The sequence below is a fragment of the Micromonospora sp. DT43 genome (genome assembly GCF_049841645.1).
GTDB lineage: Bacteria > Actinomycetota > Actinomycetes > Mycobacteriales > Micromonosporaceae > Micromonospora.
In genome coordinates, this window is sequence record NZ_JBNCKR010000001.1 from 265,305 (window position 1) to 490,312 (window position 225,008).

At 71.9% G+C, this 225,008-nt stretch carries 209 protein-coding genes, 1 tRNA gene, 1 other RNA gene, 2 pseudogenes and 1 riboswitch (2 of these 214 cut by a window edge); of the genes and pseudogenes, 108 read left to right on the plus strand and 105 right to left on the minus strand.

What is annotated here, in order from left to right:
• Nucleotides 1-411: the 5' portion of a hypothetical protein gene (locus ACLQ26_RS01240; protein WP_425742704.1), read on the minus strand. 33 nt of this gene lie to the left of the window's left edge; only the first 411 of its 444 coding nucleotides appear in the window; it begins with the start codon at nt 409-411; its stop codon lies off the left edge, out of view.
• Nucleotides 412-478: 67 nt separating this feature from the next.
• On the opposite strand from ACLQ26_RS01240, the gene ACLQ26_RS01245 reads away from it, so the two are divergent.
• Nucleotides 479-3,511 (plus strand): LuxR C-terminal-related transcriptional regulator, encoded by a 3,033-nt coding sequence (locus ACLQ26_RS01245; RefSeq protein ID WP_425742705.1) that lies wholly within the window; start codon nt 479-481, stop codon nt 3,509-3,511.
• Nucleotides 3,512-3,546: 35 nt separating this feature from the next.
• Here the strand turns inward: ACLQ26_RS01245 and ACLQ26_RS01250 are convergent, their stop codons facing one another.
• The 3 genes from ACLQ26_RS01250 to ACLQ26_RS01260 form a co-directional block, all read right to left on the minus strand.
• Complete coding sequence (locus ACLQ26_RS01250; protein ID WP_425742706.1) at nt 3,547-4,095, minus strand: DsbA family protein; 549 nt, start codon at nt 4,093-4,095, stop codon at nt 3,547-3,549.
• Entirely contained in the window at nt 4,092-4,589 is a 498-nt protein-coding gene (locus ACLQ26_RS01255; protein WP_425742707.1) for a redoxin domain-containing protein, read from the minus strand. Before ACLQ26_RS01255 ends, ACLQ26_RS01250 begins: the two co-directional genes overlap by 4 nt.
• A 126-nt stretch (nt 4,590-4,715) precedes the next feature.
• Complete coding sequence (locus ACLQ26_RS01260) at nt 4,716-5,402, minus strand: BON domain-containing protein (protein ID WP_425742709.1); 687 nt, start codon at nt 5,400-5,402, stop codon at nt 4,716-4,718.
• A gap of 420 nt (nt 5,403-5,822) precedes the next feature.
• On the opposite strand from ACLQ26_RS01260, the gene ACLQ26_RS01265 reads away from it, so the two are divergent.
• Entirely contained in the window at nt 5,823-8,498 is a 2,676-nt protein-coding gene (locus ACLQ26_RS01265; RefSeq protein WP_425742710.1) for a cellulose binding domain-containing protein, read from the plus strand.
• Nucleotides 8,499-8,673: 175 nt separating this feature from the next.
• Here the strand turns inward: ACLQ26_RS01265 and ACLQ26_RS01270 are convergent, their stop codons facing one another.
• Nucleotides 8,674-9,081: a hypothetical protein gene (locus tag ACLQ26_RS01270; protein ID WP_363683418.1), complete on the minus strand. Its 408-nt coding sequence runs from the start codon at nt 9,079-9,081 to the stop codon at nt 8,674-8,676.
• A gap of 139 nt (nt 9,082-9,220) precedes the next feature.
• Nucleotides 9,221-9,361: a hypothetical protein gene (locus tag ACLQ26_RS01275; RefSeq protein ID WP_167626067.1), complete on the minus strand. Its 141-nt coding sequence runs from the start codon at nt 9,359-9,361 to the stop codon at nt 9,221-9,223.
• A gap of 399 nt (nt 9,362-9,760) precedes the next feature.
• Between ACLQ26_RS01275 and ACLQ26_RS01280 the strand changes: the two genes are divergently transcribed.
• Entirely contained in the window at nt 9,761-10,123 is a 363-nt protein-coding gene (locus ACLQ26_RS01280) for an STAS domain-containing protein (protein WP_007463546.1), read from the plus strand.
• Nucleotides 10,124-10,142: 19 nt separating this feature from the next.
• On the opposite strand, the gene surE is transcribed toward ACLQ26_RS01280, so the two are convergent.
• Nucleotides 10,143-10,970: a 5'/3'-nucleotidase SurE gene (surE, locus tag ACLQ26_RS01285; protein ID WP_425742711.1), complete on the minus strand. Its 828-nt coding sequence runs from the start codon at nt 10,968-10,970 to the stop codon at nt 10,143-10,145.
• Complete coding sequence (locus ACLQ26_RS01290; protein ID WP_425742712.1) at nt 10,967-11,944, minus strand: 1-phosphofructokinase family hexose kinase; 978 nt, start codon at nt 11,942-11,944, stop codon at nt 10,967-10,969. The genes surE and ACLQ26_RS01290 overlap by 4 nt, the downstream gene beginning before the upstream one ends.
• Nucleotides 11,945-12,116: 172 nt before the next feature.
• On the opposite strand from ACLQ26_RS01290, the gene ACLQ26_RS01295 reads away from it, so the two are divergent.
• Nucleotides 12,117-12,584: an SRPBCC family protein gene (locus tag ACLQ26_RS01295; protein WP_425742713.1), complete on the plus strand. Its 468-nt coding sequence runs from the start codon at nt 12,117-12,119 to the stop codon at nt 12,582-12,584.
• 136 nt (nt 12,585-12,720) lie between these two features.
• On the opposite strand, the gene ACLQ26_RS01300 is transcribed toward ACLQ26_RS01295, so the two are convergent.
• A complete protein-coding gene (locus ACLQ26_RS01300; protein WP_425742714.1) occupies nt 12,721-13,236 on the minus strand; it encodes a hypothetical protein in 516 nt (171 codons plus the stop codon).
• A gap of 251 nt (nt 13,237-13,487) precedes the next feature.
• Here ACLQ26_RS01300 and ACLQ26_RS01305 point away from each other — a divergent pair, with 251 nt between their 5' ends.
• From ACLQ26_RS01305 to ACLQ26_RS01320, 4 genes are all read left to right on the plus strand, one after another.
• Complete coding sequence (locus tag ACLQ26_RS01305; RefSeq protein ID WP_425742715.1) at nt 13,488-14,324, plus strand: alpha/beta fold hydrolase; 837 nt, start codon at nt 13,488-13,490, stop codon at nt 14,322-14,324.
• Complete coding sequence (locus ACLQ26_RS01310) at nt 14,317-14,907, plus strand: TetR/AcrR family transcriptional regulator (protein ID WP_425742716.1); 591 nt, start codon at nt 14,317-14,319, stop codon at nt 14,905-14,907. The genes ACLQ26_RS01305 and ACLQ26_RS01310 overlap by 8 nt, the downstream gene beginning before the upstream one ends.
• A gap of 100 nt (nt 14,908-15,007) precedes the next feature.
• Nucleotides 15,008-16,231, plus strand: a complete 1,224-nt coding sequence (locus tag ACLQ26_RS01315) for a low temperature requirement protein A (protein WP_425742717.1) — start codon at nt 15,008-15,010, stop codon at nt 16,229-16,231.
• Nucleotides 16,232-16,309: 78 nt separating this feature from the next.
• Nucleotides 16,310-17,017 carry a DUF998 domain-containing protein gene (locus tag ACLQ26_RS01320; RefSeq protein WP_425742719.1) on the plus strand — a complete coding sequence of 236 codons (708 nt, stop codon included), beginning with the start codon at nt 16,310-16,312 and terminating at the stop codon, nt 17,015-17,017.
• Nucleotides 17,018-17,047: 30 nt separating this feature from the next.
• On the opposite strand, the gene ACLQ26_RS01325 is transcribed toward ACLQ26_RS01320, so the two are convergent.
• The gene (locus ACLQ26_RS01325) at nt 17,048-17,968 is read right to left on the minus strand and encodes an alpha/beta fold hydrolase (protein WP_363683406.1); all 921 of its coding nucleotides are present in this window, start codon (nt 17,966-17,968) and stop codon (nt 17,048-17,050) included.
• A gap of 79 nt (nt 17,969-18,047) precedes the next feature.
• Between ACLQ26_RS01325 and ACLQ26_RS01330 the strand changes: the two genes are divergently transcribed.
• On the plus strand, nt 18,048-18,635 hold the full coding sequence (locus ACLQ26_RS01330) for a TetR/AcrR family transcriptional regulator (protein WP_425742720.1): 588 nt from the start codon (nt 18,048-18,050) through the stop codon (nt 18,633-18,635).
• Between the two features lie 40 nt (nt 18,636-18,675).
• Here ACLQ26_RS01330 and ACLQ26_RS01335 read toward each other — a convergent pair whose 3' ends face one another.
• The 4 genes from ACLQ26_RS01335 to ACLQ26_RS01350 form a co-directional block, all read right to left on the minus strand.
• Nucleotides 18,676-19,743, minus strand: a complete 1,068-nt coding sequence (locus ACLQ26_RS01335; RefSeq protein ID WP_425742721.1) for a coiled-coil domain-containing protein — start codon at nt 19,741-19,743, stop codon at nt 18,676-18,678.
• 5 nt (nt 19,744-19,748) lie between these two features.
• A riboswitch (cyclic di-AMP (ydaO/yuaA leader) is annotated at nt 19,749-19,880 on the minus strand.
• Between the two features lie 141 nt (nt 19,881-20,021).
• A complete protein-coding gene (locus tag ACLQ26_RS01340; protein ID WP_425742722.1) occupies nt 20,022-20,939 on the minus strand; it encodes a cation diffusion facilitator family transporter in 918 nt (305 codons plus the stop codon).
• A 107-nt stretch (nt 20,940-21,046) separates the two neighbouring features.
• Nucleotides 21,047-23,164 carry a HelD family protein gene (locus ACLQ26_RS01345; protein ID WP_425742723.1) on the minus strand — a complete coding sequence of 706 codons (2,118 nt, stop codon included), beginning with the start codon at nt 23,162-23,164 and terminating at the stop codon, nt 21,047-21,049.
• 107 nt (nt 23,165-23,271) lie between these two features.
• The gene (locus ACLQ26_RS01350) at nt 23,272-24,216 is read right to left on the minus strand and encodes an alpha/beta fold hydrolase (RefSeq protein ID WP_425742724.1); all 945 of its coding nucleotides are present in this window, start codon (nt 24,214-24,216) and stop codon (nt 23,272-23,274) included.
• A 150-nt stretch (nt 24,217-24,366) separates the two neighbouring features.
• Between ACLQ26_RS01350 and ACLQ26_RS01355 the strand changes: the two genes are divergently transcribed.
• On the plus strand, nt 24,367-24,990 hold the full coding sequence (locus tag ACLQ26_RS01355; protein ID WP_425742725.1) for a carbonic anhydrase: 624 nt from the start codon (nt 24,367-24,369) through the stop codon (nt 24,988-24,990).
• A 463-nt stretch (nt 24,991-25,453) separates the two neighbouring features.
• Here the strand turns inward: ACLQ26_RS01355 and ACLQ26_RS01360 are convergent, their stop codons facing one another.
• Nucleotides 25,454-25,783: a hypothetical protein gene (locus ACLQ26_RS01360; protein WP_007463527.1), complete on the minus strand. Its 330-nt coding sequence runs from the start codon at nt 25,781-25,783 to the stop codon at nt 25,454-25,456.
• A 307-nt stretch (nt 25,784-26,090) separates the two neighbouring features.
• Between ACLQ26_RS01360 and ACLQ26_RS01365 the strand changes: the two genes are divergently transcribed.
• The 3 genes from ACLQ26_RS01365 (at nt 26,091) to ACLQ26_RS01375 (ending at nt 28,712) form a co-directional block, all read left to right on the plus strand.
• Nucleotides 26,091-26,582: a DUF3145 domain-containing protein gene (locus tag ACLQ26_RS01365; RefSeq protein ID WP_363683396.1), complete on the plus strand. Its 492-nt coding sequence runs from the start codon at nt 26,091-26,093 to the stop codon at nt 26,580-26,582.
• Nucleotides 26,583-26,668: 86 nt separating this feature from the next.
• On the plus strand, nt 26,669-28,402 hold the full coding sequence (locus ACLQ26_RS01370) for a glycoside hydrolase family 3 protein (RefSeq protein ID WP_425742726.1): 1,734 nt from the start codon (nt 26,669-26,671) through the stop codon (nt 28,400-28,402).
• A gap of 91 nt (nt 28,403-28,493) precedes the next feature.
• Nucleotides 28,494-28,712 carry a hypothetical protein gene (locus tag ACLQ26_RS01375; protein ID WP_266244842.1) on the plus strand — a complete coding sequence of 73 codons (219 nt, stop codon included), beginning with the start codon at nt 28,494-28,496 and terminating at the stop codon, nt 28,710-28,712.
• 91 nt (nt 28,713-28,803) lie between these two features.
• Here the strand turns inward: ACLQ26_RS01375 and fabF are convergent, their stop codons facing one another.
• The 7 genes and pseudogenes from fabF to ACLQ26_RS01410 all read right to left on the minus strand — a co-directional run bounded on the left by fabF (nt 28,804) and on the right by ACLQ26_RS01410 (nt 35,527).
• Complete coding sequence (fabF, locus tag ACLQ26_RS01380) at nt 28,804-30,030, minus strand: beta-ketoacyl-ACP synthase II (RefSeq protein ID WP_425742727.1); 1,227 nt, start codon at nt 30,028-30,030, stop codon at nt 28,804-28,806.
• A 2-nt stretch (nt 30,031-30,032) separates the two neighbouring features.
• Complete coding sequence (locus ACLQ26_RS01385) at nt 30,033-30,272, minus strand: acyl carrier protein (RefSeq protein WP_007463517.1); 240 nt, start codon at nt 30,270-30,272, stop codon at nt 30,033-30,035.
• Between the two features lie 85 nt (nt 30,273-30,357).
• Nucleotides 30,358-31,302 carry a beta-ketoacyl-ACP synthase III gene (locus ACLQ26_RS01390; protein ID WP_425742728.1) on the minus strand — a complete coding sequence of 315 codons (945 nt, stop codon included), beginning with the start codon at nt 31,300-31,302 and terminating at the stop codon, nt 30,358-30,360.
• A gap of 5 nt (nt 31,303-31,307) precedes the next feature.
• A pseudogene (locus tag ACLQ26_RS01395) lies at nt 31,308-32,225 on the minus strand (ACP S-malonyltransferase); the annotation flags it as partial.
• A gap of 78 nt (nt 32,226-32,303) precedes the next feature.
• On the minus strand, nt 32,304-33,605 hold the full coding sequence (locus ACLQ26_RS01400) for a PucR family transcriptional regulator (RefSeq protein ID WP_425742729.1): 1,302 nt from the start codon (nt 33,603-33,605) through the stop codon (nt 32,304-32,306).
• A 33-nt stretch (nt 33,606-33,638) separates the two neighbouring features.
• Complete coding sequence (locus ACLQ26_RS01405; protein ID WP_425742730.1) at nt 33,639-34,328, minus strand: response regulator; 690 nt, start codon at nt 34,326-34,328, stop codon at nt 33,639-33,641.
• Nucleotides 34,325-35,527: a sensor histidine kinase gene (locus ACLQ26_RS01410; protein WP_425742731.1), complete on the minus strand. Its 1,203-nt coding sequence runs from the start codon at nt 35,525-35,527 to the stop codon at nt 34,325-34,327. The genes ACLQ26_RS01405 and ACLQ26_RS01410 overlap by 4 nt, the downstream gene beginning before the upstream one ends.
• 201 nt (nt 35,528-35,728) lie before the next feature.
• Here ACLQ26_RS01410 and ACLQ26_RS01415 point away from each other — a divergent pair, with 201 nt between their 5' ends.
• Together ACLQ26_RS01415 and ACLQ26_RS01420 are read left to right on the plus strand one after the other, a co-directional pair.
• Nucleotides 35,729-36,268 (plus strand): hypothetical protein, encoded by a 540-nt coding sequence (locus ACLQ26_RS01415; protein ID WP_425742732.1) that lies wholly within the window; start codon nt 35,729-35,731, stop codon nt 36,266-36,268.
• A gap of 104 nt (nt 36,269-36,372) precedes the next feature.
• The gene (locus ACLQ26_RS01420; RefSeq protein ID WP_425742733.1) at nt 36,373-36,708 is read left to right on the plus strand and encodes a hypothetical protein; all 336 of its coding nucleotides are present in this window, start codon (nt 36,373-36,375) and stop codon (nt 36,706-36,708) included.
• 91 nt (nt 36,709-36,799) lie between these two features.
• On the opposite strand, the gene ACLQ26_RS01425 is transcribed toward ACLQ26_RS01420, so the two are convergent.
• Nucleotides 36,800-37,450 carry a hypothetical protein gene (locus ACLQ26_RS01425; RefSeq protein ID WP_425742734.1) on the minus strand — a complete coding sequence of 217 codons (651 nt, stop codon included), beginning with the start codon at nt 37,448-37,450 and terminating at the stop codon, nt 36,800-36,802.
• A gap of 221 nt (nt 37,451-37,671) precedes the next feature.
• Between ACLQ26_RS01425 and ACLQ26_RS01430 the strand changes: the two genes are divergently transcribed.
• Nucleotides 37,672-38,292 carry a copper resistance CopC family protein gene (locus ACLQ26_RS01430; RefSeq protein WP_425742735.1) on the plus strand — a complete coding sequence of 207 codons (621 nt, stop codon included), beginning with the start codon at nt 37,672-37,674 and terminating at the stop codon, nt 38,290-38,292.
• Between the two features lie 83 nt (nt 38,293-38,375).
• Here ACLQ26_RS01430 and gltX read toward each other — a convergent pair whose 3' ends face one another.
• The 3 genes from gltX to ACLQ26_RS01445 are packed head-to-tail and all read right to left on the minus strand — an operon-like array spanning nt 38,376 to nt 42,451.
• The gene (gene gltX / locus ACLQ26_RS01435) at nt 38,376-39,785 is read right to left on the minus strand and encodes a glutamate--tRNA ligase (RefSeq protein ID WP_425742736.1); all 1,410 of its coding nucleotides are present in this window, start codon (nt 39,783-39,785) and stop codon (nt 38,376-38,378) included.
• A 42-nt stretch (nt 39,786-39,827) separates the two neighbouring features.
• A complete protein-coding gene (locus ACLQ26_RS01440; protein ID WP_425742737.1) occupies nt 39,828-41,105 on the minus strand; it encodes an MFS transporter in 1,278 nt (425 codons plus the stop codon).
• The gene (locus tag ACLQ26_RS01445; RefSeq protein WP_425742738.1) at nt 41,102-42,451 is read right to left on the minus strand and encodes a GH1 family beta-glucosidase; all 1,350 of its coding nucleotides are present in this window, start codon (nt 42,449-42,451) and stop codon (nt 41,102-41,104) included. Before ACLQ26_RS01445 ends, ACLQ26_RS01440 begins: the two co-directional genes overlap by 4 nt.
• Before the next feature lie 188 nt (nt 42,452-42,639).
• Between ACLQ26_RS01445 and ACLQ26_RS01450 the strand changes: the two genes are divergently transcribed.
• A complete protein-coding gene (locus ACLQ26_RS01450; RefSeq protein WP_425742739.1) occupies nt 42,640-43,086 on the plus strand; it encodes an SRPBCC family protein in 447 nt (148 codons plus the stop codon).
• 186 nt (nt 43,087-43,272) lie between these two features.
• Here the strand turns inward: ACLQ26_RS01450 and aceE are convergent, their stop codons facing one another.
• The gene (gene aceE, locus ACLQ26_RS01455; RefSeq protein WP_344364893.1) at nt 43,273-46,011 is read right to left on the minus strand and encodes a pyruvate dehydrogenase (acetyl-transferring), homodimeric type; all 2,739 of its coding nucleotides are present in this window, start codon (nt 46,009-46,011) and stop codon (nt 43,273-43,275) included.
• Nucleotides 46,012-46,196: 185 nt separating this feature from the next.
• Between aceE and ACLQ26_RS01460 the strand changes: the two genes are divergently transcribed.
• Entirely contained in the window at nt 46,197-46,601 is a 405-nt protein-coding gene (locus ACLQ26_RS01460; protein WP_425742740.1) for a secondary thiamine-phosphate synthase enzyme YjbQ, read from the plus strand.
• A 121-nt stretch (nt 46,602-46,722) separates the two neighbouring features.
• Here ACLQ26_RS01460 and ACLQ26_RS01465 read toward each other — a convergent pair whose 3' ends face one another.
• Both ACLQ26_RS01465 and ACLQ26_RS01470 read right to left on the minus strand, forming a co-directional pair.
• On the minus strand, nt 46,723-48,372 hold the full coding sequence (locus ACLQ26_RS01465) for an alkaline phosphatase D family protein (RefSeq protein WP_425742741.1): 1,650 nt from the start codon (nt 48,370-48,372) through the stop codon (nt 46,723-46,725).
• A gap of 135 nt (nt 48,373-48,507) precedes the next feature.
• On the minus strand, nt 48,508-49,290 hold the full coding sequence (locus tag ACLQ26_RS01470) for a helix-turn-helix domain-containing protein (protein ID WP_425742742.1): 783 nt from the start codon (nt 49,288-49,290) through the stop codon (nt 48,508-48,510).
• Between the two features lie 97 nt (nt 49,291-49,387).
• Between ACLQ26_RS01470 and ACLQ26_RS01475 the strand changes: the two genes are divergently transcribed.
• From ACLQ26_RS01475 to ACLQ26_RS01500, 6 genes are all read left to right on the plus strand, one after another.
• Complete coding sequence (locus ACLQ26_RS01475; RefSeq protein ID WP_425742743.1) at nt 49,388-50,845, plus strand: MFS transporter; 1,458 nt, start codon at nt 49,388-49,390, stop codon at nt 50,843-50,845.
• Nucleotides 50,846-50,955: 110 nt separating this feature from the next.
• On the plus strand, nt 50,956-51,360 hold the full coding sequence (locus tag ACLQ26_RS01480; RefSeq protein WP_425743124.1) for a MarR family winged helix-turn-helix transcriptional regulator: 405 nt from the start codon (nt 50,956-50,958) through the stop codon (nt 51,358-51,360).
• A gap of 51 nt (nt 51,361-51,411) precedes the next feature.
• A complete protein-coding gene (locus ACLQ26_RS01485; RefSeq protein ID WP_425742744.1) occupies nt 51,412-53,838 on the plus strand; it encodes a thiamine pyrophosphate-dependent enzyme in 2,427 nt (808 codons plus the stop codon).
• A 112-nt stretch (nt 53,839-53,950) separates the two neighbouring features.
• Nucleotides 53,951-54,388 carry a DUF3052 domain-containing protein gene (locus ACLQ26_RS01490; RefSeq protein WP_007463483.1) on the plus strand — a complete coding sequence of 146 codons (438 nt, stop codon included), beginning with the start codon at nt 53,951-53,953 and terminating at the stop codon, nt 54,386-54,388.
• An 87-nt stretch (nt 54,389-54,475) separates the two neighbouring features.
• A complete protein-coding gene (locus ACLQ26_RS01495) occupies nt 54,476-54,943 on the plus strand; it encodes a peroxiredoxin (RefSeq protein ID WP_425742745.1) in 468 nt (155 codons plus the stop codon).
• 74 nt (nt 54,944-55,017) lie between these two features.
• Nucleotides 55,018-55,089: transfer RNA gene (locus tag ACLQ26_RS01500), tRNA-Val, on the plus strand.
• A gap of 202 nt (nt 55,090-55,291) precedes the next feature.
• Here ACLQ26_RS01500 and ACLQ26_RS01505 read toward each other — a convergent pair.
• Nucleotides 55,292-55,966 carry a hypothetical protein gene (locus ACLQ26_RS01505; protein ID WP_425742746.1) on the minus strand — a complete coding sequence of 225 codons (675 nt, stop codon included), beginning with the start codon at nt 55,964-55,966 and terminating at the stop codon, nt 55,292-55,294.
• Between the two features lie 380 nt (nt 55,967-56,346).
• Between ACLQ26_RS01505 and ACLQ26_RS01510 the strand changes: the two genes are divergently transcribed.
• Complete coding sequence (locus tag ACLQ26_RS01510; protein WP_425742747.1) at nt 56,347-56,565, plus strand: flavin reductase; 219 nt, start codon at nt 56,347-56,349, stop codon at nt 56,563-56,565.
• Nucleotides 56,562-56,753: a hypothetical protein gene (locus tag ACLQ26_RS01515; RefSeq protein ID WP_425742748.1), complete on the plus strand. Its 192-nt coding sequence runs from the start codon at nt 56,562-56,564 to the stop codon at nt 56,751-56,753. Before ACLQ26_RS01510 ends, ACLQ26_RS01515 begins: the two co-directional genes overlap by 4 nt.
• Here ACLQ26_RS01515 and ACLQ26_RS01520 read toward each other — a convergent pair.
• The gene (locus tag ACLQ26_RS01520) at nt 56,695-58,146 is read right to left on the minus strand and encodes an RICIN domain-containing protein (RefSeq protein WP_425742749.1); all 1,452 of its coding nucleotides are present in this window, start codon (nt 58,144-58,146) and stop codon (nt 56,695-56,697) included. The genes ACLQ26_RS01515 and ACLQ26_RS01520 overlap by 59 nt on opposite strands.
• A gap of 533 nt (nt 58,147-58,679) precedes the next feature.
• Between ACLQ26_RS01520 and ACLQ26_RS01525 the strand changes: the two genes are divergently transcribed.
• On the plus strand, nt 58,680-59,057 hold the full coding sequence (locus ACLQ26_RS01525) for a hypothetical protein (RefSeq protein ID WP_425742750.1): 378 nt from the start codon (nt 58,680-58,682) through the stop codon (nt 59,055-59,057).
• 147 nt (nt 59,058-59,204) lie between these two features.
• Here ACLQ26_RS01525 and ACLQ26_RS01530 read toward each other — a convergent pair whose 3' ends face one another.
• A complete protein-coding gene (locus ACLQ26_RS01530; RefSeq protein WP_425742751.1) occupies nt 59,205-60,077 on the minus strand; it encodes a class I SAM-dependent methyltransferase in 873 nt (290 codons plus the stop codon).
• A gap of 75 nt (nt 60,078-60,152) precedes the next feature.
• On the minus strand, nt 60,153-60,740 hold the full coding sequence (locus tag ACLQ26_RS01535) for a TetR/AcrR family transcriptional regulator (protein WP_425742752.1): 588 nt from the start codon (nt 60,738-60,740) through the stop codon (nt 60,153-60,155).
• An 86-nt stretch (nt 60,741-60,826) separates the two neighbouring features.
• On the opposite strand from ACLQ26_RS01535, the gene ACLQ26_RS01540 reads away from it, so the two are divergent.
• The 3 genes from ACLQ26_RS01540 to ACLQ26_RS01550 are packed head-to-tail and all read left to right on the plus strand — an operon-like array spanning nt 60,827 to nt 62,082.
• Nucleotides 60,827-61,270 carry a nuclear transport factor 2 family protein gene (locus ACLQ26_RS01540; protein WP_425742753.1) on the plus strand — a complete coding sequence of 148 codons (444 nt, stop codon included), beginning with the start codon at nt 60,827-60,829 and terminating at the stop codon, nt 61,268-61,270.
• On the plus strand, nt 61,267-61,482 hold the full coding sequence (locus ACLQ26_RS01545) for a heavy-metal-associated domain-containing protein (RefSeq protein ID WP_425742754.1): 216 nt from the start codon (nt 61,267-61,269) through the stop codon (nt 61,480-61,482). Before ACLQ26_RS01540 ends, ACLQ26_RS01545 begins: the two co-directional genes overlap by 4 nt.
• A gap of 48 nt (nt 61,483-61,530) precedes the next feature.
• Nucleotides 61,531-62,082 (plus strand): DinB family protein, encoded by a 552-nt coding sequence (locus ACLQ26_RS01550; protein ID WP_425742755.1) that lies wholly within the window; start codon nt 61,531-61,533, stop codon nt 62,080-62,082.
• 7 nt (nt 62,083-62,089) lie between these two features.
• On the opposite strand, the gene ACLQ26_RS01555 is transcribed toward ACLQ26_RS01550, so the two are convergent.
• On the minus strand, nt 62,090-63,001 hold the full coding sequence (locus ACLQ26_RS01555) for a hypothetical protein (protein ID WP_425742756.1): 912 nt from the start codon (nt 62,999-63,001) through the stop codon (nt 62,090-62,092).
• Nucleotides 63,002-63,139: 138 nt separating this feature from the next.
• Here ACLQ26_RS01555 and ACLQ26_RS01560 point away from each other — a divergent pair, with 138 nt between their 5' ends.
• The gene (locus ACLQ26_RS01560; protein WP_425742757.1) at nt 63,140-63,685 is read left to right on the plus strand and encodes a hypothetical protein; all 546 of its coding nucleotides are present in this window, start codon (nt 63,140-63,142) and stop codon (nt 63,683-63,685) included.
• Between the two features lie 40 nt (nt 63,686-63,725).
• Here the strand turns inward: ACLQ26_RS01560 and ACLQ26_RS01565 are convergent, their stop codons facing one another.
• The gene (locus tag ACLQ26_RS01565) at nt 63,726-64,469 is read right to left on the minus strand and encodes an SDR family NAD(P)-dependent oxidoreductase (protein WP_425742758.1); all 744 of its coding nucleotides are present in this window, start codon (nt 64,467-64,469) and stop codon (nt 63,726-63,728) included.
• Nucleotides 64,470-64,603: 134 nt separating this feature from the next.
• Between ACLQ26_RS01565 and ACLQ26_RS01570 the strand changes: the two genes are divergently transcribed.
• Nucleotides 64,604-65,230: an HAD-IA family hydrolase gene (locus tag ACLQ26_RS01570; protein WP_425742759.1), complete on the plus strand. Its 627-nt coding sequence runs from the start codon at nt 64,604-64,606 to the stop codon at nt 65,228-65,230.
• 26 nt (nt 65,231-65,256) lie between these two features.
• Here the strand turns inward: ACLQ26_RS01570 and ACLQ26_RS01575 are convergent, their stop codons facing one another.
• Nucleotides 65,257-66,189, minus strand: a complete 933-nt coding sequence (locus ACLQ26_RS01575; protein WP_425742760.1) for a phosphotransferase — start codon at nt 66,187-66,189, stop codon at nt 65,257-65,259.
• Between the two features lie 110 nt (nt 66,190-66,299).
• Here ACLQ26_RS01575 and ACLQ26_RS01580 point away from each other — a divergent pair, with 110 nt between their 5' ends.
• Nucleotides 66,300-66,788 (plus strand): GNAT family N-acetyltransferase, encoded by a 489-nt coding sequence (locus tag ACLQ26_RS01580; protein ID WP_425742761.1) that lies wholly within the window; start codon nt 66,300-66,302, stop codon nt 66,786-66,788.
• A 78-nt stretch (nt 66,789-66,866) separates the two neighbouring features.
• Complete coding sequence (locus ACLQ26_RS01585; RefSeq protein WP_425742762.1) at nt 66,867-68,009, plus strand: polysaccharide pyruvyl transferase family protein; 1,143 nt, start codon at nt 66,867-66,869, stop codon at nt 68,007-68,009.
• A gap of 7 nt (nt 68,010-68,016) precedes the next feature.
• On the opposite strand, the gene ACLQ26_RS01590 is transcribed toward ACLQ26_RS01585, so the two are convergent.
• Nucleotides 68,017-68,223, minus strand: coding sequence for a hypothetical protein (locus ACLQ26_RS01590; RefSeq protein WP_266244645.1), 207 nt, complete (start codon nt 68,221-68,223; stop codon nt 68,017-68,019).
• A gap of 82 nt (nt 68,224-68,305) precedes the next feature.
• On the opposite strand from ACLQ26_RS01590, the gene ACLQ26_RS01595 reads away from it, so the two are divergent.
• Nucleotides 68,306-68,827, plus strand: a complete 522-nt coding sequence (locus ACLQ26_RS01595) for a DinB family protein (RefSeq protein ID WP_425742763.1) — start codon at nt 68,306-68,308, stop codon at nt 68,825-68,827.
• Between the two features lie 16 nt (nt 68,828-68,843).
• Here ACLQ26_RS01595 and ACLQ26_RS01600 read toward each other — a convergent pair whose 3' ends face one another.
• Nucleotides 68,844-69,716: a carbohydrate kinase family protein gene (locus ACLQ26_RS01600; protein WP_425742764.1), complete on the minus strand. Its 873-nt coding sequence runs from the start codon at nt 69,714-69,716 to the stop codon at nt 68,844-68,846.
• Nucleotides 69,717-69,885: 169 nt separating this feature from the next.
• Here ACLQ26_RS01600 and ACLQ26_RS01605 point away from each other — a divergent pair.
• The 3 genes and pseudogenes from ACLQ26_RS01605 to ACLQ26_RS01615 form a co-directional block, all read left to right on the plus strand.
• Nucleotides 69,886-70,989, plus strand: a pseudogene (locus ACLQ26_RS01605) (ATP-dependent helicase); the annotation flags it as partial.
• Nucleotides 70,990-71,292: 303 nt separating this feature from the next.
• Nucleotides 71,293-73,242: a DEAD/DEAH box helicase gene (locus ACLQ26_RS01610; RefSeq protein ID WP_425743125.1), complete on the plus strand. Its 1,950-nt coding sequence runs from the start codon at nt 71,293-71,295 to the stop codon at nt 73,240-73,242.
• Entirely contained in the window at nt 73,242-74,141 is a 900-nt protein-coding gene (locus ACLQ26_RS01615) for an SWIM zinc finger family protein (RefSeq protein WP_425742765.1), read from the plus strand. Before ACLQ26_RS01610 ends, ACLQ26_RS01615 begins: the two co-directional genes overlap by 1 nt.
• 4 nt (nt 74,142-74,145) lie before the next feature.
• On the opposite strand, the gene ACLQ26_RS01620 is transcribed toward ACLQ26_RS01615, so the two are convergent.
• The gene (locus ACLQ26_RS01620; protein ID WP_234586377.1) at nt 74,146-74,403 is read right to left on the minus strand and encodes a DUF3040 domain-containing protein; all 258 of its coding nucleotides are present in this window, start codon (nt 74,401-74,403) and stop codon (nt 74,146-74,148) included.
• Nucleotides 74,404-74,834: 431 nt separating this feature from the next.
• Between ACLQ26_RS01620 and ACLQ26_RS01625 the strand changes: the two genes are divergently transcribed.
• Genes ACLQ26_RS01625 through ACLQ26_RS01645 form a run of 5 tightly spaced genes read left to right on the plus strand, consistent with a single transcriptional unit; the run spans nt 74,835 to nt 81,162 of the window.
• The gene (locus ACLQ26_RS01625) at nt 74,835-76,958 is read left to right on the plus strand and encodes a DUF1800 domain-containing protein (protein WP_425742766.1); all 2,124 of its coding nucleotides are present in this window, start codon (nt 74,835-74,837) and stop codon (nt 76,956-76,958) included.
• An 8-nt stretch (nt 76,959-76,966) separates the two neighbouring features.
• Nucleotides 76,967-78,358, plus strand: a complete 1,392-nt coding sequence (locus tag ACLQ26_RS01630; RefSeq protein ID WP_425742767.1) for a DUF1501 domain-containing protein — start codon at nt 76,967-76,969, stop codon at nt 78,356-78,358.
• Entirely contained in the window at nt 78,355-79,773 is a 1,419-nt protein-coding gene (locus ACLQ26_RS01635; protein WP_425742768.1) for a ferredoxin reductase family protein, read from the plus strand. Before ACLQ26_RS01630 ends, ACLQ26_RS01635 begins: the two co-directional genes overlap by 4 nt.
• Nucleotides 79,774-79,784: 11 nt before the next feature.
• Nucleotides 79,785-80,390, plus strand: coding sequence for an FMN-binding protein (locus tag ACLQ26_RS01640; RefSeq protein ID WP_425742769.1), 606 nt, complete (start codon nt 79,785-79,787; stop codon nt 80,388-80,390).
• A gap of 49 nt (nt 80,391-80,439) precedes the next feature.
• Nucleotides 80,440-81,162 carry an FAD:protein FMN transferase gene (locus ACLQ26_RS01645; RefSeq protein ID WP_425743126.1) on the plus strand — a complete coding sequence of 241 codons (723 nt, stop codon included), beginning with the start codon at nt 80,440-80,442 and terminating at the stop codon, nt 81,160-81,162.
• Nucleotides 81,163-81,425: 263 nt separating this feature from the next.
• On the opposite strand, the gene ACLQ26_RS01650 is transcribed toward ACLQ26_RS01645, so the two are convergent.
• Complete coding sequence (locus tag ACLQ26_RS01650; protein WP_357496805.1) at nt 81,426-82,097, minus strand: bifunctional DNA primase/polymerase; 672 nt, start codon at nt 82,095-82,097, stop codon at nt 81,426-81,428.
• A gap of 249 nt (nt 82,098-82,346) precedes the next feature.
• Here ACLQ26_RS01650 and ACLQ26_RS01655 point away from each other — a divergent pair, with 249 nt between their 5' ends.
• The 7 genes from ACLQ26_RS01655 (at nt 82,347) to mctP (ending at nt 89,136) form a co-directional block, all read left to right on the plus strand.
• Nucleotides 82,347-83,573 (plus strand): helix-turn-helix domain-containing protein, encoded by a 1,227-nt coding sequence (locus ACLQ26_RS01655; protein ID WP_007463420.1) that lies wholly within the window; start codon nt 82,347-82,349, stop codon nt 83,571-83,573.
• A gap of 16 nt (nt 83,574-83,589) precedes the next feature.
• A complete protein-coding gene (locus ACLQ26_RS01660) occupies nt 83,590-84,162 on the plus strand; it encodes a flavoprotein (RefSeq protein ID WP_425742770.1) in 573 nt (190 codons plus the stop codon).
• A gap of 130 nt (nt 84,163-84,292) precedes the next feature.
• Nucleotides 84,293-85,129, plus strand: a complete 837-nt coding sequence (locus tag ACLQ26_RS01665) for a Nif3-like dinuclear metal center hexameric protein (protein WP_425743127.1) — start codon at nt 84,293-84,295, stop codon at nt 85,127-85,129.
• On the plus strand, nt 85,119-85,856 hold the full coding sequence (locus tag ACLQ26_RS01670; RefSeq protein ID WP_425742771.1) for a zinc ribbon domain-containing protein: 738 nt from the start codon (nt 85,119-85,121) through the stop codon (nt 85,854-85,856). The genes ACLQ26_RS01665 and ACLQ26_RS01670 overlap by 11 nt, the downstream gene beginning before the upstream one ends.
• A 3-nt stretch (nt 85,857-85,859) precedes the next feature.
• A complete protein-coding gene (locus tag ACLQ26_RS01675; protein WP_425742772.1) occupies nt 85,860-87,020 on the plus strand; it encodes a bifunctional RNase H/acid phosphatase in 1,161 nt (386 codons plus the stop codon).
• Nucleotides 87,021-87,185: 165 nt separating this feature from the next.
• On the plus strand, nt 87,186-87,428 hold the full coding sequence (locus ACLQ26_RS01680) for a DUF3311 domain-containing protein (protein WP_425742773.1): 243 nt from the start codon (nt 87,186-87,188) through the stop codon (nt 87,426-87,428).
• A gap of 58 nt (nt 87,429-87,486) precedes the next feature.
• A complete protein-coding gene (gene mctP, locus ACLQ26_RS01685; RefSeq protein ID WP_425742774.1) occupies nt 87,487-89,136 on the plus strand; it encodes a monocarboxylate uptake permease MctP in 1,650 nt (549 codons plus the stop codon).
• A 209-nt stretch (nt 89,137-89,345) separates the two neighbouring features.
• On the opposite strand, the gene ACLQ26_RS01690 is transcribed toward mctP, so the two are convergent.
• Complete coding sequence (locus ACLQ26_RS01690) at nt 89,346-89,804, minus strand: MarR family winged helix-turn-helix transcriptional regulator (protein WP_425742775.1); 459 nt, start codon at nt 89,802-89,804, stop codon at nt 89,346-89,348.
• Nucleotides 89,805-89,858: 54 nt separating this feature from the next.
• Between ACLQ26_RS01690 and ACLQ26_RS01695 the strand changes: the two genes are divergently transcribed.
• Nucleotides 89,859-91,091: an MFS transporter gene (locus ACLQ26_RS01695; RefSeq protein ID WP_425742776.1), complete on the plus strand. Its 1,233-nt coding sequence runs from the start codon at nt 89,859-89,861 to the stop codon at nt 91,089-91,091.
• A gap of 107 nt (nt 91,092-91,198) precedes the next feature.
• On the opposite strand, the gene ACLQ26_RS01700 is transcribed toward ACLQ26_RS01695, so the two are convergent.
• On the minus strand, nt 91,199-91,960 hold the full coding sequence (locus tag ACLQ26_RS01700) for a sulfite exporter TauE/SafE family protein (protein WP_425742777.1): 762 nt from the start codon (nt 91,958-91,960) through the stop codon (nt 91,199-91,201).
• A gap of 129 nt (nt 91,961-92,089) precedes the next feature.
• Here ACLQ26_RS01700 and rnpB point away from each other — a divergent pair.
• Nucleotides 92,090-92,505, plus strand: an RNA gene (rnpB, locus tag ACLQ26_RS01705) — RNase P RNA component class A.
• A 205-nt stretch (nt 92,506-92,710) separates the two neighbouring features.
• Here the strand turns inward: rnpB and ACLQ26_RS01710 are convergent.
• A complete protein-coding gene (locus tag ACLQ26_RS01710) occupies nt 92,711-93,049 on the minus strand; it encodes an Imm1 family immunity protein (protein ID WP_425742778.1) in 339 nt (112 codons plus the stop codon).
• 728 nt (nt 93,050-93,777) lie between these two features.
• On the opposite strand from ACLQ26_RS01710, the gene ACLQ26_RS01715 reads away from it, so the two are divergent.
• The 4 genes from ACLQ26_RS01715 to ACLQ26_RS01730 all read left to right on the plus strand — a co-directional run bounded on the left by ACLQ26_RS01715 (nt 93,778) and on the right by ACLQ26_RS01730 (nt 100,579).
• Nucleotides 93,778-96,540: a DEAD/DEAH box helicase family protein gene (locus ACLQ26_RS01715; protein WP_425742779.1), complete on the plus strand. Its 2,763-nt coding sequence runs from the start codon at nt 93,778-93,780 to the stop codon at nt 96,538-96,540.
• Nucleotides 96,537-97,817, plus strand: a complete 1,281-nt coding sequence (locus tag ACLQ26_RS01720; protein WP_425742780.1) for a restriction endonuclease subunit S — start codon at nt 96,537-96,539, stop codon at nt 97,815-97,817. The genes ACLQ26_RS01715 and ACLQ26_RS01720 overlap by 4 nt, the downstream gene beginning before the upstream one ends.
• Nucleotides 97,810-99,306: an N-6 DNA methylase gene (locus ACLQ26_RS01725; protein WP_425742781.1), complete on the plus strand. Its 1,497-nt coding sequence runs from the start codon at nt 97,810-97,812 to the stop codon at nt 99,304-99,306. The genes ACLQ26_RS01720 and ACLQ26_RS01725 overlap by 8 nt, the downstream gene beginning before the upstream one ends.
• A 1,012-nt stretch (nt 99,307-100,318) precedes the next feature.
• On the plus strand, nt 100,319-100,579 hold the full coding sequence (locus ACLQ26_RS01730) for a hypothetical protein (protein ID WP_425742782.1): 261 nt from the start codon (nt 100,319-100,321) through the stop codon (nt 100,577-100,579).
• Between the two features lie 66 nt (nt 100,580-100,645).
• Here ACLQ26_RS01730 and ACLQ26_RS01735 read toward each other — a convergent pair whose 3' ends face one another.
• From ACLQ26_RS01735 to ACLQ26_RS01745, 3 genes are read right to left on the minus strand one after another with little or no spacing between them, the layout of a single operon-like run.
• Entirely contained in the window at nt 100,646-100,918 is a 273-nt protein-coding gene (locus ACLQ26_RS01735) for a hypothetical protein (protein ID WP_425742783.1), read from the minus strand.
• Nucleotides 100,919-100,922: 4 nt separating this feature from the next.
• Complete coding sequence (locus ACLQ26_RS01740) at nt 100,923-102,017, minus strand: hypothetical protein (RefSeq protein ID WP_425742784.1); 1,095 nt, start codon at nt 102,015-102,017, stop codon at nt 100,923-100,925.
• A gap of 9 nt (nt 102,018-102,026) precedes the next feature.
• A complete protein-coding gene (locus ACLQ26_RS01745) occupies nt 102,027-102,260 on the minus strand; it encodes a hypothetical protein (RefSeq protein WP_425742785.1) in 234 nt (77 codons plus the stop codon).
• Nucleotides 102,261-102,756: 496 nt separating this feature from the next.
• On the opposite strand from ACLQ26_RS01745, the gene ACLQ26_RS01750 reads away from it, so the two are divergent.
• Entirely contained in the window at nt 102,757-103,191 is a 435-nt protein-coding gene (locus ACLQ26_RS01750; RefSeq protein WP_425742786.1) for a DUF6416 domain-containing protein, read from the plus strand.
• 438 nt (nt 103,192-103,629) lie between these two features.
• On the opposite strand, the gene ACLQ26_RS01755 is transcribed toward ACLQ26_RS01750, so the two are convergent.
• Together ACLQ26_RS01755 and ACLQ26_RS01760 are read right to left on the minus strand one after the other, a co-directional pair.
• A complete protein-coding gene (locus tag ACLQ26_RS01755; RefSeq protein WP_425742787.1) occupies nt 103,630-103,821 on the minus strand; it encodes a DUF397 domain-containing protein in 192 nt (63 codons plus the stop codon).
• Entirely contained in the window at nt 103,808-104,614 is an 807-nt protein-coding gene (locus ACLQ26_RS01760) for a helix-turn-helix domain-containing protein (RefSeq protein ID WP_425742788.1), read from the minus strand. Before ACLQ26_RS01760 ends, ACLQ26_RS01755 begins: the two co-directional genes overlap by 14 nt.
• A 394-nt stretch (nt 104,615-105,008) precedes the next feature.
• Between ACLQ26_RS01760 and ACLQ26_RS01765 the strand changes: the two genes are divergently transcribed.
• Complete coding sequence (locus tag ACLQ26_RS01765; RefSeq protein ID WP_425742789.1) at nt 105,009-105,284, plus strand: hypothetical protein; 276 nt, start codon at nt 105,009-105,011, stop codon at nt 105,282-105,284.
• Entirely contained in the window at nt 105,281-105,544 is a 264-nt protein-coding gene (locus ACLQ26_RS01770; RefSeq protein ID WP_425742790.1) for a hypothetical protein, read from the plus strand. Before ACLQ26_RS01765 ends, ACLQ26_RS01770 begins: the two co-directional genes overlap by 4 nt.
• Nucleotides 105,545-105,600: 56 nt before the next feature.
• Here ACLQ26_RS01770 and ACLQ26_RS01775 read toward each other — a convergent pair whose 3' ends face one another.
• Nucleotides 105,601-105,720 carry a hypothetical protein gene (locus tag ACLQ26_RS01775; RefSeq protein ID WP_358141067.1) on the minus strand — a complete coding sequence of 40 codons (120 nt, stop codon included), beginning with the start codon at nt 105,718-105,720 and terminating at the stop codon, nt 105,601-105,603.
• 298 nt (nt 105,721-106,018) lie between these two features.
• Between ACLQ26_RS01775 and ACLQ26_RS01780 the strand changes: the two genes are divergently transcribed.
• Complete coding sequence (locus ACLQ26_RS01780; protein ID WP_425742791.1) at nt 106,019-108,448, plus strand: ATP-binding protein; 2,430 nt, start codon at nt 106,019-106,021, stop codon at nt 108,446-108,448.
• A gap of 62 nt (nt 108,449-108,510) precedes the next feature.
• Here the strand turns inward: ACLQ26_RS01780 and ACLQ26_RS01785 are convergent, their stop codons facing one another.
• Nucleotides 108,511-110,022 (minus strand): cellulose binding domain-containing protein, encoded by a 1,512-nt coding sequence (locus ACLQ26_RS01785; protein WP_425742792.1) that lies wholly within the window; start codon nt 110,020-110,022, stop codon nt 108,511-108,513.
• A 233-nt stretch (nt 110,023-110,255) separates the two neighbouring features.
• On the opposite strand from ACLQ26_RS01785, the gene ACLQ26_RS01790 reads away from it, so the two are divergent.
• The gene (locus ACLQ26_RS01790) at nt 110,256-110,966 is read left to right on the plus strand and encodes an SDR family oxidoreductase (protein WP_425742793.1); all 711 of its coding nucleotides are present in this window, start codon (nt 110,256-110,258) and stop codon (nt 110,964-110,966) included.
• Nucleotides 110,967-111,040: 74 nt separating this feature from the next.
• Here the strand turns inward: ACLQ26_RS01790 and ACLQ26_RS01795 are convergent, their stop codons facing one another.
• Nucleotides 111,041-113,836 carry a TIM-barrel domain-containing protein gene (locus ACLQ26_RS01795; RefSeq protein WP_425742794.1) on the minus strand — a complete coding sequence of 932 codons (2,796 nt, stop codon included), beginning with the start codon at nt 113,834-113,836 and terminating at the stop codon, nt 111,041-111,043.
• A 161-nt stretch (nt 113,837-113,997) separates the two neighbouring features.
• A complete protein-coding gene (locus tag ACLQ26_RS01800) occupies nt 113,998-114,384 on the minus strand; it encodes a hypothetical protein (RefSeq protein WP_425742795.1) in 387 nt (128 codons plus the stop codon).
• A 230-nt stretch (nt 114,385-114,614) separates the two neighbouring features.
• Between ACLQ26_RS01800 and ACLQ26_RS01805 the strand changes: the two genes are divergently transcribed.
• Both ACLQ26_RS01805 and ACLQ26_RS01810 read left to right on the plus strand, forming a co-directional pair.
• Nucleotides 114,615-114,995 carry a hypothetical protein gene (locus ACLQ26_RS01805; protein WP_425742796.1) on the plus strand — a complete coding sequence of 127 codons (381 nt, stop codon included), beginning with the start codon at nt 114,615-114,617 and terminating at the stop codon, nt 114,993-114,995.
• Nucleotides 114,996-115,310: 315 nt separating this feature from the next.
• Complete coding sequence (locus ACLQ26_RS01810) at nt 115,311-115,667, plus strand: hypothetical protein (protein WP_425742797.1); 357 nt, start codon at nt 115,311-115,313, stop codon at nt 115,665-115,667.
• A gap of 32 nt (nt 115,668-115,699) precedes the next feature.
• On the opposite strand, the gene ACLQ26_RS01815 is transcribed toward ACLQ26_RS01810, so the two are convergent.
• Nucleotides 115,700-116,623, minus strand: coding sequence for an expansin EXLX1 family cellulose-binding protein (locus ACLQ26_RS01815; protein ID WP_425742798.1), 924 nt, complete (start codon nt 116,621-116,623; stop codon nt 115,700-115,702).
• Between the two features lie 354 nt (nt 116,624-116,977).
• Here ACLQ26_RS01815 and ACLQ26_RS01820 point away from each other — a divergent pair, with 354 nt between their 5' ends.
• From ACLQ26_RS01820 to ACLQ26_RS01835, 4 genes are all read left to right on the plus strand, one after another.
• On the plus strand, nt 116,978-118,204 hold the full coding sequence (locus ACLQ26_RS01820; protein WP_425742799.1) for an epoxide hydrolase family protein: 1,227 nt from the start codon (nt 116,978-116,980) through the stop codon (nt 118,202-118,204).
• Nucleotides 118,205-119,146, plus strand: coding sequence for a redoxin family protein (locus ACLQ26_RS01825; RefSeq protein WP_425742800.1), 942 nt, complete (start codon nt 118,205-118,207; stop codon nt 119,144-119,146).
• A gap of 36 nt (nt 119,147-119,182) precedes the next feature.
• The gene (locus tag ACLQ26_RS01830) at nt 119,183-119,749 is read left to right on the plus strand and encodes a GNAT family N-acetyltransferase (RefSeq protein WP_425742801.1); all 567 of its coding nucleotides are present in this window, start codon (nt 119,183-119,185) and stop codon (nt 119,747-119,749) included.
• A gap of 100 nt (nt 119,750-119,849) precedes the next feature.
• Nucleotides 119,850-120,716, plus strand: coding sequence for an AraC family transcriptional regulator (locus ACLQ26_RS01835; RefSeq protein ID WP_425742802.1), 867 nt, complete (start codon nt 119,850-119,852; stop codon nt 120,714-120,716).
• 10 nt (nt 120,717-120,726) lie between these two features.
• Here ACLQ26_RS01835 and ACLQ26_RS01840 read toward each other — a convergent pair whose 3' ends face one another.
• Nucleotides 120,727-121,224, minus strand: a complete 498-nt coding sequence (locus tag ACLQ26_RS01840; protein ID WP_425742803.1) for an NUDIX hydrolase — start codon at nt 121,222-121,224, stop codon at nt 120,727-120,729.
• A 191-nt stretch (nt 121,225-121,415) separates the two neighbouring features.
• On the opposite strand from ACLQ26_RS01840, the gene ACLQ26_RS01845 reads away from it, so the two are divergent.
• The 4 genes from ACLQ26_RS01845 (at nt 121,416) to npdG (ending at nt 125,021) form a co-directional block, all read left to right on the plus strand.
• On the plus strand, nt 121,416-121,619 hold the full coding sequence (locus ACLQ26_RS01845; RefSeq protein WP_425742804.1) for a hypothetical protein: 204 nt from the start codon (nt 121,416-121,418) through the stop codon (nt 121,617-121,619).
• Between the two features lie 81 nt (nt 121,620-121,700).
• Nucleotides 121,701-122,606, plus strand: a complete 906-nt coding sequence (locus tag ACLQ26_RS01850; RefSeq protein WP_425742805.1) for a histone — start codon at nt 121,701-121,703, stop codon at nt 122,604-122,606.
• A gap of 182 nt (nt 122,607-122,788) precedes the next feature.
• On the plus strand, nt 122,789-124,219 hold the full coding sequence (locus tag ACLQ26_RS01855) for an RNB domain-containing ribonuclease (protein ID WP_425742806.1): 1,431 nt from the start codon (nt 122,789-122,791) through the stop codon (nt 124,217-124,219).
• 103 nt (nt 124,220-124,322) lie between these two features.
• Nucleotides 124,323-125,021, plus strand: coding sequence for an NADPH-dependent F420 reductase (npdG, locus tag ACLQ26_RS01860; RefSeq protein ID WP_363683231.1), 699 nt, complete (start codon nt 124,323-124,325; stop codon nt 125,019-125,021).
• 114 nt (nt 125,022-125,135) lie between these two features.
• Here the strand turns inward: npdG and panB are convergent, their stop codons facing one another.
• Together panB and ACLQ26_RS01870 are read right to left on the minus strand one after the other, a co-directional pair.
• Nucleotides 125,136-125,981, minus strand: coding sequence for a 3-methyl-2-oxobutanoate hydroxymethyltransferase (panB, locus tag ACLQ26_RS01865; RefSeq protein ID WP_425742807.1), 846 nt, complete (start codon nt 125,979-125,981; stop codon nt 125,136-125,138).
• A gap of 154 nt (nt 125,982-126,135) precedes the next feature.
• Nucleotides 126,136-127,893, minus strand: coding sequence for an NAD+ synthase (locus ACLQ26_RS01870; RefSeq protein ID WP_425742808.1), 1,758 nt, complete (start codon nt 127,891-127,893; stop codon nt 126,136-126,138).
• A 239-nt stretch (nt 127,894-128,132) separates the two neighbouring features.
• Between ACLQ26_RS01870 and glnA (ACLQ26_RS01875) the strand changes: the two genes are divergently transcribed.
• From glnA (ACLQ26_RS01875) to ACLQ26_RS01890, 4 genes are all read left to right on the plus strand, one after another.
• Nucleotides 128,133-129,482 carry a type I glutamate--ammonia ligase gene (glnA, locus tag ACLQ26_RS01875; RefSeq protein ID WP_007463316.1) on the plus strand — a complete coding sequence of 450 codons (1,350 nt, stop codon included), beginning with the start codon at nt 128,133-128,135 and terminating at the stop codon, nt 129,480-129,482.
• A gap of 87 nt (nt 129,483-129,569) precedes the next feature.
• Nucleotides 129,570-129,995 (plus strand): DUF350 domain-containing protein, encoded by a 426-nt coding sequence (locus ACLQ26_RS01880; RefSeq protein WP_007463315.1) that lies wholly within the window; start codon nt 129,570-129,572, stop codon nt 129,993-129,995.
• 58 nt (nt 129,996-130,053) lie between these two features.
• A complete protein-coding gene (locus tag ACLQ26_RS01885) occupies nt 130,054-130,746 on the plus strand; it encodes a helix-turn-helix transcriptional regulator (RefSeq protein WP_425742809.1) in 693 nt (230 codons plus the stop codon).
• Between the two features lie 127 nt (nt 130,747-130,873).
• Entirely contained in the window at nt 130,874-131,251 is a 378-nt protein-coding gene (locus tag ACLQ26_RS01890; RefSeq protein WP_425742810.1) for a VOC family protein, read from the plus strand.
• A gap of 157 nt (nt 131,252-131,408) precedes the next feature.
• Here the strand turns inward: ACLQ26_RS01890 and ACLQ26_RS01895 are convergent, their stop codons facing one another.
• Complete coding sequence (locus ACLQ26_RS01895) at nt 131,409-131,873, minus strand: hypothetical protein (protein ID WP_425742811.1); 465 nt, start codon at nt 131,871-131,873, stop codon at nt 131,409-131,411.
• 186 nt (nt 131,874-132,059) lie between these two features.
• On the opposite strand from ACLQ26_RS01895, the gene ACLQ26_RS01900 reads away from it, so the two are divergent.
• Nucleotides 132,060-132,950, plus strand: coding sequence for a virginiamycin B lyase family protein (locus ACLQ26_RS01900; protein ID WP_425742813.1), 891 nt, complete (start codon nt 132,060-132,062; stop codon nt 132,948-132,950).
• An 82-nt stretch (nt 132,951-133,032) separates the two neighbouring features.
• On the opposite strand, the gene ACLQ26_RS01905 is transcribed toward ACLQ26_RS01900, so the two are convergent.
• Nucleotides 133,033-133,968, minus strand: coding sequence for a S66 peptidase family protein (locus ACLQ26_RS01905; protein ID WP_425742814.1), 936 nt, complete (start codon nt 133,966-133,968; stop codon nt 133,033-133,035).
• A gap of 136 nt (nt 133,969-134,104) precedes the next feature.
• Here ACLQ26_RS01905 and ACLQ26_RS01910 point away from each other — a divergent pair, with 136 nt between their 5' ends.
• Both ACLQ26_RS01910 and ACLQ26_RS01915 read left to right on the plus strand, forming a co-directional pair.
• Entirely contained in the window at nt 134,105-134,872 is a 768-nt protein-coding gene (locus ACLQ26_RS01910) for a type 1 glutamine amidotransferase (RefSeq protein ID WP_425742816.1), read from the plus strand.
• A complete protein-coding gene (locus ACLQ26_RS01915; protein WP_425742817.1) occupies nt 134,872-137,976 on the plus strand; it encodes a bifunctional [glutamine synthetase] adenylyltransferase/[glutamine synthetase]-adenylyl-L-tyrosine phosphorylase in 3,105 nt (1,034 codons plus the stop codon). Before ACLQ26_RS01910 ends, ACLQ26_RS01915 begins: the two co-directional genes overlap by 1 nt.
• A gap of 6 nt (nt 137,977-137,982) precedes the next feature.
• Here the strand turns inward: ACLQ26_RS01915 and ACLQ26_RS01920 are convergent, their stop codons facing one another.
• Entirely contained in the window at nt 137,983-139,635 is a 1,653-nt protein-coding gene (locus ACLQ26_RS01920; RefSeq protein ID WP_425742818.1) for a hypothetical protein, read from the minus strand.
• 44 nt (nt 139,636-139,679) lie between these two features.
• Between ACLQ26_RS01920 and mptB (ACLQ26_RS01925) the strand changes: the two genes are divergently transcribed.
• Complete coding sequence (gene mptB / locus ACLQ26_RS01925; protein WP_425742819.1) at nt 139,680-141,080, plus strand: polyprenol phosphomannose-dependent alpha 1,6 mannosyltransferase MptB; 1,401 nt, start codon at nt 139,680-139,682, stop codon at nt 141,078-141,080.
• 14 nt (nt 141,081-141,094) lie between these two features.
• Nucleotides 141,095-142,591 (plus strand): polyprenol phosphomannose-dependent alpha 1,6 mannosyltransferase MptB, encoded by a 1,497-nt coding sequence (mptB, locus tag ACLQ26_RS01930; RefSeq protein WP_425742820.1) that lies wholly within the window; start codon nt 141,095-141,097, stop codon nt 142,589-142,591.
• 88 nt (nt 142,592-142,679) lie between these two features.
• Here mptB (ACLQ26_RS01930) and ACLQ26_RS01935 read toward each other — a convergent pair whose 3' ends face one another.
• From ACLQ26_RS01935 to glnA (ACLQ26_RS01945), 3 genes are all read right to left on the minus strand, one after another.
• A complete protein-coding gene (locus tag ACLQ26_RS01935; RefSeq protein WP_425742821.1) occupies nt 142,680-143,657 on the minus strand; it encodes a hypothetical protein in 978 nt (325 codons plus the stop codon).
• Nucleotides 143,654-144,019: a PadR family transcriptional regulator gene (locus ACLQ26_RS01940; RefSeq protein WP_425742822.1), complete on the minus strand. Its 366-nt coding sequence runs from the start codon at nt 144,017-144,019 to the stop codon at nt 143,654-143,656. Before ACLQ26_RS01940 ends, ACLQ26_RS01935 begins: the two co-directional genes overlap by 4 nt.
• Nucleotides 144,020-144,160: 141 nt before the next feature.
• The gene (gene glnA, locus ACLQ26_RS01945; protein WP_007463290.1) at nt 144,161-145,585 is read right to left on the minus strand and encodes a type I glutamate--ammonia ligase; all 1,425 of its coding nucleotides are present in this window, start codon (nt 145,583-145,585) and stop codon (nt 144,161-144,163) included.
• Between the two features lie 261 nt (nt 145,586-145,846).
• Here glnA (ACLQ26_RS01945) and ACLQ26_RS01950 point away from each other — a divergent pair, with 261 nt between their 5' ends.
• Nucleotides 145,847-146,245 carry an RDD family protein gene (locus ACLQ26_RS01950; RefSeq protein ID WP_425742823.1) on the plus strand — a complete coding sequence of 133 codons (399 nt, stop codon included), beginning with the start codon at nt 145,847-145,849 and terminating at the stop codon, nt 146,243-146,245.
• A gap of 114 nt (nt 146,246-146,359) precedes the next feature.
• Here the strand turns inward: ACLQ26_RS01950 and ACLQ26_RS01955 are convergent, their stop codons facing one another.
• Nucleotides 146,360-147,046 carry a DUF4191 domain-containing protein gene (locus tag ACLQ26_RS01955; protein ID WP_363683197.1) on the minus strand — a complete coding sequence of 229 codons (687 nt, stop codon included), beginning with the start codon at nt 147,044-147,046 and terminating at the stop codon, nt 146,360-146,362.
• 206 nt (nt 147,047-147,252) lie between these two features.
• Here ACLQ26_RS01955 and ACLQ26_RS01960 point away from each other — a divergent pair, with 206 nt between their 5' ends.
• Together ACLQ26_RS01960 and ACLQ26_RS01965 are read left to right on the plus strand one after the other, a co-directional pair.
• Nucleotides 147,253-147,423 (plus strand): hypothetical protein, encoded by a 171-nt coding sequence (locus ACLQ26_RS01960; protein WP_425742824.1) that lies wholly within the window; start codon nt 147,253-147,255, stop codon nt 147,421-147,423.
• A 215-nt stretch (nt 147,424-147,638) separates the two neighbouring features.
• The gene (locus tag ACLQ26_RS01965; RefSeq protein ID WP_425742825.1) at nt 147,639-150,530 is read left to right on the plus strand and encodes a helix-turn-helix transcriptional regulator; all 2,892 of its coding nucleotides are present in this window, start codon (nt 147,639-147,641) and stop codon (nt 150,528-150,530) included.
• 60 nt (nt 150,531-150,590) lie between these two features.
• Here the strand turns inward: ACLQ26_RS01965 and lipA are convergent, their stop codons facing one another.
• On the minus strand, nt 150,591-151,616 hold the full coding sequence (lipA, locus tag ACLQ26_RS01970) for a lipoyl synthase (protein ID WP_393296171.1): 1,026 nt from the start codon (nt 151,614-151,616) through the stop codon (nt 150,591-150,593).
• A gap of 409 nt (nt 151,617-152,025) precedes the next feature.
• On the opposite strand from lipA, the gene aspS reads away from it, so the two are divergent.
• Entirely contained in the window at nt 152,026-153,312 is a 1,287-nt protein-coding gene (gene aspS, locus ACLQ26_RS01975) for an aspartate--tRNA(Asn) ligase (protein ID WP_425742826.1), read from the plus strand.
• A 45-nt stretch (nt 153,313-153,357) separates the two neighbouring features.
• On the opposite strand, the gene ACLQ26_RS01980 is transcribed toward aspS, so the two are convergent.
• From ACLQ26_RS01980 to ACLQ26_RS02000, 5 genes are all read right to left on the minus strand, one after another.
• The gene (locus ACLQ26_RS01980; protein WP_425742827.1) at nt 153,358-154,650 is read right to left on the minus strand and encodes an RNA polymerase sigma factor; all 1,293 of its coding nucleotides are present in this window, start codon (nt 154,648-154,650) and stop codon (nt 153,358-153,360) included.
• A gap of 4 nt (nt 154,651-154,654) precedes the next feature.
• Nucleotides 154,655-154,999 carry a YciI family protein gene (locus ACLQ26_RS01985; protein WP_425742828.1) on the minus strand — a complete coding sequence of 115 codons (345 nt, stop codon included), beginning with the start codon at nt 154,997-154,999 and terminating at the stop codon, nt 154,655-154,657.
• Nucleotides 155,000-155,150: 151 nt separating this feature from the next.
• Complete coding sequence (locus tag ACLQ26_RS01990; RefSeq protein ID WP_425742829.1) at nt 155,151-156,257, minus strand: threonine synthase; 1,107 nt, start codon at nt 156,255-156,257, stop codon at nt 155,151-155,153.
• Nucleotides 156,258-156,279: 22 nt separating this feature from the next.
• Nucleotides 156,280-156,921, minus strand: a complete 642-nt coding sequence (gene lipB, locus ACLQ26_RS01995; protein WP_358102335.1) for a lipoyl(octanoyl) transferase LipB — start codon at nt 156,919-156,921, stop codon at nt 156,280-156,282.
• 61 nt (nt 156,922-156,982) lie between these two features.
• Nucleotides 156,983-158,809, minus strand: a complete 1,827-nt coding sequence (locus ACLQ26_RS02000) for a DUF2079 domain-containing protein (RefSeq protein ID WP_425742830.1) — start codon at nt 158,807-158,809, stop codon at nt 156,983-156,985.
• 212 nt (nt 158,810-159,021) lie between these two features.
• Between ACLQ26_RS02000 and ACLQ26_RS02005 the strand changes: the two genes are divergently transcribed.
• Entirely contained in the window at nt 159,022-160,257 is a 1,236-nt protein-coding gene (locus ACLQ26_RS02005) for an extracellular catalytic domain type 1 short-chain-length polyhydroxyalkanoate depolymerase (RefSeq protein WP_425742831.1), read from the plus strand.
• 88 nt (nt 160,258-160,345) lie between these two features.
• Here the strand turns inward: ACLQ26_RS02005 and ACLQ26_RS02010 are convergent, their stop codons facing one another.
• Entirely contained in the window at nt 160,346-161,245 is a 900-nt protein-coding gene (locus tag ACLQ26_RS02010) for a TIGR01777 family oxidoreductase (RefSeq protein WP_425742832.1), read from the minus strand.
• 126 nt (nt 161,246-161,371) lie between these two features.
• Entirely contained in the window at nt 161,372-162,370 is a 999-nt protein-coding gene (locus ACLQ26_RS02015) for an aldo/keto reductase (protein WP_425742833.1), read from the minus strand.
• A 60-nt stretch (nt 162,371-162,430) separates the two neighbouring features.
• Here ACLQ26_RS02015 and ACLQ26_RS02020 point away from each other — a divergent pair, with 60 nt between their 5' ends.
• Nucleotides 162,431-162,850 (plus strand): MerR family transcriptional regulator, encoded by a 420-nt coding sequence (locus ACLQ26_RS02020; protein WP_425742834.1) that lies wholly within the window; start codon nt 162,431-162,433, stop codon nt 162,848-162,850.
• A gap of 81 nt (nt 162,851-162,931) precedes the next feature.
• Here ACLQ26_RS02020 and ACLQ26_RS02025 read toward each other — a convergent pair whose 3' ends face one another.
• Nucleotides 162,932-164,269, minus strand: coding sequence for a low temperature requirement protein A (locus tag ACLQ26_RS02025; RefSeq protein WP_425742835.1), 1,338 nt, complete (start codon nt 164,267-164,269; stop codon nt 162,932-162,934).
• A 153-nt stretch (nt 164,270-164,422) separates the two neighbouring features.
• On the opposite strand from ACLQ26_RS02025, the gene ACLQ26_RS02030 reads away from it, so the two are divergent.
• Nucleotides 164,423-165,358, plus strand: a complete 936-nt coding sequence (locus ACLQ26_RS02030; protein ID WP_425742836.1) for an SDR family NAD(P)-dependent oxidoreductase — start codon at nt 164,423-164,425, stop codon at nt 165,356-165,358.
• A 63-nt stretch (nt 165,359-165,421) separates the two neighbouring features.
• Here the strand turns inward: ACLQ26_RS02030 and sucB are convergent, their stop codons facing one another.
• A complete protein-coding gene (sucB, locus tag ACLQ26_RS02035; RefSeq protein WP_425742837.1) occupies nt 165,422-167,254 on the minus strand; it encodes a 2-oxoglutarate dehydrogenase, E2 component, dihydrolipoamide succinyltransferase in 1,833 nt (610 codons plus the stop codon).
• Between the two features lie 67 nt (nt 167,255-167,321).
• Complete coding sequence (gene lpdA / locus ACLQ26_RS02040; RefSeq protein WP_425742838.1) at nt 167,322-168,713, minus strand: dihydrolipoyl dehydrogenase; 1,392 nt, start codon at nt 168,711-168,713, stop codon at nt 167,322-167,324.
• 177 nt (nt 168,714-168,890) lie between these two features.
• Here lpdA and ACLQ26_RS02045 point away from each other — a divergent pair, with 177 nt between their 5' ends.
• The gene (locus ACLQ26_RS02045; protein ID WP_266244571.1) at nt 168,891-169,220 is read left to right on the plus strand and encodes a hypothetical protein; all 330 of its coding nucleotides are present in this window, start codon (nt 168,891-168,893) and stop codon (nt 169,218-169,220) included.
• Nucleotides 169,221-169,268: 48 nt separating this feature from the next.
• Here ACLQ26_RS02045 and ACLQ26_RS02050 read toward each other — a convergent pair whose 3' ends face one another.
• Nucleotides 169,269-170,843 (minus strand): leucyl aminopeptidase, encoded by a 1,575-nt coding sequence (locus ACLQ26_RS02050; RefSeq protein WP_425742839.1) that lies wholly within the window; start codon nt 170,841-170,843, stop codon nt 169,269-169,271.
• Nucleotides 170,844-171,005: 162 nt separating this feature from the next.
• Between ACLQ26_RS02050 and ACLQ26_RS02055 the strand changes: the two genes are divergently transcribed.
• Nucleotides 171,006-172,229: a glycine cleavage system aminomethyltransferase GcvT gene (locus tag ACLQ26_RS02055; protein ID WP_425742840.1), complete on the plus strand. Its 1,224-nt coding sequence runs from the start codon at nt 171,006-171,008 to the stop codon at nt 172,227-172,229.
• 179 nt (nt 172,230-172,408) lie between these two features.
• Here the strand turns inward: ACLQ26_RS02055 and ACLQ26_RS02060 are convergent, their stop codons facing one another.
• From ACLQ26_RS02060 to ACLQ26_RS02070, 3 genes are all read right to left on the minus strand, one after another.
• Entirely contained in the window at nt 172,409-173,704 is a 1,296-nt protein-coding gene (locus ACLQ26_RS02060) for a DUF2314 domain-containing protein (protein WP_425742841.1), read from the minus strand.
• Between the two features lie 66 nt (nt 173,705-173,770).
• The gene (gene cobS / locus ACLQ26_RS02065) at nt 173,771-174,544 is read right to left on the minus strand and encodes an adenosylcobinamide-GDP ribazoletransferase (protein WP_425742842.1); all 774 of its coding nucleotides are present in this window, start codon (nt 174,542-174,544) and stop codon (nt 173,771-173,773) included.
• Entirely contained in the window at nt 174,534-176,534 is a 2,001-nt protein-coding gene (locus tag ACLQ26_RS02070) for a bifunctional adenosylcobinamide kinase/adenosylcobinamide-phosphate guanylyltransferase (protein WP_425742843.1), read from the minus strand. The genes cobS and ACLQ26_RS02070 overlap by 11 nt, the downstream gene beginning before the upstream one ends.
• Nucleotides 176,535-176,837: 303 nt before the next feature.
• Between ACLQ26_RS02070 and ACLQ26_RS02075 the strand changes: the two genes are divergently transcribed.
• Both ACLQ26_RS02075 and ACLQ26_RS02080 read left to right on the plus strand, forming a co-directional pair.
• Entirely contained in the window at nt 176,838-177,038 is a 201-nt protein-coding gene (locus tag ACLQ26_RS02075; RefSeq protein ID WP_030337978.1) for a hypothetical protein, read from the plus strand.
• On the plus strand, nt 177,038-177,835 hold the full coding sequence (locus ACLQ26_RS02080; RefSeq protein WP_425742844.1) for a site-2 protease family protein: 798 nt from the start codon (nt 177,038-177,040) through the stop codon (nt 177,833-177,835). The genes ACLQ26_RS02075 and ACLQ26_RS02080 overlap by 1 nt, the downstream gene beginning before the upstream one ends.
• Before the next feature lie 63 nt (nt 177,836-177,898).
• On the opposite strand, the gene ACLQ26_RS02085 is transcribed toward ACLQ26_RS02080, so the two are convergent.
• From ACLQ26_RS02085 to nadA, 6 genes are all read right to left on the minus strand, one after another.
• Complete coding sequence (locus ACLQ26_RS02085; RefSeq protein WP_007463224.1) at nt 177,899-178,897, minus strand: aldo/keto reductase family protein; 999 nt, start codon at nt 178,895-178,897, stop codon at nt 177,899-177,901.
• Nucleotides 178,898-178,941: 44 nt separating this feature from the next.
• Nucleotides 178,942-183,768, minus strand: a complete 4,827-nt coding sequence (locus ACLQ26_RS02090) for a WG repeat-containing protein (protein ID WP_425742845.1) — start codon at nt 183,766-183,768, stop codon at nt 178,942-178,944.
• A gap of 374 nt (nt 183,769-184,142) precedes the next feature.
• Nucleotides 184,143-184,703, minus strand: a complete 561-nt coding sequence (locus ACLQ26_RS02095; protein ID WP_425742846.1) for a helix-turn-helix domain-containing protein — start codon at nt 184,701-184,703, stop codon at nt 184,143-184,145.
• 163 nt (nt 184,704-184,866) lie between these two features.
• Complete coding sequence (locus ACLQ26_RS02100) at nt 184,867-185,460, minus strand: DUF3043 domain-containing protein (RefSeq protein WP_425742847.1); 594 nt, start codon at nt 185,458-185,460, stop codon at nt 184,867-184,869.
• Between the two features lie 114 nt (nt 185,461-185,574).
• Nucleotides 185,575-186,930, minus strand: a complete 1,356-nt coding sequence (gene murA, locus ACLQ26_RS02105) for a UDP-N-acetylglucosamine 1-carboxyvinyltransferase (protein ID WP_007463216.1) — start codon at nt 186,928-186,930, stop codon at nt 185,575-185,577.
• Between the two features lie 212 nt (nt 186,931-187,142).
• On the minus strand, nt 187,143-188,318 hold the full coding sequence (gene nadA, locus ACLQ26_RS02110; protein ID WP_425742848.1) for a quinolinate synthase NadA: 1,176 nt from the start codon (nt 188,316-188,318) through the stop codon (nt 187,143-187,145).
• A 68-nt stretch (nt 188,319-188,386) separates the two neighbouring features.
• Between nadA and ACLQ26_RS02115 the strand changes: the two genes are divergently transcribed.
• From ACLQ26_RS02115 to ACLQ26_RS02125, 3 genes are all read left to right on the plus strand, one after another.
• Nucleotides 188,387-189,526 carry a glycerate kinase gene (locus ACLQ26_RS02115; RefSeq protein ID WP_425742849.1) on the plus strand — a complete coding sequence of 380 codons (1,140 nt, stop codon included), beginning with the start codon at nt 188,387-188,389 and terminating at the stop codon, nt 189,524-189,526.
• Between the two features lie 170 nt (nt 189,527-189,696).
• On the plus strand, nt 189,697-190,065 hold the full coding sequence (gene erpA / locus ACLQ26_RS02120) for an iron-sulfur cluster insertion protein ErpA (RefSeq protein WP_007463211.1): 369 nt from the start codon (nt 189,697-189,699) through the stop codon (nt 190,063-190,065).
• A gap of 180 nt (nt 190,066-190,245) precedes the next feature.
• Nucleotides 190,246-191,223, plus strand: coding sequence for a carbohydrate kinase family protein (locus ACLQ26_RS02125; RefSeq protein ID WP_425742850.1), 978 nt, complete (start codon nt 190,246-190,248; stop codon nt 191,221-191,223).
• A gap of 6 nt (nt 191,224-191,229) precedes the next feature.
• Here ACLQ26_RS02125 and ACLQ26_RS02130 read toward each other — a convergent pair whose 3' ends face one another.
• The gene (locus ACLQ26_RS02130) at nt 191,230-191,463 is read right to left on the minus strand and encodes a sulfurtransferase TusA family protein (protein WP_203178961.1); all 234 of its coding nucleotides are present in this window, start codon (nt 191,461-191,463) and stop codon (nt 191,230-191,232) included.
• On the minus strand, nt 191,460-192,611 hold the full coding sequence (locus ACLQ26_RS02135; RefSeq protein WP_425742851.1) for a cysteine desulfurase family protein: 1,152 nt from the start codon (nt 192,609-192,611) through the stop codon (nt 191,460-191,462). The genes ACLQ26_RS02130 and ACLQ26_RS02135 overlap by 4 nt, the downstream gene beginning before the upstream one ends.
• Nucleotides 192,612-192,898: 287 nt before the next feature.
• Here ACLQ26_RS02135 and coxB point away from each other — a divergent pair, with 287 nt between their 5' ends.
• Nucleotides 192,899-193,870, plus strand: a complete 972-nt coding sequence (gene coxB / locus ACLQ26_RS02140) for a cytochrome c oxidase subunit II (protein ID WP_425742852.1) — start codon at nt 192,899-192,901, stop codon at nt 193,868-193,870.
• Nucleotides 193,871-193,879: 9 nt separating this feature from the next.
• Nucleotides 193,880-194,305 (plus strand): cytochrome c oxidase subunit 4, encoded by a 426-nt coding sequence (locus ACLQ26_RS02145; RefSeq protein WP_425742853.1) that lies wholly within the window; start codon nt 193,880-193,882, stop codon nt 194,303-194,305.
• A 203-nt stretch (nt 194,306-194,508) separates the two neighbouring features.
• Here ACLQ26_RS02145 and ACLQ26_RS02150 read toward each other — a convergent pair whose 3' ends face one another.
• The 4 genes from ACLQ26_RS02150 to ACLQ26_RS02165 all read right to left on the minus strand — a co-directional run bounded on the left by ACLQ26_RS02150 (nt 194,509) and on the right by ACLQ26_RS02165 (nt 197,698).
• Nucleotides 194,509-194,715: a hypothetical protein gene (locus ACLQ26_RS02150; protein WP_425742854.1), complete on the minus strand. Its 207-nt coding sequence runs from the start codon at nt 194,713-194,715 to the stop codon at nt 194,509-194,511.
• Between the two features lie 362 nt (nt 194,716-195,077).
• Complete coding sequence (trpD, locus tag ACLQ26_RS02155; protein WP_425742855.1) at nt 195,078-196,142, minus strand: anthranilate phosphoribosyltransferase; 1,065 nt, start codon at nt 196,140-196,142, stop codon at nt 195,078-195,080.
• A gap of 89 nt (nt 196,143-196,231) precedes the next feature.
• Entirely contained in the window at nt 196,232-196,627 is a 396-nt protein-coding gene (locus ACLQ26_RS02160; protein ID WP_007463197.1) for a hypothetical protein, read from the minus strand.
• A 105-nt stretch (nt 196,628-196,732) separates the two neighbouring features.
• Complete coding sequence (locus tag ACLQ26_RS02165) at nt 196,733-197,698, minus strand: cytochrome c oxidase assembly protein (protein ID WP_425742856.1); 966 nt, start codon at nt 197,696-197,698, stop codon at nt 196,733-196,735.
• Between the two features lie 108 nt (nt 197,699-197,806).
• On the opposite strand from ACLQ26_RS02165, the gene ACLQ26_RS02170 reads away from it, so the two are divergent.
• The 5 genes from ACLQ26_RS02170 to ACLQ26_RS02190 all read left to right on the plus strand — a co-directional run bounded on the left by ACLQ26_RS02170 (nt 197,807) and on the right by ACLQ26_RS02190 (nt 202,972).
• Nucleotides 197,807-198,406 (plus strand): cytochrome c oxidase subunit 3, encoded by a 600-nt coding sequence (locus ACLQ26_RS02170; protein ID WP_425742857.1) that lies wholly within the window; start codon nt 197,807-197,809, stop codon nt 198,404-198,406.
• Nucleotides 198,407-198,478: 72 nt separating this feature from the next.
• Nucleotides 198,479-199,318 carry a cytochrome c gene (locus tag ACLQ26_RS02175; protein ID WP_425742858.1) on the plus strand — a complete coding sequence of 280 codons (840 nt, stop codon included), beginning with the start codon at nt 198,479-198,481 and terminating at the stop codon, nt 199,316-199,318.
• Between the two features lie 64 nt (nt 199,319-199,382).
• Entirely contained in the window at nt 199,383-200,471 is a 1,089-nt protein-coding gene (locus ACLQ26_RS02180; RefSeq protein ID WP_425742859.1) for a ubiquinol-cytochrome c reductase iron-sulfur subunit, read from the plus strand.
• Entirely contained in the window at nt 200,468-202,099 is a 1,632-nt protein-coding gene (locus ACLQ26_RS02185; protein WP_393296227.1) for a cytochrome bc1 complex cytochrome b subunit, read from the plus strand. Before ACLQ26_RS02180 ends, ACLQ26_RS02185 begins: the two co-directional genes overlap by 4 nt.
• Nucleotides 202,100-202,291: 192 nt before the next feature.
• Complete coding sequence (locus tag ACLQ26_RS02190) at nt 202,292-202,972, plus strand: DUF4142 domain-containing protein (protein WP_425742860.1); 681 nt, start codon at nt 202,292-202,294, stop codon at nt 202,970-202,972.
• A gap of 87 nt (nt 202,973-203,059) precedes the next feature.
• On the opposite strand, the gene ACLQ26_RS02195 is transcribed toward ACLQ26_RS02190, so the two are convergent.
• The 5 genes from ACLQ26_RS02195 to ACLQ26_RS02215 all read right to left on the minus strand — a co-directional run bounded on the left by ACLQ26_RS02195 (nt 203,060) and on the right by ACLQ26_RS02215 (nt 208,583).
• Nucleotides 203,060-203,347, minus strand: a complete 288-nt coding sequence (locus tag ACLQ26_RS02195; protein ID WP_007463184.1) for an Lrp/AsnC family transcriptional regulator — start codon at nt 203,345-203,347, stop codon at nt 203,060-203,062.
• An 80-nt stretch (nt 203,348-203,427) separates the two neighbouring features.
• Nucleotides 203,428-204,315 (minus strand): sugar phosphate nucleotidyltransferase, encoded by an 888-nt coding sequence (locus tag ACLQ26_RS02200; protein WP_425742861.1) that lies wholly within the window; start codon nt 204,313-204,315, stop codon nt 203,428-203,430.
• Nucleotides 204,312-204,854, minus strand: coding sequence for an NUDIX hydrolase (locus ACLQ26_RS02205; RefSeq protein ID WP_363683123.1), 543 nt, complete (start codon nt 204,852-204,854; stop codon nt 204,312-204,314). Before ACLQ26_RS02205 ends, ACLQ26_RS02200 begins: the two co-directional genes overlap by 4 nt.
• A 52-nt stretch (nt 204,855-204,906) precedes the next feature.
• Nucleotides 204,907-206,700 carry a RelA/SpoT family protein gene (locus tag ACLQ26_RS02210; RefSeq protein WP_425743128.1) on the minus strand — a complete coding sequence of 598 codons (1,794 nt, stop codon included), beginning with the start codon at nt 206,698-206,700 and terminating at the stop codon, nt 204,907-204,909.
• A 128-nt stretch (nt 206,701-206,828) separates the two neighbouring features.
• A complete protein-coding gene (locus tag ACLQ26_RS02215; RefSeq protein ID WP_425742862.1) occupies nt 206,829-208,583 on the minus strand; it encodes a DEDD exonuclease domain-containing protein in 1,755 nt (584 codons plus the stop codon).
• A gap of 127 nt (nt 208,584-208,710) precedes the next feature.
• Between ACLQ26_RS02215 and ACLQ26_RS02220 the strand changes: the two genes are divergently transcribed.
• On the plus strand, nt 208,711-210,141 hold the full coding sequence (locus ACLQ26_RS02220; RefSeq protein WP_425742863.1) for an NYN domain-containing protein: 1,431 nt from the start codon (nt 208,711-208,713) through the stop codon (nt 210,139-210,141).
• Nucleotides 210,142-210,170: 29 nt separating this feature from the next.
• Here ACLQ26_RS02220 and ACLQ26_RS02225 read toward each other — a convergent pair whose 3' ends face one another.
• The 3 genes from ACLQ26_RS02225 to ACLQ26_RS02235 all read right to left on the minus strand — a co-directional run bounded on the left by ACLQ26_RS02225 (nt 210,171) and on the right by ACLQ26_RS02235 (nt 211,504).
• The gene (locus ACLQ26_RS02225; protein ID WP_425742864.1) at nt 210,171-210,416 is read right to left on the minus strand and encodes a hypothetical protein; all 246 of its coding nucleotides are present in this window, start codon (nt 210,414-210,416) and stop codon (nt 210,171-210,173) included.
• A 340-nt stretch (nt 210,417-210,756) separates the two neighbouring features.
• Complete coding sequence (locus ACLQ26_RS02230) at nt 210,757-211,089, minus strand: hypothetical protein (RefSeq protein ID WP_007463171.1); 333 nt, start codon at nt 211,087-211,089, stop codon at nt 210,757-210,759.
• A 22-nt stretch (nt 211,090-211,111) separates the two neighbouring features.
• Nucleotides 211,112-211,504 carry a hypothetical protein gene (locus ACLQ26_RS02235; RefSeq protein ID WP_425742865.1) on the minus strand — a complete coding sequence of 131 codons (393 nt, stop codon included), beginning with the start codon at nt 211,502-211,504 and terminating at the stop codon, nt 211,112-211,114.
• A gap of 316 nt (nt 211,505-211,820) precedes the next feature.
• Between ACLQ26_RS02235 and ACLQ26_RS02240 the strand changes: the two genes are divergently transcribed.
• The 3 genes from ACLQ26_RS02240 (at nt 211,821) to ACLQ26_RS02250 (ending at nt 214,690) form a co-directional block, all read left to right on the plus strand.
• Nucleotides 211,821-212,036, plus strand: a complete 216-nt coding sequence (locus ACLQ26_RS02240) for a hypothetical protein (protein WP_425742866.1) — start codon at nt 211,821-211,823, stop codon at nt 212,034-212,036.
• A 273-nt stretch (nt 212,037-212,309) separates the two neighbouring features.
• The gene (locus ACLQ26_RS02245; protein ID WP_425742867.1) at nt 212,310-213,569 is read left to right on the plus strand and encodes a M48 family metallopeptidase; all 1,260 of its coding nucleotides are present in this window, start codon (nt 212,310-212,312) and stop codon (nt 213,567-213,569) included.
• Entirely contained in the window at nt 213,566-214,690 is a 1,125-nt protein-coding gene (locus ACLQ26_RS02250) for a glycosyltransferase family 4 protein (RefSeq protein WP_425742868.1), read from the plus strand. Before ACLQ26_RS02245 ends, ACLQ26_RS02250 begins: the two co-directional genes overlap by 4 nt.
• 13 nt (nt 214,691-214,703) lie before the next feature.
• On the opposite strand, the gene ACLQ26_RS02255 is transcribed toward ACLQ26_RS02250, so the two are convergent.
• From ACLQ26_RS02255 to ACLQ26_RS02285, 7 genes are all read right to left on the minus strand, one after another.
• On the minus strand, nt 214,704-215,372 hold the full coding sequence (locus tag ACLQ26_RS02255) for a lysophospholipid acyltransferase family protein (RefSeq protein WP_425742869.1): 669 nt from the start codon (nt 215,370-215,372) through the stop codon (nt 214,704-214,706).
• Nucleotides 215,373-215,385: 13 nt separating this feature from the next.
• Nucleotides 215,386-215,970 (minus strand): TetR/AcrR family transcriptional regulator, encoded by a 585-nt coding sequence (locus tag ACLQ26_RS02260; RefSeq protein ID WP_425742870.1) that lies wholly within the window; start codon nt 215,968-215,970, stop codon nt 215,386-215,388.
• A gap of 48 nt (nt 215,971-216,018) precedes the next feature.
• The gene (locus ACLQ26_RS02265; protein ID WP_425743129.1) at nt 216,019-217,677 is read right to left on the minus strand and encodes a putative bifunctional diguanylate cyclase/phosphodiesterase; all 1,659 of its coding nucleotides are present in this window, start codon (nt 217,675-217,677) and stop codon (nt 216,019-216,021) included.
• 79 nt (nt 217,678-217,756) lie between these two features.
• Nucleotides 217,757-218,566: an SAM-dependent methyltransferase gene (locus tag ACLQ26_RS02270; RefSeq protein WP_425742871.1), complete on the minus strand. Its 810-nt coding sequence runs from the start codon at nt 218,564-218,566 to the stop codon at nt 217,757-217,759.
• Nucleotides 218,567-218,754: 188 nt separating this feature from the next.
• Nucleotides 218,755-219,423, minus strand: a complete 669-nt coding sequence (locus ACLQ26_RS02275; protein WP_007072219.1) for a response regulator transcription factor — start codon at nt 219,421-219,423, stop codon at nt 218,755-218,757.
• A 7-nt stretch (nt 219,424-219,430) separates the two neighbouring features.
• Nucleotides 219,431-221,059 carry a GAF domain-containing sensor histidine kinase gene (locus ACLQ26_RS02280; RefSeq protein WP_425743130.1) on the minus strand — a complete coding sequence of 543 codons (1,629 nt, stop codon included), beginning with the start codon at nt 221,057-221,059 and terminating at the stop codon, nt 219,431-219,433.
• A gap of 77 nt (nt 221,060-221,136) precedes the next feature.
• Nucleotides 221,137-222,951 carry an AMP-dependent synthetase/ligase gene (locus ACLQ26_RS02285; RefSeq protein ID WP_425742872.1) on the minus strand — a complete coding sequence of 605 codons (1,815 nt, stop codon included), beginning with the start codon at nt 222,949-222,951 and terminating at the stop codon, nt 221,137-221,139.
• Between the two features lie 122 nt (nt 222,952-223,073).
• Between ACLQ26_RS02285 and ACLQ26_RS02290 the strand changes: the two genes are divergently transcribed.
• The 3 genes from ACLQ26_RS02290 to ACLQ26_RS02300 all read left to right on the plus strand — a co-directional run.
• Nucleotides 223,074-223,529, plus strand: coding sequence for an SRPBCC family protein (locus ACLQ26_RS02290; RefSeq protein ID WP_344355558.1), 456 nt, complete (start codon nt 223,074-223,076; stop codon nt 223,527-223,529).
• Nucleotides 223,530-223,560: 31 nt separating this feature from the next.
• Nucleotides 223,561-224,253, plus strand: coding sequence for a hypothetical protein (locus ACLQ26_RS02295; protein WP_425742873.1), 693 nt, complete (start codon nt 223,561-223,563; stop codon nt 224,251-224,253).
• 76 nt (nt 224,254-224,329) lie between these two features.
• Nucleotides 224,330-225,008, plus strand: the 5' portion of a protein-coding gene (locus tag ACLQ26_RS02300) for an ROK family glucokinase (protein ID WP_358102431.1). Its footprint extends 269 nt past the window's final position; 679 of the gene's 948 nt are visible here — the first part of the coding sequence; the start codon lies at nt 224,330-224,332; its stop codon lies beyond the right edge, outside the window.

Here is a 225,008-nt window from a genome sequence, read left to right on the forward strand (position 1 = left end):
GCGGTCCGCGCGCAGCACCTCGCCGGCCTCCACGCGCTGCTTGACCTGGCGCAGTGTCCGGCGGACCAGCAGCCGCGGGTCGTCACCGACCAGATGGGCGGCCAGGCCGGCCGTCGCGGCGGCGTCGGCCAGCGGGCGGGCCGCCAGCTCGGTGCCCCGGTCACCAGGCGCCGGCCGCACCCGCACCTCGACAACGCCGTTCAGCTGGCGCAACGGCTCCGGCCACCGGCCGTCGGGAAGGACCTGCTCCGGGGGGCGGTCCACAGTTACGACCTCCCAACCGACCGCCGCGTCGCGGTCCGCGCCGGGCCGGCCACTCCAGCGGGGTACGCGCACCAGCCGCGCCGCCCCGACCCGTGCACCGCCGCCGAGGGCGAATCCCGCCCGGGCCAGCCGTCTGATCGGTCCCATCCATCCTCCCGGTCCACGTCCCCCGATCGTCGGTCCCGCCCGGGTGAAGCGGGCTCGCCCGGAAGGGGTGAACCGGTTCCCGCCGGGTAACCGCTCGCCGACCGGGGGTGGAACGCGTCGGTGGGGGTGGGGCCGGGTGCCGGAACAGCAGGATCGTGCGCGGATCGGCACGGCACCGGAACGCCGGGGGGAGCAGCAGCCGCTGCTGGCGTCCCGGCTGACCCCTACCGTGCCGCCCGAGCCTGTGGTGGCCCGGCCCCGCCTGCTGCGCCGCCTCGACGAGGGCGTCGCCGGCCCGGTCACCCTGGTCGCCGCGCCCGCCGGCTGGGGCAAGACCACCCTGCTCGCCTCCTGGGTCCGGCTGACCGAGCCCGGTTCCGCGTCCGCGCCGGCCTGGGTTTCGGTGGAGGCCGGCGACGACGGCGACCGGCTGTGGGCGTACCTGGCGGCGGCGCTGCGCACCGCCACCGGGGCGGCCGACGACGACCTGGTGACGCCGCTGCCCACCGGCCCGCCCCGCCCCGACCAGCTGGAACTGCTGGCGGCCGGGCTCGCCGCCGCCGAGCAGCCGGTGCTGCTGGTCCTGGACGACCTGCACCGGATCACCGACCCGGCGGCGCTGACCGGGTTGGAGTTCCTGCTGCGGCACTCCGAGCAGCGGCTGCACCTGGTGGTGGGGGCGCGGGCCGGGCTGCCACTGGCCCTGCACCGGCTGCGCCTGGCCGGCGAGCTCACCGAGATCGGCCCGGACGAGTTGGCCTTCACCGACGACGAGGTGGCCGACCTGCTGACCGCACACGGCGCGCCACTGCCGGCGGCCGCGGTGCGTCGACTGCGCGAGCGCACCGGGGGCTGGCCGGCCACGCTGCGGATCGCCGCGCTGGCGTTGCGCGGGCAGCCCGACCCGGAGCGCTGGGTGGGGCAGTTCGGCGGCGACCAACCGGAGATCGCCGGCTATCTGCACGAGGAGGTGCTGGCCGCCGTCGACCCGGCCGACCGGGACCTGCTGCGCCGTACGGCCCTCGCCGAGACCGTCTGCGCCGACCTCGCCGAGGCGTTGACCGGCCGCGTGGACGCCGGGCGGGCCCTGGCCGACCTGGCCGGGGCCGGCGGCCTGCTGCACCCGGAGGGCACCCGCCCGCCCTGGTACCGCTGCGACCCGCTGCTCGCCGACCTGCTCCGCGCCGAGCTGGCCCGGCTGCCCGCCGACGAGGTGCGGGAGCTGCACGCGCGGGCGGCCGACTGGTACGCGGGCGCCAACCGCCCGGTCGACGGGCTGCGGCACGCCCTCGCCGCCGGCCGGTGGGACCTGGCCGGTGACCTGTTCGTCGCGCACTGGCCCGAGTTGACCCGCTACGACAGCGATCCGGTCAGCGAGGCGTCATCGTCCCCACCGCCGTCCCCGCCGCCGGAGGTGGTGCACGCCGACCCGGAGGTGGCCCTGGCCTGCGCCGCCGAGCGGGCGTACGCCGGTGACCTGCCCGCCGCGGCCGGCCACCTGCGCACCGCCGCCGGGTACGCCGGCGCGCTGCCCGTACCGCGACGGGACCGGTTCCTGCGGTTGGCCACCGCGCTGGAGCTGACTCTCGCCCGGCTCGCCGGTGACCTGCCGCAGGCGCGTGCCGCCGCCGCCCGGCTGCTGCGCACCCGCCCGCCCGGCGGCCCACCGGATCGCCAGGCGTCGCGGGTGCCGGAGCGCGCGCCAGCCGGCTCACCGGATCGTGAGGACGCGCAGAGCCCGGCGCGGGCGGCGGCGGGCTCGGCACAGCGTCAGGCGGCCGGGATCTCCGCCGGTTCGGACGCCGACGACGCCGACCTGCGGGCGTTCACGGGCACCGCGCTGGGGCTCGTCGAGCTGTCCGCCGGCGCGCTGCCCGACGCGCGGTTCGTCCGGGCCCGGACGGCGGCCCGGGAGGCCGGTCGGCCCCGCACCGAACTCGTCGGGGCCAGCCGGTCGGCGCTCCTGCTCGCCGTCCGCGGTGACCTGCGCGCAGCCGAGGTGGCGGCCCGCGACGCCCTGGGCATGCCGCCCTGCCGGGGCTGGTCCTGCCGGCTCGACTGCGGCTACGCGTACCTGGCGTTGGCGGTCGTGGCCCTGCATCGTGACCAGCCCGACGAGGCTGCCGCGAACCTCGCGCTCGCCGCCCCGGCAACCGGCGCCGCCGCCACTGTCGGAGTGGCCGGTGCGGCGGGCGCTGCGGCCGTGAACAACGCGGCCGGCGCGGTCGAGGCGCGCGGCGCGGACGGCTTTGCGAGGGCGGGCCCCGATTGGTCGGGGTCGAGCGGGGAGCCGGTGGCGGCGGCGGTCTTCGCGCTGTGTCGCGCGTGGCTCGACCGGGACGCCGGCGACCCGGCGGCCGCCCAGCGGCTGCTCGCCCGCGCCCGGGAGGCCCTGCCCGACGGGCCGACCGCCGCCGAACTGTCGAGTCTGGTGCGGGCGGCCGAGGTCGAGACGCGGGCCGAGCGAGGTGATCTGGACAGCGCCCGGGACCTGCTCGCCGGTGTCACCGGCGACGCGGCCACACCGGCGCTCGACGTGGCCCTGACCCGGGTGGAGCTGCGGGCAGGGGACCTGAGCGCCGCCGGGCGGGCGTTGCCGGACTGGCAGGCCCCGTCCGCCGCCGCCTGGCCCCTTCCGGTACGCCTGGACGCCGGCCTGCTGGAGGCGGTGCTCGCCGAGCGGGCCGGGGACGGACGCCGGGCCGGGCGCGTCCTGGAGCAGGTGCTGGACCTGGCCGGCCCGCAGGGCTGCCGACGGGCGTTCACCCGGGCTCAGCCGTCGGTGCGGGACCTGCTGGCCGCTCACCTGGATGCGGGAACCGCGCACTTCTCGCTTGTCAGTGACCTGGTGCGGGGCGTCGAGGAGAGCGCCCCCCGGCCGACGGCCGAGCCCGGTGGCCTCCTAGACGAGTCGCTCACCGAGCGGGAGCTGACCATCCTGCGGTACCTGCAGAGCATCCTGTCCAACGTGGAGATCGCCGCCGAGCTGTCGCTGTCGGTCAACACGGTGAAGACGCACGTGCGCAACATCTACCGAAAGCTCGGCGCGACCCGCCGGCGCGAGGCGGTCCGGCGGGCGCGCGAGCTGCGGCTGATCTGAGCGACTCGGGAGCCGCCCGGATCGGCTGCGACGGGTCAGGCGTTCGCCGCCGCGTCCACGGCCGCCAGCAGGTCGGGCAGGTCGTACCCGCCGTCGTGCCGTACGTCGTTGACGAAGAGCGTAGGCGTGCCGTTGACCCCACTGCGGATGCCGCCGACGAAGTCCCGACGGACCCGGTCGGCGAACGTCCGGCGCTCCACCTCGCCGTTCAGCTCGTCCGGCGGCAGCCCGAGCTGCTCGACGCCGAGCGAGAGGTGCACCGGGTCCAGCTGGTCCTGGTGCTCGTACAGCCAGTCGTGCATCTCCCAGAACTTCCCCCGCGCCGCGGCGGCCTCCGCCGTTTCCGCCGCCCGCTCGGCGTACGGGTGGACGTTCGCGATGGGAAAGTAGCGGTAGACAAGCCGTACCGTGTCGGCGCGCTGACGCAGCAACTCGTGCAGGTTCGGGTACGCGGCACCGCAGAACCGGCACTGGAAGTCGCCGTACTCGATGACAGTCACCGCGGCGTTGGACGGGCCGCGGACGTGGTCCTCGGCGGTCACCGGTTCCCGGAGCCGGGCGGTGACCTGAAGTGGGGTGGTCATCCGGCCATCACCTTTCGATCGCGAGCGAGGTTGTCCAGCGCGTCGAAGATCCCGTCCGCGCCCGGGTTGACGTCGAGGGCCGACAGGTAGCTCCACGCCACCGTCCCGGCCTGGTCGAGCACCACAAGCGCGCGGGCCGCCTCGCCCCGCGAGGTGTACGCGCCGTATCGGCGGGCCACCTCACCCTTGGGCTCGAAGTCGGACAGCAGCGGGAAGGTGATGCCCTGGCTCTCGGCGAACGCCCGGTGCGACCAGACGCTGTCCACCGAGATGCCGAGCACCATCGCCTGGTACTGGTCGAACACCGGTGCCGCCGCCTGGTAGAGCGACATCTGGTCCCCACAGACGGGGCTCCAGTCGGCGGGGTAGAAGGCGAGCACGACCGGGCGACCCCGGAACTGCTCGGGGCCGGTCTGGCGCCCGTCCGGAGTGCTCGGCAGGGTGAAGCCGGGCGCGGGGCGCCCGGGTTGGATCAGCCCGTTCGGATCACTCATGCACCCAGCCTGCTCCCGGGACGGGTGAGGCCGGCTCACCCGTCCCGGGTGGTTCCGCGCTGCCTGTGGCGCTGACGCCGCCACGTCCGGCGTCTGCCAGCCGGCGTTGACGCGACAGCGGTCGGCTCAGCGCAGAACCGGTGCGACCGCGATGTGGTTCTGGACCTCCCGGATGCCCGGCGCGGACCAGGCCACCTGCTCCACCTCGGCGCGTTCGGGCATCGAGTGCACCAGTCCGGCGAGTACTGCCGTGTCGCCGTGCACCCGGACGGTGATCCGCTCGGCCTCGGTGGCGCCGGCCCGGGCCAGCGCGTCCACGATCCGGCCGGCCACGTTCGCGCCGTCCGGCGGCGCGCTCGGTCGGACGGTGATGCCGTTGCTGACCCCACGGACGCCGGTGAGCCGGCCGACCGCCCGTTCGGCGGCCCGGCGCTGGTACTCCCACTCGACGTCACCGTGCAGCGTCACCCAGCCGGCCGAGACGGTGACCTGGAGTTTCTCGATGGGCACGAACGCGTCCCACTCCAGGGCGTTGCCTGCCGCGGCGGCCAGATCCGGGTCGGCGCGCTCATCGCTGCCGGACAACTGCACGGTCAGGTCGTTGGCGACCGCCCGGACCCCGACCACCCGGTGCGCTGCCCGTTCCCCGGCCCACTTCTTCGCGTAGCTGTCCACCCGCCCGGTCAACGTGACGACGCCCTCGGCGACGGTCACGCCGATCTCGTGCGGCTGCACCCGGGGTTCCCAGGTCAACTCGTCGAGTACGGCGGACTGGATGTCCTGGTCGGTACGCGTGATCGTCGCGATGGCCATCGGCCCTCCCTCCGCTGCGTGCACTGGCTGGCGGACCGGGTGACGACCGTGGCCGGCAGGCCCGCCGGGGTCCGATCGTGCCGGTGACGCGGGTGAGCGGGCCTCACCCGATGGGGGCGACGGACCCGCCGGACCTGCCCGGGTCGCCCGTCGACCGGGTACTGCCGTCGATGATGGGAGCGCTTCCATAGCGGCGTCGAATCGGTTAAGGTGAGTGAGTTCCTCGATTGCGGGAGCCTCGCGTCGGGTGGTTGGAGCAAGGGCAAGCTCCGATCCGTCCCCGCGTCGTCGTCCGTCCCCCGGGCCACGACGCGCCACGTTCGGTCGATCCGTCCCCACGTCGCGTGCCCGTCCCCCGGGCCACGACGACACAGCGGTCGATCCCGTCTCCCGGGTCTCCACCCCCGAGAGGAACCACAGATGCCCAGATCACTGACCGGCGCTCTGGTGTCGGCGTTGGCCGTCGCGGCGGCCGTCGTGGCGGTCCCCATCACCGCCGCGGGCTCGGTGCCGGCCCCGGCCGCCGCCGAGGCGTACACCTGGCGCAACGTCCCGGTCGGCGGCGGCGGCTTCGTGCCCGGCATCGTCTTCAACCCCACCGAGAAGAACCTGATCTACGCCCGGACGGACATCGGCGGCGCCTACCGCTGGGAGCAGTCCAGCCAGTCGTGGACGCCGCTGCTCGACTGGGTCGGCGCGGACCGTTGGGGCTACAACGGCGTGGTCAGCATCGCCACCGACCCGGTGCAGACCAACCGGGTGTACGCGGCGGTCGGCATGTACACCAACGGCTGGGACCCGAACAACGGCGCGATCCTGCGCTCCACCGACAAGGGCGCCACCTGGCAGGCCACCGAGTTGCCGTTCAAGAACGGCGGCAACATGCCGGGCCGGGGCATGGGTGAGCGGCTGGCCGTCGACCCCAACCGGAACAACATCGTCTACTACGGCGCCGAGGGCGGCAACGGCCTGTGGCGCAGCACCGACTACGGGGCGACCTGGGGCCGGGTCACCGCCTTCCCCAACGCCGGCAACTACCGGGCCGACCCCAGTGACCCGAACGGCTACAACGGGCAGAACCAGGGCCTCACCTGGGTCAGCTTCGACAAGAGCACCGGCGCCGCCGGCTCCACCACCCAGACGATCTACGTGGGCGTGGCGGACAAGGAGAATCCGGTCTACCGCAGCACCGACGGCGGTGTCACCTGGTCGCGCATTCCCGGGCAGCCCACCGGCTACCTGGCGCACAAGGGTGTCGTCGACCCGGTCGGCGGTCACCTCTACATCGCCACCAGCGACACCGGTGGCCCGTACGACGGCGGCAAGGGCGACGTCTGGAAGTTCACCCGCTCGACAGGCGCCTGGACGCGGATCAGCCCGGTGCCCTCCACCAGCGGCGACGACTACTTCGGCTACAGCGGCCTGACCATCGACCGGCAGCACCCGAACACGCTGATGGTGGCCACCCAGGTCTCCTGGTGGCCGGACGCGATCTTCTTCCGCAGTACGGACGGCGGGGCGACCTGGACCCGGATCTGGGACTTCACCAGCTACCCGCAGCGGTCCAAGCGCTACACCATGGACATCAGCTCGGTGCCCTGGCTGACCTTCGGCACCAACCCGGCGCCTCCGGAGGAGACGCCCAAGCTCGGCTGGATGAACGAGTCGGTCGAGATCGACCCGCACGACTCCAACCGGATGATGTACGGCACCGGCGCCACCATCTACGGCACCACGGACCTCACCAAGTGGGACACCGGCGGTCAGCTCACCCTCCGGCCGATGGTCCGCGGTTTGGAGGAGACCGCAGTCCTCGACCTGGTCAGCCCGCCCAGCGGCGCGCCGCTGATCAGTGCGCTCGGCGACGTCGGCGGGTTCCGCCACACCGACCTGGACACCATCCCGTCGATGCTCTTCACCCAGCCGGTCTTCACGAGCACCACCAGCCTGGACTACGCCGAGAGCAAGCCGGCCGTGCTGGTACGCGCCGGCAGCTTCACCGACGCCGACCGGCCCAACGACAGCCACGTCGCCTTCTCCACCGACGGCGGCGCGAACTGGTTCCAGGGCACCGAGCCGTCCGGGGTCAACACCGGCGGCACGGTCGCCGCGGCGGCCGACGGCAGTCGCTTCGTCTGGGCGCCCGGCGACGCCGGCCAGCGCGTCGTCTACGCGGTCGGCTTCGGCAACTCGTGGTCACCGTCCGCCGGTATCCCGGCCAACGCGATCATCGAGGCCGACCGGGTCGACCCCAACCGGTTCTACGGCTTCAGCGGCGGGCGGGTCTATCTGAGCACCAACGGCGGCGCGACCTTCACCGCCACGGCGGCGACCGGCCTGCCCACCACCGACGTCCGGTTCAAGGCGCTGCCCGGCAAGTCCGGTGAGCTGTGGCTGGCCGGGCCGGGCGGGCTGTGGCGCTCCACCGATTCCGGCGCCAGTTTCACCAAACTGGGCGGCGTCAGCGCCTCCGGCAACGTCGGCTTCGGCAAGGCGGCGCCCGGCCGGACCAACCCCGCCGTCTTCCTCTACGGCACGGTGGACGGTCAGCCCGGCGTGTACCGCTCCGACGACGGCGGCACGACCTGGGTACGCATCAACGACGACCGCCACCAGTACGGCAACCCGACCGAGGCGCTGACGGGCGACCCGCGTGTCTACGGACGTGTCTACCTCGGCACCAACGGTCGCGGCATCCTGGTCGCCGACCGCACCGGCGGTACGCCGACGACTCCGCCTCCGACGACGCCGCCTCCGACGACTCCGCCTCCGACGACGCCGCCTCCGGCTGGTGGGTGTGCGGCGGCCTATCGGGTGACCGGCTCCTGGTCGGGCGGATTCCAGGCCGAGGTGGTGGTCAGCAACCCGGGCAACCGGCCGATCGCCGGCTGGACGCTGGGCTGGACCTTCCCCAACGGCCAGCGGATCAGCCAACTCTGGGGCGGCACCCACACCCAGACCGGGGCGGTCGTCTCGGTCGTGGACAGCGGCTGGAACGGCGCACTCGGCGCCGGTGCCAGCACCACGATCGGCTTCCTCGCCTCCTGGACCGGCAGCAACGCGCCGCCGGCCACCGTGACCTGCACGAGTCGTTGACCCGGTGGCCCGGCGCCGTCCGGGCCACCCGAGAACACCGGTCCGCCGGGGATGCCTGAGGGGTCCGGCACCCCGGCGGACCGGCCCCCCATCTCGACCACCACCGCACACCGAACACAGCGAGCGGGCCCCGTCGACCAGAAGGTCGGCGAGGCCCGCTCGGGGTGTTGGAGTGTCAGTCGTCCAGGCCGACGGGGGAGTTGGGGCGGTCGACGTCGACGAACTCGACATCGTCGACCGCGCGGTCGTCCCGGCTGCCAGCGGCACGGGCAGCGGAGCCGACGGCCCAGCCGACCGCAGCGCCGACCAGCGCGGCCCCGATCAGTAGCGTCCACGGCAGCGCCGGTTGACGCCCGGCGAGCGCGTCGAAGGCGCGCGAGGCCCGACGCCGGGCCTCCTCCGCCGCGGAGCCCACCAGGTCACCCGCGCCATCGGCGAGGTCGCCGCCGCTGCGCCGCGCCGAACGGGCGGTGTCCCGCACGCTGTCTCCCGCGGAACCGACGGCGGAGAGCAGGTGCTCCCACGCCTGGTCCGCGATCCGCTCCGGCTTGCTGCGCCGGTCCAGCAGGTTGGTTCCGAACATCGTGGTTACCTCCTCGGGTGCCGAAGCCGCCGGCCACTTCGGACTTCGGCGTCTGTCCAGCGCGGCACGGTTCGCTCACTCCGCAGTGCCCCGGGCCGACGGGCCGCAAACCCACCTCGGGCGGGGCTCGGCGGCTTCCTCAGCGCACCGCCACCACTGCCACACCGCGGGCGAAGTCGTCATCGTCGTCGTCATCGTCGTCCCCGCCGCCGAAACCGCAGGCCAGAACGAGGGCGAGCAGCACGCCTACCCCGGCCAGCCCGGCCAGTCGCTTGATCATCGAAGGTCCTCTCCGTCACGGTGGGTGTCCCGGGCCGATGCTAGGTGGCGCCGGCAACCGTCCGGCCGAATCCGACCGGCGCCGTCGGGGGACCATGGTCCGACACGCCGGCCCCGTGCGGGGGCGGTGTCCGGGACGCGCCGCTTGTCGGGCGTGTCAGGCAGCGACCGTTACCCTGGTCCGGCGACGCGCCGGTTCCGACCGATCGCGGAGTGGTCAGATGACGAAAAGTATTGAATGATCAGATGCCGAAAAGTGAGGATATGGGCGACTTTGTGCGTCCGGATCCGTGAATTGCTCATCCCGAGGGGTGGCGACCGAGGCCGTCGGAGGAATACTCTCGGTCGCGGCCCGCGTACTGATGAGGCGCCCGGGGGACGGGCGGGTGGAGGTGCTCGCGTGAGCCTGTCGATCGTGAAGTCGGTCCTGTCCGGTGGTGTCGTGGAGATCGCCCCTCGGGGCGAGATCGACGTCGACACAGCGTACGAGGTGCGTGAAGCGATTGCGGAGGTGCTGGCCAAGAGCCGCCCGCTCCGCATCGAGTTGAACATGAGGCTGGTCACCTTCATCGACTCCGTCGGCATCAGCGCCATGGTCGCCGGCTTCCAGACCGCCGAGGTCAGCGGCGTCAAGCTGGTGGTCACCGAGCCGAGCCGGTTCGTGCACCGTCAGCTCTGGGTGACCGGTCTGCTCGGTCTCTTCGGCGCACCGGAGCCCTACTTCGCCGGCGCCGCCACCCCCGAGGTGCTTCCCGGCGCCTGAGCGCGGCCGCTCTCGCCCGTCATAGCTGCTCGTCCAGACCGGTCAGGTCGACGTCGGTCACCTCGGTGACCGCCCGGATGGCCGTCACCGACGCGTACCCGGCGGCCAGCAACGCCACGTCCGTGCCGGGCTGCGCGGCCTGCCCGGGCTCCTCCAACGAGGTACGCACGAAGCCGTGCCCCGACTCGGCCACCGTCATCTGCACCTGACCGAAGCTGGCCAGCGCGCCGCGACGTACACCGCGTAGCCGTCCGTGCGGCAGGTCCGGGGCGTTGACGTTGAGCACGCTCTCCGGCGGCCCGGAGGTCAGCCGGGGGAGCAGGTCCAGGGCGACCCGCGCGGCGGTGTCCCAGTGCCGTTCGGCGTCGCGTACCCGGGCGGCGGCGTCCACAGCGGCCCCGCCGCTGGCGGCCGTCGCCTCGCCCGCGGACAGCACGTCCAGCGAGACAGCCATGGCCCGGCACCCGTTCGAGGCCGCGGTGAACGCGGCGCCCACAGTGCCGGAGTGCAGCACGGCACGGCCGGCGTTGGCGCCCCGGTTGATGCCCGACAACACCACCGACGGCGGCGGGCCGAACGCGCCGTGCAGCGCGATAAGCGTGATGAAGCCGGGTGAGCCACCGACCCCGTACGCCGGCACACCCGCAAGATCGGGCAGCGGATGGTCGTGCACGACCACCCGACCGTCGCGTTCCACAGCACTCATCGCGGCGCTGGTGCCGCTGGCCTCCTCCAGCGGCGCCGCGACCACCACGTCCAGGCCCCGTCCGGCGGCGGCCAGGGCCAGCGCCTGGATGCCCGGCGCGGCGATCCCGTCGTCGTTTGTCACAAGCACCCGCAGCGTCATCGCTCGACCACCCGGTCGGCCAACTCGTCGGGGGTGGTCCGCTCCTGTTGCCGGCTGTCCGCCGGGACCAACCGGACCCGCTCCACCAGACCGGTGATGGAGTCCAGCCGTCCGGTGCCCAGACCGTGCCGGGTCACGTTCAGCGCGCCGGCGGCGGCGCCGGTGCGGATGGCGGTCCGGATGTCGCCGCCACGGGCGACCACAGCGGCCACCCCGGCGGTCATCGAGTCGCCCGCGCCGCGCGGATCGGCGGCCTCCAGCCGGGGCATCTCCACCTCGAAGAGTTCCCCGTCGATGAGTGCCAGCGCCGGCTGGTCCGCCCGGCTCACCACCACCGTCTCGGCGCCGGCGGCGTGCAGGTCGTACATCGCCCGGGTCAGCTCCGGGCCCTCCCCGCTGCGGGCGCGCCCGTCGCGGATCAGCTCCTCGTGGCTCACCTTCAGGAAGAACACGCCGCTGTCCAGCACGGCTCCCAGGTGGTCACCGGACAGGTCGACCACCACCCGGCTGCCGTTGGCGCCGAGGTCGGCGGCGAGGCGGCGGTACATGTCGGCCGGGACGAGCCACGGGGCGTTCGGGCCACTGAGGACGCTCACGTCGGCGCGCAGCCCCTCGCCGAGCGCCAGGTTGTACAACTCGTCCAGCTCGTGGCGGCTCAGTCGCTCCCCGGGCACGTCCACGATCTCCTGTCGGGACCCGCCCCGCCGATCGTGCACGTACGCGCCGCTGCCCGAGTCCCGGACCACCACCTTCAGGTCCACCCCCTCGCTGACCAGCAGGGGCTCCAGCACCTGACCGATCTCGCCGCCGAGCGCGGCGCAGAGCACCACGTCGACTCCGAGCGACTGCACCATGCGCGCCTGCCAGACGCCCTGACCGCCGGGGTGCAGGTGCAGTTCGGGCTGGTCGTTCGGCTGGTCCACCGTCACGGTCAGCTGCGGCGTGGGCGCGAAGACCATCACGTGCCCGCTCACCGGTCGTCACCGTTCATGTGCCCGTCCTCTCGTCACAACCGGTGATTTCCCATCAGCCGACCGTAATGGGAACGCTGCGCGAATAGCAGGACAACAGACGGTGTCCGTCCGGGCGTTGCCACCCTGGGCCGTGTACGGGACGATCGTGCGACCAGCGACGTCGGGAGACGGTGTGCTCAGCAGCGATACCTTCAGCTACACCGTCCAGGCCCGCTGCTCACTCGCCGAGGCGGCGGCGTTGCTGAGCGACCTGACCCGTCAGGGTGAGCTGCACCCGTTGATCGTCCGGGTCCGCCGGGTGCCGCCCCGCCCGGGCGCCCGCGCCAGCTACACGATCAACGACAGGCTCGCGGCGGGGCCGTTGCGCTTCCGCACCACCTACCAGGCCGACGTGTTGATCTGCGAGCCCGACGAGATCGTGACGGTGGCCCGCCAGTGGCCGGCCACCACCGTCCGCAACCACACCCGCCTGCGTGCCGAGCCTGACGGCCTGGTCCGGATCGACGTCGACATCACCCTGCGCGCCCCGACCCCCCTGTTCCGGTACGCCTTCCGTCAGGCCCGCGCGGCCCACCTCGCCCTGGCCGCCCGCCTCGGTGCGGCCCTGAACAGCACCCACGACGAACAAGCCCCGAGCTGACTCACCCGCGCCCCCACCCCCGGACCGCCAGCGCCCAGCGCCCGGGGTCCGCTGCGCCCGCGCCCCGGCGTTCGCCGTCTCGTGCATGATCGTGCTCGATCCAGGATGTGGCAGCCTCGCTGCGGCACGGTGGCCACTATCTCCTTGTTGTTGCGCGATCTCGTGCCACGCTCGGCGCGCCCGTGAACCGGGCGGGGCGGCGGCCCCAGGGCTTGTACGTGGAGAGCACGGTCGCGATGATCATGAGGCTGGTCGACACCGCCGGCGCGATCACCAGGTCGGCGCGGTCCCGGGCGGGGAGGGTGGCGCCCAGCGCGCTGGCGTGCCGCAGATTCGGCGTGAGCAGGAACAGCACCAGCCCGACCATCACCGTGGTGATCACGAGCTTGACCAGCACCCACCGGTAGCGCACCAGCCCCCAGGGGGTGAGCAGCGCGCTGGCGACGCCGACCAGCCAGACGAGCACGCTCAGCGGCGCGAACAGCACGGTGCCGACGAGCCCGGCGACCGGGTAGACCACGGCCGGGTCGGCGCCACGCAGTGCCGCGATGCCGAGGGTGAGCAGCACCAGGTCGGCTCCGAGCCAGCCGAGCGAGGTGATCAGGTGCAGGGTGAGCAGCGCCTTGCGGGTGGTGGGCGGGATTCGCGGCATACCGGAAATGCTCCCGGCCCGGCTCGCCCGGGTCGTCCGACCGCCGACGACGTCCCGGGTACGTCCGCTGACGTACCCGGTGCCGGCGCCCGAGATCATGTCGCGCTCACGTGAACGTCCGGACCGGTGTGGTCGATGACGGGTCGAGCGCCAAGCTGCGGGAGGGAACGGTCGAGGAAGATAGCTTGACGCGCAAAGTTAATGGCATTAACTTACAGATAGCGCCGTTAACCAATCCTGTGGAGGTCGTCATGGCCGAGTACCTGAGCATCGCCGGCAACACCCTCGCCTACGAGGTGTCCGGGCGAGGGCCGCTCGTCGTCCTGGCGCACGGCATCGGCGACAGCCGACACTCCTACCGTTTCCTCGCCCCGGCCCTGGCCGCCGTCGGATACCGCGTCGCCAACGTCGACATCCGCGGCTGCGGCGACTCCAGCCTCGGCTGGGACGGCTACAGCCGCACCGACATCGCGGGCGACCTCATCGCGGTCGTCCGTCACCTCGGCGGCCCCGCCGTGATCATCGGCCAGTCGATAAGTGGCGGTGCGGCGACCATCGCCGCAGCCACCGCGCCCGATCTGATCAACGGTGTCATCGAGCTGGCGCCGTTCACCCGCGTACAACCCTTCGATCTCGGCGGGTTGATGCGGGTGAAGCGCTTCCGCAGCGGTTACAGCCAGATGGCGCAGGTAATGGTCCGAGGAAGTCTGGCGAGCTGGAAGAAGTACCTCGACGTGGCGTACCCGGTCAAGCCCGCCGACTGGGACGCCGAGCTGACGCGCATCGAGGCGAAGCTGACGGAGCCCGGCCGGATGAAGGTTCTGCAGGCCATGTGCAAGACCAGCCCGAGCGACGCCGGCGCGCAGTTGGCAAACGTCACCTGCCCGGTCCTGGTCGTCGAGGGCAGCCTCGACCCCGACTGGGCGGACCCCCGCGCCGAGGGCGAGAAGATCATCGCTGACCTGCCCGGGAGTCTCGGTGAGCTGGCCGTCATCGAGGGTGCCGGTCACTACCCACACGTGCAGACGCCGGATCAGGTCCTGGCGCTGGCCCGGCCCTTCCTCGACAAGACACTGGCGAATGCCTAGGGCCCGGCTCACTCCGCAGTCGGTCACGGAGACCGGCGCCGCCCTGATCGATGAGATCGGCTTCGAGAACCTCAGCATGGGCCTGGTCGCCGAACGGCTCGGAGTCAAGACCCCCGCGCTCTACAAACACGTCGCCAGTCAGGCCGACCTGGCCCACCGCATCGCTGTCCGGGCCATGGCCGACTTCGCGGACGCCATTCGCGACGCCATCCAGGGAAGGGCCGGCAGCGATGCCCTCGCCGCCGGCGCGCAGGCGATGCGGACCTACGTGCGGGAACACCCCGGCCAGTACGCGGCCGGCGATGCTGCTGCCCGCCAGGCCGGACCCGACGACCCGATCATCCCCGCCGTCGAACGGGTGGTCGCCTCCTGGGCGGCCATGCTGCGCGGCTACCACCTGGAATCCAGCCAGGAGATTCACGCCCTGCGGATGCTCCGCAGCGTCCTGCACGGGTTCTCGACCCTGGAAGCAGCCGGCGGGTTCAAGTTCGACGCATCTGTCGACGACAGCTTCACCTGGATTGTCGATTTTCTCGACCGCGGCCTGCGCGACATCACGACGAGCAGCGCCCCCGCCGGCTGACGGATCGTCGACGAACCCCGACCACATCATCGCGGAGGACCGACATCAGCATCACCCGGGCACCCACGACCACCCGGACACCACCACCCGGCGGCCACCGATGGTGAACACCGACGAAGAGCACACAGACACCGGGATCGAGCGGCACGCGAGTTGGGCCGAGCTCTTCTTCGACCTCGTGGCGGTGGCCGGCGTGGCCGCCCTGGCACACGTGCTCGGGTCCGAACTGGACGCCGCGGCGCTCGGTCTCTACGCACTGCTGTTCCTGGCTCTGTGGCTGTCCTGGACGACGTTCATGCTGTACGGCAACGTCGCCGCCGGTCAGACCCGCGTGGTGCGGCTGATGGTAGGCATGTTCGGCCTCGGGGTCATGGCCGCGTCCGTGCCGGGTGTGGCGCACACCGTGCTCGGGCACGGCAGCGACATCCGTCCGCTCAACGTCTTCGCGGTCGCCTACATCGCCACGCGCGTCTACGGGTCCAAGTCGTGGCGGCGCGGCGAAGTACTGCTGGACTTCCCGGTGGTGCAGTACTCGGCAGGACTGCTGCCCTGGTTCGCGTCGCTCTGGGTCGACGAACGCTGGAAGCTCGCGCTCTGGGCGGTGGGAGTCGGCCTCGACCTGCTGCTGATCCTGGTCCTCTCCGGCAGCAGGATCCTCCAACGGGTCCAGTCGTACCTCACCGCGCAAAAAAACACTCGGCGTCGGCCACGATCGGGAGGCCACCCGGACGGCACGGGACAGGTCATCCACGGGGTGTCTGTCGATCCGGCCCACCTCTCCGAGCGGCTGGGACTCTTCGTGATCATCGTGCTGGGCGAATCGGTGGTGCAGGTCGTCGCCGCGGCAAGCGAGGCGCGGTACGACACCGGCCTGCTGGTCACCGCAATCGCGTCCTTCGTGCTGCTGGCCGGCCTGTTCGGCCTGTCCGTCGTCTTCGGATACGCCGGCCTGCCGCACCTGCGCGCCGGCCGGATCCCCGCCCGCGCCGCCCTCGGCCTGCACTGCCTGGTCACCGGCGTCGTGGCCACCATCGCCGTACCGCTCTCTCTGGTGGTCAGGCACGGCTCCGACCCACTGCACGACCAGGGTCGCTGGCTGCTGTGCGGAGCGGTTGCGGCCTACTTCACCCTCGGCGTGGTCACCGGCGTCGCCAGCCACAGTTCCGACCTGCCGAGGACGATCTCACGGGTCACCACAGGCATCGCGGCCCCACTGCTGCTGGGCCTGCTCGCCACCGCCGTCAGTGGTCGAGCGCTCGTGGCCTACCTGGCCCTGATCGTCCTGGCCCACCTCTGGTTCGAACGACGACTGGGGTCACGCTGATCGGGGCTGATCCGGCAGGAGGGTTTCTCCATTGAATCTGACCGACCAATCAGTCATCTAGACGGAATGGATCTCATCATGAGCAAGATCCGCCCCCTCGCCGCTGCCACCTTCCTGCTGGGCCCGGCGATCTATCTCGCCGCCGAAGCGATCACGGCTGCGGCGTGGGAATCGCCCAGCTACAGCTACGCCGACAACTGGATCAGCGACCTCGGATCCGCAACGGCCGGGGTGTTCCAGGGCCGCGAGCTCGACTCGCCGCTGCACGTCGTGATGAACTCCGGCTTCATCGTCCAGGGCATTCTCTTCGGGATCGCCACAGTGCTGCTGTCGCGGACGATCAGCGGGCGGTCCCGAACCTTCACCGCCGTGACGGGGGTCGTGACCATGATCGGCTACATCCTTGTCGGAACCTTCCACGGTTCCCTCCAGGCGCAGCAGAACGGCACGCTTCCCCTGCACTTCACCGGAGCAACGCTGGCGATCTTCGGCGGGAACGTGCTCGCCCTCGTCCTGGGCATCCACTGGCGAAAGGCTCCCGAGTCGCGGCTGATCGGCCTCGTCAGCGTCGTCGTCGGAGCATTCGGCCTGGTCTCCGTGGTCGCTCTCTTTCTCACCTTCGGTGCCGGCCTGCCCTCGGGGGCGATCGAACGCGGCTCGGTCTACACCATCGTCATCTGGCAACTCGCCGTCGCCATCGCACTTCTCCGCGACCGGGCCGACTCTGGCGCACCCCGCATTGCCGCGACCAGCGCATCCGCGAGCACGGCATCCACCGGCAACTGATCCGTCCGGGGGGACTGTGCCACGAAAGGGTCAGCCGTGCGGCACGCCTGCTACCGGCTTGTCATCGAGGAATTCCTTCAGGATCGCGGTGAACCGCGCCGGCTGCTCCTCGGCGGGGTAATGGCCGCAGCCGTCGAGAACAACGCCTGTGACGTCGTCGGCCGCCAGCCGCATCGTCTGGGCGGCGCTCGCGCCGCTCCACAGCGCGCCACCGACGGCGAGCACCGGCAGCGTCAGCCGGGTCCTGCTGCGCTGCTCGTTCTGCGCGATCGTCTCGTCCAGCGCCCGGTAGTACTCGAAGCTCGCCCGCAGCGCGCGAGGATCCGCAGCGATCGCGTCGACGTAGACGTCGACGGCGTACGCGGGGATCGCGGTGGGGGTGGCGGCCTTGGTGGCGAACTGCCAGCCGAAGAAGAGTCGCTCCCGGCCCCGGACCAGTTCCTCGTTCAGGTCGGTGAGCCGGTTGAAGCCGAACTGCCAGAGTTTCTGATTGACCGCCGCCGGGCTGAAGGCCGGTGGGGAGGGCGAGAGACCGGGGATCATTGCTTCGAGGACGGCGAGTCGGCCCACCCGCTCGGGGTAGTCGGCAGCCAGCGCGTACCCGGTCCACGTGCCGATGTCGTGACCGACCACGTCGAACCGGTCGTGCCCGAGCGCGGCCATCAGAGCGACCAGGTCGGCGGCCAGTGTGCCGGCGTCGTAACCGTCGTCGGGCTTGTCGGAGAGTCCGGCTCCGCGCGAGTCGACGGCGACGACGGTGTGCTCGCGGGCGAGCGCGGGCATTACTTCCCGCCAGGCGTACCAGGTCTGCGGCCACCCGCCGACCAGCAGCAGCGGCGGGCCGTCCCCGCCGGTGACCGCGTGCAACCGCAGCCCGTCCAGCTCTACCAGCCGGCTGGTGAAGACGTCGGCGAACCCGTCGGGCAACTGCAGCGAACTCAGGTTTGTCATGCCGGCACCATACGCATGATGGAACGATCGGTACAAGACCCTTGGAACGATCGTTACAAGATGTGTAGACTCACGGACCATGGCGGGCCGCAAGCAATTCGACGTGGACGAGGCGCTACGACGCGCGATGCATGTCTTCTGGCGCTGGGGCTATTCGGAGGCATCGATCGACCGCCTGACCGAGGGCACGGGCCTGGGTCGGGGTTCGCTGTACGGCACGTTCGGCGACAAGAGCACCCTCTTCCGCAAAAGCCTGCAGCGGTACGCGCAGACCTACCACCCGCTGTACGAGCAGGCGCTGTCCGGCCCCCACCCGAGCCCGAGCGCCGTTGTGGCCGCGTACCTGCAGGTCACCCTGAACCGCATCGCCGACCCGGCGGTGCCCGACGGCTGCCTGCTCACGGTGTCGGCAACGCAGTTCCCGGCCCTCGACGCGGAAGGTCAGGCGATGGTCCGCGCCATGATCGACGGTTTGCGAGCGATGCTGCAGCAGGCGTTGCGGGCGGCGGGGGCCGATGAGCGGGAGGCGGCAGAGCTGGCGTTGTGCACGCTGGCGACGAACAAATCGCTTGCGGTGCTGAGCCGTGCCGGCTTCTCGAGCGACGACCTGGCAACCGTCGCCGCAGCCGCCGGCCGCACTGCCGGGACTCCACTGCCACTACCGTGAGTAACGATGCGAGAGCATCATCAGGCAAACGATGCTGCTCTCAGTACACCGACAGGTGTACGTGGTTGGTGTGGTCGCTGGACGGGTCGCCGTTGCCTCCGCTGTACGACTTCCACCCACTGCTGGGCAGCCAGATCTGCCTGTACCAGATCACGTAGAGCACGGCGAGCCGGTCGGAGTTGCGGATGAAGTACGCGGCGAGGTTGCTGCCGTACGTCTTGTCGGCGCCTGTGGCGTCACCGCCAAACCCGCCCTTCGCTGCGGCGAAGTCGCAGGCCCGACCCTTGGGGTGTTCGCCGGAGCCGCCGGAGCGGTGACAGGAGACGTAGTGGGTGAATCCGGCGGCCTTGGCCTGGTTGAGGGCGTGCAGCGTGCGCGGGGTGATGCAGCCGCTGGCCGGGGTGGGGTCGTTGATGCTGCACGACTCGGACGGCCAGGAGCCGTCGGAGTTGCGCGGCGCGGGCTGGGCGTTGGCGGTGGAGGTGCCCCGGTTGGAGCTGGTGTCGGCGGCGGTCGTGCGCGGCTTGCTGGTGGCGACCGTGAGGGCCCGCTCGGCCTGCTCCTTGCGCTTGGCCATCACCTCGACCTGCTTGCGCTGCTCGCGGATCTCGCCGTTCAGGGCGAGGCGGGTGCGGTTGGCCTCGTCCCGGGTGGTGTGCAGCTCGCGCAGCACCCGGTCCTCGTTGGCGGCCACCACGTCAAGCGAGGCCGCCCGGTCCAGGAAACCCTCGGGGGTGTTGGTGTTGAGCAACGCCGAGACGGTGCTGAGGCGGCCGGTGCGGTACGCCACGCCGGCGATCTCGCCGACCTTGCCGCTGCGTACGGTCATCTCGGCTTCGGTGGTCTTCAGCTTCGCCGCGAGTTGCTGTTGCCGCTGGACGGAGGTGTCCAGGGCGCGCTTCGCGTCCAGGTAGCCCTTGCTGGCGGCTTCGAGTTGGGCCCGCAGTGCGGGGGTGCCGCCCTCCTCGTCGCCGTCGGGCGCTGCGGCGGCCCGCAGGCCGCCCGGGGGAGCGGCGGTGGCCGCGCCGACCGGTACCGCGACGCCGAGGGTGACCATCATGACGATCAGCGCCGCTAGTCGGGCGGCGGGGGGTCGTGCTGGTGCCACTACGCATGTCCTTCCGTCAGCCGCCGACCGAGTTAGCTGACGGGTTCGGGACGGAAGATCCCTACCGCTGACGCGGATGCACCCCAGGAACATGGTTCCCCGGTTCGCCCTGGCGGGCGATTAGGCGGCGGCCGCCACCGGCGCCGGGAGGGCGCCGCCGGGTGGTGGCCGGGACCGAGCCTACCGGGACAGGTGGGACGTGTGCAGTCGATGTGACGGAAGGTGTCGGTGCCAGCACCGAAAACGGCGACGTAAAGGTCTTTTCAGCAGAAAAGTGCTCACCACTCGATCGATCCACATGCGCCGGAGGCTGCCCCGGGCTCGATCTGCAGCGTGGCGTGCTCGATGCGGAAGTCCTCCCGCAGGGCGGTACGCGCCGCCGTGAGCACCGCGCCGACCTCCGCGCCGGGTGCCATGATCAGGTGTGCGGAGGCCACGTCCATGCCCGAGGTGAGCGTCCAGACGTGCAGGTCGTGCACCTCGACCACGCCGGGCACCGCGGCCAGGCGATCGTGCACGGCAGTGACCTGGAGGTGTTCCGGGGCGGCCTGCACCAGGATCCGGACGGCGGCGCGTCCCAGCCGCCAGGTGCGCGGCAGGATGAACACGCCGATGGCGACAGCGACAAGCGGGTCGGCCCACCACCACTCGGTGAGCGTGATGAGCACTGCCGCGCCGATCACGCCGAGCGAGCCGAGCAGGTCGCCGAGCACCTCCAGGTAGGCGCCCTGAAGGTTGATGCTCTCCCGGGCGCCGGCGCGCAGCAGCGCGAACGCGACCAGGTTCGCGAGCAGGCCGAGGACGGCCACCGCGAGCATCGGGCCGGTCAGCACCTCGTGGGGGTCGCCGAACCTGCCGATCGCCTCGATCACCACGTAGACCGCCACGCCGGAGAGCAGGACGGCGTTGGCCAGGGCGGCGAGCACCTCGAGGCGGTAGAGCCCGAAGGTGCGCTGTGGGTCGCCGGTGGCCCGTCGGGTGGCGGTGATCGCGGCGAGCGCCATCCCGATGCCGAGCACGTCGGTGAACATGTGCCCGGCGTCGGAGAGCAGGGCGAGCGAGCCGGTGTGGAAGGCGGCCACACCCTCGACCACCATCAGGGCGGCGAGCAGCCCGAACGCGGCCCAGAGGCGGCCCCGGTGCTGGTGGGCGGCGTTGGCGACCGACCCGTGGTGGTGGTCATGACCTGCTCCCACGAGATCCACCCTCCGTCGCCACCCGGGACCCGGTCAAATGTATGCTCACATCGCTATGTATGCAACTGTACGGGCGGGTCCGACCGCCGACACCGCCAACGGGCAGGTCAGCCGGTCGGGTCGATGGTGGTGAGCCGCTGGGTGGCCCGGGAGAGCGCCACGTAGAGCGTGCGGACGCCGGAGCCCGGATCGGCCCGGATCTCGCTCGGGGAGACCAGCACCACCCCGTCGTACTCCATGCCCTTGGCCTCCAGGCTGGTCACGACCTGCAGCCTCGCCGCGCCGAGCGTGCCGAGCCAACCGGAGACCTCGTCGCGGCGGGTGACCGGCGTGATCACCCCGACCGTGCCGTCCACCTCGGCCAGCAGACCGGTCGCCGCCTCCACGACCGCGGTCTCCAGTCCGGCCGGCGGCACGACCAGCTCGACCGGATCGATCCCGGTGGAGCGGACGGCAGTCGGCAGCGACAGGTCCGGATAGAGCCGGCGAATCTCCGCCGCCGCCACAGCGAAGATCTCCGCCGAGTTGCGGTAATTGGTGGTGAGCGTGAAATCGTGCCGCTTGCGCCGGCCCAGCGCCTGGTCCCGGGCGCGGGTCAGCTCCTCCGGATCACCGGTCCACGCCGTCTGCGCCGGGTCACCCACCACCGTCCAGGAGGCCAGACGGCCACGCCGTCCCACCATCCGCCACTGCATCGGCGAGACGTCCTGCGCCTCGTCCACCACCACGTGCGCGTACTCCCGGTAGTCCTCCGGACGCTCCCGGGCCGCCGCCCGGGCGGCCCGCTGCCGGTCGTTTGCGGTGCTCAGCTCCCGGACACCGCCCGCGAGCTGGAACGGGTCGCGGCGGGCCCGCGCCGGCTGCAGCGGCTTACCGAGCAGCGCGTCGAGTTCGTCGAGGAGCGCCACGTCCGCGATGGTCAGACCCGCGGTGTCGAGGCTCTGGTACGCCGCGGTGAGCAACCGGATCTCCGCGCCGGAGAGGATCCCGCCGGCGTACCGACGCAGCCGCTCCGGTCGCGCCAGCCAGCCGAGCACGTGCCGGGGGTGCAGGCGCGGCCACCACGCCTTGAGGAACTCCCGGAACTCCGCCCGCTCGGCGATCTCGCCCTCGAAGGCCCGCTGCTCCGGCAGCCGGGTGATGCCCACCGCGCGGGCCTGTGCCCAGAGCGCGCCGAACACCCCGTCGAAGCCGGCCCGGCGGACCTCGTTGCGCCGGGCGCCGCGGTGCAGCGCGCGGTCCCGGATCCGGTCCAGCTCGGCCCGATCCAGCCGCAGCAGCGTCCCCCGGTAGAGCAGTCGCAGCTCACCCGGGCCGCCCGGCACCGCGTCGCGGACGGCGCGCTCCAGCACCCGGCGCATCCGCAGCGAGCCCTTCACCGCCGCCACCTCGGGCGGGTCGGTGCGGGTGGCGGTCATGCCCGGAAAGAGGGTGCCCAGCGAGTGCAGGGTCGCCGTGTCCTCACCGAGCGAGGGCAGCACCGAGGCGATGTACTCGACGAAGACGGTGGACGGCCCGACGACCAGGATGCCGCCTCCGGCGTACCGGCTGCGGTCGGAGTAGAGCAGGAAGGCCGCCCGGTGCAGGGCGACCGCCGTCTTGCCGGTGCCCGGCCCGCCCGCGACGATCGTCACCCCGGAACCGGGCGACCGGATCGCCTCGTCCTGCTCCCGCTGGATCGTCGCCACGATGTCGCGCATGCCCCGACCGGTGGCCCGCGACAGGGTGGCCAGCAAAGCGCCGTCACCGACCACGGTCATCCCCTCCGGGGCGGCGGTCGGGTCCAACAGGTCGTCCTCGATCCGGGTGACCCGCTCGGAGCGGGACTGGATGGTGCGACGACGCACCACGCCCAGCGGCTGCGCCGGGGTGGCCTGGTAGAACGCGGAGGCGGCGGGGGCGCGCCAGTCGACGACAAGCGTGGTGGCGTCCTCGTCGCGGATGCCGAGCCGCCCGACGTGCAGCACCTGCCGGTCGCGCAGGTCCAGACGGCCGAAGACCAGTCCCTCGTGCTCGGCGTCGAGGGTGTGCCGCCGCTGCGCGGCGTGGAAGACCATCGCGTCGCGCTCGACAAGCGCCCCGAACGTGCCCACCCGCGCCATCCGGTAGCCGTCCCGTTCGGCCCGAACCGCGGACTGGCGCAGTTCGGCCAGTCGGGCGTACACCCGGTCGAGGTGCCGTTGCTCGACGGCGATCTCCTGCTCCAGGGCGGTCTGGTCGGTCAACGCACGCTCCTTCGATGTCGCCGGCAAGCGGCGCGAACCGCGCGGGCCAACCGCAGAAGGGTACGGCCCCCGGCTCGACGCCTCGCGCCCGAGGTGCGGGAACGTGCTCAGCGCGCCGTGCCGGCGGCGCTCGCGTCGCGCCCGCCCGGCGTCGACGCGGCGAGCACCCGACCCAGTACGCCGGTCAGCGCGGCGTTGACCTCGTCCGGGCGCTCCATCATCAGCATGTGGCCGGCGCCCGGGCAGACGGTCAGCTCGGTGGCCGGCAGGGCGGCGGCGATGGACTCGGCGCACGGCGGCGGCGTCAGCCGGTCCCGGTCACCGACCAGGGCGGCCGCCGGCAGGTGGGCCAGCGCGGTGAGGGTGTCCAGCCGGTGCTGGGCGCCGATCGAGGCGCGGAAGCCACCGATCGAGCGCAGCGAGGCGCGGGCCACCGCCGAGGTCACCAGGCGGATGTCGGAGGGATCGCAGCGGTCGCCGAAGAGCATCCACCGGATGCTCGGCTGCAACGCGTTCAACAGCGCCCGGGGCGCGCGCCACGAGCCGCAGCGGGCCAGGACGCCGGCGCCCGTCGTCTCGGCGAGCCGGATCAGCCGGGCGATGCGCGGCGAGAGCCCGTAGACGGTGTGCGTGTGCCCCTCGGCGGTGGTCGAGACGAAGACCAGGCCGGCCGTACGGGCGGCGAAGTGCGCCCGGTGGCGGTGGGCGTACTCCATGATCGTCATTCCGCCCATCGAGTGCCCGACCAGGACCACCCGACCGGTCGGCGCGACCGCGTCGAGGACGGCGGCCAGATCGTCACCGAGCTGGGCCAGGGTGGCCGTGGGCAACGCCATGCAACTCGATCGGCCGTGGCCCCGCGCGTCGTAGGTGACCACCCGCACCGCGTCGCCGAACGAGGCGGTGAGCGCGTCGAGCTGCCGGTGCCAGCTGCGCCCGTCCAGCGTCCAGCCGTGCAGCAGGACGGCCGTGACCGGGGCGTCCGCCGGTCCCGTGGTCTCCACGTGCAGCCGTACGCCGTCGGGCATACCGACCTCGAACCGTTCCGGCATCGTCACCTCCCCGCGCCGTTCCGGCACCACCGGCACCGTGATACCCGGCGGTAACACTCCGGCTACCCGCCGGGACGCCACGCCAATCGCCCCGGGGCGGGAATTCCCGACCCCACCCGCGACAGTCGACGGCGGGCCAAGCTGAACGGCATGGAGGTGGCGGGGCAGGGGCGGCAGGCCGGCGGTACACCCCGCGCCGCGCTCGCCGAGCTGCTCGCCGGCAACCGGCGCTTCGTCAGCGGCCAACCCGTGCACGGCCACGACGTCACCGCCGCGGCGGCGGCCGCGTCCGGCGACCAGCAGCCGTACGCGGTGGTGCTCGGCTGCATCGACTCGCGCGTGCCGCTGGAGGCGATCTTCGACCAGACCTTCGGCGCGATCTGCGTGATCCGTACCGGTGGGCACGTGCTCGACCGCGCGGTGTGTGGCTCCATCGAGTACGTGGTCGGTCAGCTCGGCGTACCGCTGGTGCTGGTCCTCGGACACGAGCGGTGCGGCGCGGTGGGTGCCACCGTGGACGCGCTGCGCGCGGGGGAGCGGCCCGGCGGTTCGCTGGCCCACCTGGTCGACGAGATCGCCCCGGCGGTGATCGAGGCCGGGCTCGACGATCCGGCGGTGCTCCCGCTGGCGATCCGCCGGCACGTTCGACGCACGGTAAACGTGCTTCGCGAGGACGACCTGCTGGCCGGGCCGGTCGCGGCTGGCCGGGTGGCCGTGGTGGGCGGCCTCTATGACCTGGCCACCGGCGAGGTCGAACTGCTCGACCCGACCTGAACCCGTCTCCCGGCTTGGCTGCCTCCGCTCGGCCCGGCTCGGCTCGGCTCGGCCCGGCTCGGCCCGTCTCGGCCCGGCTCGGCCCGCTCCCAAGCGGGAGCCGGAGTGCCGCACTGCTCCTTTGGAGCTGATGTCGCAAAGGAATCACATCGCTCCGCGCTGCCCTGATCCGCGCGTGATTCGTATACGGCATCAACTCTAAAGCGTCCGGGCACTGCAGCCTGAGCAGCACCGGGCTGACCGGCACGACGTGCGGCAGGTTGATCAGGGCGCGCGCTGACCCTCTTGTTTGCGGGGCTGCGGGGCTGCGGGGCTGCGGGGCTGCGGGGCTGCCGGGCTGCGGAGCTGCGGGGCTGCCGGGGTTGCGGGGCACTGGGGTGCGGGGCACTGGGGTGCGGACGCCGAACCGCCCGCCGGGAACTCCCGGCGGGCGGTTCGCTGGTGCTGTGGTGGGGGGAGGGGCTCAGCCCTCGAAGACGCCGGCCGCGACCAGGCGCTTCTCGGTGGCCTCCCAGCCGTCGTTCGGGTGAACGGCAGCCAGGTTGTTGATCTCCGCCCGGATCTTGGCGGCGTGGCCGGCGGCGGCCAGCACCCGGATCTCCTCGACGAAGGCGTCGGAGTCGGTGCGCAGGTGCGCGGTCTTGCCGTTGGTCAGGTTGCGCACGTAGGCGTGCTTGCCGCCGTTGAGCGGGATGAGGTACTTGAACTCGCCCAGCACGCTGAGGGCGCCACCCTGGCCAGCCTGGCCGGCCCGGACGGACGCGCGCGCGGTCTTAGAGGTGTTGCTCGCCACGGAGGTACTCCTTGCAAGACGTACGGGAGGACTGGACGTCCGGGGGCTGTATGCGGGTGACACGGAGTCGGCCCGCGAAGGTGTAACGCGGCAGAAGCCGCCGATGGAACTGTACAGGACCACGACATCAGGCTGGTCGTCGCGGTGTCCTGAGAGGCAACGGAGACCACCCGTCCGGCTATTCCGGGAGGCGTTTTTTCCGATTCCCTGGCGCACCATCCGTCACACAAGTCATCATGTGTTGCAGCAACCACTCGGGTGGACGAGGTCGTAGGGGAAGACGCACCTCGCTCTCCGGGAGGTCACCGTGCCAACGCGTGGCGTCGTATACGTCCACTCGACCCCGCTCGCCGTGTGCTCGCACGTCGAGTGGGCGATCGCGCGCGTCCTAGCCGCGCCGGTCAACCTGCAGTGGACGGCTCAGCCCGTCGATCCCGGCGCCCGCCGGGCCGAGTGCGGGTGGACCGGCCGTCCGGGGACGGGCGCCGAGCTGGCTGCTGCCCTCAGGCAGTGGCCCATGATCCGTTTCGAGGTCACCGAGGAGCCGAGTCCCGGCACCGACGGTGAGCGCTTCATGTACGTGCCCGCCCGTGGCCTGTTCCGGGCCACCGTCGGCGCGGCCGGTGACATCCAGCTCGGCGAGGACCGGCTGCGGGCCCTGATGGCCTCCGCCCGGGCTCCGGAGGCGCTGTCACACGCTCTGGACAAGGCGCTCGGCACGGCGTGGGACGCTGACCTGGAGCCCTACCGGTACGCCGGGGACGGGGCGCCGGTGACGTTGCTCACCCGGGTCGGCTGACCTCGGCCACCACCCCGCTGACCAGGCGCCCATAGGCGCTGCGACCGGTAAGGTCAAGTTGCCCCGATAAGGGGGAAGCTGGTGGGATGGGCGACGTGCCGATTCGCCCGCGACACGCCTGTGTCGCCGTCGCCGCCCTGACCGCCCTGCTCGTCTCCGGCTGCTCCGGCACCCCGGACCGGCCCGACCCGACGCCCGGGCCGACAGGCGCCTCGGCGGCCCCGAGCGCGCCCGCCGCGACCCCGGCCGACGATCCGGCCGCGCGCGCCGCCGCCCTGGTCGCCACGCTCTCCGACGAGGACCTGGTCGGGCAGGTGCTGATGCCGTACGCGTACGGCGACTCGGCCACGAAGGTGTCGGCCGGTTCCGCCGCCGGCAACCAGGCCCTCGCCGGCGTCGACACCCCCGCCGAGATGATCGCCAAGTACCGGCTCGGCGGGCTGATCCTGGTCGGCTTCAGCGCCGACGACCCGACCAAGGGCAACCAGGAAACCACAAACGTCGACAACCCGAAGCAGGTCCACGAGCTGACCACCGGGCTGCGGGGCGCCGCCGGACGGCTGGCCGCCGGCCCGGCGCCCTTCCTGATCGGCACCGACCAGGAGTACGGCGTGGTCACCCGGGTCACCGACGGGGTCACCATCCTGCCCAGCGCGCTCGCCGCCGGTGCGGCCGGCGACCCGAAGCTCACCGAGGCCGCCTGGCGGGCCGCCGGCGCCGAACTCGCCGCCATGGGCATCAACGTCGACTTCGCCCCGCTGGCCGACGTGCTGGCCACCCGCAGCACGGTGATCGGCTCCCGGTCGTTCGGCGCCGACCCGAAGCAGGCCGGCGCCCAGGTCGGCGGCGCGGTCCGCGGCCTGCAGGCCAGCGGCGTGGCGGCCACCCTGAAGCACTTCCCAGGGCACGGCCACAGCGCCGACGACTCGCACAAGGACCTGCCGGTGCTCACCCAGTCGGCGGCGGAGCTGCAGCGCGGCGCGTGGCCGCCGTTCACCGCCGGGTTCGAGGCCGGCGCGATGGCCGTGATGTCCGGCCACCTGGACGCGCAGGCCATCGACCCGGGCACCCCGGCGACCTTCTCCCACAAGCTGCTCACCGACGTGCTGCGCGGCCAACTCGGCTTCAAGGGCGTGGTGATCACCGACGGGATGAACATGCCGCCGGCGAAGCGCTGGGCGCCCGGCGAGGCCGCCGTCCGGGCCTTGAACGCCGGCAACGACCTGATCCTCATGACCCCGAATGTCGGCCAGGCGTACGACGGGCTGCTCGCCGCCCTGCGCGGCGGGTCGCTGCCCCGGGCCCGGCTGGTCGAGGCGGTCACGCGGGTGCTCACCATGAAGTTCCGGCTGGCAGGGGCCCCCACCGAGCCGATGTCCACGCTCGACACCCCGGCGCACCGGGCGGCGGCGGACGCGTTGGCAGCCGGCGCGGTCACCGTGCTGCGGGGCGCCTGCGGCGGCGCGGTACGCGGACCCGTCACCGTCACCTCCTCCGGTGGCCGCGACGCCACCCGGGCGGCGCTCACCGCCGCGCTGACCAAGGCCGGCGTGAAAGTGAAGCCGAGCGGCGGGACGGTGGTGCACCTGGTCGGCTACGGCGACGGCGACAGCGACCTGCGCGCCGACGCGGCGGTCACCGTCGCCATGGACACCCCGTACGTACTGGCCAAGGCGACGTCGCCGACGCTGCTGGCGACGTACTCCTCCAGTCGGGCGTCGATGACGGCGCTGGCCGCCGTGCTGGCCGGCAAGGCCCGCCCGGCTGGCCGGTCCCCGGTGGCCGTGGCCGGCCTGCCCGCCACGACCTGCGGCGCCTGAGCGGTCCGGCGGGCCTGCCCTCGCCCGGCCCGGTCTGTCGTCGGCCGGAAATCGCCTCGCCCGGGCGGCACCGGCCTGGCAGCCTCGTCGCATGACAACCGCACAGGGCTTCCGGTACGACGAGCGTGCCGACGGGACGGTGGTGATCACGCATCACGGCCGGTTGGCGGGCACGCTGCGCGGCGCCCGGGCGGCGGAGTTCCTCGCCGAGGTCGACGACGACCCGCAACTGGTGATGGCGCGCTGGACCGGCAACTACCGCCACGGCAACGAACGCACCGCCAAGCAGCACCCCCGCAACCGGGGCTGAACGTGCCGAAGGGCCCCCTCTGGTGAGGGGGCCCTTCGGTAATGCTCACAGCGCAGCCGTTTCCGGACCGCTGCCGTCTCGGACCGCCGGGTCAGGGCCGCGCGAAGACGAGCGCCACGTTGTGGCCGCCGAAACCGAACGCGTTGTTCAGCGCGGCGGGGATCTCCATGTGGCGTGCCTTGTGCGCGGCGACGTCCAGGGTGAGACCGGGCTCCGGGTCGTCCAGGTTGATCGTCGGAGGGACGACGCTGTCGCGGATGGCCAGGATCGTGGCGATCGACTCCAGCGCGCCAGCCGCACCGAGCAGGTGACCGGTCATCGACTTGGTCGCGGACAGCACCGGGTGGTCGCCGAGCGCCTTGTGCAGCCCGCCGATCTCCAGCATGTCACCGACAGGCGTCGACGTGGCGTGCGCGTTGACGTGCACGATGTCCTGCTTGGCCACGTCCGCGTCCGCGATCGCCCTGGCGATGGCCCGGATGGCGCCCTCGCCCTCGGCGTGCGGCTGCACGATGTCGTACGCGTCGGACGTGATGCCGGCGCCGGCGAGGCGCGCGTACACCCGGGCACCCCGGGCCGCGGCGTGCTCGGCACGCTCCAGCACCAGGATCCCGGCACCCTCACCGAGGACGAAGCCGTCGCGGCCCCGGTCCCACGGGCGGGAGGCGCGCTCCGGCTCGTCGTTGCGGGTCGACATGGCCCGCATCGAGCTGAAGCCGGCGATCGGCAGCGGGTGGATGACCGCCTCGGTGCCGCCGGCCACCACCACGTCGGCCCGGCCGGAGCGGATGATGTCCAGGCCGAGAGCGATGGCCTCGGCGCCGGTGGCGCAGGCGCTGGCCATCGAGTGCACCCCGGCCTTCGCGCCCAGCTCCAGCCCGACCCAGGCGGCCGGACCGTTCGGCATCAGCATCGGGATCGTGTGCGGGGAGACCCGCCGTGGCCCGGAGGCCTCCAGGATGTCGTCCTGGGCGAGCAGGGTGGTGGCGCCGCCGATGCCGGAGCCGACGCTGACGGCCAACCGCTCCCCGTCGAGGTCGGAACCGGCGAGGCCGGCGTCCGCCCAGGCCTGCTGCGCCGCGATGATCGCGATCGCCTCGGAGCGGTCGAGCCGGCGCAGCCGGACCCGGTCGAGCACCTCGGACGGCTCCACGGCCAACTGGGCGGCGATCCGGACCGGCAGTTGCGCGGCCCACTCCTGGGTGAGGGCACTCACCCCGGAGCGGCCGGCGAGCATGGCGTCCCAGGTCGACGCGACGTCCCCGCCGAGCGGGGTCGTCGCGCCGAGCCCGGTGACGACGACGTCAGGACGACTCATGATCAGGACTGCGCCTCGATGAAGCTGACGGCGTCCCCGACGGTCTTGAGGTTCTGCACCTCGTTGTCCGGGATCTTGACGCCGAACTTCTCCTCGGCGGCCACCACGACCTCCACCATCGAGAGCGAGTCGACATCGAGGTCGTCGGTGAAGGACTTCCCCTCGGCCACGTCGTCCGGGTTCACCCCGGCAACCTCTTCGAGGATCTCGGCGAGGCCGGTGGTGATCTCGTCACGGGTCATTGCGGTTGGTTCCTCTCATAGGGGGTTCTCCGGCGGCCGGCGTCGCCGACCGCCGCTCCTCGGCGCGTACGCGCCCGAGGTGGTTTCAGGGGCAGCGCACGACCTGACCGGCGTAGGTCAGGCCACCGCCGAAGCCGAACAGCAGCACCGGGGCGCCCGAGGGCACCTCCCGGCGCTCGACCAGCTTCGACAGGGCCAGGGGCACGCTCGCCGCCGACGTGTTGCCGGACTCGACGATGTCCTTCGCGATGATCGCGTCGGGGATGTTGAGCCGCTTGGCGATGCCGTCGATGATCCGGGCGTTGGCCTGGTGCGGCACGAACGCGGCAAGCTCCGACGGGTCGACCCCGGCCCGCTCGCACGCCTGCAGGGCCAGCGGCGCGATCGCGGTGGTGGCCCAGCGGAACACCGCCTGCCCCTCCTGCTGGATGTACGGGCGCCAGCCCTCGATGCGGACCGCGTCGCTCTTCTCCGGCACGGAGCCCCAGACGACCGGGCCGATGCCGGCCGGCTCGTCGTCGGCGGTGGCGGAGACCACCGCGGCACCGGCCCCGTCCGCGAAGATGATGCAGGTGGAGCGGTCGGTCCAGTCGGTGAAGTCGGACAGCTTCTCGGCGCCGATGACGAGCGCGTTGCGCGACGCCCCGGCCCGGATGGCGTGGTCCACGGTCCCCAGGGCGTACGCGAAGCCCGAGCAGGCGGTGTTGACGTCGAACGCGCCCGGCGCGGCGATGCCCAGCTTGGCGGCGACCCGGCAGGCCACGTTGGGGCTGCGGTCGATCGAGGAGCAGGTGGCGACCACGACCAGGTCGATGTCGGAGGCGCTGAGCCCCGAGTTGGCCAGCGCCTTGCCGGCGGCCGCGGCGGCCATGTCGGCAACCGTCTCGCCGTCGGCGATCCGCCGGCTGACGATGCCCACCCGGTCTCGGATCCACTCGTCGTTGGTGTCCACGAGCTGGGCGATGTCGTCGTTGGTCACCACCCGGGAGGGCTGGTAGTGCCCCATCGAGACGATGCGACTGCCAGTCATGAACGACCTCCGATACGGGCGATCAGGTCCCGTGCGGCCGGTAGGTCGTCCGGGGTGTTGAGGGTGACGATCTCCGGGGCGCCGTCGCCCTTGAGTTCCCGCTTGACCAGGCCGGCGAGGGTGCCGGCCGGGGGCAGCTCGATCACGCCGGTGACACCGAGGTCGGCAAGCGTGCGCATGCACAGGTCCCAGCGCACCGGCGCGGTGACCTGACGGACGAGGCGCTGCACCATGGCGGCGCCATTGTCGACAGCGGTGCCGTCGAGGTTCGACAGCAGGGTTCGAGCCGGGTCGGCGGGGGTGATCCCGGCAGCCTCCGCGGCGAGCGCGGTCTCGGCCGGAGCCATGTACGGGGTGTGGAACGCGCCGGCCACCTGGAGTCGGATGATCCGGGTCCGGGCGGGCGGCGCGGCGGCGAGCTTGTCGAGCCCGTCCAGGGCGCCCGCGGCGACGATCTGCCCGGCGCCGTTGCGGTTGGCCGGGTACAGCCCGTTCGCCTCGATCGCGGCGATCACCTCGTCGGGGTCACCGCCGAGCACCGCGGCCATTCCGGTCGGCTCCAGCGCGCACGCGGCGGCCATCTCCCGGCCACGTACGCCGGCCAGGGTGATCGCGGCGTCGGCGGACAGCACACCGGCCAGGGCGGCGGCACCCAACTCGCCGACGCTGTGGCCGGCGGTGAGCGTGACGCCGTCCAGCGGCAGGTGCTCGGCCGCGAGCAATGCCGCGGCGACCAGCAGAGGCTGGGTGCGGGCGGTGTCCTTGATCTCGTCGGCGTCGGCGGCGGTGCCCAGGTGCAGCAGGTCGACCCCGGCCAACGCCGACCAGTCGCGCAGTCGCGCCTCGGTGCCGGTCAGGTCGAGCCAGGGGGTCAGGAAGCCGGGTTTCTGGGAACCCTGGCCGGGACTAAGTACGGCGAGCACGCCTATGACTCTCCCGGATACGAGTGGGTAGCGCTGTGCCGAGGCCGACCAAACCGCACTAGAACCTTTGGAGGTTTCTCACAAAGATCGGCGGGGATCATCGCTACTTTGGGCGGATTTCCGGGCGACCGGGGTCAATGTCTGGGTCGGGACCGCCGTGACAACCGGGACCACCGGATCCAGCCGACCGACTGTCAATGCCACCTGGAGCGCGAACGCGTCGCGGGGCGACAGCGGCGAGAAGCCTGTCACCTCGGCGATCCGGCGAAGCCGGTACCGCACCGTGTTCGGGTGCACGAACAGTGCCCGCGCCGCGCTCTCCAGTGTGCCACCGGCGGCCAGGAAGGCGTCCAGGGTCTCCAGCAACTCGCCACCGGCGCGCACCAGCGTCGCGTACACGTCGTGGCGCAGCCGGCGACGCGCCTCCGCGTCGCCGGCGAGAGCCCGCTCCGGCAACAGGTCCGCGGCCGGCACCGGCCGGGGGGCGGTCGGCCACGCCGGCGCCGCCCGGAAACCGGACAGCGCGGCCCGTGCCGACTCCGTCGCCTCGTCCAGACTGGGTACGGCCGGACCGACCACCACCGGGCCGTCACCGAACGCGTCCAGCAGCTTGCCGGTGGCGCTCAGCGGATCCGCCGCGCCGCCCAGCACGATCACCAACCGGTCACCGTGCACCCCGCCGATCACCTCGACGCCGATCCGCCGCGCCTGCCGGTACACCACGTGTAGTACGGCGGAGACCTCCCCGCCGGGGGAACGGCCGACCGCCACCGCGACCGGTGGCGCGTCCGCCCAGCCCAGCGCGGCGGCCCGGCTCGCCAGGACGTCCGGCGAGTCCCCGCGCAGCAGCGCGTCGACAAGCAGGGCCTGCAGCCGGGCGTCCCACGCGCCGCGCGACTCGGCGGCCCGCGCGTACACCCGGGCGGCGGCGAACGCGATCTCCCGGGAGAAGCGCAGCACCGCCTCGCGCAGCAACTGCTCCTCGCCCTCGGCGGCCAGCTGCGACACCTGCTCCTCGACGACGTCGATGGTCACCTTGATCAACGCCACGGTCTGCTGGAGGGTGATCGACCGGGCCAGCGCCTGCGGGGCGGCGTCGAAGACGTCGTCGGAGACCTCCTGGGTGCTGTCCGCCGTGCCGCCGCCGTCGCGCAGCCACTGCACCAGCGACCGGGCGCCCGCCTGGGCCACCAGCATCACCCAGGAGCGCTGGTCGGCCGGCAGGGCGCGGAACCACGGCAGCGTCTCGTCCATCCGGGCCACGCTGGCGGTGGCCAGCGCTCCCGCCGAACGCTCGATCCGGCGCAGCGTGGCCGCCAACTCCCCACCGTCGGGCGTACTCACCGCCCTAGCCTGACACGTCGTGAGCAGGCCATCCACGCCGGCACCGGTAGGCAGGCCCGCGCAGTGGCGTCACGGTGGCGCGGGCAGACCCAGCTCCTGGGCCAGGATCGCGGCCTGTACCCGGCTGCGCAGGTCCAGTTTCGCGAGAATCCGGCTCACGTGTGTCTTGGTGGTGCTCTCCGCCAGCACCAGCCGGTCGGCGATCTGCTGGTTGGAAAGGCCCAGGCCGAGGCAGGCCAGCACGTCGCGTTCGCGGGGGGTCAGCGTGGCCAGCGCGGCCCGGGTGGCCGCCGACGCGCCGGGCGCGGTGGCCGCGAAGGCGGCGATCAGACGACGGGTCACCGTGGGGGCGATGAACCCCTCGCCGCGCGCCACGGTGTGCACCGCCGCGACCAGTCCGGCCGCGTCGGTGTCCTTGAGCAGGAACCCGGACGCCCCGGCGCGCAGCGCGCCGAAGACGTACTCGTCCAGGTCGAAGGTCGTCAGCACCAGTACGTCGGCGAGCCGGTCGGCGACGATCGCCCTGGTCGCGGCGATCCCGTCGAGGCGTGGCATCCGCACGTCCAGCACCGCCACGTCGGGGCGCGCCTCCCGGCACAGCCGGACCGCCTCGTCGCCGTCGGACGCCTCGCCGACCACCTCGATGCCCGGCGAGCCGCCCAGGATCAGGGCCAACCCCGCCCGTACCGCCGGTTGGTCGTCCGCGAGCACCACCCGTACCGCCGTCGCCGCGCCCTGCTCCCGTGCCGGCCCGCTCACGCGCCCTCCCCGGTGGGCAGCGCGGCCCGGACCTGCCAGCGGCCGTCGTGCGGCCCGGCGCTGAACCGGCCGGCCAGCAGCGCCGCGCGCTCCCGCATCCCGATCAGCCCGGCACCGGCGCCCGGCAGCCCCGACCCGTCCGACCGCACCGGATTCTCCACCGTCAGCACCACCTCGGCCGGCCGGTACGTGATCGTCAGCTCCGCCTCGCCCGTGCCGTGCTTGAGCGCGTTGGTAAGCGACTCCTGCACGATCCGGTACGCGGCGAGGTCCACCGACACCGGCAGAGGACCCGGTGTGCCGTCGGTGTGCACCCGTACCGCGAGGCCGGCGGCCCGGATCCGCTCGACCAGACCATCAGCCTCGACGAGCCGCGCCGCCACCGTCTCCGGCGTCGCGTCGAGGGTGCCCGCCGTGCTCCGGTCGCCAGCGCTGGGCTCGCGCAGCAGCTCGATCATCTGCCGCATCTCGGCCAGGCCCTGCACACTGCTCTCCCGGATGACCCGCAGCGCCGACTCCACCTGGCCCCGCTCCAACCCGGGAACGGACAGCACCGCGGTGGCGTGGATGGCCACGGCGCTCAGGTGGTTGGCGACCACGTCGTGCAGTTCCCGGGCCATCCGGGCCCGTTCGGCGCTTACCGCCTGCCGGCGGTCCAGCTCGACCAGCCGGGCGGTCTGCTCGGCCCGTGCCCGCTCGGCGGCAGCCTGGTCGCGGTACTGCCGCACGCTGATCCCGGTCAGTACCGGCAGCAGCCCGGCGAGCACCACCGGCACCCCGACGGCGGCCCCGCGCCACTGCCCGAAGCCGAGCACACCGGCCACCGTCCCGATCACGCTCAGTGTTCCGGTGATCCCCAGCAGCCACCGCCACAGCCGGGGCGGGCCGTACACGCAGGCGTCGTAGAGCACCTGCGTGTAGACCACTACCGTGCCCAGCGAGTTGCCCAGCGCCGTGTCCACCACCAGCGCCCCGGTCCCCACCGCCAGGCTGGCGCGTGGCGAGATCCGACGCAGGCCGACGGCCACACACACCGCCAGCAGGGGTGCCAGGAACAGTGCCTGCGGCACGTCCGGGTGCGGGATGATCTGTGGCTGCATGCCCAGGCCGTACAGCACCAGGCCGCCGATCAACGACGCGCCGGCGAGCGTGAGGTCCCGGCCGGCCGTGCCGGAGCCGAGCCACGGTGGCGGTCGCATGCCCCGATCCCACCACAACCGTCGGCCCTCCGACTCCGACCGGAGAAGGAGCCCTGCGGCGGCGAGATGCGCCGAAAGGGGTACGCCGAGCGCGCCCCGGACGGTTGGTCCGTCGAAGGGATGACCACGATCTCCTCTCCGGCGTCGAGGTCCGAGCCCCGCCCATCGGCGACGCTTGTGGCGTCGTCGGGGGAGGTCGCCATGGTCGTCGCAGTGATCATCGGTTGTGAGATCGCGTTCTGGGTGCTGCTCGGCGCCGGGCTGGTGGCCCGCTATCCGCTGCGCCGGCCACGACTCGGCGCGGCGCTGCTGCTCTGCGTGCCGTTGGTCGATCTGGCACTGCTCGCCGCGTCGGTGATCGACCTGCGCCGTGGCGCGACCGCCGGGGTCGGTCACGGTCTCGCCGCCGCCTATCTCGGCTTCTCGGTGGCCTTCGGGCACTCGATGGTGCGCTGGGCGGACCAGCGCTTCGCCCACCGGTTCGCGGGCGGCCCGCCGCCGGTGCGGCCGCCCCGCTACGGCTGGGCGCGCACCCGCTACGAGTGGCGTGAGTGGGCCAAGGCACTGCTCGGCTGGATCATCGCCTGCGGCCTGCTCGGCGCCGCCATCCTGTGGGTCGACGACGCCGAACGGACGCGCGGGCTGGTGGGCTGGATCCACAAGCTCACCGTCGCCCTCGTGATCTGGCTGGTCGCCTTCCCGGTCTGGGAGACCGTGTTTCCTCGCCGCCCGAAGCGCTGACCCCGGGGTACGCCGTGCACGGGCCGTCGGTCCCGGCCAGTACGGTGGCAGGGCACGTCGGGGGGAGCGCCCCCGCGCGTGAGCGCGAGCGTGAGGAGACCGGGATGGCGCACGGGGAGGCCGAGCACGGCTGCGCCCAGGGCGAGCCCTGTCGGCTGGGGCACCACGACCCGCAGACGGCTGGCAAGCCGCGCCGGCCGGTCGGCGGGGCGTCGGCACACCCGGCGGAGTCGACCGGCGGCCGTCCGTCCGAGCGGACCGACGACGATGTGGCCGTGCCACGCCAACGGGCCACCGAGCCGGTGCCGCCCGCCGAGCCGGACGACGTCACCGGCTGTCGCAGCGAGCTGCCCGGGTGGGCCGGGGCGCATCGACACGGTCCGGTGCGGCCGCGTCAGCGGGCCACCCGCCGGGAGCGGCCGCCGCGCCGCTGGTGCTGACCCCGCGCCGGCTGGCGCCGACCGCACGGCTGGTGCTGACCGGACGGCTGGTGCTGACCGCGCGACGGCTGGTCCGGTTGGCCGCCTGAGGTCAGCGGGTCCGGCGGCGGATCAGCAGGGCGATTCCGGCGAGACCGACGGTGATGGTCAGCATCACCGCGACATTGAGCAGCAGCAGCCGCTGCAACTCACCGAGCGCCTCGTCGATGTCCCGGGCAGGGTCCATCGTGTCCTCCGGGAGGACCCGCTCGCCACCGCCCACGCCACCGCTGACCGTGTCGAACTGCCGCTCCAGCGGCACTCCGGCGGTGCGCAGCGTCTCGGACATGTTGAGCCGACCGAGGAACCAGCCGGCGCTGGTCTTGCGACCGTCCGGCTGCTTGGCCGGTCGGTAGACGCGCGGCCCACCGGCCGCCCTGGGATAGAGGTCGTACGTCTGCTTCGGCGTCTCGCCGGCGAGCACCACGACCGTGTACTTCGGACCGAGGTCGGCAGCCTTCGGCCCGGTCGGCATGCCGGTACGAGCGAAGAAGTTGACCTGGTCGACGACCGCCACCACGTGCGTGGGCTGGGTGTCCGACCGGAGCCGCAGCGGCTCGGTCAGCCCTTCGCCGGTGATGTCCACACCGGCCGGTGCCGGCTTGGGCGCCGCGCTGGCCGGACCGGCGGCGCCGAGCGCCAGCACTGCCGCTGCCAGCGTGCCCGCCAGCACGGCGGCCCAGCGCTTCATCTGTCGGACCATCCCGCCTCCTCGCCCCGTTCGATGGATGGCTTCGTCGTGACGTCCGGGTCGGTCGGCCGGTGACAACACCGACCGGGCGGTCGGGCCCACTCTCACAGACTCCGCAGAACGTCGATGAATTGCAGCTAGTGGAACAGTATTTGGAACTATCTGCGATCTCTGCTCGACTAATGAGGAGCTGTTTTGATCAGCGGGCGGATCGTACCCTTACGGAGGGGTTCATGGGGGGCAGGGTTACACGATTGGCGCGGGTCGTGCCAGTGGTGCTCGGCGTGGCGGTCGGTGTGTCGTTGCTGGCCCCGGCGACACCGGCAGCCGCGCACAACTCGCTGACCGGCAGCAATCCGCGCGACGGCGCCCGGGTGGCCACCGCGCCCGCCCGGGTCGAGCTTCGGTTCCTGGCCAAGCCGGCCCCCGCTACGACGAAGATCACAATAACCGGGCCGGACAATGTGGTCGCCGGCGGGCGGCCGACCTTCGACGGCAGCCGGGTGCGCGTGCCGTTCACGCCCCGCGCGGCGGGGCTCTACATCGTCGGCTACCAACTCGCTTCCAACGACGGCCACCCGATCAAGGGCGAGGTGCGGTTCACCCTCACCACCGGCACCGCCGCCGACCCGTCCGCCTCGCCCTCGGCCGGCGGTGCCGCTCCGACCGGCTCGCCCTCGGCCGGCGGGCTGTCGTCGGCGCCGACGGGCAGCTCACTGGCGTCCGTTGTGCCAGCGCCCTTGAAGCAGTCCGACTCCGGCGGCCGCTGGTGGCTCTGGGCGCTCGGCGGTCTGGTGCTGCTCGCCGCCCTCGCCGCAGGCCTGGTGTTGCGCCGCAGGAGCCGGGCGCGCTGATCACGCGATCGCCGCAACCCCAGCCCCGTCACGAGTCGGGACTCAACTCGTCCGGCGGCACCACGCCGGCGGCGGTCGGGTTGTCAGACCAGGCGTAGCCGGGCCGCGCGCATACGGGTCAGGGTGCGCTCGCGACCGAGCACCTCCAGCGACTCGAACAGCGGCAGGCCGACGGTGCGGCCGGTGACCGCGACCCGGACGGGCGCCTGCGTCTTGCCGAGCTTGAGGCCGCGCTCGGCGCCGACCGCCTCCAGCGTCGACTTCAGCGACTCGGCGTCCCAGGACTGAAGGGCCTCGAACGCCGCGATGGCGGCGTCCAGCAGGTCGGCCGAACCGTCCTTCATCGTCTTGGTCCAGGCCGCCTCGTCGATCAGCGGCGAGGCAAGGAACAGGAAGTCGACGTTCGGCACGATCTCGCTGAGCACGGCGAGCCGGGTCTGGGCCAGCGGCGCGACGGCGGCGAAGGCGTCGGCGTCGTACTCCTCGGGCTGCCACGGCGGCGGCGCGATGGTGCCGGTGCCGGTCAGCCACGGCTGGCAGGCGTCGATGAACTCGGACACCGGCAGCGCGCGAATGTACTCGCCGTTGAAGGCGCGCAGCTTCTTCTCGTCGAAGAACGCGGGGGAGGGGTTTACCTCCTCCAGGCGGAACTCGTCCTCGATGACCGACCACTCGACGATCTCCCGGTCGCCCGAGGGCGCCCAGCCGAGCAGCATGAGGTAGTTGCGCATCGCGCCGGCGAGGTAGCCCTCGTCGCGGTACGCCTCCAGGGCGACCTTGTCGCGGCGCTTGGAGAGCTTCTGCCGCTTCTCGTTGACCACCACGGGCACGTGCGCCCAGACCGGCGGCTTGACCCCGAGGGCGTCCCACAGCAGCTGCTGCTTGGGCGTGTTGGGCAGGTGCTCCTCGGCCCGGATCACGTGGGTGATCCCCATGGTCATGTCGTCGACGACATTGGCGAGCAGGAAGACAGGTGAGCCGTCGCCGCGGGCGATGACGAAGTCCTCGATGAGCTTGTTCTCGAAGGTGGGCTCGCCGCGGATCAGGTCGACCACCACGGTGGAGCCCTCGTCGGGCGTACGGAAGCGCAGCGCGTGCCCCGGCCCCGGCCCGAGGCCGAGGTCGCGGTGGTAGCCGTCGTAGCCCTGGTACTGCGAGCCGGTGCGGGCCTGGACGTCCTCGCGGGTGCAGTCGCAGTAGTAGGCGCGGCCGGACTCGTAGAGCCTGGTGGCGGCGGCCCGGTGCTCACCGGCGTTCGCCGACTGGAAGTACGGACCCTCGTAGCTGCCCCGGGAGATGCCGATCCAGTCCAGCGCGGAGAGGATGCCCTCGGTCCACTCGGGCTTGTTGCGCGCCGCGTCGGTGTCCTCGATGCGCAGGACGAACACCCCGCCCTGCTGCTTGGCGTAGATCCAGTTCTGCAGCGCCGAGCGGGCGCCACCGACGTGGAACATGCCGGTCGGTGAGGGGGCGAAGCGCACACGTACTGTCACGCCCCCAGCCTACGGTGACGGTCGAGTGGATTCGCACACGCCCTAGGCGACCGAGCGGATCTTGACGACCAGGGCGCTGCCCACCAGGGTGACCACGGCGGTGACCGCGTAGAGCGTCGGGTAGCCGCCCAGGTGGACGACGAGCGGGGCGGAGAGCGCCGGGCCGAGCACCTGCGGCGCCGAGTTGGCAATGTTGATCACGCCGAGGTCCTTGGCGCGGTCGGTGGCCCGGGGCAGCACCTGGGTGATCAGGGCGGCGTCCACCGAGAGGTAGACGCCGTAGCCGGCGCCGAGCAGCAGGGCGGCGACGATCGCCATCGGCCAGACCGGCGCGACGGCGAGCAGCAGCGCCGCCACCGCCATGATCAGGCCGGAGACGATCACGTACACCTTGCGCCGCCCGGAGCGGTCCGACAGCCGCCCGGAGACCACTGCGGTAAGCATCATGCCGAGCGTGTAGAGCAGGATCAGCACCAGCAGGCCGCCCTCGGGGTCGGGGTGGTGCACCCCGTCGGTGAGGAAGTACAGCAGGTAGAGGGTGCCCAGCGCGTTGCCGAGCTGGACCAGGAACCGGGTGATCCACGCCCAGGCGAAGTCGGGGTGTTGGCGCGGGCTGATCCACATCGAGGCGAACAGCGCCCGCGCCCGCAGCGCCGGGCGGTGCGCACGCGGAAGTCGATCGTCGGGGGTGAGCAGCGCGAACGGCAGCGACAGCGCCAGGACGGCCACCGCCATGGCCACGTAGCCGGCGGCGTTGCCGGTGACGACGGCGGTGACCAGCACCGCGCCGAGCACCAGCCCGAGCGCCTGTGGGATGCCCACCCAGCCGGAGACCGCGCCGCGCTGCACCACCGGAACCCGGTCCGGGATGGCGGCGGTGAGGCTGGCCAGCATCGCGTTGAAGCAGACCTGGGCGGCGACCCAACCGATGGCGACCCCGAGGATGGTCCGCTGCTGGGCGAGCAGCACCAGCGCCGCCGCGCCGAGCACCGCGCCGCCGGCGGTCCAGACGTGTCGACGACCGAACTCCCGGCCGAGGATCCGCAGGCAGGTCCGGTCGGACAGCGCGCCCGCCAGGGGGTTGGCCAGTACCGCGGCCAACGCGCCGAGGCCGGTGACCACGGCCAGCATGGTCTCCTTGTCGCCGGGCGCGATCCGCTCGATCTGCTGCGGCAGCAGCACCTGGATCGGGGTGAAGAACGCCATCCACACGCCGAGATTGGCCGCGAAGACCAGACCGATCCAGCCGCGCCGCACCGGCACGGTCGGCTCGGCGAGCGCCGCCGGCAGCGACGCCGGCGTCGGGTCGAGGGTGGTCACCGCGCCGACCCCGGCGCGTTGGCCGCGAGCACGTCCCGCAGCCAGGTGTACGACGATTTCGGCGTACGCCGCTGGGTGGTGTAGTCGACGTGCACCAGACCGAAGCGCTTGGTGAACCCCTCGGCCCACTCCCAGTTGTCCAGCAGCGACCAGACGAAGTACCCGCGCACGTCCACCCCGTCGTCGATGGCGGCCCGGAGCGCCCGCAGGTGCCCGTCGAGGTACGCGATCCGGTCCGGGTCGGCCACCTGCCCGTGCGCGTCCGGCACGTCGTCGTACGCGCAGCCGCCCTCGGTGATCTCGATGGGCGGCAGCGCGTCGCCGTACGTGTCGCGGAGCCAACCGAGCAGTTCGCGCAGCCCGTCGGGGGCGACCGGCCAGTCGAAGGCGGTACGCGGGTAGCCGTCCAGCGGCACCAGGTCGAACGGCAGCGGCGAGCCCTCCTCGGCGGCCCGTACGCCCGTGGGGTTGTAGTAGTTGACCCCGAGCACGTCGATCGGTGCGGCGATGGTGTCGAGGTCGCCGGGGTGGATGACGCCCGGGTCGAAGCCGGGTATCTCCGGGTAGCCGCGGCCGAGCAGCGGGTCGGTGAAGAGGCGGTTGTGCAGCGCCTCGTACGCGGCTCCCGCGGCTCGGTCGGCGTCGCTGTCGCCGAGCACCCGCACCGGCGAGTAGTTGTTGGCGATCGCCACCGGGCTGGCCGTTCGGCCGCGCAGCGCGGCGACCGCGAGCCCGTGTCCGAGCAGTTGGTGGTGGGCGACTCCGAAGGCGTCGAAGAGCAGCATCTGGCCGGGGGCGTGCACGCCCATCCCGTAGCCGAGGCTCATGTGGATGAACGGCTCGTTGAGGGTGATCCAGAGCTTGACCCGGTCGCCGAGGCGGGCGGCGGTGAGCTCGGCGTAGTCGGCGAAGCTGGCGGCGGTGTCGCGGTTGAGCCAGCCGCCTGTGTCCTCGAGGGGCTGGGGCAGGTCCCAGTGGTACAGGGTGGCCACCGGGTCGATGCCGGCGGCCAGCAGGTCGTCGACCAGGCGGTCGTAGAAGTCCAGGCCGGTGGCGTTGGCCGGGCCGCTGCCGCTGGGCTGCACCCGGGGCCAGGCGATGGAGAACCGGTACGCGGAGACGCCCAGACCGGCCAGCAGCGCCACGTCCTCGGGGTGTCGGTGGTAGTGGTCGCACGCGATCTCGCCGCTGCTGCCGTCGCTGATCCGGCCGGGGGAGCGCGCGAAGGTGTCCCAGATGGACGGTCCGCGTCCGCCCGCGGTGACGGCGCCCTCGATCTGGTGGGCGGACGTGGAGACGCCCCAGCGGAAGCCGGCGGGGAACTCGGGCATCGGTGCGGTCGACATGCGCCCTCCCGGTCAACGTGAAACGTGTTCGGGACTCTAGGGCGCTGTCGATGAATGCGCCATAGGCCGGGTTGGCGCAATCCGCAATGGTTGATCGGCGTGTCTTTTTCCCAACCCGTCCGTGTAAGTCCGATTTAGCGCATAGAGTGCCGATATCGTGGGATGTCCTCACTGGAGGAAAGACGGAAATGATCCTCGTGGAACGCAGTGCGCACGTGGTGGCGCCGGTGGAAGTGGTCTGGGACGTCGTACAGCGGGCTGAGCAGTTACCGGCCTGGCTGGCGGGGGTTCGCGCGGCCGAAGTGCTCTCCGGAGAGGGCTTCGGGCGACGGCAACTGGTCCAGGCGGGGCGCGGCTCGGCGCATGAGGCCGAGGTGATCGCCTATCAGGAGCCGACACTCATCGGCTGGCGAGAACGGGCCAAGGGTGCCGGTGCCCGTGCGGAGGCGCGCACCGAGATCTACGTCCAACTCACCGAGGACGAGGAGGAGGGCGGGACGGTCGTGCGGCTCATCGTGGTCCGCTGGCCGGCCGGCCCGGTCAAGGCGGCCCTGCTGCGGCTGGGCCTGCGTCGGGTCGGCGCCGACCTGGAGGACTCGCTCGCCCGGCTTACCGACCTGGCCGCCGTCGGCTGACGAGCGCTCCGCTCCCGACGTCACCCGCCCCGGCGGTGGTCCCGGGCCTCCGCCAGGGGCCCCGGAGCGCCGCCGCTCCCCTCTCACCCGCCGTCCGCCCGGTCGGTCGGGCCGGGGAGCGAGGGTGCGGGTGCACCAAAAAGGGCCCGGCGCGGGTGCGCCGGGCCCTTTCTCGATCCTCTGGGGTCAGCTGTCCCCGCCGGTCTCACCGACCGGCGCGGCGTTGACGTCGTCGATCGCGTACTTCTTGGCGGCCTCGGCCGGCACGCTTGCCGGCACCGCGCCGCTGCGGGCGAGCTGCCGCAGCGTCGCCACCACGATCGACTCGGCGTCGACGTGGAAGTGGCGGCGCAGCGCGTGCCGGGTGTCCGACATCCCGAAGCCGTCGGTGCCCAGCGACGTGTAGTCGCCGGGTACCCAGCGGGCGATCAGGTCCGGTACGGCGCGCATCCAGTCGCTGACCGCGACCTTCGGCCCGTCCGCGTCGGCCAGCTTCTGCGCGATGTACGGCACCTTGGCCTCGGCGCCCGGGTTGAGCAGGTTGTACTCCTCGGTCTCCACCGCGTCGCGACGCAGCTCGGTCCAGGAGGTCACCGACCAGACGTCGGCGGCCACCCCCCAGTCCTGGGCGAGCAGCTGCTGGGCCTTGAGCGCCCACTGCATGCCCGTGCCGGAGGCGAGGACGTTTGCCTTCGGGCCGTCGACCTGCGGTGCCGGGGAGTAGCGGTAGATGCCCTTGAGCAGGCCCTCCACGTCCACCCCGGCCGGCTCGGCCGGCTGGAGGATCGGCTCGTTGTAGACCGTCAGGTAGTAGAAGACGTTCTCCTGCGCGTCCCCGTACATCCGGTGCAGGCCGGCTTCCATGATGTGCGCGATCTCGAAGGAGAACGCCGGGTCGTACGCGACCACCGCCGGGTTGGTGGCGGCGAGCAGCAGCGAGTGGCCGTCCTCGTGCTGGAGGCCCTCACCGTTGAGCGTCGTCCGGCCGGCGGTGGCGCCGAGCAGGAAGCCCCGCGCCATCTGGTCGGCCGCCGCCCACAGCCCGTCGGCGGTCCGCTGGAACCCGAACATCGAGTAGAAGATGTACATGGGGATCATCGGCTCGTCGTGGGTGGCGTACGCCGAACCCGCGGCGGTGAACGAGGCGACCGAACCGGCCTCGTTGATGCCCTCGTGCAGGATCTGCCCGGTCGTCGACTCCTTGTACGACAGGAACAGCTCCCGGTCGACAGAGGTGTAGCGCTGCCCGTGCGGGGAGTAGATCTTCGCGGTCGGGAAGATCGAGTCGAGGCCGAAGGTGCGGGCCTCGTCCGGGATGATCGGCACCCAGCGCTTGCCGAACTCCTTGTCCTTCATGATGTCCTTGAGCAGGCGGACGAAGGCCATCGTGGTGGCCACCTTCTGCTTGCCCGAGCCGCGCTTGACGTCGGCGAACCGCTCCGGACCGGGGATGGCCAGCCGCTTGGTGCTGGTCCGCCGCGACGGCAGGTAACCGCCGAGCTGCTCGCGGCGCTCCTTCAGGTACGCCAGCTCCTCGGACTTCTCACCCGGGTGGTAGTACGGCGGCAGGTAGGGGTTGTCCTCCAGCGCCTTGTCCGGGATGTCCAGGTAGAGGCGGTCGCGGAAGGTCTTCAAGTCCTCAAGCGTCAGCTTCTTCATCTGGTGGGTCGCGTTGCGGCCCTCGAAGTGCGAGCCGAGCGTCCAGCCCTTGATCGTCTTCGCCAGGATGACAGTCGGCTGACCGGTGTGCTCGGTGGCCGCCTTGTAGGCCGCGTAGAGCTTGCGGTAGTCGTGCCCACCCCGCTTGAGGTTCCAGATCTCGTCGTCGCTCAGCGGCTCGACCATCTTGCGGGTCCGGGCGTCCCGGCCGAAGAAGTGCTCCCGCACGTACGCGCCGGACTCGGCCTTGTAGGTCTGGTAGTCACCGTCGGTCGTGGTGTTCATGAGGTTGACAAGCGCGCCGTCGGTGTCCGCCGCGAGCAGCGGGTCCCACTCACGGCCCCAGACCACCTTGATCACATTCCAGCCGGCGCCCCGGAAGAACGACTCCAGCTCCTGCATGACCTTGCCGTTGCCCCGGACCGGGCCGTCCAGCCGCTGGAGGTTGCAGTTGATCACGAAGGTGAGGTTGTCCAGCTCCTCGCGGGCGGCCACACCGATCGCGCCAAGCGTCTCGGGCTCGTCCATCTCGCCGTCGCCGAGGAACGCCCACACGTGCTGCTGCGAGGTGTCCTTGATGCCGCGGTGCTGCAGGTACCTGTTGAACCGGGCCTGGTAGATCGCGTTCAGACCGCCGAGGCCCATCGAGACGGTGGGGAACTCCCAGAAGTCCGACATCAGCCGAGGGTGCGGGTACGACGGCAGCCCGCCGCCCGGGTGCGACAGCTCCTGGCGGAACCCGTCGAGCTGGTGCTCGCTGAGCCGCCCCTCCAGGAACGCCCGCGCGTACATGCCGGGCGAGGCGTGACCCTGGTAGTAGATCTGGTCGCCACCGCCCGGGTGGTTCTTGCCCCGGAAGAAGTGGTTGAAGCCCACCTCGTAGAGCGACGCCGAGCTGGCGAAGGTGGAGATGTGCCCGCCGACGCCGATCTCCGGGCGCTGCGCCCGGTGCACGAGCATCGCGGCGTTCCACCGGACGTACGCCCGGATGCGCCGCTCGACGTGCTCGTCACCCGGGAACCAGGGTTCCTGCTCCGGGGGGATGGTGTTGATGTAGTCGGTGGTGGTCAGGGGCGGAACCCCGACCTGGCGCTCGCGGGCCCGCTCCAGCAGGCGCAGCATGACGTAGCGGGCGCGTTTGGCGCCGCGCTCGTCGATGACACCGTCAAGCGACTCGACCCATTCGCTTGTCTCTTCAGGGTCGATGTCCGGAAGCTGGCTCGGTAGGCCGTCGCTGATCACCGGGCGCTTGCGTTCCGTAGCCACAGGCGTTCCCTCGGTTGTGTGTGGGATAGGTCTCTAGCGCCATCCTGCCCCCTGGTGGCACCCGTCGTCACGTCTAGGTCCCCCGGACGCGATGCTGAACACAGGTACCCGCCAGTAACTTAGTGCGACGGCCCTTCTTTCCCCACGTGCCGAGGCACCCGTGCCACTGCGGCAGAATGCGACGTATGCGCAGTGACGTGATCACCGTCCAGACCGGGTCCCGGCCGGCCGTCCGGGACATCACCGCCGAGGCCCAGAGCTTCGTCTCCGGCGAGGGAGACGGCCTGCTGCACGTCTTCGTGCCGCACGCCACCGCCGGCCTGGCGATCATCGAGACCGGCTCGGGCTCCGACGACGACCTGCTCACCGCCCTCGACGCGCTGCTGCCCACCGACGGCCGCTGGCGGCACCGGCACGGCTCGCCCGGCCACGGCCGCGATCACGTGCTGTCGGCCTTCGTCCCGCCGTACGCGACGCTGCCGGTGCTCGACGGACGGCTGGCCCTGGGCACCTGGCAGTCCATCTGCCTGGTCGACACCAACGGCGACAACCCCACCCGTCAGGTCCGCTTCTCCTTCCTCCCCGCCTGACCGCCGCCTGGGCGGTGTCCCGCTTCAAGATCCGCTCAACATCCCCGAAAGTGCTGCCTCAGCGCGTGCCGAGGCAGCACTTTCCCTGATGATGCGCGGATCTTGAGGCGTTCGGCGGGGGTTAGGGACGGACGGTTTCCTGCTGGACGGTCTGCTGGCCCGGGTCCGCGTAGGGCGCAGCGCTGCGGGCCGCCGACGGGACCGGGTTGTCCGCCGTCTGGTGCAGGCCGGGCACGCGGTCCTCGATCACGAACGACGCCCTGGTGTACGCGGGCGCGTCCGGTCGGCTGACGTACGGCAGCACGTCGAAGTCGGCGCTGAGCTGCCCCGGGGTGATCGTGGTCCGCACGTACCCCCGCAGGTTGTTCTGGAAGCGCAGGTGCGGATTGAACGCGAACCACGGGTGCGAGCCGGACGCCGAGTCCGCGCCGTCGCCCGTCGAGGTGATCGAGGAGCAGACCAGCTCGGTGCCGACGGTGCGCGAGGTCGGGTCGGCGTAGTCCAGCTTGAGGTCGCTGGCCCAGTGCGCGTGCACGTCGCCGGTCAGCACCACCGGGTTGCGGACCCCGGCGGCGAGCCAGCCTCGGGTGATCCGGTCCCGGGAGGCCACGTAGCCGTCCCAGGCGTCCATGCTGGTGACGGTCAGCGGGCCGGCGTTGTTGTCCCGCTGGGCGAAGAAGACCTGCTGGCCCAGGATGTCCCACCGCGCGTCGGAGCGGCGGAAGCCGTCCAGCAGCCACGCCTCCTGCTCCGCGCCGGTGATCGAGCGGGCCGGATCGGAAGCTGCCGCGCAGTTCTGGTAGCCGTCGCCACAGGCCTGGTCGTCGCGGTACTGCCGGGTGTCGAGCATGTGGAACGTGGCCAGCCGCCCCCAGCGCACCCGCCGGTAGAGCTGCATGTCGATGCCGCGCGGAATCGAGGTCCGGCGCAACGGCATGTTCTCGTAGTACGCCTGGAACGCCGCCGCCCGCCGCGCGGGGAACTCCGGATCGGGTGCCTCCGGCACCTCGTCGGCCCAGTTGTTCTCCACCTCGTGGTCGTCGAACACCACCACCCAGGGCGCCACCGCGTGCGCCGCCTGAAGGTCGGCGTCGGTCTTGTACTGGGCGTGCCGCTGCCGGTAGTTGGCCAGCGTCCGGGTCTCCGGCCCCTCGTGGTCACGCGGGTTGCCACCCGGCACGGTGTACGTGTCCGGGGCGTACTCGTACTGGTAGTCACCCAGGTGCAGGATCAGCTCCGGCTCCGTCTCTGCCAACCGGCGGTAGGCGGTGAAGTAGCCGTGCTCGAACTGCGAGCAGGACGCGAAGCCCATCGCCAGAGCGGCGGGCATGCTCGACGGCGCGGGAGCGGTGCGGGTGCGCCCGACCGGCGAGATGTGCCGCTCGGCGCGGAACCTGTAGAAGTACTCCCGGCCCGGCAGGAGGCCGGCCAGTTCCACGTGGATGCTGTGCGCCGAGCGGGCACGGGCGACCGCGACGCCACGACGAACCACGTGCCGGAACCGCTCGTCGGCGGCCAACTCCCAGTGCACCGGCACGTCGCGGTCCGGCATGCCGCCGAGACCGTCCTCCGCGAGCGGCTGCGGCGCCAGGCGGGTCCACAGCACGACCCCGTCGTTGTCGGGGTCCCCTGATGCCACACCGAGGGTGAACGGGTAGGCCAGCGGCCGTCGGGCCACCGCCGCGCCGGCCGCCACCGGCAGCCCGGTGACCGCGCCGGCGGCGCCGAGGGCGGCGCCGGACAGCAGGATGGTACGTCGGGACAGCGACACGAAATCCTCCCCAGGTTCCGATTTCTCGTGACCTGGGGAGCCTCGCGAGCGTTGGTGGCCGGGAGGTGACGACGAGGGCCCCGGCTCGTCGCCGGCAGTGGAACACCACTCAGCATGATCGATGCGGCCCGGTGGTCAGCCCTCGGTGAGCAGTCGGCGCAGCTCGCCGGGCGGGTGGTCGAGGTGGGCGCGCAGCGTCCGGGTCAGGTGCGCCTGGTCGGCGAAGCCCAGCTCGGCCGCCAGCGCCGCCAGGCTGGGCGCGCCGTCGGCCAACCGGTCCAGGGCACGGCCCACCCGCAGGCGGTTGCGGTAGCGGGTCAGCGGCACCCCGACAAGCGCCTGAAACGACCGGCTCAACCGGTACGGGGAGACGCCGAGCGAGCGGGCCAGCGGCAGCAGCGCGTCGGCGTGCGGCCCGCCGTCGTGCAGCGCCGAGCGGGCGGCCTCCACCAGCGGCCGGTCCCGCTGCGGCGCGCCGGGGGCCGGGCCGGTGGCCGCGCCGACCAGCCGGACCAGCCGCTCGGCGGCGTCGAAGCCCGCCTCGCCCCGGCGCGCCGACCGCAGCAGCAGACGGTGCGCGAGGTCGAGCCGCGCGTCCAGGTGCACCACCGCCGGCGCCGGACGGCCGTCGAGCAGCTCCCGCCACAGCCGACGCGAGACGTGCACCGAGGTGCAGTCGTCGCCGCCCGCCGGGTGGGCGAACCGTTCGTCCTCGCCCGGCACCGTCAGGTAGCCCACCGTCGGATCGACGAACTCCTCCCCGCCGCGACCGAGTCGACGGAAGCCGCCGCGGCGGGCCAGCACGATGGCGTACGCGGTCGCCGGCTCCGGGCGCGACCAGCCGGTGTGGTCGTCGCGGCAGCGCACGGCGTGGACCGCGAAATCCGGCTCGCGCACGAGCGTGCGGCTGCTGCGCATGTCCGTCAGCGTAGGCGGGCACCCCGACAGGAGACCGTCCCGCCGAGCCGCAAGGATCGTCAAGACGGGTGGCCCCGACGGCGGCAGGGTGACCGGCATGACGACCACAACCACCCCGGGCCGCCGTGCGCCGCTCGTCGTGCTGCTGGCCGGGCAGGCGATGGCCTCGATGGACACCTCGATCGCGGCGGTCGCCGCCCCCACGATCCGATCGGACCTCGCCGGCCCGCCGGCGCTGGCCCAGCTGGTGCTGGCCGGCTACACGCTGGCGTTCGCGGTGCTGGTGGTCACCGGTGCCCGCCTCGGAGCCCGGTACGGGCCGGTCCGGATCTTCCTCCTCGGCCTGGCCGGGTTCACCGTCGCCTCGCTGGCCTGCGGTCTCGCCCCCGGACCGGTGGCGCTGGTCGCCGCGCGGGTCGTGCAGGGCACAACCGCCGCGCTGATGGTGCCGCAGGTCCTCGCGTTGATCCAGGCGACGTACGTGGGCGCGGCCCGGGGACGGGCGCTCGGGGCGTACTCGATGATCTTGGCTCTCGGGGTCGCGGCCGGGCAGGTGGCCGGCGGGCTGCTGGTGACGCTGGACGCCGGCGGGCTGGCCTGGCGGACCGCGTTCCTGGTCAACGTGCCGGTCGGCGCGGTGCTGCTGGTGCTCGGGCGGCGGGTGCTGGCCGCCGTGCCGGTGCCGCCGGCCCGGCCCGCCGCGCTCGACCTGCCGGGGGTGCTGCTGCTGTCCGCCGCGATGCTCGCCCTGGTCGCGCCGGCGGTGCTCGGTCGGGACCTGGACTGGCCCGGCTGGGCGGTGCCGACCGGGGTGGCGGCGGGCGCGGTCGGGCTCGGGCTCTTCCTGCGCCACGAGGGCCGCCTGACCCGGCGCGGCGGCGTGCCGCTGCTGGACGTGACAGTGCTGGCACGAGCCGGCGTACCGGCCGGCCTGCTCGCCGCCTGCCTGGTCATGGGCTGCTACGCGGGCTTCCTGTTCACCCTCACCGTGCGGTTGCAGGACGGGCTCGGCTTCTCCGCGCTCTCCGCCGGCCTGGCCTTCCTGCCGTACGCCGGCGGGTTCGCGCTCTGCGGGCTGGCGGTGCCCCGGCTGCCCGGCCGGCTCCGCGACGCGCTGCCGCTGCTCGGCCCGCCGGTGCTGGCGGCCGTGGTGCTGGTGGTCGCGGTACTGACCCGGCACGGCTGGCCGTGGCTGCCCGGCAGCCTGCTGCTGGTCGTCGGTGGCGCCGCCCACGCCGGCGGCTTCAGCCCACTCGTCGACCGGCTCGCGACGGCGCTGCCCGCCAGCGCGGCGGCGGCGTTCTCCGCGCTGATCTCCACCGGCACCCTGCTCGCCGCGGTGCTCGGGGTGGCCGTGATCGGTGGCCTCCAACTGGCACTGCCGGGGAGCCCGGCCGCTGCCGCGCTGACGGCCGTTCTGCTGCTGGCCGCCCCGACCGCCGCCGGCTGGTGCGCCCGTGGCCTTCGTCCCGCACCGCCTGCCGACCCGTCGCCGACCGTCAGTTCCGCTTGGTCCGCCGCCCACCCGCCCGGTGTGACTGAACCTGGTCGCTGAGCTGGTCGGCCCGGTTGCTGCGTACGATTGTGGCCGTGGCGCAGGAGGTCGGTTCCGGAGCAGATGGACCAGTCGACCGTGCTGACCTGGCCGCCGACGTGGTGCGCCGGATGGCTCACGTGACCGCCGCGCTGCGGCACCGGCAGGATTCCGCGTTCGCCGAGCTGGGGCTCACGCCGGCGGCCGCGCGGGCGCTGCACGAGCTGGACCCGGACCGCCCGTCGCCGGCCCGCGACCTGGCCGAGCGGTTGGGCTGCGACAGGTCGAACGTGACGGCGCTTGTCGACAAGCTGGAGCAGGCCGGGCTGGTCGAGCGCCGCACCGACCCGGCCGACCGCCGGCAGAAGACGTTGGTCGTGACCGGTCCGGGCCGGGACGTACGGGCCGGTGTGACCGAGGTGATGTCCGACTCCCGACTCCTGGCCGGTCTGACCGACGAGCAGCTGCGCACCCTTCGTGACCTGGTGTGGAAGGTGTCCGACGACGGCCGCCCGGAGCAGTGCGACGGGCGGTGAGTCGGCGCGCCGTTGCCGTGTCCCACTGGGCGACCAGGGCTTGCGTCGGTAATGCTGTGCGACGTGACCACCCCGCAAGATCTCGACGACCGCTTCCGGGAGACGTTGGCGGCACTCCCCGCCGCGCAGCGGCGGCGTGACCCCGCCGACCCGGTCACCGACGACGCCCCGCTGACCGGCGCCGAGCTGCTGGACCTGTTCGACGCGCAGGTGACAAGCCGGCAGCTCGACCTGGCCGGCCGCTGGCTGCGGAGCTTCGGGGAGGGCTTCTACACGATCGGCTCGGCCGGGCACGAGGGCAACGCGGTGGTCGCCGCCGCGCTGCGCCCGACCGACCCGGCGCTGCTGCACTACCGCTCCGGGGCCTTCTACTGCGTCCGGGCCGCCCAGGTGGCAGCCGACCCGGCGTCGTCCGCCGCCGACGCCGCCGCGTCCGCCGCCGAGCCGGTGTCGGCCGCCGAAGCCGAGCCGGCCGGGTCCGCGCCACCCGCCGGGGGTTTCGCGGCGTACGCGCAGGCGGCCCGGGACGTGCTGCGCGGGATGGTCGCCTCCAGTGAGGAGCCGATCGCCGGCGGCCGGCACAAGGTGTTCGGCCGTGCCGACCTGGCGATCGTGCCGACCACCTCCACGATCGCCTCGCACCTGCCCCGCGCGGTCGGGATGGGGCTGGCCGTGGAGCGGCTGCGCCGGCTGGACACCGTCGGGCGGCGTGCCGGGGCCGGGGTGCGGGTCGGCAGCGGGGCCGGCGCGGCGCACGCCCCCTGGCCGCCGGACGCCATAGTGGTCTGCTCGTTCGGCGACGCGTCGGTCAACCACGCCAGCGCCACCGCCGCCTTCAACACCGCCGGCTGGTACGACCACGCCGGGCTGCGCATCCCCGTGCTCTTCGTCTGCGAGGACAACGGGCTGGGGATCAGCGTCCGCTCGCCGGAGGGCTGGGTCGAGGCGACCCTGCGCGCCAAGCCGGGCATCCGCTACCTCAGCGCCGACGGGGCCGACCCGGTGCGGGCGTACGAGGTGGCGCGGGAGGCCGCCGCTTGGGTACGCCGGCACCGGCGGCCCGCCGTGCTGCACCTGCGCACGGTCCGGCTGATGGGTCACGCCGGCGCGGACGCGGAGTCGGCGTACCGCAGCCCCGCCGAGCTGGCCGAGGACCTCCAGGACGATCCGGTCGCCGCCACCGCCCGACTGCTCGTCGAGGCAGGGGTGGCGACTGTCGACGAGCTGCTGGCCCGGTACGACGAGACCGGCTGGCAGGTCCGCCGGATCGCCGAGGAGGTGCTGGCCGAGCCGAAGCTGGCCTCCGCCGCCGACGTGGTGTCGGCGCTGGCGCCCCGCCGCCCGGTGCGGGTGGCGCGGGCGGTGGCCGACGCGGCGGCACGGGCCAGCGGGGCGGGCTCGGCGGCGCGAGAGGAGTCGTTCGGGGGTAAACCGCCGGAGCTGGCCGGCCCGCTCACCCTGGCGCAGAGCATCAACGCGGCGCTCGCCGACGGACTGCTCGACCACCCCCAGATGGCCGTCTTCGGTGAAGACGTGGCAGCCAAGGGCGGCGTGTACGGGGTGACGAAGGGCCTACGGGACCGGTTCGGGGCGGCACGGGTCTTCGACACCCTGCTCGACGAGACGTCGGTGCTCGGGCTGGGCCTCGGCGCCGGGTTGGCCGGGATGCTGCCGGTGCCGGAGATCCAGTACCTGGCGTACCTGCACAACGCCGAGGACCAACTGCGCGGCGAGGCCGCCACCATGCAGTTCTTCTCGCGGGGCGCCTTCCGCAACCCGATGGTCGTCCGGGTGCCCGGGCTGGCGTACCAGGAGGGTTTCGGGGGGCACTTCCACAACGACAATTCGGTGGCCGTACTCCGGGATGTGCCGGGTCTGGTGGTCGCGGTGCCGGCGCGGCCGGACGACGCCGCGCCCATGCTGCGGACCTGTCTGGCGAGCGCCGCGGTGGACGGCAGCGTGGTCGTTTTTCTGGAGCCGATCGCGCTCTACCACACGCGCGACCTGTACACGGAGGGTGACGGGGAGTGGCTGGCCGGCTACCCGGAGCCCGGCTCGTGGGTGGCCGGGCACGTGCCGATCGGTCGCGCGCGGGTCTACCGGGTCGGCTCGTCCGACGACCTGACCATCATCACCTTCGGTAACGGGGTGCGGATGTCGCTGAGGGCCGCGGCAGTCCTCGCCGAGGAGGGGGTGGGCACCCGCGTGGTGGACCTGCGCTGGCTGGCGCCCCTGCCGGTGGCCGACATCATCAGGGAGTCCTCGGCCACCGGCCGGGTGCTTGTGGTGGACGAGACACGCCGGTCGGGCGGGGTCGGCGAGGGGGTGATCGCCGCACTTGTCGACGCCGGATATGTGGGTGCCGCGCGACGGGTGGCCGGAGTTGACTCGTTTGTACCATTAGGCCCGGCAGCGCATCACGTACTGGTCTCCCCGGAAGCCATTACCGACGGTGCCCGTACGCTGCTGGCACGGTAAATTCCGTTGCACCCGGTGCGCCACTTGCGCGCAGAGGCACAACTGTGTGGACTTTGCCTGACGGCGTCGGTCCGACGCCGCGAGCAGGGACGAGATGAGGAGGCACGCGACAGTGAGCGCGACCGCTGGTCAGGCCGCCGACGGGGTACGCAGCCTGGCGGACCGGTTCGGCATCGAACCGGGGATGGTCGTCATGGAGATGGGGTACGACGATGACGTCGACCAGGATCTCCGGGACGCCCTGACCGACCGCTGTGGAGATCTGGTCGACGAGGACACCGACGAGGTGGTCGACGCCGTTCTGGTGTGGTACCGCGATGGCGACGGTGACCTCTTCGAGCTTCTCGTCGACGCCCTCGGCCCGCTGGCCGACAACGGGGTCGTGTGGCTGCTCACCCCGAAGGCGGGGCGTGACGGGCACGTCGAGCCGAGTGAGGTCGCGGAGTCCGCGCCCACCGCCGGCCTCCAGCAGACCTCGACCGTCAACGCCGGCCGGGACTGGAGCGGCGCCCGCCTGGTGCTGCGCCGTGGAGCCAAGGCCAAGAAGTAGCCCATCCGCTCCCCTCGCGCCCCGGCGGCCCGCGCCGCCGGGTGTGGCAGGCTGACGTCGTTCCCCGACTCGACCCGAGGAGTTCGCATGCCCATCGCGGTTGGCGCCGAGGCGCCGGACTTCGTGCTGAAGGACCAGAACAACCAGGAGGTCCGGTTGTCGGACTTCCGCGGCAGGCGCACCGTGCTGCTGGTCTTCTACCCACTCGCCTTCACCGGCACCTGCCAGGGCGAGCTGAGCGAGGTGCGCGACAACCTCGACGAGTACGTGAACGACGACGTCCAGGTGCTCACCGTCAGCGTCGACTCGGCCTACAGCCACAAGATCTGGGCCGAGCGGGAGGGCTACCAGTTCCCGATGCTTGCCGACTTCTGGCCGCACGGCGGCGTCGCCCAGGCGTACGGGGTCTTCAACGACGCGGCCGGCTTCGCCAACCGGGGCACCTTCGTCATCGACAAGGCCGGCGTCGTCCGCTTCGCCGAGCTGAACGGCCCCGGCGAGGCCCGCGACCAGCAGGGCTGGCGCAAGGCGATCGCCGACGCGACCGCCGGATAGGGGTACGCGTGCGGCCGGGTCGGCGGCGAACAGGTAGGCTTGCCAGCCACCGGCCCGCCGCACACGGGCGATCCGGGCGCGTAGCTCAGTGGGAGAGCACCCGCCTTACAAGCGGGGGGTCGCAGGTTCGAAACCTGCCGCGCCCACCCTTCACCAGCAGCTGTCACCGCCCAGAGAAGGTCAGCTCCTGGGGCGGTGACAGCAGCGAGGTCTACGAGTGCCGTTCGCCGAGCGCCCGACGCATCGCGTCGAGGTGGGCATACGAGTAGACCCCGCGGGCTTCCGTCAGTTGAAGTGCGACATGTGCCAGGGAACTCGAGCAGCCGGCTGCCGGCGAAGTGGGCGCTCCTATTTCTCCAGCGTTCGTTCGGATGGTGTGATCACCTCCGGGACGGGGTCTAGCTCGGTTAGCACCTGAAGCCATGCCTCGACGTCAGCGACAAGGTGGGCGTCGGTCATGTAGTCAACGAGGGGTGCAAGGTCGGTCAAGATACGGCCGATGTTGAGAAGCCGGTGGTAGCCCTGGTAGTCGTCGGTCACTGTGAGCGCTTGCCATCTCACCTGCCAGGCTTCACCTGGCTGAACGAAATCATCCTCGATAAGCGGGGTGGCGCGGAGGCTCGCTGCTCGTGCAACAGCTTGTTCCCGAGTCATGCCGAAGCTGTCGACAGCCCGCTGGGCGACGGCGTCCGGTCGAGCGCTGGCGGGCAGATCCTGGACTCGCTGACCTGCATCAAGGGTGAGGGTGATGAGCGACGCGAGCGGTCCGACTGCCAGCTCCATCGGGAAACCGTGTTCTAATGCCAGGTCGATCAGGAAGACCGCTAGTGGCATGTCGGCACGAGTCCGATGGCTGGGCCATCCGCGGTGCTGGCGGCGCACATCGGAGGTCGCTAAGTCGATCAGTGCGATCCACCAATGCGCGGAACTGACCGAGGCAGGCTTGCGGTCGAGCAGCCACTGCCTGCCTAGCGGCGGATCAATCAGGAGAAGGCCGCGGTAGGTGTCCTCAAGCTCTGTCACTCCACGCCTCCCCGGCACAAGGGATTGCTGCGCTGACGACAGTAGCTTGCCGGTGCGGCACGTCGGTTGATGTAGTCCTTAGTGGGCTGGTGGCAGCGCATGCGGACGAGGGTGATGGGCCAACGGCGCGGTTAGCTTCGCGGTCGCCGCCATGGTGTAAGCGGTGGCGGTCGGTCCGTTCGGAGCTGGCCGGGATGGGGAGCGACGCCACAGAGCCGGCGGCCGCCTCGGCAGTTCACAGCCCCGCCTACTCCGCGACGAAAACTCCTACGCCGGGCAGGGTGGCGGCGCATGTGCCGCTGCGGACGCGAGCTGCCATGCCGAAGCCGCCACCGCATTCCGATCAACCGCGGCCACTGGCCCAGCCAGGACGGCCCGTCGTGACCACCCACCAGCCGATCAAGCCGGCCTGGACGTGCGGCGGCTGTGCTGAGGAGTGGCCGTGCCAGACCCGGTGCCGAGAGCTGCGAGCCGAATACGACCCCGACCGGGTGTCGCTGGCTCTCTACCTGGCCGCCCATCTCGTCGACGCCGCCCAGGACCTGGTCCACGTGCCCGCCAGCCACCTGCACTACCGGTTCCTCGGCTGGACCCGATGAGCATCCTGCGGCCGGGCGACGAGAAGTTCCACTACAGCGACGGCTCGCACAAGTGGATCCCACCGGGCCCGGACTACGACCAGGAGGTCTGGGACGAACAGGTCCGCCAGCACAAGCACGGGGGCCATGTCAGGACTGGCTGCGGGTCCACTGCTGGTTGGTGCCGCTTCCGCAGGTGTACTGGGTGATGTCGGTGCCGTCTGCGGTGCCGCTGCTCACCACGTCCAGGCACTTGCCGCTGTGTCGGGCGCGCAGCTGGTAGTAGTCGCCGGTGGCGACCCACTGCCACTGCTGGTTGGTGCCCCCGCCGCAGGTGTACTGGACGACGTTGGCGTTGTTGGCGGTGGAGGCGTTGGCGACGTCGAGGCATTTGCCGCTGTTCTGGTTGACGATCCGGAAGTAGCCGCTACCGGCGTCGTGGAACTCCCACTTCTGGTTCGCGCCGCCGTTCCAGGACCATTGTCTGACTTCGGCGTTGTCGGTGACGGCCCTGTCCAGCACGTCGACCACCTTGCCGCTGTTGCGGTTGGTGATGCGGTAGGACGACGACGACGACGCCTCTCCGGTGACGGTGCCCGTGGCGGCGTCGATGGTGATGGTGGGATACCAGGTCAGGCTCATGGTCGTGGCGGAGGGAAAGGCGATCGGCAACCACACGTACTGGGAATCGTTTGCCGGCCCGCCCCAGGCGCCGGCCCAGCGGTCGCCGAGGTAGAGGTAGCTCGTCGTCGACGTGCCCTGGATGGGGAGCACGAAGGCCGACTGGGAGCGGAAGGTGGTCGAGTCGGCGACGTTCGTCATGCCGGTCCACGGACCGGAAATGCTTGACGCCGTGGCGTACCTGGCCTGGTTCGGGCTCCAACCGGTCAGGCCCGAGGTGAGCAGGAAGTAGGTGCTACCGCGCTTGAACAGCGCCGGTGCCTCACGATTTCCGTCGTTCCAGAAGTTGCCGACAAGCGTGGCCACGGTCAGGTAGTCGGCGGTGAGGCGGTAGATGAGCAGGTCGCGGTTCTCGTCGCCGGCGGAGATCATGTAGGCCGTACCGCCGTCGTTGTAGAGCGTGATGTCTCGCGACATGTTGCCCAACGGCCGGAAGCTGCCGTGGTAGGTGTAGGTGCCGTCCACGGTGGCCGAGGAGGCGACTGCGGCCCTGGCCTCGCCGTAGTCGCTGCCGTTCTCCTTGTGCATCCACATCACGTACCGGCCGGTGCTGGCGTTGTAGACGACCTTTGGCCGCTCGATGTTCGCCGATTGCAGCTCCGCCGCCGACGCCTGGGTCAGCACGTTGTTGCGGAACTCCCAGTCGCGCAGGTTTGTGGAGCGGTAGACGGAGACCGCCCGGAACGTGTTGTTGGCGTTGCGGTTCTCACCGAACCAGTAGTAGTAGTCGCCGACCTTGAGCACCCCACCGCCGTGCGCGTGCAGCACGTTGCCGCTGGTGTCGGTGAACTGCGTGCCGTTGGGGATCGTGACCGGCGCGGCCTGCGCCGGGGCGGCGGCCATGGTGGTGACCGCCACGATCGCCGTTCCGACCAGGGTGAGCGCTGCCACCAGGGATAGCAGCCGTCTGTTGCGTCGCACTAGGTTCGTCCTTCCATGGGCGGGCGGCGGCCGCCGCCGGCATCGGAGCGGCACCCTCGGACTCCGGTGCCATCCCACCGCTGACCGGTGCCGGTTCACGCCGGGGTGACACCTTGATTACCGACTGGGGACCACGACGCCACCGTCCGAAACAATTCATTCATGAATGTACATCTGTCGTGGTTGTCGTGGCGACGGCATCCCCCCTGGACGAATAATTCCCAACCCTGGCTGGGTGATGGGCGCAGCCGACGGTCGGCGGCCGGAGGTGACCGTCGGTCACCTCCGTGGGGGCGGACGCGGTGGTGAGCGGTATACCGCAGAGTCATATTCATACCTCTGGGGTATACCGCTCAACAGCACATCGACACGGCGGGCAGCCACAGCGGATGGCCGTCGCGCTTCGCGGCAACCCCAGCCCCGTCTTGAGGTCGGACTTACTCGTCCAGTGCCGTCGTGGGAGCCAATGAAGGTTTCGCAGACGACGAGGTGGGGTGAGCAGCCCCCGGTCCGGCCTCTGGGAGCATCCGGAAATGGAGATCTGGTCCCACGACGGCAAGCTGTACGAGATCAACTCGTACTACAGCCTGCCGGACGACGCGTGGCAGTACGAGCTCGCCGGTTTGACGGGCAATCCGGGCGCCGGCCCGTACCTCGCCATCCTCATTCCGGACGCGACGAGTGACGACGGACCGTTCACGCCGGTAGCAGCGGACCAAGCCCGCGTCAGCCTCGGAGGAGGTCAACTGTCCTGGCCGATCCTGCACAGGTTCATCGCGATGGTCGAGGCCAGCGGCGACCTGGTGGCGGAGCAACGGGACGCTGTCTTCCGCCGTTTCATCGATGCTGTCCGGGCGTCGGGCCACATCGTGGGAGCCGACAACGAGGGGTCACTTGACCACGCCCGCTAGCCTTCGCGGCTATGGGCGCAATCAAGCCGTGGCACCTCGTACTCCTCAGCATCTGTTGTCTGCTGCCGACGGTGGTGGCGGTCGCGGGTGGTGTCTGGGCCGTACGCCGAAAGCGCACCCGGCGCTGAGGCCGTAGCCCCGCCAGGGTCAGGCGCGATCCGCGACCATCACCCGGCTGTGGGCGAGTGACGTGGTACGGCGGATCGGCAGGGCGAGCGCCCGCGCCGTGTCGAGCAGGTCGTGGTCGCCGGTGACGGTGAAGCCGTGGCGGGCGAGCAGGGCGGCCATGGCGTCGGGCGTCCAGGTCGAGCGCCATGGCTCCTTCGCCCAGACGCTCCGCCGGCCGGTGGACGCCATCAGCAGCCGTGCGACGAGCCGGCCCAGCGTCAGGGATTTCCCGGGCAACTGGAAGTTGACGATGAGACGGCTGTGCGCCGCCGAGCAGGCGGCGATCGCGGCGACCGTCGTAGACACCTCGGCCCTGGTCAGATACGGCACGACGCCTTCCCAGATCCACGTGGTCGGCTCGCTGGGGTGATGCCCGGCGGCTGCCAGCGCCTCGGCGAGCCGGTCGCGGCCGAAGTCCACCGCGACGAACGTCGGCCCAGCGCCGGGCAGGCCCTCGGCGCGTTCCCGCTTGTCGCGCTGGCTGCTCGGCTGGTCGACCTCGAAGACCGTCGCGTCGGCGAGTTCCGCCATCCGCCAGGCGCGACCGTCCAACCCGGCCCCCAGGATCACCACCTGCGAGCTGGGGTGGGCGCGTACGGCGTCGTCGATCGCGACCGTGCGGGGCACGATCATCTCGGCGTTGGCGCGTACCGTCTCGTAGTCGACCCGTTGCCGCCACGGCCCGGGGGCGGCGGCGTCGCGTACCCACTCGACGGCCTCGCGCTCGTCGGCGCGGAGCAGGCGCACGGCCGTCGGGTCCGCGAAACGGCCGGGAGCGACCAGTCCGTCCGCCGCCGCGCGGCCCTGGCAGACCAGCACCGCCGTACGGCTCGGCTGTGGGGTTTTCGGCACTGGTGTCGCTCCCGTCCTTGCTCAGGCATCGGCTCAGTGGCCGACGGTATCGTCACGCACGGCCGGTCGGTCGGATCAGCTTCCGGGTCGGAGCGCCCGGAGCAGGACGGTGCGCAGCGCCTCGGCGGCCTCGGCCGGTCTCATCCGGCCGGCCTCCACCTCCTCGCCTGCGGCGTGCCCGATCTTGATGGTCACCGCGGTGAGCCACTCGGCCGGAACCTTCTTGTCGAACTCACCGCTGGCCTGACCACGCCGGATCACCCGGCCGATCCGATCGGCGATCGGAGCGTGGCGCTCCTGGTCGGTGTGCGGGCTCACCGGGAGCGACGCGATCTGCTGGGCGAGGACCGGATAGCGCGCCGCGGTGCGACTGCCGGCCTCCAGGACGCGCAGCAGCGCGTCGGCGGCCGAGCCGGTGTCCGGCTCGGCGGCGTCCATCGCTGCGGCGGCCTCGTCGGTGATCCGGTCGACGACTGCCGCCAGCAGGTGCTCGCGGGACGGGAAGTGGGCGTAGACGGTCTGCCGGGTCACCCCTGCGGCGTTGGCGATGGCGTCGAGGCTGGCGTCGGGCTGCGCATCGAGTAACCGGAGTGCCGCGTCGAGGATCGCACCGCTGTTGCGGCGGGCGTCGGCCCGACGGTTGCGTTCCGCTGAACCACTCATCTTTTACACCTTGCCAAGGTTCTCGGGTGTCGATATATTACAGCTCGTCAAACTTAGCTCGGGATCACGGATTGGCGGTGGGTGGTATGCGCGCTCTCGACGGCACCGATCCCCGGCAGTTCATCGCCGACTTCTTCACCTCCTTCATGGCCGACCTGGTCCGCGGGGAGGAGGACACCGCACTGGTCGTCGACCGCTATCACACGCCCGACATCGTGCAGATCGCCGATGGCAGCCGGATGGACCGCGCCAAGCTCATCGCACACGCCCGGCCGGCGCAGAAGCACCAACCCGACGCCCGCTGGGAGGTGCACGAGGCGCTGGCCGACGGCGACCGGATCGCCGCCCGCTACACCCTGCACTTCCGCAACCGCAAACGGGACGGCAGCGTGGAGGTGCACTTCTTCGGGCAGTTCGCCGACGACGGTCGGTTGCGCCGGGCGCACATGCTCACCCGCCCCGTGCCCATCGGGGCCGGCTCGACGCCGCCACCGCCACAGGCGTCCACCCGCGGGCAGGATCCGGCATGACCGTCGGCATCTACCGCGTGGTCGGCATGGCCTGCGGGCACTGCGAGCGCTTCGTCACCGAGGAGATCGAACAGATCCCCGGCGTCACCGCCGTGGCGGTCGATGTCGAACTCGACACCGTCACGGTGACCAGCGACGCGCCTCTGGACATCGCCGAGGTGCGCGCCGCAGTCGAGGAAGCCGGCTACGAACTCCCCGACACGCAGCCCTGAGTCGGCCATCTGGACCGCCCCCGGGTCGGCCCGCTAGCCTCGATCGCCATGACCACCGCGGACGAGCACGGTCGCGCCGAACCACCGATCGCGGGTGACGAGACCGCCACCCTGTTGGGTTCCCTCGACCGCCAGCGGGCCACCCTGGCCTGGAAGACCGGCGGGCTCGACGCGGCCGGCCTGCGGGCGACGCTCGGTGCGTCGTCGATCACCCTGGGCGGGCTGCTCAAGCACCTGGCGCTGGTCGAGGACCTCTACTTCTCGTTGAAGCTGGCCGGGCGCTCACCCGGGCCACCGTGGGACGCCGTCGACTGGGACGCCAACCCCGGCTGGGACTGGCGTTCGGCAGCCGAGGACACCCCGGAGCAGCTTTACACGCTGTGGCGTGAGGCGGTGGCCCGCTCCCGGGCCACAGTCGCCGAACTGCTCGCCGACGGCGGCCCGGAGCAGTTGGCCCGGGGCGAGTGGCCCGACGGGCGGGTGCCCAGCCTGCGCCGCGTCCTCGTCGACCTCATCGAGGAGTACGCGCGCCACGTCGGGCACGCCGACCTGATCCGGGAGTCGGTGGACGGCCTCACCGGTGAGGACCCGCCGCGCTGACCGGGGGCTACTTGGTCACCAGGTTGCGTAGTGCCGCGATCGCCGCCCGGTCACTGACCTCGGCGTAGATCTTCCTGTCGGCGCCGACCAGGACGACGTACGGGCACTTCTGGTCGTCGCCGGTCATTTTCTTCTCCAGCAGCTTGCGGCCGGTCGCCGCCTCGTAGACCCGCAGACGCCAACTGGTCCGCACCAGGGGCAGGCTCTGCGGCTTCGGGTCGTCGAACTTGCAGGTCCGGATCGTCGAACCGGAGCTGACCCGGTCCAGGCAGGCGACGATCTGCACGACCCGGGGGTTCTCCGAGGACCACGTCTGCTCGACCTTCTTGGACAGGCCCAGGTCGTAGTAGTAGTTGTCGTCCTTGCGGCGCAGACCAGGGGTGTCCGACAGGAGCAGGACGACCGGGTGCGGCGCCTTACCGGCGCGCTTGGGCAACTCGGGGTAGTAGATGTCCTCGTCGCACACCCGGTTCAGGTCCTCGATCTTCTCCGCCGGGTACGCGCTGGCCTGCGGTCCCTGCACGACGGGTTCCTCGGCGAGGCTGGGGGAGGGGCTGGCGTTCGTCGGGGGGCGCGCAGGCGCGGTGGCCTCCGGGCCGGACGCGGTGGTATCCCTGTCGCGCAGCAGGAAGAAGCCGCTGACCAGGCCGAGGCACAGCGCCAGGAGGACGACCACGACGCCTCCGACGACGGCGGCGACGATGGCGGTGCGGTTCGAGCTGGTGGGCGGCTCGGCGGCAACCCACCCGGGCGGGCCGGTCGGGTAGCCCGGCTGCGGTGGCAGCTCCGTGATTGGCGCCTGGTCCGGCGTCGACGCGAGCTCGGGCGACGTCTCAGGTGCGGCAGCGGGATCTGGAGTTGCATCTGACGCCGGGGTGGGGTCCGGCGGCGGGCTTGCGGCAGGTTCAGCCCCGGTCATGGCGACGTCCTTTGTTGATCAAGGGGAAGGCGTGACTGTATCAACCGCGCGCACACAACGTGACCCCGTTTTCGACAGCCGGTGTGGGGAGACACGTGCCGGCGATGGCTCGTGTTGCGCGAGCGTCATGATGGGCGCGTGCAGGACACCGTCGCCGTCGCGCTGATCACGTCACTGTCCACGTTGGCCGCCGCCGTCCTGACCGGGTTGGTCGGCGCGCTCAGCACCCGCCGGCAACTGGCCCACCAGCTCACCGTCGCCCGCCAGGACAGCGCCGACCGGCGGGCGACCCGCCGCGACGAGCTGCGGCGCGACGCGTACGTCGGGTTCCTCAGCGCCTGCGACGCGGCGTACCGGCGGTTGGACCGACTATGGGTCGAGCCGGGCGTGGACACTGCCACGCCCGGCTACGACGAGACGTACGCGGCGCTGCGCGCCGTGGACGAGGCGTACAACCTGGTGTTGCTGGAAGGCCCGGCGGACGTCGCGGCGGCGGGCCGGTCGGTGCTGGCCAGCGTCACCACGGAGTACGCCGAGCAGCGCCGGCTCGCCGACGAGCCGGGCGACGCGGCGGTGCCGCTGCGCGACAGGCATCGGGAGCGCTGGCTCGCGGCCATCGAGGTACGGACGAATCGCCGGGTCTCGTTCGTCGACGCGGTGCGTCAGGTGCTGAACCAGGAGTGACGCCAAGGAGCGGTGGCTCGTCCGACGCCGCCCGGGTTTCTCAGCTCGTGAAGCCTCCGTCGACGTTTACCACCGCCCCGGTCACGTAGCCTGCCTCGGGGCTGGCCAGGTGCGCGACGGTGGCCGCTATGTCGGCGGGGCGAGCGTAGCGGCCGAGGGCGGTGAATCCAGCGATGGTCTCCGCGTTCGGCCCGTCGGCCGGGTTGGCGTCGGTGTCCGTGGGGCCGGGGTTGACCAGATTGACGGTGATGCCTCGGGGGCCCAGCTCGCGGGCCAGCCCTCGGGTCAACCCGACCAGGGCGGTCTTGCTCATCGAGTACAGGGCCAGCCCGGGGAAGACCGCCCGTTCCCCGACGTTGCTGCCGATGCTGATGATCCGTCCACCGTCGCCCAGGTGCCGCAGCGCCGCCCGTACGGCGAGGTACGGCGCCCGCACGTTCACGGCGATCGTCTGCTCCAGCTCCGCCGTGCCGAGATCGCCCACTGCGCCGACCAGGAACACCGCCGCGTTGTTGACCAGGATGTCCAGCCGGCCCAGTTCGGCGGCCGTCCGGTCGACGGCGTCCCGCACGGCCGGCGGGTCGGCGTTGTCGGCCTGGATCATCAGGGCCCGCCGGCCCAGCGCCTCGATCTGCTTCACCACTGCCGCGGCCCGCTCGGCGTCCTGCCGGTAGGTAAGCGCCACGTCGGCGCCGTCCTGCGCGAGGCGCAGCGCGATACCGGCCCCAATGCCGCGGGAGCCCCCGGTCACCAGGGCGGCCTTGCCGTCAAGTGTCGTCGTCATGCAAACGATCATGTCGACGGCTGGCCGTCGAGTCTGGCGGCCATCGGACCGCTCGTTCCCAGCGCAGGGTCCGTTTTCCGCCAGCGGTCAGTGACGCCTATTCTCGCAACGGAGCGTACGGGGGGAGCGTGGTCGTGGAGCTTGCCGACGTCGAGGCGGTGCTGTTCGACATGGACGGCACCCTTGTCGACTCCGATGCCGCCGTCGAGCGTGCCTGGGAGCGGTGGGCGTCCGAGTACGCCGTCGAGCCGGCGGCGGCGCTCGCGATCGCGCACGGCAGACCCGCCGACCAGACGATCCGCCGGCTGCTTCCCGCGCTTGACGACGCGGCGGTCGCCGTGGCGGCAGCCCGGCAACTGGCGTTGCAGTACGACGACCTGTCCGACGTGACCGCCACCCCGGGCGCCCACGAGCTGCTGTCGACGCTGCCCCGGTTGGGGTTGCCCTGGGCGGTGGTGACAAGCGCCGACGCCCGGTTGGCGCAGGCCCGCCTCGGTGCCGCCGGCATCACCGCGCCCGTGCTTGTCACAGTCGAGGACGTACGCGTGGGCAAGCCGGACCCGGAGGGCTACCTGCGCGCCGCCGCGCTGCTCGACGTGTCACCGGCGCGCTGCCTGGTCGTCGAGGACGCCGAGGTCGGGTTGCGGGCCGGGCGCGCGGCGGGCGCGATGACCGCAGCGCTCAAGGGACTCGACGGCGACCTGCGGCTGGTCGACCTGACGCAACTGGCGTACGGGTTGGCAGCGGCTGCGGCACGCTGACCGCCAGCCCTGCCGAGACGGCGGGGTCAGGCGAGTCGCTGCGCCAGCCAGGGGAGCAGCGCGTCGGCCTGGGCCTGCTGGAACGCCCGTACGGTGGGGATGCCGGTGGGCGGTGGGCGGCGGGCGCTGTCGGCGAAGAAGCCGGCCAGCCCGGCGTACACCCCGGTGAGCGCGGCAGCGTCGACACCGGCGGTGAGCGGCAGCCGGCGCAGCAGTGCCTCGGTGTCGTGCCCGCCGTGCAGCCGGACGTTCACCAGCAGCAACGCGGTGTCCAGCCAGGCCGGCCCCCGGCAGGCCCACGGCCAGTCGACAACTGTCACCGTGCCGGCCGCGTCGAGCAGCAGGTTGTCGGCCCGCACGTCCAGGTGGCAGAGGGTGTCTCCGGTCAGCGCGGCGACGCCCTCGTCGGCGGCGGCCCGCAGCTGGTCCAGGTGCGCCCGCGCCCACGGGTCCAGCCGTTCCGGCGGGTCGGCGGCGATCCGGTGCCAGCCGGCGAAGTCCCCGGCCAGCAGCTCGGCGGCGGCCGGCACGTGCGGGACGGGGCTGGGGGTGAGGGCGGCGGCCATCGCCTCCAGGGCGTCCAGCACGCCTGTCAGCTCGTCTGCCCGCCACGGGGTTGTCGGGTGCCGTCCGTCCACGTCGGAGAAGACCAGCGCCACCCACTCGCCGTCGTCGTGGCAGCCCAGCAGGCGGGGCGTCGGCGCCGTCGCCGGCAGCGCGCCGGAGGTACGGGCCTCGGCGCGGTGCATGACCGGGCTGTCCGGGTTCTGCGCCGGGCTGATTGCCTTCACGAAGGCCCGTCGGCCGGTAGCAGTGCGGACCCGGTCGGCGGTGCCCGGGGAGAAGCCGCCCGGCTGGGACACCGCCTCGACCACCCGGTCACCGAGGATGCCCTCCACCGCGGACCGGACCGTCGCCGGCAGATCACCCCAGCCGATTCGCGTCGCTGTCCGCTGCATCCACCCACGGTGCGCCCGGCCCGCCCCGCCGAACAACCCATTTCCCGGTGGCGGCGTCGGCGGTGTTCTGCTGCACTACCCGCTGGATCCGAGATCGAAGGGAGGCCCCGGTGGAGCTGACGTTGACGCCGATGACCGAAGAGGAACTGGCCCGGCTGTGGGAACCGCTGGAGGTGGGCTACGCCGAGGTCCTGGTCGCGCACCGGGGCATGCCCCCGGAGGCGGCCCGGGAGCGGTCGGCGCAGCAGCTGCGGGAAGGGCTGCCGGCGGGCGCGGCCACCGAGGGAGTGCTGCTGCGGTTGGCGCGGGTCGACGACACCGAGGTCGGCTGGATCTGGGTGGGCCTGCCCGGGGTGGGTACCGCGGGCGGTCCGACGCAGGCGTGGATTCTGAACATCGAGGTGCATCCGGAGCATCGGGGGCGTGGGCACTCCCGGCGGATGATCCAGCTCATCGAGGCCGAACTGGCCGAACTCGGCGTGCCCGAGCTGGGGTTGAACGTCTTCGGCACGAACACCGTGGCGATCGGGCTCTACCGGAGCCTGGGCTTCGAGGTCACCGCGCAACAGATGGCCAAGCGTCTCGACCCGGCTGGCTGAGCACCCCGGCCCCGGCCCAGGACTGTTCGCCCGACCAGCGGGAAACCCTGGCGGACCGCACCTGGGGAGGAGCGACGGATGACGCATGGCGCCGGACTGACCATCGGTGTGCTCGGCTCGTACGGCGGCCGGAACCTCGGCGACGAGGCGATCCTGACCGGTCTGCTCACCGATCTACGCACGCAGGAGCCGAACGCCCGGATCATCGTCTTCTCCCGCAATCCGGAGCACACCCGGGCCGCCCACCCCGACGTGGAGGCGGTGCCCTGGGAGGGCGTCAGCCGTACCGACTCGGCGTTGGTGCTGGCCCAGCTGGACCTGCTCATCCTGGGCGGCGGCGGGATTCTCTACGACCGGGAGGCCCGCCGCTACCTGCGGGTCGTCCGGGTCGCCCAGGAACGCGGCCTGCCCCTCATCACGTACGCAGTGGGGGTCGGACCGCTCAGCGACGCGGTCGACACAGGCATGGTCCGGGAGACGCTCGCCGGCGCGACCCAGGTGACCGTCCGTGACCAGGAGTCCCGGATGGTCCTGGAAGAGGCGGGACTGCTCAACCCGATCACTGTCACCGCCGACCCGGCGTTCCTGTTGCAGCCGGCGGACTTCCCGGCGCACCTGCTCGCCGAGGAGGGGGTGCCGGCCGGTAAGAGGCTGGTCGGGATCAGCGTGCGGGAGCCGGGACGGGCCGCCGAACGCCTCGACGTCGACGGCTACCACCGGCTGCTCGCCCAGATCGGTGACTTCCTGGTGCACCGCATCGACGCGTACGTGCTGTTCGTGCCGATGGAGCGCGACGACATCCGGCACGCCCACGGGGTGCTGTCGCACATGGTCGCCGCCGATCGGGGGCGAATCCTGCACGGCACCTACTCGCCGGAGCAGGTGCTCGGGCTGATGCGCCACTTCGACCTGGCCGTCGGCATGCGCCTGCACTTCCTGATCTTCGCGGCGATGGTGGGCACGCCGTTCCTGCCGCTGCCGTACGCCGGCAAGGTCTTCGACCTGGCCCAGCGGCTCGGTGTGCCGGCGCTGCGCGGCGTGGAGCGGGAGGTGGAGGGGCCACTGCTGGCCGAGGTCGACCGGCTGTGGGACGAACGCGCGGAACGCGCCGAGGCCACCGCCCGCCGGGTCGCCGAGGTCTGCGAGCAGGCCCGGGGCACCGCGGAGGTCACCCGTGGCGTGCTGGACAGGCTGCGCAGTCAGATCCTCACCCGGGCCTGACCCGCGATCACACCGCCGGGCCGGTCCAGCGGTAGCGCCACTCGCGGCTCTCCTCGCGGGCGGACTCCAACTCGTAGATCTGCGCCTCGGCCAGCCCACCCGACCCGAGGTGGTGGTGGGTGAGCGGCGGCCGGCCGTTGGTGTCCAGCTCGACGGTCACGGTCTGCCCGTCCGCCGCGCCGCCGACGAGGAGAATCTGCACGGATGAAGCCATGCGCCCATCCTGCCTGTCGCGAGCGCGCCTCGCAGCGGGATGCGGGGCAGCGCGCGGCCCTCGTCGTCGTTAGGGTCGGCGAATGGCGGAGCAGACAATCGATCCGACGCTCGGCCCGGTGCTCGCCCGCGTCGGCGACGAGCGCGCCGTGTTGGACTCGTTCCTCGACTTCCACCGTGGCATGGTGCTACGCAAGCTGCGCGGCCTGTCCGACGCCGAGGCGACCCGCCGGCTGGTGCCCTCCGCGACGACGCTCGCCGGGCTGGTCAAACACCTGACGCTCGTCGAGCGGAACTGGTTCCCGGTGCTGCTGGCGCCCGAGCCCGGCGACGTCTACCTGGCCTCGAAGGAGGACGGGCTCGCGAGCTTCACGCTCGACGAGCGCGACACGGTCGACGGGCTCGTCGAGGCGTACGAGTGGGCCTGCGCCCGGTCCCGGGCGGTCGCCGCACGCTTCGACCTCGACCACGTGGTGCCGCACCCGCAGCTCGGTGAGGTGTCGGTGCGTTGGATCCTCGTCCACCTGATCGAGGAGACGGCCCGGCACGCCGGCCACGCCGACATCCTGCGCGAGCTGACCGACGGGTCGACAGGCGCGCTCTGAGCCCGACCACCCGTCGTCAACCTGCTGGCAGCAGGCCCGGCGGATACTCCATGCCGTCGTGGGAGCAGGCCGCCGCCGCGACCCGTGCCGCGCACCGAGCCGCCGCCGTCAGGGGCTCGCCCCGCAGCCGCCCGGCGATCAGCCCGGCCGCGAACGCGTCGCCGGCCCCGTTGCTGTCCACCACCGGCCCAGGCGCGGCGGCGGGGGGCACCGGCACCCGCGTGCCGTCGCCCGGGTACAGCTCGGCGCCGTCCGCGCCCCGGGTCACCACCACGGCTCGGGGCGCCAGCGTGCCGGCGAGCGCGGTGGCCCGCTCGCCCAACCGCACCCCGCTGACCAGGACCAGGTCGGCGACCTCGGCGAACGGCAGGTGATAGGGGTTGGTGCCGTCCCAGTCGTGCAGGTCGGTGGAGAGCGACACGCCCGCGGGGAGCGCGGCCCGCACGGCGGGCAGCAACGGCACCGACCAGTCCATGATCGACAGGTGGACGTGCCGGACGCCCCGGACCAGTTCGGCGATCTGGCTGGGCGAGAACGGCGGGTCGCCCCGCCACGGGCGCGGGTCGTACAGCGAGGTGCGCCGGCCACCCGGGTCCACCAGGTTCACCGACCTTCGGGTGCCGCTGCGGTCCTGGGCCAGCACCGCCGGCACCCCGGCCCGGGTCAGCGCCGCCCGGACCAGATCGCCGGCCGGGTCCGCGCCCAAGGTGTCGACCACCCGTACCCGCAGGCCGAGCGCCCGAGCAGCCAGAGCCACCCCGGCGCCGGTGTTGCCGATCCGCAGCTCGATCGGCTCGACGGTGTGCGAATCGGCGGCCGGCAGTGGCAGCGCGGGCACCCGGACCCGCACATCCACCCCGAGCCCTCCGACAACAAGCAGATCCTCCACGCGTCGACGCTAACCCATGCGTACCCTCGCCGATCTTGCACTTTCGGTCGCGGATATAACGGGCATACAGCGCACAGCGTTGACCGGAACCGCACGGTCGCGCGAGGGGTGCGCCGAGGCCGCCCCGGGGCCGCCTATCCTGGGCGCGGGCGGCGACGAGGGGGAGTAGGTGCTGGTCATCCACGGGCTGTGGAAGCCCGGCGACAGCTCGACCGGCGGCCTCGCGGTCTGGGCCGAGGACAGCGCCGCGCCGCCCGCGTCGGCCCGCTCCGGCCGGCCGCCCCGGGAGCGCCCGCACCCCTTCGCCGCCGGGCACGCCGAGCTGGCCGCGGCCCTCGCCGACGCCGCCGACCCCGCCCGCCCGGCCACCGCGTTGCTCACCCTGCCCACCCGGGCGGGCGCGCCGACCGACTCACCCGAACTGATCCGGACCACCGTCGCACCCCCGGCCCGCGGCCGGCTCACCCTGGCCGCGTGGCGGGTGCCCACCCTGGTGTACGCCCCAGACGACGCCCTGCTCCTGCTGCGCGCCCTGGACGACCTCCCGGTCGTGCCCGGGGCGACCCTGCGCCACCTCGCCGAGCTGGCCGACTTCGCCGCCGACCTGGTGGCCCGGGGCCGTGTCCTCCCCGGCGTCAGCACGCCGACCAACACCACCGGTCCAGCCGACGCCGACGCCGATGCCGACGCCGACGCCGACGATGCCGCCTCGCCGGATGTCGCTGCGGTATCGGGCGCCGGGGCGGCCGACGTTCACGCAGCCGGACCGGCGGCGGACCAGGTGACTGCGCGCGCGGTCTGGCGTCCGCTGCTGACCGGCACCGACGCCGGCTGGGCGCGATCACTGGCACTGGCCCTACCGCCCGCCGCCCGCGCCGCCGCAATGCCCACCACCGCACCCACTGCCAGCACTGCTGTGCCCGCAGCCCCTGCTGTTCCCGCCGTCCGGGGTGCCGCCACGACTCCGACCGCGCCGAGCAGCGCCGGGTCCGACGGGTCCGAGCTGACGGCTGCCGTGCTGGTCGCGGACGCGCTCGACGCGCTCACCGACGCCGCCGCCCGGGCGGCCCTCGCGACCACGACCCTGGCCCGAGGAGTGCGCCCCGCTGGGCCCGCACCCGCCTGGCTGGCCGCGCTCGCCGGTTCTCGCCGCGACTTCACTGTCGACCAGGCGGCGCTGGACATCCTCCGCGCCGAGCTGGACGACTGGCAGCGGGACGCGGCCGGCGGCGCTGTCCGGGCCAGCTTCCGCCTGGTGGAGCCGGCCCCCGACGAGGTCACCGAACCGATCCTGGCCACCCGCCCGCTGCCGGGCGACTCGGCCGGACCGGCGGAGGTCGGCCTCGTCGACGAGGCCCCGCTCGTTGGCGTGCGGTGGCGGCTGGAGTTCGGGTTGCAGGCGGCCGACGAGCCGGGTCTGCACATCGACGCCGCGGAGGTGTGGCGGGCGCACACGCTCGACGGTCTCGCCGACCGGACGGCCAGCCCGCAGGAGACCCTGCTCGCGGAGCTGGGGCGGGCCAGCCGGCTCTGGCCCGACCTGGACGCCGCGCTGCGCACCGCCGCGCCCGAGGCGATGGAGTTGGACGTCGAGGGCGCGCACCGGTTCCTCAGCGAGGGCGCGCCCGTGCTGCACGCCGCCGGCTTCGGGGTGCTGCTGCCCTCCTGGTGGCAGCGCCCGTCGGCGCGGCTCGGCGCCCGGCTGCGCGCCCGCAGCCGGACCGCGCCCGGCACGGTGGCCGGTACCGAGGCAGGCGTCGGATTGGACGCGCTCGTCGACTACCGCTGGGAGATCGCGCTCGGCGACCAGCCGCTGTCCGCCGACGAGTTGGCGGCGCTGGCCGAGCTGAAGACCCCGCTGGTACGACTGCGCGGTCGGTGGGTGGAGCTGAACCCGGGTCGGCTCGCGGCCGGTCTGCGCCTGCTCCGCTCGACGGGCGAGTTGAGCGTCGCCGACCTGTTGCGCCTCGGACTCGCCGACGGCGACGACACCGAGGCGTTGCCGGTGCTGGAGGTCACCGCCGACGGGGCGCTGGGCGACCTGCTCGCCGGCGCTGTCGAGCGCCGGCTCACCCCGCTCGACCCGCCGCCCGGCTTCCAGGGGACGCTGCGGCCGTACCAGCGGCGCGGTCTGGCGTGGCTGGCGTTCCTGCGGTCGCTCGGCCTGGGTGGGGTGCTCGCCGACGACATGGGGTTGGGCAAGACGGTGCAGTTGCTGGCGCTGCTCGCCGGGGACCCACCGGAGGCCGGGCCGACCCTGCTGGTCTGTCCGATGTCACTCGTCGGCAACTGGCAGCGGGAGGCGGCCCGGTTCACCCCGGGGCTGCGGGTGCACGTACACCATGGGGCGGAGCGGGCGCGGGGGGCGGAGTTCACGACCGCCGCGCACGGTGCGGACCTGGTCCTCACCACCTACTCGGTGGCCGCCCGCGACGCCGTGGACCTGGCCGGCATCGACTGGCACCGGGTGGTGGTGGACGAGGCGCAGGCGATCAAGAACGCCTCCACCCGGCAGGCCGAGGCGGTCCGCGCGCTGCCGGCCCGGCAGCGGGTGGCGGTGACCGGTACGCCTGTGGAGAACCGCCTCGCCGACCTGTGGTCGATCATGCAGTTCGCCAACCCGGGGCTGCTCGGGCCGGCCGCGACGTTCCGCAAGCGGTTCGCCGAGCCGATCGAGCGCCACGGCGACGCCGAGGCCGCCGAGCGGCTGCGCCGGATCACCGGCCCGTTCGTGCTGCGCCGGCTCAAGACCGACTCGTCGATCATCTCGGACCTGCCGGAGAAGCTGGAGATGGAGGTGCTCTGCAACCTCACTGCAGAGCAGGCCGCGCTGTACCGGGTGGTCGTCGACGACATGCTGGCCCGGATCGAGACCAGCGACGGCATCGAGCGACGCGGTCTGGTGCTGGCCACCATGACCCGGCTCAAGCAGGTCTGCAACCACCCGGCCCAGCTGCTGCGCGACGGCTCGGCGCTGGAGGGCCGCTCCGGCAAGCTCTCCCGGCTCACCGAGATCCTGGAGGAGGTGCTGGCGGCGGGGGAGCGGGCGCTGTTGTTCACCCAGTACGCGGAGTTCGGCGCGATGTTGCGCGGTCACCTGTCGGCGCGGTTCGGCCGGGAGGTGCTGTTCCTGCACGGCGGCCTCGGCAAGGCCGAGCGGGACGCCCTGGTGCAGCGCTTCCAGTCGGCGGACGGGCCACCGCTGTTCGTCCTCTCCCTCAAGGCAGGTGGCACCGGGCTCACCCTGACCGCCGCCAACCACGTGGTGCACGTGGACCGGTGGTGGAACCCGGCGGTCGAGGACCAGGCCACCGACCGGGCGTTCCGGATCGGGCAGCGCCGGCGGGTGCAGGTCCGCAAGTTCGTCTGTGCCGGCACCGTGGAGGAGAAGGTCGCCGCGATGATCGCCGACAAGCGCGCGCTCGCACAGCGGGTGGTGGGCACCGGCGAACAGTGGATCACCGAGCTGTCCACGGGTCAGTTGCGGGACCTGTTCGCCCTGGAGGCCGGGGCGGTGGTGGAGTGATGAGCACCGACCGTTTCGCCGACTACGGCCGTCCCCGCAAGGTCGACGGCGGGCTGCGGGCACGCAGCGCCCGGGGCGCGATCGGCCGGTCCTGGTGGTCCCGGCGCTTCCTGGAGGTGCTGGAGTCGTTCGCGCTCGGCACCCGGCTGACCCGGGGCCGGTCGTACGCGCGGGCCGGTCAGGTGCTCCGGCTCGACATCGCGCCGGGCCGGGTCACCGCCCAGGTGCAGGGCTCGCGGCCCCGGCCGTACGAGGTCTCCATCGCGCTGGCGGCGTTCCCGGCCGCGCTCTGGACCCGGATCGAGGACGAGCTTGCCGGGCAGGCGTTCTTCAGCGCCCGCCTGCTCGCCGGGGACCTGCCCGACGAGTTGGAGGAGCTGTTCGTGGCGGCGGGCGCTCCGCTGTTCCCGGCCGCCGTGGACGAGCTGACCCAGCGCTGCAACTGCCCCGACTTCGCGGTGCCGTGCAAGCACCTCGCGGCCACGTTCTATCTGCTCGCCGAGGCGTTCGACGCGGACCCGTTCGAGCTGCTGCACTGGCGTGGCCGCTCCCGCGCCGACCTGCTCGACCGGTTGCGCGCCCGTCGAGCCGAGGCCACCGGCGCGGCCACGCCTCCCGGACCGTCCACACCGGACGCACCGGCGTCGGTTGTGGACGCCGTGGACGTGCTGCCGCCGGTTGGTGCGGCCCGGGCGCTCGCCGGGCTGGCGGCCACCCCCCTCGCGGAGGCGGTGGACCGCTTCTGGGCGGCACCGGTGCCGCTTCCCGACCGGCCGCCCCGACTGGCGACCGGTCCGGATCTCCTGCTGCGCCAGCTCGGCCCGCCGGCGCCGGCCATTGGTGGGCCGGGCCTGCTGGAACGGCTGCGTCGCGCGTACCGAGCCTTCGGCCCGGGGTGAGCTGTCACGTCCACCGGCGGCGGAACCGCCACATGATCGCCGCGTTGGCCACCAGCACCACCGCGCAGATCGCCCCGGCCAGCCGGCCGGCGAACACGGCCATCGCCGGCAGCGACGCCCACAGCACGATGGTCAACAACATCAGGTAGCGGCCCCTGCGGGCTCGGACCCGGTGGTCCAGCCGGGCGAAGAAAGCCGGGTCACTCTCCCGGAGCTGACGGGTGATCTGGTCGAACCTGCGCTGATCCTCTTTGCTGAGCATGGCGCTGCCTTCCCCTCACGCGTTCAGCGGTTCGGCGGCATACCCGCTGCTGCGGCGGCTCACGCTCGCCCGCTCCTCCTACTTTTCCCCAGCGTGAGGACACCTCACGTACGGCTTAGCCAAACCTTAAGTTTGCCTGTGGTGGTGAACGGTGCGGAACGTGTCGGGTACGGCGGCGCGGTCCGATCCGTACCCGGCTGCCGCACGTCGGCCCTGCTGGGAAGCTCGGAGCCCGACCCGGATCGCCGCCCGGCCTCGTACACGGTGGTGAGGGCTGTCTTAAGTGCCCTCACCGGCGTGTTCGGCCCACCTTGAAGGCACCTGAGCGCTTGGTTACCTTGCCGTAGCAACCCCCTCAGGCAACAGTCGCCGCACCTGCCGCACCCGCTCGGTCGCAGCTTCCGGCGCTCATCAGAAATCGGGATTGGTACATGGCCGACCAGAATGTGCCACCACGTCGACCGCGGGACGACCGCGGCTGGGACGGACGCCAGCACCACACCGCGGACAGCTACGGCGACCCCACCGCGTCGTACGGATACGACTCGCCCCACCCCTACCAGGGCGGCTACCCGGCCCAGGGCGACCCGCGCGAGCAGTACGGCGACGGGTACGCGCACGCCGGACAGCCCGCTCCCGCCCCGCGTGGGCCGCAGTGGGTCGGCCCGGAGGGTCTGGGCCGCCCGGCCCCGGCGCGTCCGGCCGGCGCCGGACTGCCCACCCTGGACGATGACGACGAGCCGGGCCGCAAGGTCGGCCGGCGCAAGGCCATGGTCGCGCTCGGTGGCACCGCCGCCGTCGTGGCCGGTGGCGCCGCGCTGGCCATGACGCCGCAGTTCCGCAGCCTCTTCGGTGACGAGGCGGCCGCGGGCGACGCGACGGGCAGCACGGTCACCGACGGGACCGCGGCGCGTCCCAGCGGCCAGCAGCCCAGCACGGTGCGTACCTACACCGAGCAGAACGAGAGCTACATGGGCTCCCGGGCCGGCGAGGCGCTGAAGAAGAACGCGCCAAGCGGTGGCCGGACCTTCTCCGGCCCGGCCGCGGCCGCCGCGGAGACCAAGGTGACAGTCAAGACGGTGCTGGCCAAGGACCCGATCCTGCACCTGGCCCGGCGGACCACCTTCGGCGCGACCCCCGCCGTCGTCTCCGACATCAAGAAGCAGGGCATCGACGCCTGGATCCGCGGGCAGCTCGACCCGGACAAGATCGAGCCGAGCAAGGCCGAGCTGAAGCTCGCCGAGCTGCCCACCCAGACGCTCTCCGTGCAGCAGCTGCGGACCCAGCGGGACCAGCTCAACGAGCGGGGCGCCCAGCCGGAGCGTGAGGTCGTCGACGCCACCCTGGCCCGGCAGATCTGGTCGAAGCGCCAGCTGTTCGAGGTGATGGTCGACTTCTGGAACGACTTCCTGCACGTCGCCGCCGACTTCGACGGCGGCGAGGTGTACCGCACCTCGTTCGACAAGGACGTGGTGCGCAAGCACGCGCTGGGCAGCTACCCCGAGATGCTCGTCGCGGCGAACAAGCACCCCGCGCTGCTGATCTACCTGAACCAGAAGGACTCCCGCAAGGACGCCATCAACGAGAACCTCGCCCGGGAGAACCTGGAGCTGTACTCGGTGGGCGTCGACGGCGGCTACAAGGAGGGCGACGTCCGGCAGGCCGCCATGCTGCAGACCGGCCGTGGCGTCGACGACAAGGGCCAGTACGTCCTGCGCGTCAACCAGCACTACATGGGCAAGGTGAAGATCCTCAGCTTCACCCACGCCAACACGTTCAGCATCAAGGACGTCAACAACCCGACGGCCAAGGAGATCGCCGCCGTGGACGCGGCGATCGACAAGTACATCACCTACATCGCGATGCACCCCTCGACCGCGAGGTACGTGGCGCAGAGCCTCGCGACCCGGTTCGTCTCGGACACCCCGCCGAAGTCCCTCGTGGACCGGCTGGCCAAGATCTACACCAGCAACAACGGCATGATCAAGCCGGTGCTGATGGCGCTGTTCAGCTCCTCGGAGTTCTGGGCGGCGGTGGGCCAGAAGGTGCGCCGGCCGATGGAGTACCTGGTCGCTACCTACCGCATCCTGGGCGTCTCACCGGAGGCGTCGGCGAAGAACGACAACGGCGACAACAAGCGCACCCCGTTCGCCCGGGGCCTGCGGCAGATCCACGACAAGCTGCGCGAGCTGGGCCAGTACCCGATGGGTCAGCCCACCCCGGACGGCTACCCCGACGTCTACGTCGCGTGGACCTCGGCCGGCACCATGGTCAACGGCTGGAACGAGGCCGGCGAGATCATTGCCGGCTACCGCACCTCCTTCACGTACACGGCGCCGGAGAAGCTGGTCGCCAAGCCGCCGGCCACCGCCGGGGCGTACGTGGACGCGCTCGCCCAGCGGCTGGTCCACCAGAAGCTCACCGCCCGGGAGAAGAACCTGATCCTCGGCGTCGCCGGCGTCTCGGCGACCACCAAGGTCGATGCCACGTTCAACGGGGCCATCACCGCCGTCGCGCGGGCGATCCTCGCGTCCCCCCAGCACCACCTCCGGTGAGGCACCCGATGGAGAAGACTGTGTACAACTCTTTCCCCCTGCACCCCGAATGCCCCGACCTGGGGCGGCTGGCCGACAACCCGACCGAGGCCCTGCTGCGCGCGGAGGCCGACATCGTCGCCGCCGAGCAGGCCGCCGAGGCCGACCGCTACCGGACCCTGGAGGATCTGGAGGAGGCCCAGCAGGACGGTCGCGGCGTCACCCGGCGGACCTTCGTCGCCGGTGCCGCGGCCACCGCCACCGCGCTGGCCACCGCCCAGTTCGTCACCACCTCGGCGTCGTTCGCGGCGACCAAGACCGGCACCCTGATCCACGTCTTCCTCTACGGCGGGCTGGACGGGCTGAGCCTCGTCGCACCGGACAGCGACCCGGCACTGACCAAGGGCCGGCCCGAGCTGCTGCTCGGCAACGACTCGCTGGCCCTGGCCCGCGGCTTCAAGCTGACAAGTGCGTTCAAGCCGCTGGAGCAGTACCTCAAGGCCGGTCAGTTGGGCTTCATTCCGGCGGTCTCGGACGAGCGGCTGTCCCGCAGCCACTTCCAGGCCGCGGACGCCTGCAACCTGGGCGGTCTGCCGCACGAGACCGGCGGCCGGGGCTGGCTGGACAACCTGGTCGACCACCTCGGCACGGGCACCGCCTTCCGTGGCGTCGGCATCGGCAGCACGCTGCCCCGCTCGCTTGTCGGCAACAACGGCGCGCTGTCGCTGAACAGCGTCGGCTCGCTGCGGCTCAACGGCGACGACAAGTTCCGTGCCGCCACCGAGAAGGCGATCAAGGGGCTCTTCACCGGGATCAACCACCCGGTCGAGGAGGCCGTGCAGGACGGCATGGGTGCGCTGGCCACGGCGCAGAGGCTCGCCGCCAAGCCGTACCAGCCCGCCGCGGGTGTCAAGTACGAGGGCGTCGGCAACGCCTTCCAGCAGCTCGCCCAGCTCATCAAGGGCGGCGCCAACGTCCGGGTCGCCACCGTCGGCATGGGTGGCTACGACACCCACGAGAACCAGGGCACCCAGGAGGGCGGTCAGCTGCACCGCCGACTGGGCGAGCTGGCCAGCGCGATGGCCGCCTTCTTCACCGACCTCGGCCCGCAGGCCGCCGACGTGACGATCATGGTGTCCAGCGAGTTCGGCCGGCGGGTCAGCTCCAACAAGGGCGGCACCGACCACGGGCACGGCGGCGTGGTCACCGTGCTCTCCGGCAAGAAGCTGGCCAGCTCTCTGCTGGGCACCTGGAACGGCCTGGACAAGTTGGACTCCGGCGACGTGCCGGAGTACAACAACATGTTCAACGTGTACGGCTCGGTGGCGCAGGGTCGGTTCGGCCTGACCAACGCGCAGGTGGAGAAGATGCTCTTCCCCGGCAGCGATCGGGCCTACAAGCCGATGAAGCTGTACGCGTGACGCATTCGCACACCCACGCCGCCGGCCGCCGCACCGGGACCTCGTCCCGGCACGGCGGCCGGTCGGCTGCACCCGTACCCCCGCAGATCCCGGCCCGGCGCGGACCCGGCGGCCGGCGGCTGCTGGCCGCGCTGCTCCTGGTCGGGCTGGTCGCCAGCGTGCTGCCCTGGTGGTTGGGCACGGCCGCCGGCTCGCTGTCGACCACCGCGGCCACCGTCACCGCGGCCGGCCGGATCACCGGCCTGATCGCCGGCTACCTGCTGCTCGTGCAGGTGCTCATGATGAGTCGGCTGCCGGTGTTGGAACGGTGGATCGGCGGCGAGCAGCTCGCCCGCTGGCACCGCGACATCGGCGCCACGCTGCTTGTCGCCGTGGTGTCGCACCTGTCGCTGATCCTCGTCGGGTACGCCGACCTGCGGAACCACTCGATCTTCGCCGAGGTGGGCACGCTGCTCGGCGAGTACGAGGACATGCTCTCGGCCTTCGTCGCCGCCGGCATCATGCTCGTGGTCGGCTTCAGCAGCATCCGGGCGATCCGCCGGGCGCTGCCCTACGAGGTGTGGCACCTGCTGCACCGGTCGAGTTACCTGGTGCTGCTGCTCGGCTACGGGCACCAGTTCAGCCACGGCGGGCAGCTCTACCGGCCGGGCCCGGTGCGGACCGGCTGGATCGCCCTGTACCTGCTGGTGGTCGCCGCCCTGCTCTGGGGCCGGGTGATCGCGCCGCTGGCGTTCAACATGCGCCATCGGCTGCGGGTCGCCGACGTGGTCGCGGAGAGCCCGGACACGGTCTCCATCTACCTCACCGGGGAGCGGCTGGGCCGGCTGGAGATGCTCGGCGGGCAGTACTTCCGCTGGCGCTTCCTCACTCCCGGCAGCTGGTGGCAGTCGCACCCGTTCTCCGTCTCCGCCGCCGCCAACGGCCGCTGGCTGCGGCTCACCGTCAAGGTCGTCGGCCGGCACACCGCCGACCTGCGCGACCTCGACCCGGGAACCAGGGTCTGGGCCCACGGCCCGTCGGGCACCTTCACCGCGGCGCACCGGGTGTGCGAGCGGGCGCTGCTGATCGCCGGCGGCAGCGGCATCACGCCCATCCGGGCGATGCTGGAGGAGCTGCCGCCGGGCGCCGCCCTGATCTACCGGGCCCGTACGCCCGCCGACGTGCTGCTCAGCCGGGAACTCGACTGGCTGGCCGAGGAACGCGACACGTCGATCTGGTACGTCATCGGCTCCCGCGACGACCCCGGCCCCCGCCAGCTCATGAGCCCGGACGGGCTGCGCCAACTGGTGCCCGACGTGGCCCGGCGCGACGTCTACCTGTGCGGGCCGCCCGGGCTGGTGGAGCAGTCGGTGCGCGCGCTGCGCCGTGCCGGCGTGCCCCGCCGACAGATCCACCTGGCCACCTTCGAGCTGTAGGAAGGCATCGCATGCGTCGCGCGTTGTTCGCGATCACCGGTCTGGCCGCCAGCACCGCCGCCCTGGTGGTGCTCAAGGGCTCGCCGGGCACCAGCCAGGTCGCCCAGAACCTGCCGACCGCACAGCCGGTCAACCCCACCCCGCAGGGCGTCGACCCGAGCGCCGACCCGGCCGTCGGCCCGACGGGCGCGGCGCCGAAGCCGTCGGGGACGGCCGGCGCACCGTCGTCGTCGCCGAAGCCGACCAGGACCACCGCGCGGCCGTCGGGCACGAAGACCACCGCGAAGGCCCCGAGCGCGCCGCGCACCACCACCAAGGCGCCCCAGTCGACCACCCGCCGGGTCACCGGCCCGCCTGTGGACACGGCCGACGGCTACGGGTACGTGCAGGTGCAGATCGTGGTCTCCGGCAGCAGGATCATCGAGGCGACCACCCTGGCGTTGCCGAGCGGCGGCGAGTCCGACATCCACAGCGGCGCCGTGCGGGACAAGTACAACGGCACCGGTGGTGAGGTGGTGCAGAAGCAGAGCGCCAACCTCAACACCGTTTCCGAGGCCACCGCGACCAGCATCGCCTACAAGAGCTCGCTGCGGGCCGCGATCGAGCAGGCGTTCTGACGTGCCGGCGGCGATGATCCGACCCGGGCTGTGCCGGGTCGAGCAGATCATGGGTACGGCGATCACCCTGGACCTCGCCGACGACCTGCCCCCCGCGCGGCTGCACGAGCTGGCCGACGAGGTGTTCGCCTGGATGCGCGAGGTCGACGCCCGGTTCAGCACGTACCGGGCCGACAGCGAGGTGTGCCGCTTCGACCGGGGCGAGGTGCTGCTCTCCGAGGCGTCTACGGACCTGCGCTTCGTGCTGGAGGCGTGCGCCGACCTGTGGGCCGCCACGGACGGCTTCTTCGACGCGTACGCCACGGGACGGTTCGACCCGTCCGGGTTCGTGAAGGGCTGGGCGGCGCAGGTCGCCTCGGACCGGCTGCTCGCCGCCGGAGCGACCAACCACTGCGTCAACGCCGGCGGCGACGTACGCGTGCGCGGCTTCTCGCCGGCCGGCGAGCCGTGGCGGATCGGCATCCGGCACCCCTGGGACGCGATGGCGACGTGTCTGGTGCTGGCCGGCACCGACCTGGCCGTGGCCACCTCCGGCGTGTACGAGCGGGGCCGGCACGTGCTGGACCCCCGTCGGGGCGCACCGGCCAGCGGGCTGCGCTCGGTGACGGTGGTCGGCAGCGACCTCGGCGTCGCCGACGCCTACGCCACCGCCGCCCTGGCCATGGGGGCTGCCGGAATCGGCTGGCTGGACCGTCTCGGTGACCACACGCACGCGGTCGTCACCGACGACGCCCGCCAGTTCCACTCCACAGCGCTTCCGCTGACGGTCTAACGCAGCGGACGATGGGTGCCGGCGGGGCGGGTGCCGGTGGGGCGGGGCCGCCCGGGGCGCGAGCCGGCCGGGCGGGTGCCCGCCCAGCGGTGCCGTGGGTGGCTGCGACGGGGCGGTTCGGTGCCGCCGGGATACGGCGACCTGTCGTGCGTGGACATCGTTCCCCCGTTCGTGGCGCGCGTTCGCGCCGTCACCTGCTCAACGAGCGCCGGCCGTCCGGCGACGCTGTCGGTCACCGGATCGAATGCTCGGCCGGGGACCGGTCACCGGCCGCGGCGGGGCAGGGGCAGGTGACCGGGGAGCAGGTCGGGTGCGAGCGTCACCCCGCTGGCCAGCAGCGCCTCGATCAGCGTGTTCTGCACCAGGTAGGAGTCGGGGAGCTGCCAGCGGGCCTGCTCCGGGGCCACCGCCCAACGGACGGTCCCCTCGGGCAGCCGGGTGGGTGGCGCCGGGATCCACGAGCCGGGGCCGTGCCGGACGACGTGGAAGCAGTGCTCCAACTCCGGTCGGAGCGGGTCGCCGGGGCGGACCAGGAACATCCACCGCCCGGTGGGCGTGACAAGCACGGGTCCGCGGACGCCGGTGCCGGCCGGGTGGACCTGCACGGCGTCGAGCACGTGTCGGCCGAGGTGGGCCGGCACTTCCAGCACGTCGAAGGTCCGACCGGTGGGCAGCAGCACGCCGTGCGGACGGGTCCGCCACCAGGTGGCCACCCGGGCCGGGTCGGTGGTGGCGGCCAGCTCCCAGTTCTCCAGGGCGGGGTGGCAGCCCACAGTGGGGCAGCCGGCCCGACCGCACACGAACCTGCTGCGGGCGAGGCAGGCGCCGGGCGTCACCTCCCAGCCGTGTACGGCGTACCGGATGGCGACCCGGCGCAGCCGGACGCGTTCCAGCGGCGACAGTTCGGCGACGCGCGGTACGACGTTCCCCCACATGTGTGCCATCTCCCCTCGTTGGGCCCGGCGAACGCCAGGTCGCATGTCGAGCACCGTCACTGCCGTAACCCACGATCGTTGAGGTTGACGAACGGCTCGTGCAACTTGCACGAAAGTTACGAGGACTGGCTGTCCGACTGACGTACAGGCTGTGCGACCAGCGAAAACTTCAAGACGGACGACTGATCGCCGCACCCGCGGACATCGCCGCCACTCGATGAGTGGTGGCGGCAGGGGAGGGATGGGGAGATGGACGAGCTACCCATTGGGCGGCGAGTGGCCTACTGGCGGGGGCGACGCAAGATGTCGCAGCAGGTCTTCGCCGACCGTCTGGGCAAGTCGAAGAGTTGGGTGGACAAGGTCGAGCGGGGCGTCCGCCGGCTGGACAAGTTCTCCGTCCTCTACGAGATCGCCGACATCCTGCAGATGGATGTGCAACTGCTGATGGGCCGGGATCCGGAGCGGCGTACCGACGGGCTGAACTGCATCGACCAGGTCGAGGTGCAGGAGATCCGGGCGGCCCTGGAGCGGTACGACTCGATGAGCGCCTACTTCGACGCCGTGCCGTACCCGCCTCCGCTTGACGACATGCGCAAGGCCGTCAACCACGCCTGGCTCACCTACCAGTACGGCCGCTACGGGATGCTCACCCGGGCGCTGCCGAAGCTGCTGCGCGACGCTCAGGCGGCCGACGCCGCCTACGGGGGAACGCAGGCGCCGGAGGCGGCCCACCTGCTCGGGCAGGTCTACCAGATCGCCTCGTCGGTGCTGCGCAAGCTCGGCGAGTTCGAGCTGGCCTGGCTGGCAGCCGACCGGTCGATGGCGGTGGCCCAGCGGGCCGACGACCCGCTGCTGGCCGGCATCGCCACCACCCGGGTCTGCAACGCCCTGGTCGCCATGGGCCGGGCCAGGCCGGCGCTGGAGCTGAACGTCCAGATCGCCAACCGGCTGGCGCCCGGCGGCAGCAACGAGGTCTCCCCGGCCCGGCTGTCCGTCTACGGGATGCTGCTGTTGCAGGGAGCGATGGCCGCGTCCCGGATCGGCGACTCGGCAAGCGTCGACGACCTGATCAACTGTGCGCAGGAGGCCGCCACGCTGCTCGGCGGCGACCACAACCACTACTGGACCTCGTTCGGCCCGACGAACGTCGAGCTGCACCGCGCCGCCGCCGCCGTCGAGTTGGGGGACGGGGGCCGCGCGGTCGAGGTGCACGTACGCATCGTGGAGCCCGCGTTCGACGCGTTGCTGCCCGAGCGCCGCGCCCACCACCTGCTCGACATCGCCCGGGGGTACGCCCAGATCGGCGACGTTGCGAACGCCGGCGAGATGCTGCTGCGCGGCGATCGGCTGGCGCCCTCGGAGATTCGCTGCCGGCCGATCGCCCACGAGGTGATGTCGGACGTCCTTCGTCGCACACGTGGTGCGCCGCCTTCTCCGATAGCGGAGTTGGCTGAGCACATGGGAGTAGGGGTATGAGCGCGGAGCCGGCTTGATGACCGGCGCGCCACGCACCAGCGAGCACCGTGCGGTGCTCTACGTCATCGCCTGCGGTTCGCCGCTGGCCCGCCACGTCGGTCGTCTGGTCGACCTGGCCCAGTCGGACGACTGGGACGTCTGCGTGATCACCACGCCGGACGGCGCCAAATTCGTCGACCAGTCGGCCCTGGTGCGGCAGACCGGCCACCCGGTGCGGACGCACTACAAGAACCCCGGTGACCCGGACGTGCTGCCGCCGGCCGACGCCATGATCGTCTGCCCGGCGACAGTGAACACGGTGAACAAGTGGGCGGCAGGCATCGCCGACACGCTCGCTCTCGGGCTGCTCGTCGAGGCACAGGGCAAGGGCGTTCCGATCGTCGCGGTCCCGTACACGAATGTCGCGATGGCCGCCCACCCGGCGTTCCGGGCCGGCGTGGCCCGGCTGGCCGACTGGGGCGTCACGGTGCTCTTCGGTGACCATGTGGTCGCCCTGCACCCGCCCGGGACGGGTGAGCAGCATCTGCACGCGTTCCCCTGGCAGATGCCGCTGGCCGCGCTGCGGACCGTCGCGTACCGGGCCGCCTGAGCGTCCGGCGGCAGCCTCGGCCGGGTCGACCGACCGGCGCGGTCGGGCCGGGCGTCGCCGCCCGAAGCTCCCCACGCCGGTAAGCTGGCCCGCCGTGAGCATCAGCGCATCCACAGCCACGGTGACGGACGTGGTCGCCGAGTTGGAACGGCGCTATCCGCCGAGCTGGGCCGAGGAGTGGGACCGCGTCGGCCTGGTGCTCGGCGAGCCGACGGCCCCGGTCCGGCGGGTGCTCTGCGTGGTCGACGTGGTGCCCGAGACGGTCGCCGAGGCGCTTGCCGTCGACGCCGACATGATCGTCGCGCATCACCCGCTGCTGCTGCGGGGGGTCTCGACGGTCGCCCCGACGACAGTCAAGGGGCGGATCGTCCACCAGCTCATCCGGGCCGGGGTGGCGCTCTACGTGGCGCACACCAACGCCGACGTGGCGTCCCCCGGTGTCTCCGACGCCCTCGCCGCCCGGTTCGGCCTGACCGGGCTGCGCCCGTTGCAGCGGCCGGCGACCGGCTCGCCCGCCCACGGCGACGACCGGGGCATCGGCCGGATCGGGGAGCTGCCCCGTCCGATGACACTCGCCGAGCTGACCCGGCACGCCGCCGCCGTGCTTCCCGTCACGTCCTGGGGAGTTCGCGCCGCGGGGGATCCCGGGCGTATGGTTCGTACCCTCGCCGTCAGCGGCGGGTCGGGGGACAGCTTCCTCGGCGCCGCGACCGCCGCCGGGGTGGACGCGTTTCTCACCTCCGACCTGCGGCACCATCCGGCCAGCGAGCACCTCGCCGCCGATGGTCCCGCCCTGATCGACGCCGCCCACTGGGCGACCGAACGACCGTGGCTGGACGACCTGGCCGCCCTCCTGCGAGAGGCGCCGGGCGTCGAGACGCTGGTGTCCGACCTGGACACCGATCCGTGGACCGTGCACGCCGCCGCACCCGTTGTGGACGACAAGGAGCCCGACCGTGAAGGCTGACCCCCAGGTCCAGCGCCGCCTGCTCGACCTTCAGGCGATCGACACCAACCTCGCCCAGCTCGCGCACCGCCGCCGGTCGCTGCCCGAGCGGGCCGAACTGGAGGCGCTGGCCCGGGAGCTGTCGTCGCTGGAGGACGAGCGGGTTCGCGCCCAGGTCGCGGTCGACGACCTGGACCGGGACATCGCCCGCCTGGAGAAGGACGTCGAGCAGGTGCGGGCCCGCAAGGAGAAGGACCAGAACCGGCTCGCCGCCGGCACCGGTCCGGCCCGCGAGCTGGAGGCGCTCCAGCACGAGCTGGCCTCGCTCAACAGGCGTCAGGGTGACCTGGAGGACGCCGAGCTGGAGCTGATGGAGCAGCGGGAGACCGCGCAGGGCGTGCTGGACGGCGTGGAGCAGCGGTTGGCCGACGCCCGGGAGAAGCGGGCCGCCACCGAACAGCGCCGCGACGACGCGCTCGCCGAGATCGCCAAGGAGGAGGAGTTCAAGCGGGGCGCCCGGCAGCCGCTCGCGGCCGACCTCCCCGCCGAGCTGGTCACCCTCTACGACAAGATCCGCGCGGACACCGGGCTGGGCGCGGCGCTGCTCACCGCCGGCCGCTGCGGCGGCTGCCGGCTGGACCTCTCCGGCGCCGACCTGGCCCGCATCCGCAAGGCCGCCCCGGACGACGTGGTCCGCTGCGAGGACTGCCGACGGATCATGGTCCGTACCAACGAGTCGGGCCTGTAGGTCGTGGCGCCGCGCGTGGTCGTCGTCGAGGCCGACGGTGGGTCCCGGGGCAATCCGGGGCCGGCCGGCTACGGAGCGGTGGTGCGCGACTCGGAGACCGGCGAGGTGCTCGCCGAGCGCTCCGAGTCGCTGGGCACGGCTACCAACAACGTCGCCGAGTACCAGGGCCTGATCGCCGGTCTGCGGGCCGCCGCCGACGTGGACGCCGCCGAGGTGGACGTCCGGATGGACTCCAAGCTGGTGGTCGAGCAGATGTGCGGCCGGTGGCAGATCAAGCACCCCGGCCTGCGTCCGCTCGCCGCCCAGGCGGCCACGCTTGTGGGCCGCTTCGACGCGGTCCGCTTCACCTGGATCCCCCGCGAGCAGAACCGGCACGCCGACGCGCTCGCCAACGCCGCCATGGACGCCGCCGCCGGCCGGCCCACCCCGCCGCCGGCCTCCCACGGCGCACCGGCCTCGGCCAGCGCCCCGGCCGGGGGCGCCTCGACGGGCAGCGACCCGGCGACCGCGCCGGCCTCCTGGGAGCCGCGTCCGAGCTTCACGGCCACCCGCCTGATCCTCGTGCGACACGGCGAGACCGCGTACACCGAGCAGGGCCGCTACTCCGGCCGCGGCGACGTGCCGCTCTCCGAGCGCGGCCGGGCCCAGGCCCGCGCCACAGCCGCCCGGGTGGCCGCGCTGGCCCCGTCCGTCGCGGCCGTGCTCAGCTCACCACTGTCCCGGTGTACGGCCACCGCCGCCGCGATCGCCGGGGCGATCGGTGACGTGCCGGTGCGCACCGAGGCCGACCTGATCGAGTGCGACTTCGGCCAGTGGGAGGGGCGCACGTTCGCCGAGGTACGCCAGCAGTGGCCGGGGGAGATGGACGCCTGGCTCGCCTCGCCGCGGATCGCCCCGCCCGGTGGGGAGTCGTTCACGCAGGTGGCCGAACGCGTCCACCGGGTCGTCGGCGCGCTGCCGAAGGCGTACCCCGGGGAGACCGTTGTGGTCGTCTCGCACGTCTCGCCGATCAAGCTGGCGCTGCGTGACGCCCTCGCCGCCAGCGACGCCTTCCTGCACCGGCTCTTCCTGGACGCGGCCGGCATCTCGGTGCTCGACATGTGGCCCGACGGCGGCATCGCGGTACGCACTGTCAACGACACCGCGCACCTCGCCGCCCTCTGAGCCGGCGCACGCGGGTCCATCTGGTCGACCGGCCGGTCGCGCCGTTCGGCGCAGCCGGTGCGCCGTTCGGCGCAGAGCCGTCCACGCGCTGATCGTGACGGCAGTCACAGAGTCGTAGCCTCCGGCCGTCACATCGCGTGCCACGACTCCCCGGAGGTGTGTCAGATGCCTGCACCGGAACCGGAGGCGCCCACCACGGCGCCGACCCGGGCGAAGGACCACAGTCCCTGGAACTGGTTGCTCTTTCTCCCCATCGTGGTGCCGCTGATCCCGGCGTTCTTCAACAGTGACGCGCCCCGGATCTTCGGGTTCCCGCGCTACTACTGGCTGCAACTGGCCTGGATCCTGCTCGGCGTCTCCACGACGACGCTTGTCTACCAGATGACGAAGAAGCGGGGGTCCCGGTGAGCGCGAGGAGTGAGCCGGGTTTGCGAGCCCCGCAGTCGCGAACGAAGGGAGTTCAGTGATGTGGCGCGACCATCTCACCGAGATCATCGTCTTCTCCCTGCTGTTCCTCCTGGTCAGCGCGATGGGCTTCGTGGCCGCGCGCTGGCGGCGGCCGACGGACATGGCGCACCTCGACGAGTGGGGCCTGGGCGGGCGCAGCTTCGGCGGCTGGATCACCTGGTTCCTGATCGGCGGTGACCTCTACACCGCGTACACCTTCGTGGCGGTGCCGGCGCTGATGTTCGGGGCCGGGGCGGCCGGGTTCTTCGCCGTGCCGTACACGATCGTCGTCTACCCGCTGGTCTTCCTGGTGCTGATCAGGCTCTGGTCGGTCTCGCACCGGCACGGCTTCGTCACCCCGGCCGACTTCGTCCGTACCCGGTTCGACTCGCCGGTGCTGGCGCTGCTGATCGCGATCACCGGCATCGTGGCCACGATGCCCTACATCGCGCTGCAACTGGTGGGCATCGAGGCGGTCCTCAAGACGATGGGCGTCACGGGGGAGAGCACCCTGGCCCGGCACCTGCCGATCATCATCGCGTTCGCCATCCTGGCCGCGTACACCTACCAGTCGGGCCTGCGCGCACCGGCGCTCATCGCGTTCGTCAAGGACAGCCTGATCTACGTCGTCATTCTGGTGACGGTCATCTACCTGCCGTACAAGCTCGGCGGTTGGGGTGACATCTTCGACGCCGCGGACGCGAAGTTCCAGGCGTCACCGAACCCGAACGACGGCATCCTGCTCAACGGCAACAACCAGTTGCAGTACGTCACGTTGGCGTTCGGCTCGGCCCTGGCGCTGTTCCTCTACCCGCACAGCATCACAGGCGTGCTGGCCAGCCGGAACCGCGACGTGATCAAGCGCAACATGTCCGCGCTGCCGGCGTACAGCCTGCTGCTCGGTCTGATCGCGCTGCTCGGCTACATGGCAATCGCGGCCGGGGTGAAGCCGCTGCCGGGGGCGTCGGCGGGCAGCGTCGACAACAACACGATCGTGCCGCTGCTGTTCGACAAGCAGTTCCCGGACTGGTTCGCCGGTGTCGCGTACGCGGCGATCGGCATCGGCGCGCTGGTGCCGGCGGCGATCATGTCGATCGCGGCGGCGAACCTGTTCACCCGCAACATCTACAAGGAGTACCTGAAGCGGGACGCCAGCCCGGCGCAGGAGGCGAACGTCTCGAAGATCACCTCGCTGGTGGTCAAGGTCGGGGCCGTGGCCTGCATCGTGTTCCTCGACCCGCAGTTCTCGATCGACCTCCAGCTCATCGGCGGCGTGATCATCCTCCAGACGCTGCCGGCCGTGGCGCTGGGCCTCTACACCCGCTGGTTCCACCGGACCGCCCTCATCGCCGGCTGGGTCGCCGGCATGGGGCTCGGCATGTGGATGCTCTACCAGGTGGCCAGCCCGACGAAGAAGCACTTCGGCGGGTCCGCGTTCCCGTTGGAGAAGTTCGGCTTCGACACGCCCAAGACGATCTACGTGGGCATCGTGGCGGTGCTTGTCAACCTGGCGGTCGCCGCCCTGCTGACGCTGATCCTGCGGGCCGCCAAGGCGTCCGAGGGCGTCGACGGCACCACGCCCGACGACTATTTCGCCGACGAGGGCGACCCCCGCGTCACCCCGGGCGTCGAGCGCGACGCCGACTCGGCCCGCGAACCGGTCGCCTGACCTCCGGCCCGCCCGGCCGCCGACGTGGTCGGTGGCCTGGGCGGGCCGCGTCGGTGTGGCCTGGGCGGGCCGCGTCGGTGGTGGTCGGGTGGTTGGGCGCGCTGCCGCCGGGCAGGCCGGGCCTGGTTCCAGCGCTATGGAGCTGATGTCGCAAACGAATCAAGCCTGCGGCGGCGCGGCCTGCGACGGCTCGGCCTGCGGCGGCGCTGTCAGCGGTGGCGGTTGCGGTTGACCAGGGCGTGGTTGAGGCGGCCCAGCAGGGTCGCCAGGGTGGACCGGTCCTCGGCGCTCCAGTCGGCGAGCATGTCGCCGTAGAGCCGGGTGCGGGCGGCCTGCACGGCTGCCATCCGCTGTAGCCCGGCCGAGGTGGGGGAGATGACCGTGCCGCGGCCGTCCGTCGGGTCGGGGGCGCGGACGATCAGGCCGTCGCGTTGCAGGGCGGAGACCTGCCGGGTCACCGTCGAGCCGTCCAGGTTGAGCCGCGCGGCGAGGGCGGAGACGTTCTGCGGGCCGGCGGAGTCCAGGTGCCGCAGGATGACGTACGCCGCCCGGTCCAGCACCCGGTGCTCGTCGGTGCCGGTGGCCCGCCGGGTGGCCTCGCCGAAGCGCATCAGCAGGGCCACCTCGGTCTCGATGTGGCCGAGGGTGCTCTCGTGGTCGTCGCTCATAGCTGTATGATACAGAATAAATACCTGTACGATACAGCTACTTGGGGAGTCGGAGTGGATCGGAGTTCCGAACCGAACCGCAGTGCCATCTACGCCACCACACTGGTTGCCTTCCTCGCCATCGCCGGCATCGCCGTCGTCGACCCGATCCTGCCGGCCATCGGCGAGGCGATCGGGGTCACCGCCTGGCAGGTCGAGCTGCTGTTCACCGCGTACATCGCGGTCATGGCCCTCGGCATGATCCCGGCGACGCTCGCCAGCGGCCGGTTCGGGTTCAAGCCGGTGCTGATCGCCGGTGTCTCGGTGGTCGGGCTGGCCGCCATCCTCGCCTCGTTCAGCGACAACATCGTGCAGCTGTCCGTGCTGCGCGGCGTCTGGGGGCTGGGCAACGCGATGTTCTTCGCCACCGCCATGGTGGTGCTCGTCAACCTGGCCATCGACAGGGAATGGGTCGTCGGCCTCTTCGAGACAGCCCTCGGCCTCGGCTTCGCCGTCGGCCCGCTGATCGGCGGCCTGCTCGGCCAGGTCTCCTGGCGGCTGCCGTTCTTCGTCTGCGGCGTGTTCATGGTCCTCGCCCTCGGCGTGGCAGCCCGCAAGCTGCGCGAACCCACCAACCGGCAGGCCCCGGTACGCGTCGGCCAGATCTTCGCCACCTACCGCAAACCGGCGTTCATCGCCCTCTGCGTGGTGACCGCCGCGTACAACTTCGTGTTCTTCGTCGTGCTCGGCTACACGCCGCTCTTCCTCGGCCTCGACGTCGTCCCGCTGGGGCTCGCGTTCACCGGCTGGGGTCTCGGTCTTGCCACCGGCATCCTGGTGATCGGCCACCGCCTGGCCCACCGGATCGGCGCGGTGCAGACCGTCGGCGTGGCCATCGCCGGCCTGCTGGTCTGCATGGTCCTCTTCGCCACCTCCACCAGCACCGCCGAGGCGCTCGTGGTGCTTGTGCTCGCCGGCCTCTGCATGGGCCTGGCCAACGCCAACCTCACCGACCTGGCGCTCGGCCTCGGCTCCAGCGACCGCCGGCTCGCCACCGGCGCGTTCAACCTGGTCCGCTGGGGCGCCGCCGCGCCCGCGCCGATCATCTCCGGCAAGCTCGCCGAGCGCTCGCTGGCGCTGCCCTTCTGGGTCGGCTTCGGGGTGCTCGCCGTCGGTGTGCTTGTCTACCTGGCGTTCGCGCACGTGATGGCCGCCGGCTACGGCGAGCGAGTCCTGTGGTCCCGCTGGAACCGTGCCGCCGCCGACACTGAACACACGGCCGAAGAACCGGTAGGCGAGGCCTACTGACGCGGGACCGTCTCAAGATCCACACGCTTTACCGGGAAGCCGCTGCTTCAATGCGCGCTGACACAGCGGTTTCCCGGTAAGCCGTGAGGATCTTGGCGTCGGGCGGCTCAGCTCAGGGCGCGATAGAGCAGGTAGAGGCCGATTGTCGTACCGAACACCACGATCAGCGTCTTGAGCACCACCGGCGGCAGCCGACGGACCAGCCGGGCGCCCGCGTACCCCCCGATCAGGGTGGCCGGCGCGACCACCGCGACGGCCGCCCAGTTCAACGGGCCGAACAAGGCGAACACCACGAGCGTCGTGAGCCCCACGATCGCGGAGAGCAGATTCTTGATGGCGCTCACCCGCGCCAGCGTCGCGTCCAGCACCAGAGCCAGGCCGGCGACAAGCATCACCCCGAGCGCCGCGCCGAAGTACCCGCCGTACACCGAGCCGAGCGCGACCATCGTCTGCACCGCGACCGTCCGCTGCCGCGGCGACAGGTCGCGGGGGTGGCCGACCAGCCGGCGCAGCGGATCCTGGAAGGCCAGGACCGCTGTCGCGCCGAGGACCAGAAAGGGTACGACCAGCTCGAACGCGCGGGCCGGAGTGGCCAGCAACAGCAGCGCCCCGACGATCGTGCCCACGATGGTGGTGGGCACCAGCGTGGCAAGCGCCCGGGGGCGCGGCAGGTCCTGCCGGCTGCCCGCCACGCTCGCCACGTACCCGGGGAACACGGCGACGGAGTTGCTCACGTTCGCCGGCACCGGCGGCAGGCCGATCGCGATCAGCGCCGGGAAGGTGATCAGTGAACCGCCACCGGCCACCGCGTTTACCGTGCCAGCGGCGAGACCGGCGGCGAGCAGCAGCGCGGCGTGGGAGAGATCCATAGCCCCACGAGGCTAGCGCCCGCCTCCCGGGGCGCATCCGTCGGACCGCCCCCTTGAGCTGCGCGATCTTGCTCGGGCGGGGCGGCAATACCGGCGGCACGCACGTCGTTAGGATGGGAGCGCGACGGACGAGTCGACCGGGCGGTCGCGTCGGCGGGCTCCGGCCCGCCGCCGAGGAACGTCCGGACTCCACAGGGCAGGGTGGTTGTTAACGGCAACCCGGGGCGACCCGCGGGACAGTGCCACAGAAAACAGACCGCCGACCCCAACGGGGACGGTAAGGGTGAAACGGTGGGGTAAGAGCCCACCAGCACCCCGGGTGACCGGGGTGGCTCGGTAAACCCCACCCGGAGCAAGGCCAAGCAAGGGCCGTCACCGCAAGCTGACGACCCGGCGCAGACGCTTGAGGGCTGCCCGCCCGATGTCTGCGGGTAGGCCGCTGGAGCCTGCCGGCAACGGCAGGCCGAGATGGATGGCCGCCGCCGGCGCAGACCCTTCGGGGTACGCGCCGCGCACAGAATCCGGCGTACAGGTCGACTCGTCCGTCGCCCACCAGCTCAGAGCCGTGATCATGGCTCTGAGCTGGTTCTATGTTGGGGCGTCGATGGTCGTCGTTGGTCAACTTTGGCCGGCGTTTGACGCCCTGACGATGCCCTGACGCCCTGGAGACGCCCTGAGCGCCGGCTCAGCAAGCCTCGTGCCGGCTTGGCCGCTGCGGCAACGCGCGGGAGCAATCCGCCATAGCCATCACTACAGCTCGCGCCACTCTCCTGCCCGACGACGATCACCCGTGCGGACGAACTCTTGGACAACCTGCCAGGCGCGTTCGAGGTTGAGAACGAAGTCCGCGGTGAAGTCGACCTGGTCTTCCAGCACCACGACTTCCGCATCTGCGTCCCCAGGCTCATCGGCGGCCAGGAGGGACATGGCGTCCTCGTCCGTCATCAGATGGACGACCGCCGCAGAACCCGCGAACCCGAGCGTCAGCACAGGGAACACGGCGCTGCCCCGTACTTCGAGGTAGCCGCGCCCCTGGGCACGCAGTTCGTCGAACCGCTCGATGAGGCCAGCGAAGTCCGACCGCTCCACCGAAGCGAACTTCCCTGACGTCGGAGACGTAGCACTCCACGAAATGGTCACCAGGCAACCTCCTCGACGATCCCGAGGGTACGGCTGCGGAGCACGATCGGGCTGGGTGCCTCCTGAGGTGCTTCCACCCCCGGTGACCCGGTGGCAAGCCAGTCCTGGGGTTGGACTGGCGCGGCAGGCGGAAGCCCCGGGCACCCGCGCAGAGTGGCCCCGCAGGCTTCCGTCACGGCCTGACTTAGAGCTGGCTCCTACTCCCGTTTGGGGGCGGTCTCCCGGCGGCTGTCGGTGGCTCACCGCCCCGGCGCCGTAGGCGGCCGGGGCGGCTTGCCGCCGGCCGGGCTTGCCGCCCCGCACCGCGCGCAGCGCGGTGCCTTGATCCAAAACAGAGAAATTCGGCAGCAGAGACCGATCCGCGACCGATCCGCGACCGATTCGTGGGGCGGAAGGCCGTGACCGGTGACTCGGGCGATTCATCCGGCGAGGTTCGCTCGCGCCCGAGGCCTCGGGCGGCTGTCCGTGGTCGACCTGCTGGTAGCCGCCCTCGTCCCCGTCCGTTGCTGTCTCCGCTGCCGTCAATGCTGATGCCGCAGACGGTTTAGGAAACCAGTGGCGAGCCGACCACTGACCGCGACGCGAGCTGGGAAAACGTCAATGGGACTCTCGGCCAGAATCTTGGTCATTCCGCGTATGTTCCGGATCTTTGCCCTCCGCCTTAAACTCTCCAGCACATGGACGGGATCGCGGGGAACCAACGTCTGGCGGCTGAGCAGCGTGCGCGCCTGTTCATCGACCGCCAGCTGACGGGTGCTGGCTGGGCCATTCAGGACCGCAAGGCGATGAACCTGTTCGCCGGCCAGGGCGTCGCGGTTCGCGAGGTGGTGATGGCCAAGGGCCATGGCCGGGCTGACTACCTGCTCTATATAGATCAAAAGGCTGTCGGCGTCATCGAGGCTAAGCCCGAGGGCACCCCGCTGTCGGGGGTGGAATGGCAGTCTGCCAAGTACGCCGAGGGTCTACGAGCGGAGGTGCGGCTCAAGGCTCTGACCGTGGACGGGCGGTTGCCGTTCGTATTCGAGGCGAGTGGTGCCGAGACTCATTTCACCAACGGCTTTGATCCGCAACCGCGGGCCCGCCGCATCTTCGCATTTCCTCAGCCCGGCACGCTGGCCCGTATCCTCCGGGATGCTGAGACAGATCCGAAGCGGCCGACATGGCGCGCCAAGGTGCGGCACCTGCCGCCGCTGGACACCGCTCCACTGCGACCCGCCCAGATAACCGCGATTCGGGGTGTTGAACGGTCACTTGGCGAGCAGCGGTTCGACCGGTCGCTGGTGCAGATGGCCACCGGCGCTGGCAAGACCTACACCGCCGTCACGGAGGCTTACCGCCTGCTCAAGCATGGTGGATTCGCTCGGATCCTGTTCCTGGTCGACCGCAACAACCTGGCCGATCAGACGCTGGCCGAGTTCCAGAACTACCGCACCCCTGATGACGGGCGCCGGTTCACCGAGTTGTACAACGTCGACAAGCTGACAAGTGCGGGAATGCTCCGAAGCTCCAGCGTCGTGATCTCTACGATTCAGAGGGTGTATCGGGTGCTGGCCGGCGACACGGCACCCGAGGGTGACGACCCCGGCTTGGACGACTATGTACCCGACGCACCGGTGGCCGTCACCTACAACCGGGAGCTGCCGCCCGAGGCGTTCGATCTGGTGATCGTCGACGAGGCGCACCGATCCATCTATGGTGTGTGGCGGGGTGTGCTGGAGTATTTCGACTCCCACATCGTGGGCCTGACCGCCACCCCCGGCAAGCAGACCTTCGGCTTCTTCCGGCAGAACCTTGTCTCCGAGTACACCTACCCGCAGTCGGTCGCCGATCGCGTCAACGTCGACTTCGACCTGTACCGGATTAAGACTCAAATCAGCGAGCAGGGCTCCCGCATCGAGGCCGGCACCGTCGTCCCCAAGGTTGATCGGCGCACCCGCGTGCAGCGCCTCGAAGAGCTTGACGAGGACCTGGAGTACACCAGCAAACAGCTGGACCGTGCTGTCACCGCGAAGTCACAGATCAGGCTTGTGCTGGAGACCTTCCGAGACAAGCTGCCCATCGAGATCTTTCCCGGCCGCACGACGGTGCCGAAGACGCTGATCTTCTGCAAAGATGACGCCCACGCCGAGGAGGTCGTCACCACGGTGCGGGAGGTGTTCGGGAAGGGCAACGACTTCGCCGCAAAGATCACCTATAGCGCCAGGGATCCCAAGGGCCAACTGCAGGCGTTCCGGACCTCTGCCAGCCTGCGCATCGCCGTGACCGTAGACATGATCGCCACCGGCACAGACGTCAAGCCGCTTGAGTGCATCTTTTTCATGCGCGACGTGCGCTCGGCGTCGTACTTCGAACAGATGAAGGGCCGCGGGGCCCGGACCATCGCCGCCGCCGACTTCCAGGCGGTCACCCCCGATGCGACAGAAAAGACCCGGTTCGTCATCATCGATGCGGTCGGCGTCACCGAGCACGACTTCGTCGACCCGCCGCTCAACCGGGAGAAGGGCGTCTCCCTCAAGCAATTGCTTGACAAGGCCGCTGCCCTCACCCTCACCGAGGCGGAAGTCGCGACCCTCGCCTCCCGCCTCGCGGCGCTGGAACTTCAACTCACGCCGGCTGAGCAGGCCGAACTCGACCAGGTCGCAGGCACACCCGTCCGGGACATCGTCCGGGGCCTGGTCGACGCGGTCGATCCTGACATCCAGGCGAAGGCGACCGCCCTCGCCCCCGACCCGGCGGCGGCCATTCAGGGGCTGCTGGACGCCGCAGTAAGACCGCTGGCTGCCAACCCTCAGCTACGGCAGCGGATCCTGGAGCTCCGTCAGGCCCACGATCGGGTGATCGACGAGGTCAGCGTAGATACACTCGTCGACGCCTACGGGGTGGTGGACACCTCTCGTGCCCGCTCGATCGTCGAGTCCTGGCGGGAGTACCTCGACGAGCACCGTAACGAGATTACTGCAATCCAGCTACTCACAGAGGCGCGCGACCGGCCCATCTCGTTCACGGACATCCAGGAACTGGCTGACCGCATCAACCGGCCGCCGCACAACTGGACGCCCGACCTACTCTGGTCCGCCTACGAAGCCCTCGACGCCGGTCGTGTCAGGCACAGCGACCGGCATACCCTTACAGACCTCGTGTCGCTGATCCGGTTCGCCGTTGGCGACGATGATCGGCTGGTGCCCTACGGCGACCAGGTCCGCGAGCGGTACGCTGCATGGCTGCTCCAGCAGCAACAGGCTGGGGCGATCTTCAGTGATGCAGAGAGATGGTGGCTAGACCGGATGGTTGAGGTAATCGCTGTGTCGGCAGGCATCAGACCTGACGACCTAGAGAACGCCCCCTTCACGGAGCGCGGCGGGATAGACGGTGCCGTCCGGGACCTCGGTGCGAAGGCATCTACCGTACTCAACCAGCTCAACTCCGCCCTTACAGCATGACGAATGAGGATGTACCCGCCGGCTGGAAGCAGTCGCCGCTTGGCGATGTGTCCACCTTAGTGCGGAATGGCCTCTTCGCGCGACGGCCAGTCGATGAGCCAATTGGCGTCCCTATTCTGCGTATCTCCGCTGTCCGCAACGGACGCCTCGACTTGGCCGACATTCGCTATGTCCCAGAACTCGAACCAGCCGCAATCGCCAAGTACTCACTCCGTCCCGGCGACCTACTTTTCACGCGCTATAACGGATCCAGGCGACTAGTCGGCAGATGCGCCCCGGTTCCTACCCACGAGGGACCGATCATCCACCCGGACAAGCTCATACGAGTCGTACCGCGGTACGACGTGATCGACAGCCGATTTCTGGCATTGCAGGCTGAATCTGGCCGTGTTCGTCGGTTCCTTGAACCGCGGATCAAGACAACCGCCGGGCAGTCAGGCATCACTGGTACCGATATCCGAGAATTGCCTGTGGCGTACCCCGAGCTGCGAGAACAGCGGCGGATCGTCGAGATTCTGGAGGACCACTTTACGCGCCTCGATGCGGCAGACGGCTACGTGGCTGACTCGGTCAGCCGAGCGCGTAAGCTAGTGTCCTCGGCGCTACTCTCGGAGCAGTTGATCACCTCGGCCCAGCAGAAGACCCTCAAGCAGTTGCTCGGCGAACCCCTGTCGAACGGCAGGTCTGTTCCCACAAGAGAGGGCGGCTTCCCCGTTCTTCGCCTAACTGCCTTGAAGGCCGACGGGGTGGATCTTAAGGAACACAAGGAGGGGGCGTGGTCCGCCGACGAGGCGCGGCCGTTTCTCGTGGAACACGGGGATTTCTTGGTTTCACGAGGCAACGGCAGCCTACGGCTCGTAGCGCGGGGTGCTCTAGTGCTGGATAAGCCCTTTGCCGTCGCCTATCCTGACACGCTGATCAGGGTGCGCATCGATCCCGGTCAGATGCTGCCTCAGTTCTTGTCGGCAGTCTGGAACTCCCCCCTAGTGCGACGGCAGATTGAAGCGGTGGCACGAACCACAGCCGGGATTTACAAGGTCAATCAAAGGCAACTGGAAGCGATCGTTCTGCCAGCACCGAAGCTCGACGATCAGATGCAGGCGTGCTCACGAATAGAACGCATAAGGGTAACAGCAGTAGGACTCTCCGACGCGCTGGAAATATCTGCACGGCGGTCTGCAGCTCTCCGAAGAGCTCTCCTCACTGCTGCTTTCTCCGGTCAACTGACCGGACAGACGACTGATCTAGAAATTGCTGAGGAGGTTGCTCGTGTCTGACGGCCGGCGCTTGATAGATAAGCTGTGGTCATACTGCCATGTGCTGCGCGACGACGGCGTCGGAACGATCGAATACACCGAGCAGCTGACCTATCTTCTATTCTTGAAGATGGCGCACGAACGCGAGACGCGTTCGTTTATGCGTGAGCGCATCGTGCCGTCACACTGTTCTTGGCAGCGGCTCCTCGATGCCGATGGCGACGAGTTGGAAGTGACGTATCGTCACATTTTGGAAGAGCTTGCCAAGCAGCCGGGCACGCTGGGTACGATCTTCCGCAAGGCGCAGAATAGGATCCAAGACCCAGCCAAGCTAAAGAGACTAATCGTCGATCTTATCGATAAGGAGAACTGGTCGGCTACGGGCATCGACGTTAAGGGCGGCGCCTACGAGGAGCTTCTGTCCAAGGGTGCCGAGGACATCAAGTCAGGCGCGGGACAATACTTCACCCCCCGTCCGCTGATTCAGGCGATCGTCGACTGCATGCAGCCAACCGTTCGGGATACCGTCGTTGATCCAGCTGCTGGGACCGCCGGCTTCTTGCTAATAGCTCACGAGTATGCGTCTCAGCGCGCCGAGACACTTACGCCGAGCGAGCGCAGCCACCTGCGGGACGAGCTGGTTCACGGTGTCGAATTGGTGCCAGGGACGGCACGCCTCGCCGCAATGAACCTACTGCTCCACGGCATCGGTACACCGACGGGTGATAGCCTGATCGACGTCAAGGACGCTTTGCTGGCCGATCCCGGGAAACGCTACTCGGTGGTCTTGTCGAACCCACCCTTCGGGCGCAAATCGTCGCTGACGATGGTCGGCGCTGATGGTCAGGAAGCCTCGGACGATCGAGAGATCGAACGTCAAGATTTCGTCGTAACGACTGCCAACAAGCAGCTCAATTTCCTGCAACATATTGCGACAATTCTTGACATCAACGGACGTGCTGCAGTGGTGCTTCCCGACAACGTTTTGTTCGAGGGCGGAGCAGGGGAAAAGCTGCGACGTCGCTTGCTAAACGATTTTGACCTCCATACCATGCTGCGCCTACCCACAGGGATCTTTTACAAGCCCGGAGTCAAGGCTAACGTCCTATTTTTTGACAAGAAGCCCGCGTCGGAACACCCTTGGACCGAACGCCTTTGGATCTATGATCTTCGAACCAATCTGCATTTTACGCTCAAGCAGAATCCTATCCGCCGTAGACATTTGGACGACTTTCTAGCGTGCTTTGCACCCGCCAAGCCGCGTACGGAGCGCGAGGAAAACGAACGTTTCAGGTCCTTCACGTACGAGGAATTGATTAACCGTGACAAGGTCAACCTGAACGTCACATGGTTGCGGGACAACTCTTTAGAGGATACAGACAATCTTCCTGCACCAGAGGTAATTGCCCAAGGGATTGTTGAAGACCTTACAGCGGCTTTGGTTGAATTCGGGGTCGTGGCAACCGCCCTTGAAGAGAAGCCATCGCGGACGAGTGACGTGGTCGGATGACCCGTAGCTACTTGGTAGTCCTTGGGGAGCGCAGGGCAATCGCCTGGGTGCTCAGAACTGAGGCGATGGCCTTTCCGGTGACACCGCGAGCCGAGGTGGCTGAACTTGCGGCCGGGGACCGGCTCTTCCTCTATGCCACACGTGGGGCATGGCACAACCCTGTACGCGATCGCGGCCGTATCATCGGTATCGCCACGGCCACCTCCGCAGCAGAGAAGGTTGCCGACGTCATTGAGATCGCTGACAGGACGTTCCATTCCAGGTGTTCGCTCCGGATCGACGGTCTGGTGCCCTACCCCTCTGGGCTAGAACTTCAGCCCTTGGTCCCTGATCTCGACGCCTTTCCCAAGCCTGAGGCGTGGGCACTCTTTCTAAGGCGGCCGTTGGTTCGACTGTCAGAGGCGGATGCCGACTTGCTGTCTGGCAGGCTGCGCCCTCTCCTGACTACGCGAGTCCAGGCTCTGGCAACATATCCACCTATCGGTGATCCTCAGCGTTAAGCCGCTCGGCGCGGGATCCCATGCTGCCTGAGGCTCGTGCAGAAGCCGTTGAGGTCGGGGTGGGGGTGGGGCGCATGCACCCATGGGCAGGCCCCTGGCCTGCCGGCAACGCCGGCCCTAGGGGTCGCAGAGGCTCCGAGGTCAAGGGTGGCCCGCAGGGCCGTCGCGCAGCGACGCGAAGCGCCCTTGACCTTGGAGCGGGCAGCCCCGCACACTCCGCGCCGCATCCCCATGCCGCCGTAGGCGTCGCTGGCGGCGATCTGTCGGAGGTCGGTGTGGTCGGCCAGGACGTCACGGGCCATCTCTTGGAGGTCTTCGCCGGCGCGTAGGCCGAACTCGCTGCCGCACAAGACGAGAGATCCGGGCTTCTGACGGGTGGCCTCAACGTTCTCGACCACCCACGGAAGTTCGGCGCGAGCGAGCTGGCGGAGCATCGCATCGAGTATCCAGCCCGTTCCGTCACCGCCCACCCGACTAACGAGAGCGCTGTGGTCGTGGCAAGGCGGGGACGCATGAACGGCGTCAAAGCCGTTGAGTGGGATCGTGAGAGCGTCACCGTGCACGAACTTGAACGGGTAGCGAGGCTGCGGCCGGATGTCCACGCCGACGACCTCGAACCCTGCCACGTGATAACCCATGGCGGCACCGCCCGCGCCGCAGAACAGGTCGAGCAGTCGAGGCCGAGGCATCAGAGCGCCCCCGCCCCGAACGACAGCAACGATGACAGCAACCGCGTCGGACGCCAGCACCCCAAGGAGTGCGGACACGGATGAAGCTCCGAGCGGGCAGCCGGCACCGAACGAGCACGGACAAGGTGCACAGAGCTTGTAAGCGAGGCGTCAGTCTGGCAGTTGGGAGCCGGAGGCGAGGCCGTTGCGTTCTTCCGGGGTCATCTTTTGGTAGGCGTTCCAGAAGGTCTGGAAGGGGGCTGTTAGCTCGGTGCCGTAGATCGGGCTGGTGGCTGCCTGGCGCAGAGTGAGTTCGCCGTCTTGGACTGCGGCGGCCATCTCGCGGAGCAGAGGGTTATCGCTGTGGGCGAGGCGGTCCAGGATTCGGCGGAGGGCGTGGCTCCGTTCGTCGTCGCCACCGGCGATGTCGTCTAGGCCGTCCACGTGCTCATGCCGTCGCGTCGGCGAGGGGGTGGTCGTAGCGTCCGCCGTCGGGGAGTGCGGGGAGAGCCACAGTGTCGAGGCTGCTGAGTTCGCGGGTAAGAATGGCGCGGAAGGCGAGGATGGCGGCGGAGATTTGCTGGCAGAGTTTGGTTGCTTCGCCCCAGAGTCGGAACATGTTGGCGACCTCGGCGGCGGCGACGCCGTAGCCGACGATCGCGCCGACCCCGCTGGCGGAGGTGACGGTGCCGGCGGCGGCGGCGGCACCCATGATGATGGCGCCGTCGATCAGGCTTTTGACGACGCCACCGATGGCTTCTCCGGCGGACCAGACGGCGTCGGCCATCTCTCGGTATGCCTTGCTGATGGCGGCGAGGGGGGTGTGGAGGTCGGCGGTGGCGTTGGCGGTGGTCGTGAAGTAGCGGAAGGCTCCGTCGCCGGCGACGCCCTGCCAGACGGGATGCAGGGTGGTGGTGCCGGCTTGGACGTTGTAGGCCAGGTCGTGCAGGGCGCCGCCGATGTTGTCGACGACGGGTGCCATCTTGGCCACGGCTTCCCAGTCTCCGGAGACTTGGCTTTGGATTCTGCCGATGGGGTCGAAACCGAAGACGTGGTTGAACACTTCGTTAACCCAGTTCGCTGGGCTGATGTAGTCCATCCAGCCCAGCGAGTTCGCGGGTTTGGCTGGGTCGCCCGGGGTGTCGAGGTGGCCGCGGACGTCGCGGACGTCGACGAAGTTCTCCGGAGCGCAGGGGTTGTTCGCTAGTTCCAGTTCAAGGGCGGTGATGCACCGGTCGCCTGCTGGCGGCAGTGCCCGGTCAAGGCGGTCGGCGTTGGCCAGGTCGGTGGTGCGGTAGTAGCCGGCGGCGGCCTGCAGCTCGGGGGCAGAGTTCTCTAGCAGGCAGGCGAGTCGGTTGAGGGTGGCGTTGATGACCTCGACCGCCTGCTCGTGCGCGGCTTTGGCAATCTCAATTTGCTCACCTCCGGTCGCGACGTCGGCGTAGCGGTCGAGGTAGTTGCGAATTTCCCAGACGTCGACGGCGGCGCGGTCGACCTGGCGGGCGAAGCCGACCAGGGCTTGCGGCTCGACGGACAGCGTCATCGGCGTCGCCTAGTCCGTGAGGAAGATGCCGGTCACGCCGACCACGGCGAGGACGACGGCGGCGGCGAGTACGTAGAGCCGTGGACGCGGCTCCCGGACGACGTAGGTGGACAGGCCGAATGCGCCACTGAGGATGGCGATCGCGTACCACGGGAAGGTCGTCGGCGTGGGCTGGCCTATGAAGATCATCCAGGTAGCCATGACCGCAACGAAGACCGTGGCGTACGCGACGGTCTGCCGCATGTTGCGGTTAGCAGTGTGCTGCAAGCGAGAGACCGACGTGCGGTAAGCCTCCGCTGCCGCAGCGCGTTCATCCTCGCTGACCTGTCGCCGACTGATACGGCTACCAGACTTCCGGACCCCACCCATGACGCCGAAGATACAACGAGAGTCACCCTGCCGCTGCCCTGCGTAAGGCTGCCCGCGCACGCATATGTTCCAACCGGTCGGAACGCCGACGCCCGATGGGCGATAGCGACAGCGTGCGCGCGGTCGGCGCTGGCCTCATTCGGCAGCGAACTTGTGGACCAGGACGTACAGGTGGAAGAGCCCAGCCGCCATCGGCAGACGAATCTAGAAGGTCGTCGCTCGTTGTCACCGACGGAGAGGCGGGAATGACCGGGGTTGACCTAGGTCAGCAGCCCCTCACTAGCCCCTTGCGAGGGATCTTCGGTTCTTCTATGCTTTCGGTCTACCGGCCCTCTACTTTGGAGGGCAGAGTCGAGGGTTGGGGGAACTAATGCTAGACGTAACGGTCAAGGTGCCGGCCGATCGGCTGGCAGACTTCTACGCAATGCACAGCCGCTGGCTGGCCGAGGAGGTCTCGGGAGGGTCGGCCGCCAAGGGGGGAAAAGAGGGGCTTGAGCCATGGGGGCCGTCAGACGCCGAGCTGGCAAAGAAGGTCTGGGGCAAGTTCAGTGACAGTGCGAAGGCGCTGTTTTCTATCCTGATTGATTCGCCGGGCCGGGAGTTTGGGGGTGATGAGCTAGCGGAACTGCTGGACATGTCGGGCAAGAACGCAGTTGCAGGACTACTCGGCTGGCCTGGCCGACACTGCATCGAGGCTAGACGCGAGTGGCTATGGGACTGGCGCTATCCCGACGGTCTCACAGCGGTGTATTGGCTGACTCCCGAGATGGCTGAGCTGTTCAGGTCGGCACGAGACGCCGGATGAGGACTGCCTCCGAGCAGCCAAGAGAGCAGCCAAGTCGGCGAACTGTAGCGGACGATCGCGGACGTAGGCATCGGGTCTAGCCGGGCGTCGAGTGGCAGACCAGCGCCCTGAGGCCGACTCGTAATGCGTAGGTCGACGGTTCGATTCCGTCAGGCGGCTCAGCACGGAAGCCCAGGTCATTGGCCTGGGCTTCGCCATTTGTCACAATGTCTCGGCGGCCGTCGGTGGCTCGCCACCCTGTTGCCCCCGGCAGCGGAGGGCCGCTTGGATCCGGGGACACGAATGCGACTGCCATGCCCGAGCGCTGCTCGGGCCCAAGGCGTCCGCGTTGGCGCTACTGTGCGGCCGCTGTTTGGTTGTTCGCCAAGGGAAGGATAGTTGGTTCGCGGCAGTCTGATTCGTTGTCCACGTGCCAGCCGCTGAATGCGGTGCGTCTGGTTACGGCCGTTCGGCGATCTGGGCGACGAACGCGACCCAGGCAGCGGGGGCGAAGGTCAATGCCGGTCCAGCGGCGTCCTTCGAGTCGCGGACGGCAACGACACCGGGCAGGTTGCCCGCCACCTCGACGCAGTTCCCGCCGCTCGCGCCGCTGCGGGTGGACTTGCGCCACCGGGCGTTACTGAGGTCCATGATGGCTCTCAACTTCCTTCAGCAGGTCGATGGACTGCCGGCGCGGTAGAGCCTCGTTTCGGACGCTCTCCCACCTTGCCTGAAGCGTAGCTACCTCATCGTCCTTGTCGATGACGTCCCCGCCAAGCTGGTTTTCGAGGTGCCCAACCCACATGCCCTCGCTCGACCGAGCCAGCGCGAACGGCCCGGACAACCCGATGTGTAGGCCACTGCCGACCGGGATGACGTGGACGTGCACGTGGGGGAGTTCGGCCATCGCGACCAGGTGGGCGACCTGCTGGGCCATGATTCCGCCCAGACCGTCACCCGTGCGCCGTATCGCGGCTTCGTCCAGCACGGCGACGAACTGTGGCCGGTGCTCGCCGGTCAGGATCGCCTGCCGGCTCATGCGCACCTGCACACGCTGCTCGACCTCTTCGTCAGTAAGGCTTTCGTCCGTCCGCAGGACCGTGCGGGCATAGTGCTCAACCTGTAGCAGGCCGGGGATCAGATTCGGCTCGAAGTAGCGAAGCTGTGTCGCCTCGCGCTCGGCATCTAGCCAGGGCAGGAACCACGACGGGGTGCCGAACTTCGTCGCCAGGCGCTCGAAGAGCCCGCCGTTCTTCAGCGCCCGGTCAGTTCCCTTGATGAAGTCCATCGTCAGCGCTCGGGTGCCGCTCTCCACGGCGCTGACGTGCGAGGCGCTGAAGCCCGCTGCCCGGCCGAATGACTCTTGCGTCATCCCGGAGGCTCCACGAGCGCGGCGGATCTCGCTCACGATGAAGTCCGCGAGAGGGCTCGGCACGTCAGCCATTCAAGGCTCCTCAAATCGGAGATCGACTACCCGAGGTGCCACACGTCCGGCGGCTGTTCTGCCAGCTCCGGCCCGGACACCTGGAACGTCTTACGAGCGTAGTGGTCTCCACAGCAGAGTGTCACCAGGCGGCGCGGCTGGTAGGGACCACGAGACCCGGCGGTCGCGTTCGTAGCGGGGCCGCTCCCGACGGGCGAGCACTCACGGGAGCGGCCCCTTCCCAACAGCACCAAAGGGGAGAGACCGTGCCCGTCGACGCCCGAGCCAAATCCCGCCAGCCGGCCGCGCCCACCTCAGGAGGCACCGATCATCCCCACGACCCGTGGCAGCCCGGACGATCACTCCCTTCCCCGGGCGCGAGCCGCGCTTTCGCGTACCCCAGGGGGTCGCGGTGATGGGGACGCTGAAGGCCGGCGACGTGATCCTCTTGACCACGGCGGCGAGCGTGCAGTTCCTCCGCCCGATCTTCGTGCGCGTCATCCGCGAGCTGCCCGAGCGGCACACGTACGACGGATGGGTCTGGATTGAGGGCTACCAACTGAACGCGGCGGGCGACGCGGTGGCGCGGCGCGAGTTGTACGTGAGGCGTGCGGGCCTGCGCTTGCAGGCCCCGCCCGGCAAACCGACCAGGTCAGCCAAACGCCACCGGGATTCGGCGCGGGTCGGATGACCGCCCGCCCTCGCCCGCACCTGCCGATGCGCCCGGCGTGGCGGTGCCGCAACTGCGCCGCGCCCTGGCCGTGCAACCCGGCTCAGCTCGCCCTCGCGACCGAGTTCTACGGCCACTCGATAGCCCTGGCGTTCTACCTCGCCGCGTCGATGCAGGAGGCGATCGACGACGCGTACGGCCTGGGGCTGTGCCCGGACGTGCCCGCGCTGCACGCCCGGTTCCTCGGTTGGTTGTCGCTGGCGCGACGGTCGCACCGGTAGCAGCGAACGCACCGGCCGGGTGGGGTAGCCCACCCGGCCGGTGTCGAGCCAGTACGTCAGTGCTTCTTGAACACCGGCATGGTGTCAAGTGTGGTGGTGATGTTCTGCGTGGTGCCGCCCCGGTACGTCTTCCCGGTGAAGATGTCGGTCCAGCTGTTGCCCGGCGGGAACCACACCGACGTCGTCGCGGGCGAACGGTGTCCATCGACGTGCCGTGACAAACCAAGCCCGGGGGTTGGACTGGCGCGGCAGCCGGAAGCCCCGACCACGCGATCAGGCCAACCCGCCGGCTTCCGTACGGCCTCGGTGGACCTGGTTTCTCTGGCCGATGGGGCGTTGTCCCCGGCAGATGTCGGTGGCTCACCGCCCGCCATGGCGATACTCACACTCGGTGCACAGTGGCTCGTAACTCGTCACGCACATGCGAGCATCGACGTACGTTACGTCACTGCGGGCGCTTGGTGGTGGGGGAGCATGCCCAAGAGTCAGGTACGGCGTGACCACTTCGGAGACCTCCTCAGGACCCTCCGCTTGGAGCGGCGGCTGACCCAGGAGGAGCTTGCCGAGGCGGCCGGTTCCAGTGTCCGCGGAATCCGGGAGATGGAGCGCGGCCGGGTGCGTAGCCCGCAACGACGGACGGTGGTACTGCTCGCCGACGCCCTGCGGTTGGCCGGGGAGGATCGCGATCGTTTCGTCGCCCTGGCCCGGGTCGAGCGGCAGCCGGACGACCGCGTGGCGGTGCCGGACGACCGCGTCGCGGAGGTGCCGCATGACCGTTCGGCGTTTGTCGTACCCGGGGAACTGCCCGCCGCCGTACCGGACCTGGCCGGCCGGGCGGAGATCCTGGAACGGCTCTCGGCGCTGGCCGCCGACGTCACCGCAGGACGGCCGGACACCGCCTCGGTGGTGGTGCTGCACGGACCGCCCGGGATCGGCAAGACCAGCCTCGCCGTCGCCGCTGGACATCGACTCAGCCCGGCCTTCGCCGGCGGACAACTCTTCGTCGACCTGCAGGGCGCCTCGCCGGACGACCCGGTCGACCCGGCCGAGGCGCTGGCCGGATTGCTGCGGTCGCTCGGGGTGCCGGACAGCCGGGTGCCGGTGTCGCCGACCGAGCGGGGTGGTCTGTTCCGCACCCTCACTCGGGACCGGCCGCTCCTGGTGGTCCTGGACAACGCGGCAAGCGAGGCACAGGTACGCCCACTGCTGCCCGCCGGGCGGGGATGCCTCGCGCTGGTCACCTGCCGGCGTCCACTGACGGGTCTTGCCGGTGCGGTCCGCCTGCCGCTCGACCTGCTCGCCCCGGCAGCCGGTCGACTGCTGCTAGCGGCGATCGTCGGCGCCGACCGGATCGCCGCCGAGCTGGCCGCGGCCGACCAACTCGTCAAACTCTGTGGCCGGCTGCCGCTGGCCGTTCGGATCGCCGGCAACCGCCTCGCCAGCCGACCGCAATGGTCGGTCGGTTGGCTGGTGGACCTGCTCCGCGACCAGCGTCAGCGGCTGACCGTTCTGACCGCCGGAGACCTGGGCGTTCGATCCGCGTTCGAGGTCTCCTACCGGCAACTGGACCCGATGACCGCGCGAGTGTTCCGGCGGGCCTCGCTGATTCCCGGCCCCGACTTCGAGCCCGCGCTGGTCGCCGCCGTGGCCGGCACCGACGAGGACACCGCGGCGGCGGCCCTGGAGGAGTTGGTCGAGGCCGGTGTCCTCCTGACCATGGGGGACCGGTACCAGTTCCACGACCTGCTCCGGCTCTACGCCCAGGAACGCCTTGACGCCGAGGAACAACAGGCATCCCGGACGGGCGCGCACGATCAGATGGTCGGCTGGCTGCTGCGGCGTACGCGGCAGGCCGGCTTGATGTTCGAACCGGTCGCCTCTCGGGTCGACTCCCCGTTCGACGACGATCGGGCGGCGGCGTACTGGTTGAATCGGGAGTCCGTCAACTGGCTGGCGGCTTTGCGCGACGCGGCCCGGCGCGGTCGGCACGCCGACGTGGTCGCGGTCACCAGGGCTCTGCACTGGTACTCGGACGCCAACAGCCACCGGCACTCCTGGGACGAGATCTTCTCGCTGGGAGTGGCCGCGGCCCGGGCCGCCGGTAGCCCGCGCGACGAGGCCGTACTGCTGAACTTCCTGGGCTGGGCCCGGTACTTCTGCCGGGACCGCAACACCGACGGGCTGGCCGCGCTGGACCGGGCGCTGGAACTGGCCCAGCGGATCGGGGACCGCCGCGAGGAGGCGTGGGCGCTGACCTACACCGCCGCGATCTTCATTCGGATCGGCCGCGGCGGGGCGGCCGTCGACCACTGCCGCCGGGCCGTGGGCCTCTTCCGCGAGATCGGGTACGCCCTCGGCGAGCACAGCGCGGCGAGCGCGCTGGGCGCAGCGCTGGCAACGCTCGGCCGGTTCGCCGAAGCGGCCGAGTTGCACGGCGACGTGCTGGCGTTCTACGTCCAGGGCAACGGTCTCAGTCGTACCGGCGCGGTGGTGGCCCAGGCCGGCGCGATGATGAGTCTCGGTGCGGATCTGGCCGGGATGGGTCTTTGGCGGAACGCCGCTGACGAGTACGCCCGCGCCCGGCGGCTGTTCAACAGGTGCGGCGCGACGTTCAGCGAGGCCATCGCCATCCATCGCTACGGGCTCGCGCTTCAGGCGTTGGGCGAGGCCGACGCGGCGGCCGAGGCGCTGCGGGCGGCGCTGGCCCTGTATGCCGCGCTGTCCTGCCCTTGGTGGGAGGCGCAGACCCTGTCCGCGCTCGCGGCGCTTGCCGGCTCGGCTCCGGGCCAGGCTGCTGACGCCCGCCTGCTGCGACAGCGGGCGCTCGACCGGTGCGGCGAACTGGACGCGCCGGAGGTGCGGACCCTGCGCGCCACCCTGCGACGCGAACTGGCCGAGTCCTGATCCCAGGCACACACCGGGCCCCGCCGAGGATGCGGCGGGGCCCGGTGTTGCAGGGACAGGGGTCAGTTGCAGGTGGTGCCGTTGAGGGTGAACGGTGCCGAGGTGGCGGGGGGGCCGCTCGCGGTGAAGCCGAAGTTGACGGCGCCGCCGGTCGGGATGGTGGCGTTGTAGTTCTCGTTGGTGACGGTCACCGCCGAGCCGGCCTGCTGGAAGACGCCGTTCCAGTGGCCCTGGACGAGTTGTCCACCCGGGAAGGTGAAGCCCACCGACCAGCCGTTGGCGGCCGGGCCGTCGTTGTAGACGGTGACGCTGGCGCTGTAGCCGGTGACCCACGAGTTGGTGACGACGAAGGAGACCCGGCAGGTACTGGCGATCTTCGTCGCCGGTACGAGGTTGCCGTAGTCGTCGCGGGCGGTGGCGAAGTCCTGGAACCCGAAGCCCCGACCGGCCGATCGGGTGGTGGTGCCGGCGGCGAGCACGGTGCCGTTGGCGTTGACGGCGTAGACCGGGCCGCCGCTGTCGCCGCCCCGTGCGGACTCCTGGCCGTCGAGCTGGGTGGCCTCGACGAGGTCCTCGATGTCGTCGTAGTGGTAGTCGACCCGCAGGTTGCAGACCGGACCGCCGATCGCACCCGCGGAGGTGTACCCGGACTGGCACAGCAGTTGGCCGGGGAAGACCTCGGTCCAGCCGATCACCTGGGTTCGGACCTCGTCCTGCTGACCGCCGACGTAGAGGTGGCCGCCGGGTGTCGGCGTTGAGATGATCATCGTGTCGTGGTTGTCATTGCTGGCGACCGCGTAGCCGACCAGGGTGCCGGTGCCGGTGGTCTTGTTCCAGCCGACGTGCCAGGGCGAGCCGACGGCTCCGCAGTGTTCGGCGGTCAGGATGTAACCGGCGTTGGTGTCCGCGTTGCGGACGCCGAAGCCTGCGGTACACCCGGGCGTGGTGAACCCGATGCCCGCCCCGCCGTCGAACGGCGCGGAGTCGTTGGCCCGTGACCGTGCGACCATGCGGTCGCGTTCGACGAAGCTGGTACGGACGCCGGTGACCGGTAGCTTCGGCAGCTTGGCCGGGGTGTGGTCAACGGCGATCTCGATGCCGGTACCATCCGTGCGCAGCCTGACCGAGTGGCTGGCGTCCGCCGGGTCGGCTTCCACCACCGGGGTGAGTCTGGCGGCGGCCTTGCGCAGTTCGGCGCGGGAGTAGGTGGCGTTGGCCACCTCGACCGGCGCGGTGCGGCGGGCGGCGGTGACGACTGCGGCGATGTCGGCGGGCGGCGCACCCTTCCACCACAGGGTGACGTGGTCGTCGACCAGGCCGATACCGGCATAGCCGCGTGCCGGCGCGCGTTCCACCGCGGTGCGGATGACATTGGCCACGTCGACCAGTGGGGCCTGGGCGACCATCTGGTCCAGGGTCCGTGCCGGGATGATGTCGAGGAGGGACTTGGCGGCCCCGGCGGCCCCCGGTTGGCCGGACTCCGCGTACGCGGAGGTGGGACCGGTGAGCGCTGTCGCGCCGACCAGTGCCCCGACGATCACCGTACTGGCGATCGCTTTCCGTATTGATGTCATGCCGCTGAGTCAAGCAACGTCCGCTGCCGGGAGACAGGCAGGACGCCCGGCAGGAGTCATCATGCCGGCGGTCCTGCCGGCAGTCGTCCGTGGTCTGCCGCACCGTGCTCGGCGTACGCGGATCGGTGCTCGCGCGATCGCCGATCACCGAGGGGCCCGCGTCCCGATCCGCACAGTGACCCACCTCGCAAATGTTTGCCCCTGACGTTAACGTGAGGTTTTAGCGTGGGGGCATGCAGATCAACGGTACGAAAGCCCTCGTAACAGGTGCCAACCGTGGACTCGGCAAGGCCTTCGCCGAGGGGCTCCTCGCCCGCGGTGCCACCACCGTCTACGCCACCGCCCGCCGGCCTGAGAGCATCGACATCCCCGGCGTGGTCCCCCTCCACCTGGACATCACCGACCCGACGTCCATCGAGGCCGCCGCAGCCGAGGTGGGCGACCTTGACATCCTCATCAACAACGCCGGCATCTCGACGAACGCACCCCTGCTCGGCCCCTCCACGGAAAACATCCGTCGCGAGTTCGACACCAACTTCTGGGGCACCCTCAACGTCACCCGCGCCTTCGCTCCCAGGCTCGGCGGGGGTGCCATTCTCAACGTCATCTCAGCGCTGAGCTGGTACGCCTTCGCCCCTGCCAGCAATGGCTACGCCGCCTCCAAAGCCGCCGAATGGTCTCTCACCAATGGCATCAGACTTGAGTTGGCCGACCAGAAAACCCAGGTTACCGCCCTCGCCCTGGCGATAGCCGACACCGACATGATGGCCGCCTACGACATCCCTAAACTCCCGCCCCGCGAGGTGGTCGCCATCGCCCTGGACGGCCTGGAGGCGGGCAAGCTCGAAGTAATCGCCGACAGTCCTACCGCCAACGTCAAGGCCTCGCTCTCCCGCGACCCGGCCCTCTTCTACGCCGACATCTCCGCCGCCCTCTTCGGCTGACACCACCGCCTCCCGCGCCGCCGGCCGGGTGGGTTACCCCACCCGGCCGGCATCTTGATCCCTGCAAAGAGGCTTTAGTGCTTCTTGAACACCGGCATGGTGTCAAGCGTGGTGGTGATGTTCTGCGTGGTGCCGCCCCGGTACGTCTTCCCGGTGAAGATGTCCGTCCAGCTGTTGCCCGGCGGGAACCACACCGACGTCGTGGCGGTGGTGCCCGGCGTCGTCACCGGCGCGACCAGGTAGTCCGGGCCGTAGAGGTACTGGGAACCGGCGGTGGCGTACGCGGCCTGCTCATTCGGGTACGCCAGGTACATCGAGCGGACGATTGGCGTACCCGTGCGGGTGGCCTCCTTGGCGGCGGCGTAGGTGTACGGCAGCAGCTTCTCCCGCAGGTTCAGGAACTTCTTGGCCGACGCGTTCGCCGCCGGGCCGTACTGCCAGGGCAGCCTGTCGCTGTGGTTGGAGTGCAGCCGGTCGATCGGCTGGAACGTGCCGAACTGCACCCAGCGGGCGTACAGGTCGTCGGGCAGTTTGGTGCTGCCCGGCTCGGTGCCCGGCTCCTGGAGGCCGCCGGTGTGCCCGCCGATGTCGTGGCTGACCGCGGCCAGCCCGGTCGCGGCCGACTCGCCAGGCGTGTAGCCGACCTCCATCTGCAGGGTCGACCAGTCGGAGGTGGTGTCGCCGGTGAAGTGCAGCGTGGTGCGCTTGTCGGCCCACGGGCCGGTCACCACCGGCGTCGGGCTGCCGTAGCCGCCGGCCTGCAACGAGCCGTACGCCCGGGAGAAGGCGAAGCCGGTCTTGTCGGCGTACTGCTTGTTGATCCACGCGTCGGCGGTCACCCCGTCGAGCGAGGACTTCGTGTTGTCGCAGCACCAGTCCAGCCACCAGAAGTCGGGGCCCTTGCTGCCCTTCGGGATCATCCCATCGTGCAGCTGCAGGTACGCCTTGAGCTGGTCCGGGTCGCCGAAGTCGAACGCGTAGCAGTCGGCACCGCCGTTGCAGCCGACGCGCTGGAGCTTGCCCTTCGCGGTGGCCTGCGCCTGCGCGAACTTCGGGTCCGAGCCGAGGATGCTCGGGTGGATGTTGATGCCTGTGTGCAGGCCCTGCTTCCTCGCCCAGTCGAAGAACGCCTTGGGGTCGGGGATCCGGGTGGGGTCGATGCTCCAGCCGTTCCACTTGTCCGGCGCCTTGATGTCGGTGTCGAGGACAAGAACATCCATGGGTACGCCCTCCGCCTTGGCCCGGGACACCAGGTCCTGGAACTCGGTGGCGGTGCGGTCGTAGTACTCGGAGTACCACACCCCGTACGCCCACTTCGGCAGCAGCTTCGTCGGCCCGGTCAGGGTCGCCAGGTCCTTCAGGGCACGGGTGAAGTCCTGCCCGTACGCGAGGACGTAGCCGTCCTGCTCGGGAGCCGGCCGGGGCTTGGTGGTGCTCAGGGCCGAGGCCGAGTCGTCGAGCAGGTACCAGCCGTCCTGATAGAGCAGGCCCGGAGCGGTGAGCGCGGAACCGGTCACGCCGTCCAGGCCCCGGCGGTAGCCGCCGAGCGGCGCGTGCGGGGCGAGCAGCGGGGAGCCAGTGCTCGTGACGGCGACCGTGTCGACGTTGACGTTGCAACTGGCGTCGGTGGGGCAGCCCAGCGTCACGGTGTTGGTGCCGCGGTCGAGGTGGACCGGAACGGAAACGGTGTTCCAGTAGTCCCATCCGCTGGTCGGCGGGAGGGTCGCCGTGACCGGCGCCACCGTTCCCGCAGTGACGGACATGGTGCGCGCCTGGCTCGGCTGGGCGCCGGCCTGGCCGTTGGCGTAGCGGATCTGCACCTGGTACTCACCCGCTGACGGGACATCCGTCACGGTGAGCGCGTCGGCGGAGCTGGTGCTCTCCAGGCCGGCCAGGAATCCCGTACCGGATGCGCCGTTGTGGTCGTTCGCGGGCCTCGCGCCGCCGGTCAGCGCGCCGGTCTCGGCCTCCGCCAGCGTGCCGAACCGCAGGGGCTGCGGCTGGGGCGGGGTCGGCGCCGGGAACGGATCACCAGGGTTGACCACCGCGAGGCTGTCGACGTTCACGTTGCCGGAGTCGTTGGGACCCCGTACCACGCTGATCTCGTGCTTCCCGGCGGTGAGGTCGACAGGCACGGTGGCCAGGCCCCAGGTGTCCCAGTTCGCGGTGGGCGGCAGCGTCAGCGTGTGGCCGGCGTCGCCGTCGACCTGGACCGTCAGGGTGCGGGCCACGTTCTGGCCGTCGCCGCCCGTGCTGTTGGCGTAGCGGACGGCGAGCTGCTTCGTGCCGCCCTCCGGCGCGTCGAGCGCGAACGTGACCGAGTCGCCGGACGAGGCGAAGCCGGCCGTGAAGCCGCGTCCGGTGAATCCCTGGTGGTCGGTGGCCACGCCGGGACCGTTGAGCTGGAGCGATTCGGCCTCGCAGAGCGCGCCGAACGCGCAGGCCGGAGCGGTGTGGCCGGCCCAGGGCTGGCCCTGCACGATCTGCTTGCCGGTCGTGAGCCGCACGGTGAGGTTGTCGGCGGTGAACGCGCCCGAGCCGACCTTGTACCGCAGCGTCATCGCGCCGGTGTCGATGGTGAGCCAGCCGTGCTCGACGTGCTTCGTGGAACGCGTACGGGGGAAGTCGTCGCGCCCGATGGCGTTGAACGTGGCGGCGTCGGTGAACCTGCCGTCCTTCTGGTATTCGGTGCGGATCAGGGTCGGGGACAGCACCTCGAAACGGGCGTCGCCCGACCGTACGGCGTCGTCCTGCGCTCGGTGGTGGCTGGCCTGGGCCGGCGCGGACGGAGCGAGTGCCAGCCCGGTGACGAGAATGCCTGCCGCGGCGGCTGCCGTCGCGCGGCGGCGTGGTGAGTTCCGATAGAGCAAGATGCGCTCCTCGTCTCATATGGAGGAAATGAGTCGATGACAACGCTGTCACTCGCCCGAAACGTATGTCAACGGGCGTCGGAGGGTGTCCCATCTCTCTTTGGCGCACAGGCTCACGGCCGTGGCGCGGGAGGATGAGCGCGGCGAGCCCACGCGGGTAGCTACCAGATCTGTGCACGTTCATCGATGAAGCGAGGCGGGTCGCCGAGGAAGGTGTCGGCCGGGACCGCTCCGTGCGCCAGGCTGAGAGTGTCCAACCGGTACAGCGTGGCGCCACCATTCATCCCGGTGAAGCGATAGTTGATCTGCCAGCGCAGCCATTCGCCGCGGACCAGTCGTACTGTGGGCGGCCGGCGGTGACGGCGCGGCACGCCCCAGGAAGCGGCGACCAGTTCGACCTGAAGCTGACCGTCCACCACCCGGAGGCGCGCCTCGCTCCGGTACGGCCCAGGTGCCGCGACGGCCTCGCGAGGCTCGAAACCATCGGCCTCCGCCATGTCGACCTCATGGGTGAGCGGCACCGCCTGTGCCGGGAGGATGAACGACACAGGTGCCGCGTTACGCCGAGTTGCCTCGATCCCTCCACGCGAACGCCTGGTCCACGACGTCCGAACCCACTGCACCACGGCATCCACACGCGGATACTCAGCCTGCTACCTGCCCCGACGCAACTCAGAATCCCGCGTTGCTGCGCTCTTCTAAAGTCCCGATCATGACCCGTCGACGGCCGAGCCGAACCTTCCTACGAGCGTTCTCGGCGTTCTATCTCGTCTTCGCGATGACCGGCGTGGCACTTGTCGGCTGGTCGATCGCGGACGAGCAGCGGAGAGCGGAGGCATCGGCCGAGGTGCTGGACGTCGAGGGCCGCGGGACCCGAACCATCCTGACGGTTCAGTTCAGCACCGCCCGTGGTGAGGTGTCTAAGGAGAGCTTTCACTCGTCGGTCGCTGCGAACCGAGCCGTGACCATCGGCGAGCGCATCCGCGTCACCTACGGCGAGAGCCATCCCTGTCTGGGAGTGCGCGAGGTCGGCGACCGATCGCCCTGGCACATCCTCATCATCGCGGTGGTGATTCTGACCGTCGCCGTCATCATGGCCTACGTCGTCTGGCGCCGGCCGCGACCTCCGCTGCCGCTCCGTTACGCGGGAATGCCCTGACGAGTAATTCCTGACCCTGGCTGGGCAGTGGGCGCAGACGGCGGCTGGCGGTGACCGTCGGTCACCTCCGTAGGGGCGGTCGTGGTCGTGAGCGGTATACCTCAGAGTCATATTCATACCTCTGAGGTATACCGCTCACCAGCACATCGACACGGCGGGCAGCCACAGCGGATGACCAGCGCCCTTCGCCGCAACCCCAGCCCCGTCTTGAGTCAGGACCTACTCGTCTAGCGGTCTGGGCGATCGGACCGAGGAAGCCGGCAGCGGGTCTCGCTTATCGTCGGCATGAATCACGGGCAGCGTAGGAGAGGGACGATGGTGGAGCCGGATCAGCTCGCTGCGGCCCGCCGTCGCTTCCCGGTGGGTGACCACGTCACGGGTCGGGTGGTTCTCATACCGCGACCCGGCTCGATAGGTCTGCTCGTCGACCTGAGCCACGAGCGGTGGGTGGCCATCAAGGCACGGTTTCCGATCGGCTCGGTGGTCGCCGCGATCGTGACCCACGTCTTCCCTTCGAACAGGGAATACGTGGTGAGGTTCGGGGACTGCTGGTCAGCTCTGGAATGGGACGACGAAGCCCCGGCACTGGGCGTGACCGGCACGTACAGCGTTGTCCGGCATCTCGAGGAGACTCGACGGATCATCCTCGCGCCGGCCGACTCATCCCGCTGAACGACGTCGGACATCCACCAACGTGTAACTCCTCAGCAGCGAGGGCTGTCGAGTGCGGCGGCACCGGCGAGGGCTTCGACTGTCGCCGTCGGCGCGGTCGACTCCGCAGGGGTCGGTGAGGGCGCGATGGTGGGGCTCGGCGAGGCCGACGGGGAACTGCTCGGCGTCGGAGAGGCGAGGGTGGCCGTGCTGCGCTGCACCTGCTTCGTGACCATCCGGATGCTGGTGGCGATCGCCTGGCGTCCGTACACGTCGGTGACCCGGATGCTGTACGGCCCGGCGCCGATCCCGTCCTCGATGGTCCAGTAGTTGTCCGCCTGGCGGGTCGCCTTGCGGAAGCCGCCGCTCGACCCCTTCGCCTCGACCGTGCGGAGCGGGTTGCCGTGGTTGCCGACCTGCACGGCGAACCAGTACTTCGACGCGCCGCCCTTCATCCGGAAGGTGAGCCCTCCGTCGAGCGGCGGGTTCACCACCGCCCGGTACGTCACACGGGCGATGCCCTGCGACCGGTCGGCGATCCGGGCGAACGCCTCGTCGGAGAGGTCGATCTTGCGGGTTCCGCACCCGCCGCACTGGTCCATGACCATGACCCGGACGGTGCCCTTCGGGCCGCTGACGTCCAGGTAGCTGCCGCAGGCCGCAGCTCCGGCGTACTGCGACGAGCCGAGTGCCACGTAGAGCCGGTCCGCGGGTGGGCTCGGGAAGGAGCAGGTGCCACCCGAGCGGCCCGCGTCGTAGAAACTCGCTGTTCCCTTGTGGACGGAGCTGCCCGTGGGCGGAGCGGCGCAGGCCGGGGCGGCGCCTCCGCGTACGGCGAGGGTGATCCCGAGTACGGCGGCCAGGGCGGCGATCCCGGCACCTGCCAGCCAGTGCCTGACCCGGCGACTCAACCGGGGCGTGCCGCTGTTGCCGGCGGGGGTGGCGTTCTCCGGATCCGTGCCTGGTGCTGCCGTCACAGCGGCTGATGTTGCCGCACTCCGCCGCGGCAGCGCAAAGCCGTCGAGCGGACTGTCACCTACCGCACCGGGTAGGTCGCAGTCCGTCGCAGCCCGGTGCTTGATCCACTCGGCTTCAAGGAAGGCGGGGTGTCGTGTCCCCCGGGATGGACCGGTTTCAAGGAAGCCGAGAGGATCAAGCGGCTCCGCCGACGGATGGACAGTGCCGTATCGCCACGAGGTCGAGGCGTGGCGTTCTACGCTCCGAGATATGGCGGCGGCGTGCCCATTCCGAATTGGCGCACAAGCTCGGGCAGTGCCCTCACCCATGATTCCCCTCGCGAGGCATGAACTTTCGACAGAGAGGAAGCACGCATGGCTGTCAAGACGAAGGCACGTCCCGGCACCAGGGAGATCCGGCCGTTCACGGTGGAAATCCCCCAGGCGGACCTCGACGACCTGAAAGGGCGAATCGCGGCCGCCCGCTGGCCGGACAAGGAAATCGTCGACGACCAGTCGCAGGGCGTGCCCCTCGCGACGATCCAGGCCGTCGCCCGCTATTGGGAGAAGGAGTACGACTGGCGCAAGGTCGAATCGCGGCTGAACGCGCTACCGCAGTTCATGACCACGATCGACGGGGTGGACATCCACTTCATCCACGTGCGCTCGAAGCACGACGACGCGCTGCCGCTCATCGTCACCCACGGGTGGCCCGGTTCGGTGATCGAGCAGTTGAAGATCATCGAGCCGCTCACCGACCCCACCGCCCACGGCGGCAGCGCCTCGGACGCCTTCCACCTGGTGATCCCGTCGCTGCCCGGTCACGGTTTCTCGGGCAAGCCGACGGTGGCGGGCTGGAACCCGCAGAAGATCGCGACCGCGTGGACCGAGTTGATGAAGCGTCTCGGCTACTCGCGATTCGTCGCCCAGGGCGGCGACTGGGGCGCGGTCATCGTGGACCAGATGGGCATCCAGGCACCCCCGGAACTGCTCGGCATCCACACCAACATGCCCGGCGCTGTCCCCACCGAGATCGACCTGTTGTTCCAGGGCGACACCACAGGCGCGAACAACGCCATGGGCTCACTGCCCTCCGGTCTGTCCGCCGACGAGATGCGTGCCGCCGAGGAGGTCAACTACGTCTGGAAGCACGTCGCGTACGCCCTCATGATGGCGACGCGTCCGCAGACGCTTACCGGCCTGGCGGATTCGCCGGTCGGGCTGGCGTCCTTCCTGCTCGACCACGACGCGAAGAGCCTGGCCCTCATCGCGCAGGTCTTCGACGGCGCCCAGGCGGGCCTCACCCGTGACGACATCCTGGACAACATCTCGCTCTACTGGTTGACGAACACCGCGATCTCCGCGTCCCGGCTGTACGCGGAGAACAAGCTGTCGTTCTTCGCCGCCAAGGGCGTGAACGTCCCGGTCGCCGTGAGCGTCTTCCCCGACGAGCTGTACGAGGCGCCGCAGAGTTGGGCCGAGCAGGCGTACCCGAACCTCATCTACTTCAACAAGCTCGACGTGGGCGGGCACTTCGCGGCCTGGGAGCAGCCGAAGATCTTCTCCGAGGAACTGCGGACCGCTTTCCGGTCACTGCGCTAGATGGCCGTGCACCTGCCTCCGCTGAACGGTGCGGTCGAGTGGCTCAACTCCGAGCCGCTCGACCCCGCCGAGCTGCGCGGACGCGTCGTGCTCGTGAACTTCTGGACGCTCACCTGCATCAACTGGCTGCGTCAGGAGCCGTACGTCCGCGCCTGGTCGCAGGCCTACCGCGACGACGGCCTCGTCGTCGTCGGGGTGCACACGCCGGAGTTCACCTTCGAGCACGAGGTCGACTGGGTACGCCGGGCGGTCGCGGCCCGCTCGATCGACTACCCGGTCGCCGTCGACAACGACTACGCGATCTGGAGTGCCTTCGCCAACCAGTACTGGCCTGCGCTGTACGTAGCGGACACCGACGGCGTCATCCGCGACGAGCACTTCGGTGAGGGGCGCTACGAGCAGTCCGAGCGCACCCTTCAGCACCTGCTCGGCATCGAGCGCGACCCCGTACCCGTCAACGGGGTCGGCCCGGAGGCGGCGGCCGACTGGGACAGTCTGCGGACGCCCGAGACGTACCTCGGGTTCAGTCGCGGCGACCACTTCGCGTCGTCGAACGGTGCGGCGCTCGACGAACGCCGCGCCTACGACCTCCCCGGGAGCCTGGCGCTCAACCAGTGGGCCCTGGCGGGGGAGTGGACGATCGGGTCGGAGAACGTCGCGCTCGACGGGGCCGGTGGCGGCATCGCCGTCCGCTTCCACGCACGCGACGCGCATCTCGTGCTGGCCCCTGTGGTGGGACGGTCGGTCCCGTTCCGCGTGCTGCTCGACGGCGAGGCTCCCGGGCCGTCCCACGGCGTCGACGTCGACGCCGACGGCAACGGTGTCCTGGAGGACGGACGGCTCTACCAGCTCGTCCGCCAACAGGGTGCGGTCCGGGAGCGGACCCTGGACATCACGTTCGACGAGCCGGGCGCAGCGGCGTACGCCTTCACTTTCGGGTGAGTCAGCGCCCTACCGTCCGCGATAGTGTCGACCGCTGTGACAACGCCTGAGATCACTCTCGCAACGCCAACGGACCGCGATGCGGTGGTCGGCACTCTGGTCGCCGCGTTCGTCAAGGATCCCATCCTGCGGCACCTGTTTCCCGACGACGCGACCTATCCGCGTTACGCCGCCACCTTCTTTGGCAACCTGTTCGACAAGCGGGTGCACAGGTCGTCGATCTGGATGATCGGCGGGGGTGCGTCCGTCGCCGTCTGGGAGCCGCCGGACGCCGGGCACGCGTCGACGGACGCCGACCCCGACTACCCCGCCGACGTGCTGGCCCGCGTGCGGGGCTACGACGAGGTCGTGCACGCCGCCCTGCCGACGTACCCGTTCTGGTATCTCGGCGTCCTGGGCACCCACCCGGACAGCGCCGGGCGCGGTTGGGGCCGTGTCGTCATGCGGGCCGGGCTGGCCCAGGCGGCCGCCGAGGGCCTGCCGGCGATCCTGGAGACCAGCAACCCGGGCAACGTCGAGCTGTACCGCCGCGCCGGCTGGGAGGAAATGGGCTACCTGGCCGAGCCCGTCCCCACCTGGATCATGCAGCAGCCGACGCGCTGAACTACTGCAGCCCCACCCGACCGTTGCGGGCATCGGAAGTCGGGTGGAGGCCGGGGCCTGCCGCCTAGCGTTGCTGCTCGTAAGAGGGAAGGAGGCCCGGGTGCTGGAGCGGCTCAACGAGGCCATGGCGCACATCGAGCGGCACCTCGACGAGCAGATCGAGGTGGCCGACCTGGCGCGGATCGCGCTGACGTCGGAGTACCACTTCCGGCGACTGTTCTCCGCGCTGGCCGGCATCGGACTGTCGGAGTACATCCGTCGTCGTCGGCTCACCGTCGCCGGCGCGGACGTGCTCGCGGGTGAGCGGACACTGCTCGACGTCGCCGTGCGGTACGGCTACGGATCGGCCGAGGCGTTCGCCCGGGCGTTCCACGCCGTACACGGCGTGGGGCCGGGAGAAGCTCGGCGTACGGGGGCAGTGCTGCGCGCCCAGCCCCGGATGTCCTTCCGACTCACAGTGGAAGGGAGTGGCAGCATGGAGTACCGAATCGTCACCAAGGACGCGTTCGCGCTGGTGGGACGCAAGGCCCGGGTCCCGCTGGTGCACGAGGGGATGAACCCGGCGATCGTCGCGTTCATCCGGAGCATCGACCAGGAGACGACCGCCCGGATCGAGGCGCTCTCCGATCAGGAGCCGACCGGGATCGTCAACGTCAGCGACAACCTCGCCGACGGTCGGGCCGAGGGCAGCGAGTTGGACTACTGGCACGGGGTGGTCACCGGCGTCACGCCACCGGAGGACCTGGACGCGCTTCCGGTGGCGGCCGGAACATGGGCGGTGTTCACCACCTCCGGCGCGTTCCCGCAGGCCGTCCAGTACCTGTGGCGGGACGTCTTCACCCAGTGGTTCCCGTCCAACCCGTACCGCAGCCGACCCGGACCGGAGATCTCCCGGGTGCGGGTGTCCGCGGACGGGACCACGGCGGACGCCGAACTGTGGATCCCCGTCGAGCGGGTCGCGGCCTGACGGGCGCGGCTCAGGTGGGGACGTCGTCCCAGTTCGTGCCGGGCGGCAGGTAGCCGGCCGACGGGTTGTCGCGCAGCGCGTAGGCGATGACCAGCAGGTCGTGTGGGGTCAACTCGGGCAGCCGGTCCAGCGGAAACCACCGCACGGCCACCGACTCGTCGTCGTTGACCCGGGCGGTGCCGGACACCACCCGGCAGAGGAAGCCCAGGTTGAGGATTTCGCACCGGTCCCCGTTGGGGTAGGTGTGCGGGTGCGAGACGGCACTGGACAGCCGGACGGGCGCCACGTCCAGGCCCGTCTCCTCCCGCACCTCCCGCAGCAGCGCGGCGGCCGGCTGCTCGCCCGACTCGACGAAGCCGCTGATGATCGACCACCGCCCGTCGTCGGCGCGTTGGCCGAGCAGCAGCTCGCCGGCATCGTTGCGGATCACCGCGCTGACGCTGGGCAGCCACAGCAGGTCATGACCGATGTGCTTACGCATCCGCACGACGTAATCCGGTACCGACATCGGGCGATCATAGGCCGCCGGTGGGCGGCCATGGCCGCCCCGGCGGCTCGCGCCGTCGGGGCCCAATGCCCCATCCGCGCTTTTTTCGGTGTTTTCGCCCGGAGTGCGGTGAGCGTCTCTACTGTGGAGAGGGTTCGGCGACTTGCGTGATCCGGTGGCGGTCCGCCCGTTCCCGGTGCACAGTGATTCCCATGAACGACAGCGGACGTAATGGGCAGTTCTACTGGTGCACCCGGCACCACCGGGTCGAGACGGACGCCAACGTGTGTCCGGCGAAGCACGTTCTCGGCCCGTACAACTCGGCGGCCGACGCGGAGAACGCCCTGCAGCAGGTGCAGGAGCGCAACGAAGCGTGGGAGGCCGAGGACGCTCGTTGGGCCGGGGAGGACAGGTAGACGGCGCGGGACGGCCCGCGTCGCGGTAGTTCGTGCTCCGCGAGGACGCACGCGAGAGCACGTCCCCGAGGAGGAACCACGATGGCCGAAGCACAGCAGGCCACCACCCGTCCGGCCGCCCGACGCACCACCGCGAAGAAGACCGCAGCGGCGGAGCGCAACACGTCGGCCAGCCGGACCACCCCCGTGCGCAAGTCCACCACGGGTGCCGCGAAGGCGCCGGCGCGGAAGGCAGCCGGCGGCGCGGGCCGTGCCCCGGCCAGGAAGACCACCACGGCGGCGAAGAAGGCCCCGGCGAAGAAGGCCGCGACCAAGACGACCGCGAGCAAGGCCGCCCCCACCAGGACCGCCGCGGCGAAGAGCGCGGCGGCGAAGAAGACCACGACCAGGACCAGCGCGGCGGCCAAGAAGGCCCCGGCCAAGACCTCGACCGCCACCCGCAAGACGACCACCGCCGCGAAGCGGACCCCGGCGTCCACGACGCGCAAGAGCACCACCGCCGCGAGCAGGACGACGGGTACGGCGAAGAAGAGGACAAGCGCCGCCAAGAAGACGACAGGCGCCGCGAAGAAGACCACGGCGTCGGCGGCGAAGCGGACCACCGCAGCCGCGAAGGCGCCCGCGCGCAAGGTCGCGACCAAGGCGTCCACCGTGAAGAAGACGGCCGCCAAGAAGGCCCCGGCGAAGAAGACCGCGGCGAAGAAGGCCCCTGCCAAGAAGGCGGCTGCGAAGAAGACCGCTTCCACCCGCCCGAGCGGCGGCGCCCGCAACGCCCCGGCGAAGAAGGCCCCGGCCGCGAAGGCGACAGGCACCTCGGCGATCACCGCCCGCAAGGCGGCGGCGAAGAAGGCCCCGGCGAAGAAGACCACCGCAGCCAAGGCCCCGGCCCGCAAGGTGACCGCCCGCAAGTCACCCGGCCGCCCGGTCGCCGCACGAGCCACCACCCCCCGGGGTACGCGCAGCACCGCCCGAAAGGCGACCGGCTGAGCGCAGGCGCCTCGGCGCGGCACCGGTTCGTTCCACGGGTCTGCCGTGTCCAGCGCGGCAGAGCGCCACGGCGGTGCGAGATGGCGGGTCCGCACGCGGCGCGGAGCGGTTCGTCGGCGGGCGACGGAGATCTCGGCCGGTCACCGGAAGCGGATCACCGGCGGCGCTGTCAGGATTGACCCGTGGTCATCCGACGCGTACTCGCGCCCCGCATCGACTTCGGCGCGCTGCGCCGCGAACTCGGCCTGCCCGAGGGTTTCCCGGCTGCCGCCCAACGGGAGGCCGACGCGGCGGCTGCCGCGCCGCCCCGGCCCTCGGTCGACCGCACCGACATCCCGTTCGTGACGCTCGACCCGGCCAGCTCACGTGACCTGGACCAGGCGATGCACCTCGCCCGCCGGCCGGGTGGCGGCTACCGGGTGCGGTACGCCATCGCGGACGTCGCCGCGCACGTCACGCCGGGCGGCGCGCTCGAGGAGGAGACCTGGCGCAGGGGGGAGACGGTCTACCTGCCCGACGGCAACGTGCCGCTGCACCCGCTGACGCTCAGCGAGGGCGCGGCAAGTCTGCTGCCCGACGACGACCGGGCCGCCGTGGTGTGGACCATCGACCTGGACGCCGACGGCGGCACCGTGGCCGTCGAGCTGGAGCGCGCTCTGGTGCGCAGCCGGGCCAAACTCGACTACACCGGAGTGCAGGCGGCGGCCGAGGCCGGCCAGTTGCCCGAGCCGATCGCGCTGCTGCCCGAGATCGGCGACCGACTGACCGCCCGGGGCCTGCGCCGTGGCGCCATCAACCTGCCGCTGCCCGAGCAGGACGTGGAGCCCGACGGTGACGGCTGGCGGCTGGTCCTGCGCGGGCCGGTACCGATGGAGGAGCACAACGCGCAGATCTCACTGCTGACCGGGATGGCCGCCGCCGACATCATGCTGGCCGGCCGAGTGGGCCTGCTGCGCACGATGCCGGCACCGAAGCCGGAGGCGGTGCAACGCCTGCGGGCGGCCGCCGCTCCGTTGGGCGTGCACTGGCCGGACGGCGTGGGCCCCGGTGAGGTGATCGCCGGCCTGGACGCCGCGCAGCCGCGTTCCGCCGCGTTCGTCGACCAGGCGGCCGAGCTGATGCGCGGCGCCGCGTACACCGCCTTCGACGGCACTGCCCCGGAGCAGCCCGAGCACGGCGGTGTGGCCGCCGCGTACGCCCATGTCACGGCGCCGTTGCGACGCCTGGCCGACAGGTACGCCACCGAGGTCTGCCTGGCCCTGCACGCGGGCCGGGAGGTGCCCGACTGGGCCCGCGCGGCGCTGCCCCGGCTGCCCGAGGTGATGGCCAGCACCGACCGGACCGCCTCGGCCGCCAGCCGCGGCGCCGTCGAACTGACCGAGGCGGTGCTGCTGGAGCACCGGGTGGGGGAGACCTTCGACGCGGCGGTACTCGACGTCGACGCCCCGCCCAACGGCAAGTCCCGGCCCCGCCCGCCCGGCGGAACGGTGGCCCTGGACGCCCCACCGGTACGCGGCCGCTGCCTCGGTGCGCTGCCGCTCGGCGAACGGGTCCGGGTCCGCCTGGTCACCGCCGATCCGGCGGCCCGCACGGTGCTGTTCGAGCTGGCCTGAGCCGGCTGTTCCGGCCGGGCCGGTTCGGCGGTCCGGCACGTAGCGGGGATTGTCACAGCGGCCGGCGCTGCTGACCCACCGGGCGGTTTGCGAGGATGAGCCCATGGCATACGACGCGAGCACCCTGCCCGACGTGTCCGGGCTGACGGTCGGCATCATCGGCGGCACCGGCGACCAGGGCCGTGGCCTCGCCTATCGCCTAGCCCGGGCCGGGCAGACGGTGCTGATCGGGTCCCGCTCGGCGGAGCGGGCCGCCGAGTCGGCCGCCGAGATCGCCGCGCTGCCCCGGATGCCTGCCGACGTCAGCGTCACCGGCGCGGCCAACGACGAGGTGGCCCGCCGCAGCGACGTCGTGATCATCGCGGTGCCGTGGGACGGGCACGCCGCCACCGTCGCCGCCCTGGCCGAGCCGCTCGCCGGAACGATAGTCGTCGACTGCGTCAACCCCCTGGGCTTCGACAAGCAGGGCCCGTACGCCCTCACCGTCGCCGAGGGAAGCGCCGTCCAGCAGGCCGCCGCGCTGCTGCCCGACTCCCGCGTCTGCGCCGCGTTCAACCACGTCAGCGCCCCGCTGCTGGCCGACCCCGAGGTCGACCGGATCGACCTCGACGTGCTGATCTGCACCGAGGACCGGGAGCTCGTCGACATCGTCGGAGCGCTGGCCGCCCGGATCCCCGGGATGCGCGGCATCTACGCCGGCCGGCTGCGCAACGCCCACCAGATCGAGGCGTTCACCGCGAATCTGATCGCCATCAACAAGCGCTACAAGGCGCACGCGGGCATCCGCGTCACCGACCTCTGACGAGGCCCCCGGGCCGACGAACGGCGTGATCCATTCGGGTTCGCTGAAATCGGGGTGTCCCGGTGCCAGGGATACCCCGATTTCAGCGAAGCCGAGTCGATCAGACTGGCTGTGCTAGAAGGTGTGCTCGGCTGCCGGGAACTCGCCGCCGCGGACCTCTTCGGCGAAGCGGCGCGTCGCGTCGGTGAGGACGTCGGCCAGGTCGGCGTAGCGCTTCACGAAGCGCGGGGCCCTGCCGGTACGCAGGCCGGCCATGTCCTGCCAGACCAGCACCTGGGCATCGGTGTCCGGGCCCGCGCCGATGCCGACAGTGGGGATCGCCAGTTCGTGGGTGATCTGCTTGGCCACCTCACCCGGCACCATCTCCAGCACCACCGCGAACGCGCCCGCCTCGGCCACCGCCCGCGCGTCGGCCAGCACCTCGTCGGCCGTGTCGCCCCGGCCCTGCACGCGGTAGCCGCCCAGGGTGTGCTCGCTCTGCGGGGTGAAGCCGATATGCGCCATCACCGGGATGCCGGCCCCGACGATCGCGGCGATCTGCGCGGCGTTGCGGCGGCCACCCTCCAGCTTCACCGCGTGGCAGCCACCCTCCTTCATGAACCGGACGGCGGTGCGCAGCGCCTGGGTCGGCCCCTCCTCGTACGAGCCGAAGGGCAGATCACCGACGACGAGGGCCTGCCGGGTCGAGCGCACCACGGCCCGTACCAGCGGAAGCAGGTCGTCGGTGGTGACCGGCAGGGTGGTCTCGTAGCCGAACACGTTGTTCGCGGCCGAGTCGCCGACAAGCAGCACCGGCACGCCGGCCCGGTCGAAGATTCCCGCCGTGTACTGGTCGTACGAGGTGAGCATCGGCCACCGCTCGCCGCGTTCCTTGGCGGCGATCAGGTCGCGGGTACGGATCCGACGGGTGGCCGGTCCGCCGTACAGCGCGGTCACCTCGTTCGGAGTGGACTCGGTCATGACTGTCTCCTTCCTCGAGGCCGCCTGCGCGGTCCCCGGGTTCCGTCGCGATCGTCGCACCGGAAGACCGGGTGACGGCAGGGCGCAGTGGAAGATGTCACTCACGACCGCCGCGCCGGGCCGGGTTCGGTGACCCGGCCCGGGTGTACGGGCCTCAGCCGTTCTCGCGCCACCGGTTGGTGATCGGCAGGCGGCGGTCGCGGCCGAACGCCTTCATGGAGATCTTCGCGCCGGGCGCCGACTGGCGTCGCTTGTACTCGGCGGTATCCACCAGCCGCAGCACCTTGTCGACGACGGCCGGGTCGTGGCCCGACTCGACAAGCCCGTCGCGGCCCAGGTCGCCGTCGACGTAGCCGATCAGGATCGGATCCAGCACGTCGTAGTCGGGCAGGGAGTCGCTGTCGAGCTGGCCCGGGCTCAGCTCGGCGCTCGGCGGCTTGCCGATCGAGTTCTCCGGGATCGGGGCGGTATCGCCGCGGCGGGCCGCGTCCGCGTTGCGCCACTTCGCCAGCCGCCACACAAGCGTCTTCCAGACGTCCTTGATCGGGTTGAAGCCGCCCACCGAGTCGCCGTACAGGGTGGAGTAGCCGACCGCTAGCTCGCTCTTGTTGCCTGTGGTGAGCACCAGGTGGCCCTCCTGGTTCGACAGCGCCATCAGGATCACACCGCGTACGCGGGCCTGGAGGTTCTCCACGGCGATCCCGGACAGCGACAGGTTGGCCAGGAAGGCGTCCACCATCGGCTGGATCGGCTCGACGCGGTAGTCCAGCCCGGTGCGCTTGGCCAGGTCGGCGGCGTCCTCACGGGAGTGCTCGGAGGAGTGCTGGCTGGGCAGCGACACCCCGACCACCCGGTCCGGGCCGAGCGCGTCGACGGCGATGGCGGCCACCACCGCCGAGTCGATGCCGCCGGAGAGGCCGAGCACCACCGACGCGAACCGGTTCTTGTTGACGTAGTCGCGCAGGCCCAGCACCAGCGCGTGCCACACCTCGGCCTCGTCGGCCACCGGCTCGATCAGCCCACCGGCGACGGCCGGGCCGGACGGCGCGGGTGGAATCACGTCCAGCGTGTGGTGCGCCACCCGCATGCCGTCCGCGACGTTGCGGCTGCCCGGGGCCGTGGTCGCGGCCGGCAGCTCGATGTCGTGCACGAGCAGGTGCTCGACGAACTGCGGGGCGCGGGTGAGCAGCTCACCGTCGGAGGTGACGATCATCGAGTCGCCCTCGAAGACCAGCTCGTCCTGCCCGCCGATCATGTTGACGTACGCGATGGCGGCGCCCGCCTCGGCGGCCCGGCGGCGCACCAGCGGCAGCCGGATGTCGTCCTTGTTCAGCTCGTACGGCGAGCCGTTGATGTTGACCACCAGGCCGACGCCTGCCTGCCGGGCGGCGGCGAACGGCCCGCCGGCCTGCCACAGGTCCTCGCAGATGGTCAGCGCGACGTCCACCCCGCCGATCCGCGCCACTGTCAGCTGGTCGCCGGAGACGAAGTAGCGGTCCTCGTCGAAGACGCCGTAGTTGGGCAGGTGGTGCTTGAAGTAGCGGGCGACCACCTCGCCCCGGTGCAGCAGCGCGGCGGCGTTGCGGGCACCCCGGCCGGGCTCGGCGTCCCCGCTCACCTGCGGCGGCCCGTCGGCGTCCAGGTAGCCGACCACGACCGGCAGGTCACCGAGACCGTCCTCGGCCAGGTCGGCGGCGAGCCGCTGGACAGCGGCCTGGGACGCGGCGACGAAGGAACGTCGGAAGACCAGATCCTCGACCGGGTAGCCGGTAAGCATCATCTCCGGGAAGAGCACGAGCTGGGCGCCGGCGTCGGCGGCCTGGCGGGTCCAGCTGCGGACCAGGTCGGCATTGCCGGCAATGTCGCCGACGCTCGGGTTGACCTGGGACAGGGCGAGACGCAGGGTGGGCATGCCCTCATCTTGCCCCAGCACGGCCGGAGCAATCCGCACCGTCGGACGAGATGGCGGCCACGCTCGGGCACCGCGCGAGGGTCCGACCCGATCGGTACCGCTCGGCGGGCGGGACACGAGGGGACGGGCGGCGGCGGTTCGCGTAACGTCTGCGTAACCAGGCCCGGGAACACTGGGCGGTCAGGTCGGGTACAGCCCGACCAAGGCGGACAAAAGAGTTGTCGCGAGGGGTTGGGGAAGTGGACCGTCAGCAGGAGTTCGTCCTCCGTACGCTGGAAGAGCGGGACATCCGGTTCGTCCGGCTGTGGTTCACGGACGTGCTGGGCACGCTCAAGAGTGTCTCGGTGGCGCCCGCGGAGCTGGAAGCGGCCTTCGAGGAGGGCATCGGCTTCGACGGCTCGGCCATCGAGGGCTTCGCCCGGGTCTTCGAATCGGACATGGTGGCCATGCCCGACCCGACCACCTTCCAGGTCTTCCCGTTCGAGGGCGGGGTCAGCGGCGAGAGCGCCCGGATGTTCTGCGACATCCTGCTGCCCGACGGCGGCCCCTCCTGGGCCGACCCGCGGCACGTGCTGCGCCGCGCGCTGTCCAAGGCGGCCGAGAAGGGCTTCACCTTCTACACCCACCCCGAGATCGAGTTCTTCCTGCTGGAGAACGGCCCGCAGGACGGCTCGGTACCCACCCCGGTGGACACCGGCGGCTACTTCGAGCACACCACCCACGCGGTGGCCCGCGACTTCCGCCGCCAGGGCGTGCTGGCCCTGGAGCGGATCGGCATCTCGGTGGAGTTCAGCCACCACGAGGTCGCGCCCGGCCAGCAGGAGATCGACCTGCGCTACGCCGACGCGCTGACCACCGCCGACAACATCATGACCTTCCGGCACGTGGTGAAGGAGGTCGCGCTCTCCACAGGCGTGCAGGCCAGCTTCATGCCGAAGCCGTTCACCGACCAGCCGGGCAGCGGCATGCACACCCACCTGTCGCTGTTCGAGGGCGAGCGCAACGCCTTCCATGACGGCGGCGACCCGATGAAGCTCTCCAAGGTGGCGAAGTCCTTCATCGCCGGCCTGCTGGTGCACGCCCGGGAGTACACGGCGGTCACCAACCAGTGGGTCAACTCGTACAAGCGGCTCTTCCCGCAGGCCCTGCCGGACCGGATCACCGAGAGCCCGGCGTACGTCTGCTGGGGTCACCTGAACCGATCCGCGCTGGTCCGCGTCCCGGCGTACGGCAAGCCGAACTCGGCCCGGGTGGAGGTCCGTTCGCTGGACTCGGCGACCAACCCGTACCTCGCCTTCGCGGTGCTGCTCGGCGCCGGCCTGAAGGGCATCGAGGAGGGCTACGAGCTGCCGCCGGGCGCCGAGGACGACGTCTGGTCGCTGAGCAGCGCCGAGCGCCGCGCCATGGGGTACGAGGCTCTCCCGGAGAACCTGGCCGAGGCGATCGACGTGATGGCCGAATCCGAACTGGTCGCCGAGGTGCTCGGCGAGCACGTCTTCGACTTCTTCCTGCGCAACAAGCGGGCCGAGTGGGAGCAGTACCGCCGCGAGGTCACCCCGTACGAGCGGCAGCGTTACCTGGCGCTGTAGTCGCGGGGCTGACGCGGTGGCGCGCTGCCGCTATCGTCTCGATCACCGCGCCGGTACCCCTCCGGGCGGAGAGTCGGGAGGCAGTCGGTGCTGGAGGATCTGCTCAGCGGTGCCTGGCAGAGCGTCGTGTTCGGTGTCGTGGGCGTCGGGCTCATGGCGGCCGGGTTCGGGCTTGTCGACCTGCTCACCCCGGGGCGGTTGCGGGAGCTGATCTGGGTCGAGCGCAACGCCAACGCGGGGTTGCTGCTCGCCGCCAACCAGCTCGGCATCGCCGGAATCGTCTTCACGGCGATCCTGACCAGCTACAGCGACTTCGGCCGGGGCTTGGCCTCCACCGTGGTCTTCGGGCTGGTCGGGCTGGCCATCATGGCGCTGGCCTTCTTCGTGCTCGACCTGCTCACCCCCGGCAAGCTCGGTGAGGTCATCTGCTCGCCCGAGCCGCACCCGGCCGCCCGGGTCAGCGCCGCCACGCACTTCGGCGCGGCACTGATCGTCTGCGCCTGCATCGCCTGAGGCCGGTCGCTGAACCGGTCGCTGCGGGGCGTCGTACCCCGGCCGTAGCGTGCGGGGCATGAACCGCACGGACCGGCTCTACGCCCTGGTCGAGGAGCTGCGGGCGATGTCACCCCGGCCGCGCAGCGCCCGTTGGCTGGCCGCCCACTTCGAGGTGAGCAGCCGGACCATCGAGCGGGACATCGGCGCGCTCCAGGAGGCGGGCGTGCCGATCTGGGCCGAGCCCGGGCGCACCGGCGGCTACATCCTGGACCGCAGCCGCACGCTGCCGCCGGTCAACCTGACCGCGGCCGAGGCGGTGGCGATGGCCGTCGCGCTGCACCGGCTCGCCGGGACCCCGTTCGCCGGGCCGGGCGCCAGCGCGCTGCGCAAGCTGGTGGCGGTGCTGCCGGCCGCCGACGCCGCCGAAGCGCACCGCCTCGCCGGCCGGGTACACCTGATCGGCGACGGGCCGGCCACGCCCGTCCCGGCCACCGTCGCCGACGCGGTCACCGCGCGGCGGGTGCTGCGCATCCGGTACGCCGACCGCGCCGGCATCGACTCGGTGCGCGACGTCGAGCCGCTGGGCTACCTCGGCAACCCCCGACACTGGTATCTGCTGGCCTGGTGCCGGCTGCGCGACGAGCTGCGCTGCTTCCGTACCGACCGGATCGCCGACGTCCGGGCGCTGCCCGAGGTGGTGGTCCGGGAGCTGCGCCTGACTGATCTCGACATCCCCCATGAACGCGTCCGCCCGCTGAGCCTCGTCTGAGTCAGGTCAGGATCGCGCCGACCTCCGCCGGGTGATCCGGAAACACCGACAGGACGCTGTCGCGGACGGCCCCGAAACTGCTCCAGACGACGGCGAATCGCCGTCCCGGCAACTCTGGAGGCAGCACGTGTCCACGACGCCCATCACCTGGTTCGAGATCGGCACCGACCGGCCGGACGAGGCGGAACGCTTCTACGGCGAGCTGTTCGGCTGGACCTTCGAGGAGCAGGGCGGGGGTAGTGGCGGGTCCTACCGCGTGACCGGGGCCGGCGGCGATACCGGGATCGGCGGGGCGATCCGAGCGACCGACGGGACGTCCCCGAACTACGCGGTGTTCTACGCCGAGGTCGCCGATGTGGCGGAGACCTGCCGGCGAGCCGAGGCAGCCGGCGGCAGGGTGTTGGTGCCGGCGCGAACCGCCCCGAGCGGGCTCACGTTGGCGCACCTGCTCGACCCGGCCGGTAACCACCTGGGCGTGTTCGCACCCCCACCCGGACAGGGCTGACCCCTGGGCTGGGTCCGGCCCGGTCCCGGCTTGGTCTGGCCCGGTCCCGGCCGATGATCGACTCGGATTCCATGATGTCGCGGTGTCCGGGTGCGTGGGACACCGCGACTTCACGGAAGTCGAGTGGATCAAGCGGGTCGGGGTCGGGCCCGCTGGATTAGTTGCCGGGCGCACCTTCGCCGTGGTGGATGCCGGGACCGCGGTGGCCGCCGGCGCCGGGGAAGACGCCGGCCTCGACGGCCTTGGTGATGGCATCGGCCTGCTCCTGGGTGAGCTTGCCGTCCTTGACCGCCTGGTCCAGGCGCTCCTTGAGTGCGGCCTGCCGGTCCTCGGCTGACGGGCGTGCCGGACGATCGGCGGGCCGATGCTGCTCGCGGACCTTCTCCAGTGCGGCGGTCACCTTGTCGGTGGGGACACCCAACTCCTTGGCGAGCGCCTCGGCGAACTCACCCTGCCGGTCGGCCTTCGCTCCGGGAACGGGGGCGGGGGCGGTGCTGGCGTTCGGGGCGGGCGTCGGAGTGTCCGCGGCGAACGCGATCGTCGGGGCGGCGATCCCCACGCCGAGGACGCCCGCGGTGGCCAGGCCGGCCAGCAGGTGCTTCCTACGGATGGTGCGGGACATGCAGTCCTCCAGAAGGTCGGTGATGCGGCAATATCGCCACCGACAGTGACCGGCGATCCTGGGCGCGACCCGTGGCGATCCTGTCAGCGAGCTGGCAATCGAGGCCGGTGCCCGGTGAAATCGGTTGTGTCGTCGTGGGTCGGGCCGTCAGGGTTGGTGGTCGCCAACGAAGGGACGTACCGCGAGATGACCGTCGAGATTCGGGAGATTGCGCTCGTGGGGCCGGACGCCGGCCCGTACGGAATCACGGTTGGGCCCGACGGGGCGTTGTGGCTGACGCTGGTCCATGCCGGCGGGATCGCCCGCCTGGGGCCCGACGGCGACGTTCGGACCTACCCGTTGGAGCCGGCCGGCGGCCGACCGTTGATCATTACGACGGGGTCGGACGGCGCGCTCTGGTTCACCCGCTCCGGGGACGACCGGATCGGTCGACTCACCGTCGACGGCGAGCAGCGCGCGATCGCCCTGCCGGCCGGCACCGGGCCGGGCGGCATCGCGGCCGGGCCCGACGGCGCGCTCTGGTACGCCGGGATGACCTCCGACACGATCGGCCGGGTGGACACCGACGGTACGGTCACCGGATTTGCGCTGCCCGTGACCGGCGGGTTCGCCTCGATGATCACCGCTGGCGCGGACGATGCCCTCTGGTTCACCCTCAACCGGGCGAACGCGATAGGCCGAATCGACCTCGCCGGCCGGGTGACGCTGCACCCCTTGCCCACCCCGGACGCCGGACCGGTCGGCATCACCCTCGGCGCGGACGGGTCCGTCTGGTTCGTGGAGATCGCGGCCGGTCAACTCGGCCGGATCGACCCGGAGGGGGAGATCGTCGAGTTCCCGCTGCCGGACCGGGCGGCTCGTCCGCACGCCATCGTGGCCGATCCGGCGGGCGGCGCGTGGTTCACCGAGTGGGGCGCCAACCGGATCGGCCACCTCGATGCCACCGGCCGGATCGAGAGCTACGACCTGCCCACCCCCGGGGCGGAACCCCACGGCATCGCAACAACCCCCGACGGAGTCTGGGCGGCACTGGAGATCGGCGCGGTGGCCCACCTGACCCCTAACCCCACCGCCTGACCCTGGTGATCAGGAGGTTCGTGCACGATCCGGCCCGAAGATGACCCAAACCTCCAGACCACCGGAGGAAAGGGGGCGGGGGTTACTGGACGGCGGGGGAGACAGTCAAGGTTCCGGTGTCGGTGTCGAGGGTTGCCTCGGTGCCCACCGGGACGGTGAGCTGGTCGGGGCCGTGGCCGATGGGGAGGCCGCCGAGGACCGGTACGCCCAGGTCGCCGAGGCGTTCGCCGAGCACGTCGACGATCGTGGTGTCCCAGCCGTCACCGCAGTCGGTGAACTGCCCGACCGCCACTCCGGCCAGTCCGTCCAGAGTGCCGGCCCGGCGCAGGTGGGTGAGCATCCGGTCGACCTTGTACGGGGGCTCCTGCACGTCCTCGATCAACAGCACCGTACCGGTCAGGTCGGGCAGGTCCGGCGTGCCGATCGACGCCGCGATCAGGCACAGGTTGCCGCCCAGCAGGGTGCCGGTGGCGCGGCCCGGCACACGTACGCCGAAGGTCTCCTCGGTGGGCACCGCCTCGACGGTCACCGGTTCGGTGGTCATCAGCGCCGCGTGCAGGGACTCGGCGGAGCGCAGCGACGTCCGCTCGTCCCGCCAGGCGGCCCCCGGGCCGTGCACGCCGGCCAGCCGGGCGCCCCGCCACAGGGCGAGTTGCAACGCGGTGATGTCCGAGAAGCCGGCGACCACCTTCGGGTCGCGGCGGACGGTGGCCATGTCGATGGCGTCCACGATCCGCTGGGCGCCGTACCCGCCCCGGGTGCAGATCACCCCGCGCACCTGCGGATCGGCGAACGCCGCGTTCAGGTCGGCGGCCCGCAGGTCGTCGGTGCCGGCGAGGTAGCCGTGCCGGGCGTACGCGTTCGACGCCGGCACCGGCCGCAGGCCCCACCCGGTGAGCAACTCCATGCCCCGCGCGACGCGCTCCGGCGAGGTCGGCCCGGACGGCGACACCAGCAGCACCGTGTCCCCGGGGCGCAGGACGGGCGGGCGGACGACTGCGGAATCCTCGCTGATCACAACCGCAGAGCCTAACGAGCCCCGAACGCCGGCCGTCGACGCCGACGCACGGTCCGGCCGCGAACGCCGGCGTACGTGTGGGAGCGTGCGAGTGGCGGGGCGTGGCGCTGTGGGACGTACCGGCTAGCCTCGACGCGTGGCAACCGCGCTGGTGATCGAGAACGACCCGACGGACGACGCACGCCGGCTGGGCGAGTGGCTGATCGAGGCTGGGCTGGAGCTGCGGGTGGTCCGCCCGCATGCCGGTGACGAACTCCCCGCCGACCTGGAGGGGTACGCGGCGCTTGTGGTGCTCGGCGGCGACCAGCAGGCATACCCGCTGCCGGACGGTTCGCCCGGCGCGCAGTGGTTCCCGGCCGTGGAGGGGTTGCTGCGCAAGGCGGTCCGGTACCGGGTGCCCACCCTGGCCGTCTGCCTGGGTGCGCAGTTGCTCGCCACCGCGCACGCCGGGCTGGTCGAGCGGAGCCCGTCGGGGCCGGAGATTGGCCCCGGCGTGGTCGGTCGGCGGGACGCCGCCGAGGGCGACCCCCTGTTCCGGTACGTGCCGCTGATCCCGGACGTGCTCCAGTGGCACTCCGACGAGATCACCGAGCTGCCCCGGGGTGCCACCCTGCTGGCGGCCTCCACCCGCTACCCGCACCAGGCGTTCCGGCTCGGCGACCGGGCCTGGGGGCTACAGTTCCACATCGAGTGCGACACCGCGATGATCGCCGACTGGGCCACCGACTCGGCTCAGCTGGCCGAGCTGGGCTACGACCCGGAGCTGGTCGTGGCGGCCTGCGACGCGGTGATGGTCGACGTCGAGGAGGTCTGGCAGCCGTTCGCCGCACGGTTCGCGGCACTGGCCCTCGGTGAGCTGGACGACAGCACGATGCGGCGCGGCCTGCCGCTGCTCGGGCACTGATGAGTCGGCCGACGAGGGCACCGGGCCGGCTCGCCCGCTACGGCTTCGGCGTCGCCGACGGCGACGGGGGAGCCCGCGCCGCCGACCTGCTCGGCCCGGACGGGCTGGGCCTCTGGCAGCCTGTCGAACAGGAGCCGGCCGACGAGACGGCTGCGGAGCTGCTCGCCGCGCTGTCCCGGGCCGCCGACCCGGATCTGGCGCTCCGCCAACTGCACCGCGTCGTCGAGGCCGAGCGCCGAGCCCTCGCCGGCGGCACCGCAGCCGGGGGCGGCGCGACCGCTGGCGCGACCGGCGGCGCGACCGCTGGCACCGCGGCCAGCACGACCGGCGGCGCGACGGCCGGCTCGCCGCTGATCGCCGAGCTGCACGCCGACCCCGGGCTGCGGCGTCGGCTGATCGCCGTCCTGGGGGCGTCGTCGGCGCTCGGTGACCACCTGGTGGCGAACCCGGAGCACTGTCTGGCGCTGCGCACCGCCGCGGACGGGCTCGCGCCGATCGCCGAGGGTCGCCTGGAACCGGCCGGCGACGGCAACCCGGTGGCGGTGCTGCGGGCCGCGTACCGGCTGGCGTTGCTGCGGATCGCGGCGGCCGACCTCACCGGCGGCCGGGCCCTGGAGCAGACCATGGCGGCGCTGTCGGCGCTTGCCGACGCGACGCTTGCCGCGGCGTACGAGATCGCCGTCGACGAGCTGGCGGAGGGCACCGAGCGACCCCGGCTGGCCGTGGTGGCGATGGGCAAGTGCGGCGGCGGCGAGTTGAACTACGTCTCCGACGTCGACGTGATCTTCGTGGCGGCCGAGGATGCCGACCTGCCCGCCGCGACAGCAGTGGCCGCCCGGCTGATCAACATCTGCGGGCTTGTCGCCTGGCCGGTGGACGCCGCGCTGCGGCCCGAGGGCAACCGGGGGCCGCTGGTGCGCACCCTTGCCAGCCACCTGGCCTACTACCGGCGGTGGGCGCGCACCTGGGAGTTCCAGGCGCTGCTCAAGGCCCGTCCGGCCGCCGGGGACCTGCCGCTGGCCCAGGAGTGGATCGACCAGCTCGCTCCGCTGGTGTGGCGGGCCGCCGAACGACCCGAGGCGGTCGAGGACGTCCGCGCCATGCGCCGCCGGATCATCGACAACGTCCCGCCGAAGGAGTTGGAGCGCGAGATCAAGCGCGGTCCCGGCGGGCTACGCGACATCGAGTTCGCGGTCCAGCTCCTGCAACTCGTGCACGGCCGCGGCGACGAGACGCTGCGGGCCCCGGGCACGATCCCGGCGCTGCGCGCGCTTGTCGCCGGCGGCTACGTCGGCCGCGCCGACGGCGAGTCGCTGCTGCGCGGCTACCGCTTCCTGCGCAGCGTCGAGCACCGGCTCCAGTTGCAGGGCCTGCGGCGTACGCACACCGTGCCCACCGAGCCGTCCGCGCTGCGTTGGCTGGCCGCCGCGCTGGGTTTCACTGCCACGCCGGGTCGCAGCGCCGTGGAGAGCTTCCGGGCCGAGTGGGTCACCCACGCCACCGAGGTACGCCGGCTGCACGCCAAGCTGCTCTACCGGCCGCTGCTGGAGTCGGTGGCCCGGGTGCCTGCCGACGGGCTGCGACTCACCCCGGAGGCGGCCCGGCACCGGTTGGAGATCCTCGGCTTCGCCGACCCGGCCGGGGCGCTGCGTCACCTCCAGGCGCTCACCGGCGGGGTGAGCCGCACGGCGGCCATCCAGCGGACCCTGCTGCCGGTGCTGCTGAGCGAGTTCGCCGACGCGCCGGAGCCGGACCGAGGGCTGCTCAACTACCGCAAGGTCTCCGACAAGCTGGGCAGCACCCCCTGGTATCTGCGGCTGCTGCGCGACGGCGGTCCCGTCGCCCGGCGGCTGGCCCGGGTCCTGGCCCTCTCCCGGTACGTAGCCGACCTGCTCGCCCGCGACCCCGAGGCGCTGCGGCTGCTGGCCGAGGAGAACGAGCTGGCGCCGCGCCCCCGCGAGATCCTCCGGGAGGGCTTCCTGGCGGCGGCGGCCCGACACACCGACCCGGTCGAGGCGACCCGCGCGGTGCGGGCGCTGCGCCGCCGGGAACTGGTCCGGGTGGCGTGCGCCGACCTGCTCTGCCGCGCGGGCGCGCTCGCCCCCACCCCGACCCGGCCGGACGGCACGACGCGGCCGGCCGTCGGCCTGGCCGACATCACCGAGGTCGGTACGGCGCTCTCCGACGTCACCGACGCCACCCTCGCCGCCGCGCTGCGCGCCGCCCGGGCCAGCCAGCCGGCCCCGGAGGGGCTGCGGTTCGCGGTGATCGGGATGGGCCGGCTGGGCGGGTACGAGTCGAACTACCTCTCCGACGCCGACGTGCTGTTCGTCTACGACCCGCCCGCCGACAGCAGCGAGAGCGCCGCCAGCGCCGCCGCGCACGCGATCGCCGAAGAACTGCGCCGACTGCTCGGGGTACCCGCCCCCGACCCACCGCTCGGCGTCGACGCCGACCTGCGTCCGGAGGGCCGGCAGGGTCCGCTGGTGCGCAGCCTCGCCGCGTACGCGCAGTACTACGCCCGCTGGTCGCGGGTGTGGGAGGCGCAGGCGCTGCTGCGCGCCCGGTTCGTCTGCGGCGACGCCGACCTGGGCGCCGAGTTCGAGGCGATGATCGAGCCGGTGCGCTACCCGGCGGACGGGCTGACCCGCGAGCAGGTCGTGGAGATCCGCCGGATCAAGGCACGGGTGGAGACCGAGCGGCTGCCGCGCGGCGCGGACCCGGCCACCCACACCAAGCTGGGCCGGGGCGGGCTGGCCGACGTGGAGTGGGCGGTCCAGCTCGTCCAGCTCCGGCACGCCGGCGCGATCCCGGAGCTGCGCGGCACGCGTACCCTCGATGCCCTCACGGCGGCCGAGCGGGCCGGCCTGATCGACCCGGCGGACGCCGCGGAGATGGCCGTCGGCTGGTCCCTTGCCGCGCAGGTCCGCAACGCGCTGATGCTGGTCCGGGGCCGGGCCGGTGACCAGCTGCCCCGACACGGGGTGGAGCTGGCCGGGGTGGTCCGGCTGCTCGGCCGCGACGACCCGGGGGAGTTCCTCGACGAGTACCTGCGCACCGGCAGGCGCTCCCGCGCCGCCGCCCAGCGGGTGCTGGAGGCGTAGCGGCCCTCAGCTGCCGACCGTGTACTCGCCGGCATGGGGGACGGTGACTGTGGTCCAGTCGCCGTCGGCGGAGACGGTGGCGTCACCGGACGCGGCCAGCCAACGGCTGTGGCGGATGCGGACCGCGACCGGGCCGGCGGTCGGTGCCCGGAAGGTCACCGCCGCGCCGTCGGCGTGGACCAGTTCGGCGGGCGCGGCGACCAGCGGCGTCGGGTCGGCCACCGCCCAGACGCGCCAGTGCGGGCCGGACCAGGCGGGCGTCAGGTACGGCAGGCCGCCCTCGACCAGCTCCGCCTCGGCCCGTCCCACCCAGGACAGCGGGGCGTCCGGCACCGCCACGTACTGCACGGCGTTCTCCGCCAGCCACTCCCGGTAGCTGGCCGGGGTCAGCGGCACGCCGGTGCCCGCCGCGCCGGGAACCGTGGTGAAGAACAGCGGGTTCCGGTCGATGTCGGCCTGCCGCAGCCAGCCCCGGGCGAGCGGGACGTCGCCGAGGCGGGCCGCCTCCCAGTAGTTGCGCGTCGGCGGCACCTCGACCCGCCCGGTGAGCCGCTGCCCGGCCAGGAACGCGCGCAGCGGCGCGTGGTAGCCGGCGGCGCTGGTCGGGTCGCCGATGCCGCGCAGATCGGCGGAGACCACCGGCGGCTGCCACCCGCAGACGGCCACCAGCAACGCGGTCAGGGCCACCGCGCCCAGCAGCCGGGCACGCCGCGACCGCCCCGGCGTCGCGGTACTGGTCGCGACGGCGCCGGGCGGGGCTGCGTGGGGCGGCGCGGGGTGGTCGGCGTCCCGGCGGGTCAGGCGGGCGGAGAGCCAGGCCGGCGGCCGGGCGGCGGCAGCGAGGACCGGCAGCGCGAACATCGTCGCCAGCCGTGTCGCGTTCAACCCCACGGGTGTGTGCACGAGGGCGGCGGCGAGCACCCCGGCGGCGCCGAGGAGCGCACCGAACCGCACCGGCCGGTACGCCACCAGCGCCGCCACCACCAGGCTGGTCACCACCGCGCGCAGCGTGTCGGTGCGGCTGATGTTCATCCAGCCGCCGTCGCCGAAGAGCAACGCCGTCGTGGCGAGGGGCACGGCCGCCGCGACACCGAGCGCCAGACCGTCGGCGTAGCGGCGGGTGAGCAGCAGCGCCACACCCGCCAGGCCGACGAAGAGACCGGCCACCGGGCTCGTCGCCGAGGCCAGCAGCGCACAGGCCGCGGCGAATCCGAGCCGCGGCACCCTCATCGGGCGGTCGAGCGTGAGCGCGAGCAGTGCGGCCAACCCGAACGCCACCCCCAGGGCGTACGTCACCCGGCCGGAGACCAGGTTTCCGGCAAGCGTGACGACGCCGACCAGACTGCCCAGCAGCGGTCGGGGCACCGGGCTGCGGACCAGCAGCGCGGCAAGCGCGGCGGCCGACGCCACGAGCGCCAACGCGCCTGTCACCCGCACACCGAGCACTGCCATCACCGGCTGGGACACCAGGCTGTAGCCGAACTGCTGCACCCCGCCGTACCAGCGCAGATCGATCGGGGCCGGGCCGTGGGCGGCGAAGAAGTCCGCTCGGGCGACCTGCGCGGCGAGGTCCGAGCCCATCAGGGGCAGGGCCAGCCAGAGCGCGCCGAGCACGACTGCGGAACCGGTGGCCACCGCCACCACCCGACTGCGCCGCATGCCCACCTCCGTACCGCGACAACCGTACTGGCAGCATGTCCGGCGTGCCTCACCACCTCGCGCGCTGGACCGGACTGGCGGGCTCGGCGTTGCTCGCCGTCGCCGCGTTCCTCGGCGGCGCCCTGCCCGGGTCACCCCTGCGCTCCACCCCGGTCAGCATCTGGCAGGGCCCGAACGGACCGCTGGTCCTCACCGCGTGGCTGGTCGGCACCGCGCTGCTGGCGTACGCCTGGTGGTCGCTGCGCGACACCGTGCCGTCGACCCGCTGGGCGCTTGTCACCGTCGGGCTCTGGCTGTTGCCGGTGCTCATCGCGCCGCCGCTGGCCAGCCGCGACGTCTACGCGTACGCCTGCCAGGGCGCCAGCTACGCCGCCGGGATCAACCCGTACGAGCAGGGCGTATCGGCGCTGCCCTGCCCCTGGCTGGACACCATCTCCTACATCTGGCGCGACACCCCGGCACCGTACGGGCCGCTGTTCGTGGTGCTCTCCGGCGCGGTGGTCAAGGCCACCGGCTCGCTGACCGGCGCGATCGTGGTGTTCCGGCTGATCGCCGTGGCGGGGGTGGCGCTGACGGCGGTCAGCCTGCCGGTGCTGGCCCGGCGAGCCGGCGTACCGGCCGGTCGGGCCGTCTGGTTGACGCTCGCCTGCCCGCTCGTCGCCGTGCACCTGGTGGGCGGCGCGCACAACGACGCCCTGATGGTCGGTCTGCTGGTCGCCGGGCTGGCGGTGATCGCCTCCCGGCCCGGCCGCCCCGGGCCGCTGCTCGCCGGTGGCGCGCTGCTCGGCCTGGCCGCCGCGATCAAGGTGACGGCGCTTGTCGTGGTGCCGTTCGCGGCGCTGGCCGCGATCGTCGGCGGGTACTCGGTGCGCGCGTTGATCCGACACGGCGGCTGGGTGGTCGGCGGCGCGGTCGCCGTCGTGGCCGGAGTGACAGTCGCCGCCGGACTGGACTTCGGCTGGGTCGCCGGGCTGGCCAGCGGCAGTGACGTGATCGCCTGGACGTCGCCGTCGACGGCGGTCGGCCAGACCGTCGGCTACCTGGCGGCGCCGTTCGGCGCGCACCTCGACGCGCTGCCGGTCACCCGGGGGATCGGCGTGGCGGTGCTGGCGCTGCTGCTGGTCTGGCTGTGGTGGCGGGCCCGCACCCGGGAGCCGCTGTTTCACGCCGGGGTGGCGTTGGCCGCCACTGTCGCCCTCGCGCCGCTGTTCCATCCCTGGTACTGGATCTGGCCCCTGGCGGTGCTCGCGGCCACCGCCAGGCGTACCGGATGGTTCACGGTCGTCGCGCTCGTCGCCTCGTTCCTGGTGCTGCCGGACGGCACCGGGCTGCCCCGGTTCACCAAGACGGTCGGGGCGCCGCTGATGACGCTGTTGGTGATCGTGCTGGTCATCCGGTTGGTACGGTCGGCTCGGGCGGCCCGCCAACCGGTCGCCGCCGACTGAGGGAAGGTGCGCCGGTGACCGCTCCCGGCCCGCCGCCGTCGCCGCCCTCCGTGTCGTTGGCGGCCTCGGGTGCCCGGTACGCGGGACTGGCCGGCGCGGCCCTGCTCACCGTCGCCGGGTATCTCGGTGGGGCGCTGCCCGACGCCCCGCTGGGCGCGACGCCTGTGTCGATCTGGCGAGCCCCGAACGGCCCGGCCACGCTTACCTGTTGGCTCATCGGCACGGCGCTGCTGGTCGGGGCCTGGTGGTCACTGCGCGCCGGTGCGCCGTCGGGCCGGTGGGCGTACGTCACCGCCGGGCTGTGGGTTCTCCCGCTGCTTGTCGCGCCGCCGTTGGGCAGCCGGGACGTCTACTCGTACGCCTGTCAGGGCTGGACGTACGCGCACGGCGTCGACCCGTACGCGGTTCCGGTGGCGGCGGCCGGCTGCCCGTGGGTGGACGCGGTGGCGCCGATCTGGCGGGACACGCCCGCTCCGTACGGGCCGGTTTTCGTGCTGCTCGCGGCGCTCGCCGTGGGTGTGGGTGGTGGGCTCACCGGCACGATCGTGGCGCTGCGGGTGATCGCCGTGGCGGGCCTGCTGCTGGCCGCGTTATGCCTGCCCGGCCTGGCGCGGGCGACAGGCGTGCCGACTCGGCGGGCGGCCTGGTTGGCGTTGGCCGCCCCGGTGATCGGCGTGCACCTGGTGGGCGGGGCGCACAACGACGCCGTACTGCTCGGTCTGCTGCTGTGTGCGCTGCTGCTGGTGATCCGCCGGCCGGGCCGACCGGCGGCGCTGCTCGTGGCGGGCGCGCTGGTCGGCCTGGCGGTCACGGTGAAGGCCACCGCCGTGGTGGTGACGCCGTTCGCCGCGCTGGCCGCGGTGCACGGCCGGCACACCGTACGGGCGCTGCTGCGCGACGGCGGCTGGCTGGCCGGGGGGCTGCTGGCCGCGCTGCTGGTCACCTCGGCGCTGTCCGGTCTCGGGTTCGGCTGGGTGGGCGGGCTTACCCGCAGCGGAGACTCCGAGCAGTGGACGTCACCGCCCACCGCCGTCGGCCTGGTGGTGGACTATGCCGGCGCGCTTGTCGGGCGGGATCCGCAGGCGGTGCCGGTGGCCCGCGCGGTGGCGCTGCTGCTGCTCGCGGCCGTCGTGGTGGTCCTGTGGTGCAGGGCCTGGCGGGCACTGCTGGCCCCGGGTGATCCGGCCTCGGTCCGCGCCCGGGTCACGCTGCACGGCGCCGGCCTGGCCCTGGCCGCCACGGTGGCCCTGTCCCCGGTCTTCCACCCGTGGTACGCGACCTGGCCGCTGGCGCTGCTCGCGCTCACCGCCACTCGTACGAGGTGGTTCGTGCTGCCCGCTGCGGCGGCGGCCTTCCTGGCCCTGCCCGACGGCACCAACCTGGCCCGCTTCACCAAGGCCCTCGGTGCGGTGGCGATGACCGCCCTCCTCCTGGCCGCGCTCATCCTGCCGGTGTGGCGCCGACAGAAGCGCCCGAACGATGCTCAAGATCCCGCTCGAACATGGTTGTAGTGGCCTCGTCGTGGCGCCGAGGCCACTACATCCGGGATCGAGCTCGATCTTGAGGCGGAGGAGCAGGGGGGCGTGCGGGCGCGGGCGGTCAGCGGGGGGCGTTCCAGGTCGGTCCGGGTTTGGAGGGCGAGGCCAGTCGCGCGCGTACGGCAAGTGCCACCGGCAGCAGGGCGGGACTGACCAGGACGACCAGGACCGCCGTCGCGGCGAGCGCCCTCCAACTCGGGAGGAACGCCGAGGGCACGCCGTCCAGCGCTTCCGCCAGCGGGTGCAGCGCCAGCAGACCCAATGGGGTGAGCAGGATCAGGAGCGCCCAGCCGCCCCGGAGGTCGCCGCGCAGCGCCAGTCCCGCGCCGAACAGCACCGCCACCGCGAGCACCACCATGGCGGCGCTCTGCAACGTCAGGACTCCACTCGGCGCGCGGTAGGACCAGGCGAAACTGCTCGAACTCGAGGTCGCCGCGAACGCCAGGCCGGTGACGGCGGCGACCAGGGGCGTCACCCGTAGCCACCCCGACCACTCACGGGACGCGCCGAGCGCCACCAGCCCCAGCCCGACCTGGGGAACCAGCACGAACAGCGGCGGGCGCGGCAGGCCGGTGAGTGCGGCAGCGGGCACGAGTGCGACCGTGAGGAGAAGTGCCACCGCGACCGCGCGCCGGCGCCACCGGCCGGGTGTCAGCGCCTGCGCCGCCGCGGCGAGCAGCCAGCCGACCCACGTCACCATGCCGAGCGAGACGAACGGCCCGACCGACGGCTCACCGAAGCCCGGCGGTGCGGGGCGCAACTCCAGCACCACCCACACGCCGGCGAGGGCCGTGGCGGTGAGCAGGGCCACGGCCGCCGCGAGGCGTACGCCAGGCATCAGGTCTGTTGCTCCGGTGGCGCGCACCCGCTGGCGGAGCCCACCGCCCAGGAGGTCCGCGGCGTCCGCGAGGGAGGGCCAGCGGCGATTCGGCGCGGCCAGGTCCAGGTAGGTGCCGACGATCTCGGCGCCGCGGGAACGCCGGTACTCGGCGGGGTACGCGCGTAGCAAACGCAGGTAGCGGCGCTCCAGGTCGGTCATGCGAGCCCTCCGGCGAGGCGCGGGGTGGCCGGTCGGGCGGCGCGAGCCCGTGCGGCCAGTCGGGCGGTGGCGGCCTCGACGTTGCGCCGGAGCCGCTCGGTCTCGGCGCTCAGGGTGGCGTCACCGGCGGCGGAGAGCCGGTAGTAGCGGCGCAGCCGCCCGTCCACCACCTCCTCCCGGTCGACCTCGACGAGGCCGGCGTCGACAAGCCGGTCGAGCGCGCCGTAGAGCGTTCCCGGGCGGAGCGTCACCCGCCCGTCGGACAGGGCGGTGACCTCGCCGATCAGCCCGTAGCCGTGCAGCGGCTCACCCGCGAGTGCGGTGAGGATGAGGAACGTGGGTTCCCGCAGAGGTGTGTCCATGCCGGCTAATATAACGGACGCGAAGATATGTCGATGGCCGGTATGTCGGCGCGGTGGGCCGGAAGAACAGCCGGGCCGGCCCCGCGTACGCGGAGCCGGCCCGGCCGGTGATCGGTGACTGCTCAGCAGTCGAAGGCTGCCTCAGCAGTCGTAGTACATGGCGAACTCGTGCGGGGTCGGGCGCAGACGCACCGGGTCGACCTCGTTGGCGCGCTTCCAGTCGACCCAGGTGGAGATCAGGTCGGGAGTGAAGACACCACCGTCGAGCAGGTAGTCGTGGTCGGCCTCCAGCGAGTCGAGCACGGCCGGCAGCGAGCCCGGCACCTGCTTGACGTCGCCCCACTCCTCCGGCGGGAGGTCGTAGAGGTCCTTGTCGATAGGCGTCGGCGGCTCGATCTTGCTCTTGATGCCGTCCAGACCGGCCATCATCATGGCCGAGAAGGCCAGGTAGACGTTTGCCGACGGGTCCGGAACGCGGAACTCGACGCGCTTGGCCTTCGCGTTGCTGCCGGTCACCGGGATGCGGGTGCAGGCGGAGCGGTTGCGCTGCGAGTAGACCAGGTTGACCGGCGCCTCGTAACCGGGCACCAGGCGGCGGTACGAGTTGACCGTCGGGTTGGTGAAGGCCAGCAGCGACGGCGCGTGGTGCAGCAGACCACCGATGTACCAGCGGGCCATGTCGGACAGACCCGCGTAGCCGGTCTCGTCGTAGAACAGCGGCTCACCGTTGAGCCAGAGGCTCTGGTGGGTGTGCATGCCGGAGCCGTTGTCGCCGAAGAGCGGCTTGGGCATGAAGGTCGCGGTCTTGCCGTTGGCCCAGGCCTCGTTCTTCACGATGTACTTGAAGAGCTGAAGCTGGTCACCGGCGTGCAGCAGGGTGGAGAACCGGTAGTTGATCTCGGACTGGCCGGCGGTGCCCACCTCGTGGTGCGAGCGCTCCACGTTGAAGCCGGTGTCGACGAGCCGGCGCACGATCGAGTCACGCAGGTCGGCGTAGTGGTCGACCGGCGGCACCGGGAAGTAGCCGCCCTTGTACGCGGTCTTGTAACCGAGGTTGCCGCCCGCCTCTTCGCGGCCGGTGTTCCACGCGCCCTCGACCGAGTCGATGTAGTAGAACGACTGGTGCGCCGAGGTCTCGTGGCGGATCGAGTCGAAGATGTAGAACTCCGCCTCGGCGCCGAAGTAGGCGGTGTCGGCGATGCCGCTGGCCGCCAGGTACGCCTCGGCCTTCTTCGCGACGTTGCGCGGGTCGCGGCTGTAGGCCTCGCGGGTGAACGGGTCGTGGATGAAGAAGTTCAGCGCGAGCGTCTTCTGCGCGCGGAACGGGTCGATGAACGCGGTGGCGACGTCCGGGAGCAGGAGCATGTCCGACTCGTGGATCGCCTGGAAACCGCGGATCGACGAACCGTCGAACGCGAGGCCGTCGGTGAAGAGGTCGTCGTTGACGGACTCGACCGGCAGGTTGAAGTGCTGCATCACGCCGGGCAGGTCACAGAAACGAACGTCGACGAACTTCACGTCCTCGTTCTTGAGGTATCGCAGCAGTTCCTCGGGATTGGCGAACACACATCCTCCTGGCACGTCCACGGGGTGGCTAGGCTTCTGGCGACGCTAGGGCCGGGGGGTTGCCCGGCCATGTCTCCGGTGTTTCTGCCGTGTTACGTCCCTCGCGGAGCGTCAGCGACGCTCCTGTCCACGCACTCAGGCTGCGCAAACGTCGTACCGGCTGTTCCAGTGTAATGACAGTTGATGCCATTCGCCCGAATCGGCACGCAGCGGTGACGGCACTCCGAGGCCCCGATCCGGTCGCGGATACCCTTGATCGCTGTGACCAGTCCGCACGTCCCGGCAGCGCCGGCCACCGACCCCACCTTCACCCCGCCGAGCCTCGGTCGGCGCTTCGGCGCGCTGATCATCGACTGGGTGCTCTGCCTGCTGGTGGCCAACATCTTCGCCGATCCGGTACGCGACGGCTGGGCGCCGGTGCTGGTGCTGATCCTGGAGTACGGCATCTTCCTCGGCCTGTTCGCCCAGACGCCGGGCATGTACATCACCAAGGTCCGCTGCGTGAACTGGCACGACGGCGGCCGGATCGGTCTGCCCCGCGCGCTGGCCCGGGGCGTGCTGCTGGCGCTCGTCGTCCCCGCGCTGATCATGGACGAGCGCCGTCGCGGCGTGCACGACCGCCTCGTCGACTCGGTCATCGTCGACGCCCCCCGAGGCTGAGCCCCGGCCCGCTCGCCTCCGGCCCTGGCCCCCGGGCTCGGCCTCTGCCCCGGCCCGGCGGACGGGAAAGAGCCGGACCCGTGTGGGTCCGGCTCTTTCCGCGTACACCTGGGGTCAGCGGCCCCGCGACTGGCGGAAGGCGCCCGGCGGTCGCATGTTCTTCGGGATCGCGCCCTTGGGCATCTGCGGACGGGCGGTGAGCGCCTTGAGTCGCTTGTCCAGCGCGTTGACGTCCTTGCCGCTGAGCGAACGGGGCAGCCGCAGCAGCGTCGTGCGCAGTTTGCGGATGGGCAGCTCGCCCTCGTCCTGGCCGATCACGTAGTCGTGCAGCGGGGCGGAGCCGATCACCTTGGACAGCCGGCGCTTCTCCTGCCCGAGCAGACCACGCACCCGCTGCGGGTTGCCCTCCGCCAGCAGGATCACGCCCGGCCGGCCGATCACCAGGTGAACCATGTCCATCTGGGTGGTCGAGCTGACGGCCGGGGTGACCCGCCAGTCGCCGCGCATGTTGTCCATGATCTGCGCCGCCGCGCCGGGTTGGCCCTCGGCGGCGTTCATCATCGCCGCGTTGGACCGCAGGTTCAGCACGATCAGCACCGCCAGCAGGGCGAACAGGATGCCCAGCGGCAGCCAGATCCAGCTCCAGAGGATCACCGCGACCACGGTGAGCGCGAGCGGGATGAGCACCGCTGCGGCGACCAGCGGTGCGAACCACCGATCCTGCTTGGCGGTGAACGAGAACACCATCCCGATCTGCTTCAGCCGCTGGCCGAACGAGACCTTCTCCTGGGGCTTTGCCATGCCGCAGAGTCTAGTGGTCCCCGCCGGCCCGGTTGATCCGCGTCCGGGTGCCGGCCGGCTGAGTACCTTACGTCGCCTTACCCGCCCCGATCGGGCGGGTAAGGAGGGTGCGGCCGGGGAAGATGAGGCGGTGTGCCCATGCCGGGCCGGGGCCTTCGCGCGAAGAGTCGTCAGCAGAGGACGACGACGCGACGAAGGAGCCCGACATGTTCGGCAACGACGCAGATTTCCTGCTCTCCCTGCACCGTACCCACGCCGCTGAGCTGCGTGCCGAGGCCGCGGCGGAACGACTGGCCCGGTCGGTGCCGCGCCGCGCCGGTCGAAGCTGGCTCGGCCGCCGGCAGCCGGCCCACCGCACGGGTGACGACCGCCGGTGACCTCGACAGTCGCACCCACCGCGCCCGGCGGGCCCGGATCCGAGCCGCCGGTCGGCCGGCACGACGAACGGGGGCCCGGGTCCAGGCCGTCAGCCGGCGGACCCGGACCCGAGAGGCCAACCGGCCGGCCCGGGCCCGGGGCCGCCGCCCCGTCGCCGCGGCGCCGGCCGAGCGGTGGGGCGAGTGGTCCGTCCGGTCATGGCATGCTCGGTGCCGTGACCGTACGCGCCGCCAGTTCCGTCCTCGTCGGCCGCCAGCGTGAGACCGCGACGCTGCGGGCAGCGCTGGGCCGGGCCGGTCGGGGCGAGCCGGCCACCGTGCTGGTCGGTGGCGAGGCGGGTGTGGGCAAGACCCGGCTGCTGGAGGAATTCGCGGCCGGAGCCACCGCCGGGGGCGCCCGGGTGCTTGTCGGCCAGTGCCTGGAGCTGGGCGAGGCGGGCCTGCCGTTCGCGCCGTTCGCCGCGGCCCTGCGCGCGGTGCTGCGGGCCGACGGCGCCGAGGTCTTCGCCGGGTACGAGGCGGAGTTCGCCCGCCTGCTGCCGGAGCTGGGCCGGGTGTCGGCGGGGCTGGCCGCGCCGAGCGTACGACCACTCACCGACGCCCCACGCGGCTACCTGTTCGACCTGGTCGCCGAGCTGTTCCAGCGGCTCGCCGACGCCCGGCCACTGCTGCTGATCATCGAGGACCTGCACTGGGCGGACCGCTCCACCCGCGACCTGATCGGTTTCCTGGTCCGGGCCGTGCGGCCGGGCCGGCTGCTGCTGGTCTGCACCTACCGCACCGACGAGTTGCAGCGTGGCCATCCGCTGCGCCCGTTCCTCGCCGAGCTGGACCGGGCACGCGGTGTCGAGCGGGTCGAGCTGGGTCGGCTGGACCGCGACGGCACCGGCGCGATCCTCGCCGACCTGCTCGGCGGCGAGCCGGCGCCCCGCGCCGTCGACGACATCCACGACCGTACGCAGGGCAACCCCTTCTTCATCGAGGAGTTGGCCGTCGCCGGCTCGCCGCTCGGCTGCGCGGCGCTGCCCGAGACGCTGCGTGACCTGCTGCTGGCCCGGGTGGACCGGTTGCCCGAGCAGGCCCAGCGGGTGCTGCGGATCGCCGCGGCCGGCGGCACCCGCTTCGCCCACGGTCTGCTCGCCGAGGTCGCCGGCCTGCCCGAGGCCGAGTTGGAGGACGCGTTGCGCGCCGCCGTCGCCGCCCAACTGGTGGTGGCCGACCACGACGGCGACTACGAGTTCCGGCACGCGCTGGTCCGCGAGGCCGTGCACGACGAGTTGCTGCCCGGTGAGCACGCCCGGCTGCACGCGCGGTTCGCCGCCGCGATCGAGGCCCAGCCGCACCTGGTCGTCGCCGGCCGCGCCCCGGCCGAGATCGCCCACCACTGGCACGCGGCGCACGACCACCCCCGTGCCCTGGTCGCCGCGCGGGTCGCTGCCTGTGCCGCCGCCGACAGGTACGCCTACGCCGAGCAGCGTCGACTGCTGGAGCGGGTGTTGGAGCTGTGGGAGCTGGTGCCCGACGCGGCCGACCGGCTCGGCATGGACCACCTGGCGTTGCTGGAGCAGACCCTGGACGCGGCGGTGACGGCCGGCGACTTCAGCCGGGCCATCACGTTGACCCGCGCCGGACTGGCCGAGGTGGACGCCGACGCCGAGCCGCTGCGCGCCGCCCGCCTGCTGGACCAGCGGGGCCGACTGATGGCCCTGCTCGGCAAGAGCGACGGCAGGCGGGAGCTGGACGAGGCGTACCGCCTGGCGGCCGGCGGGCCCTTCGGGGTGGAACGTGTCCGGCTGCTCGCCGACGTCGCCGCCCACCTGGTCAAGATCGATCCTGAGCAGGCGGCCCGGGTGGCCGCCGAGGCGAGCACGGACGCCGAAGCGCTCGGCGAGGAGCTGGTCCTGCTGCCCACGCGGATCGCCCTGCTCTGCCACCAGCAGCAGGGGGAACGGCTGGCCGAGTTGGGCAGGGCCGAGACCGTGGCCCAGGCAGCCGGGGACACGGCGGCCCTCGTGCTGGTCAAGGTGCTCCAGTCGGACGTGCTCTGCGAGCTGGGCCGCTACGCCGAGTCCGCGCAGGCGGCCGAGGCCGGGCTGACCGAGGCGCGGCGGGTGGGGATCGGCCGCTCGACCGGGGCGTACCTGCTGTCCAACCGGGCGGAGGCGCTCATCGCGCTGGGTCGGTGGGACGAGGCCGAGAAGGTCTGCGCGGAGGCCGCCCGCATCGACCTGTCCGGCGTCACCGGGCTGCACTGGCTGCAGTTGAGCGCCGGTCTGCGGCTGGCGCGGGCGCACCCGGGCGCCGACGAGATGGTCGACCGGGCGTTGGCCTTCCTCGGCCGGCCCTACCTGTGGCCGAACCACCGACTGCCCCTGCACGAGCTGGGCATCGAGGCGGCGCTGGCCGCCGACGACAAGATCGAGGCCGTACGCGCGGCTCGCGTCGCGGTGGCCGACGACAGTCTGCCGCACCTGCCCCGCGAGGGTTGGCCGGTGCTGAGCGCCGGGGCGCGTACCGCTGCCCGGGTGGGTGATGGGGAGCTGGCCGCCGCCGTCGCGGCGCTCGCGGCCGACCTACCGACGCGGCACCCGGCCGCGCGGGCGCACGCCGCCCAGGTCAGCGCGCTGCTGGCGGCCGACGACGAGGCGTTGCCGGCGTGGCGGGCGGCGGTGCGGGCGTGGCGCACCGACGGGCAGCCGTACCCGCTCGGCCGGGCGTTGCTGGCGTTGGCCGAGGCCGCCGCGGCTGCTGGCGAGCGCGACGAGGTGTCGGCGGCGGTCACCGAGGCCGCGGAGATCGCCCGGCTGCTCGGCGCGACGCCGCTGGCCGAGACGGCTGCCACCCTGGCGCGGAGAGTCGGCCTGCGCGGGGCGGGCGCCGGCGGGGCCGGGGCGGATCTGCTGACGTCCCGGGAACGGGAGGTGCTGCGGCTGGTCGCCGAGGGGCACAGCAACAGCCGGATCGCCGAGCGGTTGTTCATCTCCCCGAAGACGGCAAGCGTGCACGTCTCCCGGATCATCGCCAAGCTGGACGTGACCAACCGCGGGGAGGCCGCCGCGCTGGCTCGCCGTCTCGGCCTGCTCACCGAGCCCGCCGCCGGGCTCTGACGCCAGCGGGCCCGAGGCCACTTCACGTGGCCGCCGGGCCCAGGTGGCGCTGGCGGCGGGTCAGCCGGCCGGAACGACAGGCGTGGCGGCGCGGGCGTCGAGCGCCTGCTTGTAGAGCCGGCCGGCCCGGTACGACGAGCGCACCAGCGGCCCGCTCATCACCCCGGCGAAGCCGATCTCCTCGGCTTCCTCGCGCAGCTCCACGAACTCCTCCGGCTTGACCCAGCGGGTCACCGGGTGGTGCCGGGGGGAGGGGCGCAGGTACTGCGTGATGGTGATCAGCTCGCAGCCCGCCTCGTGCAGGTCGCGCAGCGCCTGGGAGACCTCGGCCCGCTCCTCGCCCATGCCCAGGATGAGGTTGCTCTTGGTGACCAGGCCGTCGGCGCGGGCCTGCCGGATCACGTCCAGCGAGCGGTCGTAGCGGAACGCCGGCCGGATGCGCTTGAAGATGCGCGGCACGGTCTCCACGTTGTGGGCCAGCACCTCGGGGCGCGAGCCGAAGACCTCGGCCAGCTGCTCGGGGACGGCGTTGAAGTCGGGGATCAGCAGCTCGACGCCGCAGCCGGGCTGCAGGGCGTGGATCTGCCGGACGGTCTCGGCGTACAGCCAGGCACCGCCGTCGGGCAGGTCGTCGCGGGCGACGCCGGTGATGGTGGCGTAGCGCAGCCCCATCGAGACGACCGACTCGGCGACCCGGCGGGGCTCGTCGGCGTCGAACTCGGCCGGCTTGCCGGTGTCGATCTGGCAGAAGTCGCAGCGCCGCGTGCACTGGTCGCCGCCGATGAGGAAGGTGGCCTCGCGGTCTTCCCAGCACTCGTAGATGTTGGGGCAGCCGGCCTCCTGGCACACGGTGTGCAGCCCTTCGCGCGTGACGAGCCCGCGCAGCTGGGTGTACTCCGGACCCATCTTGGCCTTGACCTTGATCCACGGCGGTTTGCGCTCGATCGGCGTCTCGGCGTTGCGCGCCTCGATCCGCAGCAGGCGACGCCCCTCGGGGGCGGCCGTTGCGGTACGCGCTGCCTGACCGGTCGTCGGTGCGGAGTGCTCGATCGTCACGAAAACGAGCCTACGCCGGACGGCCACCATCTATGTGCGTCAGGCGACCGGCGTCACGCCCCGAACGTTGTGACGCCGGACACCGGCGAGCCGAAAATTGGCGTCACACGGATGGGGTGCGGGTGTTACCGTCGCGGCCAACAGTGACGACGGAGCCGAGTAGCGCCCCGACCCGCCAGTGCAGAGAGCCGCCGGTGCTGAGAGGCGGTCTGGCGACGGGTGCGCGAAGACCCTCCCGAGCTGCGGGAAGAACGGCTGAGAAGCCCAGTAGAGCCCGCCCGGTTGGCCCCGGTCATCAGGCGACGAACGAGGTCCCCGCTCCGGCGGGGACGAAGGTGTGGTGGCACCGCGAGGTTCCCGCTCGCCCACACCTGCCTGGGGCTGATGCGACGTCGCCGCCCCGGTGGCGGCGTCGCGATCGACCGAGGAGCAACGCGCCATGCAACGAACCCTGTCCCAGCACCTGCCCGCCCACGTCGGTGAAACCGTGCGGATCGCCGGCTGGGTACACCGCCGCCGCCTGCTCAAGTCGGTGGCGTTCCTGATCGTGCGGGACGCCGCCGGCCTGGCCCAGGTGGTCGTCACCGACCCGGCCGTCCGCGCCGAGCTGGAGAAACTCACCGAGGAGACGGTCGTCGAGGTCACCGCGACGGTCACGTCGAACGGCACCGCGCCCGCCGGGGTCGAGCTGACCGACCCGACGGTACGTCCCCTCGGCCCGATCGCCGTGCCGCCGCCGTTCGACCTGTATCGGCCGGCGCTCACCGCGAGCCTGCCCACCCAGCTCGACAACGCCCCGACCGCCCTGCGCCACCCGAGGAGATCCGCCGCGCTGCGCGTCTCGGCGGCGGCGGTGGCCGGGTTCCGGGCCGCCCTCGACGCCCGGGACTTCGTGGAGATCCACACGCCGAAGGTGGTCAGCTCGTCCACCGAGAGCGGGGCGAACGTCTTCGCGCTTGACTGGTTCGGCAGGCCCGCGTACCTGGCGCAGTCGCCGCAGTTCTACAAGCAGTTGATGGTCGGCGTCTTCGAACGGGTCTACGAGGTGGGGCCGGTCTTCCGGGCCGAGCCGCACGACACCGTCCGGCACCTGGCGCAGTACACGTCGCTCGACGCGGAGCTGGGCTTCGTCGCCGACCACTCCGACGTGATGCGGGTGCTGCGCGACACAGTGGCCGGGATGCTGGGCACGGTGGGTGAGCGGGCCGGTGGTGCCCTGGCGACGCTCGGCGTCACGCCGCCGCAGGTGCCGGCGGAGATCCCGGCGGTGCACTTCAGCGAGGCGTTGACGATCGCCGGGGCCCCCGCCGACGAGCCGGACCTCGCACCCGCCCACGAACGGGCGCTTGGCGAGTGGGCCCGCCGCGAACACGACTCCGACTTCCTCTTCGTCACCGGCTACCCGATGGCGAAACGGCCGTTCTACACCCACCCCGACCCGGCGCGGCCCGCGTACTCGAATGGCTTTGACCTGCTCTTTCGCGGTGTTGAGCTGGTCACCGGCGGGCAGCGGCTGCACCGGCACGCCGACTACCTGGCGGCGCTCGCCGCCCGGGGTGAGCCGGTCGAGCCGTACGCCGGTTATCTGGACGCGTTCCGACACGGCATGCCGCCGCACGGTGGCTTCGCCATCGGCCTGGAACGGTTCGTCGCCCGTCTGGTCGGCGCGGCGAACGTCCGGGAGGTCACCGCGTTCCCGCGCGACCTGCACCGCCTGACCCCGTAGGACGACACGGGCCGGCGTCGTACGACGCCGGCCCGTTGATCGCTGTCAACACTCGGCGAGGCGGTCGCGCAGCCGGGCCGCCTGCGGGCCGTTGAGGTCGAGCGCGAGCGCCGCCCGGTACGCCGTGGCTGCCTCGTCGGCCCGGCCGAGGCGGTACAACAGCTCGCCCCGGGTGGCGTGGAACCACGGGTAGCCGGCCAACCCGACGACCGTGTCGACGAGCGCCAGCCCGGCGGCGGGACCGTCGCGTTCGGCGACAGCCGCCGCCCGGTTGAGCCGTACGACCGGAGTGTCGTGCACGGTGAGCAGCACGTCGTACCAGGAGATCACCGCGTCCCATGGCGTCCGGTCGTACGACGGGGCGAGGGCGTGGCAGGCCGCGATGGCGGCCTGGACGACGTACCGGTCGGGGTGGTCGGGGGTGCGGCGCAGCCCGCGCCCGACCAGCTCGACCCCCGCGCCGATCGCGGCCCGGTCCCAGCGCGACCGGTCCTGCTCGGCCAGGAGCAGCGGTCGACAGTCGACGCCGACCCGGGCCGAGCGGCGGGAGTCCTGCAACAGGACCAGGGCCAGCAGGCCGAGCACTGTCGGCTCGTCCGGCATCAGCTCGACCAGCAGCCGCGCCAGCCGGAGGCCCTCGTCCGCCAGCCCGACCCGGATCAGGTCGTCGCCGGCGCCGGCCGCGTACCCCTCGTTGAAGATCAGGTAGACGGTGGCGGCGACCCCGGCCAGCCGGCCGGGCAGCTCCTCGGCCGCCGGTATCCGGTACGGGATGCCGGCGCGGGTGATCTTCTGCTTCGCCCGGGTGAGGCGCTTGGTCATCGTCACCTCGGGCACCACCAGCGCGCGGGCGACCTCGGCGGTGGTCAGCCCGCCGAGGGTACGCAGCGCCAGGGCCACCTGCGCGTCAAGCGACAGCGCCGGATGGCAGCAGGTGAAGACCAGCCGGAGCAGGTCGTCCCGGACGGCCTTCGGCGAGTCCGGTGCGGGATCGAGCAGCGCCACGGCCTCGGCCTCCTTCCCGACGCGGCGGCTCTCCCGGCGGATCACGTCGACGGCCCGCCGCCGTGCCACGACCAACAGCCAGCCGCGCGGGTTGTCCGGTACGCCGTCGCGCGGCCAGGCTTGCAGGGCGCGGACGGCCGCGTCCTGGGTGGCGTCCTCGGCCAGATCGACGTCGCCGGTGACGCGGATCAGCGTGGCCAGAATCCGGGACCGCTCGGTCCGGATCACCCGCGCCGCCGCGTCGGCGGCCTGAGCCTGCTGAGCCGCCGCGTCGGCGGCCCGGGCCCGCTGCGCCGCCGTGTCGGCAACGGGGTCCGCGTCACCGGTCGACATAGGGTCACACCGGGATGATCGGGCGGACCTCGACCGCGCCGTTCCAGGCTGCGGGCATCTGCGCGACAGTCGCCACGGCCTCGTCCAGGTCCGCGCATTCCAGCAGGTAGAAGCCGGTGAGGGCCTCCTTGGTCTCGGCGTACGGGCCGTCGGTGGTGAGCACGTCACCGCCCCTGCCGCCGGTGACCCGTACGGTGGTCGCGGTGGCCGTCGGGTAGAGGGCGTTGCCGCCTCGGATCACCGCGCGGGCAGCCGCGCCGAACTCCCGGTACTCCGCCATCTCGTCGGCCTGCTCGGGGCTGCTCCAGTCGACGTCCGCCGTGTAGGTAAGCGCGATGTAGGTGGGCATGTCCGCTCCTCGCGTCCGGGCCGGCAGTGGGTGCCGGCCGCAGGTGTCGAGCCGGCGCTGCTCGCCGACTCCACCATAGGGACGATCGATCAGACGTCCCAGGGGACACCCGGTGCGGAAATTCTCGCCGGCCGTATCCCTTGGCGCGCTGTCACAGCCCCTTGAACAGGTGGGAGGTCGTGATGAGGACGGTCCGGTCGCCAGCCGGGATGACCTCGCCTCGCCGGAGGAGGTCGTAGGCGGCCAAGACGGTGCAACTGCTGATCTCCCAGGTGTGCCCGTGTCGGCTCGCCCGCTCGTACCAGCTCGATGCCACGTCTTCCCGCACCACCACGGCGCTGCCCGCGCTGCGGGTCACCGCGGCGTGGGCCTGGACTGTCGTGCTGTCCCCGGCGATCGAGTGGAGGCTTCCGGCGCTGTCGGGAAAGCGCGCGGTGATGTCCCGACCGGCGAGCACGGCTGACAACCGGGGGAATGGTTCGACCAGGTGGAGGCGTGGCACGGGCCCGCCCGTCAGGGCGGACCACTGGGTGAACCCGAGGTGGATGCCCCACGCCAGATCGCCACGGCTCGACGGGATCACCACGTGGTCCACCCCGGCGGGAACGGCGGCTGCGATCTCCCAGGCGATGGACTTGTAGCCCTCGATCCCGAAGCAGCTACTGCCGATGACGATGTCGGCGACGTTGGAGACGGCAAGCGTGTCGGGACGGTCGGCCGCCTCCCTGACGTACCTGACGCGTTCCTCGTCGGTGTCGAAGGTGCGCAGGTCCGCTCCGAGCCCGCGCAGCGGCGCCGCGAGCGATTCGGGCAGCCAGGTGAAGCCTGCCACCACGGCCCGCAGGCCGACGGCGGCGGCGAAGGCGGCGGTGGCCAGCCCGGCGTTACCTGACGATCCGACGACGACGCGCTCGTAGCCCGACGCCTTCGCGTGGGTCACCGCCATCGCCGCGAACCGGTCCTTGTGGGATCCGGTCGGATTGGCCGCCTCGTTCTTGACGAGCACCCCGTCGAGCCAGGGCAGCGGGAACAGCGGGGTGCGCCCCTGGCCCAGATCCGGAACCACCGGGTACGGCAGCAGTTGGTCCTGTCGGACCGCCTCGGCGGGGTACCTGCAGAACAGGTTCGAGCCGTGGCCGTCTGCCGCGCAGGAGAGGCACCCCAGTGCATAGTCGCCGACCGGATGCTGGGTGCCGCATCGGATGCACTCGAGGGCCGTGACGGCGGTACCGCTCGGCGGTCGTACCGCGTCCGTCATGTCACGTCGGCCGGTGCCGCAGTCAGACCTCGACGAGGGTGGACAGCCGGCGCTCGACCACCGGGAGCACGTCGGCGACGGTGATCGGGCGGCCCAGCTCGGCGGTGAGCGAGGTGACGCCCGCGTCGCGGATGCCGCACGGCACGATCCGGTCGAAGTACGTCAGGTCGCAGTCGCAGTTGATCGAGAAGCCGTGCAGGGTGACGCCCCGGGCCACCCGGATGCCGATGGCGGCCACCTTGCGGGCCGGCCCCCGGTCGTCCTCGGGCACCCAGACTCCGCTGCGCCCCTCGACCCGGCCGGCGGCCAGCCCGAACTCGGCGCACACGTCGATGAGCAGCTCCTCGGTGCGGCGGACGTACGCGACCACGTCCACCGGGTCGGGCAGCCGCAGGATCGGGTAGCCGACGAGCTGCCCCGGCCCGTGCCAGGTGATCTTGCCGCCGCGGTCCACGTCGACGACAGGGGTGCCGTCCACGGGCCGATCCCAGGGCTCGGTGCGCTTGCCCGCGGTGTAGACGCTCGGGTGCTCCAGCAGCAGCACGGTGTCGCCGCGCTCGCCGGCCACCACCGACTCGTGCAGGCGTCGCTGCTCGTCCCAGGCGGCCTGGTAGTCGAGCAGGCCGGCACGGACGGCCGTCAGGCCGGAGGTCGTCGTCGTCACGGCGTCCAGCCTAGTCCCGCCGAGGGCTCAGTTCCCTCGTGAGCCACCTCACCGGGGCCGGTCAGGCCGGCGGGATGCGCCAGAGCCACACGTCGTCGATCCGTTGCGGCTCACCGAACAGGGCGGTGGCGGTACGCCGGACAGCCGCCTCGTCGACACCGAACTTCGCGCCGTGCACCTGGTCGGCGAGGACCACCGTCTCGATCCGCCAGTGCCGCAGGTCCGACTGGACCTCCCGGATCGTGCCGTCGGTGACGATCGGCACCAGCCCCGTGCGGCCGGCCTGGTCCATGAGCGCGCTCAGGGTGCGCGGCACCGGGCCGATCCGGCCCCGCCCGTCCGGGCCGCCGGGGCCGAGGAAGAAGCCGCCGGGGATCGCGAACTCGCCCTGCCGGTGCGACAACGCGTACGCCTGCCAGCGCTGCCCGTCCGGGTAGATGTCCACGGTCAGCGGCACCGGCGTCAGCACCCCGTCCGGCGAGACGTACTCGCGCCAGGTGCCGGCCGTGATGAAGTGCGGGATGGGCTCCCGCTCGCGGGTCAGCAGCGGGGTGGGCAGCAGGGGCAGCAGGGCCACCGCGAACCCCAGCGACCAGGCCAGCTCCGTCGAACGGTGCCGGGGCGGCGCGGTCCGCAACTGATCGAGGGTGTACGCCAGCAGAACCCCGATCACCGGCGCCACCACAAGGGCCAGTCGGGCGGGCAGCGCGGCGTTCACCACCGGCAGCTGCCCGAGCACGTCGAACGGCATGGGCAGGTCCGTACGTCGTCCGTCGATCTTCGCCACCGGCCCGAAGGACAGCACCGTGAAGATCACCGCGACGACGCCCAGCGCCCAGAGGACGGCCCGGCGGCCGGGGTCGGCGCGTCGCCAGAGCGCGACGAAGCAGACCAGTGTGAGCAGGAGCAGGGGAATCCCGAAGAACGAGTTCTCCTCGGTGGGGTTCGGCGCCAGCGCGGTGCCCAGTCCGACCTCCCCGGCCAGGGAGCGGCGCGGGAAGGCGGCGAAGGCGGCGATGTCCTCGGAGTGGATCACCGGGTCGAAGCCGGTGCCGTGGAACCGCTGTGGCCCGGCGAAGTGCAGCCACAGCGGGTACGACAGCAGCACGCCGGCGACCACAGCTGTCACGCCGAGCCCGCGCACGAAGGTGGGCAGGGCTGCTCGGGCCTCGGCGCGGTGGGCCGGGTGCAGCGCCCAGACGGCGACGAACACGCCGAGCGCGAGGGCGGCGAAGAACAGGCCCTCGGCGGCGATCGAGAAGGCCACCGCCACCAGCACCCCCAGGATCACCCCGTCGCGCAGCCAGTGCCCGGGGCGGCGCAGCGCGAACAGCCGCCAGATCAGCAGCGGCACCAGCCAGCCGGCGGTCCAGTTCAGGTGGGCGTTGGCGTGCGAGACCATGCCGGGGGAGTAGGCGATGAACAGGGCGCCCACGCCGGCGGCGAGGCGGCTGCGCACCAGGTGCCGGGACAGCAGCCAGTACCAGGCCAGCGCGGTGGCGAGCAGGTTCAGGGTGAGGATCACCAGGAACGTCGCCGGTGGCCCGATGAGGTACGTGAGCGGGGCGAAGACCACCGCGTACACGGTGATCGAGGTGTTGACCGCGAGGTTCACGCCGTCCGGGACATTGATCAGGTACGTGAAGAAGGGGTTCTCGCCGTGGGTGACCGCGTGCCCGCCGAAGGCCAGCAGCCACTCGAAGAGCGCCTGGTCGCTGGAGTTGACGGTGATCGTGCGTACGTTCGGGTCCCGCCACAGGCCGCTGGTCACCCAGACGGCGAGCGCGAGCGCCACCAGCACGACGATCAGGTCGGCCCGGCGGTCCTGACGGGCACGGGGTGGCGACGCTGGTGCGGGCCCGGTGGCCAGCGACGGGGAGGAGGGCACGCAGCGGACGTTACCAACCGGACCTGGACGAGCCGGTCAGACCGGCGGTTGTTGTCGGCTCCGCTGGCCTCGCGACGGGCGCGGTTCGTCGTACACAACGGCTGCCGTGAATGTGTGACTGTGCCCCATGTCATAGCGGCGACACGTCGTCGTAACGTCTCGGCAACTCGACCGTGACCCAGTTCACAGTCTGCCCCTCCGAGGAGGCCGCCGTGCGCCGCTCCCCATCCACCCTCAACCGCCTGATCGGTGCGGTCGCCGGGCTCGTCCTCGCCGCGGCGGGCGCGCTCGCCCTCGCCGCACCCGCCCAGGCCGCCACGCTCACCCAGGTCAGCGGGTTCGGCTCCAACCCGGGCAACCTCGCCATGTACGCCTACCGGCCGGACAACCTGCCGGCCAACTCCCCGGCCGTGGTGCTGCTGCACGGCTGCGTCCAGAACGCCTCCGGCTACTTCGCGAACTCCGGCTGGCAGAAGTACGCCGACCAGTGGAAGTTCGCCCTGATCGTCGCCCAGCAGCCCTCCGGCAACAACGCCAACTCCTGCTTCAACTTCTTCGAGAACGGCGACACCGCCCGGGGTCAGGGCGAGGCACTCTCGATCAAGCAGATGGTGGACCACGCCAAGGCGAACTTCGCTGTCGACGGCTCCCGGGTCTTCGTCAGCGGTCTCTCCGCAGGCGGGGCCATGAGCGCCGTCATGCTCGCCACCTACCCGGACGTCTTCGCCGCCGGATCGATCATCGCGGGCATCCCGTACCGCTGCGCCACCAGCATGGTCAACGCGTTCAGCTGCATGAACCCGGGCACCGACAAGACCCCGGCGGCCTGGGGCGACCTGGTCCGTGGCGCGTACTCCGGCTACACCGGCCCGCGACCCCGGGTGGCCATCTGGCACGGCACGTCGGACACCACTGTCACGCCGCTCAACGGCACCGAGTCCCGCGACCAGTGGACAAACGTGCGGGGGATCTCGCAGACCCCGACGAGCACGTCGTCGCTGCCCGGCAACACCAACCTCGAGGTGTACGGCAACGACGAGGTACGCCTCTACCGCGTCTCCGGGATGGGCCACGGCACCCCTGTCGACCCGGGCTCGGCGGCGGACCAGTGCGGCACCGCTGCCGCGTACTTCCTGGACACCATCTGCTCGACGTACCGTGACGCGCTCTTCTTCGGCCTGAACGGCGGCGGCAGCACCCCCACCCCGACGGCCACCCCCACCACCACGCCGACCCCCACGGCCAGCCCGACCCCGACCCCCACCCCGACCGCGCCACCGACCTGCGTCACGGCCAGCAACTACGCGCACGTCGCGGCCGGCCGCGCCTACCAGTCCGGCGGCTACGCCTACGCCAACGGCTCCAACCAGCGGATGGGTCTCTACAACACCTTCTACACCAGCACCCTCAAGCAGACCGCCCCCAACAACTGGGTGATCGGCTGCTAACCCCCACCCCACCACCGCCCCGGTGATCATGAAGTTATTGCCACGACACGCCGAGGTGAGTGGCAATAACTTCATGATCAACGCGGGTCTATGCGTGCAGGGCCGCTTGGAGGGCCTCCGGGAGGGTGGGGTGGTGGTATCGGTAGTTGGCCCTTTCTAGGACTGCGGGGTGGACTCGGGTGCTGGTCAGGGCCTCGTGGGCGAAGCCGCCGAGCGCCACCTTCAGGGCCAGGGCGGGGATCGGGATGATCGCCGGCCGGTGCAGTTGACGGGCCAGCTCCCGGGTGAACTCGGCGTTGGTCACGGGATGCGGACCCACCACGTTGACCGGCCCGGCGATGTCGTCGCGGGTCAGCAGGAAGACTGTCGCATCCAGCCAGTCGGCCATCGAGATCCACGGCAGCCACTGCCGGCCACTGCCCAACCGCCCGGCGATGCCCAGCTTGAACGGCAACAGTTGCGGCTTGAGCAGACCACCGTCGCGGTGCAGGGGCAGGCCGGTGCGCAGTCGCACCACGCGTACGCCGGCGTCCTCGGCCGGACGGGTCGCGGCCTCCCAGACCCGGCAGACGTCGGCCAGGAAACCCTCGCCGGCGGGCGCGTCCTCCTCGACTACCCGGTCGCCGGTGTTGCCGTACCAGCCGACGGCCGACGAGTTGAGCAGGGCTCGGGGACGGTCGGCGGCCGGTAGCCCGGCGATCGTCGTCGCGAGCGTGCTGCTGCTGTCCACCCGGCTGGTGCGGATGAGCCGCCGGTAGTCGTCGTTCCAGCGCTTGTCGCCGACGCCAGCGCCGGCCAGGTTGATGACGGCGTCCGACCCGGCGACCGCGGCCGGGTCGAGCTGGCCGGCCGCCGGGTCCCACTGCCGCTCCCGCGGGTCGCGCGGTGCCCGACGAACGAGCCGGGTGACCTCGTGCCCGTCGACGGAGAGCCGGTCGCCAAGTCGGGTGCCGAGAAAGCCGGACGCGCCGGCCAGAAGGATCCGCATGCCCTTATCTTCGTCGAAAACGCCACCTCCGGACGCGTCCGGCCCCACTCCTCGCCGATCCCGCACAACGTGTCGCCGTTCTGCCCACACAGCACGGGGCGCGATCGGCGAGGTGGGTGGGGTCGGTCAGGCCGCTGGCACGGGGCGCAGGTCGGTGAGGAGGCGCTCCACCTCGGCGTACGCCTCCGGGGGTAGCGGGCCCAGGGCCAGGGTTGCCAGGTTCTCCCGGGCCTGGGCCACCGTGCGGAGGCCGGGAATCGGCACCGTACGCGGGCTGCGGGTCAGCAGCCAGCCCAGCGCGCCCTGCGCGAGGGTCCGGCCGTCCGCGGTGAGCGCCGCGCGGACCTGCTCGACCCGTGCCGCCCAGCGGGGTGTGGGCCGGCCCTCGGTGAACCACTGCAACCACTCCGGGGCGCGACCGCGCACGTCGTCCGCACCGAGCGCCCGCGTCGACCCGGTGAGCAGCCCCATCGCCAGTGGCCCCCGGTTGAGGCTGGCCAGGTCGTGGCGGTCGCAGACGGCGAGGACCGCCGCGTTGTCGCTCAGCACCGACTCGTCGTGCTGGATGACGGCGCAGCGCGGGCCGGCCGCCGCGAACGCCTCCGCCGAGTCCGGATTGTCGGTGCTCCAGCCGTACGCCCGGATCTTGCCCTGGTCGACCAGGTCCTCAAGGGTGCCGACCAGGTCGAGCGCGGCGGGCACCGGCAGTTCGTTGATGTGCAGTTGGTAGAGGTCCACGTGGTCGGTGCCGAGCCGCCGCAGCGAGTCCTCCAGGCTGCGTACGGCGAACGTCGGGCTGGCGTCGGTGCCCAGCCACCGCCGGGTGGCCTCGTCGCTGACGTTGCCGAACTTGGTGGCGATCACCGCCTCGGCCCGGCGACCCGCCAGGGCCCGACCGAGAATGCGCTCGCTGTGCCCGGCGCCGTAGTTGTTCGCCGTGTCGAACAGGGTCACCCCGAGATCGAGAGCCTGCTGGATGGTACGGATCGACTCGTCGTCGTCCACCTCTCCCCAACCGAACGGCTGACCGTCGTCACCCCAGAGCGGGCCGCCGATCGCCCAGCACCCCATCCCGATCGCGCTCACCTCGATGCCGCTGCGTCCCAGCGTTCGTGTCGTCGTCATGCGGACCAGCCTCCAACCTGGAGTGCGCTCCAGGTCAAGGGGTGGCTACCATCGGCGGGCATGACCGGTTACGCCCCCGCGGAGGCCGCTCGGCGCAGCGGCTTCAGTCTGGACACGCTGCGGTACTACGAGAAGATCGGCCTGCTGGCCGACGTCTGCCGCACGGCAGGCGGCCAGCGTGTCTTCACCGACGACGACCTGAGCTGGCTGGTGCTGTTCCGCTGCCTGCGCGACACCGGGATGCCGATCGCCCAGATGTGCCGGTACGCGGCTCTGGCCCGCGAGGGTGAGCACACCGTCGACGAGCGCCGTGAGCTGCTGGAACAGCACGCGGCTCGGGTCGAGGAGCAGATGCTCCTGCTCAGCCGCCAGTACGAGCACCTCCGGGAGAAGATCCGCTTCTACGAGCGGCTGCCCGGCCCGGCGCCCGAGACCGAGCAGGCCACCGCCACCCGCTCCGGCCCAACCGTCAACCGGTGACGTGCCCGGGCAACTTCATGCCCACGGCGGCCTTCGTGCCGGGTGCACCGCGACGCTGCGCCGGGGTCTGTCCCGAACCGATCACGGCGTGGTCGGCTCGTCGGTCTCCCGGACGTCGTGCCAGCGCGCCCGCCAGGCGGCCTCGTGGGCCTCGTGGCTGGTCCGCTCCTGAAAGACCGCGGCCCGCAACGCGTGCCGGGATTCCGACATCACCATCACCTCCACGGCCACCAGTGCCACGCAGATCACTGTCGCGAGGGTGAGCGCGCCAACCGCCGGCAGGTGCTGGCCGACCGGGAGGGCCGCCGTGAGCACCACGATCACGCCGACGCGGGTCCAGCTGACGGTGTGCAGGGTGCGCAACTGGAACAACATGTTGACGGCGAAGTAGCAGATCAACCCGCCGAAGAGCATCGGCACGGCCGGTCCGTCCGCCTTCTCGGCGATCCCACCGGCCGGGTCAGTGATCTTGTGCAGGATTTCCTCATTGCCGATGGAGAAGAGGATCACCCCGGCGATCATCGGCAGGTAGAGGTACGCGTACGCGTCGCGGGCCATGGCCACCCGCGGGCCACCCTCCGCCGCGTGCAGGGCGATCCGGGCGGCCGGCCCGATGAAGTCGAAGTGCGCCCACCACAGGGCGGCCGTGACCACGATGCCGAGCGCCGCGGCAGCCACCGCCGGCCAGGTCACCGGCTTGCCGAGCAGGTTGCCGCCCACTCCGGTGGAGATGATGGACTCGCCCAGCGCGATGATCAGGATGAGGTCGTAGCGTTCAGTCCAGTGCTCGGCGCTTGTCACCCCCCAGCCCCAGGTGCCGACGATGAAGCCGGTGGCGTACTGCACCACCACCACGGTGATCCACAGGCCGTCGCGGACCAGCGCGGCCCGGCCGGGGTCGTCGATCAGGGTCGGGAGCAGCGCGGCGGCCAGCAGCAGCACGATGCTCACCGCCAGCTCCGGGGCGAAGCGCCGCAGTTGCCGCCGCTCCTGCGGGCTGTCCCGCACCACGTGCTGATAGAGGATCCAGTGGATGCCGCGGACCACGACGTAGCTGATGGCCACCAGCATCGGGCCGGCGGCGCCGGACTGCGGGTCGCTGAATGCCTGCGGCAGCGCCAGCGCGAACGAGAACAGGGCGGCCATCGAAACCACCATCAGCACCGGGACGTAGCCCTCACCGAGCCGGACCCGGGTGGCGACCAGGCTGTGCACCACCCAGATCCACCAGAGCACGGCGAGCACCAGGGCGGCGTGCAGCAGTTGCCGGCCGGAGATGTTGGCGGCGGTCGCCCGGGTGATGATGAAGAACGAAAAGACGAAGACCAGGTCGAAGAAGACCTCGAACTTGTCCACCCGGGCACCGGGAGCAATCGGGACGGCCGGTCCCAGCTGTCCACCCCGCCGGTAGCCGCCCACGGTCCCACTCTGGCAGCGTCCGGCCTGCTCGGAGGCCCGAACAGGGATGGCGACGGTGTCCGGAGTTACCTCCGGGCCGGCTCGGGAAACACCGGAACCACGGCCTCCGGCAGCGGGCCGGTCGGTCCGAGCCGCCCTGGACAAGGATGGATCATGACGACGAACAACCCGATCACCACCTCGTTCGCCCATACCTCCACGGCCATGGACGTGATCCGGGGCGTGGACCTCGTCCGGCGGCGGGCCATCGTCACCGGCGGGTCGTCCGGCATCGGCGTGGAGACCGCCCGTGCCCTGGCCAGTGCCGGCGCGGAGGTCACCCTGGCCGTCCGCAACCCGGACGCCGGCCAGCAGGCCGCCGACGACATCACGGCCAGCACCGGCAACGACCGGGTCATGGTCGCGCCGCTCGACCTCGCCGACCAGGGGTCCGTCGCCGACTTCGTCGCCAACTGGGACGGCCCGCTGCACATCCTGGTCAACAACGCCGGCATCATGGCCGCGCCCCTGAGCCGGACACCACAGGGCTGGGAGATGCAGTTCGCCACCAACCACCTCGGGCACTTCGCGCTCGCCACCGGGCTACGCCCGGCGCTCGCCGCCGCCGACGGGGCCCGGATCGTCTCGGTCAGCTCCGCCGCCCACCTGCGCTCGCCCGTGGTCTTCGACGACATCCAGTACGACAAGCGGGAGTACGAGCCGTGGCAGGCGTACGGGCAGTCGAAGACGGCAAACGTGCTCTTCGCCGTGCAGGCGTCTCGGCTCTGGGCCGATGACGGCATCTTCACCAACTCGCTGATGCCCGGGGCGATCCGGACCAACCTCCAGCGCTACGTCAGCGAGGAGGAGTTGGACCGGCTGCGCGCGGGAAACGCGGCGGCCTGGAAGACCGTGGAGCAGGGTGCCGCCACCTCGGTGCTGGTCGCGGCCTCGCCGCTGCTCGACGGTGTGGGCGGGCGCTATTTCGAGGACTGTCAGGAGGCCGCTCCGGCCCAGCCCGGCGGGCGAACGGGCGTGGCCGGCTACGCACTGGACCCGGAGGCCGCCGAGCGGCTCTGGAAGGTCTCGACCGCGCTGCTCAAGAGCTGAGGACCGAAAACGTGAGGGCGCCCCGGTCGACGACCGGGGCGCCCTCACGGCGTTGCGAACGGATCAGGCCAGGCCCAGCTCCGACTCGAAGTTGCCGCCCTCCAGCCGCTCCTTGACCGCGGTCAGGAAGCGGGCCGCGTCGGCGCCGTCGATCAGCCGGTGGTCGTAGGACATCGCCAGGTAGACCATCGACCGGACCGCGATGACCTCGCCCAGGTCCGGGTCGTTGACCACGACCGGCCGCTTGACCACGGCACCCGTGCCGAGCATCGCCGACTGCGGCGACGGCACGATCGGGGTGTCGAACAGAGCGCCCCGGCTGCCCGTGTTGGTGAGCGTGAAGGTCGCCCCGGCCATCTCGTCCGGGGTGATCTTGTTGGCCCGGCTGCGCTCGGCCAGGTCGGCGATCCGCTTGGCGATGCCGCCCATGTTGAGGTCACCGGCGTTGTGGATGACCGGCACGAGCAGTCCGCGCTCAGTGTCCACGGCGACGCCCAGGTGCTCGGCGGCCGGGTAGGTGATCGTGCCACCTTCCAGGTCCATGCTGGCCTGGATGATCGGGTGCGTCTGCAGCGCCTCGATGGCGGCGAGCGCGAAGAACGGCAGGAAGGACAGCTTCACGCCGTGCTTGGCCTGGAACGACTCCTTGGCCTGGACCCGCAGCTTGGCAACCTTGGTGACGTCGACCTCGACGACGGTGGTCAACTGCGCCGTCTCGTGCAGCGACTGCTGCATCCGCTTGGCGATGGTCGCCCGGATGCGCGGCAGCTTCTCGGTGGTGCCCCGCTTGCTGCTCGGCTGCGGCTTCGCGGCGGGCTTCGCCGCAGCGGCCGACGGCGCGGCGGCCGGCTGTGCTGCCGGAGCCGGCGCGGCCTTGGCGGCCTTGGCCTTCTCGGCCGCGTCGAGGACGTCCTGCTTGCGGATCCGGCCACCCACGCCGGTGCCGTTGAGCGAGCCCAGGTCGACACCGTGCTCACTGGCCAGCTTGCGGACCAGCGGAGTGACGTACCCGGCGGCCTCCTCGCCGCCACCCTGCGCCGGGGCGGACGGGCGCTGCGGCGCGGCCGGCTGCGAAGCCTGCTCGGTCTTCGCCGGCTGCGCCGAACTCTCGGTCTCCGCGGCCGGCTCGTTGTACGACATGCCCGGGGTGGGCTCCTCGACCTTCGGCGCCGGCTTCGGCTCGGCCTTCGGCGCTGGCGCGGCCTCCGCCTTCGGCTCGGGCTTCGGCTCGGGCTTCGCCTGGGCGGGGGCGCCACCGGCGACACCGATGATCGCCAGGTCGGCGCCGACGTCGGCGGTCTCGTCCTCGGCGACCTTGATCTCCAGGACCGTGCCGGCGACCGGCGACGGGATCTCCGTGTCCACCTTGTCGGTGGAGACCTCCAGCAGCGGCTCGTCCACCTCGATGGTGTCGCCGACCTGCTTGAGCCAGCGGGTGACCGTACCCTCGGTGACGCTCTCACCCAGGGCCGGCATCTTCACCGCGGTGCCCTCGCCCGACGACGCGGCGGCCGGAGCCGGCGTCTCGGCCGGGGCCTCATCCTGCGCCACCTCGTCGGCGGTGCCCTCGGCGGCGGCCGTCGGCTCGGCGGCCGGCTCCACCGACTCGGCGGGGGCCTGCTCCTGCGGAGCGGCCTCGCCGCCACCTGTCGACTCGCCCTCACCGGCGATGACGGCCAGCTCGCTGCCGACCTCGGCGGTCTCGTCCTCGCCGACCACGATCCGACTCAGCACGCCCGCCGCGGGCGACGGGATCTCGGTGTCGACCTTGTCGGTCGAGACCTCAAGCAGGGGCTCGTCGACCTCGACCGTGTCGCCCTCCTGCTTGAGCCAGCGCGTGACGGTGCCCTCGGTGACGCTCTCGCCGAGCCGGGGCATGGTGACCGATACCGGCATGTTCTCCAGACTCCTTCATTCCCCTTGGGGGATCTTCGCCCGTCGCCGGACGCCGCGGTTTGGGTGATCAGGCGTGCGCGTGCAGCGGCTTGCCGGCGAGGGCCAGGTGCGCCTCGCCCAGGGCCTCGTTCTGGGTCGGGTGGGCGTGCACGAGCTGGGCGACCTCGGCCGGGTACGCCTCCCAGTTGTAGATGAGCTGCGCCTCGCCGATCAGCTCACCCACCCGGGCGCCGACCATGTGCACGCCGACGACGGGGCCGTCCTCGACCCGGACCAGCTTCACGAAGCCCGTGGTCTTGAGGATCTGGCTCTTGCCGTTGCCGCCGAGCGGGTAGTTGTACGCCTGGACCTTGTCGGCGCCGTACTGCTCCTTGGCCTTCGCCTCGGTGAGGCCCACCGACGCGAGCTCCGGATCGCAGTAGGTGACGCGCGGGATGCCGACCTCGTCGATGACGGCCGGGGTCTGCCCGGCGATCTCCTCGGCGACGAAGATGCCCTGCTGGAAGCCCCGGTGCGCGAGCTGGAGGCCGGGCACGATGTCGCCGACGGCGTAGACGTTCGGCACGCTGGTGCGCAGCCGCTCGTCGGTCAGCACGTAGCCGCGGTCCATCTTGACGCCCTGCTCCTCGTACCCGAGGTTTGCGGTGTTCGGGCCGCGACCGACGGCGACCAGCAGCAGCTCCGCCTCGACGGTCTCGCCGCCGGAGATGGTCAGCTTGACGCCGTTCTCGGTCTTCTCGACCTTCTCGAACGGCTTGCCGACCTTGAAGTTGATCTTACGCTTGCGGAACGCCCGCTCCAGCGCCTTCGACGACTCCTCGTCCTCGGCGGCGACCAGCCGGGGCAGCGCCTCGACGATCGTCACGTCCACACCGAAGGACTTCCACACGCTGGCGAACTCGACGCCGATCACGCCGCCACCGAGCACGATCACCGACGACGGCACCCGGTCCATCGTGAGGGCGTGGTCGCTGGTGATGATCCGCTCGCCGTCGACCTCCAGGCCGGGCAGGCTCTTCGCGTACGAGCCGGAGGCCAGGACGATGTTGCGGCCGGTGTAGCGCTTGCCGTCCACCTCGACCACGTTCTTGCCGACCAGCTTGCCGTGGCCCTCGACGATGGTGATCGCCTTGTTGCCCTTCAACATGCCCTGCAGGCCCTTGTACAGGCGGGAGATGACACCGTCCTTGTACGCGTTGACCCCGGCCATGTCGATGCCGATCAGCTCGGCCTTCACGCCGAACTGCTCCGACTCGCGGGCCTGGTCGGCGATCTCGGCTGCGTGCAGCAGGGCCTTGGTCGGGATGCAGCCGTTGTGCAGGCAGGTGCCGCCGAGCTTGCCCTTCTCGACCAGCGCGACCTTCAGGCCCAGCTGGACGGCGCGCAGCGCGGTCGCGTAGCCGCCGCTGCCACCTCCGAGGATGACGATGTCGAAGGTCGCTTCGTTCGGCTCGCTCACGTCCAACTCCCAGGTCGCGTCGCTGCATCGGGGGTCACGAGGTGTAACACGGACACACCCCACCTCGGTCATCTTGTCACCACCGGGCACAGGGTGCGTAGTGAGGTGCCCAACGACACGTCATCGACACGTACCCTTGGCACCGTTGTCGATGACGTGAGGCGGGGGAGACGTTCGGTGGGGTTGTTCCGGCGCCGGAAGCAGGCGCGTGTGCTGAGCCACGACCGCGCGGCCGATCGCGGCGATCTCGACCATCTCGAGACCTTCATCCGCAGTCGGCGCGGCGTCGAGGCGTTCATCGAGCCCCGGACGACGGTCACCGAGACCACTGTCATCCTGATCGCCGACGACGGTGAGTGGACCCGCCGCCGCATCGACGGCCCGGACGGCGCGCGGCGCTTCGCGTACCGGATGGGCATCCCGGTGTACGACGTCCGGCTGATGGGCTACCCGCAGCGGATGCGCGACTTCAACGAGCGCCGCAAGCGCCGACCCGAGCGGTACTGAGCAACGCCGAGGGGCCCCCGGGTAGGGGGCCCCTCGGTCGTACGTCCGTCAGCCGTTGGCGGCGACGTCCTCGACGAGCTGCACCAGGGTGCGGACCGGCACGCCGGTGCCGCCCTTGGTCCAGTAGCCGGTCGGCTCACCCGAGTGGTAGCCCGGCCCGGCGATGTCGATGTGCGCCCACGCCACGTCGTCGGCCACGAACTCGCGCAGGAACACGCCGCCCTGCAGCATGTGCCCGGCGCGGTCCATCCCCGCGTTGATCTGCGAGATGTCCGCCACGTCGGAGTCCATGCCCTTACGGACGTCGTCCGGCAGCGGCATCGGCCAGGCCGGCTCGCCGACCGCGTCGCCGACCGTACGGACCCGCTCGCACAGCTCGGGGGTGCCCATCACGCCCGCCACCCGCTTGCCCAGCGCGATCACCTGGCCGCCGGTCAGGGTGGAGGTCTCGAACAGGTAGTCGGTGCCGTCCTCGCAGGCGCGGGCGATGGCGTCGGCCAGGACCATCCGGCCCTCGGCGTCGGTGTTGAGCACCTCCACCTTCTTGCCGCTGTACATGCTGATCACGTCGCCGGGCCGGTAGCTGGCGCCCGACGGCATGTTCTCGGCCATCGGCAGGTACCCGCTGACCGCCACCGCCGGCTTCAGCGCGGCGATCGCCAGCATGGCCGCGCCCACCGCGGCGGCGCCCGCCATGTCGGACTTCATCTCCCACATGCCTGCCGCCGGCTTGATCGAGATGCCACCGGTGTCGAAGGTGATCCCCTTGCCGACGAGCGCGACCCGCTTGCCGTTGCCGCCGTCGGACGGGGTGTAGGTGAGCTTCACCAGTCGCGGCGGGGCCTCCGAGCCCTGCCCGACCGCGATGATGCCGCCGTACCCGCCCGCGGCAAGCGCCGCCTCGTCCAGCACCTCGACACCGAGGCCCGCGTCCCGGGCGGCGGCGGCCACGGCGTCGGCGAACGACGGGGGCCGCAGCTCGTTCGGGGCGGTGTTCACCCAGTCCCGGCTGAGCCGGACCGCGCCGGCGACAGCCTGCGCGCGGGTGATCTCGGCCTGGGCGCCCGCGTCGGCGGCATCCGGAACGGCGATCAGCACCTCGGCCACCGGTTCCCGCCGGGTCGGCTGCGGCCGGGTCTTGTAGCCGGCGAACCGGTACCCGCCGAGCAGCGCGCCCTCGGCTACCGCGCGCAGCGCGGCCGGCGCGTCCGCGTCGTCGGGCAGCGGCATGCTCAGCGCCACTCGCGGGGCGCCGGCCAAGGCCCGGACCGCCGCGCCGGCAGCGCGACGCAGCGTCTCCGGCGCCGGGGCGGCACCCGTCGGCTCCGGGCCGAGCCCGACCGCGACGACAAGCGGGGCGGTGACGGTGCCCAGCGTGGCCAGCTTGACGACCTCACCCGGCCCACCGGTCGCGCCGAGCAGCGCGAGGGTCTCGGTCAGCTTGCCGTCGAAGGCGACGGCGATGCTCTCCGCGCCGCTGGCGAGCAACAGGGTGCCGGCGAGGCCGCTGGTGGCGGCCTGCTCTCCGGTCTGGCTGTGCACGCCGATCACGATCGCGTCGACGGCGAGCTCGGCCGGGTCGGTGTCGACCAGGCTCAGGGTGGTGGTGCGGGGTGATGTCACTGAAGCTACTCCGGGCGGGCCGGGCCGGTCGCGACGTCGCGTACCAGCGGTGAAGGTCTCCGGCGGAACCTACCCGCCGGACGTCAGGGCTGTCCCGTCGATCACGCCAACGGGGTCCCGCCGATGCTAACCAGCGGGGGTTACCCCGGTAAGTTGCCACCCATGACCGACGTGACCTCCGACGCCGCCGCGACCCGGCTGCGTCGTTCCCCGCTGCACGAGCGGCACACCGCCGCCGGCGCCAAGTTCGCCCCCTTCGGGGGCTGGGAGATGCCGCTGGAGTACGCCGGCGGCGGGGTGCTCAAGGAGCACACCGCGGTGCGTACGGCGGTGGGGGTCTTCGACGTGTCCCACCTCGGCAAGGCCCGGGTGACAGGCCCCGGCGCGGCCGAGTTCGTCAACTCCTGCCTCAGCAACGACCTGCGCCGCATCGGACCCGGCCGAGCTCAGTACACGCTGTGCTGCGACGACGCCACCGGCGGCGTGGTGGACGACATCATCGCCTACCTGTACGCCGACGATCATGTCTTCCTCATCCCGAACGCCGCGAACACCGCCGAGGTGGTGCGCCGGCTGCGCGCCGCCGCCCCGGACCGGATCACCGTCACCGACGAGCACGAGGCGTACGCGGTGCTGGCCGTGCAGGGCCCCCGCTCGGGCGAACTGCTCGCCGCCCTTGGCCTGCCCACCGAGCACGGCTACATGAGCTTCGACGCCGCCAGCCTCACCGCCGGCCCGGCTGCCGGTTCCGCCGGCCTCGCTGCCGACCCCGCCGCTGGTTCCGCCGCCGGTTCCGCCGCTGGCCTCGCCGTCCGTTCCGTCGACGTGGAGCTGACCGTCTGCCGGACCGGCTACACCGGCGAGCTGGGCTACGAGCTGGTCGTGCCTGCGGAGCACGCGGTGGCCGTGTGGGACGCGCTCTTCACCGCCGGCGAGGCGTTCGACCTGCGCGCCTGCGGGCTGGCCGCCCGGGACACCCTGCGTACCGAGATGGGCTACCCGCTGCACGGGCAGGACCTCTCGCTGGACATCACGCCGGTGCAGGCCCGTTCGGGCTGGGCGGTCGGCTGGGACAAGCCGGCCTTCTGGGGCCGTGACGCGCTTCTCGCCGAGAAGGCCGCCGGCCCCCGTCGTACGCTTCGCGGTCTGGTGGCCGTCGACCGCGCCATCCCCCGCCCCGGCATGACTCTGCACGTGGGCGACAAGCAGGTCGGCACGGTGACCAGCGGCACCTTCTCCCCGACCCGCAAGCAGGGCATCGCCCTGGCCCTGCTGGACACCGACGCCCAACTGGCCGACGGCGACCAGGTCGAGATCGACATCCGAGGCCGCCGAGCCCCCCTGACTGTGACAAAACCCCCCTTCGTAACCCCCTCAACCCACTAACCCCCCACCCGGCCCCGCCCTCCCGCCTTCCCGCCCCCACCCCCTTTTTCCGGCGTTGATCATGAGGTTGACGGGGTGCTGGTAGATCAAACCCCCCGCTAACCCCATGATCAACCGGGCGGGCGGGCGGGCGGGCGGGGCGGGGCTGGGCTGGGTGGGGCTGGGCCTGGGGGTTGGGGTTAGGGGGTTGGGGTTGGGGGTTCGCCGGAATCCAGGACTGCCTGGGTCCAGCCGCCTTCGATGACGCCCGTGGCGTTCAGGACGGCCCAGTCGACGACGTCGGTCGCCTCCACCACCACGGGGGCGCCGATTCGTACGCTGGGGTCGGTGTTGGCGTCGCTGGCGCTGACGCCGACGATCCGCTCCGGGGTCTCCCACGTGGTCACGCCCGCCCAGACGTACTCCGGGCCGTCGTCGCCCGGCAGGCCGTACTTGACCACCAACTGCGACTCCACCGGCAGCTGGCCGGCGACGAAGCGCGCCCGCGCGTCGTCCAGGGCGGCGCGGGCGGTGGCGACCGCACGGCTCATCGCGTCACCGGAGCGGGCGTAGCGCACGTCCGGCTGTATGCCGGAGAACAGCGTCGCGCAGGCGGCGGCGTAGTAGCGCCCGTCCGGACCGGGATGCCCGGCCGGCGGACGCAGGCTCAGGAACGAGTCGGCGTCCGGGTCGGTCGCCGGGTCCAGCTCCAGGCGCAGCAGCACCGGGGCCGTCGCGCCGTGCTGCTCCGGATTGCCGTACGCCACCGCGATGTCGTGCCCGGTCACCGTGGCCAGCACCGGCAGTTGCACGAACGCCGGCACCTCCTCGCCGGTGAGCCCGTCGGTCCAGTCCCGCAGCAGTCGTCGCGCCGCCCCGGTCATCACCGCGCCCCAGGCACGGGTCAGATGGTCTGGCACCCCCTGGGTCTGCAACTCCAGCAGACCGAAGCGCCGCAGACCCTTCGTGGTGAACCACAGCCCCTCGGTGTCCGAGGAGTACGGCACCAGCACCCAGTCGACGAGCCGGATCCGGCCCTGCTCGTCGGGGAGCGAACGCAGGGCGGTCGCCGGGTCGAGGAACTGCAGACCGAAGACGTCCACCACGTCGCCGTCGGCGGACTCGGCCACCGCAGCCGCCACCGCCCGGGCCGCCCACTCGTGCGCCGGCGGCCAGCCGGGCCGGTACTCGGCCTGCACCACCACCAGGTGTGTCGCCGCGGCCAGCCGGGCCAACTGTGCCTCGGTGGCGCCGAACGCGGTGAGCAGATCCGGTGGCAGCGCGGGAAACTCGCTGATCGGCCGGGTGTCCACGCTCATCAGCGGGCTGTCCAGCATCTGCCGGGCGAGCCCGTGCACCGGCTCGGCCAGCCGGCCGGTGAGCGCCGCCACCGCCGTCTTCGCGCTGACCTTCGGCAGCCCCGCCATCGGCACCAGGTAGGTCGCGCTGAGCGACTCCGGCACCGGTACGGGCAGGAAGTCGTCAGTGATGAGCATGTGGGTTCCCCCGGTGGCCGCGCCGGTGCTGTCGAGCCGAACGCTACCTGGCCCGCCGCGCCGGCTTCAGGCGGACAGCACCACACCCAGGTAGACGAGCGTGGTGACCACCTCGACTGTCGCGCCGAGCACGTCGCCGGTGATCCCGCCGAGGCGGCGTACCACGTGGGTCAGCAGCGCCACCGCGACGGCGAGCGCGGCGGCGACGGCGAGCGGCCCCTGCCACGGGCGGCCCGGCACCGCGGGCACCGCCAGCAGCGCGACGGCGACCGCCCCGACGGTCACGGCCACCGGGCCGACCGTGCCGGCCACCATCGCCCCGAGCCCGTCCGGCCGGGCCGCGGGCACGCCCCGCCGGCACGCCACCGTCACGCCCAGCCGGCCGGCCGCGGTGGCCGCGACCACCGCCGCCAGGCAGGCGGGCCAGGACCGACCTGCCAGCTCGGCGAGCGCCGCCGCCTGCACCAGGACGACAACCACCAGGGCGACGACGCCGAACGGCCCGACGTCCGGCTTCTTCATGATCTCCAGGGCCGCAGCGCCCCGCCGGTACGACCCGAGCGCGTCCACCGTGTCGGCCAGCCCGTCGAGGTGCAGCCCTCGGGTCAGCAGGGCGGCGGCGCCCACTGTCACGCCGGCGGCGACGAGCGGGGGAGCGAGCGTGCCGGTCAGCAGCAGGACGCCACCCAGCAGCGCGCCCAGCAGCGCTCCGACGGCCGGGGCGAGCGCCATCGCGGTACCCGCCACCGGGCGGTCGATCCGGCCGGCGCGTACCGGCAACGTGCTGAAGGTGGTGATCGCCAGCCGGGCGCCGGCGACGAACCGCGACTCAGCCGGCACGCCAGCCCGACGCCGGCTGTTCGTCCGTCTCCGTGCGGGTGGGGCCCGGTCCGGCCGGCTCCGGCTCGGTGAACTCCGGGTCGGTGTAGTCGGGCCCGGTGTAGGCCGGCCGGGCGTAGTCGGGTTCGCTGTCGTCGGGCTCGGCGTACTCCGGGTCGGTCTGCGGCTCGTCGGCCCGGTCCGCGTCGCCGGCCAGCGACGGGTGGACCGGCAGCGCGGCGGCCAGCGCCAGCACCGAGCGCAGCAGCGGCAGCGCGACAAGCGCGTTGGCGCCCTCGCCGAGGTCCAGGCGCAGGTCGAGCAGGGGCGTGAGGCCGAGCACGTCGGCGGCCAGCCGCACCGCGGGGTGCCCGCCGTGGTCGGCCAGCAGGCACCAGTGCCGGGCCTGCCCGGCGAGGTCACGGCTGACCATCCCGGCGGCCAGCCCGACCGGCCCGTCCAGCAGCACCGGCACCCGGCGGGCCGTCGCGCCGAGCAGCACGCCGGTGGCCACCGCCACATCGCCGCCGCCCAGTTCGGCAAGCACGTCCTTCGCGGCGCGCGGCGAGCGGCGGGTGCGGTGCAGCGCGTCGCGTACCGCCGCGCAGCGGACCATCCAGGCCGCGTCGTCGATCTCACCGGAATCGGTGATCACCCGGCCCAGCACCGCCGGTGGTTCCGCACCGGCCGTGGCCGCCAGCACCGCCGCCGCTGCCGCCTCGGTGCCGGCGCCGCACGCCCCCAGCACCAGCAGTTGTACGCCCGCGTCGGCCGCCTGCTCGGCCAGCCGCCACCCGTAGCGCAGCGCCGACTCGACCTGCTCGCCGGCGAGCGCCGGCTGGGTCTCCATCGGCGCGGAGACGGGGGTGTCCACCACCTGCAGGCTCGCGCCGCTCTCGGCGGCCAACCGGGCCAGCGCGCCCCGCCCGGCGCGCGCCTGGGCGGCCCGACGTGCCGACTCGCCCGCGACGGTGCCGGCCGACGCGCCACCGGCGTGGTCGCCGTTGAGCAGCAGCACCCGCACCGAACCCCAGGCGACAGGCGTCGAGGTGCCCTGGGTGGCGGCGGCGAAGCCGACCACCCGGTCCAGAACACCCAGCCCGGCACCCGGTACGTCCAACGTGGCCAGCCGATCCACCGCCTGCGGTCCGGCGTAGTCGTCGGGCATCGGCAGCTCCATGCCGGGCTGGATGACCAGCCCGGTGGCCACCATCGGCAGCGCCATGGTCGGCGCGGCCCAGGGGTTGCCGGGCTCCTGGTTCGGAGCGACAGGCGGGGTGTGGGTCAGCACGTCGGGGAGCTGCACCTCGGGCGTGGGCTCGCCGTCGAGCAGGCTCGTGCCGGCCCGGTGCGTGCCTGCCCGGCTCGCGTCGGTCCGGCTGGCGTCCTGGGCGGTGGCCTGGCTCGTGCTCGGCGGCACGGACCGCGCCGACGCGCTCACGGTCGGGGCGGCGGCGAGGGCGGCGGTGGGCTTCAGCCAGGCCGGCTGACCGGCGACCACAAGCACCACGGCGTCGCAGGCGTCGGCGACCGCGCGGTTGGCCGCGCCGAGCGCGTCGGTGAACGCCCGGCCCAGCGGGGTGGTGGGCACCAGCGACAGCCCCACCTCCGGGCTCACCACCACCACCCGCGCCGAGCAGGTGCGGATCGCCTCGGCCAGCTCGGCGATCGTCGCCACGTCGTCGGCGGGCTGGTGCTCCGGGTCAAGCAGCACAGTCACCCAGCCGCCCAGGTCGTCCACGAGGAGTGTCTCGTTGGGCTCGGCGGACTCCAGCACGTCCGCCAGCCGGCGCGGCTCTCCGGCGGTCTCCTCGGTGGTCCAGCTGCCCGGTCGTCGGGAGCGGTGCGTCGCCAGCCGGCTCGCCCACTCGGTGTCCTCCGGGTCGCCCTCGGGTGCCGTGGCGACGTAACGGACCACCGGCGCGTCGGCCACCAGGGACTCGGCGAACTCGGACTTGCCGGACCGGATACCGCCGAGCACCAGGACCGTGTTCCACCCGTCAACGGACATGTCCGTACCTTAGTTCGCATCCTTCGGGGTTGGGCACGTCGCCCCAGCCCCGACGGAGATCGGGAGTCCGATCCGCGTCCCTTGCGGTCAAGCGTCCGCTTCCCCGCGATCGCTGGCAATCGTGGACAGTTCCCGTCAGCGACGAACTGTGCCGTCCCGAGCAGGCTGTAAAAGCCCGGCGTGACGTGAGTTGATCAACCCGTGGGTTGCCGCGGGGGCGAGCGAGCGGCCGTTGCGCGCCGGGCCGACTACGCTGGCGGGGGTTCGTCCCACGGGGACTTCAGCGGCGAGGGGAGACGCGGCATGGCGTGGAGCTGGCGGTACGAGGGCACGGACGGTCAGACGGTCGAGGGCCCGGCGGAGTCGTTCGGCAGCCAGGCCGACGCCGAATCCTGGATCGGTCAGACCTGGCGTGAGCTCGCGGCGTCCGGCGTCACCTCGGTCGCACTCGTCGAGGACGACCGGGTGGAGTACCGGATGAGCCTGCTGCCCACGGCCGAGTGATGGCGTACGACCGGCCGGGTGCCGACGGGCTGGTGCTCGGCGTGCCCAAGGCGGCGTTCCGGCCCAGCCCGGTCTTCCTCGGCCTGGTCGCGCTCTTCGCGGTCAGCGGGGTGCTGGCCTGGAACGGCTACGGCAGCGTCCGCTTCGACGTGTTCCTGTTCGTGGTCTCCGGCTGGCTGGTGTCGCTCTGCCTGCACGAGTACGCCCACGCGGTGGTCGCCTACCGCGCCGGCGACCGGGACATCGCCCACCGCGGTTACCTGACGCTCAACCCGTTCAAGTACACCCACCCGCTGCTGTCGATCGTGTTGCCGGTGGTGGTGGTGCTGCTCGGCGGCATCGGCCTGCCCGGCGGCGCGGTGTGGGTGGACCGGCACGCCATTCCGGGGCGGCTGCGGCACACCCTGGTCAGCCTCGCCGGCCCGGCGACGAACGTGCTGTTCACGTTGCTGCTCGTGGCGGCGGTGCGACTCGGCACGTCCTCGGGCGGCCCGGTGGAGTTCTGGGCCGGGGTGGCGCTGCTGGCGTTCCTCCAGCTCACCGCCAGCGTGCTCAATCTGCTGCCGGTGCCCGGCCTGGACGGCGGCAACATGATCCAGCCGTGGCTCAACCCGCAGTGGCGCAGGATGTACGACCTGTTCGCCCCGTACGGCTTTCTTCTGCTCTTCGCGCTGCTGTGGAACCCGCGCATCGGCGGCTGGTTCTTCGACGCGGTCTTCGCCGTCGGTGACCTGCTCGGCCTGCCGTCGTGGCTGTACGCCGCAGGCCTGGACCTGATCCGCTTCTGGCGGAGCTGACCAGGCTGAGCTGTCCGGTCCGGCCGACGCGAGACCCCTCGCGCCGGCCGGACCGGAGCCGCGTCAGGGACGCTCGGCGGGGGACTCGGTCTTCGCCGGGTCCCGCTCGGTGACCGGCTCGACGATCTCGTCGATGGCCTTGAGCAGCTCGGCGTCGAGCTTCACCCCGGCCGCCTTCACGTTGTCGTGCACCTGCTCGGGGCGGGACGCGCCGATGATCGCCGACGACACGTTCGGGTTCTGCAGGACCCACGCCACGGCCAGCTGGGCCATGCTCAGCCCGGCCTGCTCAGCGAGCGGCTTGAGCTGCTGCACCCGGGTCAGCACGTCGTCGTTCATGAACCGGGAGATGAAGTTCGCGCCCGACTTCTCGTCGGTGGCGCGGGAACCGGCCGGCGGCGGCTGACCCGGCAGGTACTTGCCGGAGAGCACGCCCTGGGCCATCGGCGACCAGACGATCTGGCCGATGCCCAGCTCCTCGCTGGCCGGCACGACCTCGGTCTCGATGACCCGCCACAGCATCGAATACTGCGGCTGGTTGGAGACCAGCGGGACGTGCAGCTCACGGGCGAGCGGGTGGGCGGCCCGCAGCTGCTCGGCGGTCCACTCGGAGACGCCGATGTAGTGCGCCTTGCCGGAGTGCACGACGTCGGCGAACGCCTCCATCGTCTCCTCCAGCGGCGTGCTGTAGTCGTACCGGTGGGCCTGGTAGAGGTCCACGTAGTCGGTGCGCAGCCGGCGCAGGGAGCCGTTGATCGACTCCATGATGTGCTTGCGGGACAGGCCGCGGTCGTTGCGACCCGGCCCGGTGGGCCAGTAGACCTTGGTGAAGATCTCCAGGCCCTCGCGACGCTCGTTCTGCAGCGCCCGGCCGAGCACGTCCTCGGCCCGGGTGCCGGCGTACACGTCGGCGGTGTCGAAGGTGGTGATCCCCGCGTCGAGGGCGGCCCGGACGCAGGCGTTCGCGGCGTCCTCCTCGACCTGTGAACCGTGGGTGATCCAGTTGCCGTACGAGATCTCGCTGACCATCAGGCCGGAACGGCCCAGGTGTCGGAATTCCATGCCACGACCCTAACTCCGGTGGATCACGATCGCCGAGCGGCGACTCAGAGCACCGGGTTGGCGTCGGTCAACAGCCTGTCGATCTCCTCCAACACCGCCGCGCGATCGAGGTGCACCGGGTCGATCAGCGGCTCTCCCCGCCGGTCCAGCGCGCCCCACCGACCGCCGCCGCTGGTCACGAGGAACGCCACCGGGTGGATGACCACCGTCGGGTACGACGGCGGCACCAGCACCGCGCCGGTGCGGTCCACCACACCGCGCCGGCCGGCCACGTCGACGACCACGAGACCCTCGTCGGTGAAGCCGTCGACAGGCCCTCCCTCGGTCAGCTCGGTGACGAAGCCGTGGTAGCGGGTCGGCACAACGATCCGCCCCGTCCGGTCGACCGCCCCCCACCCCTCACGCTTCACCGCGGCCAGCCCTCGGCGGAACGGCCGTACATCGGCGAAGTTGGGCGGCACCTGCACCGCGCCGGTCGGGTCGATCGCCGTCCACCCGCCGTCGGTGACCACCCAGGCCAGGCCGTCGCTGAACGGGCGGACCGCCCGGTACGAGGGCGGGATCACAGTCGTACCCAGCAGGTTGATCAACGACCACCGGTCGGTGTCCGGCCGCCGGACCCAGGCCAGCCCGTCGTGGAACGGCTGCGCCTCGGCGTACCGGGCGGGAATGACCAGCTCGCCGGCCTGGTCGGTGTAACCCCACAGCGGTCCGTCCCGGTCCGGCTGCGGGGGTCGGTCACGGTCGAGCACCTCGTCCCGACCCCGGGGGTACGGCCCGAAGCCCTCCGCCGAAGCCCGCGCGGTCACCGCGTCGAGCGCCACCCGGACCCGGTCCAGCAACTCGGCGTCGCCGGCCCCGCGCAGGTCGAGTGCCCGCTCGAAGTGGTGACAGGCCTCCATCAGCCGGCCCTGGTCATAGCAGCACCGCCCGGCGTGCTCGTGCAGGGCGGCCCGCAGCCGATCGGGCAGCTCGATCGAGTTCGCCTCGGCGAAGAGCTGGTCGGCCTCGGCGTAGTCGCCCCGCCAGCGCAGGACGTGGGCCAGCCGGGCCTGGGCCAGCGCGGTCCGGCGCAGCTCACCGGTGGCCTCCGCGTAGGTGAGGGCGAGCCGTCCGTCGGCCAACGCGTCGTCGAGTTCGCCGAGGATCCGCGAGGCGACCGCGCGCAGGCTGAGCAGCCGCGCCCGAGCCCGGTTGTCGACTGCCGAGCCCAGCTTCTCGGTCAGCCGCCGCCGGATGGCCCGCATGGCGTCCGGCTCCGTCAACTCCTCGCGCAGGGTGACCGGGTCCAGCCGCCAGCGGTACGCGGCCAGCACCTGCTCCGGGTCGCCCTGATCGGCCAGCGAGGGACGAGGCGTCTGGGATGCCGTGGCGGGCGGTGCCGACACCGGCGCGTCCTGGTCCGACGATCCGCTGCGCGGCGCGGGAATGGCAGCGAGCGGTACGGCGGGGGCGGCCGCCGGGGACGTGGCGGGCGGCCCGGAGACGGGTGTCTGTGTGGCGGGTGGCGCGGAGACGGGCGCCGCGGGGGCGGGTGTCTGTGTGGCGGATGGCGCGGAGACGGGCGCCGCCGCGGTGGGCCGTTCCGCTGCGGGCTCTGGCGGCGTGCCCGTCGCCTCGGTCGCCGGGCCGGAATCGGCCAGGCCGGCATCCGTGTCCGGACTGGCGGTCGGCGGGTACTCGCTACTCGACGCGGGCGGCGCCGACATCGGTCGGTCCGACGGCTCGTCGTCGGGGAGGCCGTCCCGCGACGCGTCGGTGGATGTGTCGGCGGTCGGCGCGCTGGTCGGGCCACTGACCTCGTGGACGTCGTCGGGGGCGAGTCCGCTGTGGTGCCCCGGCGTCTCGGCGTGCGGCTCGTCACCGAGCGGACGGTGGATCTCGGCCGATGCCGGCTCGACGGTTGGCGCGGCGTCGTCGACCAGGTCGTCCAACCAGACGCGTGGAGCACCGGAGACCTGCTCCGATTCGTCGGTCGGGGTCATCTCGGCGGCGGCCTCCGCGTGGGTGACGAGGTCGTCGACGACGGGACGACGCTCACCGTTTGCCACCTCCACAGGCGTGGCGGAGGCCGGTGGTGCCGAGATCGGTGGTGCGAAGGCGGGTGGTGCGAAGGCGGGTGGTGCCGAGACGGGCCAGGCCGAGTCGGTCCGCGCGGAGACGGGTGGCGCCGAGACTGGTGGCGCCGAGACTGGTGGCGCCGAGACTGGTGGCGCCGAGACGGGCCACGCCGAGTGGGGCGGTGCCGAGACCGGCGGCGCGGAGACAGGCGGTGCTGACACTGGCCGGATCGGTGGCGGGGAGGCCGGTTCGGCGGGTGGTCCGGAGACCGGTGTCCCGGCGGTTTCGACGGCCGGGTCGGGTCGCCGGTCGGTTGGGGGGTCGCCGACCGGTTGGCTGGACGCCACCGGACTGTCGTGCTCGTCCTCGGCGTGTGGCGGCGAGTCGGCCGAGCCGTCGCCGGGCGTCCAGTTCTCGGGCGTCCCGGCGGCGGTGGTGGTCGCGGTGCCTTCGGTCGGCAGCCGGTCGGCTGGCGTCTCGTCCTGGTCGGACTCGGTCGGCTGGGCGGCGGGGCTGAACCAGGCTTCCGGCCCCCGCGCCGACGCCTCCGCTGCCTCCGGAGCGCTGGGTACGGGCGCCTCCGAGGGCGCCGGGGGCACGTAGCGACGCGGCACACCCGGGGCGATCGGAAGCGCCGGCTCGGGTTCCGGCGCGGGCGCCGAGGACGTCGGCGTCCCGGGGATGGCGGGCTGTTCCGGCCGCTGCCAGGCCGGCGGCGGCGCGACCGGCGGGCGGTCGTCCGGAGTCGGTGCGGGGCGCGTAGCGGGCGTGGGGTGCGTGGGCCGGCCCTGCGGGACAGAAGTGCCCGAGGCCGCCGGGTGCCGCTGCTCGGCCGCCGGTTCGTCGTCCCGCCGCCGGTCGGGCGAGCCGTTGCCGACATCCGGCCCGGGATAGCGCGGTGGCGCGGACCGGGCGTCGACAGTCGAAGCCGGTTCGGTGGGTGTGCGGTGCTCGGGCCGCTGCGGCGGCTCCGGCCGCTCGTCCGACGCCGGGGGATCCACCGGGGCGGGCAGGAACTCCAGCCGCAGCCGGGCGGCCGGTGGACCGGAGACGGGGACCTCCGCGGGGGAGACCGGTGCGGCCGACACCGGCCGCTCGTACTCCGGGCGAGCGGATGATGTGGACGGCTGTCGCCCCTGGTCCGACGGGGCGGGGGAGACAGGTGCGGCGGACACCGGCCGGTCTCGCCCGGGTGCTGCGGGCGACACCTGTCGCTCCGGCGACATCGGTCGAACCGGAGCCGCCCGGCCGGCGCCCGGCGCGGCCGGGGAGACGGGGGTGGGCGGGATCGGCGCCGCCCGGCCGGCGCCCGGCGCGGCCGGGGAGACGGGAGTGGCCCGGTCCGAGGTGGGCGATGTCGTCGCGGCGGGACGCGCGGTCCGCTCGTCGTGTCGGGGTGGCTCAGCCGGTGGCCGTTCGGGTCGGGCGGCCGGCCGCGACGGCACGCCCGGCTCGGCGCGGTGCGGCTCGGGTCGGTAGCCCGGCTCGCGGGTGCGGTCCGGGTGTACCGGTCCGGGCGCCGGCCAGGGTAGGCCGCCAGCCGACCGGGGGTCAGGCTGTGACCGGGGCTCGCGGTAGGGCTCTTCGCGGTAGGGCTCCGGCCGGGCTGTCTCGCGCGGGCGACGGTCCGGGTACGCCTCGGTGCGGGCTGCCGCCTCGCGGGGTTGGTGTCGGCGCGGCTCGACATCGGGGCGGCGGCGCTCGTCGTCACGGCGAGGCTGCTCCGGTGCCTCCGGTTCGGGGCGTCGCCGCCGTCCGCCCTCGGACGTCGACGGTGGGCCGAATGCCTCGTCCGGCCGGCGCTGACGGTCGGTGGGCGCACCGGGGCCAGCCTCCACGCGGGACCGACCGTCGGCAACGCCCCGCTCCGAGCGGCGGGCGTCGTCGGGGAGCCGTTCCGAGCGGCGGGCGTCGTCGGGTAGGCGTTCGGCGTGGCCGTCCGCCCGGTAGCGGGAGCGACTGTCCACGGGCGCCCACTGGCCGGCCCCCTCGGCGGCCCAGCCGTCGGTCGTGCGGCCGTCGTGGCCCCTGACCGGTCGTGCGCCGTACCCGTCGCCGGGGTGCCGCTCGTGAGTGGCGGCCGGCCGCTCCGACGTGCCGCGTCGGCGCGGCGTCTCGTCCGGCTCGGGCACCCAGCCGGAATCACCGCGCGGTGCGGGAGAGACGGGCGGTGATTCCGGGTACGCCCGGTCCCGGTCGGCCGGCTCGTGTCGGGACGTGCGGCCGTCGTACCGCTCGGAAGTGGGCTGCTCGCGGTGCCAGGCGGCCTCCCGGGCCGGTCCCCGGTCGTCGCCGGGGCGCCGCTCGGACCAGGCGGTCCTCGGGTCCGACTCGGGAGAGCGGCGCTCCTCCCGTCGGGGCGGCTCCGGGAGCGGGCGGCGGTACGGCTCATGGTCGTAGTGCGGGGTCTCGGGCCGCCCGTGGTGCGCCATGTCGACCGGGCGCTCGTCGCCGTGTGGCCAGCCGTAGGCCGAGGTCTCGGCGGGTCCGCCGTCCGCCCCCCAACGGCCGTGGGACGCCAACTCGTCGTCCGCTCCCCAACGGCCGTCGCGGGCCGGGTCGGCCGAAGGCTCGTCGGCCCAGGAGCGCCCGAGGTAGGTGCCGTCCGGTCGGGTGGGCGCGAGCGGCGGCACCTCGGTACGACCGACGACGCTCGCTCGTCCGCGCGGCGGCGGTGGGGGCTGGTGGGTGACGCCGATGTCGCCGGGGTAGCGCTGGCCGGGGAACTGGGGGTGCCACTCGGTGGTCGGCTCGACCACCCAGGACGGCTCGTTCGGGTCCCGCCACCGGTCGGTGTAGCGGCCGTTCATCCGCCGAGCCCGTCGCCACACCCGGCCGCGTGGCCGCTCCCCGTCGACGGTGCGGTGTCCGCGGTCGTACCCCGCTGACCGATGGGCGTCCGGTCGCCGCCTGCCACGCCCCGGTGGCCGGCTCGCGTCCGCTCGCTCACGGCGTTGTCACCTCGTTGCACATTGTCGCGCTGGGGCCTCGCGTGCCGGTCGGGTCGCCCGTTCCGGCAGGGCGTGGCTGCGGATGGAGGGTAACGGCGCGGGCTCGTTCACCGCCACTGTGGCACCGCCCACGGGTGCAAACGTTATCCGATGGTTCCGGACATTTAGGTCGATAACCCAATCTGATCTTCGACGATACCCCACCCGACACCGCGACGGGCCGGAGCCTCGGGTCAGGGATGCTCCATGACGAGGACGGCGAAGGTGCCGGGGACCAGCGCCTCGTACCGGTGCGGTGTGTCGCCGGGAAACGTCGCGTAGTCACCCGGACCGAGATCCACGGTGCCCCCCTCGGGGCCGAGGCGCAGCCGTCCGGCGGCCACCACCACGTGCTCGATGCTGCGGGGGGTGTGCCCGTCCGCCTCCCGGACCGCGCCCGGCTCCAACTCGATCAGGTACACGTCCCGCCGCAGGTGCGCCGTGCCGGCGCTGAGCAGCGTCCCGGTGAAGTCGGCCTGCTCGGAACGAACCCGGGGCCCCTCCCCGGCGCGGATCACCCGGATGTCGATGTCGGCCGGCTCCACGAGCCTGCTGAACGGTACGCCCAGCGCCACGCCGAGCGCCCAGAGAGTCTCGACGCTCGGGTTGCCCGTCCCCGATTCCAGGTGGGAGAGCGTCGACTCGGCCACCCCCGCCCGACGAGCCAGCTCGCTCAGCGAGACACCGACGCGCTCCCGTTCGCGGCGCAGGGCGGCGGCGATGTTGGCCAACGGGGCAGCCGGTTCTCCAGGCATGCGTGTTCGCTCCATTGGATCAACGTTCGCGGTGACGAACAACGGGCGACCTGTTCACCGTGATGAACTACGCGCACGGTACAACGAACAGTCGCTGCCCGGACGCTTCCCGCTGTGCTTTGCCCCCAACGCGGCCGGAGCCGCCACGCTCGGGAGGCCGGGGTCAGACCTTGTCGCCGAGCTTCACCTGCGGGGCCGGAGCGCGCATCCGCCGGAAGGTGATCGACCGCATCACGGCGTAGAGGTAGAGCGAACCCATCCGCTGGTCGGACTTCGGGAAGCGTTCCCGGACCAGCTTGCCGATCTTGCGGCAGATGAGCAGCGAGTCGACGACCACACCCAGGGCCAGCGCGCCCCAGAGCACGTTGGAGATCAGCCGGACCACCGGCGGCATCGCCGCGTTCGAGCCGATCAGCACGATCAACGCGCCGCCGAAGAACCAGGTGCCGACGGTACGACGGGAGTCGACCACGTTGCGCGCCAGCAGCCGCTCCGGGCCCCGGTCGCGGGGGCCACCCTCGCGGCGGAACTCGGCAGCGGCCTCGGTACGCAGTTGGCGCCGCCGCTCCCGCTCCTCCTCCTTGGTGAGGGGGCGGGTGGGCCCGGCCGGGCGACGGCCGACTGTGGGTCGCTTCGGCGTCTCCCGACCCTTGGCCGGGGTGTAACCCCGGGGACGGTCAGCGGTCTCCTCGGGGGTCACCGAGGAGACGGCCTCGTCGACGAGGTCGGTGGACTTGCGGCGAAAGAGCGACGGCACGCGGCAAGGGTAGCCAACGGTTCGCGCACGCCGCACATCGCGGTACAGCGGCCGACGGCTCCAGACCGCAGCGCGCGATCTGGAGCCGTCGGAGCCGAACGATGGTGAGACGGGTTACGGGCGCTCGGCGTGCGCGCCGAGGTCGGCGAGCTTCGCCTCGAAGTCCTCGTAGCCCCGGTTGATCAGGTCGACGCCGTACACCCGGGAGGTGCCCTCGGCCGCGAGCGCCGCGATCAGGTGGCTGAAACCGGCCCGAAGGTCGGGGATGACCAGGTCGGCGGCGTGCAGCTTGCTCGGCCCGGCGATCACGGCCGAGTGCTTGAAGTTGCGCCGGCCGAAGCGGCACGGGGTGCCGCCGAGGCAGTCCCGGTAGACCTGGATGTTGGCGCCCATCGAGTTCAGCGCCTCGGTGTAGCCCAGCCGCTGCTCGTAGACCGTCTCGTGCACGATCGACAGGCCGCGGGCCTGGGTCAGCGCCACGACCAGCGGCTGCTGCCAGTCGGTCATGAAGCCGGGGTGGACGTCCGTCTCCAGCGCCACCGCGTTCAGCTCGCCGCCGGGGTGCCAGAAGCGGATGCCGCCCTCCTGGCCCGGGTCGCCAAGCTTCGGCGGCCGGGTGTCGGTGACCTCGTACTCGCCGCCGACGGACCGGAAGATGTTCAGGAAGGTCATCATGTCGGCCTGCTGCGCGCCGAGCACCTCGACGTGGCCACGGGTGGCCAGCGCGGCCGCGGCCCAGCTGGCGGCCTCGATCCGGTCCGGGATCGGCCGGTGAGTGTACCCATGCAGCTTCGGCACGCCCTGGATCTCGATCACCCGGTCGGTGTGGACCTTGATGATCGCGCCCATCTTCTGCAGGATGCAGATCAGGTCGATGATCTCCGGCTCCACCGCGGCGTTGCGCAGCTCGGTGACGCCCTCGGCCATCACCGCGGTCAGCAGCACCTGCTCGGTGGCGCCGACGCTCGGGTACGGCAGGGCGAACTTGGTGCCGTGCAGCCCGTTCGGCGCGGACAGGTGCAGGCCCTCAGGCCGCTTGTCGACGGTGGCGCCGAACTCCCGCAGTGCCTGCAGGTGGAAGTCGATCGGGCGCGGGCCGATGTGGCAGCCGCCCAGATCCGGGATGAACGCGTGCCCGAGCCGGTGCAGCAGCGGCCCGCAGAACAGGATCGGGATCCGGCTCGAACCGGCGTGCACATTGATCTGGTCGGTGCTGGCGCTCTCCACGTTCGCCGGGTCGAAGACGAGCTCGCCGTCCTCGGCGCCGTCGGTCACCTTGACGCCGTGCAGACCGAGCAGACCCCGGACCACCTCGACGTCGCGGATCTTCGGCACGTCGAACAGCCGGCTCGGGCTGTCGCCCAGCAGTGCGGCGACCATCGCCTTCGAAACCAGGTTCTTCGCGCCGCGCACGCGGATCCGCCCTTCGAGCGGAGTCCCTCCGTGCACGACCAGGACGTCGTCGGTCAACGCAACCTCCAGCGCTTCGGTGCTGCTGTGTTGATGGTGGGGAGCGTGAACTCTGTCGCTACCCCGGATGCGGCCATATCGAAACGGCCCGCTTGCGTCCTCGCCCCGGCAGCATAGCCCTCGGTGACGAAGATGGACTCGGTCACACGGGCGTGTGTGGCATTAATCGGTGATCCGGCACTTTTGTGTGCCAGGAGCGTCACGGATCGTGATCACGCGCCGGGCAGGGCGAGCATCTGGTCCAGCGCCACCCGGGCGTGGTGCGCGGTGTCGGCGTCCACCGTGATCTGGTTGACGACCCGGCCCGCGACCAGCTCCTCCAGGGCCCAGACCAGGTGCGGCAGGTCGATCCGGTTCATGGTCGAGCAGTAGCAGACGGCCTTGTCGAGGAACATGATCTGCTTGTCCGGGTGGGCCAGCGCGAGCCGGCGGACCAGGTTCAGCTCGGTGCCCAGCGCCCACGCCGAACCGGCCGGAGCGGCCTCGACGGCCTTGATGATGTATTCGGTGGAGCCCACGTAGTCGGCAGCGGTGACCACCTCGTGCCGGCACTCCGGGTGGACAAGCACGTTGACCCCGGGCACCCGCTCGCGGACGTCGTTGACGCTGTCGAGGGTGAACCGGCCGTGCACCGAGCAGTGCCCCCGCCACAGGATCATCTTGGCGTCGCGCAGCTGCTCCGGCGTGAGCCCGCCACCGGGCTTGTGCGGGTCGTAGAGGACGCAGTCGTCAAGCGACAGGCCCATCTCCAGCACCGCCGTGTTGCGGCCCAGGTGCTGGTCCGGCAGGAAGAGCACCTTCGAGCCCTGCTCGAACGCCCAGTCCAGGGCGCGCTTGGCGTTGGACGAGGTGCAGACCACGCCGCCGTTGCGGCCGACGAAGCCCTTGATGTCGGCCGACGAGTTCATGTACGTCACCGGCACGGTCTCGCCGGCGATGCCCAGCTCGGTGAGCGTGTCCCAGGCGGTCTCGACCTGGCCCAGGACGGCCATGTCCGCCATCGAGCAGCCGGCCGCCAGGTCAGGGAGGATCACCCGCTGGGCGTCTGTGGTGAGGATGTCCGCGCTCTCGGCCATGAAGTGCACGCCGCAGAAGACGATGTACTCGGCGTCCGGGCGGGCCGCGGCCTCGCGGGCCAGCTTGAACGAGTCGCCTGTCACGTCCGCGAACTGGATCACCTCGTCGCGCTGGTAGTGGTGCCCCAGCACGAAGACCTTGCTGCCCAGCTTCGCCTTCGCCGCCGTGGCCCGGGCCACCAGATCCGGGTCGCTGGGCGCCGGCAGGTCGCCCGGACACTCGACGCCGCGCTCGGTGTCGGGGTCGCTGCCCCGGCCGAGCAGCAGCAGAGCCGTCGCCGTGTTGGAGGGTTCCACCCAGGTCGAAGTCACGTAGCCCATGGTCCCACAGCGCGAGCGCGCCGCAGCTCCGCTCGGTGTGGGCTGCCACACTGCTCGGCATGCGCGTGCTGCTCTGCCCGGACAAGTTCGCCGGCACCCTGCCCGCACCGGAGGTCGCCGCCGCGGTCGCGGACGGATGGCGCAGCGTCGCCGACGGTGACGACCTGCTGATCCGGCCGCTCGCCGACGGCGGGCCGGGCTTCGTGGACGTGCTCGCCGACGCGCTCGGCGGTCGGCGGGTGCCGGTGTCGACCGTCGATCCGCTGGGCCGGCCGGCGGCCGGTGAGATACTCCTCACCACCGACGGCACGACCGCCTACCTGGAGAGCGCGCAGGCGTGCGGGCTGCACCTGCTGGCCGCCGCCGAGCGGGATCCGAAGGTCACCACGTCGTACGGGCTGGGTCTGCTGGTGGCCGCCGCGGTGGAGAGCGGTGCCCGGACGGTGGTGATCGGGCTGGGCGGCTCCGCCACCAACGACTGTGGCGCCGGCATGCTCACCGCGCTGGGCGCGACAGCGCTCGACGCAACAGGCGCGGCGCTGCCGTACGGCGGGGCGGCGTTGGCAGTGGTCGACGCCCTCGACGGCGCTCCCCGGCTGCGCGGCGCCCGGCTGGTCGCCGCCACCGACGTGGACAACCCGCTGCTCGGCCTGCACGGGGCGAGCAACGTGTTCGGCCCGCAGAAGGGCGCCGACCGTGCCGACGTGCTGCTGCTCGACGCGGCTCTGGAGCGCTTCGCGGCGGTGCTGGAGCGGGATCTTCCCGGCTGCCCGGCGGGGCTCGGCGCGCTACCCGGCGGTGGGGCCGCCGGCGGCCTCGGCGCGGCAGTCCTCGCGCTCGGCGGCGCCTGCGAGTCGGGCATCGGTCTCGTCACCCGGGCCACCCGGCTGGAGGCCGCGCTCGACACCGCCGACCTGGTGATCACGGGGGAGGGGTCCTTCGACCACCAGTCGCTGCGCGGCAAGGTCGTCGCCGGGGTGGCCGGGGCCGCCCGGGACAGGGGGGTGCCCTGCGTGGTGGTGGCCGGCCAGGTCAGCACCGGCCGACGGGAGGCCGCCTCGGCGGGGGTGACCGACGCGTACAGCCTTGTCGAGCACTTCGGTGGGGAGCAGGCCGGCGGGCTCGACGCGGCGCTGAGCCGGCCGGCGGACGGGCTGCGCGAGCTGGGCGCCCGACTGGCCCGGCAGTGGAGCCGCTGAGGCGTCCGACGGCGCGTGACCGGGGCCTACCTGCGGCGGCGATCACGCCACGCGGGTGGGCGCGGCCGGGGCGGCGTACGATCGGAACCGGACCACAACCGGGAATCACTGGACGGCGCGCGGCGTTGGCCAGTGCGTCCGGACCCAAAACCGCGCAGGGAGACTTCCACGTGACCACGCCAGCGCAGACCGAGTCGACCGAGGCCCAGGCCCCTACTTCCGTCGTCCTCACCGACGTCGCGGCGCAGAAGGTCAAGGCCCTGATCGAGCAGGAGGGCCGCGACGACCTGCGGCTCCGCGTCGCGGTGCAGCCGGGTGGCTGCTCCGGCCTGCGGTACCAGCTCTTCTTCGACGAGCGTTCGCTCGACGGTGACGTCGTCACCGACTTCGGTGGCGTCGAGGTCGTCGTCGACCGGATGAGCGCCCCCTACCTGTCCGGCGCGACGATCGACTTCGCCGACCGGATCGACGCCCAGGGCTTCACCATCGACAACCCCAACGCAGGCAACTCCTGCGCCTGCGGCGACTCGTTCAACTGAGTCACCCACGCACCAGCACGGCGGGGCCGTCCTTCGGGGCGGCCCCGCCGTTTTCGTGTCGGTGGGAGCGGTCCCCCGGCGGGCATGGCCGGTCGGTTGCCATTGCCCGACCGACCGGTCACGTCACGGTTGCCGGGCCGGTAGGCTGACCGCGCCCTGCTCCCGACCCCGAGGGTTGACATGAAGATCGCCGTGACCGGCTCGATCGCCACCGATCACCTGATGAGTTTCCCGGGTCGCTTCGCCGACCAGCTCATCGCCGATCAGCTGCACAAGGTTTCCCTCTCCTTCCTGGTGGACGACCTGGTGCTCCGCCGTGGCGGGGTCGCGGCGAACATTTCCTTCGGCATGGGCCAGCTCGGGCTGCGCCCGGTGCTGCTCGGGGCGGTGGGGGCCGACTTCGCCGACTACCGCTCCTGGCTGGAGCGGCACGGTGTGGACTGCGACTCCGTGCACATCAGTGAGGTGGCGCACACGGCCCGGTTCGTCTGCACCACAGACACCGACATGTGCCAGATCGCGTCGTTCTACGCGGGGGCGATGAGCGAGGCCCGCAACATCGAGCTCGCCCCGGTCGCCGACCGGCTCGGCGGTCTGGACCTGGTGCTTGTCAGCGCCAATGACCCGGAGGCGATGCTGCGGCACTCGGCCGAATGCCGCACCCGTGGGTACGCCTTCGCCGCCGACCCCTCCCAGCAGCTCGCCCGGATGCCCGGCGAGGACGTGGTGGCGCTGATCGAAGGCGCCGAGTACCTGATGACGAACGACTACGAGAAGTCGCTGCTGCAGAGCAAGGCGAAGCTCAGCGACGACCAGCTTCTGGACCTGGTCAAGGTGCGCGTCACCACGCTGGGCAAGGACGGGGTGGAGATCGCCGGCCGGGGCATCGACCCGATCCACGTGCCGATCGCGCGGGAGATCCGGGCCGTCGACCCGACCGGTGTGGGCGACGGCTTCCGGGCCGGCTTCTTCACGGCGCTCTCCTGGGGCGTCGGCCTGGAGCGCGCCGCCCAGGTCGGCTCGCTGCTTGCCACGCTCGTCCTGGAGACGGTCGGCACCCAGGAGTACGACGTCCGCCGCGACCTGTTCGTCAAGCGCCTCGCCGAGTCCTACGGCGACACGGCCGCCGAGGAGATCCGCCCGCACCTCCTGCCGTAACCCGGGTCAGTGGGTGCGGCGGATGTCGTAGGCGGGACCGTCCGGGCCGGTGATCGCCGCGAGGAACTCCTGGCCGCGCATTCGGCACCAGGCGGGAATGTCCACCGCGGCGGCCGGGTCGTCGGCCAGCACCCGGACCACGGTGCCGACCGGCACCTGCGGCATCCGGCGGGCCGCCGCGATCACCGGCAGCGGACAGCGTTGCCCCCGGCAGTCGAGCACCTCGTCCGGCATCGTCACAGCCCCACCACCCCGGCGTCGGCGCGCAGCCCGGCGACGATCCCAGGCAGCTCGGCGAGGAACCGCTCGACGTCGGACTCGGTCGTGTCCCGATGCAGGCTGACCCGGACATTGCCGTGCGAGAGCACCCCCATCGCCTCCAACACGTGTGACGGCCGCAGTGTGGACGACGTGCAGGACGAGCCGGACGACACCGCGAACCCCCGCCGGTCCAGCGCGTGCAGCAGCGTCTCGCCGTCGACGTACAGGCAGGAGAAGGTCACCAGGTGCGGCAGGCGCAGCACCGGGTCGCCGACCACCTCCACGTCGGGCACCTCGGCCGCGACCCGCGTCCGGATCCGGTCCACCAGCGGGTCCAGCCGGGTCGCCTCGGCGGCCGCGTCGGCCGCCGCCGCCCGCAGGCTCGCCGCAGCCGCCACCACCGCGGGCAGGTTCAGAGACCCGGGGGTACGCCCACCCTCCCGCTCGTCGGCCGGCCAGGGCGACTCCCAGCGGGTGCCCTTGCGGACCGCCAACAGCCCCACCCCGGGCGGGCCACCCCACTTGTGGGCGCTCGCGCTGAGCAGCGCCCAGCCGGCCGGCAGGGGTACCCGCCCGACCGACTGCGCCGCGTCGACGTAGAGCGGCACCCCGACATCCGCGCAGACGGCCGCCGCCTCGGCTACCGGCTGCACGGTGCCCACCTCGTGACTCGCAGTGATCAGCGCGGCCAGCGCGACCCCGGGCGCGCGGACGGCCGTCGACCAGGCGGCCAGATCCAGCCGGCCCACCCGGTCGACAGGCACCGAGTGGGCGACGCCGCCGGCCGCGACGTGCCGCTCGGCGGCGTGCAGGACTGCGGAATGCTCGATCGCCGAGTGCACAAGCGTCGCCCCGGCCCGGTGCCGTCCCGCCAGGCCGCCGAGCACCGCGCCGTGGGCTGCCGTCGTACCGCTGCTGGTGAAGGACAGCTCGTCGGCGCGGACGCCGAGCGTCTGCGCGGCGGCCTCGCGGGCGGCGTCGAGCAGTTGCCGGGCGCGGCGCGCCTGGCCGTAGAGCTTCCCCGGGTCGGCCCAGCCGTCCTCCAGGGCGGCCAGCAGCGCCTGCCGGGCGACCGGATGCAGAGGCGCGGCCGTTGCCGCGTCCAGGTAGACCGAAGAGGCGCTCACGGACCTGCCTTTGTTCGCGGTTGCGGGGCTCGCAACACCGGCTCACTCCTCGCGCTCACGGACCTGCCTTTGTTCGCGGTTGCGGGGCTCGCAACCCCGGCTCACTCCTCGCGCTCACGGATCAGACGCTATCGCGACGTTATGCCCAGGATCCCCCCGATGGGGGCGGACAGTGACCCCACCACGGCCGAGTCCCTCATGGTCGAGTAATCTGCGACCGTCGGTGACGCCTTTGCCGCCGGTGCTGAGGAACGACGCACCGCGGCGCGCTAGGGAGGCAGGACCAGGTGGTCGCAAGGAGTTCGGAGGTACGGCCGTCGGCCGTACGGCACGGTGCTGCCTCAGGAGTCGGTGGACGCCGGGGACGCGGTGCTGGTCGGTTGGCCGGGCTCGGTCTCGGGGGCGTGGCTCTGCTGGTTCTGCTCACGGGCTGTGACGTGGGCAAGACGTTCGACGGCTTCGGTTGGCCGCAGGGCGGCATCTCGGCGGAGTCGCACCGCATGTACGACCTGTGGATCGCCTCGTGCGTCGCCGCGCTCGCGGTCGGCGTCTTCGTGTGGGGCCTGATCTTCTGGTGCGTCGTGCGGTACCGCAAGCGCGGCAACGCGCTGCCGGTGCAGACCCGCTACAACCTGCCGATGGAGTTCCTCTACACCATCGCGCCGATCCTGATCGTCTCCGTGCTCTTCTACTACACGGCGATCGTGCAGACCGACGTCGACAAGCTGTCGAAGAACCCGGACGTCACGGTCGAGGTCGTCGCCTTCAAGTGGAACTGGCAGTTCAACTACCGCGACGGTCAGGGCACGGAGGCCCGCACCACCGCGTCGACGCTGGGCACCAGTGAGGTCATCCCGGTGCTCGTGCTGCCGACCAACCGGTCCATCCGGTTCGAGGAGACCAGCCGCGATGTCATCCACTCGTTCTGGGTGCCGGAGCTGCTGTTCAAGCGGGACGTCATGCCGGGCAAGATCCGCAACGTCTTCGAGGTGTCCCGCCTGGACGCCGAGGGTGCGTACGTCGGCCGCTGCGCCGAGCTGTGCGGCAGCTACCACGCGTTCATGAACTTCGAGCTGCGGGTGGTCTCGCCGGAGAAGTACGACCAGTTCCTCGCGGCCAAGCAGAGCGGCAAGTCGACGCAGGACGCGTTGACCGAGATCGGCGAGCAGCCGTACGCGCAGACCACGCAGCCGTTCGACACCCGGCGGACGAACAGCAACTTCAACCCGGACAGCGCTCCGGCCGGCACGGGAAGCTGAGGCAGCCGCATGAAGACCGAGTGGCGTATCTTCCTGATCATCGCCGGGTTCCTCTTCGGCGCCACCATTCTCTACGGTGCCTGGACCCACGGGGAGTCCGGCAACGTCGAGTGGGTGGGCACCGTGGCCCTGCTGCTGTCGTTCCTGCTCTGCTCGATGTGCGGTGGCTTCTTCTGGTTCGTCTCCCGTCGTATCGATCTGCGTCCGGAGGACCGACCGGACGCGGAGATCGCCGACGGCGCCGGTGAGGTCGGCTTCTTCAGCCCGGGCAGCTACTGGCCGTTCGGTCTGGCGCTGGCCGCCGCGATCGCCGCGCTGGGCATGGTGTTCTGGCAGTTCTGGCTGATCGGCCTCGGCCTGCTGTCGGTCGTCTTCGCCGCCTGTGGCCTGCTGTTCGAGTACTACACAGGCACCCGGCGCACCGCCGAGCACTGATCCACCCGGTCGCCCGCGACCGACAGGCGTGACGAAGGCCCGCACCCCGACCGGGGGAGCGGGCCTTCGTCGTGGCTCGCGGTGATCGGTCTGACGTCGGCGGTGCCGTAGTCGAGGGCCCCCGGCCGCGCCGTGATCGGCTCGGTGCCGGCGGTGCCGTGATTAAGGCCAGGTCGGCGGCCCGGTCGGGGTCGACCGACGGGTCAGGCGGCGTGGCGGTGGGTGGGCACGCGACGTCGGCGGTCGGCCAGCCGGGTGACGCCGACGGTGTACGTGGCGATGACCACGGCGGCGCCGCAACCGGTGCAGATCAGCTCGGGACAGTCGTTGCCGTGGCCGTCGACGCAGGGCGGCGCCTCGAACGGTGCCACGCCCTCACAGACGTCGCAGTAAAGCTCGTGATGCGACACGGGCGTCTCCTCTCACTCCGGGCGACCCGCCCCCGAAATGCGACAGCGGCGCACAACGGAAGCGGAGAATGACTCGCCTGTAGTTTCCCACGCGGGTCCGACAAATCTCCGCGGCCACCGGCCGGGCACCCCCGGCCCGGGCGTGATCCACCCCGGCCCGGGCGTGATCCACCCCGGCCAGGGCGTGATCCACCCCGGCCCGGGCGTGATCCACTCGACATCAGGGAAACCGGGGTGTCGCGACCGGCGGGACACCGCCGATTCCAGGAAGCCGAGTCGATCACGCGGGCCCGCCCCGCGCTGCTGCGCCCGCGTCGATCACCCGGGCACGCCCGGCGTTGGTCACGCGCCCGGCGGCGCGGTCAGGCGGTGGCGGCGGTCTCGGCGGTGGTCGCGGTCTCGATCCAACGGTCCAGGGTGGCCGCCGCCGCGCCCGAGTCGATGGATTCGGCGGCGCGGTCCAGGCCGGCACGCAGCGCCTCGGTCAGATCGCCGTCCAGCGGGCCCTGCGTCGCCAGCGCCGCAGCCGCGTTGACAAGCACCGCGTCGCGGACCGGACCGGTCTCACCGGCCAGCAGGCGGCGGGCCACGCCGGCGTTGTACGCGGCGTCACCGCCCCGCAGGTCGCCGAGGGTGGACCGGGGCACCCCGAGGTCGACCGCGTCCAGCACAGCCTCGCGTACGGTGCCGCCCTGCGCCGCCCACACCCGGGTCGGTGCGGCGGTGGTGAACTCGTCCAGCCCGTCCTCGCCGCGCATCACCAGCACCGAGTCGCCCCGGGCGGCGAACACGCCGGCCATCACCGACGCCATCCGTGCGTCGAAGCAGCCGACGGCGCCGGCGCGGGGGCGGGCCGGGTTGGTCAGCGGGCCGAGGAAGTTGAACACGGTGGGAACGCCCAGCTCCCGCCGGACCGGCCCGGTGTGCCGCATCCCCGGGTGGAACCGGGCGGCGAAGCAGAACCCGATGCCGGCCTCGGTGACGCAGCGCACGATGGCGTCCGGGTCGAGGTCGAGCGGGACGCCGAGGAACTCCAGCAGGTCGGCGGTGCCGCACAGGGAGGACGCGGCCCGGTTGCCGTGCTTGACGACCCGGGCGCCCGCGCCCGCCACGACAAGCGCGGCCATGGTGGAGATGTTGACCGTGTGGGCGAGGTCACCGCCGGTGCCCACCACGTCCAGGGCGGTCGAGCGCAGCTCGTCGGGGAGGTCGACCGGAACGGCCCGGCTCAACATCGTCTCCACCAGGCCGGCCAGCTCGGCCGAGGTCTCGCCCTTGGCGCGTAGGGCCACGGCGAAGCCGGCGACCTGCGCCGGGCCCGCCGAGCCGGCCATGATCTCGCCCATCGCCCAGGCGGTGTCGGCGGTGGACAGCTCCTCGCCGCGCAGCAGCGAGTTGAGCAGGTGCGGCCAGGTCCGATCGCCCATGGCGGGCCTCCCGAGCGTACGAAGTGCGGGTGGGCTGGAACCGGCGCCGGCTGGTCCGGCGCCGCGTCGGTGCCGGAGAGCGGGGGACGTCAGGCGGGTGCGTGCGTCCGCAGCAGCTCGGCCACCGTGCTGCCGGTGGTCACCGGGTCGAGCGGGTGCACAAGCGTCGCGTCGACCTCGGCGTACGCGGCGAGCCATCGGTCCGCGGCGCGGGCGATCACCAGGCAGGTGGGCGGGGCGTCGTCCCGATCGTCCTTGATCTGGCGGGCGATGCCGATGCCGCCGCCCGGGCTCGCCTCGCCGTCGAGCACCAGCAGGTCGATCTCGTAGTCGTCGACAAGCCGGATGGTCTCGGCGTACGTCGACGCGTCGACGAACTCGATCTGCAGCCCGGGGGCGGGCCGGGTGCCGACAGCGAGCCGCATCCGGTCACGGACCTGCGGGTCGTCGCTGTAGAGCAGGACGGTGCACAGACGATCGCTCATGGCTGACAGGCTCCCACCTCGTAGCTGCCCGCCGATCGTACCGGTCGACGTGACGTAGCCGACATCCCGCCCGACGCGCGGCCGGCGGCGTACCGTCTGCCCAGCTCAGGTCGTCGCGGCGTCGGCGGCGCGCTCGCGGGCCTCCTGGCGGTCCAGCTCGCGGTCGACCCGGCGGGCCTCCCGCTCGGACTGCTTCACCCACTGCACGACAAGCACCGCGAGCATGGTCACACTGACGAACTCGCCGCCGGCCCAGAGGATGCCGCCGGCGACCACCTGGTCGGCCTTGGGGTCGGCCCAGCTCAGGTGGAGCGACGGGTACCAGTCGCCGCCGAAGAGGGTGGTGCTCTGCATGATGGTGAGCCCGAGCACGGTGTGGAACGGCACGGAGAGCAGCATCAGCAGTGCCCGCGCCGGATACGGCCAGCGGCCCGGGAGCGGGTCGAGGCCGAGCAGCGGCCAGAAGAACACGCAGCCGGTCATGATGAAGTGCGCGTGCACCAGCTCGTGCGCCCAGGCGTGTTCCAGGGTGAAGCGGTACAGATCGCTGAAGTACAGCGCGAACGGGTTGACCACGAAGATGGCGAACGCCACCAGCGGGAAGCTGTAGACCCGGGCGACGCGGCTGTGCACGATCGCCAGGAGGCGCTTTCGCGGCCCGACCGGCAGGGTCCGCAGGGCGAGCGTCATCGGCGCGCCGAGCGCCAGGAAGATGGGCGACACCATGGAGAGCACCATGTGCTGGACCATGTGCACCGACAGCAACGCGGTGTCGTAGGTCTCGATCCCGGAGACGGTGACCAGCGCGATACCGCCGAGGCCGGGGCCGAGGAAGAAGACGGTACGCGCGAGGGGCCAGGCGTCGCCCCGCAGACGTAGCCGGTACACCCCGTAGAGGTAGAGGCCGGCGGCGAGCACCAGGCCGAGCGCCAGCCAGCTGTCCAGCCGGGCCTCGGTCAGCACCCGGTCGACGCTGAACGGTGGCAGGCTCGAGGGGCCAGCGGTGGCGCTGGCGAGCACATCGGCGGGGACGGCCGAGGTGGCGGCGAGGATCGGATCGACGTGCAGCACGCTTTTCAGGCTAGGCCAGGCGAACCGGACCTCGTTGGTCGGGCCACGGAAGGCGCAGGTTTGCCACCCCGCTGATCGCCGGCCCCGGTCAGGGGCAATAATGACGGCGTGACTGCGGCCCCAGCCATTGACAAGAGCCGGATCCACTCTCTGACGCGACCCAACATGGTCAGCGTCGGGACGATCGTGTGGCTCTCCAGCGAACTCATGTTCTTCGCGGCGCTCTTCGCGATGTACTTCTCGATCCGCGCGGCTGCGCCGGAGCAGTGGGAGAAGCACACCGAGTCGCTGAACATCCCGTACGCGACCACCTTCACGGTGATCCTCGTGCTGTCCTCGGTGACCTGCCAGCTCGGCGTCTTCGCGGCGGAGAAGGGTGACGTGCACGCGCTGCGCCGCTGGTTCACCGTCACCTTCGTGATGGGTCTGATCTTCGTGCTCGGCCAGGTGAACGAGTACCGCCACCTGGTGGAGGACGGCGTCAAGATCAACGGCGACGGGTACGGCTCGATGTTCTACCTGACGACCGGCTTCCACGGCCTGCACGTGACCGGCGGTCTGATCGCCTTCATCATCTTCATGGTCCGCACGACCATGGGCCGGTTCACGCCGGCGCAGGCGACCTCGGCGATCGTCGTGTCGTACTACTGGCACTTCGTCGACGTCGTGTGGATCGGGCTGTACGCCATGATCTACTGGCTTCAGTGATCTTGGCGCGTCACGAACCGCGCCGCTGCTCCGTCCCCTGAGACAAGGTCCAACCGGTTAAGGACACAGCTCATGACTTCTGACAACGACCGCCGACGCGGCCTGCTCGCGCGGTTGCGCGGGCGGCCCGCCGCGCGCAGCAGGGGCCGCCGCCGGCTGGGCGCCGCGGTCCGGCTGTTCGCCGCGCTGATGATCGCCGGCGGCGCATACACCGTCTTCGCCCCCGGTGCGCAGGCGCAGGACAATCCGCCGCTGACCGGCGCCGCAGCCGAGGGCAAGGCGCTGTTCGACGTGAGCTGTGTGACCTGCCACGGCCGCAACGCCCAGGGCGTCGAGGGTCGCGGGCCGAGCCTGATCGGCGTCGGCGCGGCCTCGGTCGAGTTCCAGGTCAGCTCGGGCCGTATGCCGCTGGCCCGCCAGGAGGCCCAGGCGCACCGCAAGCCGCCGGTCTTCACCGACGAGCAGGTCCGCCAGCTCGGCCAGTACATCCAGGAGCTGGGTGGCGGTCCGGTCGTTCCGGGCACCGAGGACAATCTCCACGAGGACGGCAACGTCGCGGCCGGTGGCGAGCTGTTCCGGATCAACTGCTCCCAGTGCCACGCCTTCGGTGGCGGCGGTGGCGCGCTCTCGTCGGGCAAGTTCGCCCCGAGCCTGCACCCGGCGACGGACCGGCAGATCTACGCGGCGATGCTGAGCGGCCCGCAGAACATGCCGGTGTTCGGCGACAACCAGATCACGCCGGAGCAGAAGGCCGACATCATCGCCTACATCCAGGAGACGCTGAAGACCGACCAGGACCCGGGCGGGTTCAACCTCGGTCGGTACGGGCCGTCCACCGAGGGCCTGGCGATCTTCCTGGTTGGCATCGTGGCGCTCGTGTTCGCTAGCCTGTGGATTGCGGGTAAGTCGTGACCGAGCGGATCGTCAGATTCAGTGCCGTGGTGCCGCTCGGCGCCACCCGTAGCGAGGTGACGGCATGAGCACGCACACCGAGCACCAGGCCCCGCAGGGCCGGGAGCCGCTCGACGTGAACGACCCCGGGCTGACCCGGTTCGACATCGTCCGTGAGGGCGCGCGTCGGGACGACATCGAGATCGTGCACTACGAGCCGCAGGTGCTGCCCGGCACGAAGGCCGAGCGTCGGCTGACCCGCGTGGTGGCCGGGTTCTTCCTGATCACCGGCCTGGCGGCGACCGCCTTCCTGGCCATCTACATCTGGTGGCCGTGGAAGTACGAGCCGGGCCGCGGCGGCGACAAGTTCTACACCCCGCTGCTCGGGTTCACCCTCGGCGTGGCGCTGCTCGCCGTCGGCTTCGGCATCCTGACCTGGGGCAAGAAGTTGCTGCCCAAGGAGGTCTCGATCCAGGACCGGCACGAGGGCGCGGTGGACGCCGACGGTCGCACCATCACCGGCCAGACCATGCTCTACATGGCCGACGAGCTGGGTGTGAAGCGTCGTCCGCTGCTCGGCATCTCGCTGCTGGCCGGCCTCGCGCCGGTCGCCGCGGTCGCGGCGGCGCCGCTGGTCGGCGGTCTGATCTCGCAGCCGCACAAGAACAACCAGATGTTCACCACCGGGTTCGCCACCGCCGAGGGCGGCCAGCGGATCCGCCTCGTCCGCGAGGACGGCCGCCCGGTGCGCCCGGCGGACATCAGCACCGGTGGCCAGCTGACTGTCTTCCCGGGCATCGAGCACGGTGTGAGCAACAGGCACGCCGACTCGCCGACGCTGCTGATCCACCTGCGCGACTCGGACGCGCAGGAGTCGCGCCGGGCCAACGAGCGGGTGGGCCACGGCGACTACATGTGGGGCAACTACGCGGCGTTCTCCAAGATCTGCACGCACGCCGGCTGCCCCGCGAGCCTGTTCGAGCAGCAGACCAACCGGCTGCTCTGCCCGTGCCACCAGTCCCAGTTCCTGATCACCGACAACGCCCGGCCCGTCTTCGGCCCCGCCAGCCGGCGGCTGCCGCAGCTGCCGATCGAGGTGGACTCCGAGGGCTTCTTCGTGGCGAAGTCCGACTACACCGAGACCGTCGGGCCTGATTTCTGGGAGCGGCCATGAAGCGTCGAAAGTTTGACCTGGCAGCCACGCCGGGCAAGGCCGCGGTGGGGGTGGACGACCGCTTCCAGGTTGCCACTCCGCTGCGCAAGCTGCTGAACAAGGTCTTCCCGGACCACTGGTCGTTCCTGCTGGGCGAGATCGCGCTGTTCTCGTTCATCGTGCTGCTCCTGACCGGTGTGTTCCTCACCTTCTTCTACGAGCCGGCGATGACCGAGGTGGTCTACGACGGCAGCTACGCCCCGTTGCAGGGCACGCCGATGTCCGCCGCGTACGCCTCCAGCCTGGACCTGTCGTTCGACGTCCGCGGTGGCCTGGTGATGCGGCAGATGCACCACTGGGCGGCGCTGCTGTTCATGGCCGCGATCGTCGTGCACATGCTGCGGGTGTTCTTCACCGGCGCCTTCCGCAAGCCGCGCGAGACCAACTGGATCATCGGTTCGCTGCTGTTCTGGGTCGGCTTCCTGGCCGGCTTCACCGGCTACTCGTTGCCCGACGACGGCCTGTCCGGCACCGGTCTGCGGATCGCCTCGGCGATCATGCTGTCCATCCCGGTGATCGGCTCCTGGCTCACGTCGTCGATCTTCGGTGGCGAGTTCCCCGGCACGATCATCATCAGCCGGTTCTTCATCGCCCACGTCCTGCTGATCCCGGGTCTGCTGCTTGCGTTGATCAGCGCCCACCTGGGCCTGGTCTTCAAGCAGAAGCACACCCAGTGGCCCGGCCCCGGCCGGACCAACGGCAACGTGGTCGGCGAGCGGATGTTCCCCCGCTACGCGCTGAAGCAGGGCGGCTTCTTCATGGTCGTCTTCGGCGTCATCGCGCTGCTGGGCGGTCTGTTCCAGATCAACCCGATCTGGCTGTTCGGCCCGTACGAGGCGTGGGTGGTCTCGGCCGCCAGCCAGCCCGACTGGTACGTCATGTTCCTCGACGGCTCGACCCGACTCATGCCGGCGTGGCAGCTCAACATCCCGATCGGCGACGGGTACGTCATCCCGCCGCTGTTCTGGCCCACTGTCGTGCTGCCCGGCATCCTGGTCGGCCTGTCGACGATGTACCCGTTCCTGGAGGCCCGGCACCTCAAGGACCGCAAGAGCCACAACCTGCTCCAGCGGCCCCGTGACGTTCCGGCCCGTACGGCCGTCGGCGCCATGGCCGTCGCCTTCTACGTCGTGTTGACGCTCTCGGGCGCCAACGACGTGATCGCCGACAAGTTCCAGATCAGCCTGAACGCGATGACCTGGGCGGGCCGTGTCGGCCTGCTGGTGGTCCCGCCGCTGGCGTACTACGTCACCTACCGGCTCTGCCTGGGTCTGCAGCAGCACGACCGGGAGGTGCTCGCGCACGGAGTGGAGACCGGCATCATCCGGCGCCTGCCGGACGGCCGGTTCGTCGAGGTGCACCAGCCGCTCAGCGCGGCGAACGGGCACGCGGACGGCCACGGTGAGCTGGACTACGTCGGCTGGGTCGTGCCGAAGAAGATGAACCGGCTCGGGGCTCTCGGCCCGGCGGTCCGGGGCTTCTTCTACCCGATCGAGAAGCCGGTCGAGGCGCCGGTCTCGCCGGGTCACCCGCCGGTCGAGCCCCGGCCCGAGCGCGCGGAGATCGGTAGCGGCGAGAGCCGTCACTGACCCCGACCGCACCGTCACGTGGCGCCCGCCGGACTTCCGGCGGGCGCCACGTCGTTGTCGGTGTCCGTCGCCCATCCGAGCAGGAGTCGGACGGCCACGGCGGGACCGGTCGACCCCGCGCGCCGGGCGATCGCAGGAATAACCCCCGTGAGCCGGGTATCCGTGCGGTCCAACGTCTCTAGGGGGGGAAGCATGTTGGGTCTCAAACGCCTCGGCCTGTTGGCCGCGCTGGTGCTGGTAGGTGTCGCGCCGGCTGTGGCCGCGCAGGCCGCGGCACAGCCGTCGACGCAGGACACCCAGTATCTGCAGGCGGTGCACCAGGTGAACCTGTTCGAGATCACCGCCGGTGACCTGGCTCAGCAGAAGGGCCAGAACCAGGGGGTCAAGGACCTGGGTGCGATGTTCAAGACCGACCACACCCAGCTTGACCAGACGGTGCAGCAGACGGCGTCCCAGCTCAACGTCGAGTTGCCGAACGAGCCCAGCGCCGATCAGCAGGCCGTCATCGACAAGCTGAACAACGTCAACGGCGCGGAGTTCGACAGGCTCTGGGTGACCAGTGAGCTGGCCGGTCACGTCCAGGCCATCCAGGCCACCCAGACGGAGATCTCGCAGGGCTCCGAGCAGTCGGTGGTCCAGTTGGCCCAGAACGCCCTGCCGACGCTTCAGGCGCACTACGACGAGCTGGTCCAGCTCGCCAACCAGTTGGGTGTCCCGGTCCCGCAGACCAGCGCCAGCGGTACGCCCAGCCCGGGTACCTCGTCGCCGGCTCCGGGTGGCACCACCGAGTCGCCCGCTCCGAGTGGCGGCATCACCGAGTCCCCGGAACCGGGCCTCGGCACCACCGAGCGGCCCGCTCCCAGCGAGAGCTGACGTAGCGGCAGCAGACGGCCGGTCCACCCGCAGGGGTGGACCGGCCGCGCCGCGTCCGGCGGCGGCCCTCCCACGCGGCCTCGCGGGTCAGTCGGCGTCGGCGAGGCCGATCGCGAACGTCTCCTCAAGGTCGAGCTGGGAGTACGCCCGGAAAGCGATGTGCGACTCCGTGTTCAGCACACCCGGCACCTTCGAGATGCTGCCCGCGATGACCTGGGCGATCTGGTCGAACTCGCGGACCCGGACGATGGCGATGAGGTCCACGTGCCCGGCCACCGAGTAGACCTCGCTGACGCCTGTGACATTGGCCAGGGTCTCCGCCACCTCGGGAATCGCGTCGGTGGCGCAGTCGATCAGCACGATCGCGGTGATCACGGGGCAATTCTCCGTTCGTCGGCGTCGTCGCCCATGCTAGATGTCTCCGCCTCGACCGGGAGAGGGTGTACCGGGTCGGCTCAGCCGTGCGCGGCGGCCTGGACCGTGCAGCCGTCGCCGAACCGGATCACGTCGTGCAGCCGTTCGCCGTCGCGCACCGTCGCGCCCGGCCACACCACCGTGCGGCGCACCTCGCCGTCGACCCGCGCGCCCGCGCCTACCACCGACTCCACGCAGCGCCCGGTCACTGTCGCGGAGGGGTCGACGAGAGCACCGCCGCCCGCGGCGTGCAGGTTGGCCGCCAGGTAGTCGGCGGGAGTGCCGGTGTCGTAGAAGGTGCCCGGGTAGGGCACCACCTCCAGCGCGCCGGCCGCCTCGGCCGGCCGCCACACCGCACGTACCAGGTCGGAGAAGACCACCGGCAGGTCACGGACCAGCCGCCACGGCAGCAGCGAGAACCCGGTGAAGCAGTGCCCGGCGAAGGTGCCGGGGGCCGTCGGGTCGACGGCGGGCTGCCCGAGCAGGCGTACCGAGTGGCCGTCCCAGCCGTCCAGCAGCGCGGCCAGGTCGGGGCCCGGGGGAGTGGCGGCGTCGGCCAGGTACGCGTCGGCGTTGCCGACCAGCACCGGCCGACCGTCGATCCAGTCCCGCAGGTTGGCCACCCCACCGGCGGTGCCGAGCGGGTCGCCGGGCTCCACCGACAGGTGGGCGCGGCCGCCGACGTGGTCGACCACCTGGTCGGCGAGGTAGCAGGCGTTCACGGCGACGCGTGCGGGACCGCTCAGGCCGAGGCCGGCGAGGCGGGCCAGCGCCCGATCCAGCAGTGGCACGTTGCCGACCGGGCAGAGCGCCTTGGGCACCCGCGCGGTGAGCGGACGCAGCCGGGTGCCCTCACCCGCGGCGAGCACGACCGCGCACAGCTCGGCCGGCACGGAAGCCGGACCGGTCATGGCAGCCGGGTCGGTCATGGCAGGTCGTCGGGGATCGGGGGCGGGAACTGCCCGGCCAGCGGCCCGATGTCGTAGTAGGCGAGCAGCCGGGCCGTCGGCCAGGTGAGCTTGGGCAGGTCGTCCAGCGGATGCCAGGCGGCCTCGAAGACCTCCGCGCCGTCGACCGCCAGGTCGGTGGTGGACGCCGGCACCTCCGTCTCGAAGACCATGTCCACCCAGCCCTTGGCGTGCACGATCGCGTTCGGCGCGGCCGGGCGCAGCCGGGACGGTGGCAGCCGGATGCCGGACTCCTCGAACAGTTCGCGGGCCGCGCCCACGACGGGCGGCTCGGCCCGGTTGAGCAGGCCGGCGGGCAGCGACCAGCCCTTGCCGGGGGGTTGGCGCAACATCAGTAGCCGGCCCGCGCCCGTCGCCTCGGCGTCCCGGACCAGGGTGACCGCCCCGACGATGTACTTGGGCACGGCCAGCTTGACCAGGCGACGGCGCACCGGCAGCGGCAGCCGGTAGAAGGCCTGGTAGAAGATGGCCCGACCGGTGGCGCGGGAACGGGGGATCATGACCCCAGGTTAGTGGTCACGAATGTCCCTCGGACGCGCTGGGGCCGGCCGGTCACTGTCGATGGTCGACCAGGTCGATGAGCTGGCGTACCACGGTGTCCGGTTCGATCACCCGGTCGAAGACCGCGACGAGCAGGGTCTCCAGGTCGGGATAGCCCAGCTCCTCGGAGAGCCGCAGCAGCGGCAGGTCGCTGGCGAGGCCGCGGTTGTGCTGGCGCAGGGCGAGCCCGATGGTGGCCCGGCCGAGGCGGACCTTGTCGCTGATCGTGATGCCCGGTTCGGTGTGCTCGGCGAACCACCTGTTGATCTGCATCTGCGCGTGCGGCGACTTGACGAAGCCCAACCACTCCCTGCGCGGGCCGCGTGGCGCCACGCCGGCCTCGAAGCCGTTGTCGCCGTCGTTCTCGGTGAAGATCTCCACCACGTCGCCCTCGTCCAGCTCCGAGCTCAGCGGCGCCAGCCGGCCGTTGATCCGGGCGGCGAGGCAGTGGTCGCCCCGCTGGCTGCCCAGCTCGTACGCCAGATCGACAGGTGTGGCGCCAGCCGGCAGCACGACCTGACGCCCGTCGGAGAAGACCTGGATCTGGCCTTCGGCGAGGTCACAGCGCAGCGACTCGTAGAACTGCGCCGGGTCGGCGGCGTCCGGTTCCCAGTCGAGCACGCGGCGCAGCCAGTCCAACTGCTCGGCCCTGGCCGCCGCGCTGCCGCCGCCGGAGCGTGGGAAGCGGAAGTCGGCGGCGATTCCGTACTCGGCCGCGCGGTGCATCTCCTCCGTGCGGATCAGCACCTCCACCGTGCGGTCCTGCGGGCCGCAGACGCTCGTGTGCAGCGAGCGGTAGAGGTTGTTCTTCGGTGAGGCGATGAAGTCCTTGAAACGGCCCGGGACCGGCCGCCAGGTGCCGTGGATCGCGCCCAGGGCGGCGTAACAGTCGGTGGCGGGCCCGTCGACCACCACCGAGATGCGGGGAAGGTCGAACGGGGCGGTGTGGCCGCCGGCGATGGTGTCCTTCCAGATTGAGTAGAGGTGCCGCGGGCGCGGGCTCACCTCGGCGTCGACCCGGCTGCGGCGCAGCGCCGCCCGGGTCCGTGTCACCACCGAGTCGAGGTACGAGTCCCAGCCGGGCCGATCGTGCACGTGCCGGGCCAGCCGGGCGTGCTCGTCGGGCTCCAGGTGCAGCAGCACCACGTCGTCCAGCTCGCGCTTGAGGGTCTGGATGCCCAGCCGGTCACAGAGCGGGACCAGCACCTCCTGGGTCTTGCGGGCGATCCGTTCCCGCGACGCCGCGGAGCGCACACCGAGCGTACGCATGTTGTGCAGCCGGTCGGCCAGCTTGATGATCAACACCCGGACGTCCTTGGCGGCCGCGACGATCATCTTGCGGACCGTCTCCGCCTCGGCGGCCTTGCCGTAGAACGCCTTGTCGAACTTCGTCACCCCGTCGACCAGGTGGGCCACCTCGCCGCCGAAGTCCTCCGACAGCGCCTGGAGCGTGTAGCGGGTGTCCTCGACGGTGTCGTGCAGCAGCGCCGCCACCAGGGTCGTGGTGTCCATGCCCAGCTCGGCGCAGATCTGCGCCACCGCGAGCGGGTGGGTGATGTACGGTTCGCCGCTCTTGCGGAACTGACCCCGGTGCATGTTCTCCGCGATCGTGTACGCCCGGCGCAGCACGGCGGGGTCGGTGCCGGAGTGGATGCCCCGATGGGTGCGGACCAGGTGCGTGACCGGGTCGGAGTCGGTGGTCGGCCAGGTGAGCAACGACCGCAGTCGGCGGGTCAGGGGCAGCTCACCCGACTGGGTCGGCAGGGCGCCCCCCAGGGCGGCGCCGTGTCCGGCGTCGACGTCCACGAGGGACACCTCCTCACCCCGGCTCCGCGACCGCCGGACGGGGCGATCGGAAGCAGGCCCACGAAACGGGCAGGACTGCACTTCTCTAACAGCCTAAGGGAGTCGACGTAGTCCGATCGGTCAGTTGGTCATGAGCGTTCGGTCGAGAGTTGGTGCGACCCCCCGCTCTCGGCCTTCGCCAGCAGGTCACGGAAGCGGCCCGCCCCGCCCGCGGGGGACGACCAACCGGACGACATCTCGACCAGCCGGGTCTCCGGCCGCTCCAACCAGGACAGGATGCGCTCGGATTCCTCCGCCGTGGCCGACGGCACCGGACCGTGCCCACCCGACACGGTCTCGGCGGTGGCCCGGATGGCGTTAAGCGTGGGTCGCGGGTGGACTCCGGGCGGCGACACCCCGGCGCCGGCCAGCCGACCGTGCCGGACCAGGGCCAGCTCCCAGCCGCCCCGGGCGGCCGGTCGGGCGGCGGCCAGCTCGACGATCGACGTCAGCGCCGCCAGCCGCTGCATCCGCACGGTGGCGCGCAGCACCGCGGCCAGCCGGGACCGCACCACTGCTGCCTCCTCGTAGCGTTGGTCGGCGGCGAGCACGTCGATCCGGGCCAGCAGCGCGTCCACCACCGGCTGCGGGTCGCTGGCGGTGGCGGTGCGGAACGGCCCGGCGGCTCTGTCGTCGTACTCCTCGGGGGTGATCTTGTGCTCGCAGGGTGCCGGGCAGCGGCCCAGCTCGGCCAGCGCGCAGGCCGGCGTGATGGTGCGCAGCGAGAGCCGGTGCGTGCACTGGCGCAGCGGCACCGCGTCGTGGAAGCCGGCGGCGGCCAGCTCGGCGGCCCGCCGGGAGGTGAACGGCCCGAGGTAGGCGGTGTCCGTGGGGGAGAGGTCCCGGACGATCGACAACCGAGGGTACGGACCGTCGGTGAGCTTGAGCCAGACCATCCGCTCCGGGTATTTCGACCGCCGGTTGTACGGAGGCGCGTGCGCGGCGATCAGGCGCAGCTCCCGGACCTCGGCCTCCAGCGAGTGCGCGCACTCCACGGCCTCGACCCGCTCGGCGGCGGCAAGCATCTCGGAGATCCGGGCGCGCTTCTCGCCGGCGGTGAAGTAGCTGCGCACCCGGGTGGCGATGTCGACGGAGGTGCCGACGTAGAGCGGCCGGTCGTCGGCGGCCCGGAAGATGTAGACCCCCGGGACCTTGGGCAGCCCCTCGGCCAGGTGTCGCTTGCGGCGCTGCGTCGGGGTGACCGCGCGGGCGAACTCGATGGCGTCGCCGACCGTGTCCACCCGGTGCCCACCGAGGCGGCCGATCAGCCCGTGCAGCACGTCGACCGTGGCTCTCGCGTCATCGAGTGCCCGGTGTGTGGGCTGGGTGGCGGTGCGGAAGTAGGCGGCCAGGGTGCCCAGCTTGCGGTTGGGCACCTCGTCGCGGGTCAGCACCCGGCGGGCCAGCGCCGCCGTGTCCAGTACGCGCGGATTGGGCCAGCGGTGACCGTGCTTCGTGCAGGCGGCCTTGAGGAACCCCACGTCGTACGGGGCGTTGTGGGCGACAAGCACCGCGTCGGCGAGGAACTCCAGGAAGCTGGGCAGCACCTGCTCGATCGGCGGCGCCGGCACCAACATGGCCTGGGTGATGCCGGTCAGCACGGTGATGAACGGCGGAATCGGCTGCCCCGGGTTGACCAGGGTGGCCAGCTCACCCAGGTGCTCGCCGCCGCGCACCTTGACCGCGCCGATCTCGGTGATGCCGCCGCCGTCGGGCGCGCCGCCGGTGGTCTCCAGGTCGACCACCACGAAGGTCGTCGCGTACAGCGGCAGGGCCGGGTCCACCCCGCCCACCGCCGGGTCGAGACCGGCAAGTGACTCCTGGACGTACTCCGCCTGTGCCATCGGCGGCACGGTAACGCCTCGGTCCGACACTCCCGTCGCAGCCGTCCCAGCAGTCACCATGGGGCTAGGATGAGAGATCGGCTCACTCACCGGGCGGTGGGCCCGGTCGCGGTGGGAGACTTGCCACATGCCCCTCACCGAGCCGCACGACGACCACCTCCCGCAGGAGGATCCGGTCGTCGTCGACGGTGCCGTGGGCGACCCGGACAGCAGTGACACACCTCTCGATTCGGGCGTCGATTCGGCGGTCGAGCCCGAGCCGACGCTGCCCGAGCCGGTCCGGCAGCGGATCGTGGCGTTGACGGCCACCGTGCTGCCCACCCTGCCCGCCGACGAGGTGCCGGTGCCGCTGCGCCGGGTGGCCAAGTTCGCCCCCAACCGCAGGGCCCGCCTCGGCGCCCCGGCCATCGCCGCCCAGCTCACCGCCGACCCGCTGTTCCGGCAGCGGGTCACCGCCCGGGTGCTGGCCGACGCCGGAGACCTCGGCGCGGCAGTGATCGAGGGCACCGCGCCGGCCGCCGCCGACCCGGTCGAGGTGGCCGCGCTCGCCTACCTGGCCCGACCCCGCGGCTGGCGGGAGCTTATCGACGCCAGCGGCGCCGCCGTCCGCGCCGAGGCGGACAGCGCGGTCGTCGCCGAGCTGGTCCGCGAGGCCGAGCAGCGGGCCACCCGCGCCGAGCACGACCGGGCGGTGGCCCGGGTCGAGGCCGAGAAGCTCCGCGACGAGCTGGCGCGGGTCCGCGAGGAGTTGGGCCAGCTCCGCGAGGAGTCCCGGCAGCTCGCCCGTACCCTGCGCGAGACGCAGACCCGTGAGCGCAAGGCCACCGAACTCCTGGCGACCGAACGCGGCCGGGCCGCACGCGCAAGCGCCGACGTGGACGCCGAACTGCGCCGCGCCCGCGCCCGACTCGCCGAGGCGGAGGCCGCCGCCGGGGTGGCCCGGGCCAGTGCCAAGGAGGCGCGCTCGGTCGACGACGCCCGCCTCTGGCTGCTGCTGGAGACCATCGGTCAGGCCGCCGTCGGGCTGCGCCGGGAGCTGGCACTCGACCCGGTGGACAAGCTCCCCGCCGACTTCGTCGCCGACGCGTTCGCCGAGCAGCCGGGCACCGCCCCGGCCGGCCCGGCCGCCCGCGCCCGCGACACCGACGACCCGGCCCGGTTGGACCAGCTGTTGGCCCTGCCCCGGGCGCACCTCGTGGTGGACGGCTACAACGTCACCAAGCGCGGCTTCGGCGAGATGTCGCTGGAACAGCAGCGCAAACGCCTCATCACCGGGCTGGGCGGGATCGCCGCGCAGACCGGCGACGAGGTCACAGTCGTGTTCGACGGCGCCGAACGGATGCACGGGCTGCCCCCGGCGCCGCGCGGCGTCCGGGTGCTCTTCTCCCGAAAGGGCGAGACCGCCGACGAGCTGATCCGCCGCCTGGTCCGCGCCGAGCCGGCGGGCCGTCCGGTCGTCGTCATCTCGTCCGACCGCGAGGTCGCCGACGGTGTACGCCGGCACGGGGCGTACCCGCTGGGCGCCGACTCGCTGCTGCGCCGCCTCGCCCGTTCCTGAGGGCACGGCCGGGGTCGTCGCTCCCGGCGTCATTCCGAGAAGCGGTCACCGACGCGGACGCGGTCGTAGCGAGGCTTCTGCACGCAGGACTTCCTGCTCCGGCCGTTGCTGGTCACGTAGGTGACCTGGTAGCAGGTTCGCAGGCGGCACATCTGGCCCTTGCGGTTGCAGGCCGACGTCGAGACCACGTCCTTGCCCGAGACGGTTCCGTCAGTGTCACCGTGCGCCAACGTCGCGATCAGCCCGATCACCACGGCGAGAACGCAGGTGATCACCGCCACCACAATGACGTGTCGTTTCGTCGATCCGGTTCGGCTGCGCGGTGGCACCTCTCCGCGTGGATGGTCCGACGGAGGGCGGTCATCCTCGTCAGCCACCTACCTGACCCCGTCTGTCATGCCTACCCCCGATAGTCACGGCCCACGGTAGGAGGACTTCGCAACGGACGGGCCTCGGGCAGTGGGCGCAGGTCAGGGCGGCCCACCCGCCGCGGCCGGGAGCCCATCGCGGCCCGGCGATCGACACGAGATCGGCGATATCGGGGTGTCCGGACGGTCGGAACACCCCGACATCGCCGATCTGGAGTGGATCTCGAACCCCCGGTGCCCGCTGCCGCTAGACGCAGCGGTAGACGGCGGGGTTCGGGTCGTGGCCCGTGTTCATGTAGTCACCGGCGAGCATGCCGCTCGCGTTGCCGTAGAAGGCGTTGTACCAGACGGTGTCGCCGTTTACCGACGATCCGGGCGCCCAGCAGTTCAGGTAGACCGACTGGCCCTTCGGGATCGTGAGGATGACCGAGCACTGCGAGTTGTTCAGCCACTGGCAGTAGCGCAGGTTCAGGTCGGTCTTGGTCTGGAAGGTGCCGCCGGCGAACGCGGGGGTGGCGACGAGGCCGACCGCTGCGGTCACCGTGACGGCGCATGCGGCCAGGAGACGTCGTGGATTCATGTCTTCAACCTCCAGCGGGCGGTCAGTAGGAGCAGTACGGGGAGTCCATGATGTCGAGGGCTACCGCGTAGCCGTACGGCTCGAGGTAGGCCAGCTCGCCCGGCGCGACGCAGACCCAGTCGCCGTTGGAGTAGAAGATCTTCGCGCCGTCGTCGTTGCGGGTGTTGTAGACCCAGTCGGCGCCCCGGCTGCGGGAGCCGAGGGTCTGGTAGTAGTTGTCCTGGAACGACGCGGTCGGCGGGGCGTCGTCGTACGGGCTCCCGGTCACCCAGAAGCAGACGCGGGGGTAGTTGCAGCCGAGTGCCGAGGTGGCCTGCGCCGGCGTGGCGACGAGCCCGCCCGCCGCCGTCGCGGCGACCGCGAGGAGCGCGACGGCCGAGAGGCGGGAGCGTGTGGTCGAGGATGGTCCGCGCATGTCGAGTCCTCCGTGGGTCGACCTGGGGTTCGGCCGGTTCCGCTCGGCCGTAGCATCACGATCGCAGCGGCCACCATGGACGGAACAGGCGCTTGACCGGCACTTGACCGGCGATTGGCTCGTCACGGGATCGCCGATGTCGCGGTGTCCGACCGGCCGGGATACCCCGATTTCACTGATCTGGAGTCGATCTAGCCCTCAACGGGGCGGTGCGGGCGGTTCTGTCGTACCCGGTGGATAGCGTCGATGTGACCGACGGTGCTCGGGCGACGACGACAGGGCGTCGACTGCGCATCGCGAGCGATCGGGAGGTGCGATGCTCATCGACTGCGACGGGTGCGCGAAGCGGGCCGAGGGCTGTTCCGGCTGCCCGCTGACCGCCCTGTTCGACGAGACGTCCCCGGCGGCCGGGCTGGTCGCCGCAGAGGTCGAGGCGATCGAGGTGTTCGCCCGGGCCGGCTTCGACGTCGAGGTGCTGGCAGCGCCCGCGCGGCCCGGCGTCGCCGCGCGCCGGGTCCGTCGGGTGGCCTGAGTCCGCCCGCACCCCGGGTCCGTCGCGCGTCCCGACGTCGCCGCATGCCAGGTCCGCCGCGCGGCCCGCCGTCGCCGCACGCCGGCCGCCCGCCAGCGCGGCCGCCCGCCAGCGCGGCGGAGCGCGACACCGCGCCCGGAGCGGGCTTTTCGCGGGCCATAGGATGGGCGGTCACGGCGGGAGGAGCGGCGGGATGAGCGGGGTGCGACGCGAGCACGGCGAGTTCGTCGGTGCTGCGCGGGCCCATCGCGTGGCGCGCACGGCGGTGCCCCGGTGACTCCGCGCGGGTGGGCGCTGCTGACGTTGGCCGGGTTGACGGTGGCCCTGCTGGTGACCGCCGCGCTGTTCATTCCCTGGCACCGGCCGCCGGCGCCCCGCGCCGACCAGCTCGCCGCGCTGCGTGATCTCCCGGCGGAGCAGGTGGCCAAGGGGCGCGAGTTCCGTGCCGCGCTGCGCCCCGGGAGCTATGCCGCGCTCGCCGTCGGGCTGCTGATCGCCGTCGCGCTCGGTCTCACCCCGCTGGGCAGCCGCCTGGTCGAGCTGGTGGGCCGGCCGTTCGGTGGGCACTGGATCGCGCAGGCGGTGCTCGGCGGTCTCGCCGTGGTGCTCGTCGCCGACCTGCTCACCCTCCCGTTCGCCGCCTGGAGGCAGAGCGTGCTGACCCGCTACGGGTTGAGCACCAACGGGTGGAATGGCTGGGCGGTCGACCTGCTCAAGTCGTACGCGGTGAGCGCCGTGATCGGGGCGGTGGCGCTGTTCGGCTTCTACACGGTCATCCGGCTGGCCCCGCGCTGGTGGTGGGCGTTCGGCGCAGCCGGCGCGGCACTGCTTGTGGTGCTGCTCTCGTTCGTGCTGCCAGTGCTTGTGGAGCCGGTGTTCAACAAGTTCACCCCCCTGGAGCAGGGCCCGCTGCGCACCGAGCTGATGAGCATGGCCGCCCGCGACGGGGTGCCGGTGCGTGACGTGCTGGTCGCCGACGCCTCGCGGCGCACCAGGGCTGTCAACGCGTACGTCTCCGGCCTCGGGCCGACCCGCCGGGTGGTCGTCTACGACACGCTGCTGCGCGAGGCCACCCCGGCCGAGGTGACCGCTGTGGTGGCACACGAGCTGGGCCACGCGAAGGACTCCGACGTCACGGTGGGCACCCTGACCGGGGCGCTGGGCGCGGCCGCCGCCGTGGTGGCGCTCTACCTGCTCGGCTCGTGGGGGCTGCTGCTGCGGTTGGCCGGCGTCGACTCGGTGGCCGATCCACGCGCGTTCCCGCTGCTGATCGCCCTGGTCACGGTGGCCGGCCTGGTCGCCACCCCGGTGCAGGCGCTGCTGTCGCGGCGGGTGGAGGCGCGCGCCGACGCGCACGCGCTCACGCTCACCGGCGATCCGGTGGCCTTCGAGTCGATGCAGCGCCGCCTCGGCTCGGTGAACCTGGGCGACCCCGATCCGCCGCGCTGGGAATACCTCTACTCGGCCTCGCATCCGTCCACGGTGGAGCGGATGGCCGCCGCCCGCGCGTACGCCCGGGAGGCCGCCCGATGAGCCGCACGCTGCTGATCACCAACGACTTCCCGCCCCGGCCGGGCGGCATCCAGTCCTTCGTGCACAACCTCGCCGTGCGCCAACCGGCCGGCTCGGTTGTCGTGTACGCGTCGAGCTGGCGCGGTGCCGCGAAGTTCGACGCCGACCAGCCTTTCGAGGTGATCCGCGAACGCACCCGGGTGCTGCTGCCCACCCCGCTGATCGCCCGCCGGGCGGCCCGCCTCGCTCGTGCGTACGACTGCGACACCGTGTGGTTCGGCGCGGCGGCCCCGCTGGGGTTGCTCGCCGCCGGGCTGCGGCGACGGGCGGGCATCCGTCGGGTGGTGGCGCAGACCCACGGCCACGAGGTCGGCTGGGCGGCGCTGCCGGCCGCCCGGCCGGCGCTGCGGCGCATCGGTCGGGGTGTCGACGTGACCACCTACCTCGGCGAGTACACCCGCACCCGGTTGGCTCGCGTGCTGGACGGGGTGACCGACCTGCGCCGGCTGGCGCCAGGGGTGGACGTGGACACCTACCACCCGACGGTGGACGGTGAGCCGGTCCGGGCCCGGTTGGGGCTGACCGACCGGCCGGTGGTGGTCTGTGTGTCCCGGCTGGTGCCGCGCAAGGGTCAGGACATGCTGATCCGGGCACTGCCGGAGATCCGCCGCCGGGTGCCCGACGCGGCGCTGCTGATCGTCGGTGGCGGGCCGTACCGGGCAACCCTGGAAAAGCTGGCCCGGCAGACGGGCGTCGAGCGGGACGTGGTGTTCACCGGTTCGGTGCCGGCGGCCGAGCTGCCGGCGCACTACGCGGCCGGCGACGTCTACGCGATGCCCTGCCGCACCCGCAACCGCGGGCTGGACGTGGAGGGGCTGGGCATCGTCTACCTGGAGGCGTCCGCGACCGGTCTGCCCGTGGTGGCCGGGGACTCCGGCGGCGCCCCGGACGCGGTCCGTGAGTCCGAGACCGGGTACGTGGTCCGCGGGCGGGACGTCGCCCAGCTCGCCGACCGGGTGTCCCGGCTGCTCGCCGACCGCGATCTGGCCCGCCAGCTGGGCGCGGCCGGCCGGGCGTGGGTGGAGCGGGAGTGGCGCTGGGAGGCGCAGGCGCAGCGGATGGCTGCTCTGCTCGCCGGCTGACAGCCGCCCGTGCTCAGACGCGCGCAGGCCGGGGCGGGGCGTAGCGGGGCACGTACTCCTGGTCGGTGAGCCGTTGGATCGCGGCCATCACCTCGTCGGTGATCGTCCGGATGTCGCGCGGCCCGGTGATGCGCCCGGCGACGGGGATCGGCGGTCCGAACCGCAGAGTGACCGGGTGCCGGCGGGGCAGCCGCGCGTCGACAGGCAGGACCTCGGCGGTGCCGAGCACGCCGACGGGGATGATCGGCACCTCGGCGTCGCGGGCCAGCCGGGTCATGCCGACCCGACCTCGGTAGAGCCGTCCGTCGGGGGATCGGGTGCCCTCCGGGTAGATGGCGACGAGGCCACCGGCGCGCAGCACCGGCACGGCCGAGTCGAGAGCCGTGAGGGCGGCCCGGCCGCCGGCCCGTTCGACCCGGATGGCGCCCATGCCGGCGACGATCTGCCGGCTGAGCCAGCCTCCCGGGCCCCTTCCGGTGAAGTATTCGGCCTTGGCCCAGAAGGTGACGTGGCGCGGCGTGAGGCAGCCGAGGAACACCTCGTCGGCGACGGACAGGTGGTTACCGGCGAGGATGGCGCCACCGTGTCGGGGCAGATGCTCCAGCCCGTCCACCTGGGGTCGCCAGCCCAGCCGCAGGGTGGTGCCGACTGTCAGTTTGCCGATCTCGTACAGCAGGGGCACGTCTTCTCCCGGTTCAGTGCGGCGTGGGGCCGAGGTGCGCGTCGAGCGCGGCCCGCAGCAGGGTGTCGTCGTCGGTGGCGCCGGTGGCCAGCGGCAGGCTGCCCCAGGCCCAGAGTTGGGCGATGCCGTGCAGGTTGGCCCAGAGCGCGCCGGCCAGCACCGGCGCGGGCGCGTCGGTCGGCTGGCGCGCCTGGGCCACCAGGTCGACAAGCAGGGTGAACAGCGGCAGGCTCGTCTCGCGCAGCCGCAGACGACCGCTGGCCAGCAGGTCGTGGCGGAACATCAGCTCGAACATGCCGCGATGCGCCGCGGCGAAGTCCAGGTACGTCCGGGCCAGCGCCACCAGTCGGGTACGCGGATCCGGGCCTGCCGCGCGCAGGGTCCCCTCGACGCGGGTGGTGAGGTCGGCGAAGCCCTCCCGGGCGATGGCGGAGAGCAGGTCGACATGGGTGGGGAAGTAGCGGCGCGGCGCGCCGTGCGAGACGCCCGCCCGACGGGCTATCTCCCGCAGGGACACCGCCGACTGGCCCTCACGCAGCACCAGGTCCACCCCGGCGGCCACCAGTCGGGCCCGTACGCCCGCGTCCTCCGCGCTCATAGACAGTGTCTACCAGCCGGGCGTAGACGCTGTCTACTGCGTCCCGGGTCAGCGGATGCGGGCCAGGATCCGATCGGCGGGGGCCGGCCGGCCGAAGTGCCAGCCCTGGGCGGCGTCGCACCCGATCGCCCGCAGCCGTTCGGCCTGCCCGGCGGTCTCCACCCCCTCGGCGGTCACCGTCAGGTCCAGCGCGTGCGCCAGCGACACCAGCGAGGCGAGGATCCGCTCGTCGGTACGCCCCACCGCCGGCGAGCGCAGGCCGGCCACGAACTCCCCGGCCACCTTCAGTTCGGTGACGGGCAGGTCCCGCAGGTACGCCAGATTGCTGTAGCCGGTGCCGAAGTCGTCGATGGCGATGCGTACCCCGAGATCGGCCAGCACCCGCAGCGCGCGCACCGGCTCCTTGGCGCTGCTCATCATCGTGCTCTCGGTGATCTCCAACTGGAGTCGCTCGGGTGGCAGACCGGTCTGGCGCAGCAGCGTACGGACCTCCTGCACCAGGCCGGGCCGGTGCACCTGCCGAACCGCCAGGTTGACGCTCACGAACGGCGCCTGGACGCCCCCCGCCGACCACGCCTCCGCCTCCCGGCACGCCTCGGCCAGCACCCACCCGCCCAGTTGCACGATCAGGCCGGTCTCCTCGGCCAGCGCGATGAAGCTGTCCGGCCGCAGGACGCCCAGCTCCGGATGCCGCCAGCGGACCAGCGCCTCCACGCCGAGCAGCCGGCCGTCGCGCAGCGACGTGAGGGGTTGGTAGTCGAGGTAGAACTCGCCCCGCTCCAGCGCGGCGGGAATGGCCGCCGAGAGGGCGTAGCGGGCCAGTTCCCGGCGGTTGCGTTCGGCGTCGTAGAGCGCCCAGCGCGCCCCGCCGGCCGACTTCGCCCAGTGCAGGGTGCTGTCGGCGGCCCGCATCAGGTCGCTGGGGCTGGCACCGGCGACCTGCCGCTCGACGATGCCGATGCTCGCCGTGACCTGAAGCTCGTGCCCGTCGACCACCGCCGGTGTGCGGACCGCCGCGAGGGCGCTCTCGGCCACCTCCACGACGGCGTCGGTGCCGCCGGCGCCCTCCACCAGGATGACGAACTCGTCCCCGCCGAGGCGGGCCACCAGGTGCTCACCGAGCGTCTGACGCAGCCGCTCGGCCACAGTGGTCAGCAGCCGGTCGCCGACCTGGTGCCCCAGGCTGTCGTTGACGACCTTGAAGCGGTCCAGGTCGAGGAAGCACACCCCGACGCGCTGGGCGCCCCGGCCCGGCTCGTTGAGCGCGGCGGTGAGTCGTTCGGTGAACAGCGTCCGGTTGGGCAGGCCGGTGAGCGGGTCGTGGGTGGCCTGGTGGCGAAACCGCGCCTCGCTGGCCCGTAGCGCCCGCTCGGCCTGCGTGCGGGCCATCATGGCGGCCCGACGGATCGACTCCTGCTCGTCGAGGGTCCGGTCGCGCAGCGCGCGGGCGTAGCCGGTCGCCACGGCGGCCAGCAGCCGCGCCATCCGGTCCTCGACGTCCTCGGCCACCAGTCCCAGGTCCCGCACGAGCCGGAGCTGGATGACCTCGACCGTACGACCCAGCCCCTCCGCGGACGCGATGTGCGCGGCGACCAGCTCCGCGCCGACCCGGTGCCCGGCCCGCAGGTCGAACGGCTCGGCGAGCAGCGCGCCGGCCAGCTGCCCGGTGAGCCGGTGCAACAGCGCCTCGAGCTGAGCCTGGGTCATCGGCAGGTAGCTCGTGCCGGAGACCGCCTTGGCCCACGCGCGGGCGAAGGTGCCCGGGCGGGTGTCCGCCCCGGGCGACTCAGTCACCGAGTCGCCCGACGCCGCCCATGAAGGCCGCACGTTCGGCGTCCTCCGCGCTCTCCGGGGTGTCCGGTCGCCACTGCGGCACCCAGACCACGCCGGGGTCGACCAGCTCGAACCCGTCGAAGAGCGCCGTCAGCTCGGTCCGGTTGCGAATCCAGAGCGGGCTGTCGGTCCGCTGGTAGACCCGCTCCGCCTCGGCCCGCTCGTCCCCGCTGCGCCCGTCGTCGCTGACCTGGGACAGCACCAGGTAGCTGCCGGGCGCCAGCGCGTCACGCAGTGCCCGCAGCAACTGCGCCGGACGGTCGGAGTCGGAGACGAAGTGCAGCACGGCCACGATCATCACGGCCACCGGCTGGCTCAGGTCGAGCAGCTTGCGGACGTCGGGGTGGGTCAGGATCGCCTCCGGGTGCCGCACGTCCTCCTGCACGACCACCGCGCGATCGTTGCCGGCCAGGATCTCCCGGCTGTGCGCCACCGCTACCGGGTCGACGTCCACATAGACCACCCGCGACTCCGGGTCGATGCGCTGGGCGATCTCGTGCACGTTGCCGACTGTCGGAATGCCCGAGCCGATGTCCAGGAACTGTCGGACGCCGGCCTCGGCGAGATGGTGGACCGCCCGGCGCAGGAACGCCCGGTTGGCCTGCGCCATCAGCGGCGCCTCCGGTACGGCTGCCACCATCGCCTGCGCGGCGGCCCGGTCGGCGGCGAAGTTGTGCGATCCGCCGAGGTAGTAGTCGTACATGCGCGCGACGCTCGGGCGCTCGATGTCGATGGTGTCGGGTGCCCAGTCCGGCCGCTGCATGCGCTCAACCCCTTGAGTCCGCGACGCGGGCGTCGTCGCCCGCGCGGGTATTCTGCCCCCGACGTACCCGCCAGACCATAGCCTGCCGCCGAATTCCCGCCGACGTCGGTCGATACACGAAGGTCCGCGCCGGGGGGAGCCGGCGCGGACCTTCGGTCGCGGTGTCCCGCTCGACGAGCGGGCGCGGATCAGAACTTCGGGGCGTCCGGCGCCTCGAGCAGCCCGAGCCGCAGCGCGGTCATCAGCGCCTGTGCCCGGTTGGCGGCGCCGAGCTTCTCGTAGAGCTTCGAGATGTGCGTCTTGGCGGTCGACTCGCTCACGAACAGCTGCTTCGCGATGCCCGCCACGCTCATCCCGTCGGCGAGCAGCCGCAGCACCTGCCCCTCCCGCGGGGAGAGCTGCGGGCCGGACGGGGCGAGTCGACGCTTCATCGCCTCGGCCAGGTCGGCGGCGGTGAACGCGCTCGGCGAGGAGGCGGCGTGCCGCGCGGCGGCCACCACCTCGTCGGCCGGGGCGGTCTTCGGCACGAAGGCGCTCGCGCCGGCCTCCAGGGCACCGAAGAGCTGGTCGTCGCCCGCGTACATGGTCAGCACCACGATGCCCATCGACGCGCTGGACTTGCGCAGCGCGCGGGTGGCCTCCAGGCCGCTGCCGTCGGGCAGCCGCAGATCCATGATCACCACGTCCGGCTGCAGGGCGCCGGCCTGGCGTACCCCCTCAGCCGCGGTCGCGGCCTCGCCGACGACCTCGAACTGGCGGTCGCGCTCGAAGGCGTGCCGCAGGCCCTTGCGAATCAGGTCATGATCGTCGACAAGGAGGACCTTGGTGCGGGTGGCCGGTGTCGGACTTGTGGTCATCCTCGGGTTACTCCCCTTCTGGTGCTGCGCTGTCGCGCACGTTGTCGCGCCGGGACGAGGTGCCGAGAACCACCGCCACGGTCGTGCCGCTGGGTTGCCGCGGCCTGATCTCCAACCGGCCCCGGATACGTTCCGCCCTCTCGGCCATGATCGCAAGACCGTACCGTCCGTCGGGGCGCTGGTCAGCCATCCCCTGACCGTCATCCGACACTTCAATTTGGGCGTACGGGGGGTCCACCTCACACGTGACCCAGAGATTCGAGGCTCCGGCGTGCTTGCGGGCGTTCGTCACGGCCTCCTGCGCGATGCGCAGCAACTCGGCCTCGGTGGCCGCCGGCAGGCGCGCGGTGGACTCGTCAAGCGACAGGTGCACCCGCAGCCCGCCCGAGGCGCCCACGGTCCGGGCGTACTCGGCGATCGCCGCGGCCAGCCCGCCCTGCCGGTCCACCTCGCTGCGCAGCTCGAAGAGGCTCAGCCGCAGCTCCTGGATCACCCGGGTCACCTCACCGCGCAGCGTACGCAGGGCCTCGGCGGTCTCGTCGGCGTCGTCGAAGACGGTGGCCATGGCGTTGTCGATGCCGTAGCCGACCATCACCAGTTCCTGCGCCACCCCGTCGTGGATCTCCCGGGCCAGCCGCTGCCGCTCCTCGTTGGTGGCCAGCGAGCGCACCTCGTCGAACAGCAGCGCCGCCTCCAGCCGCAACGCCGCCGGCCGGGTCAGCCCGGTCACCCGGGACACCACCGGTGGCGGGTACGCCTGCGCGACGTCCGCCTCCAGCACCACCAGCCCCACCGTGCGCACCCCGGCGACCAGCGGGACGATAAGCGCCGACACGTCCCCGCCCCGATGTGAGCGCGACTGCGAGCGGGCGGCCGTCGTGGCCTGCTGGCTGGCCCAGGCGTCGGCGATCGCCGAGTCCGCGTCCAGGGTCGTCTCCCAGTCCACCCGGTCCACCCCGGCCTGGGCGAGCACCACGAGTCGGCCCCCGCCGCTTGCCGACAGCACCGCGCCCCGGTCCGCCCGGGCCACCGTGCGCAACTCCTCCAGGAGGTGCTCGGAGATGCCGCCCGGGTCCAGGGTCGCCCCGGGCAGTTGCCGGGCCACCGTCCGTAGCTGGGTAAGCAGCCGGGTCGCCTCGGCGTACGGCTGGGGTTTGCCCTCCCCGCGTACGGCCATCACCCGGTGCAGGGTGCCGGCGGCGTAGAGCCCGAGCGCGGCGAGGATCAGCCACTGCGCGCAGACCGCGAGGTAACCCACCTGGCCGAGCTGACGCCCACCGTCGACCTCGGTCAACCCGCCGCTCACCAGCAGCGTGCCGGCGGTCACCGCGAGCAGCGCCGCGCCCTCGCGGAAGCGGCGGCGCAGGGCGGTGACGGTCACCGGCACCGCCAGGTAGGGCAGCACCGCGGAGGCGCCGAGCCCGTCGACGGTGCCCCCGATCGACGCGACGGCGGCGACCTGGCTCGCGGCCAGCCCCAGCACCACCACCTCGGCCACCCGGCTCAGCGGCCCGATCAGCCGGTGCTGCGGGGCGAGCAGGGACGGCGCTCCGGCGACCGCCAGCAGCGCGATCCACAACAGCTGGGTGACGTCGCGGGTGGCGAACAGGGTCAGGATCGCGACCAGCGCCAGCATCACCAGGCGGGCGGCCGCGGCGAGGGGATGCGGGTGTGGTGTGGCGGATGCGGATGCGGGCACGTGACGGATGGTAGTCAGCCCCGGTAGATGTCGGCGATTTCCGCCGCGTACGTCTTGTGGACGACCTGTCGCTTGACCTTCAGCGACGGGGTCAGCTCACCGGTGGCCTCGGTGAAGTCGCGCGGCAGGATCCGGAACACCTTGATCGCCTCGGCCTTCGACACGACCTGGTTCGCGGCGTCGATCGCGGACTGGACCTCGGCGCGCAGGCCCTCGTGCTCGCGCAGCTTCTCCAGCGGGGTGTCCGGAGGCAGACCGGCGCCGGCGAGGAACGTCGGCAACGCCTCCTCGTCGATGGTGACGAGCGCGGCGATGAACGGCTTCGCGTCCCCGACGACGACGCACTGGCTGACCAGCGGGTGGGCGCGGACATGGTCCTCCAGCACCGCCGGGGCGACGTTCTTGCCGCCCGCGGTCACGATCAGCTCCTTCTTGCGGCCGGTGATGCTCAGGTAGCCGTCGGCGTCGAGCTGGCCCAGGTCGCCGGTGCGGAACCAGCCGTCGGCGCTGAGCGCCTCGGTGGTCGCCGCCTCGTTGTGCCAGTAGCCCTGGAAGACCAGGTCGCCGGAGATCAGGATCTCGCCGTCGTCCTCGATCCGGACGGTCACGCCGGGCAGTGGCCGCCCGACGGTGCCGATCCGGGTGCCGGTGGGCAGGTTCGCGGCCGCGGCCGGCGAGGTCTCGGTCAGCCCGTACCCCTCCAGGACCGTCACGCCGACGCCGCGGAAGAAGTGACCGAGCCGGGCGCCCAGCGGCGCACCGCCGGAGATGGCGTCGCGGCACCGGCCGCCGAGCGCGGCGCGCAGCTTGCGGTAGACGAGCCTGTCGAAGACCGCGTGCTGGGCGCGCAGCGCGAGGCCGGGCCCGCGTGTGGTCTCCAGAGCCTCGCTGTACGAGATGGCGACCTGCTCGGCTCGGGCGAAGACGCCGGCCTTGCCGTCGGCTTCGGCCTTCTGCTTGGCCGCGTTGTAGACCTTCTCGAACACCCGGGGTACGGAGAGCACGAAGGTGGGGCGGAACTCCTGCAGCTCACCGACGAGGTTCTTGGTGTCGGCGCAGTGCGCCAGGGTGGCCCGGGCCTGCACCACGCCGATCTGGATGAGCCGGGCGAACGCGTGCGCCAGCGGCAGGAAGAGCAGGGTGGTCGCGCCGGCGTTGAACAGGTTCGGCAGCACCGGCACCGCGTTGGCGATGTCGGCGTACATGTTGCGGTGGGTGAGCACGCAACCCTTGGGGCGGCCGGTGGTGCCGCTGGTGTAGATGATCGTGGCCAGGTCGCCGGCCCGGACGGCCTTGCGGCGCTGCTCGACCTCGGCCAGCTCGACGGCGGCGCCGGCGGTGACCAGCTCGTCGACCCCGCCCCGCTCGATCTGCCAGAGGTGGCTCAGCTCGGGCAGGCGGTCGCGGACGCCGGCCACCAGGTCGGCGTGCGCGTCGGTCTCCACCACGGCGGCGACCGCGCCGGAGTCGGCCAGGATCCAGGCCGCCTGCTCGGCGCTGGAGGTCTCGTAGATCGGCACGGTGACCGCTCCGACCGTCCAGATGGCGTAGTCGAGCAGCGTCCACTCGTAGCGGGTCCGGCTCATCAGCGCGACCCGGGTGCCGGGGGAGACGCCGGCGGCGATCAGGCCCCGGGCCACCGCCGCCACCTCGTCGCGGAACTGCAGGCAGGTCACCTCGGCCCAGGTCGTGCCGCTGCCGTCGGCGGCGCGGGTGGCGCGGGCGAACTGGACGGTGTCCGGTGCGGCCTCGGCGTTGTCCCAGACCGGATCGGTGAGGTTGGCCGCGTCGCCAACGGTGACGATCGGCGGAACGGAGAACTCGCGCACCTGCACTCCTTCGTGCTCGCACTGGCCGGGCCACTGCCCATCCACGGCTGTCGGCTTTGTCGAAACCTACCCGGCGGGGGCGGCGCGGCGTGCGGGCGGTACCCGCCGGGTAGCCTCCCCCCATGGCGGACTCCTCCACCCAGTCGATCATCATCGGCGCGTCACCGGACCGGGTGGCGGCGGTCATCTGTGACTTCCCGAGTTACCCGGAGTGGACCGAGGCGGTGCGCCACGCCGAGGTGATCGAGGAGTACGAGGACGGCTACGCGAGCCAGGTGCGTTTCGTCATCGACGCCGGGGTGATGGCCGACGAGTACGTGCTCGCCTACGAGTACGCCGAGGACCTGTCCCGCGTCGAGTGGCACCTGCTCGCCCCCTCCAAGATGCAGAAGAGTCAGCGCGGCTCGTACGACCTCGTGGCGAACCCGGACGGGAGCACCACTGTGACGTACACGCTGGAGGTCGAGCTGTCGGTGGGGATGCTCGGCATGTTTCGGCGCAAGGCCGAGAAGATGATCATGGACACCGCGTTGAAGCAGCTCAAGCGCCGGGTAGAAGCACCCGGTGCGGCGCAGTGACGCGTCCGGCGGCAGGGTAGAGGAGCCGACTGTGGGCGGAACGGATCCGGGCTCGGCCCGGGAAGAGGCGGAGCGTCTGGTGGCCACCCTGCTCGCGGGGGCGCGACTGGCCTCCGGCGGGTCGGCGGGCGGCGCGTTCGGCCCGTTGGGCGGGCTGCTGACCGGTGTCCTCGGTCACAGTGCCGCTCCGGGCGGCGGCGCCCACGGCGGTGGTGGTTTCGCCACCGGTTCGCCGGAATGCTGTGTCTGCCCGGTCTGTCGTGGCATCGCCGCGTTACGCGATCCGAGTCCGGAATTCGCCGAACGGCTCGCCACCGGCGCCGGAGACCTCGCGGCAGGCGTGGCCAGCCTGCTCCGCGCGTTCACACCGCCGGAGCCGCGCCCGACGAGCGCATCGGAGTCGTCCGCGCCGACGTGGCCGGCACCCGCCGCGAGCAGCGACGACGAGGCACCGACCTCGATACCGACCGAGCGGTCCTCCGAAGCCGCCGACGCGCACGTGTGGCGCGATGCCACCCGCACCGGGCATGATTCTCAGCCGGCACCGGAGCGGGATGTCTGGTCGGTCGCCACCCGGTCGGCGGACCCACCCGCCCCGGCCACCGCAGCACCCGTCGACGACGCCGGGTCGGTGGCCGCACCGGCACCGACCAGCCGACCCGCGGTGCCCACGTCGCGGGCGTCCGACGACACCGGCGCGAACGCGCCGGGCGGCGGCGCCTGAGCGCGGGACATCGCGATCCGGACCGGCGTGCCATCGGCGCGCGGGCCGGACAGCACAGCAGAGGGGAGCGGCAGCGGTGACGCTGACCATCGGAGTCGACGTCGGTGGCACGAAGGTGGCCGGCGGTGTCGTGGACGACACCGGCACGGTTCTCGTGCAGAGCCGACGGGACACTCCCGCCGATGACGTCGGTAAGACCCGCGACGTCATCATCGAACTGGTCGGCGAGCTTGCTGCCGGGCGGACGATCGAGGCCGTCGGGATCGGCGCGGCCGGCTGGATCGACGCCACCCGTTCGACAGTGCTCTTCGCTCCGAACCTGGCCTGGCGTGACGAGCCGCTGCGCGAGTACGTGAGCGCCGCCGTGGGCCTGCCGGTGATCGTGGAGAACGACGCCAACGTGGCCGCGTGGGCCGAGTTCCGCTACGGCGCGGCCCGCGACGCCGACGACTCCATGATCATGTTCACCATCGGCACCGGCGTCGGCGGCGGCATCGTGCTCGGCGGTGAGCTGATGCGCGGCGCGCACGGCGTCGCCGCGGAGCTGGGTCACATGCTTGCCGTGCCGGACGGGCACCAGTGCGGCTGCGGGCGGCTGGGCTGCATCGAGCAGTACGCCAGCGGCAGCGCCCTGGTCCGTTTCGCCCGCGCCGGCGCCCGGCAGGAACCGCAGCGAGCCACCGCTCTGCTGGACCTGGCCGGTGGCGAGGCCGAGGCGATCACCGGGCACATGGTGACCGCCGCCGCGCAGGGCG

What these genes read in the sequence shown, in the direction of transcription:
- ACLQ26_RS02265 (WP_425743129.1), bottom strand. Translation starts at nt 217,677, where the DNA reads ATGACCCAGGCTCAGCTCGAGGCGCTGTTGCACCGGCTCACCGGGCAG.
- surE (WP_425742711.1), bottom strand. Translation starts at nt 10,970, where the DNA reads ATGACGCTGCGGGTGCTTGTGACAAACGACGACGGGATCGCCGCGCCG.
- ACLQ26_RS01610 (WP_425743125.1), top strand. Translation starts at nt 71,293, where the DNA reads ATGGAGTTGGACGTCGAGGGCGCGCACCGGTTCCTCAGCGAGGGCGCG.
- ACLQ26_RS02015 (WP_425742833.1), bottom strand. Translation starts at nt 162,370, where the DNA reads ATGACGACGACACGAACGCTGGGACGCAGCGGCATCGAGGTGAGCGCG.
- ACLQ26_RS01760 (WP_425742788.1), bottom strand. Translation starts at nt 104,614, where the DNA reads ATGGCTGACGTGCCGAGCCCTCTCGCGGACTTCATCGTGAGCGAGATC.
- ACLQ26_RS01535 (WP_425742752.1), bottom strand. Translation starts at nt 60,740, where the DNA reads ATGAGTGGTTCAGCGGAACGCAACCGTCGGGCCGACGCCCGCCGCAAC.
- ACLQ26_RS02250 (WP_425742868.1), top strand. Translation starts at nt 213,566, where the DNA reads ATGAGCCGCACGCTGCTGATCACCAACGACTTCCCGCCCCGGCCGGGC.
- ACLQ26_RS01850 (WP_425742805.1), top strand. Translation starts at nt 121,701, where the DNA reads ATGGCCGAAGCACAGCAGGCCACCACCCGTCCGGCCGCCCGACGCACC.
- ACLQ26_RS01315 (WP_425742717.1), top strand. Translation starts at nt 15,008, where the DNA reads ATGGTGAACACCGACGAAGAGCACACAGACACCGGGATCGAGCGGCAC.
- ACLQ26_RS01585 (WP_425742762.1), top strand. Translation starts at nt 66,867, where the DNA reads ATGACGCATGGCGCCGGACTGACCATCGGTGTGCTCGGCTCGTACGGC.
- ACLQ26_RS01615 (WP_425742765.1), top strand. Translation starts at nt 73,242, where the DNA reads ATGAGCACCGACCGTTTCGCCGACTACGGCCGTCCCCGCAAGGTCGAC.
- ACLQ26_RS01545 (WP_425742754.1), top strand. Translation starts at nt 61,267, where the DNA reads ATGACCGTCGGCATCTACCGCGTGGTCGGCATGGCCTGCGGGCACTGC.
- ACLQ26_RS01350 (WP_425742724.1), bottom strand. Translation starts at nt 24,216, where the DNA reads ATGCCGGAACGGTTCGAGGTCGGTATGCCCGACGGCGTACGGCTGCAC.
- ACLQ26_RS01870 (WP_425742808.1), bottom strand. Translation starts at nt 127,893, where the DNA reads ATGCCCACCCTGCGTCTCGCCCTGTCCCAGGTCAACCCGAGCGTCGGC.
- ACLQ26_RS01415 (WP_425742732.1), top strand. Translation starts at nt 35,729, where the DNA reads ATGGTCGTCGCAGTGATCATCGGTTGTGAGATCGCGTTCTGGGTGCTG.
- mctP (WP_425742774.1), top strand. Translation starts at nt 87,487, where the DNA reads ATGTGGCGCGACCATCTCACCGAGATCATCGTCTTCTCCCTGCTGTTC.
- ACLQ26_RS02160 (WP_007463197.1), bottom strand. Translation starts at nt 196,627, where the DNA reads ATGAGCGATCGTCTGTGCACCGTCCTGCTCTACAGCGACGACCCGCAG.
- ACLQ26_RS01655 (WP_007463420.1), top strand. Translation starts at nt 82,347, where the DNA reads ATGGACGAGCTACCCATTGGGCGGCGAGTGGCCTACTGGCGGGGGCGA.
- ACLQ26_RS01265 (WP_425742710.1), top strand. Translation starts at nt 5,823, where the DNA reads ATGCCCAGATCACTGACCGGCGCTCTGGTGTCGGCGTTGGCCGTCGCG.
- ACLQ26_RS02260 (WP_425742870.1), bottom strand. Translation starts at nt 215,970, where the DNA reads ATGAGCGCGGAGGACGCGGGCGTACGGGCCCGACTGGTGGCCGCCGGG.
- ACLQ26_RS01660 (WP_425742770.1), top strand. Translation starts at nt 83,590, where the DNA reads ATGACCGGCGCGCCACGCACCAGCGAGCACCGTGCGGTGCTCTACGTC.
- ACLQ26_RS01565 (WP_425742758.1), bottom strand. Translation starts at nt 64,469, where the DNA reads ATGACGACGACACTTGACGGCAAGGCCGCCCTGGTGACCGGGGGCTCC.
- ACLQ26_RS01425 (WP_425742734.1), bottom strand. Translation starts at nt 37,450, where the DNA reads ATGGTCCGACAGATGAAGCGCTGGGCCGCCGTGCTGGCGGGCACGCTG.
- ACLQ26_RS01620 (WP_234586377.1), bottom strand. Translation starts at nt 74,403, where the DNA reads ATGCTCAGCAAAGAGGATCAGCGCAGGTTCGACCAGATCACCCGTCAG.
- ACLQ26_RS02200 (WP_425742861.1), bottom strand. Translation starts at nt 204,315, where the DNA reads ATGACCGACCCGGCTGCCATGACCGGTCCGGCTTCCGTGCCGGCCGAG.
- ACLQ26_RS01475 (WP_425742743.1), top strand. Translation starts at nt 49,388, where the DNA reads ATGACGACCACAACCACCCCGGGCCGCCGTGCGCCGCTCGTCGTGCTG.
- ACLQ26_RS02080 (WP_425742844.1), top strand. Translation starts at nt 177,038, where the DNA reads ATGGCGTACGACCGGCCGGGTGCCGACGGGCTGGTGCTCGGCGTGCCC.
- ACLQ26_RS01895 (WP_425742811.1), bottom strand. Translation starts at nt 131,873, where the DNA reads ATGTCCCGCACCATCCGTAGGAAGCACCTGCTGGCCGGCCTGGCCACC.
- ACLQ26_RS01470 (WP_425742742.1), bottom strand. Translation starts at nt 49,290, where the DNA reads ATGCGCAGCAGCCGCACGCTCGTGCGCGAGCCGGATTTCGCGGTCCAC.
- ACLQ26_RS01525 (WP_425742750.1), top strand. Translation starts at nt 58,680, where the DNA reads ATGGAGATCTGGTCCCACGACGGCAAGCTGTACGAGATCAACTCGTAC.
- ACLQ26_RS01480 (WP_425743124.1), top strand. Translation starts at nt 50,956, where the DNA reads ATGGCTCACGTGACCGCCGCGCTGCGGCACCGGCAGGATTCCGCGTTC.
- ACLQ26_RS01625 (WP_425742766.1), top strand. Translation starts at nt 74,835, where the DNA reads ATGGCCGACCAGAATGTGCCACCACGTCGACCGCGGGACGACCGCGGC.
- ACLQ26_RS02030 (WP_425742836.1), top strand. Translation starts at nt 164,423, where the DNA reads ATGACGACGAACAACCCGATCACCACCTCGTTCGCCCATACCTCCACG.
- ACLQ26_RS02230 (WP_007463171.1), bottom strand. Translation starts at nt 211,089, where the DNA reads ATGAATCCACGACGTCTCCTGGCCGCATGCGCCGTCACGGTGACCGCA.
- ACLQ26_RS02185 (WP_393296227.1), top strand. Translation starts at nt 200,468, where the DNA reads ATGAAGCGTCGAAAGTTTGACCTGGCAGCCACGCCGGGCAAGGCCGCG.
- ACLQ26_RS02070 (WP_425742843.1), bottom strand. Translation starts at nt 176,534, where the DNA reads ATGTCCGTTGACGGGTGGAACACGGTCCTGGTGCTCGGCGGTATCCGG.
- ACLQ26_RS01445 (WP_425742738.1), bottom strand. Translation starts at nt 42,451, where the DNA reads ATGTCGACCGCACCGATGCCCGAGTTCCCCGCCGGCTTCCGCTGGGGC.
- ACLQ26_RS01320 (WP_425742719.1), top strand. Translation starts at nt 16,310, where the DNA reads ATGAGCAAGATCCGCCCCCTCGCCGCTGCCACCTTCCTGCTGGGCCCG.
- ACLQ26_RS01495 (WP_425742745.1), top strand. Translation starts at nt 54,476, where the DNA reads ATGCCCATCGCGGTTGGCGCCGAGGCGCCGGACTTCGTGCTGAAGGAC.
- ACLQ26_RS02095 (WP_425742846.1), bottom strand. Translation starts at nt 184,703, where the DNA reads ATGCCTGGAGAACCGGCTGCCCCGTTGGCCAACATCGCCGCCGCCCTG.
- ACLQ26_RS01260 (WP_425742709.1), bottom strand. Translation starts at nt 5,402, where the DNA reads ATGGCCATCGCGACGATCACGCGTACCGACCAGGACATCCAGTCCGCC.
- ACLQ26_RS01385 (WP_007463517.1), bottom strand. Translation starts at nt 30,272, where the DNA reads ATGACCCGTGACGAGATCACCACCGGCCTCGCCGAGATCCTCGAAGAG.
- npdG (WP_363683231.1), top strand. Translation starts at nt 124,323, where the DNA reads ATGGCATACGACGCGAGCACCCTGCCCGACGTGTCCGGGCTGACGGTC.
- ACLQ26_RS01410 (WP_425742731.1), bottom strand. Translation starts at nt 35,527, where the DNA reads ATGCGACCGCCACCGTGGCTCGGCTCCGGCACGGCCGGCCGGGACCTC.
- ACLQ26_RS01355 (WP_425742725.1), top strand. Translation starts at nt 24,367, where the DNA reads ATGGAGGTGGCGGGGCAGGGGCGGCAGGCCGGCGGTACACCCCGCGCC.
- ACLQ26_RS02270 (WP_425742871.1), bottom strand. Translation starts at nt 218,566, where the DNA reads ATGCAGCGGCCGGACTGGGCACCCGACACCATCGACATCGAGCGCCCG.
- ACLQ26_RS01250 (WP_425742706.1), bottom strand. Translation starts at nt 4,095, where the DNA reads ATGACCACCCCACTTCAGGTCACCGCCCGGCTCCGGGAACCGGTGACC.
- sucB (WP_425742837.1), bottom strand. Translation starts at nt 167,254, where the DNA reads ATGCCGGTATCGGTCACCATGCCCCGGCTCGGCGAGAGCGTCACCGAG.
- ACLQ26_RS01770 (WP_425742790.1), top strand. Translation starts at nt 105,281, where the DNA reads ATGACCGCCCGCCCTCGCCCGCACCTGCCGATGCGCCCGGCGTGGCGG.
- ACLQ26_RS02190 (WP_425742860.1), top strand. Translation starts at nt 202,292, where the DNA reads ATGTTGGGTCTCAAACGCCTCGGCCTGTTGGCCGCGCTGGTGCTGGTA.
- ACLQ26_RS01900 (WP_425742813.1), top strand. Translation starts at nt 132,060, where the DNA reads ATGACCGTCGAGATTCGGGAGATTGCGCTCGTGGGGCCGGACGCCGGC.
- ACLQ26_RS01840 (WP_425742803.1), bottom strand. Translation starts at nt 121,224, where the DNA reads ATGTCGGTACCGGATTACGTCGTGCGGATGCGTAAGCACATCGGTCAT.
- ACLQ26_RS01540 (WP_425742753.1), top strand. Translation starts at nt 60,827, where the DNA reads ATGCGCGCTCTCGACGGCACCGATCCCCGGCAGTTCATCGCCGACTTC.
- ACLQ26_RS01990 (WP_425742829.1), bottom strand. Translation starts at nt 156,257, where the DNA reads ATGACGGACGCGGTACGACCGCCGAGCGGTACCGCCGTCACGGCCCTC.
- ACLQ26_RS01375 (WP_266244842.1), top strand. Translation starts at nt 28,494, where the DNA reads ATGACAACCGCACAGGGCTTCCGGTACGACGAGCGTGCCGACGGGACG.
- ACLQ26_RS02060 (WP_425742841.1), bottom strand. Translation starts at nt 173,704, where the DNA reads ATGCTCATCACTGACGACTTCCTGCCCGTACCGGTGCCGGAGTCGCTC.
- ACLQ26_RS01785 (WP_425742792.1), bottom strand. Translation starts at nt 110,022, where the DNA reads ATGACATCAATACGGAAAGCGATCGCCAGTACGGTGATCGTCGGGGCA.
- ACLQ26_RS01810 (WP_425742797.1), top strand. Translation starts at nt 115,311, where the DNA reads ATGGTGGAGCCGGATCAGCTCGCTGCGGCCCGCCGTCGCTTCCCGGTG.
- ACLQ26_RS01730 (WP_425742782.1), top strand. Translation starts at nt 100,319, where the DNA reads ATGAACGGCGTCAAAGCCGTTGAGTGGGATCGTGAGAGCGTCACCGTG.
- ACLQ26_RS01550 (WP_425742755.1), top strand. Translation starts at nt 61,531, where the DNA reads ATGACCACCGCGGACGAGCACGGTCGCGCCGAACCACCGATCGCGGGT.
- ACLQ26_RS01915 (WP_425742817.1), top strand. Translation starts at nt 134,872, where the DNA reads ATGAGTCGGCCGACGAGGGCACCGGGCCGGCTCGCCCGCTACGGCTTC.
- ACLQ26_RS02090 (WP_425742845.1), bottom strand. Translation starts at nt 183,768, where the DNA reads ATGAACGGCCGCTACACCGACCGGTGGCGGGACCCGAACGAGCCGTCC.
- ACLQ26_RS02115 (WP_425742849.1), top strand. Translation starts at nt 188,387, where the DNA reads ATGCGCGTGCTGCTCTGCCCGGACAAGTTCGCCGGCACCCTGCCCGCA.
- ACLQ26_RS02085 (WP_007463224.1), bottom strand. Translation starts at nt 178,897, where the DNA reads ATGGAATTCCGACACCTGGGCCGTTCCGGCCTGATGGTCAGCGAGATC.
- ACLQ26_RS01920 (WP_425742818.1), bottom strand. Translation starts at nt 139,635, where the DNA reads ATGCGGCGCAGTCGGGTGGTGGCGGTGGCCACCGGTTCCGCAGTCGTG.
- ACLQ26_RS01755 (WP_425742787.1), bottom strand. Translation starts at nt 103,821, where the DNA reads ATGGACCTCAGTAACGCCCGGTGGCGCAAGTCCACCCGCAGCGGCGCG.
- ACLQ26_RS01805 (WP_425742796.1), top strand. Translation starts at nt 114,615, where the DNA reads ATGACCGGCGTGGCACTTGTCGGCTGGTCGATCGCGGACGAGCAGCGG.
- ACLQ26_RS01645 (WP_425743126.1), top strand. Translation starts at nt 80,440, where the DNA reads ATGGGTACGGCGATCACCCTGGACCTCGCCGACGACCTGCCCCCCGCG.
- ACLQ26_RS02215 (WP_425742862.1), bottom strand. Translation starts at nt 208,583, where the DNA reads ATGGCACAGGCGGAGTACGTCCAGGAGTCACTTGCCGGTCTCGACCCG.
- ACLQ26_RS01715 (WP_425742779.1), top strand. Translation starts at nt 93,778, where the DNA reads ATGGACGGGATCGCGGGGAACCAACGTCTGGCGGCTGAGCAGCGTGCG.
- ACLQ26_RS01450 (WP_425742739.1), top strand. Translation starts at nt 42,640, where the DNA reads ATGATCCTCGTGGAACGCAGTGCGCACGTGGTGGCGCCGGTGGAAGTG.
- ACLQ26_RS01750 (WP_425742786.1), top strand. Translation starts at nt 102,757, where the DNA reads ATGCTAGACGTAACGGTCAAGGTGCCGGCCGATCGGCTGGCAGACTTC.
- ACLQ26_RS02175 (WP_425742858.1), top strand. Translation starts at nt 198,479, where the DNA reads ATGACTTCTGACAACGACCGCCGACGCGGCCTGCTCGCGCGGTTGCGC.
- ACLQ26_RS01485 (WP_425742744.1), top strand. Translation starts at nt 51,412, where the DNA reads ATGCTGTGCGACGTGACCACCCCGCAAGATCTCGACGACCGCTTCCGG.
- ACLQ26_RS02145 (WP_425742853.1), top strand. Translation starts at nt 193,880, where the DNA reads ATGAAGACCGAGTGGCGTATCTTCCTGATCATCGCCGGGTTCCTCTTC.
- ACLQ26_RS01325 (WP_363683406.1), bottom strand. Translation starts at nt 17,968, where the DNA reads ATGACAAACCTGAGTTCGCTGCAGTTGCCCGACGGGTTCGCCGACGTC.
- ACLQ26_RS02055 (WP_425742840.1), top strand. Translation starts at nt 171,006, where the DNA reads ATGACCGACGTGACCTCCGACGCCGCCGCGACCCGGCTGCGTCGTTCC.
- ACLQ26_RS01985 (WP_425742828.1), bottom strand. Translation starts at nt 154,999, where the DNA reads ATGCCCACCTACATCGCGCTTACCTACACGGCGGACGTCGACTGGAGC.
- fabF (WP_425742727.1), bottom strand. Translation starts at nt 30,030, where the DNA reads ATGAGTCGTCCTGACGTCGTCGTCACCGGGCTCGGCGCGACGACCCCG.
- ACLQ26_RS01430 (WP_425742735.1), top strand. Translation starts at nt 37,672, where the DNA reads ATGGGGGGCAGGGTTACACGATTGGCGCGGGTCGTGCCAGTGGTGCTC.
- ACLQ26_RS01680 (WP_425742773.1), top strand. Translation starts at nt 87,186, where the DNA reads ATGCCTGCACCGGAACCGGAGGCGCCCACCACGGCGCCGACCCGGGCG.
- ACLQ26_RS01765 (WP_425742789.1), top strand. Translation starts at nt 105,009, where the DNA reads ATGGGGACGCTGAAGGCCGGCGACGTGATCCTCTTGACCACGGCGGCG.
- ACLQ26_RS01720 (WP_425742780.1), top strand. Translation starts at nt 96,537, where the DNA reads ATGACGAATGAGGATGTACCCGCCGGCTGGAAGCAGTCGCCGCTTGGC.
- ACLQ26_RS01700 (WP_425742777.1), bottom strand. Translation starts at nt 91,960, where the DNA reads ATGGATCTCTCCCACGCCGCGCTGCTGCTCGCCGCCGGTCTCGCCGCT.
- ACLQ26_RS02075 (WP_030337978.1), top strand. Translation starts at nt 176,838, where the DNA reads ATGGCGTGGAGCTGGCGGTACGAGGGCACGGACGGTCAGACGGTCGAG.
- lipA (WP_393296171.1), bottom strand. Translation starts at nt 151,616, where the DNA reads ATGGTGGCCGTCCGGCGTAGGCTCGTTTTCGTGACGATCGAGCACTCC.
- ACLQ26_RS01745 (WP_425742785.1), bottom strand. Translation starts at nt 102,260, where the DNA reads ATGCGGCAGACCGTCGCGTACGCCACGGTCTTCGTTGCGGTCATGGCT.
- aspS (WP_425742826.1), top strand. Translation starts at nt 152,026, where the DNA reads ATGCAACGAACCCTGTCCCAGCACCTGCCCGCCCACGTCGGTGAAACC.
- ACLQ26_RS01420 (WP_425742733.1), top strand. Translation starts at nt 36,373, where the DNA reads ATGGCGCACGGGGAGGCCGAGCACGGCTGCGCCCAGGGCGAGCCCTGT.
- ACLQ26_RS01885 (WP_425742809.1), top strand. Translation starts at nt 130,054, where the DNA reads ATGAACCGCACGGACCGGCTCTACGCCCTGGTCGAGGAGCTGCGGGCG.
- ACLQ26_RS02010 (WP_425742832.1), bottom strand. Translation starts at nt 161,245, where the DNA reads ATGCGGATCCTTCTGGCCGGCGCGTCCGGCTTTCTCGGCACCCGACTT.
- panB (WP_425742807.1), bottom strand. Translation starts at nt 125,981, where the DNA reads ATGACCGAGTCCACTCCGAACGAGGTGACCGCGCTGTACGGCGGACCG.
- ACLQ26_RS01820 (WP_425742799.1), top strand. Translation starts at nt 116,978, where the DNA reads ATGGCTGTCAAGACGAAGGCACGTCCCGGCACCAGGGAGATCCGGCCG.
- ACLQ26_RS01960 (WP_425742824.1), top strand. Translation starts at nt 147,253, where the DNA reads ATGTTCGGCAACGACGCAGATTTCCTGCTCTCCCTGCACCGTACCCAC.
- ACLQ26_RS02220 (WP_425742863.1), top strand. Translation starts at nt 208,711, where the DNA reads ATGCCCCTCACCGAGCCGCACGACGACCACCTCCCGCAGGAGGATCCG.
- ACLQ26_RS01980 (WP_425742827.1), bottom strand. Translation starts at nt 154,650, where the DNA reads ATGTCGACCGGTGACGCGGACCCCGTTGCCGACACGGCGGCGCAGCGG.
- ACLQ26_RS01630 (WP_425742767.1), top strand. Translation starts at nt 76,967, where the DNA reads ATGGAGAAGACTGTGTACAACTCTTTCCCCCTGCACCCCGAATGCCCC.
- ACLQ26_RS01650 (WP_357496805.1), bottom strand. Translation starts at nt 82,097, where the DNA reads ATGTGGGGGAACGTCGTACCGCGCGTCGCCGAACTGTCGCCGCTGGAA.
- ACLQ26_RS02235 (WP_425742865.1), bottom strand. Translation starts at nt 211,504, where the DNA reads ATGCGCGGACCATCCTCGACCACACGCTCCCGCCTCTCGGCCGTCGCG.
- ACLQ26_RS02240 (WP_425742866.1), top strand. Translation starts at nt 211,821, where the DNA reads ATGCTCATCGACTGCGACGGGTGCGCGAAGCGGGCCGAGGGCTGTTCC.
- ACLQ26_RS01300 (WP_425742714.1), bottom strand. Translation starts at nt 13,236, where the DNA reads ATGCCGCGAATCCCGCCCACCACCCGCAAGGCGCTGCTCACCCTGCAC.
- ACLQ26_RS02180 (WP_425742859.1), top strand. Translation starts at nt 199,383, where the DNA reads ATGAGCACGCACACCGAGCACCAGGCCCCGCAGGGCCGGGAGCCGCTC.
- ACLQ26_RS01780 (WP_425742791.1), top strand. Translation starts at nt 106,019, where the DNA reads ATGCCCAAGAGTCAGGTACGGCGTGACCACTTCGGAGACCTCCTCAGG.
- ACLQ26_RS01330 (WP_425742720.1), top strand. Translation starts at nt 18,048, where the DNA reads ATGGCGGGCCGCAAGCAATTCGACGTGGACGAGGCGCTACGACGCGCG.
- ACLQ26_RS01305 (WP_425742715.1), top strand. Translation starts at nt 13,488, where the DNA reads ATGGCCGAGTACCTGAGCATCGCCGGCAACACCCTCGCCTACGAGGTG.
- ACLQ26_RS02205 (WP_363683123.1), bottom strand. Translation starts at nt 204,854, where the DNA reads ATGATCCCCCGTTCCCGCGCCACCGGTCGGGCCATCTTCTACCAGGCC.
- ACLQ26_RS01595 (WP_425742763.1), top strand. Translation starts at nt 68,306, where the DNA reads ATGGCGGAGCAGACAATCGATCCGACGCTCGGCCCGGTGCTCGCCCGC.
- trpD (WP_425742855.1), bottom strand. Translation starts at nt 196,142, where the DNA reads ATGGGCGATCGGACCTGGCCGCACCTGCTCAACTCGCTGCTGCGCGGC.
- ACLQ26_RS01370 (WP_425742726.1), top strand. Translation starts at nt 26,669, where the DNA reads ATGGGCGACGTGCCGATTCGCCCGCGACACGCCTGTGTCGCCGTCGCC.
- ACLQ26_RS01590 (WP_266244645.1), bottom strand. Translation starts at nt 68,223, where the DNA reads ATGGCTTCATCCGTGCAGATTCTCCTCGTCGGCGGCGCGGCGGACGGG.
- ACLQ26_RS01825 (WP_425742800.1), top strand. Translation starts at nt 118,205, where the DNA reads ATGGCCGTGCACCTGCCTCCGCTGAACGGTGCGGTCGAGTGGCTCAAC.
- ACLQ26_RS01790 (WP_425742793.1), top strand. Translation starts at nt 110,256, where the DNA reads ATGCAGATCAACGGTACGAAAGCCCTCGTAACAGGTGCCAACCGTGGA.
- ACLQ26_RS01935 (WP_425742821.1), bottom strand. Translation starts at nt 143,657, where the DNA reads ATGACCGACCTGGAGCGCCGCTACCTGCGTTTGCTACGCGCGTACCCC.
- ACLQ26_RS01555 (WP_425742756.1), bottom strand. Translation starts at nt 63,001, where the DNA reads ATGACCGGGGCTGAACCTGCCGCAAGCCCGCCGCCGGACCCCACCCCG.
- ACLQ26_RS01390 (WP_425742728.1), bottom strand. Translation starts at nt 31,302, where the DNA reads ATGACTGGCAGTCGCATCGTCTCGATGGGGCACTACCAGCCCTCCCGG.
- ACLQ26_RS01460 (WP_425742740.1), top strand. Translation starts at nt 46,197, where the DNA reads ATGCGCAGTGACGTGATCACCGTCCAGACCGGGTCCCGGCCGGCCGTC.
- ACLQ26_RS01515 (WP_425742748.1), top strand. Translation starts at nt 56,562, where the DNA reads ATGAGCATCCTGCGGCCGGGCGACGAGAAGTTCCACTACAGCGACGGC.
- ACLQ26_RS01690 (WP_425742775.1), bottom strand. Translation starts at nt 89,804, where the DNA reads ATGAGCGACGACCACGAGAGCACCCTCGGCCACATCGAGACCGAGGTG.
- ACLQ26_RS02275 (WP_007072219.1), bottom strand. Translation starts at nt 219,423, where the DNA reads ATGACCACAAGTCCGACACCGGCCACCCGCACCAAGGTCCTCCTTGTC.
- ACLQ26_RS01845 (WP_425742804.1), top strand. Translation starts at nt 121,416, where the DNA reads ATGAACGACAGCGGACGTAATGGGCAGTTCTACTGGTGCACCCGGCAC.
- ACLQ26_RS01740 (WP_425742784.1), bottom strand. Translation starts at nt 102,017, where the DNA reads ATGACGCTGTCCGTCGAGCCGCAAGCCCTGGTCGGCTTCGCCCGCCAG.
- ACLQ26_RS02020 (WP_425742834.1), top strand. Translation starts at nt 162,431, where the DNA reads ATGACCGGTTACGCCCCCGCGGAGGCCGCTCGGCGCAGCGGCTTCAGT.
- ACLQ26_RS02125 (WP_425742850.1), top strand. Translation starts at nt 190,246, where the DNA reads ATGAAGATCGCCGTGACCGGCTCGATCGCCACCGATCACCTGATGAGT.
- ACLQ26_RS01270 (WP_363683418.1), bottom strand. Translation starts at nt 9,081, where the DNA reads ATGTTCGGAACCAACCTGCTGGACCGGCGCAGCAAGCCGGAGCGGATC.
- ACLQ26_RS01955 (WP_363683197.1), bottom strand. Translation starts at nt 147,046, where the DNA reads ATGGCAAAGCCCCAGGAGAAGGTCTCGTTCGGCCAGCGGCTGAAGCAG.
- ACLQ26_RS01940 (WP_425742822.1), bottom strand. Translation starts at nt 144,019, where the DNA reads ATGGACACACCTCTGCGGGAACCCACGTTCCTCATCCTCACCGCACTC.
- ACLQ26_RS01310 (WP_425742716.1), top strand. Translation starts at nt 14,317, where the DNA reads ATGCCTAGGGCCCGGCTCACTCCGCAGTCGGTCACGGAGACCGGCGCC.
- ACLQ26_RS01255 (WP_425742707.1), bottom strand. Translation starts at nt 4,589, where the DNA reads ATGAGTGATCCGAACGGGCTGATCCAACCCGGGCGCCCCGCGCCCGGC.
- ACLQ26_RS01640 (WP_425742769.1), top strand. Translation starts at nt 79,785, where the DNA reads ATGCGTCGCGCGTTGTTCGCGATCACCGGTCTGGCCGCCAGCACCGCC.
- ACLQ26_RS02280 (WP_425743130.1), bottom strand. Translation starts at nt 221,059, where the DNA reads ATGCTGGCGCTGGTCGCGATCCTGACCCTGTTCGCCACCCGCGACGTC.
- ACLQ26_RS02290 (WP_344355558.1), top strand. Translation starts at nt 223,074, where the DNA reads ATGGCGGACTCCTCCACCCAGTCGATCATCATCGGCGCGTCACCGGAC.
- ACLQ26_RS01275 (WP_167626067.1), bottom strand. Translation starts at nt 9,361, where the DNA reads ATGATCAAGCGACTGGCCGGGCTGGCCGGGGTAGGCGTGCTGCTCGCC.
- ACLQ26_RS01575 (WP_425742760.1), bottom strand. Translation starts at nt 66,189, where the DNA reads ATGCAGCGGACAGCGACGCGAATCGGCTGGGGTGATCTGCCGGCGACG.